A 219,785-nucleotide genomic window follows, 5' to 3' on the forward strand; every position below is an offset into this window, starting at 1 on the left:
CCCCGCCGGATCATTCGTTGTTGGTGTAGCCGGGCGCCAGGCGGTTCGCATCCGGCACCCCGGCCGGCGGGCCGCTCGGCGCGGCGCCACAGGCGGTGAGGCCGAGCGCGAGGCTGAGACAGGCGGCAAGGCAGGCGGCACGGATCATGCGGGCATCTCCTGGATGCCCTTCAAACCGCCCGGAAGCATCGGAGTTCGTTACCCGCCGTAGCCGGCCACGCGCGGCAGCCACAGCGCGATATCCGGAAAGGCGATCAGCATGGCCGTGCCGAAGGCCAGCATCAGCATGTAGGGCAGGATGGAGCGGTTCACCTCGGCCAGCGGCGCCCCGGTGATCGCCTTGATGACCACCAGGTTCAGCGCGACGGGCGGCGAGATCAGCGCCATCTCCAGGCTCAGCGTCAGCAGGATGCCGTACCAGACCTTGTCGATGTCCAGCACGCCGAGCAGCGGCAGGATCGCCGGCATGGTCAGCAGGATGATGGAGAAACTCTCCAGCACCAGGCCCAGCAGGAACAGCAGCACCATCATCGCGATCAGGAAGCCGGTACGCGACAGGCCGAAATCGGCGACAAGCTGCGTCAGCTCCTGCGGCACCCGCAGCTTGGTCAGCATGTAGCCGTAGATGGCGGCGCCCGCGATGATCAGCAGCAGCATGGCGGAGGTCCGCGTCGCCTCCTGCACCCCATGCACCATGTCCCGCCAGGTCAGCGTGCGGTAGATCAGCGCCGCGATCAGCAGGGCATAGATGGTGCCGGTGCCGGCCGCCTCGGTCGCGGTGAAGATGCCGAGATAGATGCCGCCGAGCACGAAGATCGGCAGCGAAAGCGACCAGCCGGCGCGGGCGAGCGCCAGGTGCACCGCCTCCGGCACCGGCTCATCCTTCGGCACCACGGCGCGGCCTTCCGTGATGAAGCAATAGGCTGCGAACATCAGCGCCATCAGCAGCCCGGGGATCAGCCCCGCCAGGAACAGCGCGGCGACGGAGGTTTCCGTCACATAGGCATAGAGCACCATGGGTGCGGAGGGCGGGATCAGGATGCCGAGCGTGCCGCCACCCGCCACCACGCCGAAGGCACCGCGGCGGGACATGCCGTAGCGCAGCATCTGCGGGATCGCGATCTTGCCGATGGTCAGCGCGGTGGCGACGGAGCTGCCGCTGATCGCGGCGAAGATGGTGCAGGCCGCGACGGTCGCGATGCCGACGCCGCCACGCACCCGCCGCAGCAGGGCGAAGGCGGCGTTGTAGAGGTCGTCCACCACCTTCCCGCGCACCATGATGTGCGCCATCAGCATGAACAGCGGGATCGCCACCAGCAGGTAGCCGTCCAGCTTGCCGATCACCATTTCGCCCAGCGCCGGGACGGCGCCCTCGACGTAGAACAGCACCGCCAGCGGCAGCAGGAACAGCGCCGCGAACATCGGCATGCCAAGCCAGAGAAGGGCGATCAGCGCGCCCAGCAGCAGGAAGAAGGTCACGCGCGCTCTACTCCGCCCGGGCGAGCGGGTCGCGCGGCATTTCGTCGCCGGTCTCGGCCGGCAGGTATTCGGGCTCCACGCCCAGCAGCAGCAGCAGGGACTGGCAGGCGGCGACCAGCAGCAGCAGGGCGGCGCCTACCGGCAGCATGGCCTGGATCCACCAGGCGGGCACGCCTTCGAGGTCGGTCATCATCCCGACCATCCGGCTGAACTCCACCATCTCGATCCCGGCATCCAGCAGCAGCGCCGCCACCACGGCGACGGAGAGCGTGCCGACCAGGTGCACCACGCGGACCAGCCGCGGGCCGAGCTTCTCGCGGGCGATATCGACGCCGATATGCTCGAAGCGGCGCTGCGCCTCGGCCGAGGCCAGCATCACCACGCCCACCACCAGCCAGCCGGCCACCTTGTCGGTCCATGGCTCCGGCTGGCCGAGCAGGTAGCGCATGCCGACGGCGTAGCCGACCAGTGCCACGCAGCACAGGGTCAGCACGCCGCCCAGCGCGCCGGCGAAGCGCGCCACATAGCCGACGGCGCGCTCCAGCCCCCGCATCTCAGGCGGTCGGGATGGTGCGGAGGAGTTCGACGGCGCGCGGGCCGCCCTCCGGCGCCAGGCGGTTGAAGGCGGTGATCACGGGCGGCTGCATGGCGGCCTGCCAGGTGGCCGTCTCCGCCGCGGTCTGCTCATGGATGGTCATGCCGCGCTCGCGCAGCGTGGTGACGGCGGAAGCGGCGGTCGCCTCCGTCACATCCATCTGGTCCTGCTCCGCCTTGCGCGCCGCGGCCTCGATCGCCGTGCGATGCGCCGGCGCCAGGCCGTTGAACCAGCGCGGGTTCACATAGACATGGCTGATGACAGAGAAATACGGCGCCACGGTGCCGAACTTCTGGATCTCGTAGTAGCGGCGCGACACGGCGGCGGAGACGTCCGTCAGCCCCGCATCCAGCACGCCCGACTGCAGCGCCTGGGACACTTCCGGCCCCGGCATGGCAGACGGCGCGGCGCCGACGGCGGACAGCGCGTGGTCGGTCAGCGCGTTCAGGCCGCGGATCTTCATGCCCTGGAAATCGGCCAGGTTGATGATCGGCTTGCGGTTGGAGGTGAAGATGCTCTGCCGGGTGGTGTAGAGCCACATCAGGTTGACCACGGCGCGGCGCGCCAGCAGGCCCTCCAGGAACTTCGCGGCCTCGCTGCCGGGGAAGCGGCGGATGCGGGCGATATCGGTGAACAGGTAGGGGATGGTCGGCGCGTTCATCTCCGGGATGGTCGTGCCCCATTGGAAATTCACCGCCGCCGCCGCCTCGAAGGCGCCGCGGGCGACGCCGGGGAAGTTTTCGCCGGCCTTGGCGAGCTGTTCCGCCGGGAAGACCTGCACCTCGACCTGGCCGTTGCTGCGCGCCTTCACATCCTCGGCGAAGGCCGCGATAACACGGGCATTGTGGTGCGACGGCGGAAACTGGTGCGACAGGCGCATGGTGGTGGCGGCCTGCGCCGAGGCCAGGCGCGGCAGGGCCGGCATGGCGAGGGCGGCGGCGAGCAGGTGGCGGCGGCGCATGGCGATGGAATCCCCCGATGATTTGGCCGTGTGGCGATGGGCGGCGGACCATGGCCGCAGAGCGTTGCACGGGTCAACCATCCACGCTCACGGATCTGCAATGCAGGGGAATTGCGAGGCAGGTGACGTTGCTGGGCCGGTCTTCCGGCGCCGGCTTCATCGACGCGGACGCCCGAAAGCGTGGCGATGAAGGGAGGCTGGATGGTGGGCGCGACAGGGATTGAACCTGTGACCCCCGCCGTGTCAAGGCGATGCTCTCCCGCTGAGCTACGCGCCCATCCAGCGAGCGCTGCAGATAGCCAAGCGCGGCCCCGGGCGCAACCCCGCTGCACGCGGTTCGGCGAAGATGATGTGGGGATGACAATGCGCCCCTCGCTGTGGCTTGATCACGCCACCGATGGACCTGCCTCTTCCCGCCACCACCCTGCCGCCGGAGCTGCCCCCCTTCGAGGTGGCGCGGCCGGAACGGCAGAGCGTGCCCCTCGTCTTCGCCTCGCCGCATAGCGGCGCGCATTACAGCGCCGCCTTCCTGGCGGAGGCGCGGCTGGATTCCACTGCGCTGCGGCGCAGCGAGGACAGCTTCGTCGATGAATTGTTCGCCGCCGCCCCCGCCCATGGCGCGCCACTGCTGCGGGCAACCTTCCCGCGGGTTTTCTGCGATGCGAACCGGGAGCCCTGGGAACTGGACCCCGGCATGTTCGACGGCCCGCTGCCGGCCTGGGTGAACAGCGCCAGCCCGCGAGTCGGCGCGGGGCTTGGCACCATCGCCCGCGTGGTCGCCAGCGGCGAGCCGGTCTATCGCCATAAGCTGCCCTTCGCCGAAGCCGAGCTGCGGGTGCGGCGCTACTGGCAGCCCTATCATGAGGCACTCGCCGGGCTGATCGCGGAGACGCGCGCGACCTTCGGCTACTGCCTGCTGATCGACTGCCATTCCATGCCGGCGCATCCGGCGCATGGCGCTAACCCGGCCGATTTCGTGTTGGGGGACGCGCATGGCACCGCCTGCGCCCCGCGCGCGACGCGGCTGGTGGAGGAGACGCTGAGCGGCATGGGCTACCGCACCCGGCGCAACGATCCCTATGCCGGCGGCTACATCACGCGCCATTACGGCCGGCCGCGGGACGGCGTGCATGCGCTGCAGATCGAGATTGCGCGCAGCCTGTACATGAACGAGGCGCGGGTGGAACGGGCACCGGGGATGCAGCCACTGACCCGCGATATCAGCCGGCTGATCGCGGTACTGGCACGGGCGGATTGGAGCAGCCTGCGCTAACCTCGCCCGCCGGACGCAACGCGGGGCTGCCCGCCGGGCAGAAGGCGGGCCGGAACCTGGACGCGCAGCCTCCGGACAAAAAAAAGGCGGTCCCTTGCGGGACCGCCGAGTTTAGGGAGGAAACGTCCAAGAAAGACAGACAACCCGGCAACGCCGTGTTGCTGCGATGCACAATCTAGCGTCCGGCCCACCCGCTCGCAAGGGGTTTTTTGCAGCGCAGCATGGTCGGAATGTTGCGGTGCAGCTATGCAGAAAACGCATGATTTCGGGCGCCTCCCCTCGCTCAGGCGGCGCGGACGGTGGCCAGGAATTCCGCCACCTGCCCGCGCAGTCGCACCGCCTGGCCGGACAGGCCGCTCGCCTCATCCAGCAGCCCATGCGCGGAACGTCCCGCCTCATCCGCCGCACCCGCCACGCCGCCGATATGCCCCACCACCTCCGTGGTGCCCTGCGCCGCCCGCTGCACGTTGCGGGCGATGTCGCGGGTCGCGTTGCCCTGTTCCTCCACGGCCGCGGCGATGCTCGTGGCGATCTCCGCCATCTCGCCGATCACCTGGCCGATGCCGCGGATCGCGGCCACCGAATCCGCCGTGGCGGACTGGATCTCGGTGACCTTGGCGCCAATCTCCCCGGTGGCGCGCGCGGTCTGCGCGGCCAGGTTCTTCACCTCCGCCGCCACCACCGCGAAGCCCTTGCCCGCCTCGCCGGCCCGCGCCGCCTCGATCGTCGCGTTCAGCGCCAGCAAGTTGGTGCGGGCGGCGATGTCGGAGATCAGCCGCACCACGTCGCCGATCTGGTTGGCCGCGGATGAAAGCCCCTGCACCCGCCCATCCGTCGCCTGCGCCTCCGCCACCGCGCGGCTGGCAATGGCGGAGGAATTGACCACCTGCCGGGATATCTCGTTGACGCTGGCGGCGAGTTCCTCGGTCGCCGCGGCGACGGTCTGGACGTTCGCGCTGGCATCCTGGGTGGCGCTGCTGGCCGCGCCGGCCTTGGCGCTGGACCGCTCGGCGAAGCTCGACAGGCCCTCGGCCGAATTCTCCATGCGCGCGGCAGCGGCGGCGACTTCCTCGATGATGCTGCCGATCTCGGCCTGGAAGTCATTCGCCAGCTTCTGCCGGGCGGCGTGGCGCGCGGCTTCGGCCGCTTCCTCCGCCTGCCGCTGCTCCGCCTCAAGCCGCCGCACGGCGATGGCGTTGTCCTTGAACACCTGCACCGCGCGGGCCATCGCGCCAATCTCGCCGCCCCGGTCACGGCCGGGAATCTCGGTGTCCAGCCTTCCATCGGCCAGGTCGGACATGGCGCGGGTCATCCGGTCGATCGGCCCGGCGATGGCGCGGCCAAGCAGGGTCGCCAGCACCAGCACCAGCGCCAGCACGCCCAGCGCCAGCCCGGCGAGCCAGGTGCCTTCGCGCGTCGTCTCCGCTTCCGCGGCGCTGAGGTCCAGCAGGATTTCCGCCACCGCGACGGTGGCGCCCATCGAGCTGCGGAGCGGCTTGAGCAGCACCATCACCGGCCGCCCATCCAGCCGGGCTTCCCGCGCGGCGGGCGCTTCGGTCAGCGCGGCACGCAGCGCGGCATCCTCCGCCATGCGCTGGAAGCCTTGCGTGGCACCCAGGGTGACGATGGCATCCGGCCGCACCGAATGCACGGCGATGCCCAGGCCCGTCGCCTCCCGGATGCGGTTCAGCTGGGTGGCGTTGAAGACCGTGGCCACGTTCAGCACACCCACGACCCGCCCCGCCTGCAGCACGGGCACGATGGCGGCGACGCCGGTGCCGCTCGGAAGCTGCTCGATTCCGCCACCCTCCCGATTGCCTTCCATGGCGGCGATGATGTCGCGGCGACGGGTGGAGACATCGTCGTTGAAGCTGTTCGGCGAATGGGCCCTCGCCAGCGCCACGCCCGGCGGCACGATGACCGAGATGTTGGTGGCGTCGCCGTTCAGGCGCAGCGCTTCGAAGGGCGGGGCGAAGGCGGCGAGCATGGCCTGCCGATCCTTCGCCGCGGCCGCTGCCTGCACCTGGGGCAGCGCCGCCAGGGCACGCGCCAGGCTGAGCTGGCGCTGCTGCTCATCCGCCAGCGCCCGATCCAACGTACCCTCACCTTCCGCCAGCGCCTCCGCCACCGCAGCGGCGTGCCGGTCCTGCATGGCCCACCAGGACCAGCCGGACAGGGTCAGGCAGGCGAACAGCGCGGCCGCGGCGAAGCTGGCGGCGAGTTGCAGGCGGATACTGTCGAAACGTTTCATGAGGCGGCCTTCCGGGAGCTTTCCCGGGAGACTACAGGCGAAGGACTGACGGCCTGTGAATCGCGGCCCGGTCCCGGGCCGGATCACAGGCCCGGTCCCCTAGGCCCGGTCCCCAGGCCCGGTCCCCCAGGCCCGGTCCCCAGGCCCGGTCCCCAGGCCATGCCCTATGCCGGCCCGAACTCCGCCCGGATCGCCGCGCTGTGTTCGCCCAGCGCCGGCACCGGGCCATAGCTGCGCGGCGGGCCGGCCAGGCGCGCCGCCGGCGCCGCCACCGGAACCGGCCCACCGGGCGTCTCCACCACCAGGCGCCGCAGCGCCGGATGGCTTGCCAGTTCCGCCACGCCATTGACGAAGCCATAGGCGATGCCCGCCAGGTTCAGCCGCGCGGCGGCCTCGTCCCGGGTCATCGTGGCGAAGGTCCGGCCGACATGGGCATCGACCGCGGGGCGGTTGGCCACGCGTTCATTATTGCTGCGCCAGCCTGGCTCCGCCGGCAGTCCGGGCTGGTTCAGGAAGCCGCCGCAGAAGGCGGCCCATTCGCGCTCGTTCTGGATCGAGATGAGCACCAGCGCGCCATCGGAAGTGGCAAAGGCGCCGTAGGGGCAGATCGAGGGATGCGCCAGGCCAACCCGCGCCGGCGCCTTCCCGGTGCCCTCGTAGTACAGCAGTGGCACGTTCATCCAATCCGCCATGCCGTCGAACAGCGACACGGCGATGCCGGTGCCCTGGCCGGTGATGGACCGCGCGATCAGCGCCTCCAGCACCGCCGCATGGGCGTTCATGCCGCAGGCGATATCCACCACGGAAACGCCGACCCGCCCTGGCCCGGCCGGATGCCCGGTGATGGAGGCCAGCCCCGATTCCGCCTGCACCAGCAGGTCGTAGGCCTTCATCGCGGCGTAGTCGCCTTCCTCGCCGTAGCCGGAGATATCGACGGTGATCAGCCGCGGATGCCTCGCCCGCAGCTCGGCGCTGCCGAAGCCGGCACGACCCATGGCGCCGGGGGCGAGGTTCTGGATGAACACATCCGCCTTCGCCAGGATGCGCGCCAGCAGCGCCTTGTCCTCGGCCTGCTTGATGTCCAGCACCAGGGATTCCTTGCCCCGGTTCAGCCAGACGAAATAGCTGGACTGGCCGGCGGCGGCGGTGTCGTAGCCACGCGCGAAATCGCCCTCGGCGCGTTCGATCTTGATGACGCGCGCGCCGGCATCGGCGAGCTTCACGGAACAGGTGGGCGCGGCCACCGCCTGTTCCATGGCGACGACGAGAAGGCCTTCGAGCGGGCGCATCAATAGCTCCGTGGCATGCCCAGCACGTGTTCGCCGATATAGCTCAGGATCAGGTTCGTGCTGATCGGCGCCACCTGGTACAGCCGCGTCTCGCGGAATTTCCGCTCGATGTCGTATTCCTCGGCGAAGCCGAAGCCGCCATGGGTGTTGATGCAGGCCTCGCCGGCGGCCCAGGACGCCTCGGCGGCGAGCATCTTACCCATGTTCGCCTCCTCGCCGCAGTTCTCGCCGCGCTCGAACTTGGCCAGGCCCTTCTGCACGATGGCCTCCGCCGCGCGCATCTGGGCATAGGCCTTGGCGATCGGGAATTGCACGCCCTGGTTCTGGCCGATCGGCCGGCCGAACAGCACGCGTTCCTTGGCATAGGCGGCGGAGCGCGCGGTGAACCACTTGGCGTCGCCGATGCATTCGGCGGCGATCAGCAGGCGCTCGGCATTCATGCCGTCCAGGATGTAGCGGAAGCCCTTGCCCTCGGTGCCGAGCAGGTTCTCCGCCGGGACTTCCATGTTGTCGAAGAAGACCTCGCAGGAATTGTGGTTCATCATCGTACGGATCGGGCGAATGGTCAGGCCCTTGGCGGTCCGCATGTCGACGATGAAGGTGGACAGGCCCTCGGTCTTCTTCGCCACCTGGTCGCGCGGCGTGGTGCGGGCCAGCAGCAGCATCAGGTCGGAATGCTCGGCCCGGCTGGTCCAGATCTTCTGGCCGTTGATGATGTACTTGTCGCCCTCGCGCCGGGCGGTGGTGCGCAGCGCGGTGGTGTCCGTGCCGCTGGTCGGCTCCGTCACGCCGAAGGCCTGCAGGCGCAGCTTCCCGGCCGCGATCTCGGGCAGGTACTGCGCCTTCTGCGCCGGGCTGCCATGCCGCAGGATGGTGCCCATGATGTACATCTGCGCGTGGCAGGCGGCGCCGTTGCAGCCGCTGGCCTGGATCTCCTCCAGGATCGCCGCCGCACCGGACAAGGGCAGGCCGGCGCCGCCGAATTCCTCGGGGATCAGCGCGGCCAGGTAGCCGCTTTCCGTCAGCGCCTGGACGAATTCCGTGGGGTAGCCGCGGCGCGCATCCATCTCGCGCCAGTATTCGCCGGGGAAGCGGGCGCAGAGCTTCCGCACTTCCTCACGGATCTCGGCATGCGGATCGGCGGCGGGCTGGTGCATGTCCATCGGATGGTTTCTCCCGGAGTTGCCCCCGGGATTACGGCGCAGAACCAGCCAAGTCTACCTGAGCATCGGCACCAGGCTCGCCACCAGCAGCAGCGCCATGGTGACGTTGAAGGCGCGAAGCCGGCCCGGGCTGTACAGCAGCCGGCCGGCGGAGACGCCGATGCCGGCCCAGACCAGCAGGCAGGGCATGGTGATGGCCAGGAAGACCAGGGAGATGGCCAGCACCTGCGGCAGCATCGGCTCCCCCGGCCGGGTGAAGGCGGGCACCACGGCGGCGGCGATCATCCAGGCCTTGGGGTTCACCCATTGGAACAGCGCGCCGCCGACGAAGCCCAGCGGCGGCCGGGCCGGGCCGGCCTGCGGCGGGGGCGCGGTGGCGATCTTCCAGGCGAGCCACAGCAGCCAGGCCGCGCCGGCCCAGCGCAGCACCTCATGCAGCATGCGGCTGGCCAGCAGCGGCCCCGCCAGGCCCAGCCCGACCAGCAGGATCATGCCGCCGAAGCCCACAGTGATTCCCAGCATGTGCGGCAGCACGCGCCGCAGCCCATGGCCGGCGGCGGCGGCGGCCACCATCAGCACATTCGGCCCCGGCGTGACCGAGGAAGCGATGGCGAAACCAAGGAGCGGCAACCAGTCCATGTGCGGATCGTGACAGCAATGCTGACCTGGTAAAAGCTCAGTTGGCGGAGAGTGCCATGCCGATGGCGATGCCCTGCACCTCCAGCCCATCATGCCGCAGTTCCGCCGTCGCGGTCAGCACCTGGTCATCGCCGCGGCGGGCGCGGAAGCGACAGGTTTCCACCGCCCCCGCCTCGGTCTGGCCGCCGCAGGTGAAGCCCATGCGCTGCAATTGCGCGTAGAGCGGCCCGAGGCTGCTGCCCGGCGCATGGGCCGCCAGCAGGTCCCGCTCCAGTTGCTGCGCCCCGACCCGGGGGCCGGCCTTGATGTAGGGGGTCATCTCGAAGGGCGCGGTCCAGCCGCCGGCGAAGAACTGCGCGCCGACAACCAGCGCGCCCAGCATCAGCCCCGCCGTGATCAGCGCATTGCGCGCGGTGCGCGACTTCGGCGCGGGCTGCTGGCCCGGGCCGGGCGGCGCCGGATCGTTGGCCGGCGCCGGCTGGTACCAGGCGCGCGGCCGAATGATGACCGGTTCAGGCGCGATGGCGCGTCACCAGCCGGCCCGGCTTTTCGCCGGTGGCCCCGCCCTGTTCGCCGAACCCGGCGCGGAAGGTGGGCACGCCATTGGCCCAGACTTCCTCGATGCCGATGGAGGGCAAGGTCGGCGTCTCGAAGGTCGCGGCGTCGATCACCGTGGCGGGGTCGAACAGCACGAGATCGGCATAGGCGCCTTCCACCAGCGTGCCGCGATCGACGATGCCATAGGCCTCCGCGCAGCGCCCGGTCATCTTGTGCACGGCCGTCTCCAGCGAGAACAGGCCGACATCGCGCACGTAATGCCCCAGCACGCGCGGGAAGGTGCCCCACAGGCGGGGATGCGGGTGGGCGTCATGCGGGATGCCGTCGCTGCCGATCATGGACAGCGGATGCGCCATGATCCGGCGCACATCCTCCTCATCCATCTGGAAGCTGATCTGGCCGGCCGGCGTCAGGCGCTCCGCCGCCGCCTTGATGTCGCTGTTCCAGCCGCGGGCGATGTCGTGCAGGTACTTGCCGGCCATCTCCGGATGCGGGACGGACCAGGTGATCATCACCTTCACGTCGTCCCGCAGGCGATCCGGCATCAGCACGGTGGAGCCGGCCGGATAGGGATAGACGTCGTAGGCCACCTCCTGCGTCCGGGCATATTCGGCGATCAGCGGCAGGGTCTGGGTGGAGCGGCCGAAATTCTCCGGCAGCGAGCATTTGTGGTGGCTGATCTGCACCGCGACGCCGGCATTCTTGCCGATCTTCATCGTCTCCTCGATCGAGGCGAGGATGCGGTCCGCCTCGTCGCGCATATGGGTGGAATAGAGGCCGCCGGTGGTGCGCAGCGCCTCCGCCACCGCGATGACTTCCTCCGTCGTCGCATGCTTGTTGGGGTCGTAGTACAGGCCGGTGGAGAAGCCGGAGGCGCCTTCCGCCAGCGCCTGCTTCAGGCGCTGGTGCATGTGGTGGATCTCGCGGTCATTCGCCGGGCGGGACACATCCCCATCCATGGCTTCCACGCGCATCGTCTGGTGGCCGACCAGGGCGTAGGTGTTGACCTCGCTGCCCTGCTTGCGCAGCGCCTCGGCGTAATCGCCGAAATCGCCGAAGCGCCACCAGCCCTCGGCGCCGATCAGGTCCAGCGGCGGCGGCGGCATGCGCTTGAAGCGGGCCGGCGACAGGCTGACGCCGCAGCAGCCGACCACCACCGTGGTGACGCCCTGGCTGGTCTTGCAGGTGGTGCATTGCGGGCCGCAGAGCACTGCGCGGTCGTCATGGGTATGGGCGTCGATGAAACCGGGGGCCACAACCCGGCCCTTGGCCATCACCTCCCGATCCGCGCTGGCGCCGCCGAGGTCGCCGATGGCGGCGATGCGGTCGCCCTTCACGCCGATGTCACCGGTGCGCCGCGGGCCGCCGGTGCCGTCGATCAGGGTGGCATCGCGGATGATGAGGTCGCAGCGGAGCGCCATGCGCGGGTTCCTTCAGGTCTCTGGGCGGTCTCAGGCAGGCTTCAATCGGACTTCAGGCCTGGGCCGATCATGCCAAGCCGTGCGGCTGCGCGAAAGGGAGCCAGGGCGGTCGCGAGGCGTTCCTACCGCATGACCCAGAAAAAGCTTCCCACCGGCGCCGGCGAACGCATGAACAGCGCCGACCCATCCAGCAAGGACACCGCCGCCAAGGTCCAGCGGGGCGGCACGACCCGGAACCCGGACGCGAAGGTGCCCTCGGACCTTTATCCCGACCCGCCAGGGGTGACGGACCAGACCAAGGGCGCGCCGGACGACTAAGGAAAAATCCGTCCGGACGGATCGTGCGATCGACCAGCTAGGCTTCGAGGAAGGCCGGCAGGATCTCCTCCACCAGCAGGGCATGGCGCGTCTGCACCTGGCCGCTGCGGCGCGGCACGTCCGGGTCCGAGATCATCACCACGGTCAGCCCAAGCTCCGGCAGGATGTAGAGCATCTGGCCGCCATAGCCCCAGGCATAGAGCACCTGCTGGCCCCGCGCCTCCGCGATCCACCAGCCCAGGCCATAGGATTGGCCGGACCAGGGAGATCGCGCCTGAGGAACCCAGGCCTCGCGCAGGAAGGCCTCGGGGATGATCTGGCGGCCCTCATGCCGGCCGCCCTGGCGGCAGCATTCGCCGAAGGCCAGCAAAGCGCGGGGCGAGAGCGCCATCTGGTTGCCGCCGAAATGCAGCCCCTGCGGGTCCCGCGCCCAATCGCCCACGCGATGGCCGAGCGGCTCGAACAGCCAATCCTGCGCCAGGTCGCGCAGGCTGCGGCCGCTGGCCCGCGCCAGGGCGGCGCCGAGGATGTGGGAGGTGCCGGTGGAATACAGCATCGCCCCGCCCGGCCGGTCCACCATCGGCCGGCCCAGCGCATCCCGCACCCAGTCGCGGCTGGCGACCCAGGCGCCGTAATTGGCGCCGGAGGTGCGCTCCAGCCCCGCCCGCATGGATAGCAGGTGGCGCAGCGTGATCTGCCGCACCGCCGGATCCGCATCCGGCGGGATGCGCCCGGCGAGCAGCGGCGCGACGGTCTGGTCCAGGTCGCGCAACACGCCACGCTCCAGCGCGATGCCGGCCAGCATGGCCAGGATGGTCTTGGAGGCCGATTTGATATTGGCCGGCCGATCCAGCCCGCCGCCGGCGAAGGCGCGTTCCGCCAGCGGCGTGCCGTTCTGCGCCACGATCAGGCTGCGCAGGCCGGGGGTGGTGGCGGCGCGGGCGAGGCCCTGGGCCAGGCGCGTGGCCTGGGCGCGCGCCGGCGTCGGGCTGGCCAGCAGCGGGGCGGTCAGCAGCAAAGCGGCGCCGAGCGCGGCGCGACGTCGGATCAGGATCATCCCGCTGATCTGGGCCGCGAGGCGCCGGCCCCAAGGCCCGGGCGGCGGCCGGTTACACCTTGAAAAGGCTACGGAACCGCAACGGGCTCCGCGGATGCGACACCCCGCCCGGGATGTCGCGCCCCTCGGTCAATCCGCGCCGTAGAGCGTCTTCGCCTCCGCCGCGCTGACCAGCCCATCCGCCACGTCCCGCTCCACCAGCGCCCGGTCGCGCTGCTTCGGGTCGCCCATGCCGCCGCCGCCGGGCAGCTTCAGCAGCAGCCGCTTGCCCTTGGGGACCACCTGGAAGCCCTTGGTGCGAATGGTGCTGCCATCGGTATGGCCGGCCCAGCCTGCCGCGCCATCACCGCCGCCATCGCGACCCTTCGGCGCATTGGCCACGCGGTCGAAGATGGCGTTCACGGCGAATTCGGCCTCGCCCTTGGTGCCGATCTCCATGATCTTGCCGAAGCCGCCACGGGTGCGGCCGGCACCGGCCGAACCCTCCCGCAGCTGGTTCTGCCAGAAGATCACGGGCGCGACATTTTCCGTCGCCTCCACCGGCATGGTGCGCACGCCGGAGGGGAAGGCGGTGCCGTCCAGCCCGTCCTTGGTCGGGCGCGCGCCGGTGCCGCCCGAATTGAAGGTGATGATCTCGAAATCCGGCAGTTCCGCCGCCGCGCCGGAGACCTGCGCGCCGCCGCGCAATGGCGGATTCCACAGCGCCGAGGAGCCTTCCGCATTCACCCGATCCGGCACCGCATGGTGCAGGCAGCCCATCATCAGGTCCGGCAGCAACTGGCCCACGATGTGCCGCACGGAGACCGGGTAGGGCCGCGGCGCATTCAGGATGCAGCCTTCCGGGATCTCCATGCGGAAGGGCGCGAGCGAGGCCCAGTTGTTGGGGATCTCGGGCGCCACCACCACCTTGATGCCGAAGCAGGAATAGGCGCGGCAATAGGCGGCGGGCACGTTGATGCCGCGGCCGGACAGACCGGAAGTGCCGGCGTAGTCCACCACGATCTCATCCGCCTTCACCGTCATCGCCGCCTTCAGCGTGACCGGTGCCTCATAGCCATCGGAGGTGATCTGGCTGCTGTAGGTGCCCTGCGGCAGCTTCGCGATTTCCTCCAGCGTTGCCTTCAGCGAGCTGTCGAAGATGTAGGCGGCCAGCGGGTCCAGGCTGTCCATGCCGAACTCGTCCAGCATCTCGACCAGCCGCTTGGCGCCGGCATCGTTGCAGGCACAGAGCGAGTAGATATCGCCCTCCAGCTCCACCGGCGTGCGGGTGCCGACGCGGACGAAGTCGAACAGCGTCTCGTTCGGCTGGCCCTGGTCGAAGCATTTGACGATCGGGATATACAGCCCTTCCTCGAAGACGCTGCGGCCCTCGGGGCCCATGCCGAGGCCGCCGACATCGATGACATGCGCGGTATTGGCGAAGAGCCCCACGATCTTCCCGCGCTGGAAGGCGGGCGTCACGACGGTGAGGTCGTGCAGGTGGCCGGTGCCGAGCCAGGGGTCGTTGGTGATGTAGTGGTCGCCCGGCTTCATCGTCTCGGCCGGGAATTTCGCCAGGAAATGGCCGACCGATTCCATCATGGAGTTCACATGGCCCGGCGTGCCGGTGACGGCCTGCGCCAGCATGCGGCCCTGCAGGTCGAAGACGCCGGCAGACAGGTCACCGGCTTCCCGCACCGTGGTGGAGAAGGCGGTGCGGATCATGATTTGCGCCTGTTCCTCCACCACCGCGATCAGGCGGTTCCACTGGATCTGCTGCTGGATTTTTGTCAATGCGTCAAAGGTGGTCATGTTGGAGTTGTTGTCCTCTGAAGCGCGTCAATCCACTTGTCATACCGTTGCCCGGTCGCTTCGTGTTCCCACACGTGCGGGCCGCGAAGCGACGTACAGGTCAAAACGGCGGCGGCGGCCGATGTACTTCCAACCGGGAAATCCGATCTAAGTCTTAAGAAGGCTGGCTTCTGGGGGTGCTGCTCAAGAAGATCTGATTGGTGTAATTTTGTCCGCAGCGCCAGAGATGATGTTGGGCAGGCACCGCCGACGGATTTCCTAAGCTCCGACCCAGCCAGCAGGATGAAACCAGTACCATCGGCCATCATCTGAGCACTCACATCACGTGCGCCGATAAAACGAAAAATTTCTGCATTCAGGCTCTCGTGGCCTGGATTGATTGCGGCGAAGGGCTGCGCAGGATTTTCCCGTTTCGCGATTTCAGCCGACAATGTCGCATTATTTTTTTCGTTCAATTTTCCTTCCGCAATCATAGGGGATGGTCGGCCACGGAACACGCGAACCCCCAAAATTTCGGCAAGCAAGGCAACATCATCAGCAAAATCGCGCGCAAACGCCGCGTCACCATCGCTCAGCTTGCCCGCAGATGTTTGATCAGTGAATACCTTCGTCCTCCGCAACGACCGCGCGACCTCGACGAGCAAATGTTCTGCTCGTCGAGCATGAGCCTTGTTGAAGGTTTCATCAGTTGTCGAGGCTACCGCGATCTGCTGCCAGTCGGCCTTTTCTAAGGCATGATGCTTGCCTCGAAACCGGTCGGACAGTGAGTCGCATTCGCCAATGTAGATGGCGTCGACACCGTCGCTCTCGCCCGACAAAAAATAGACCGCCGGACGGCTGCCTTCCTCGCGCTCCTTCATGGCCGCAAGACGGCTAAGTGGGCAGCTGGTGACGACGGTTGTGCTGCCAGCAATGGTTGCAGTTCTGAGGCCGTCCGGGTCTCCCTCGTGCAGGGTTAAGCGTATCAGCCGTGTGCGGGAACTACGGATACTTGTCACGGGACAGCTCCAGGTAACCTAGCCCATCGACCCGGCAGCGCCAGCCCGGCCCCACCAGCGTGCTGGTCTCGGCTTCCGCGACGATGCACGGCCCCGGCACGGTGGCGCCAGCCGGCATTTCGGCGCGGTCATAGACCTTCCATTCCGCCACCTGCCCCGTCGCCGTGTCGCGCACCTGCTGCACGCGGATCGGCGCGGGGGCCTGCGCATCGGCCACTGGTGCGACAGGCTCCACCGCATCCGCCACCGTCGCGACGGTCACGGCGAAGGACAGGATCTCCACGTCGCTGCCCGGCACCGGCCGGTCGTAGAAGCGGGTGTACTCGGCATCATAGGCCGCGCGGATTTCGGCGATGTCCTGCACGGTCAACGGCCGCGCAGGCAGCGCCACGTTGATCTCGTGGCCCTGGCCGACATAGCGCATGAAGGCGATGCGGTGTTCCTCGGTCGGCGCGCCGAAGGATCCCTCGGCCACAACGCGCGAAGCCTCCGCCGACATCTCGGCCAGCAGCGCATTCACCGCATTCACGTCGAAGGTCCGGAACCGCTGGTACAGCGACTTCACCACCTCGTACCCGACCGGCGCGCGCAGGAATCCGATGGCGGAGCCGACGCCGGCGCCGGACGGCACCAGCACGCGATCCACGCCGATCTTCTCCGCCACGCGATAGCCATGCACCGGCCCGCCACCACCAAAGGCGATGATGCCGCGGCCGCCATAGCCTTTTCCTGATTCGATGGCATGGACACGCGCCGCATTGGCCATGTTCTCATCCACCATCTCGACCACGCCGAGCCCCGCCATTTCCGGCGCCAGCCCCAGCCCGCGGCCAACATGCGCATCCAGCGCATCCAGCGCCGGCTGCACATGCAGCTTCAGCGCGCCGCCGGCAAACAGGTCGGGCTCGTAGCGGCCGAGCGCCAGGTTCGCATCCGTCACCGCCGGCTTGTCGCCGCCGCGGCCATAGCAGGCCGGCCCCGGATCCGCACCGGCGCTTTCCGGCCCGACCTGGATGCGGCCCAGCGCATCGAGATGCGCGATCGAGCCACCACCGGCGCCGATCTCCACCATCTCGATCACCGGAATCCGCAGCGGCAGCCCGGAGCCCTTCTTGAAGCGGCCGACGCGCGCCACCTCGAAGGTGCGGCTGGCCTGCGGCGCGAAATTGTCGATCAGGCACACCTTCGCCGTCGTGCCGCCCATGTCGAAGGACAGCACCTTGGACCAGCCGCGCTGCTTCGCGACATGCGCCGAGAAGATCGCGCCACCGGCCGGGCCGGATTCCACCAGGCGGATCGGGAATCGCGCCGCGGTGTCCAGCGTGGTGAGGCCGCCGCCCGACAGCATCATGAACAGCGGGCAGGTGAAGCCGCCTTCCTTGAGGCCCGTCTCCAGCCGCCGCAGGTAGCTCGCCATCAGCGGCTGCACATAGGCATTGGCGGCGGTGGTGGAGAAGCGCTCCCACTCCCGCATCTCCGGCGAGACTTCGGAAGACAACGAGATCGGCAGTTCCGGCCACATGTCATGCACGATCGCGGCGGCGCGCTTCTCATGCGCCGGATTCACGAAGGCATGCAGGAAGCCGATCGCCAGGCTCTCGATGCCCTCGGCGCGCATGATTTCCACCTGCGCCCGCACTGCGGACTCATTCAGCGCCAGCAGGATGCGGCCCTCATTGTCCAGCCGCTCCGGCACGGTCAGGCGCCAGCGGCGCGGGATCAGCGGCTGCGGCAGGTCGATGTTGAGGTCGTACTGGTCATAGCGGGACTCATTGCCCAGCGCGAGCACGTCGCGAAAACCATCGGTGGTCAGCAGCGCGGTCTTGGCGCCCTTGCGCTCGATGATCGCATTGGTGGCGAGCGTGGTTCCGTGGATGACCAGCGCGATGTCGGCGGGCGTCAGGCCAGCGCGGTCCATCACCAGCTTCACGCCGTTCAGCACGCCAAGTTCCGGCGCATGCGGCGTGGTCAGGACCTTGCCGGTCCAGCGCTCACCGTCACGCTCGACGGCCACATCAGTAAAGGTGCCGCCGATATCGACAGCTAGGCGCGCCTGGAAGCTCAATTATTTCTCCATCTCAATCTGGTTTAAAAAGACGAAGGAGGCCTGCTACCCAGCCGAAGGTTCCTGGAAGCTCGTTTGCAAGCTCACCAAGCTGATCTTGCTGCCTCTCGATAAACGCTTGCGCTTCGCCATAAAGTTTTTCGCTACGCAGCCCGTCGCTTACTTCGCGCTTAATTGCGTCCTTCACCCCTTCCTTGGCAGCATCCAAAGCAAAGCTACCCACGGCGGCGAGTGAACCACGAGAAACCGCTGCCGCCGTAGCCTGAACCGCTGCACCTCCCGAAGCTAGTTCTGCCTGGACTTCCTGCGCAAGAAGGCGCGATGGCTCATCGAAAACATTCGGTGAATCTTCAACAGCCTTCACGGTCGGCAAAAAAAGACCTAAATTTCCAATCTCAAGTCTGGCGATTTTCTCGTATTGCTCAGCAACCGCCAGAACCTCAGCCGAAGCGCCAATCAGCATACTATGTCTAATTAAAAATTGATCAACTAGCTCAACAACATCCCGATCAACAAATTCAAGTAGCTGCCCCGACTTCTGTCTGCGAGCAATATAGGACTGGATATCGCCACCAAACATAAAAATTCTTAAGGGTGACGGGGAACTCTTGTTGATTTCTTTGCGATATTTTCGGATGGCGTCATAAAGTCTGGGATGTGAATTCGCCAGCGACGACTCGACATAACTTAGTTCTCCCAGGAGCTCCTTCAGCAGCCCAACCAGTTCATCACTGGCGTCCGGAAGACCCTGGGCGGTGATGCCGAACCGACCGTTATTGACTTTGAATCTAACCCCCTCGGATGCAGCCAGACGAATCTGCTCTGGCACGTCGGGCGCAGGGACGCTTGCAGCTACTGCCTGCCGAAGTAGGTCTCGCACGACATCACGATATGCCTCGATCACCGCCTCAGCCGCTATCGCCGTTACGTTCGGCGCATCTCCTCGATAACCCGATAACAATGGCGACATCTGAAAATTTCGCGACATTATCGCGCTTAGCTGGAATCGAATCTGAGGTTCAAGAAATGCAGAATTTCCGAATCCAATCAATTTTTTAGCAAGCAGCATTTCGTGCGCTTTAAGATTTTCAATTGTGAAGGCCTCATTCAGCGTGTGCCTAAGGTACTCCGAGACCTCGTTGATCAAGCGTGAGCGAACAAGCTGCCCCCGATATTCTTGATCCGCAATCTTTCGCAGAATGCCGCGCTCGTACTTAAAGAACGAGTTCGGATTTCTTTCGAGTAATGCGGCGGCGGACCTTTGGACGGCCGTCGACGCGAGCGGTCTGAACGAAGAAAGGGTCTGAGCCAACAGTTGGTTCATTAATAAATCTTCTTTCGCGCTCACACTGCTAACGCATCTGTATCGCCCAACGTGTCACCACGGCGCACGCATCCGCAAAATCGTCCATCCGCATCGCTTCCTTCGGATTGTGGCTGCCATTCTGGTTGCGGACGAAGATCATCCCGCTCGGGATGCCCGCCATAGCAAAGGCCGCCGCATCATGGCCGGCGCCGCTCGCCATCGCCAGATGCCTGATGCCCAGCGCATCGGCCGCGCGCGCCAGGCCATCGCGTATCGCCTCATCCATCGGCGCCGCGCGGCTGGTGGTCTCGGCGCCGAGTTCGAACCGCACGCCGCGGCGCGCCTCGATCTCCGGCACCGCCTCGTACAGTGTTTCCATCAACAGGTCGCAGCTGCGCGGGTTCACGCTGCGGACGTCGAGCTGGAAACGCGCCTCGCCGGCGATCTTGGTGAAGCCGGCCTCTTCCGTCGTGCCCATGACGCAGAAGGTGACGACCATCGCATGGCCGCGCGCCTCCAGCTCCACCCAGCGGTCATCGACGCGATGCGCCAGCTCCGCCAGCGCGATCGCGGCATCACGGCGATACTTGCGGGGCGTGGCGCCCGAATGATTGTACTCGCCCAGCACGCGCGCCGCGCGCAGCCGGCGCGTGCCGGGGATTCCGGTGACGATGCCGACCGGCACGCCCTGCCCTTCCAGCACCGGCCCCTGCTCGATATGCAGTTCGAGGAAAGCCGCGGTGTCATCAGGCGAGAATGTCTTGCCGCCGCGCTCGACGAAGCCGGGATCGAAACCCTCGTCGCGCATATGGTCGGCCAGCGAGCGGCCGTTATCCTGCCGCTTCACGGCCAGTTCTTCCGGCTTCAGCAGGCCGAGCGCGCCGCGCGAGCCGGGGTAGGAGATCGGGAACCAGCTTCCCGCCTCCTCCGCCCGCACCGCCACCACCGTCACGTCCCGCCCCGGCACGAAGCCGGCGCGCTTCATGCCGGCCACGGCGGCCAGGCCGCACAGCACGCCGGCGGCGCCGTCGAAATTGCCGCCCTCCGCCACGCTGTCCAGATGGCTGCCGAGCAGCACGCGCTTCGCCGCACGGTCGCTGCCCGGCAGCGTCATCAGCAGGTTGCCGACGGGGTCGGTGCGGCATTCCAGCCCGATCCCCTCCGCCGCCGCGCGCACCTGCTCATGCGCGCGGCGTTCGCCCGCGCCATAGGCATCGCGCGTGATGCCGACGCCATCGAAGCTGGCGTCGCGCAACTCATCGAACAGCCGCGTGGCGAGTTCGATGTCGGGGGAGAGGTTCGGGATCACGGAAGCTGTGTCCTTACAAAGTGCTGCAGATGCGGATCACAGGATCACAGCATGCTCCGAACGCGGCCGCCATCGACGCGGATCATGCTGCCGGTGATGTAGCCGCCGCGCTCGCTGGCGAGGAAGGCGCCCATCGGGCCGAATTCCTCCGGCAGGCCGATGCGCCCGGCCGGAATCTCCTGGCCAACCTTCTTCAGGTCCTCCTCCAGCGAAACCCCGGTCTTCTCGGCGCGCGCCTTGGCCATCTGCATGATGCGGTCGGTCATGATGCTGCCGGGCGCGATGACGTTCATCGTCACGCCATCCTTGGCCACCTCGCCCGAATAGGTCTTCAGCCAGCCCCAGATCGCCGAGCGCAGCGTGTTGGACAGCGCCAGGTTCGGAATCGGGTGCTGCATGCCGGTGCTGCCCACCACCAACACCCGGCCCCAGCCACGCTCGCGCATCGCCGGCATCAGCCGGTTGGCGATGCGGATCGGCGAGGCGACCATCTGCTCGAACCAGGTGTGCAGCGAGGCATCCGTGATCTCGGAGGCGACGCAGGGCGGCGGGCCGCCATGGTTCAGCACCAGGATATCGACGCCGCCCATCAGGCGCACCGCCTCATCGGCCAGCTTGTCCATGTCCGCGCCATTGGCGACATTCGCCGGCACGCCGAAGGCATCGGCGGCGCCGGCGGCCTTCAGCTCGCCCGCCACCACATCCAGCTTCGCCTGTTCGCGCCCGCTCACCACCACGGTCGCACCTTCGGCCGCCAGGCTGTCCGCGATCGAGCGGCCGAGGCCCTTGGAGGCGCCCATCACCAAAGCCCGCTTGCCCTTGAGTCCGAGATCCATCGTTGCTGTTCCCTATCCGTCGCTTGGCCGGAACCTGCTACCTGGAGCCCCCGCTGGCAAGCCGCCCCCGCTCTGCTACCAAGGCGGAAACCTGCCCGGGAGACGATCCACATGCCGAAGCCCGTCCTGCTGCTGACCCGCCGCCTGCCGGAGGCCATCGAGGTGCGCGCCGCGCATGACTACGACGCCCGCCTGAACAGCGGCGACGAGCCCTGGTACCAGGACGGCGCCGAGATCGCCCGCCGCGCGGCGGAAGTGGGCGCCACCGGCATCCTCTGCGCGGCCGGGGACCCGATGGGGGCCGCCACCATCAAGGCGCTGCCGGACAGCGTGAAGATCATCGCCACCTTCTCCGTCGGCACCGACCACATCGATATCGCCAGCGCGAAGGCGCGCGGCATCACGGTGGCGAACACGCCGGAGGTGCTGTCCTTCGCCACCGCCGAATGCGCCTTCACCCTGATGCTGATGGCCGCCCGTCGCGCCGGTGAGGGTGAACGCATGGTCCGCGCCGGCAAGTGGGAAGGCTGGGCGCCGACCCAGCTGATGGGCGTGACGCTGGAGGGCAAGCGCCTGGGCATCGCCGGCTTCGGCCGGATCGGCCGTGAACTGGCCGCCATGGCGCGCGGCTTCCGCATGGAAATCCACTACCGCGACCTGCGGCGCGTTCCCGCCGAGCTGGAGCAGGGCGCCACCTTCCACGATGACGACCGCGGCTTCCTGTCCTCCATCGATATCCTGTCGATGCACATGCCGGGCGGCGATGCGACGCGGAAATGGCTGAATGCGGAACGCCTGTCCTGGATGCGCAAGGGCGCGCTGGTGATCAACACCGGACGCGGCGGGTCGGTGGACGATGCGGCGCTGGTGGAGGCGCTGATCTCCGGCCATATCCGCGCCGCCGGCCTTGACGTCTACGATGGCGAACCAAAGGTCTTCCCGGGATATCTGGGGCTGGAGAACGTGGCCCTGCTGCCGCATCTCGGCAGCGCTACCATCGAGACGCGAGATGCGATGGGTCAGCGCGCGCTGGGCAATGTGGACGCGGTCCTGCTGCGCGGGATGGCAGCACCGGATGGGGTTGGATGAACCTGATTAAAATAGGTTTCGCCTTGACATTCAACCTCAAGTAGTTTCGTTAGGAGAAGGTTGCATTTCCGCTGATGGCTGGCGCCAAGCGCCATCCACAGCTGACCAGACGATCACGGAGAACCATGAACCAGGTCGCCCGGATCACCCTGTTCGTCCATGATCGCGCAGGGCGTCTCGAAACCCTGCCCGATCCGGAATTGCTGCGCGCGCTGCTGCAGGAAACGCCGCTGGTCACGCGGCACGACGATGGCAGCCGCACCTTCGTCTTCGACATGGTGGAGCCGGAACACCGGCTCTCCTCACCGCATCCACGCGCCCAGGTCAGCACGCTGGAATCCCTGCGGCTGTGCGGCGCCGCCCTGGCCAGCGCCGCCCGCTCGCTCGGCCTGCCGCTGACCGCCGCCCTGGCCGAATCGGCGGAACTGGTGGCGCAGGAGGAACTGCGCGCGATGCAGGTGCCGAAGCGCCGCCAATGCTGAACCGCCCATCCCGGGGGGCTGGCCCACTCGACAGCAGCGGCGGCGGGCGGCACTAGACGGGGCTCACTGTCGGAGCCTCGTTGATGCTGTTCGACCTCGATGCGCTGCCGGCCGCCAGCCGCTACAAGCTGCTCACCTCCACGGTGGTGCCCCGGCCGATCGCCTGGGTGGTGACGCAGGATGCGGAAGGCCGGCTGAATGCCGCGCCCTATTCCTTCTTCAACGTCTTCGGCTCCGACCCGCCGGTGGTGGCGCTCGGCGTTGGCAACCGGCCGAGCGGCGCGGCCAAGGACACCCTGGCCAATATCACCGCGACCGGCGAGTTCACCATCTGCCTGGTCACCGAGGCCACCCTGCAGGCCATGAACATCACCGCGGCGGATTTCGACGCCGGGGTGGATGAGGTGTCGCAGGCGGGCCTCGCCACCCTGCCCTCCACCAAGGTCGCGCCGCCGCGACTGGCGGACAGCCCGGTGGCGCTGGAATGCACGCTGTTCCAGACCATCCCGATCGGCGCGCACAGCATGGTGCTCGGCCAGGTCCGCGCCATGCATATCCGCGACGCCGCGGTGATGGACCCCGTGAAGTGCTACATCGACAGCCCGGCCCTCGGCCTGGTCGGCCGCATGCATGGCGCCGGCTGGTACACCCGCCTGGATGACCGGCTGGAGGTGAAGCGCGTCACCGCAGCCCAGCTGGCGGAGCGGAAGGCCTGAGCGAGCCGCTTTCCCTCGAAGGCTTCCCGGCGGAGCGGCAGCGCCCCGGCCCGCCACGCAGCCGGCGCCTCGCCCCTGCCTGGGCCTGGGCGTCGCTGCTCGCGGCCGGGCTGATCGCGGCGCCGCTTGCCGCCGTGCTGGTCACGGCGGTGGCGCCGCTCGGCGCGGACCAGGCGCATATCGTCCAGACCCTGCTGCCGGACCTGCTGGTGAATTCCGTCCTGCTGGCCGTGCTGGTCGGCGTGATGGCCGCCGGGATGGGGGCAGTGACGGCCTGGCTGGTGGCGAGCTGCGCCTTCCGCGGCCGCGGGCTGATCGAGATTGCGCTGCTGCTGCCGCTCGCCATGCCGGCCTATGTCTGCGGCTATGCCTATGTCTGGCTGCTGGATGTAGCGGGGCCGGTGCAGACCACGCTGCGGGAGGTGACCGGCCTGCGCTGGGGCGAGTACTGGTTTCCCGAGATCCGCAGCCTGCCCGGCGCGGCGCTGATGCTGGCCGCGGTGCTGTACCCTTATGTCTACCTGCTGTGCCGTAATGCCTTCCTGCAGCAGAGCGTCTGCCTGCTGGAGGCGAGCCGCACGCTGGGCCACGGCCTGCCGCGCACCTTCCTGCATGTGGCGCTGCCGATGGCCCGCCCGGCGCTGGCCGGTGGCGTGGCGCTGGTGCTGATGGAGACGCTGGCGGATTTCGGCACGGTGCAGCATTTCGCCGTCCGCACCTTTACCACCGGCATCTACGATGCCTGGTTCGGCTTGGCGGACCGGCCGGCGGCGGCGCAGCTTGCCACGGCGCTGATGGGCCTCGTCGCCATGCTGCTGCTGGCGGAACGTGCCTCCCGCGGCGGCCGGCGCTTCCACCCAACCACCACGCGCAGCCCGCCGCTGCGGCCGGTGGTGCTGCATGGCTGGAAGGAAGCGGCGGCGATCCTGGCCTGCGCCCTGCCGGTCTGCCTCGGCTTCGTCATCCCCGCCGCGGTACTGTTCGGCCTGATGCTGGAGGGCGGCGACCCGCTGGACCCGCGCCGCACCGTGCCCTACGCGCTGAATTCCGTGACGCTGGCCGGAATCACAGCCGGGCTGGCGGTGGCGCTGGCGGCGCTGCTGGCCTGGGGGCAGCGGCTGCACCCGTCCCGCCTGCGGGCCTCGGCCAACCGGGTGGCGGCGCTGGGCTATGCGCTGCCGGGCTCGGTCATCGCGGTGGGCGCGCTGGTGCCCTTCGCGATCTTCGACAATGCGCTGGATGCCTGGATGCGGGCGCGCTTCGGCATCTCCACAGGGCTGCTGCTGTCGGGCAGCATCGCGGCGCTGGTCTTCGCCTATCTGGTGCGCTTCCTGGGCGTGGCGCTCTCCGCCGTGGAATCCGGTCTGGCGCGGATCCGTCCGAGCCTGTTCGGCGCCGCCCGCGTGCTCGGCCGTACGCCAGGCCAGGCGGTGCGGTCCGTGGAACTGCCGCTGGCGCGCGGGGCGCTGATGACGGCGGGCGTGCTGGTATTCGTCGACACCATGAAGGAATTGCCCGCGACCCTCATCGTGCGGCCCTTCGACTTCGACACGCTGGCGGTCCGCGTTCATAATCTGGCCTCCGATGAAAGGCTGGCGGAAGCCTCCACCGCCGCGCTGCTCATCGTGCTGGTCGGGCTGCTGCCGGTGGCGGCGCTGGTGCGGGGGATGCGACGGGGATGACGAAAGCCAAGCCGCTGCTGCGCGCCATCCGCCTTGCCCTGGATGGGGATTGGGAGGCGGCGCACCAGATCGCCCAGGCCGATCCGGGCGCTGACGCCGCCTGGGTGCATGCCTGGCTGCACCGGATCGAGGGTGACGACGCCAATGCCGGCTACTGGTATCGCCGCGCCGGCCGCAGCCCTGCCCAGGGCAGCACGGCCGAGGAAGGTGCCGCGATCGCGCGCGCCCTGGGCTAGATAAGCCGCGCCAGCCCGTCCCAGACGATCAGTTTGAGCGCCAGCGCCGCCAGCACCAGCCGGAAGATCGGCAGGAAGTGGCGTTCATCCATCCGGCTCAGCGCCACCTGCCCCACCGTGGTGCCGGCCAACGCGGCTGGGATCATCCAGAATATCGTGCTGGCATAGGCCGCGAAGCTGAAGCCGACCAGGGTGAAGCCCGCCACCTTCAGCAGGTTGCCGACCACGCCGAAGACGCCGAGCGTGCCCACCACCTGTTCCTTCGACAGGTCGCGCCGGATCACCAGCACGCCGAGGATCGGCGCAATCACGCCGACCACCATGTTAAGCGCGCCGGTGACGAAGCCGACCGGCACGAAGGCCCAGAGCGGCAGGTCCCGGTCGTGGAAGCGCTTCATCTGCCGGGTGAACAGCGACAGCAGCACGAAGCAGCCGATCAGCATCTGCACCGCCTCGGTCGGCAGGCCCTGGAACAGCACCAGGCCCAGCGCGACACCGGCCGGCATCAGCAGGGCGAAGCGCCAGATGATCGGCCAGACCAGGCGGTCCCGCAGCAGGATCACCCGCCAGATATTGGAGGCCAGTTGCACCGCGCCATGCACCGGAATGGCGGCAACCGGCGGCAGCACCTGCAGCATGATGGCGATCAGCGCGGTGCCGCCGCCTGCCCCCACCACCGCGGTCAGCGCCGAGGTGAAGAAGGCGGCGCCGGCGAGGAAGGCGATGTCGGCGGGGTTCATGCGGGCAGTCCGGCTTGTGGCGATGACCCCGACATCCTAACCAGCCGGCGCCGGCCCGCATTCGCGTGCAGGTCAGGAATGATCGGGGGTGGGCATGGTGCGACATGCGCGGGCGGCGGAGCATGAGGCGACGCCCCGGCCCTTGATCGCCGTGGGCAACGACTATCCCGACGGCCATCTGCATCCGGCCCATGCGCATCGCCGCGGCCAGTTCCTGCATGCCGAGCGCGGCATCATGATGGTCGCCACGGAAACCGGCGGCTGGGTGGTGCCGCCCCAGGCTGGCGTCTGGATCCCGGGCGGCATCGTCCATTCCATCCGCATGCTCGGCGCCGTCGCGACGCGCAGCGTCTATCTGGAGCCGGAGGCGGCGGCGCGCCTGCCGGGGACCTGCCAGGTGCTCGGCGTCGCGCCCCTGCTGCGGCAATTGCTGATCGCCGCGGTGGACCTGCCGCTGGAGTATCCGTCCGAGGGCCGCGCCGCGCATCTGGTCGGGCTGCTGCTGGCGGAATTGGCGCAGGCGCCGCCCTTGCCCTTCTGCCTGCCCGCCCCCGCCGAGCCACGCCTCGCCGCCGCCTGCCGGCGCTTCTGCGCCCGCCCCGATATCGGCGAGGAGACTGAGGATTGGTGCGGCGCCCTGGGGATGAGCCGGCGCGGCTTCACCCGGCTGTTCCGCGCCGAGACCGGGCTGAGCTTTCGCGAATGGCAACGCCGCGCCTGTCTCCAGGCCGCCCTGCCACGGCTGGCGGCTGGGGAAAGGGTGACGGCCGTGGCGCTCGACCTCGGCTATGCCAGCCCGGCCGCCTTCACCGCCATGTTCAGCCAGTTGGTCGGCATGTCGCCGCAGAGCTGGGCGCGGCTCGCCGGATGACGCGCGGCGGGATGGATCCCGGGACTTGCCTTGCCGCGGCGATTCCGCATTTTGGAGGCGATCAACAGGAGACCGGCCCCATGGTCGACCGCCCCGTGCCCCTCGACGACGCAGCACTGGCTGGCGTCACAGGTGGCGTGACCATGGACGACTACGCCGCGCTCCTTGCCGGCGTGAACGCCTTCGCGAAGGAATTCATGGAGGACAAGGCACTGATGGCTGATTTCGGCCGGGTGCTGGAAAGCCTGACCCAGGCCAATCCCGGCGATCAGGGCGAGGCTCCGCTTGGCAGCTTCGTCGATGGCCAGGGGCGGCAGCTGGATGTCCAGGAATGGCTGACCGCGCAGGGCATCGCGCCGGATCAGGAGGCCGATGGCACCTGGTCCGCCAGCCAGTTCGGAACGCTGATGGAATCGGTGCAGGAGCGGCTGGAGCTGATGACGACGGAAGCCGCGGCCGACTGGCAGCGGCTTACGGCCATGTCATTGGAACTCGCCCAGATGGACATGCAGCTGAGCAATGCCTCGGCGAAGTTCTACAACACCGGCAGCGGCATCATCACCAATATCCGCTGAAGACCGAGGGGGGCCGCCGGGGCAGGCCCCCCGCCAGCCCTATTCCTGGTCGGGCGCCGCGTCGCTGTTCAGCAGGATGTAGCGCTCGATGCCGATCTGGCGGATCAGGTCGAACTGGCGGTCGAGGAAATCCTCGTGCTCCTCCTCATTCGCCAGGATCTTCAGCATGAGGTCGCGGGAGACGTAGTCGCGCACGGATTCGCTGTGGGCGATGCCGTCACGCAGGTCGACCAGCGCCTTCTCCTCGAGCTTCAGGTCGCATTCGAGGATTTCCTGCACGTTCTGGCCGACCAGCACCTGGTTCAGCCGCTGCACATTGGGCAGGCCGCCGAGGAACAGGATGCGCTCGATCAGCCAGTCCGCGTGCTTCATCTCCTCGATCGATTCCTCGTATTCCTTGCGTGCCAGCTTGGTCACGCCCCAGTGCCGCAGCGTCCGGGAATGCAGGAAATACTGGTTGATCGCAGTCAGCTCGTTGGTGAGCTGCAGGTTGAGGTACTCGATGACCTTGGCGTCGCGCAAATCCGCATCCTCCTGACCGGTGGTCCGGCCGGAACGCGGAAGGGGCGTCTACTTTCCGCCGCCGCCGCACCCCGCGCGGACCATCGAAAGGATGGTCCCCGTGCAGCCGCCGCATTGGGCGCGGCAGCCGCAAGCCGCGTAGACATCATGCGGACGGTCGGCACCCGACGCCAGGGCGGCGGCGATCTGCTTGTCCGTCAGCGCATTGCAGATGCAGATATACATGCAGCCCGCCCTTTTCGCAGCCTGAGTTTCGCAACTGAATGGGTGTCATGGGGCGGGATTTCATCCCGCCCCGGTTGTGGCCGGCTTACCGCCAGCCGGCCCGCTGCATGATCCGCAGGGCTTCGGCCGCATTGGCGCCGTAGGTTCCGGCATTGAGCCGGTCCTCGCGGAATTCACCGAAGGCGGCCAGCACCGGGTGCACCGGCGCATCGGCGACCACCGGATATTCCATGTTGCCCACCGCGAAGATCTCCTGCGCCCGCGGGCTGGTCAGGTACTCGATGAAGCGCCGCGCCGCGGCGGCATTCGGCGCGGTACGCACCACGCCGGCGCCGGAGATGTTCACATGCGCGCCGCGGTCGCCCTCGCCCTGGTTCGGGAAGATCACGCCGATGCGCTCCGCGATGGCACGGTCCTCGGCGCGGGCGGAGGTCATCATGTTGCCGAGGTAGTAGGTGTTGGCGATCGCCAGCTTGCACTGGCCGGACGGGATGGCGCGGAACTGGTCGCGGTCGCCGCCCTGCGGCGGGCGGGCCATGTTGGCGACCAGGCCGCGCGCCCAGGCTTCCGTCGCCTCCGGCCCATTGGCCGCCAGCACGGATCCGGTGAGCGAGGTGTTGTAGGGGTTGGAGGAGGACCGGATGCAGATCTGGCCGCGGAAGCGCGGGTCGGCCAGGTCCTCGAAGCGGTTGAGACCCTCCGGCCGGCCGGCCTGGCGGTCATACATGATGACGCGGGCCCGCTTGGAGACGCCGAACCAGTGGCCCTCCGGGTCGCGCAGATTGGCCGGGATGCGGCTTTCCAGCACTTCGCTGCGGGTCGGCTGCAGGATGCCGGCTTCCTTTGCGCGCGCCAGGCGGGCGGCGTCCACCGTGATCAGCACATCGGCGGGGCTGTTCGCGCCCTCGGTCCGGATGCGCTGGATGAGCTGGTCCGCATCGCCTTCGATCAGCCGCACCCGGATGCCGGTCTCGCGCGTGAAGGCGTCGTACAGCTCCCGGTCCGTGTCGTAGTGGCGGGAGGAGTACAGGTTCAGTTCCTGCCCCTGGGCCAGCACGGCAGGAGAGAAGACGGCGAGCCCGAGCACGGGGAGCATCGAGAGCAGATGGCGGCGGCGCATTGCTGAGGAGCCTCTTGTACGTTGCGTGGCGGGAGACCTACCGCAATTGCGAGGCGTTCGCAAGCGCAACTGGAGCGCCTTGCGCCCGTCCCGTGCAGCCCTATTGTCCACCCGGGAAACGCGCACGGCCTGCTGACCCACAGCCAGGACCGGACGCCAATGACGAGGACGAAGTTGCGCATGCCGCTGCACCACGCGATGCAGGCGGTGCATGCGCGCCTGCTGCCGCGCCACGAGGGCCAGGTCGCCAGCTACATTCCGGCGCTTGCCGCCATGCCGCCGGACCTGTTCGGCCTGGCTGCGCTGAGCAGCACGGGAAAGTTGATGGAGGTGGGCGATTCACGCCACCCCTTCACCATCCAATCCGTCAGCAAGCCCTTCGCCTATGCCCTTGCGCTAGACCTGCTGGGCCGCCGCGCGGTGCGGGATGCGGTCGGCGTGCAGCCGGTGGGCGACCCCTTCAACACCATCGAGCTGGACCCGCGTACCCGTCGCCCCTTCAACCCGATGGTCAATGCCGGCGCGATCGCGGTGGCCGGGCTACTGACCGATGCGCTGGGCGACCGCGCCTTCCCGACGCTGCAGGCGCGCCTGTCGCTGGCCGCGGGGGCGACGCTGGAGCTGGATTCGGCGGTGCATGACTCGGAGGCCGCGACCGGCGACCGCAACCGCGCCATCGCCTATCTGCTGCGCGCCGCCGGCGTGTTCCGCGCCGATCCTGTCCGGGTGGTGGATGTGTATTTTCGCCAATGCGCGCTGCGCGTCACCGCCCGCGACCTGGCGGTGATGGCCGGCACACTGGCCGCCATCGGCAGCAACCCGCTGACCGGCGCCGAGGTGTTCGGCGTGGAGGCGGTGCGGGACACGCTCTCCGTCATGTTCACCTGCGGCTTCTACGATGGCGCGGGGGACTGGGCCTGCCGGGTCGGCCTGCCGGCCAAAAGCGGCGTCGGCGGTGGCGTGGTTGCGGTGGTGAACCGCCAGCTCGGCCTCGGCGTCTTCTCCCCACGGCTGGATGCGGAGGGCAATCCCTTGCGCGGCCTGCTGGCCTGCGAGGCGCTGTCCGAGGAACTCGGCCTGCACGCCTTCGACGCGACCAATGCTGGCTCGCGGCTGCTGGAGGCGCTGACGCCCGGCGGGTGAAACCATCCGCCGGGCGCGTGACCGTTCAGCCAAGCCCGCGCAGGAAAGCCGCCCGCTGCGCCGCGCCGGCCATGACGAAGGAGTGGTCGTTGCCGCCGAGGATGAAGCGCGCGCCGAGCGCGATGTAGTCCGGCGCCACCTTCTCGTCATAGACGCCGCCCATGCCCATCACCTTGCCCTGCGCGGCGCAGGCGGCGCCGACCCGGGCATAGGCGGCGCGCACATCCGGGTGGCCGATCTGGCCGGGGATGCCCATCGTCGCCGTCAGGTCGCTGGTGCCGAACATCAGCACATCCACCCCCGGCACCGCCGCGATCGCCTCCGCATTCGCCACCGCCTGCGGCGTCTCGATCATCACCGCCACCAGGATTTCCGCATTCAGCTCCGCCTGCGCCGCGGCGGCATTCACCGGGCCGAGGCCATAGGCGAAGGGCGGCCCGCCCCAGCTCCGCTCGCCGGTGGGCGGGAAGCGATAGGCGCGGACCACCGCCTGCGCCTCCTCCGCCGTGTCCACATGCGGCACCACCACCCCCATGGCGCCATTGTCGAGGCAGCGCGTGCCCTCATGCAGCGCGTCCTTGCAGACCCGCACGATCGGCGTGATGCCCTGGCCGAGCGCGGCGACGGCGATGCGCGAGGCATCGTCCACGCTCATCGCGCCATGCTCCATGTCGATGAACAGCCAGTCGAAGCCGGTCGCCTGCGCGATCATGCCGATGGCGCTGCCGCGCAGATGATGCACCCCGAAGCCGAGGGCGAGGCCGCCTTCGGCCAGGCGGCGGCGGACATGGTTCTGGACGAGCGGCATGGTGCTTTTTCCTTCCCGAGCGGCGGCAGGCCACCATGCCACCCCGCGCCGGGTCAATCCGCCGCCGCTTCCTCCCCCACGATCATCGCCTCCAGCGTCGCCAGCCGGTCCGCTTCCTCCGCCGGCTTGTCGGTGCGCAGCCGGGCGATGCGGGGGAAGCGCAGGGCGACGCCGGATTTATGCCGGCCGCTGCGCTGCGCGGCGTCGAAGATCACCTCGATGACCAGGGATTTCTCCACCTCCCGCACCGGGCCGAAGCGGGCGGTGGTGTTGTTGCGGATCCAGCGGTCGATCCACAGCAATTCCTGGTCGGTATAGCCGGAATAGGCCTTGCCCACCGGCACCAGCTCCTGCCCGCCCTGCCCGTCCGGGCGCCACAGGCCGAAGGTGAAGTCGGAATAGAAGCTGCTGCGCTTGCCGTGGCCGCGCTGGGCATACATCAACACCGCATCGACCCCGAGCGGCGCGCGCTTCCACTTCCACCATTTCCCCTTCTGCCGCCCGGCGGCGTATTCGCTATCCGCGCGCTTCAGCATCAGCCCCTCGATCGCCGCTTCGCGGGCGCCGGCGCGGATCGCCTCCAGCTCCGCCATGCTGGCGAAGGGGATCAGCTCGGACAGGTCCATGCGACCGGGGCGGGTGCGGGCGAACCAGCCCTCCAGCCGGGCGCGGCGTGCGTCGAAGGGCAGCGCGCGCAGATCCTCATCGCCGTCGAACAGGATGTCGTACAGCCGCACGCCGACGGGGTGCGTCGCCTGCATCTTCTGGCTGACCACCTTGCGGTTCAGGCGCTGCTGCAGATCGGCGAAGGGCGCGACCTCGCCGTCCCGCATCACCAGCAATTCGCCGTCCAGCACGGCCCGAAAGTCCATCGCGGCGAGGATCTCGGGGAAGCCGCCCGAGATGTCCTCCGCGCCGCGCGACCACAGGGCGCGGCCGCCGGGCGTTGCCGAGAGCTGCACGCGGATGCCGTCCCATTTCCATTCGGCGCGGTGCGTCTCCGGCCCGATGGAGGGGAAATCCGGCTCCTCCAGCGGATGCGCCAGCATCAGCGGGCGGAACACCGGGCGATCCTCGGAGGAGGGACGCGGCCCCTGGCCGGTGAGCCAGGCGAACAGGTCGAGATAGGGGGGCGTCAGGCCGTGCCAGACCTCCTCCACCTCCGCCACATCCTGCCCGGCCCATTCGGCCAGCGCGGTCTTCGCCAGCCGCGCGGAGACGCCGACGCGAAGCCCGCCGGTGACCAGCTTGATCAGCGCCAACCGCCCATTGGCATCCAGCGCATCCAGCCAGCCGGCCAGCAGCTCCGGCAGCGCCGCCTTCGGCGTGATCTCGATCGCCTCCACCACCTCCGCCAAGCCGGGTGGCGGCGCATTGACGCCGGCCCGCGGCGGCCAGATCAGCGCCACGGTTTCCGCAAGGTCGCCGACATAGTCATAGGACAGGTCGAACAGCACCGGGTCGGTGCGCGCCGCCACCAATTCCCGCACCAGGCCGGGTTTTGCGGCGCGGAACACCAGCTCCCCTGTCAGGGCGGCCAGCCCGATGCCCCGGTCCGGGTCCGGCTGCGTCGCGAACCACTGCCGCAGCAGCGCCAGCTTTGCGAGCCGCCCCGGCGTGAAGGCGAGGCGTTCAAGGAGATAGGCAAACGCTGGGAGAGTCACGGCGTGCCCTCAAGCGCCGGGCGCCGGCTCTGCCGGCTTGGCTCGCCGCACTTGCGGCGGGCGCCGTCCGGCGCCTCGGCGGCCGGTGGCCGCCGCAGGTCGCGATGCGACGTCACGCGATCTGCTCCGTCGCTGTCTCGGCCGGTGCCGTTTCGGGCGGGACCGGGTCCTCATCCTCCTCGCCGCGGCCGAGCAGGTGCAGCGCCCGGCCGCGCAGGCCGCGCAGCGCCATGGCATGCACCAGCGCGTCGTCGCGGCCATGCGTCACCCAGATCTCGGGCGCCTGCACCTCATCGATGGTGGCCAGCAGCTCGTCCCAATCGGCATGGTCGGAGATGATCAGCGGCAGTTCCACGCCGCGCGCCTTGGCCCGCTGGCGCACCCGCATCCAGCCGGAGGCGGCGCAGACCAGCGGCTCCGCCAGGCGGCGTATCCAGGCGGTGGCCTCCGCGCTCGGCGGCGCCAGCACCACCTCCCCCGCCAGCAACCCGCCCGCGCCGCGCTTCGCAGGTGCCGGCACCGGCGCCAGCGGGCCGAGCTTCACGCCGAACGCCTCGTACAATTCGCACAGCTTCAGCAGCGCGCCATGCAGGTAGATGGTGCGGTCCCAGCCGGCCTCCCGCAGCAGCGCGATCAGCCGCTGCGCCTTGCCCAGCGCATAGACGCCGACCAGATGCGCCCGGTCCGGGAACAGCCGCAGGCTTTCCAGCAGCCGCGCCACCTCCGCCGCCGCATCGGGGTGGCGGAACACCGGCAGGCCGAAGGTCGCCTCGGTCACGAAGACATCGCAGGTCACCGGCTCGAACGGCGCGCAGGTCGGGTCGCGGCGGCGCTTGTAGTCGCCGGAGATGACGATGCGGCTGCCCTGCCAGTCCAGCACAACCTGGCAGGATCCGAGCACATGCCCCGCCGGCACCAGGCGGATCTCGACATCCCTGTGCCGCACCACCTCGCCAGGCACCGCCACCTGGCGCTGCCGCCCGGCCCGGCCCTCGCCCATCCGCGCCTGCATGATGCCGAGGGTCTCGGCGCTCGCCAGCACATGGTCGTGGTCGGGGCGGGCGTGGTCTGCGTGGCCGTGGGTGATGATGGCGCGAGGCACGGCGCGGCCGGGGTCGATGAAGAAGTCGCCGGGCACGCAGTACAGGCCCTGCGGGGTCACGCGCATCCAGCTTTCAGGGTGGGGCATGGACCATGACTTCGGCGTTCACCGAGGACAATCAAGAGCTTCCGGCGATACCGCCTGCAGCGCGCCGGGTCGTGATCTACCCCGAACGGGACGTCCTGGCCGGCGGGTGGCTCATCATGGTCATTGCAACCAGAGCGAGCATCATATTAATATTTACTCATTGCTGCTTTGCGATCCCTTTTTGGCCAGGCTTCACCATGCAGGTTGGCACCACCCTGGCGCCACCCTGCAGCCGTGCCCAGCCTGTCGCCCCAGCGGAGCTGGCCGTGACACCTCGGGTCCTCGTTGTTGAGGATGATCAAATGCTTCGCGGGCTTCTGGTCGATTCGCTGCGGGGAAGCGGCTGGTTCACGGCCGATGGCGCGGGCTGCGTCGCGGAGGCGGAGGATCTCCTGCGCCGGATCGGGTCGGGATTCGACGGCATCCTGCTCGATGCCACCCTGCCCGATGGCGACGGCAATGAATGGTGCCTCGCCCTGCGCCAGGCGGGCTTCCGCAAGCCCATCGTCATGCTGACCGGCGTCGCCCATGCCGAGGCGGTCCAGCGGAGCATCGATCACGGCGCGACCGACCACATCATCAAGCCGGTCCGGGTGGCGGACCTGCTGAGCCGCTTGGCCGTCACACTTGCCGGCGCCGCGGGCGCGTGCCGGATGAGCGCCCAGGGCGTCGGCGGAACCTAGCCGGTTGCCGCGACCCTGCGCCGCACCCAGGCCGGGCATCCCTTCAAGGTGGAGCGTGTTTTCCGTCCGCGTGATCGACGCGCGGCAAGGTGCCGCTCGCGCAACACTTCCATCGGATTGGCCCGGCTGTTAGCGTTAATGCTGGTCCATGTCTCCGCCATGCCGCCCGTCCGAAGGCGCAGCCGGTGCCGGGCTTTCCCCTGCATGAGCGAGGCGCAATGACGAAGCAGAGCCTGGGCCGCCTCGCCGAGCCCGCGCCGGCCACCGCGCCGGGGCTCGATTGGGGCCAGGGCGCCGCGGCGCCGCGGGTATTCGAGAAGCTGTTCGCCCCGGCCGGCGCCGATGGCTGGCAGGAGGTGATCGAGATCGCCGGCGGCGGCCATTTCGCGGAAGGCGTGCTGCGCGCCAGCCCCACCGCGCGCTGCTGGAGCTTCGAGGCCACGGCCGCCGCACGCGACGCCACGGCGCAGCGCCTGGCGGAGCTCACGGCAGCCGGCCGGCTGCTGCCCCAGGCGCTGGACCCGGCCCGGCCGGATGCGATGCTCGCGACCGTGACGGAGGCCGGCCGGGCGCGGCAGGTGGATGCGGTGTTCAGCATCGATGCGATGCACCAGGCCGGGCTGCCGGTGCTCGCCACGCATTGGCTGAACGCGGCACTGTTGCTGCGCCCCGGCGGGCGGCTGCTGATGACGCTGGCCGACCCGACCACCACCTCCGGCTTCCAGAAACTGCTGCGCGACATCCGCCGCACGCATCGCTTCCAGGGCCGGCCCTGCGACAAATTCGCCTGGACCTCGGCCGAGATCGTGCGCGCCGTGCTCGGCCGCCTCGGCTTCGTGGTGGAATTGCTGGAGCCCTGGTCGAACCATGAGGGCCGGCCGCCGCGCGACCTGTACCTTTCGGCGCGGCTGTTCCACCCGGAGCGGGCGGAGGCGCTGCGGCCCATGCTGGAGAAGCCCGGACGGCAGGAAGCGGCGCTCGGCTACGCCGAGTGGTGGGACCGGCATGCCCCGCGCGCCATCGCCGCCCGCCCGGACCGCCCGCCGGCCAGCGCCGTGCTCGACCGGCTGCTGCGGCTCGCCGAGATCGGCACCTGGCGGCGCGCCATCGAGATCGGGCCGGGCGATGGCCGCTACACGGCGGAGGTGCTGCGCGCCAACCCGGCGGTGAAGCTGACCGTGTTCGACGTGAGCGACCGCATCATGCAGGCGGCCGCGGCCAGGCTGCCGGAGGCGGTGGCGGCCGGCCGGCTCGGCTTCCTGCCGATCGACCCGCTGCACCCGGACGGCATGCTGGCAGCCTTCGAGCGGGAGCATCTGGCGGGGGAGATCGATGCGGTGTTCAGCATCGACGCGCTGCTGCATGTCGATCTACAATACCTGGTGGCCTATTGGCTGAACGCCGCGCTGCTGCTGCGCCCGGGCGGCTGGCTGGTGTTCGGCGTGGCCGATGCGACGACGGAAGGCGGCTTCGCCCGGCTGATGGCGGATCTGCCGCAGGGCTACGCGAATCCCGGCCAGGCCAGCGACAGGCTGGAGTTCCTCAGCTTCGGCCTGGTCCGCCCGCTGCTGGAGCGCTTCGGCTTCGAGGTGACCTATGCCGGCCACGGCGCCTGGACCCAGGCTGCCGGGCAGGCCGGAGCGCTGGCCGATTCCGGCAGCCGCGACCTGCATGTGGTGGCGCAGCTCGTGCGGCCGGAGGCGGCGGAGGCACTGCGCGGCCACCTCTCGACCGGCCTCGCCGCCCCGCGCTTTGCCGCGCCGGAGGAGGACCGCGACGCCGGCCTGGCCCCGCCGGCGGAGCCCGAGGACGAGCCGCTGGCGGAGGACAGCGTGGAACTGGCGCGCGTGCTCGGCCAGGCCATCTGGCGCCAGATGCGGCTGCACGCCTCCGCCGGCCACCAGCAAGGCGGCCCGGCTCGTGAGGGCGGGGGGCGGGAGGGATGGGCGGAAAACCGGCGCGACTTCCAGCGGATCGGCCAGTTCGTGCTGCGCGACCTTGCCGAGACGGGGATTACCCTGCACAAATCCGCCATCCGGTCCAAGGCGTTACCGGCCGCCCCGGGGGCATTGCCGCCCGAAGGTGCATGAAACAGGCGGCGGAGCGCGGGCGCCTCGCCAGGACACATGGCAGGCATGAGCACTCCCGACGCCTCCTCCCTGCGCCACGCGGCGCGGCTTCGCGAAGCCGGCGACCTGCCGGCCGCCGTGCAGGCGCTGGACGGCATCGATGCCGCGACGGACCCGCAGGCCGGCTTCGTACAGCTCCGCTACCTGTTCGAGTTGCAGGACTATGCCGGCCTGCAGCAGGTGACGCGCCGGCAGCTTGCCACGCTGTCCGGCGGTGTGCCGCGCGATGCCGTGCAATGGCTCGCCACGCTGCTGCGCTTCGCCGAACGCTGCTGCCTGCCGCCGGTGGAGATCGCCGCGGCGCTGGATGCTACCCGCCTCGCCGCCCTGGCGGAGCCGGAACTGCTGCTGGCTTGGCGCGCCGTGCGCCGCCGGCAGAATTACCGGGAGGCGCTGCCCGGGCGTTTCAGCGGCGGCGTCTCGCTGATCTCGCTCGGCACCAACTGCCTGCCCTGGCACCTGCCCGGCCGCTGGGGGCTGCGGCGGATGGCGGATTTCACCGCGCTGTTCGGTCCCTTCTCGCTCGCCGGGCACAGCATCCCCGGCATGGTCGCGGCGCTGGAGGATGATTTCGCCAGCTACTGCACGCCGGAGACGACGCGCATCGTCACCACCCCGCGCGGCCACGCCCTGGCGATGCGGAAGGACCGCGGCGCGCATTGGAACCACAATCGCGGCCCCTATTGGCTGGGCCAGGATTCCGCGCCGCTGCGCGCCAACCTGGCCGGCAAGGTGGATCTGTTCCGTGCCGCCTGCCGCCGGCCGGATGCGGTGTTCCTGCTGGCCGGCTGCCAGGTGGAATATCCCGAGGAACCGCTCGATTTCCTGCCGCGCCTCGATGCGGCGCTGGCGCGCTTCACCGGCCGGACCGGCAACCGCATCCACATCACCAACCAGACCGCCCGGCGGCGGGAGGCTGCAAGCCACCGGGTGGATGAGAGCACCACCTTCGCCTACTGCCCCTTCCCGGGCGCCGAATATGTCTGGCACGACGATGCCGCCGCCGACAGCCCGGCGGGGCAGGAGTTCGAGCGGACCTACATGCTGGCGCTGATCCGCAGCCTGCTGCGCTGGCGCGTGCTGCAGCGCATGGCGGTCCCGGCTGAAGCATGATGGCTGCAACATCAGCGCCGCCCACGACGCTGGATATCGACCTGGCGCAGGAGGCACCGCTCGGCGCCCGGCTGCGGCGGCTGTTCCATTCCGAGGATCATGCCGCCTTCCAATCCCTGCTGCGCCTCGCCATCACGCATCTGGGCGAGATACCGGACCCGTCCCTGCCGCACCTGCTGTTCCTGCTGCGCTTCGGCGAACGCGCCTGCCTGGAGCCGGCGCTGCTGCAAACGCTGCTCGATGGCCTGCGCGATCGGGCGGAGGCCGATGCAGGGCTGCGCCCGGTCTGGCAGGCGGTGGCGCGGCGGCAGGCCTTCCGCCTGCGGCAGCGGGCGCGCCGCCAGGGCCCGCTGACCCTGGTCTCGCTCGGGCTGCATTGCCTGCCCTGGACCCTGGTGAACCGCTGGGGTTTCCGCGACGCGCCGCAATTCGCCGTGCTGCAGAACCCCTTCTGCATGGCGCTGCACAAGGCCGATACGGTGGTGCGGGCCATCGCCAATGATTTCGTGGGCTATGCCGAGCCGGCGCTGATGCGGGAGACGACGACACCGCAGGGCCAGCGCATCGCCATGCGCCAGGATGGCGGCGCGGTGTGGAACCACAATCGTGGCCCCGCCTGGCTTGATGAGGATTACGCCGGCCTGCGCCGCTCGCTCGCCACCCGCGCGGAGGCCTTCCGGCAATCCTGCCGGGCGGAGGGCTTGGTCTTCCTGATGGGCGACAGCCGCGTGGATGTCCCCCCCAAGGAGCCGATCCCCTTCCTCGCCCCGCTGCGCCAGGCGCTGGCGCGCGCCACGGGCCAGCCGGATTGCCGCCTGATCCTGACCAGCCAGCCCCGCCGTGGCGGCGAGCGCGGCCTGGCCTGGCTGGAGGACGGCACGGCGCTGGTCGCCGCCCCCTATCCGCATCAGCGCTACACCTGGGCCAATGACGACGAGGCCGATAGCGCGGAGGGTCTCGATTTTGAACAGGCCTATGCCGAGGCGCTGCTGGCCTGCCTGACCCGCTGGGGGATGGCCGCATGACCGCGCTATTGCCGCGTGAGCTGCTGGACCGGGTGGTGTTGCGCCACTGGCGCCAGGGGCAGTGCGAGGCGCTGACCGGCCGCGACTTCTGGCAGCGTGTCACCGCCCGCGCCGAATGGGTGGAGGCGAATACCCCGCCCGGCGGGCTGGTGCTGGTGATCGGCGCCACCGGGGGCGAGGCGATGGCGCTGTTCCTCGGCATCGCCGCCGCCGGACGGCTCGGCGCCTTCTTCCCGCCGGCCTCCCCCTTGCAGGACCAGCGGCACTTCTTCGACCAGCAGCGCGCGGCGCTGGCCGCCATCGCCCCGGATGCGATCTGCGTGCTGGAGGATGCGGCGGCGGAGACGCTGCGCCGCATCGCCCCGGACCTCGCGCGGGTGGTGCGCCTCGCGCCTTCCAGCGCGACCGGCGACAGCGTGGCGGCGATGGATGTGCTGCGGGCGCGGCTCGCTTCCGATGCGCCACTGTTCGTGCAGCATTCCTCCGGCACCACTGGCATCAAAAAGGCAGTCGCGATCAGCGGGCGGATGCTGGCCGGGCAGTTTGGTGCCTATTGGCCGGGGCTGCGAGCGGAGCTGGGGGTGGATCGGCTCTCCGTCGCCTCCTGGCTGCCGCTGTATCACGACATGGGGCTGATCGCGGGCTTCCTGCTGCCGATGCTGGGGGGCGACTGCGTCTCCATCCTCGACCCCTTCGAGTGGATCGGCGCGCCGGGGCGGTTCCTGGAGATGATCGAGGCTGATGGCTGCGACATCGCCTGGATGCCCAACTTCGCCTTCCGCCACTTCACCCGGCTGAAGCGCGCCCTGAAGCCGGCGCGGCTGGACACGATGCGGTTGTGGATCGACTGTTCCGAGCCCTGCCGCATGGTAGATGCCCAGGGCTTCGAGGCCGCCTTCGCCGATTGGGGCGTGCGGCCGCGTTCCGTCGTCGGCTGCTACGCCATGGCGGAGACCGTCTTCGCCGTCAGCCAGGGCCGCCCGGCCACGCGCATCGGCCTCGCCGTGCCGCCGGATGTCGCACCGGGCCAGGCGGTGCCGGAGGATTGGCTGGCGGAGGCGGCGCCGCCAGGCCGCAAGCTGGTGCTGTCCTCCGGCCACATGCTGCCCGGCGTCAGCCTGGCGGTGTTCGATGGCGACCGCGAATTGCCGGAAGGCCATTACGGCGAGATCGGCCTCAGCGCGCCCTTCCTGTTCGGCGGCTATCGCGGATTTTCGGCGGCGGCGGCGGAGGGTGTGTTCCGCACCGGCGACCTCGGCGTGATGCTGCGCGGCCAGGTCTTCGTCTTCGGCCGGCTGAAGGAGATCATCATCGTCAACGGCAAGAACCTGTTCGCCGGCGATGTGGAGGCGGCGCTGGCCGCCATTCCCGGCCTGCGCCCCGGCCGCGCCGTCGCCTTCGGCATCGAGAGCGACCAGACCGGCAGCGAGGAGCTGGTGCTGGTGGCCGAACAGGACGAGGCCGCCGGCATCACCGCCGCCGAAAGCCGCGCCGCGATCAGCCGCCTGGTCACCGAAAGCTTCCTGGTGAAGCCGCGCGACGTGCGGATCGTCGCCGATCGCTGGCTGGTGAAGAGCACCAGCGGCAAGATCAGCCGCGAGGCGAATCGCCGCCGCTACCTCGAAACCTTCCGCACCTCGGAGTGACCCCCATGCCCGCCTTCACCCTGGCCGACCTGCAGGCCATCGCGCGCGAGGTCATCGGCGACCGCGAGATCGAGCTTGCGCCGGAGATGGAGGCCGCCGACGTGCCGGGCTGGGACAGCCTGAACCACACGCTGATCAGCGTGGAGATCGAAAGCCGCACCGGCGCCGCGGTGGATGCGCAGCAACTGGCGGCCTGCCCGAATTTCGGGGCGCTGGTGGCGTTCGTGGCGGCGCAGCTGCCGGGTTGAACGGCCGGTTGAACGGCATGTCATCGGGCGGCGGGTCGACAAGCGCCTGACGCGCCCCAACCTCCCGCGCATCCTGGCGAGGGACATGACATGGCATTCACGAAGATCGGCCCCGTTGCGAAAATCCGACGGCGCGGCGCGCTCGGCCTGCTGGGCACGATGGCCGCCACGGGCGGCGCGCTCGCGCATCATGGCTGGTCCTGGGCGGAAGGTGACCAGGGCACGCTGACCGGCACGGTGCGGGAGGTCTATGTCGGCCCGCCGCACCCGACCCTGCGGGTGGAGGCCGATGGCCAGATGTGGACGGTGGAACTCGGCAATCCGCGGCAGACCGAACGCGCCGGCTTCCGGCAGGATTCGCTGCGGCCGGGGCAGGAGATCACGGCGCTGGGCAACCGGTCCCGCGACAGTTCCGAACGGCGGATGAAGGCGGTGCGCGTGACCGTCGGCGAGCGGCGCTTCGACTTCTACCCCGAGCGCATCCAGGGCGGCTGACGGCGCTTGCTGGACCTGATCGCGGACTCCGCCCCCGCGGCGGCGCTGCGCGGGTCTGTCACGCTGTATCTGCTGGTGAATGCGGCGCATGTGCTGGGCATCGGGCTGCTGGTCGGCGCGATCGTCACGCTCGACCTGCGGCTGCTGGGCGCCTTCCGCAACGCGGCGCTGGCGCATCTGGCGCCGCCGCTGGTCCGCGTCGCGGCCAGCGGGCTGGGGCTGGCGGCGCTGACCGGGCTGGCCTTGTTCAGCACGCGGCCGGCGACCTATCTGGAGAACCCGGCCTTCCTGGCGAAGCTGGCGCTGCTGGCGCTGGCCCTGCTGAACCTGGCGCTGCTGCATGCCGGGCGGCCCTGGCCTGCGGCGCTGGCGGGCGGGGTCGTGACGGGGCGGCTGCGGCTGGCGGCCGGGGTGTCGCTGGCCGCCTGGATCGGCGCGCTGCTGGCGGGACGCTGGATCGGTTTCCTGCAATAACCGCCGCCTCAGGCGGAGAATCGGGATGCAGGGTCGTGTTGTGGCGGTGGCGGCTTCGCCTGGGCATGAATTCTCCAAGCCGGCGCAGCCGCGCATCACGCTGCTGGCCGGACTTGGCGTGCAGGGCGATGCGCATTGCGGGGAACTGGTCAAACACCGGTCGCGCGTGAAGGCGAACCCGAACCAGCCCAACCTTCGCCAGCTGCACCTGATCCCGGCCGAGCGGCTGGAACTGCTGCGCGCCCAGGGCTTCGACGTGACGCCGGGCGCGCTGGGGGAGAATGTGACGACGGAGGGGGTGGACCTGTTCGCCCTGCCGCGCGGCACCCGCCTGCAACTGGGGGCGACCGCGGTGGTCGAGGTGACCGGGCTGCGGAACCCCTGCTACCAGCTCGACGATTTCCAGAAGGGGCTGATGAAGGCGACGCTGGAACGCGCGCCGGACGGCGCGCTGCTGCTGCGGGCCGGGATCATGGCGGTGGTGATCGAGGGCGGCGAATTGGCGCCGGGCGATGCGCTGCGGGTGGAATTGCCGGCGGAGCCGCATCAGGCGCTGGAACGGGTATGAGCCGGCTGCTCGCTTTCGCGGGCCTTCCGGGCACCGGCAAATCCACGCTGTCCCGCGCGCTGGCGCAGGCGCTGGGCGCCACCTGGATCCGCATCGATCATATCGAACAGGCGTTGCGCGAGGGCGGCATCGCCGATGTCGGTCCTGCCGGCTACCTGGCCGGCTATGCAGTGGCGCGGGCGAACCTGTCGCTCGGCCTGTCGGTGGTCGCGGACAGCGTCAACCCGCTGCGGATCACCCGCGACGCTTGGCGCGACGCCGCCCAGGCGGCGGGCGCGGAGCTTATCGAGGTCGAAATCGTCTGTTCCGATCCCATCGAGCATCGCCGCCGCGTCGAAACCCGCACCATCGATGTCCCCGGCCTTGTGCCACCGGATTGGGATGCGGTGCTGCGGCGGGAGTATGAAAGCTGGCACCGGCCGCGGCTGGTGATCGACACGGCCGGGCGCAGCCTGGATGCCTGCCTGTCCGAGCTGCGCGCGGCGCTGGGCTGAGACCCCTTCCCCTTTCGCCGAACCGCCAGCATATTCCCCGCCGAATGGGAACATTGCCGGAACTTTTTCAGGCCTGGTTCGCCGATCGCGGCTGGGCGCCGCGGCCGCACCAGCTTGCCTTGCTCGGCGCCGTGCAGGGCGGATCGAGCGCCCTGCTGGTGGCGCCGACCGGGGGCGGCAAGACGCTGGCGGGGTTCCTGCCCTCCCTGGTCGATCTGCATGAGAAGCCGCGCCCCGAGGGAAAGGGGTCGCTGCACACGCTGTATATATCGCCGCTGAAGGCGCTGGCGGTGGATATCGCCCGCAACCTCACCGCCCCGGTCGAGGCGATGGGCCTGCCGATCCGCATCGAGACCCGCACCGGCGACACCCCCGCCAATCGCCGCGCCCGCCAGCGGGTGGACCCGCCGAACTTCCTGCTGACCACGCCCGAAAGCCTGGCGCTGCTGCTGACCCTGCCGGATGCGGGCGAGATGTTCGCCGGGCTGCACGCCATCGTGGTGGATGAGATCCATGCCCTGGCCGGCACGAAGCGTGGCGACCAGCTTGCGCTCGGCCTGGCGCGGCTGGCGACGCTGGCGCCGGGCGCGCGCCGCATCGGCCTGTCCGCCACCGTCGCGCACCCGACCCCACTGCGCGCCTATCTCTCCCCCACCGGGCGGCCGGAAGATGTGGCGCTGGTACAGGGCGCGCCGGGCGCGGCGCCGAGCCTCGATATCCTGCTGCCGGAAGGCCGGCTGCCCTGGGGCGGGCATATGGGCCTGGCCTCGATGCCGGAGGTCTATCGCCGGATCCGCGGCGCCGGCGTCACCATCGTCTTCGTCAACACCCGCGCGCAGTCGGAACTGTGCTTCCAGGCGCTGTGGCGACTGAACGACGACAACCTGCCGATCGGCCTGCACCACGGCAGCCTGACGGTGGAGCAGCGCCGCAAGGTGGAAGCGGCGATGGCCGACGGCCGCCTGCGCGCGGTGGTCGCCACCGCCTCGCTCGACCTCGGCATCGACTGGGGCGCGGTGGACCAGGTGGTGCAGGTCGGCGCGCCGAAGGGCGTTTCGCGACTTCTGCAACGCATCGGCCGCGCCAATCATCGGATGGACGAGGCGAGCCAGGCGGTGCTGGTGCCGGCGAACCGCTTCGAGGTCATCGAATGCGTCGCCGCCCGCCAGGCGATTTCCGCAAATGAACTAGATGGCGACCCGCCGCGCGAGGGCGGCCTCGACGTGCTCTGCCAGCACATTTTGGCAGTTGCGGTCGCCGGGCCTTTCCACCCGAATGACCTGTATCGGGAGGTGCTGCGCGCCGCGCCCTATGCCAGCCTGTCGCGCCAGGATTTCGACGACGCGCTGCGCTTCGTCGAGGACGGCGGCTACGCCCTGCAATCCTACGACCGTTTTCGGCGATTGTTCCGGGATGCGGAGGGCATGATCCATATCCGCGGCCCCGCCGCCGCGCGCCAGCTGCGGATGAACCTCGGCACCATCGTCGAAACGCCACTGGTGAAAGTCAGGCTGCGCGGCGGGCCCGTGCTGGGGGAGGTGGAGGAATGGTTCGTCTCCACCCTCACCGCCGGCGACTGCTTCATCTTCGCCGGCCAGATGCTGCGATTCGAGGGGCTGGACGCGCTGGCCTGCATCGTCTCCCGCGGCGGCGAGGGCGACCCCCGCGTGCCCGCCTATGCCGGCAGCCGCATGCCGCTGACCACGCACCTCGCCGCCCGCGTGCGCGGCATCCTGCACGACCCGAAATCCTGGCCCGCCTTGCCGGAGTCGGTGCGCGAATGGCTGCGGCTGCAACAGCATGTCTCCGTCATGCCGCCGCGCGACGGGCTGCTGGTGGAGACTTTTCCGCGCGGCGACCGCTGGTTCCTCGTCGCCTATTGCTTCGAGGGGCGGCTGGCGCACCAGACACTGGGGATGCTGGTGACGAAGCGGATGGAACGCCTCGGCATGGCGCCGCTCGGCTACCTCGCCACGGATTACGTCCTCGCCTGCTGGTCCGCCTTCGAACCGCATGGCATCGAGCGGCTGTTCGAGGAGGACATTCTGGGCGAGGAGCTGGAAGCCTGGATGGCCGAAAGCAGCATGCTCCGCCGCACCTTCCGGAACATCGCCACCATTGCGGGGCTGATCGAGAAGAATCATCCCGGTCAGGAGAAGTCGGGCCGCACGATGACCATGAATGCTGATCTCATCTACGACGTGCTGCGCCGGCACGAGCCGGACCACATCCTGCTGCGCGCCACGCGGCGCGAGGCGGCGGCCGGGCTGACCGATGTGGCCCGCATCTCCCTGCTGCTGGCGCGCGCACGGGCGGGTGGCATCCGGCACATGGCGTTGGACCGCGCCTCCCCCCTCTCCGTGCCGGCGCTGATCGAGGAAGGCCGCGAATGGGTGGCCGGCGGGGCGCAGGATGCGCTGCTGGCGGAAGCCGCCGACCTGGTGGCGGAGGCGACGGACGGCGCCGATCTGTTCAACGAAATCCTGGCCAATGTGACGGAGGCCATCCCGCCGCGCGGCGACCGGGACCGCGCCCGCCGCCCGCGCGACCCGAAACGCCGCAATGCCCGCTTCATCCGCAGCGCGCCGAAGAACCTGGGCGCCCCGCGATGAACGCCGCACCGCTGCATATCGCCGGCCAGCGCCTGATGCTGGACCCGGCGGGCGTCGCCATCTGGCCGGCGGAGAAGCTGCTCGTGGTCTCCGACCTGCATCTGGAGAAGGGCAGCAGCTTTGCGGCGCGCGGCAGTTTCGTGCCGCCCTATGACACGCGCGAAACGCTGGAACGCCTGGCGCTGGCACTGCGCCGCTGGCGTCCGGAGCGGCTGGTGCTGCTGGGCGACAGTTTCCATGACCGGCATGGCTGCGCCCGGCTACACGCCTCCGACTGCGCGGCCTTGCAGAGGATGCTGGGTGCGCTGGCGCAGGTTGTCTGGGTGCTCGGCAACCATGATCCGGAGCCGCCGGTGGGCCTGCCCGGCACGGCGACTGAGGAATATCGCCATGGCCCCTTCGTCTTCCGCCATATCGCGCAGCCCGGCCGGGCGGTGCCGCCGGGCGAGCTTTCGGGCCATTACCACCCCAAGGCCACCATGCCGGTGCGATCCGGTGCCGTGACGCGGCCCTGCTTCCTGACCGATGGCCGTCGTCTGCTGCTGCCCGCCTTCGGCGCCTATACCGGCGGGCTGGAGGTGCGCGATCCCGCCATCGCCAGCCTGTTCCCGCGCGGTGGCCGCGCCTTCCTGCTGGGGGCGGAGCGGCTGTTCAGCTTTCCCACCGGCCCGCTGCGCGGTGCGGCGCCAGTGCCCGAAACGGCAAACGCGCCGCCCTGACGGGCGACGCGTTGCATTCAACCTCGGAGATCAGCCTCCGTGGCTCACGGCCACATGAGCTGGTCGACGGCGTGGATCACGCCGTTGCTGGCGACGATGTTCGGCGCCACCACGCGCGCCGGCTGCGCATTCACATTGGCGCCGGCCGAGCCGAAGCCCGCGATCTGCTGCGCCGGGGCCGGGTTGCGCACCAGGACCGAGTCGGCCGTGCCGGTGATGGAGATGTCGGCACCGTTGCGCGTGCGCAGGCGGCGATCGCTGCCCATCAGCTCGGAGGCGCGGAAAGCGCCCGGCACGATATGATAGTTGATCAGCGCGCCGAGGCGCTGGCGATCCACGCTCTCCTGGCTGCCGCCGGAGCTGTTGGTGCCGACAAGCTGCTGCAGCAGGTTGGCCGGGGCGCCGGTGAAGGCGGCATCGGTCGGCGCGAAAACCGTCAGCGGCTGTGCGGAGCGGAAATCCTCGACCATGCCGGCGCGCGTGATCAGGTCCAGGAAGCGCGAGAAACGGCTGTCACCGGCCATCGTGTCGGCCAGGGTGGCGGTGGGAGGCACGGATTGCGCGCGCAGGATGCCGGGCGCGGCGAGCGAACCGGCAGCGGCCATGCCACCGATCATCAGGAAGCCGCGTCGCAGCATGTGAGACTTGATCATGGGGGTATCCTTCACCTGTGGCCCGCACAGCCCTGTGCCTCTCGGGGGGTGACGCGGGGCATTGCGGTCGGGTCAAGAACGCCGCAGCCCCGCAATGGTTCGCTTCAAGCGGGATGCGCGGGGTCGCCGCAGACGCCGCCACCCTTTTCCGCTCCACTTGCCGCGGATTCGCCCTACATGAAGGGGATGACTGAGCCTTCGCTGCTGTGGTTCCGCCACGACCTCCGCCTCTCCGACCACCCTGCCCTGCTTGCCGCCATGGCCACCGCCGAAACGGATGGCGGCCGCCCGGTGCTGCCGGTCTTCGTGCTGGATGACGATGCCGCCGGGGCGCAGCGTCCCGGCGGTGCGGCCCGCTGGTGGCTGCGAGGCAGCCTCGCGGCACTCGGCGATGACCTGGCGGCGCGCGGCGCGCCCCTGCTGCTGGCCCGCGGGCGGGCGGAGACGGTGTTGCCGGCACTGGCCGCCGCCATCGGCGCCGGCAGCATCCATGCCGGGCGCGGCTACGAACCCTGGGCGCGGGCACAGAGCCAGCGCGTGCATGAGGCGCTGCAGAATGCCGGCCGCCGCCTCGTGCTGCACACCACCGCGGTGCTGCGGGAACCGCACGGCTTCGGCGCCGCCAGCGGCAAGCCCTATGCCGTCTACACGCCCTTCGCCAAGACCATGCTGGCCGCCGGCGACCCGCCCGCGCCGCACCCCGCGCCAGCCCGCATCCAGGGCGTGCCGCATCCGGTGGGCGGCGAGACGCTGCAGGCGCTGGGCCTTTACCCGGTGCCGGGGGAGCCCGACTGGGCCGCAGGTTTCGGCGCCATGTGGCAGCCCGGCGAGGCCGGTGCCCAGGCGCGACTCGCCCGCTTCACCGCGCAGGCGCTGGGCGCCTATGACCGGCAGCGCAACCTGCCCGGGCTGGACGGATCCTCCGGCCTGTCGCCGCATCTGCGCTGGGGCGAGGTTTCGCCCCGGCAGGTCTGGCATGCGGCGCGGGACGCGAAGACCGATGCCACGGGCACCGAGACCTTCCTGAAGGAGATCCTCTGGCGCGAATTCGCCTACCATCTGCTGTGGCACCGGCCGGAAATGCCGGAAGCCCCGCTGCGGGCCGAGTTTGCCGCCTTCCCCTGGCAGAAGGACCCGAAATTGCTGGCCGCCTGGCAGGGTGGCCGCACCGGCTATCCCGTGGTCGATGCCGGCATGCGGCAGCTCTGGCAGACCGGCTGGATGCACAACCGCGTCCGCATGATCGCGGCCAGCCTGCTGGTGAAGCACCTGCTGCAGCCCTGGCAGGATGGCGCCGCCTGGTTCTGGGACACGCTGGTGGATGCGGACCTCGCCTCCAACAGCGCATCCTGGCAATGGGTGGCCGGCTGCGGCACGGATGCGGCGCCCTATTTCCGCGTCTTCAACCCGATCCTGCAGGGCGAGAAGTTCGACCCCGAGGGCCGCTATGTGCGCCGCTGGGTGCCGGAACTGGCGAAGCTGCCGAACGCCTTCCTGCACCAGCCATGGGACGCGCCGCGGGATGTGCTGGCGGCCTCCGGCGTGACGCTGGGGCGCGACTATCCGCGCCCGGTGATGGACCATGCGGAAGGGCGCGCCCGGGCGCTGGCCGGCTTCGCCGCGCTGCGCGCATGAGGGACCGCCCGCAACATCTGTGGCGCGGCTTCGCCGGGCTGCGCGTGGTGGCCGATGTGCATGGCGATGCGGAGGCCTTCATCCACGCCATCGAGGGCGCGCTGGCGGCCGACATGTTCGTGCTGCAGCTGGGCGACCTGACCGACCACGGCCCGGACAGCCCGGAGGTGCTGCGCCGCATCTTCGCGCTGATCGACCAGGGCCAGGGGCTGTTCCTGCTCGGCAATCACGACCACAAGCTGCGCCGGGCCCTGACCGGCACGCAGCTCCGCATCCAGGCGGAGGGGCTGGGGCGGACCCTGGCACAGCTCGACGCCGCGCCGGATGGCGATGTGCTGAAGGCGCGCGCGGTGGAGGAGATCGGTCGCGCCCCGGCCTGGATCCGCGATGGCGGGCGCATCTTCGTCCACGGCGGCTACCACCCCGGCATGCTGCATTCCGCGCCGCCGCCGGATGCCGGCTGCCAGAAGGCGCAGGGGCTGGTGACGCGGGCGCTGTTCGGCCAGGTGACCGGGCGGATGCGGCAGGATGGCTTTCCGGACCGGGTGCATGACTGGGTGGACAAGATCCCGGCCGATGTCACCGTGGTCTGCGGCCATGACCGCCGCAGTCTGGATGGCCGGCCCTATGTGGTGGATGGCGCGCTGGGCGGGCGCTGCGTGTTCCTGGATTGCGGCGCCGGCAAGGGCGGCCACCTGGCCTGGATCGACCTGCCTTCCTGGGCCTGAAGCGCCCAGGAAGGTGGCTTTCTTGCCCTCTGTCGTGCCGCAGGCACGCCAAAAGGCGTGCCGGGCGGGCGCTCAGCGCCGCGCGCCGCTTTCGCCGGATGCCGGGTTCCGCATCCCCGGCATGGGGGTGTAGCCTGCCCCGCCCGGAGAATGCGCCATGACCGACCTGCCCAGCACCGTTGAAATCCGCGAGGAAGGCCCGCGCGAGGGCTTCCAGATCGAGCCCGGCCCGATCCCGACCGAGCGCAAGGTCGCGCTGGTGGATGCGCTCTCGGCCACCGGGCTGCACCACATCCAGGTCTGTTCCTTCGTCTCGCCGAAGCTGGTGCCAGGCTGGGCGGATGCGGAGGCGGTGGTGGCCGGCTTCGCGCCGAAGCCGGGCGTGACCTACACCGCGCTGTGGTTCAACGCCGCCGGGCTGAACCGCGCACTGGCCTTCAAGGACCGGCTGAAGGTGGAAGGCGCGGTCACCGTGGTGGCCAGCGAGGCCTTCAGCCTGAAGAACCTCAACCGCGACCGGGCGAAGAACCTGGCGGCGCAGCGGGCCAATGTCGTGGCGCATCTGGAGGCCGGCGTGGCCGTGCCGCGCATCAGCGTGCAGGCCGCCTTCGGCTGCAACTACTCGGGCGACGTGCCGCCGGCCAAGGTGATCGAGGCACTGGCGGATGCCTTCGCCATCGGCGCCGAGCACGGGCTCGAACTGCGCGAGGCGACGCTGGCGGATACCATGGGCTGGGCCACCCCGGCGCGGATCGAGCGGGTGGTGGGCGAGGTGCGCGCGCGCTGGCCGGAGCTCTCCATCATCCTGCATCTGCACGACACGCGCGGCCTCGGCATCGCCAACGCCCATGCCGGGCTGCGGCTGGGGATTTCGCGCTTCGATACCACGGTGGGCGGCCTCGGCGGCTGTCCCTTCGCCGGCCAGCCGGGTGCGCCCGGCAATATCGCGACCGAGGAACTGGTCCTGCTGTGCGAGGAGATGGGCATCGCCACCGGCATCGACCTGGATGCTCTGGTCGAGGCCGGGCGGCTGGCGGAGGATGTGGTGGGCCGCACCCTGCCCAGCACCATGCTGCGCTCCGGCGGGCTGGCCCGCTTCCGCCAGGCCGCGTGAGGATCAGGCCGGCCGCTTCAGCGTGAGGGCATCACCTGGCTGAGCCGGCCGCCCATCCGCACCGGCTCGATGCGGGTGGCGAGGCCAGTCGCATCGTCGGTTTCCAGGAACACGCCGCAGACGGTCGCCTCACCCTCGGCCGGGGCCAGCTTCTCGCCCGGCACCTTCTTCCAGAAGCGCAGCGCGGCGCCGCCCTTCTGCATGCCGATGACGCTGTCATAGTCGCCGCACATGCCGGCATCGGTCATGTAGCCGGTGCCACCCACCAGGATCTGGTGATCGGCAGAAGGCGTGTGGGTGTGGGTGCCCACCACCAGGGAAACCTTGCCGTCGAAGCTGTGGCCCATGGCCAGCTTCTCCGAGGACGCCTCGGCGTGGAAATCGACCAGGATGGCCTGGACGGTGCCGCCCGTGCCCATGCGGTGCGATGCGATGGCGGCCTGCACGCCGCGGAACGGGTCGTCCAGCGCATCCATGAACAGCCGGCCCATGGCCTGCACCACCAGCGCGCGCCGGCCATCGCCCAGCACCGCCACAAAGCTGCCCTTGCCCGGCGTGCCCGGCGGGTAGTTCAGCGGGCGGATCAGCCGTGGCTCGGTCTCGATGTAGGAGAAGATCTCCTTGCGGTCCCAGGCATGGTTGCCCAGCGTCAGCACATCCGCGCCGGCGGTGAACAGCGCGCGCGCCATCTCCGGCGCCAGGCCGAAGCCGTGGCTGGCGTTTTCCGCATTCACCACGACCAGGTCGAGCGACAGGCGATCGCGCAGCACGGGAATGGCAGCGCCGGCGGCATCGCGGCCGGAGCGGCCGACGAGGTCGCCGAGGAACAGGATTCTCAAACTTTCGCGGCTCCGCAGAAGATCACGCCACGCTCCGTCGCGATGGCGGCCAGGGGCGCGTCGTCCACCCCCACGGGCACTTCGTCAACCTCCTGGGCCGCATAGGCGACGCCCAGGGCGTAGGCGCCAGGCAGGCTGGACAGCGTGCGGTCGTAATAGCCGCCGCCATAGCCCAGGCGATGGCCAGCCCGGTCGAAGGCCAGCAGCGGCACCAGCAGCCAGTCCGGCGTCAGCGCCGCCGCATCCCGCCCGGGCTGGCTGGTGCCGAGCGGGCCGCGGGCCAGCGTGTCGCCGGGTTGCCATTGGCGGAAATGCAGCGGCTGGCCGCGCTTCGGCGTGACCGGCAGGGCGATGCGATGGCCCTTCTCGTGCAGGGCGAGGAGCAGCGGGCGGATGTCGATCTCGGCGCCCATCGGCCAGAAGCCGGCGACGACGGCGCCGGGCGGCGGCGGGGCATTGCGCAGGACCTGCGCGGTGAGCGCGGTGCCGAGTGCCGGGTCGCAGGATGCGCGGCGGGCGAGCGCGGCCTTGCGGGCCTCGGCCTTGAGGCCGGCGAGGAGTTCGGGGCAGAGCATCATGGGGAGCAAAGCGCGCCACCAGCCAAGCCCCCCCCACCCCGACCCTCCCCCACCTTCGGGGGAGGGGGAGAAGCAGTGCGGCGTGCGTCACTGCGCTGGAGCGGGAGCAACCTGCGGCGCGCCCGGCGCGCCGAGGCCGCGCGTGCGGCCCGTGCCGAGACCATCAGCATCACCGGCACAGCGGTGCAGGGCGCGAAGGTGCAGGGCGCGAAAGCCAACCACGCGGGTCGGGGCGCTGCCCCGACGCGCCCGGCGCCTGAGGTTGGAAAGAGTGCGGAGCCACCATGGCCGTGGGCGTTAAAACCCTCCTGAGACCTGCTTGTGCAGGTGGGAACCAGGTACCCAGGCCAAGACCTGAGCAGCGCCAGCCCCCGGAGGATGCTTATTGGCCCCGGGGGTTCATGTGCCTGCACCAACCTGGCAGCCCCGCCCCACCCATCTAGGGTCGGTCGAGGGTCTGGGCAATGCCCTCGATGCGGTCGGCGATGCGCGCCAGGCGTTCCGCCAGCTTCGGGTCCGGCTGGGGGGCTGCCATGTTCTGGCCGGCGCGGGCCTGGGACAGGGCCACCTTCAGGTCATGCACCTCATCCGCCAGCAGCAGGGCGCCGAGCAGCAGCAGGCGGCTTTCGCCGAACTGCCCGCCCATCGCCTTGATGGAATTGACCCGCTTGTCCACCTCGGAGGCGAGCGAGACGAGATGCGCCTCCTGCCCGTCCTCGCAGGACACCGGGTGGCTGTAGCCGCCGACGCGGACCGTGACCTGACCCATTCTACTGATCCTCTCCGAGCGCCGCGCGCAGCCGCGCAATCGTCTCGTCCAGCCGGTCCGCGATGGCGGCCACGGCGGCGCGGGGCACGCCTTCACCCGACATACCTTCACCGGACGCTGCCACCTGCCGGGGCTGCGCCGCGGCCTCGGCGAGGCGCTCGACCGCCTCCTCCAACCGCGCCAGCGCGCGGCTGGTCGGGTCCCCCGCCTGGTTCCGCGTCTGGTCCCCCGTCTGCGTGCCTGACACCCGAAACCCCCAACCGTTTGGCAGCCCAGCCGCAGCGAGTGCGCCACACGCGCCTTGTCGCCACCGGTTCCGGCATGCTGCAACGCTTTGCATGCACGGCGCGGCGGGTCAACGGTGAGCAGGGTTCGGCACGGAGGCGTCGCGATGCGGTTAACGTCGCTGCCGCCGGCCATCACGATCCGATCAGTCGGGACGTTGCGGACGGTGATGGAATGGGTGCCGGCGGGGGGTGCGCTGCTGCTTTCGGCACCCGGCGCGGCGGGCTTCCTCGGCCCCGGCGCCTGGCGGGCGCTGGCGGCGCAGGCGCCAGGCTGGCCGGATGCGCTGTGCTGCGGGGATGCGGCGGGCGACGCGCTGGCGGCGCTTCGCGCCGGTTGCCGGCTGCTGGTGCTGGATGCCACCTGCCCCGCCTTCGCCGCCGTGGCGGGCGCCGCGGCGGAGCTGGGCGCGACCCTGTTGCCGGCGCGGCCGGAGGCGCTGGAGCTGGATGTGATCGACCTGCGGCGCCCCGCCGGCCGTTCGCGTCTGGCGGATTGGCTGGCGGGACGGCATGACACCGCGCCGCCCCTGCGGTAAACGCGCCCTTACCGCCGCCAATACTCCGAGACCGGCAATCCGAGAAGGACAAGATCACGATGCGCCTGACGCCCAAGGTCCAGGAAATCCTGTCCTGGTATGAGAGCGACAACCCCGGGACCAAGGCGAACCTCGCCCGCATCCTGATGGCCGGCAAGCTGGGCGGCACGGGCCGCATGGTGATCCTGCCGGTCGACCAGGGCTTCGAGCATGGTCCCGCCCGGTCCTTCGCGCCGAACCCCGCCGCCTATGACCCGCGCTACCTGTTCGAGCTGGCGCTCGAGGCCGGGCTGAACGCCTATGCCGCGCCGCTCGGCATGATCGAGGCCGGTGCCGCCACCTATGCGAGCGCCATCCCGACCATCCTGAAGATGAACAGCAGCAACAGCCTGTCCACCACCAAGGACCAGGGCATCACCGCCAGCGTCGGCGATGCGCTGCGGCTGGGCTGCTCGGCCATCGGCTTCACCATCTACCCCGGCTCCGAATACCAGTTCGAGATGATCGAGGAGCTGCGCGAGCTGGCCGAGGAAGCCAAGTCCGTCGGCCTCGCCGTGGTGGTGTGGAGCTATCCGCGCGGCCCGATGCTGGACAAGGTGGGTGAGACGGCGCTCGACATCTGCGCCTATGCCGCGCACATGGCCGCCCTGATCGGCGCGCACATCATCAAGGTGAAGCCGCCGACCTCCGCCATCAGCCTGGATGCGGCGAAGAAGACCTACCAGACCAGCCCGGTCGCGGATGATTCGGTCGCGCGCTTCAAGCACATCGTGAATGCCTGCTTCGGCGGCCGTCGCCTGGTGGTGTTCTCGGGTGGCGAGGCCAAGGGCACGGAGGCGATCCTGGAGGAAGTCCGCGCCATCCATGCCGCGGGTGGCAACGGCTCCATCATGGGCCGCAACGCCTTCCAGCGTTCCAAGGAAGACGCGCTGGCGCTGCTGGCCGCGATCATCAACGTCTACAAGCATTGATGGGACGGCCCTTTCGCAAAGCGCGAAAGGGCCCCTCACACGCCGGCGCGGCGCATCCGCGCCGCTTGGCTTCGCCGCATTGGCGGCGGCGCCCATCCGGGCGCCCGGACCGGTCAAGCGACCGGTCCGCCTGATGAGGCCGCCCCCTCACCCCATCAGGGGGAGAGGGCTTCAGCCGACCAGGCTGGGCGGCACACCGGCGGCGGCCACGGCATCGCGCTGGCGCTGCGCCACCGCTTCCTCCGAATGGTCGTGCACCAGTTCCATGAACAGCCGGTGCCAATTGGCCTGCGCCTTCAGGCGGAAGAACACGCTGCCGAGCCCGATCGCGGCGCGGTCCATCAACGGGAATTCGCGCGGGATCTTCACGCCGCCGGTCCGCTTCAGCCCCTCATGCACCGTCTGGGCGATCTTGCGGCCGTAGCTCGGGTCGTCGGAGGGCGTGATCGATCGAACCTTGTCCTCGACCAGCGGCTCGTACAGGAAGCGCGCCCAGAGGTTCAGGACCTCCATCGTCTCCTTCGACAGGTTGCGGAAACCCCAGACGCCGTAGGCATGCGCCGCCTTTTCCCGGTCATCGTCGCGCACCGCCTCGTACAGCATCACCACGCCGGTGACGAAGCTGGCGGGGAAGATGCGGATCACGCCGAAATCGAGCAGGTTCACGCCGTGGCCGACCTCGGCATCCTCGCGCACCTGGTAGTTGCCCAGATGCGGGTCGCCGTGGATCACGCCGTAGCGGTAGAACGGCACGTACCAGGCGCGGAACAGCGCGCGGGCATAGGCGTTGCGCTCCTCCTCCGGCGGGTCTTCCTCCAGCCGGCGCAGGATGGGGCGGCCTTCCAGCCAGGACATGGTCAGCAGGCGCTTGGTCGTCAGTTCCGGCACCGCGACCGGCACCGTGACGCCCGGCGTGTTGGCGAGCATCGCGCCATACAGCCGCATGTGGCTGGCCTCGCGCTCGTAGTCCAACTCCTCACGCAGCCGGGCGGACAGCTCCTGGTAGGCCTCCGCATTGTCCAGCGTGCTGTCCATGCGGCGGTACAGGTTCAGCGCCACCTTCAACTGGCGCAGATCCGCTTCGACGATGCTCGGCATGTCCGGGTATTGCAGCTTGCACGCCACATCCCGCCCATCCGGCAGCGTGCCGCGATGCACCTGGCCCAGGCTGGCGGCGGCCACCGCTTCCTGGGTGAAGCTGGTGAAGCGGGATTGCCAGGCGGGGCCGAGTTCGCCCTGCATGCGGCGACGCACGAAGGCCCAGCCCATCGGCGGTGCGTTGGATTGCAGCGTCGCCAGTTCTTGCGCGTATTCCTCCGGCAGCGCATCCGGCACCGTGGAGAGGAACTGCGCCACCTTCATCAGCGGGCCCTTCAGCCCGCCGAGGATCTGCTTCAGATCCTCCGCATGCGCCGCCTTGTCGGTCTTGATGCCGAGGAAGCGCTGCCCCGCCACGCGCGCGGCGATGCCGCCGACGGCGCCGGAGGTGCGGACCATGCGCCGCATCTCGCCGAACAGAGTGGATTCCTTGCGGTCATCGGGCATCGGCTCAGGCAGCCTCCAACTCGTCGATAAACCCGGAAATCACGTCCAGCCCCTTGTTCCAGAAGGCGGGGTCGGAGGCATCGAGGCCGAAGGGCGCCAGCAGTTCCTGGTGCCGCTTTGTGCCGCCGGCGCGCAGCATCTCCAGGTACTTCTCCTGGAACCGCGGGTGCCCGTCGCGGAACACGCCGTACAGCGCATTCACCAGGCAATCCCCGAAGGCATAGGCGTAGACATAGAACGGCGTGTGCACGAAATGCGGGATATAGGCCCAGTAGACGCTGTAATCCGGCGTGAAGTCGAAGGCCGGACCCAGGCTCTCGGTCTGGATCTGCATCCAGATCTCGCCGATCCGCTCATGCGAGAGTTCGCCCTTGCGGCGCTCGTCATGCAGCAGCGTCTCGAAGCGATAGAAGGCGATCTGGCGGACGACGGTGTTCAGCATGTCCTCCACCTTGCCGGCCAGCAGCATGCGCCGCTTCTTCGGGTCGGTCTCGGCGTCCAGCACCGCGCGGAAGGTGAGCATCTCGCCGAACACGCTGGCGGTCTCGGCCAGGGTCAGCGGGGTGGAGGACATCAGGTAGCCCTGCTGCGCCGCCAGCACCTGGTGCACGCCATGGCCCAGCTCATGCGCCAGCGTCATCACATCCCGTGCGCGGCCGTGGTAGTTCAGCAGCAGGTACGGGTGGGCGGATGGCACGGTCGGGTGGGCGAAGGCGCCACTGGCCTTACCCGGGCGCAGCGCGGCATCGATCCACGGCTTCTCGAAGAACGGCGCCGCGATGCGCTCCAGCTCCGGGCTGAAGGCGCCATAGGCGGCCCGCACGCGGGTCACGGCATCGGGCCAGGGGATGGTGCTGTCGGTATCGTCCGGCAGCGGCGCGTTGCGGTCCCAGTGCTGCAGCTTCTCCAGCCCCAGCCACTTCGCCTTCATCGCGTAGTAGCGGTGCGACAGCCGCGGCAGGCTGGTCCAGACGGCGGAGACCAGCGCGTCCACCACCTCATCCTCCACCATGTTGGCGCGGTTGCGAGCGGAGGTGGGGCGCTTGTAGTGGCGCCAGCCGTCGATGATCTCCTTGTCCTTGGCCAGGGTGTTGGTGATCAGCGAGAACAGCCGCACCCTTTCGCCGAAGGCCTCCGACACGCCCTTGGCCGCCGCGGCGCGCATCGTGCGGTCATTCGAGGAAAGATTGTTCAGCGCGCCGGAGACGGTCAGTTCCTCCCCGCCCACCTTCACCCGCATCCCGGCGACGGTTTCATCGAACAGGCGGTTCCAGGCGGAGCGGCCGGTGACCTCCTTCTCGTGCAGCAGCTTTTCCAGATCGTCCGAAAGCTGGTGCGGGCGGAACACGCGCAGGTCGCGCAGCCAGGGGCGCCAGCGTTCCAGCGCGGCAGATTGCCGCAGCTTCGCCTCCAGCGCCGCATCCTCCAGCCGGTTGATCTCCAGCGTCAGGAACAGCACGTGGCTGCTGATCGCCGTCACCCGTTCCTGGACGGTCTGGTAGAAGCGGCCATTCTCTGCTGCCTGCGCATCGCCCGAGAAAACCAGCTGGGCGTAGGACATGGCCCGGCCGAGAATTTCCTCGATCCGTTCATAGGTCGCGATGGCGCGGGCCAGGTTGTCGCCGGAGGCCTGCGCCAGGCGGCCGGCACTGGCGGCGTGGAAGGCCTTCGCCTCCGCCTCCGCCCGGTCGAGATCGGCGGCGAGGCGCGGATCATCGGGCGCGGCGTAGAGGTCGGACAGGTCCCAGGCCGGCAGGGCCTGGCTGGTGGCGGCCGGGGCCGGATCGGAGGCGGATTTGGGGGCGGGGTTCTGGGTCACGCCCCTGCATATAGCCCGGTCCGGCGCGAGGCCAACGGGCGGTGGCCGAATAGGAGCTCCGGTTCGGGTTTGGCAACTTTCGCCCGCTACCCTGGCGGGAACACGACGTCCCGAGCGCCCCCGCCCCGGCCACCAAGGATCACGCCATGCGCATCCGCACCATGTTCATCCTCGGCTTCCTGCTGGTCGCAATTCCCGGGCTTGCCGCTTCGCTCTGGCTTGCGGCAGGCGCGGCGCGGGATCTCGGGCGCACCAACCAGGCGGTCTCGGCCTTGCGGGCGGCGAGCGACGCGCAGCGGGCCGTCAGCGCCGTGGCGGTGGAAATCGGTGGCTACAGCAGCGTGCTGCGCCAGGCCAACCCGGACCGCGCCCAGGTGGCCGGCGATGCGGCGGCGACGGTCCGGCTGCTGGAGGCCAGCGCCACCAGCGCCGCGGCCGCAGGGCAGGATGCGGCATCGGTGCGCCGGGTGGCGGAACAGCTGGCCAGCTTCCGCAGCCGGGTGGACCAGGCGCTGGCGCTGCCGCCGGATCGCCGCGACGCCGGCCTGCCCGCCACCGGCACCGCGGCGCGCAACGCGGCGGTGGCCACGCTGCTCGGCGTTTCCGCCGTGGCGGCGCGCGATGTGGCCCGCACCGCGCCGGAACTGGCGCTGCTGATCGAGGCGTCCTCCACCGTCATGGACATGCGCGACCAGGCCGGCCGCCGCAACGCGCAGATCTCTGCCTGGCTCGCCGGCACGGCGGTGACGCCGCCGGCGGTGCAGGGGGCGGAGGCGCTGACCGCGGGCGTGGCGCAGGCCTGGACCTCCGTGCAGCGGATGCTGGCCGCCAGCACCGCCGCCGCCGCGCTGCAGCCCGCCCTGGCCCGCCAGGCGGAGACCTTCGTGCGGCAGAACGAGCCGCATTGGCGCAAGCTGGTCGAGACCGCCCGCCAGCGCCTGACCGCGCCGGATACCGCCTGGACCACCAGCTTCGCGGATTTCCGCACCTGGTCCCGCCCGGCCCAGGCCGAGATCCTGGCGCTGCGCGACGCCGCGCTGGATGCCGCCGCCACCAGCGCGGCCGACAGCATCGCGGAGGCACGCACCGGCCTCGCCCTGGCGCTCGGCCTGGCCGGACTGTGCTTCGCAGCAGCCCTGGGTGGCGCCATGCTGCTGCTGCGCCGCCTGGTCAGCCCGATCCGCGCGCTGACCGCCAGCGTCGGCCGCATCGCCGCCGGCGAGCTGCAGCTGACAGTGCCCGGCCGTGGCCGCACCGATGAGCTGGGCGAGATGGCGACGGCGGTGGAAACCCTGCGCGCCGGGTCGCTGGAGCGCGTCGCGGAAACCGAGGCCCGGGCGCGCGACCAGGCGCAACGCCTGGCGCGGGCGGAACGGGTGGATGCGCTTCTGCGGCAGTTCGAGGACCAGGCCGGCAACATGCTGGAGGCCGTCGCCGCCGCCTCCACCGAGTTGGATGCCACGGCGCACAGCATGGCCGGCATCGCCGCCGATGGCAGCGCGCATGCCGCGGCGGTGGCCGATGCCGCCTCCCGCGCCAATGGCAGCGTCGAGACGGTGGCCGGCGCGGCGGAGGAGCTCGCCGCTTCCTTCAACGCGGTGACGCAGCAGATCCGCCACGGCGCCGACCAGGCGCGTGCCGCCACCGGCGCGGCGCAGGAGGCGGACCGCACCGTGCGTGGCCTTTCGGATGCGGCGGACCGGATCGGCGCGGTGGTGCAGATGATCACCGCCATCGCCGGCCAGACCAACCTGCTCGCCCTGAACGCCACCATCGAGGCCGCCCGCGCCGGCGAGGCCGGCAAGGGCTTCGCCGTGGTGGCCGGCGAGGTGAAGGCCCTGGCCGCGCAGACCGCCAAGGCGACCGACGAGATCAGCGGCCAGATCACCGCCATGCAGGCCGAGACACACCGCACCGTGACCGCCATCGCCGATATTTCCCGCATCATCGCCGCGGTGGGCGAGGCGACGAGCCAGGTGGCGGAAACCGCCGGCCAGCAGGCGGAAGCGACGCAGGCGATCAACCAGGCCGTCTCCGAAGCGGCCCGCGGCACCGCTGCCGCCGCGGACCACGCGAACGGCGTGAATGCAGATGCCGAGCGCACCGGCCATGCGGCGGGCGAGGTGCGCGCCGCCTCCAGCGAATTGTCCCGCCAGGCGGAAAAGCTGCGGGCCGAGGTGTCCCGCTTCATGGTGGAGCTGCGCGCCGCCTGACGCCCGCATCCCAGCCGGTCCCCGCATTGGTGCGCCGAATTGGCCCGGCTGGGCCCGGCATGGCATCATGCCCGGAAAGCAGCGGGAGAGCCTTTGGGAATGCCAAGCGCCGAGGAGCGGGTCTGGACCAGCCTGCCGCACATGATGCTGGACCTCGCCGGGGGCTGGCGCGAAAGGCCGATGCTGCGGCATTGGCAGGGCGGCTGGCAGCGCATGAGCTGGGGCGAGTTCGGCCGCCGCGTTGCCGCCATCGCCGCCTTCCTGCGGAGCCAGGGCGTGGCGCCGGGCGACCGGGTGCTGCTGGTCTCCGAGAACCGGCCGGAATTTCCCATTGCCGATACCGCCATCATGGCGATCGGCGCGGTGACGGTGCCGACCTACACCACCAACACCGTGTCCGACCACGCGCATATCCTGCGCGACAGCGGCGCCAGCTTCGCCGTTGTCTCCACCGCCAAGCTGGCGGAACGCGTGGCCCAGGCGGCGGCACAGGCCGGCGTGGCGCTGGAGCGGCTGGTCTGCATGGAGGATGGCGCGCCCGGCTGCCTCGACTGGTCCGCGGCGCTGGCGACCCCGGCCGACCTGGACCTGCTGGCGGCAGAGGTGGAGCAGATTCCGCCCGGGCGCCTCGCCTGCCTGGTCTATACCAGCGGCACCGGCGGGCTGCCCAAGGGCGTGATGCTGCCGCACCGCGCCATGCTGGCGAACCGCGAGGGCGTGGCGCGCATCGCGACCAGGCTGCAACTGGACGGCACGCCCTATCTGTCCTTCCTGCCGCTGTCGCACAGCTACGAACATACGGTGGGCGGCTTCCTGCTGCCCTCGTTGGGGCTGGAGGTGGTGTATTCGCGCGGCGCGGACCGGCTGGCGGCGGAGCTGAAGGAAGTGCGGCCCACCGTCATTACCGCCGTGCCCAGGCTGTTCGAGGTGCTGCGCGGGCGCATCGAGGCGCAGGTGGAGAAGGATGGCGGCTTCAAGGAGAAGCTGTTCCGCCGGGCCCTCGCCCTCGGCCTGAAGCGGTTGGACGGGCCGCGCCTCAATCTGTTCGAGCGCGCCCAGCATGCGCTGCTGGACCGGCTGGTCGGCGCCAAGATCCGCGACCGCTTCGGCGGCAAGCTGCTGGCGCTGGTCTCCGGTGGGGCGCGGCTGGACCCGGACCTGTCCGGCTTCTTCCTGGCCTTCGGCCTGCCGGTGATCCAGGGCTATGGGCAGACCGAGGCCGGCCCGGTGATCAGCGTGAACCCGCCCTGGGAAAACCGCCGCAGCACCGTCGGCCCCCCCCTGCCCGGCGTGGAGGCGCGCATCGCCGAGGATGGCGAGTTGTGCGTGCGCGGCGAACTGGTGATGGATGGCTACTGGAACGACGCCGAGAGCACATCCCGCGCCCTGGTGGATGGCTGGCTGCATACCGGCGATGTGGCGGAGATCGTGGATGGCTACATCCGCATCACCGATCGCAAGCGGGACTTCATCAAGACCCTCGGCGGCGACATGGTCAGCCCGGCGAAGCTGGAGGGCCTGCTGATGGCCGAGCCCGAGATCGCCCAGGCGGTTGTCGCTGGTGAGGGCCGCCCCGCCATCGTCGCCCTGGTGGTGCCGGCGGATGGTGCGGCCGACAAGGTCCAGGCCGCCATCGCCCGGGTGAACGGCAAGCTCTCCAACATCGAGCGGATCCGCGGCAGCACGGTGGTGGATCCCTTCACCGTGGAGAACGGCCTGCTGACGCCGACGATGAAGGTGAAGCGCCGGCTGGTGCTGGAACGCCATGCGGCGGCGGTGGAGGGGCTGGCGAAGCGGGGTTGAGGCTCGCCGCCTGCGAAACATTGCGCAATCGGCAAGGATGTTCCGCATGGGAGGATTCCGCCCTCGATTGAAAGGGGAGCGGGCTCAATGTCCTGGCATGTGGACTTCACGCGGTTTGCCACCGTGCACATGGTCAAGAAGCAGGATCAGGTGAATTCCTGCGGCATCGCCTGCGTGCTGGTGATCAACTTCAAGATCAAGAAGGGCCTGATGGCGCAGGGCGCTTCGGCCGGCAGCCGGATCGCCGCCTCCGGCCTTCCCGGCGGCGGGCTGGTCGGCGCGGGGCTGGCCAAGGCTGCCGTCGGCTGGGCGGTGAAGTCGGAGCAGGAGATCTACCGGATCTACGGCCAGGTGGTCGGCACGGTCTATGACGGCACCACCTATTCCGACGGCATGCGCCACCCCGAAGTGCTGGAGCGCATCGGCCTCGGCCGCTGGGAATGCGTCAATGTCGGCCAGAACGGCGTTGTCGCCGCGCTGCGCCGCGCCGTCGGTCCCGGCCAGCCCTGCATCGCGCATGTCGCCTGGCTGGCGGGCGGCGCGCATTTCGTGGTGGTGGACGACGTGGTGCAGCCGGGGCAGAGCGTCTTCGTGCTGGTCAACGACCCCGGTGACGGCCAGGTGGTGGTGACCAAGGTCACCGGCGACGGCGCGCTGTCCTATCGCAACAATGCCGGGGTGTTCAGCGGCTGGATCATCCGCCGCCGCTGAAGCGTCCTTCAGACGTGCCGCGTCAGCCCGCCATCGACGCGCAGGCTCTGGCCCGTGACGTAGGAAGCCTGGTCCGAGACCAGCCAGGCCACCGCCGCCGCGATCTCCTCCGCCTTCGCGTAGCGGCCGAGCGGGATGCGGGCACGGCGGGCCTCCTTCTCCGGCAGGCTGTCCACGAAGCCGGGCAGCACGGCGTTCACGCGGATGCCGGCCGGCGCCAGCTCATCCGCCGCCAGCTTGGTCCAGGCGCCAAGCGCAGCGCGCAGCGTGGTGGCCGGGAAATCCGATTCCGGCTCCAGCGCCGCGTAGGAGGACAGGTTCACCACCGCCCCGCCGCCCTGCGCCTTCATCCCCGGCAGCACCAGCCGCAGCGCACGGATGGCGGAGAGCATCACCATGTCGAAGCCGGCATGCCACTGCGAGTCCGTCAGGTCGAACAGCGGCGCCTTGGGCGGGTGCCCGGCATTGTTCACCAGCACGTCGATCCGCCCGAACTTCTGCAGCGCGCCGTCCACCAGCCGCGCCAGATCGGCCGGCTCGGTGACGGATCCGGTGACGCCGAGCGCATCGGGCAGTTCCGCCGCCAGCTTCTCGGCATTGCCGGATGGCGACATCACGGCAACCCGGAAACCATCCGCCGAAAGCCGCCGCGCCACCGCCGCGCCGATGCCGCGGCCGGCAGCCGTGACGATGGCGGTCTTCACGTGCGGTCGCTGGTGGTCGGCGTGAAGGCGCCGCCATCGGTCGGGCGCAGCGCCTCGAACATCTCCGTCACCTGGGCATAGTCGCGGTAGCCGCAGCGGGCGATGGATTGCGCGGCCACCGCATCGAAGCGGCCATTGATGATGTAGCGCTCATCGATATGGATGCCGACGACCTGGCCGAGCACCATGAAGCCGTCGGTCGGGTTGCCGTCCAGATCGTTCAGCTCCATCGCCTGCAGCACCTTGCATTCGAAGGACGCCGGGCTTTCGGCGACGCGCGGCGCCTTGACGAAGCGGCATTCCGCCATGGTCAGCCCGGCGGCCGCGAATTCATTCTCCCCGGCCTCGAGCGCGGCGGAGGACACGTTCATCGCGTCGAACAGCGGGCGGGTGACCAGGTTGAAGACGAATTCCCGCGTCTCGAAGGCGTTGGCGGCGGAGTGCTTCAGCCCCTCGCTGCCGAACACCACGATGGGCGGCGAACCCTTCACCAGGTTGAAGAAGCTGTAGGGCGCCAGGTTCGGCCGCCCCTGCCCGTCCACGCTGGAAATCCAGCCGATCGGGCGCGGCGCGATGATGGCCTTCAACGGGTCGTAGGGCAGACCGTGGCCCCGCTTGCCGTGCTTCGGTTCGTAGAACATCGCGGTCGCCCTTTCCCTGGATGGCCTCGGCTACATGCCCAGCGCGCGGCGGTAAAGGTCGAGCAGCGTCTCCTGCTCCTCCACCTCGGCCGGCTCCTTCTTCCGCAGCGAGATGATCTGCTTGATCACCTTGACGTCGAAGCCAGCCGACTTCGCCTCGGAGAAGATGTCCTTGATATCGCCGGCGAGCGCCTTGCGCTCCTCCTCCAGGCGCTCCACCCGTTCGATGATGGACCGCAGCCGGTCTACGGCAATGCCGCCGACCTCGGGATCCGGGTCCTTCTCCTGGCGGTCGCGGCTGGCCTGGGCCTCCTGCGCGTCGAAATCACTCATCGAAGGCCTCCGGGCACACGTTTGAGGCGCGGCGTATAGCCCTGGGGCGGGGGTGGCGCAAACCGGAAGAAAGGAAGGTCGGGGAGAAAGTATTCTCCCCGAGCCCCTCATCTATTTTTGGGACCTTGGGTCGGGCGCAAAATAAAACGTCCCGAAAGACAAGGGAGGGGTTCGGGGAGGGAATGCTTCCCTCACCGACCTTACTCGTCTCAGTGCCCGGGATTGGCCGCAGCGAACTTCTCCTTCTGCTCCGCCGTCGCCTCCTTCTGGTGCAGCGCCTGCCATTCCTTGTACGGCATGCCGTAGATCGTCTCCCGCGCCTCGGGGTCCGTGATGGTGATGCCCTTGGTCGCGGCTTCCTCGCGGTACCAGCGGGACAGGCAGTTCCGGCAGAATCCGGCCAGGTTCATCATGTCGATGTTCTGCACGTCGCTGCGCTCGCGCAGATGCTGCACCAGGCGGCGGAAGGCGGCGGCTTCGAGCTCGGTCTGGGTGGCGGCGTCGATCTCAGGCATCGGGGTTCTCCTGCAACCGCCCGGTAGATGGTCCATCCGGCGCCGCTTCGCCATACTGGCGGGATGAGGGAGACCGAGATGGCCTGGACCGATGCCGCGGCCCGCGCGGCGCTGAAGGATGTCTTTGCCGCGGCGGTGGCCAGCGCCGATCCGCGAATCGTCCTGGCCCGCCACCTGCCGGACCCGCCTGCTGGCGGCCGCGTGGTGGTGGTGGGCGCCGGGAAATCGGCCGCGGTGATGGCCGCGGCGGTGGAGGCGGCCTGGCCCGACCAGGCGCTCACCGGCCTCGTCGTCACCCGCTATGGCCACGGCCATCCGACAAGCCGGATCGAGGTGCTGGAAGCCTCCCACCCCGTGCCGGATGCCGCCGGCGCGGCGGCAGCGGAGCGGTTGCTGCAGGCGGTGGGCGGGCTGACGGAAGCGGACCTCGTGCTGTTCCTGGTCTCCGGCGGCGGATCGGCGCTGACCACCCTGCCGGCGCCGGGGCTGACGCTGGACGACCTGATGGCGGTGAACCGCGCGCTGCTCGCCTCCGGCGCCACGATCAACGAGATGAACTGCATCCGCCGGCACCTTTCCGCTTTTTCCGGCGGCCGGCTGGCGCTGGCGGCCGCGCCGGCGCGGGTGGTGACGCTGGCGATCTCCGACGTGCCGGGGGATGACCCGGCCGCCATCGCCTCCGGCCCCACCGTCCCGGACCCGAGCAGCTTCGAACAGGCCCGCGCCCTGGTGGCGCATTACCGGATGGACCTGCCCGCGGCGGTGGTCGCGCATCTGGCCCAGGCTGCGGAGGAAACGCCGAAGCCCGGCGACCCGCGGCTGGGCGAGGTGGACTACCGCTTCATCGCCACCCCCCGCCTGGCGCTGGAAGCCGCCGCCGCCAAGGCCCGCGCGCTGGGCCTCACGCCCCTGATCCTGGGCGATGCGCTGGAAGGCGAGGCGCGGGAGGTCGGCAAGGTGCTGGCCGGCATCGCGCTGTCCGCCCGCGCCCATGGCCACCCCCTGCCCGGCCCGTGCCTGCTGCTGTCCGGCGGGGAGACCACGGTGACCATCGGCCCGGAAGTCGGCGGCCCGGATCGGGGCCGGGGCGGGCGCAACGGCGAATCGCTGCTGGGCTGCGCCGTGGCGCTGGCCGGCGCGCCGGGGATCTGGGCGCTGATGGGCGATACGGACGGCATCGACGGGTCGGAGGACAATGCCGGCGCCATCTGCGCGCCGGACACCCTGGCCCGCGCCCGTGCCGCCGGGCTGGACCCGCGCGCGGTGCTGGGGCGGCATGACAGCTACAGCCTGTTCCAGGCGCTGGACGACCTGCTGGTGACCGGGCCGACGCTGACCAATGTGAACGATCTGCGGGCCGTGCTGGTGGCGTAAAGCGACCAATCAACCGATTCGAGAGTAGTCGTTCTAGGCCAATGGCAAGCCGTCCTCGTCCATTCGTCTGGACACGCGCACCATCAGGCCTTTAACAACCTCCATTATATGAAGTGCCTCTTCCGATGTGTAATTCTGATCAAAGTGCATGGTTGCATTGCGATAAGGGTTCTGCATTGCGGCCAATGCTCCGTATATTTCTTCGAAGAATTTTCCGTCGCCAGTCATACGAGTCGTGCTGGAGGGCCACCGGTCAGCAATAGCTGCGTTCACAGCCCGCAGGGCGCTCCCCCAGTTCCGTTCGCTCCCCTTGGTCGGATCTGGCACCCTCAGACACCTGGAGATGGCGCGGAGACCCACCTCCAAACACCTTATCGAGTGGAAGGCACTTGCCGTGGAGCGCTCCAAAGCGAAGCACTTTCCAGCCTCTGATATTTCACCACCGAGTGACGGAAATTTTTGCTGCACAAGTACGCCAAAAAGCGGCACGGGCTGGTCAAAATAGGCCGCTTAGAGGCTGAAAGCGCCAGGAACAGCTTGGCGCGCATCTCGTTCCCGACAATGTTTGCGACAGACGAGAGGGCGCCTTCCAGATCATCTCTGTTCTGTCCAAACAACAACAATCTGCCGGAGTTAACTACAGCGCCATCAAGACATGTCAAGATTTTACGCATTGCTCGAACAGAAACGTGCAGGTCTAATGCATCCAAAACAAGCAAATAACTCTCGGCCTTTCGTCGGATCATTGCGGCTTGCTCAGCGGCAAGCATGATCTTGTCGTCTTTTCCAAAACAGCTACCCATGGCAGCAAAAAAACTCTGTAAATCTACTAGATTGCCAATATCAATTTTTTCCATCAGCTTTGTAAGCTCCTCGGCTGGCTCGGTGCGAAGGCCGATCGACACCTACCGATAACATCTCTTTATTTTGTATTAAGCGCAATATGCGTTGACCACTCCCAATCTGCGGCTGGCGCTTTGGCGGGCCAGCCGCGTAAATAACCGCCGCCGCAGATGCCATTAAGCCACGCCGCGAGGATACGCGGAGCCTCGCGCCAGGGTCAGCCGGGCCGTAAGCCTAGCGGTCCCAACCACCGGACAACAAAAGGCCGGGGGATCGCTCCCCCGGCCCGTCTTGCCTGTGGCAGCCCTGCTCAGCGCAGGACGATTTCCACGCGGCGGTTCTGCGGCTCGCGCACACCGTCGGCGGTCGGGACCAGCGGGCGGCTCTCGCCGAAGGCCTGGACGCTGATGTTGCTGCGCTGGATGCCACGGCGCTCCAGCTCGGAGGCCACGGCGCCGGCGCGGCGCTCGGACAGGCGCTGGTTGTACTGCGGCGTGCCGGAACGGTCGGCGTGGCCGGAGACCTCGATGCGCGTCACGCCCTGGCTGGTGGAGTTCTGGGCCGCCTCGCCGATGATCTGGCGGGCGCGGTCCGTCAGGTCGGCGCGGTCGAAGTCGAAGAACACCAGGTAGGTACGGGCCGGCGCCGGGGCGGCGGCGGGCATCGGCGCGGGGGCCGGGGCGACGACCGGGGCCGGGGTGGTCTGGCCGAAGGCGTAGCGCAGGCCGATCAGGATCGAGTGGTTGTAGTTCTCGGACTTGGTGCCGGTGCGCGCCACGGTGAAGGCACCGCCGCCGCTGTTGGTGTCGATGTCATGCTCCAGCGTGCCGAGGAAGCGGTACTCGGCGGTCAGCGCCAGGCCCGGGGCCCACTGGGTCAGCGGCATCGCGGCGCCGACGATCGCCTGGTAGGCGAAGCGGCCATCCGTACCGTCGCTGCGCACCGCGCCGCCCAGCACGTTCGCGCGCACATCGTCGAACTCGCGCCAGATGTAGCCGGCGCCGACGCCGACATACGGCAGGAAGGACACGCCGCCGAAATTGGCGCCGATGTCGAAGTCATACAGGGCGTTCGCCATCACGCCGTAGCTGCGGGCGGTGCCCGAAGCGCGGACCGGCCCGGCGCCGCGGAAGCCGCTGATGGTGTCGACCTCGTTCTCGCGGTAGCTGCCCTCGATCTCGGCGCGGAGGCCGTTGCCGAAGCCATAGCCCAGGCTGACGACGCCGACCCAGCCCATGTCGAAGGACACGTCGCCGCCGGTGGTGTTGCCGCGCGCACGCAGCGTATCGGCCAGCGTGCCGGTCGCGTTGATGTTCGCGTCCTGCAGCCAGTTCACGCCCGCGCCGGCACCGATGTAGATGCCGTTGACCTGCTGGGCCTGGGCGGCGCCGAGCGGCAGCAGCAGCATGGTGGTCGCGAGCAGCGCATTCCGGAAATTCATAACCAATTCTCCTGGCTGGACGAGCCATTCCGCGCCGGGGGTGGAGGGTCCGGCAGCAGCGTCCTGCGCGGTTCAACGCGAGTTCCCTGGAAAAGGTGGCACAGCGAAAAAATTCACGGGGACAGTGTGGCAAGAATAGCGCAGTGGGGCGAACGGAGCGCTGCGGCGTCAAAATTGCTTAATAAAATTAAGCAACATTCCCCATCTGGTACTCCGGGCTTATTGTGCCTAACTTAGCCGCATGCGCGACCCCACCCTCGAAGCCCTGCTGACCCAGCGCGGCGCCGTCACCCGTATCGCCACCGCCCTCGGCATCTCCACCGCCGCCGTGTCCCAGTGGCGCCGCGTGCCGGATGACCGGGTGGCCGAAGTCGCCCGCGCGCTCGGCGTGCCGCCCACCGCGGTGCGGCCGGACGTCACCGAACCGCCGGAAGCGCCCCGCCGCGAAGGATCAGCCCGCCCCATGCCCAGCCGTCCCCCGCTGCGCCGCCGCCGCCGCACCAAGATCATCGCGACCCTCGGCCCGGCCTCCTCCTCCGCCGAGGTGATCGAGCGGCTGTTCCGCGCCGGCGCGGACGTGTTCCGGCTGAACTTCAGCCACGGCACGCATGAGGACCACGCCGCGCGGATCGCGACGATCCGGGCGCTGGAGGAGAAGGTCGGCCGCCCGATCGGCATCCTGGCGGACGTCCAGGGCCCGAAACTCCGCGTCGGCAAGTTCCAGGCCGGCCGGGTGCAGTTGCAGACCGGCCAGAACTTCCGGCTCGACCTGTCGCCGACGCCGGGCGATGTCCGCCGCGTGCAGTTGCCGCACCCCGAGATCATCGCCGCCGCCGGCATCGGCACCACGCTGCTGCTGGATGACGGCAAGCTGCGCCTGCGAGTGACCCATAAGCGGGAGGATCACCTGGAAACCCAGGTGGTGGTCGGCGGCCCGCTTTCGGACCGCAAGGGCGTCAACGTGCCCGATGTGGTGCTGCCGATTCCGGCGCTGACCGAAAAGGACCGTGCCGACCTCGACTTCGTTCTTGAACAGGGCGTGGAATATATCGGCCTGTCCTTCGTGCAGCGGGCGGAGGATGTGGTGGAGGCCAAAGCCATCGCCGCCGGCCGCGCCTGGATCATGGTGAAGATGGAGAAGCCCCAGGCGGTCGAGAACCTCGACGCGATCCTGGCGGAGGCCGATTGCGTCATGGTGGCGCGCGGCGACCTCGGCGTGGAATGCCCGCCGGAGGAAGTGCCGCTGATCCAGAAGCAGATCGTCCGCGCCGCCCGCCTGCTCGGCAAGCCGGTGGTGGTCGCGACGCAGATGCTGGAAAGCATGATCACGGCCCCCTCCCCCACCCGGGCCGAGGCGCAGGACGTGGCGACGGCGGTGTTCGACGGCGCCGACTGCGTAATGCTCTCGGCCGAGACCGCCGCCGGGCAATTCCCGTTCGAGGCGGTGAACATCATGGACCGCATCATCGCGCGGGTGGAGGAAGATCCGGATTGGCGCCGGCTGACCGATGCCAACCGCCCGGCGCCGGAACGCAACTCCGCCAGCGCCATCGCCGCCGCCGCCCGCCAGGTGGCGCAGACGATCGATGCCGAGGCGATCGCCACTTTCACCTCCACCGGCTCCACCATGCTGCGGGTGGCGCGCGAGCGGCCGAGCTGCCCGATCATCGGCCTGACGGCGAGCCTGCAGACGGCGCGCCGCATGGCGGTGGTGTGGGGCGTGCACCCGATGATGTCGGTGGAGCTGCATTCGATGACGGACATGGTCGCGAAGGCGATCCGGGCCGCCAGCCAGGAAGGCTTCGCCAAGTCGGGCGACGAGGTGGTGGTCACCGCCGGGGTGCCCTTCGGCACGCCGGGCACCACCAATGCGCTACGCGTCGCCATCGTGAAATAGCCGGCGCGGTTGACCTCATGCCGCGTCGCGCCTTTGGTGCGCCTGGCCGCCGCGCGTTCGGTGGGCCGATCCACGGAGCAGCCCCGATGACCTTCCGCCGCCTCGCCTTCGCCCTGCCCCTGCTGGCGGCACTTCCCTGCGCGGCGCCGGCGCAGGCGCAGCAGGCCGGCCTGTATGACGTGACCGGCACCAACCTCGACGGCACCGCCTATACCGGGCTGGCGCAGATCAGGACGGTGGGGCTGGCTTCCTTCGCGATTCGCTGGCGCATCGGCAACCAGACGGTGGAGGGCGTGGGCTTCGCCTCCGGTCGCACCGTGGCCGTGGCCTATGGGCTGACGCAGCGGCCGGGCATCGGCATCTATACGCTGAACGCCGATGGCAGCATGGACGGCGAGTGGACCATCATAGGCGCGCCGGCCAATGCGCGGGAACGCCTGGTGCCGCGGGAGGCACCGGCCGCCACGGGCCAGGCGCCGGAAGCGGCCGCGCCCGCCCCCGCGGCGCCGCCAGCCGTGGTTCCGCCCGCAGCGCCACCGGCCCCGGCAGCCCCGGCGCCAGCCCCGGCTCCGGCCCCCGCTGCGCCCGCTCCGGCTTCGCCCGACGCCGCCCCGGCGGCCCCGGGGCCGCAATAGGCCCCGTTTCGCCGCAAGCGAAGACGGCGAAACAGATCCGGCTGGTTGTTTCCAGGCCTTTCCTGAAGCGCCTTGCGACGCCGCAAGGCATTGAAAACGCCCCGGGCCGCGGCTACCGGCCCCGCGCCCGCTTCTCGCCGGCCAGCAGCGCCGCCTTGCGCGGCACGCCCCAGCGATAGCCGGTCAGGTCGCCGCTGGCGCCGACCACCCGGTGGCAGGGCACCGCCAGGGACACCGGGTTGCGGGCGCAGGCCCGCGCCACCGCCCGCGTCGCCGCGGGCATGCCCATTTCGGCGGCCAGACCGGAATAGGTGCGGGTCTCGCCGAGCGGAATGCGCGTCAGCGCCTCCCACACCCGGCGCTGGAAGGCGGTGCCGCGCAGATCCAGCGGCAAGGCGAGCGCGGCATTCGGCTCGGCCAGAAAGGCGGCAACCTGGCGCACCTGCCCCGCCAGTTCCTCCGGTGCCGGCTCGATGCGGGCCTTGGGGAAGCGGGCGCGCAGATCACCCTCCAGCGCCGCCGGTGGCTCGGCGAAGCCGATGAAGCAGATGCCAGCTTCCGTCGCGCCGACCAGCAGCGGCCCCATCGCGCTGTCGGCATGGGCGATGCGGATCACCTCCCCTGCCCCGCCGCGCCGCGCCGCGCCGGGCGTCATGCCGAGATGCCGCGCCGTATCCTCATACACCCGGCTTTCGCTGCCGAATCCGGCACCCGCCACCGCCTCCGCCACCCGGTCCCCGGCGGCGAGCGCGGCCTGCAGCCGGCGGGCGCGCACGCCTTCCGCATAGCTGCGCGGCGTCACGCCGGTGATGTCGCGGAACAGGCGCAGGAAATGGTGCCGGGCATAGCCGGCGCGGGCGGCCAGCACCTCCAGGCTCGGGATGGCCTCGGCCGCCTCAATCAGCGCGCAGGCGGCGGCCACGCCCTCGGCCTGCATCCGGGCGCGCTCGCCCTTCGGGTCGCAGCGCTTGCAGGCGCGGAAACCGGCGGCCTCCGCGCTGGCTGCATCGGGGAAGAAGCGGACATTGCGGCGCAGCGGCGTGCGGGCCGGGCAGCCCGGGCGGCAGTAGATGCCCTGGGTTGTCACGCCCAGGCGGAAATCGCCGCAATCGGGTTGCGCCTCGCGGTCCAGCACCGCCTGCCAGCGGAGATCGTCGATCGGCATGGGGGCTTCGGGCATCGGTCTGGTCTCTCAACGTCAGGCGGAAGATCGGCCCTGGCGGCCAGCCGCGCCATCCGCGGATTGCGCCCGCCTAAAGCGCCTCCCCCTCCGCGCGCCGCACCAGGTCGCGGCGCCGCATCGCGCCGCCCGGCAGTTGCGGGTGCAGCGCCAGCGCGGCGTCCAGGCTCCGCAGCGCACCGCGCAGATCGCCAGCCTCCTCCTGCAAGGCGGAGAATTGCAGCAGCGCGCCGAAATGGCGCGGCTCCAGGCGCAGCGCCGCCTGCAGGTCGCGGGCGGCGGCCACGCGGTCGCCGAGCAGGGCATTGGCGCGGGCGCGCAGTGCCCAGGCCTCGGCGGCTTCCGGCTCCAGCAGGATGGCGGCGTCGAAATCCTCCAGAGCCTCCGCCGTTTCCTGCGCCTGCAGGTTGCGCTGGCCCCGGCGCAGCAGCAGGGCTGCGGCCGGCGAGACCTCCTGGCCCCACAGCGCGCGGATGCGCGATTCCACGATCTGCCCGCCGGCCTGGTCGGGGGCGGTCTTCAGCGCCTCGAACAGCCGGTCCAGTTCGGCCTGGCGCCGCTCCGCGGCAGTCTGGCGCGGCGCCTGGGCAAAACCGGGCGCCGGAAGGGCGGCGATGATGAGCAGCGGTAGCAACAGGCGCAGGATCATGCGCGCAGCCTCCGGCATCCCGCCGCCCGGGCGCAAGGCCTATCCGCCCGGCCGGGCGGCCGCGGCCCGGATCGGCGCGATCGCCGCCGGCTCCGGCCCGCCCGCCATCCAGTCCAGCAGTTCCACCGTATGGATGGTGGGCATGGTGCCGCCGGAAAGCTGGGTCAGGCAGCCGATATTACCGGCCGCGATCAGGTCCGCCTTGGTGCGGTCCAGATTGGCCAGCTTGCGGTCGCGCAGCTGCCCGGCGATTTCCGGCTGCATCAGGTTGTAGGTGCCGGCGCTGCCGCAGCAGATATGCCCCTCCGCCGGTTCCTTCACCTCGAAGCCGGCGCGCTTCAGCAGGTCCTTCGGGGCGGCGGTGATCTTCTGGCCGTGCTGCAGCGAACAGGCGGCGTGGTAGGCGACGGTCAGGCCGGGCTTTTCCCGGCTCGGCGCGTAGTCGAATTTCTGCAGCAGTTCCGAGATGTCCATCGTCAGGGCGGAGATTTGGGCGGCGGCCGCGGCCTCGGGTTCCGTGCGGAACATGAAGCCGTAATCCTTCACCGTGGTGCCGCAGCCGGAGGCATTGACCACCACCGCATCCAGCCCCTCCCCCTCCAGCTCCGCCATCCAGGCCGCGATATTGGCGCGAGCCAGGCGCATCGCCGGGTCGTGGTGGCCCATATGATGGTCCAGCGCGCCGCAGCAGCCCTGGTCCCGCCGCACCACCACATCGAGGCCCATCCGCGTCAGCAACCGGATGGTGGCGTCGTTGATGGAGGGTGCCAGCACGCGCTGGGCGCAGCCGGTCAGCAGCGCCACCCGCCCCCGGCGCGGCCCTTCCGCGCGGAACACGCCCGGCCGGTCCATCGCGCTCGGCCCCGGCACATGGGCCGGGGCCAGCTTCAGCATGGCCCGCAGCCTTTGCGCCGCCATCGACCGCCCCGGCACAAATCGCGAAAAGTGCCGGCCGAGGGAGGCGCCGAGCAGCGCCAGGCGGAAGCGGCCGGGATAGGGCAGCAGGGCGGAAAGCAGCCGGCGCAGGGCGCGTTCGGCGGGCGGGCGCTGGTAGGTTTCCTCGATATGCCGGCGGGCATGATCCACCAGGTGCATGTAGTTCACGCCGGAGGGGCAGGTGGTCATGCAGGACAGGCAGGACAGGCAGCGATCGACATGGCGGACCACTTCCTCGGTCGCCGGCCGGTCATTCTCCAGCATGTCCTTGATGAGGTAGATGCGGCCGCGCGGGCTATCCAGCTCATCGCCCAGCAGCAGGAAGGTCGGGCAGGTGGCGGTGCAGAAGCCGCAATGGACGCAGGTGCGGAGGATGCGGTTGCTCTCTGCCGTATCCGGGTCCCGGAGCTGCGCCTCGGTGAAGCTGGTCTGCATCGCGATCCCCTGTCCCTGGGTTGAGACATAGGGTGCTGGCACCGGCCCGGGAAGCACCCCGGGCCGGCCCATTCAGGCAGCGATCAGCCGAAGACGAAGTCGCTGGCCGAGAGCCCGGCGGCCTGCAGCCCGCCGAGGTCCGTGATGTCCGTGAAGCGCGCGATGGAGACCGCCGTATCGGGGGCGGAGACCACCAGCAGGCTCGCGACATTCACCGTGCTGTTGAAATAGACGATCATGTCGCCCGCCTGTTCCCCCTGCGCCGCCTGCACCGCGAGCGCGCCGGAGGCGAAGGCGGTATCGGTCAGCACCATCACGCCCTGCCCGTTCGAGCCCGCCGCGTCGCCGCTGTAGAAGCTGGAGACCCGGCCGCCCTGCGCGCCGCCGCCATTGATGAAGTTCGCGCCGGCGGCGTCGCTGCGCAGACCCGCCGCATCGAAGATCAGCGTGTCGTCGGCCGCGCTGAAATCCGTGATGCTGGCGAAGGCCGCCCCGGTGCCCGCGGCAAGCTGGGTCTGCGGGTCGGCGAAGCGGAAGACGAAGCGATCCGCGCCGGACCCGCCGGTCACCACGTCCAGCCCCTCCCCGATCAGCAGCGTATCGTCGCCGCCCCCACCATTCAGCACATCGGCGGAGAGGTCGCCGCGGCCGGTGACGTTGCCGGAATCGCCGGCCAGCACGTCATTGCCCGCGCCGCCGATCAGCACGTCGATGCCGGTGCCGCCGGTGATGGTGTCATTGCCCTCATTGCCCAGCAGGCGGTCGGCGCCGGCCTCGCCGCGGATCGCGTCGTTGCCAGCATTGCCCTGCACCTGGTCGTCGCCGGCGCCGCTGACGATGGTGTCGTCGCCACCACCGCCGCGCACGCTGTCATCGCCGCGATTGCCGAGGATGCGGTCGCCGCTGGCGCCGCCGATCAGGCGGGAGCCCACCGCCTCGATCTCGCCGGAGGCCACGGGCAGCACCAGCTTGTAGCCGGCCGTGCCATCGATCTCGCCGCCCGTGCCGGCGCCGGCGCTGCCATCCACCGTCAGGCCGTGGATGACGAATTCGCGCAGCTCCAGCGGGAAAAGCTGTTCCGCCACGATGCCCTCGGCGAGGCCCTGGCCGGCGGCGATGTCGAAGGTTTCGTAGTAGCGGATGCTGCCCTCCGGTGCGGTCGGGAAGCCGTCCAGCCCGGCGCCGGGCGGGTTGGTCAGGTTCATCAGGATCGGGCCATAGGCCGGCAGACCCTCGGCCAGTTCGACGAAGCCATCGCCATCGGTATCCAGGCCGAGGGAGGGCGTGTTGCTCTCCTGCGGCATGCCCGTCGGCGAGAGGCGGCCATGGATGTGCTGGATATGGACCTGGTTCGGCTCCAGCCCATCCGCATGCAGATGGACCGTCAGGCGGTTGCCCAGGCGCGCGACCTCGGCGAAGCCGCTGACGCCGGACCCGTTCAGGGCGGAGAAATCGACCCGGCCGAGGTCGAGGGCGACCAGCGTGTCGCCATTCTGGTCGGCGCGCAGCGTGGTCTGGAAGATGACCGGCGGCAGTGCGGGGCTGTCGCCGTGGTTGGGGTCGGGCTCGTGGTGCGAATGGCTCATTCTGGGCTTCCCGGCGGGACGGCGAGGATGCGCCGTCCCTGCCGGCGCTACGGCGGGCTGCCGCTGCCGGATGCGCCGATCACGCGCACGTCAACCATCAGCGCCAGCTGGCCTCCGCATCCAGCGGAAACACCGGGCGCGGCAGGCCACGGAATTCGAAGCGGGACAGCACGGGGCTGACCAGGCCGGGCGCGTCCACCTCCAGGATGCGGTCCGGCGTGGCGTAGATGTCGAAGCCGGCGCGGAAATGGCCGCGCGACTTCACCACGATGGTCCGCGCCGCCTCGACCTCCACGCCGAGGATCTCGAGCATCGCCGGGTCCAGCAATTGCCGGCGCAGCGAGCCCACGGCCAGCAGCAGCCCGCTGCCCTCCAGCTCCAGCAGCGCCGCCGGACCGATGGAAAAGGCGCGGCCCGCCAGCCCGCCGCGACGGCCGACGCCGTTGCCATCCGCCAGGGCGCGGACATGCGCCATCGCCCGGAAGGTCTCGGCGAAGGGGCCGGGGGTTGCGTTGGCCACCGCCTCCATCCGCGCACCCTGCCCCGCCGCATGGGCGGCCTGTGCCAGGACGGGGTCCACCAGGATGCCGAAGACCACGCCGCGGGCCCGCGATTCATGCAGCGCCGTCAGCAGCGCCGTGGTGTTGCCGCCGCCGCCGCCGCCCGGGTTATCCGCCACATCGGCCAGGATCAGCCGTGGCGCCCCCATCGCCGCCCCCACGGCCACGGCCTGCGCCACGGCATCCGCGATCGGGGTCAGGGTGCGGGACAGCGCCGCGCGCTGCTGCCAGATGTCGTTGGACAGTCGCTCCGCCACATCCACCGCCGCGCCGACATGGCCGGGCCGGGCGGAGGCCCAGACGCAGAGGCCGCATTTGGCGATGTCGGTATAGACGAAGCCGCCGGTGACGGAGACGCCGAGCAGGTTCGGATCCTCCTGCCGCGCGGCCACGCCTTCGCGAATCGCGCCGGCATAGGGCGAGGATTCGGCCGTCAGCAGCGTGACGGTGGGCGGCGTCAGCGGCAGGCGGATGAAATGGGTTTCCGGCCGCTCCCCGGTTTCCAGGATGCGGCGCAGCGCGTCGGCGGCCTCCGCCGCGCGTTCGCGCATGTCCACATGCGGGTTGGTGCGATAGGCGATCAGCAGGTCGGCCAGTTCGATCTGGCGGTCGGAGACGTTGCAATGCAGGTCCAGCGTGCCGACGATCGGTACATCCGGCCCCAGCACATCGCGCAGCAATTGCAGCACGGCACCGTCCGTATCGTCTTCCTCCGCCGCGCGGCTGGCACCGTGGCTGGCGACATAGACGGCATCGACGGTCCCGGCCTCGGCCAGGCGGGATTGGATGATCTGCAGGAATTCCGGGAAGATGCCGGGCGCCATGGTGCCGCCGGGCGGCGCGGTGATGATGATGAGCGGCACCGGTTCCCAGTCCCCGGTCGCATCCATGCGTGCGTAGAAGCCGGGGATTTCGGCCGGCAGGCCGCTGACCTTGCTGCGCGCCTGGGTCGTGATGTCCTCGCCCTCGGCCCAGGATTGCTGCTGGAAGTCGCGCCGGGTGGTGGCCGGGGAGAAGGCGTTGACCTCCAGATGCAGGCCGAGGATGGCGATGCGCGGAACACTCATGGTCTGGACCTCATGCGGCCGGGGTTGAACAGGCCGAAGGGGTCGAGCGCCGCCTGCACGCGGGCGGCGATGGCGGCGAGCGCCGGGGCTTCGGGCGGCATGACGGGCAGCGCAGCACGCATCGGCGCGGGCGCGCGGAACAGGGTGAAGCTGCCCCGGGCGGCGGCGGTGGCGGCCATCACCGCCGCATGCGCGGCTTCCGTCGCGGGGCCGGCCACCCAGATCAGGCCGCCGCCCCAATCCAGCAGCAGCCTGGCGCCGAAGGCGGCCTGCAGCGCGGCGGCCAAGGCGGGCGCGGCGCTGGGGCGGACGGACAGGCGCCAGATCGCATCCTCCTCCGCCGCGCCGAGCGGTTCCGCATCGCGGATGCCGCGCCAGAGCCCGGCCGAATCCTCGATCAGCGAGACATCGCCGAAGGAAGCCAGATCCTCCCGCAGCCGCGCACCGCGATAGCGGACGGATTCGGAAAGATCCTCCAGCCGCAGCAGGGCGGTGGCGCCGTGCGGGTCGATCCGCAGCGCGGCGCCGGTGACGCCGAAGGGGCTGGTCAGGCCGGCCGAGAGCGCCTTCACCCCGGCCGCGAGATCCGGCACGGCGATTGCGAGGGTGGCGCTGGCCTCGGCGGCAGGCAGCACCTTCATCGTCACCTCGGTCAGCACGCCCAGCGTGCCATGGCTGCCCGCCAGCAGCTTGCAGAGGTCCAGCCCGGTGACGTTCTTCAGCACCCGCCCGCCACTGCGGATCACCTCCCCGGCGCCGTTGACGAAGCGGATGCCGAGCAGATGGTCGCGCACCGATCCCACCGTGATCCGGCGCGGGCCGGACAGGTTGGTGGCGACCAGCCCGCCGATCGTGGCGGGTTCGGCCACGCCGAAGATGCCGCGCATATCCGGCGGTTCCGGCGCCAGCATCTGGCCGCGCTCGGCCAATGTAGCCTCGATTTCCGGCATTGGCGTGCCGGCGCGGGCCGACAGCACCAGTTCCGTCGGCTTGTACAGCGTGATGCCGGTGAGGCCCCGCGTGGTCAGCCCGCGCGCCGCCTGAACCGGGCGCAACAACCCGCGCTTGGAACCATTGCCCTCGATCGAAAGCGGTTCGCGTGCGGCGATCGCCGACTGGATGGCGGCGACGACGCCGGCCTCGTCGGCCGGTGCGATGAAATCGCTCATGCGTGTTCGGTCAGCGGGAAGACCTTGTGCGGGTTCAGCAGCCAGGCCGGGTCGAACGCGGTCTTGATGGCGCGCTGCTGGTCCAGTTCATGCGGGTGGAACTGCACGTGCATCAGGTCGCGCTTTTCCACGCCGACGCCGTGTTCCCCGGTCAGGCAGCCGCCGACTTCCACGCACAGCTTCAGGATATCGGCGCCGAAAGCCTCGGCCCTGTGGAAGCTGGCCGGATCGTTCGCATCGAACATGATCAGCGGGTGCAAATTGCCGTCGCCGGCATGGAACACGTTCGCCACCTGCAGGCCGTATTGCGTGCTCATCTCGCCGATGCGCTTCAACACGAAAGGCAGCTCGCCGGTCGGGATGGTGCCGTCCATGCAGAGATAATCCGGCGAGATGCGGCCCACCGCCCCGAAGGCGCCCTTGCGGCCCTTCCAGATCGCCATGGATTCCTCGACGGAGGTCGCCACCTTGAGGGAGATGGGATCGAAACGGGCGCAGATCTCCTTGATGCGGTGCAGAAGGAAATCCTGCTCCGCGACGCTGCCCTCCACCTCGATGATCAGCATCGCCTCCGCATCCAGCGGGTAGCCGGCATGGGCGAAGGCCTCGCAGGCATGGATGCAGGGCTTGTCCATGAATTCCAGCGCGACGGGGATGATGCCGGAGCCGATGATGGCGTCCACCGCCTGACCGGCGATCTCCGTGCCCTTGAAGGCGGCCAGCATGGCCCGCGCGCCTTCCGGGCCGCGCAGGATGCGGACGGTGACTTCGGTGACGATGCCGAGCATGCCCTCGCTGCCCGTCATCAGGCCGAGCCAGTCATAGCCCGCGCTATCCAGGTGGTCGCCGCCGACCTCGACGATGTCGCCGGTTGGCGTCACCAGCTTCAGGCCGAGCAGGTTGTTGGCGGTGACGCCGTATTTCAGGCAATGCGCGCCGCCGGAGTTCATGTTGACGTTGCCGCCGATCATGCAGGCCAGCTGGCTGGACGGATCGGGCGCGTAGAAGAAGCCCTCATGCTCCACCGCCTTGGTGATGCCGAGGTTCGTCACGCCGGCTTCCACCACCGCGAGGCGGTCGTCGAAATCGATCTCCAGGATGCGGTTCATCCGCATCAGCCCGATCACCACCGCATCCTCCAGCGGCAGGGCGCCGCCGGACAGGCTGGTGCCGGCGCCGCGCGGCACCACGCGGATGCCCTGCTCGTGGCAGTAGCGCATCACCGCCGCCACCTGGTCCGTCGTGCTGGGCAGCACCACGGCGAGCGGCATCTGGCGATAGGCGGACAGCCCATCCGTCTCATAGGGGCGCATCCGCAGCGCCTCATGGATCACCGCATCGGCGGGCAGCAGCGCGTGCAGCTCGGCCACGATCGCATCGCGGCGGGCCAGGATCTCCGGCTTGGGCGGCGGCAGGGAGATCATCGCATTTCCTCGATCGCTTCCGTCGCGAAGATGGCCCCGGCGCGCAAGGGCGGCAAGCGGATCAAGATTTCGTCGCGATCAGCTAACATGATGCAGCACCGACATGAGGAACCACCAGCCATGCGTCGCCTGCTCGCCACTGCCACCTTGCTGGCACCCCTGATTCTCACGGCCGGCGCGCAGGCGCAGCGCGCCGGAGCCTATGTGGTGGAGGGTGTCGGCGCCGATGGCAGCCGCTACACCGGCGCCGCCCAGCTCAGCCCCACCGGGCCGCAGACCTGGCGCATCAGCTGGCGCGTGGGTGGGGAGACCATCGAGGGCATCGCCGTGGACCAGCGCGGCCTGCTCTCCGTCGCCTATCGGCATGGCGGGGTGCTGGGCAGCGCGCTGTATGAGCTGCGTCCGGATGGCAGCCTGGCCGGCATCTGGACCTCGGGGAAGGAGGGCGGACTGGGGCGGGAGACGCTGTCGCCGCGCTGAGCCAAAAATGCGTCGCGCCGCGAAGCCATACAAATGCGTCGCGCCGCGAAGCCATACAAATGCGTCGCGCCGCGACCGGGTTGCCCCAGCGCGGCGCGACGAATCCTCAACCGGCCCCTGAAAAAAGGGGCCGCAGCTTCAGCCCTGGCGGGCCTTCAGCCGGGGATTCTTCTTGTTCAGCACATAGGTGCGGCCACGACGGCGCACCACGATGCAGTTCTTGTCCCGCGTCTTGGCGGTCTTGAGGCTGTTGCGGATCTTCATGGTCATGGTCCTGCGAAGGCGGGCGAGATAGGCGGCGGGCGGGGTTGAGTCAACCTTTGCAGTCCGGCTCAGTCGGCCGCCAGCTTCCCCGCCGCGGCCTCGTCCCGGATGATCCGCAGGAAGCCATCGCGGGTCTGCGGCAGCTTGCGGCCGAGGACCTGTTCGGCCACCTGCGTCCGCAGCACCTGCGCGGTACCGCCGGCGATGGCGAACATGCGCGCGTCGCGCAGGTAGCGTTCCATCGGGTTGTCCTTGGAATAGCCGGCCGCGCCCCAGACCTGAAGCGCCGAGTTGGTGACGCGGATCGCCATCTCGCTCGCGAAGACCTTGGCCTGGGCGGCGGCCAGGCGATCCGGGAAGCCGGCCGGGCCGGCGCTGCGGGCGGCGCGGTGGACCAGGGCGCGGGCGGCTTCCACCTCGATCGACATATCGGCCAGCATCCAGCCGAGGCCCTGGAATTCCGCGATCGGGCGGCCGAACTGGGTGCGGGAATTGGCCCGGCCGACCGCGTGTTCATAGGCCCCTGCGGCGAGGCCGAGCGCCACCGTCGCGGCGCCGACGCGCTGGCCGTTATAGGCATCGATCAGCCGCCCGAAGCCGCGCTGCCAGCCGCCCGGCGCGCGCAGCACCATGTCATCCGCCACTTCCAGGTCGCGGAACTCCAGCTCCGCCTCCGGCATGCCGCAGAGGCCGAGGGAGGGGATGCGGCGGGATATGATCAGCCCTTCCGGCCGACCGGACTCGTCCCGGACGACGAGGAAACCGCCAATGCCCTTGAAGGCGCCGTCCTCCACCACGCGGGCGAAGATCAGGTGCAGCTTGGAAACGCCGCCGCCGGTGATCCAGGTCTTGCGGCCATTGATCACCCAGCGGTCGCCGCGCTTTTCCGCCGTGGTGGACATTTCCGTGGCGGCGGAGCCGGCATCGGGCTCCGTGATGCAGATGGCGGGCTTGTCGCCGGCCAGCACCAGCCCGGCAGCCAGCTTCTTCTGGGCATCGGTGCCATAGGCCATGATGGCGCCGACCGCGCCCATATTGGCCTCCACCGCGATGCGGCCGCAGACGGCGCAGGCCTTGGAGAATTCCTCCACCACCAGCGCGGCATCCAGCACGGACCCGCCGGGCCCGCCCCATTCCTTCGGAACCGTCAGGCCGGTGAAGCCGGCCTCGGCCATCTTCCGCACCATCGGCCAGGGATACTGGCCGCTGCGGTCCGTCTCCGCCGCCTGCGCCGCAGCCTCCTGCGCCAGTTCGCGGGCGCGGTCGCGCAATGCTGCCTGGTCCCGCGTCAGCCCATCCGTGCCGTTCGTTCCGGTGCCGGTCATGTCGAAAGCCTTTCCTCGATTGCCGCCGCCGCCCGCCTGTCGAGGCCGAGGGCTTTGGCCAGTTCATCCAGCCAGGCGCGTTCCGGCGCCGAAATCTCATCCATCGCCGCCACCGCGCCGGCATAGAGCCGCGCCCGCATCATCGGGTCCGTGGCCTGCCGGGCCAGCGCATCCGGCGTCAGCGGGCGTTCGAAATCGGCCAGGATGAAGTCGCGCTCCTCGGCCGAGAGCCCGGCGGAATCGAGTTGCTCCGCGATGGCGCGGCGCTCCTCGGCATCCACCGAGCCATCCGCCTTGGCGGCCGCGATCATGGCGCGGATCAGCAGCAGGCCCTCCACCTCCTCCACCAGGGGCGCGTCCGGCGTTTCGGCGGGTGGCGTATAGGGGCTGGGCGCGGGCGCCGTGGTCCATTCCGGAAGGCGTGCGGATCTTCCCGAACCCGCTCCGCGGGGGGCCGAACCCGCTCCGCGGGGGGCCGAACCCGCGCCACGGGGGGCGGAACCCGCGCCACGGGGGGCAGGCGCCTCGTGGCGTGGGGCGGGTGTTGGCGACTGGGATGGGCGGTTCATCGCCTCGATCGCCACCGTCGCCAGCCGCGCCAGGGTGCGGGCGAGCGCCATGTTGCCGCCACCGCCGATCGGCAGGCCGCTGCGTCGAATGCGCCGGCGTGGCGGGCGGGCGGCACCGCCCAGCAGCGCCCCCAGGACGCGGTTCCAGTTCATGCTTCAACTCCCTGGCGGAAGCATTAGGCCGGAAGCCGCTGGTTGCAAACCGTCAGCGCCCGAGCAGCCCGCGCAGCAGGTCGGCCGGGTTCGGCCGCTCACGCTCGCCAGAGGGCGCCGCCTGGGACGCTGCCGGGGCCTCCGGCGCGCCGGCCACGGTGGGCGCCGGACCCGCCGCGCCGCCGCGCGCCGCGGCCAGCGCCGGTTCGCAGCTGCCAAGCGCCTGCTGCCCGCCGCCGCGATTGGCGGCCCCGCCCAGGATCTCCGCCAGCGCCTGCAACGAGCGATCCGGCGTCTCCTGCTGCGAGAGGAAGGCGCCGAGCCCCGCCGCGGCCGCTGCCGCCGGCTCCACCCCGACGCGCGGGTTGGTCCAGCGCCCGGCGATGTTCACCGGCGCGCGCAGCGCCACGCGGGCGGTCCGCAGGTCGGTCAGCAGCCGCACCGCCAGCGTCTCCTCCCCCATGTCGATCACGCCGGAGCCGCCAAGCCGGCCGAGCGCGCCTTCCGCGTACAAGGTCTCCAGCCGCAGCTGGCCCTCAGCCGCCGGGGCACGCAGCGCGAAGCAGCGCAGCGGAATGTCGCCATCGCCGCCCGGCAGCACCGCGCCCAGCACCTGCTGCGGCAGGGCGCGCAGCAGGCTGCGCGGCACCGCGCCATCGACCAGCGCCACGCCGAGATGCCCCGCCGCCGAGGCCGCCACGGCGCGCAGATTGTCGCCACGCCCGGCGAGATCGGCATCGATCTGCGCCCGCCCCAGCAGCAGCGGATCCCGCCCCGCCGCGCGCGACAGCGCCGCGAGGTCGATGCCCGGGGAACGTGCCACCACGCGCAGTCGGGGCGGGTCCTGCCGCGCATCGGCCTGAACTTCCAACGTCACCGGGCCGGCCGGGGTCTGGGCGGAGAAAGGTGCCAGCCGCGCATTGCCGCCTTCCACCGCGAGCCGCGCGGAGACCTGGCGCCAGGCTTGGCCGACATAGGTCACGCTCGGCGCGGACAGGCGCAGATCGGCATCGAAGTCGCGCAGCATCGCAAACGGCAGCGGCGTGGCGGGGATCACCCGGTTATCAGCGGCGGCAGGTGCCGGCGTGGCAGGTGAAGCGGGCGCCGCGGGTGCGGATGCCGGCGCGGCGGGCGCCGTGCGGGCGGCGGCCAGCGCATCCAAATCCAGCCGCGGAAAGGCCAGCGTGCCGCTGATCGCGCGCCGCGCTCCGGCCGCCAGGGTCAGGTCGCCGCGCATCTCCGCCGCCGGGATGGCGGCGTTCAACCCGGTGATGCGGACACCGCCGGCAATCCCTGGCCCGGGCATCGCCACCTGCCCGGCGAAGCGCCCTTCCCCGCGCAGCCCGAAGGGCGCGAGGTCCGCCGCCTGCGCCGTGACCGCCAGGTTGATGCCGCGCAATTCACGCGGCTGCGCGATGCGGCCTTCCGCCGTGGCGGTGATGCCCGCGCCCTCCGCCCGCAGATCCAGCGGCAGCGGGCCGGAGGCGCCCGCCAGCAGCAGGGCCGGCGTGCCCGCAGTGCCGGACAGGTTCAGCACCTGGCCATCCAGCACCACTGCGCCGGTCAGGGCGATCGGCGCCTCCAGCCCCGGTGCCGCCAGCTCCGCACGGCGCAGCGCCAGGCCCGGGCGCAGCGTGGCGAGGTCCGATTCGCCCACCACCAGCTTCAGGTCCCTGATCTCGGAGACGGCGCCCCCGGTTCCGGATGCGGCGGCGGAGGCGACCACGTTGCGCAGGGGTGGCAAGGCGGCATTCGGCAGCAGGGCAGAAAGCCGCGCGAGATCCGGCACGCTGGCCTCCGCCGTGCCGGTCCAGGCCTGGCCGTTCAGCGTGCCGTTCACCTGTGCCTCGGCCCCCGCGACGCCGAGCGTCGCCTGCACCGGCCAGGGCTGGCTGCCGCCGAAGGCCGCGAGGCCGCCGGTCTCCGCCCGCAGCGCCACATCCTGGCCGCGCAGCACCACTTGCCCCTCCGCCGTCACGCCGCCGCGGAGCGGGGCGGTGGCTTCGAGCCGCGGGATCTGCACCGTCTCCGCCAGGCCGCTGCGGGCGTCGCGCCAGCCGACACGGCCGTCCGCGACCTGCAGCGCATCGATGCCGAAGGCGAGGTCCCTGCCCGCCGCATCCTGCGCGGCCTGGCCGGATGCAGGCTCGCCCGCTGGGCGGGTGAACTGCCAGTTGCCGCGGCCCTGGGCGTCCACCTCCAGCAGCAGGTCGGGCTGTTCCAGCTCGATGCGGGAGATGCGGATTTCGCGGGACAGCAGCGGCAGCAGCGCGGCCTGCACCTGCACGCGGCGCGCGGTCAGCATGTTGGGGCGGCTCGCCCCTTCCGGGTTGGACAGCGCGACGTCGCGCAGCTCCACGGTGGGGACCAGGGACAGGGCGAGGCGCATCTCGCCCACGGTGAAGTCGCGGCCGGTGGCGCGTTCCACCGCCGCCACCAGGCGCGGGCGCAGCGATTCCGCATCCAGCAGCAGCAGCGCGGCGCCGAGCGCCAGCGCTGGCAGGCCGATGACCAGGGCGAGGACAATCCAGGGCCAGCGGCGCCGGCGATGGTGGGGAGGGGGCTTGATCATGCCCCACCCTACCATCCAGCGGTCACCAGGATGCAGCGGCGGTCTTCAACTCACGCGGCGTGGCTTCGGCGTGCGCGGCGCCTCGAAGCCGAAGAAGGCAAAGGTTTCCTTCATGTGCTGCGGCAGGGGCGCAGCCACTTCCAGGTAGCCGCCGGTGGGATGCGGCAGGCGCAGCGCGCGGGCATGCAGGTGGAGCTCGGCCGGCAGCCCCTCCATATGCGCGGCCTGGCCGCCATACTTGCCATCCGCCAGGATCGGGCAGCCGAGTGCTTCCGCCGCATGTACGCGAAGCTGGTGGGTGCGGCCGGTCAGCGGCTTCATCTCGATCCAGGCGGCCTTGCGGCGTACGGCATCCAGCGTGCGGAAATCGGTGATGGCATGCACGCCATCCTCGCCCTGCTCGGCCGGCGCGGTGCGTTCGCCGCGCGGGCCGCCCTGGCGGATCAGCGCCATGTTGATGCGCCCGGCGGGCGGGCTGGGCTCGCCCAGCACCACGGCCCAGTAGGTCTTCTCCACCTCCCGCGTGCGGAAGGCGGCGGCGAGCTTCGAGGCCGCGCCCACGGTACGCGCCAGCACCAGTACGCCGGAGGTATCCCGGTCCAGCCGGTGCACCAGGCGGGGGCGCTCGGCGGCATCAAGCTGCAAGGCGTCCAGCATGCCGTCCAGGTGCCTGGTGATGCCGGGGCCGCCCTGCACCGGCAGGCCATGCGGCTTATCCAGCACCAGCACCTCCGCATCCTTGTGGATGATCATGCGCAGCAACGCCTTGGCGTCGCGCTCATCCACCGGCTTCGGCGTGCGCGGCAGCGCGGCGTTGGGGTTCTCGGTGAAGGGCGGGATGCGAACTTCCTGGCCCGCCTCGAGCCGGGTATTCGCCTCCGCACGCTTGCCGTCGACGCGGATCTGGCCGGTCCGCAGCATCTTCTGCACGGCGCCCTGGGTGAGCGCCGGCACATGGCGTTTCAGCCAGCGGTCCAGACGGGTGTCGCCCTCATCGGCGGCGACTTTCTTCAACTGCACGGTCATGGGACGCGCAATAGCACGGGATGGACAGCCGCGCAGGCGCTGGATAAAGGTCATTCAACTGGCCTAAGATTGGGGGGAGCATGGGCGAGAGCCTCGATGCACTGGATGAGGTCGCCTTCCGCGCGCATGTCCGCGGCTGGATCGAGGCAAACTGCCCACCCGAGCTGCGCCACCCGCAGCGTCGCCTGCATTGGCGGGACAACAAGCCCTGGTACCTGAAGCTCTCGGCCCAGGGCTGGCTGGCGCCGGCCTGGCCGGTGGAGCATGGCGGCATGGGGCTGGATGCGGCGAAGCAGCTGATCCTGATCGAGGAGCTGGAACGCCACGGCGCGCCGCGGATCAGCGACATGGGCGTGCTGATGCTGGGGCCGCTGCTGATCAAGCACGGGTCCGAGGCGCAGAAGGCGCATTTCCTGCCGCGCATCCTCTCGGGCGAGGACATCTGGGCGCAGGGCTATTCCGAACCCAATGCCGGGTCCGACCTCGCCGCGCTGCGGCTGGAGGCGATCGACCAAGGCGAGCATTGGGTGCTGAACGGCCAGAAGACCTGGATCACCTTCGCCAATGACGCGAACTGGATCTTCGTGCTGGCCCGGACCGACAAGGGCGTAAAGAAGCAGGAGGGTATTTCCTTTCTGCTGCTGCCGATGGACAGCCCGGGCATCTCCGTGCGGCCGATCCTGAACCTCGATCTGCATGACGAGTTCTGCGAGGTCTTCTTCGACGCTGTCCGCGTGCCGAAGGACCGGCTGGTGGGCGAGGTCAACAAGGGCTGGACCTATGCCAAGGCGCTGCTGGGCTTCGAGCGCATCGCCATCGGCTCCCCGCGCCTGTCGGCCAACGGCCTCGCCGCGCTGAAGCGGCTGGCGGAGGCGATGGGCCGCGCGGAGGACCCGGCCTTCCTGGATCAATATGCGCGGTTCCGGCTGGAGCTGGCCGATCTGAAGGCGCTGTACGAACGCTATTCGGCGGCGCTGAAACGCGGCGAGACGCTGGGGGCGGAGGTCTCGATCCTGAAGATCGTGGCGACCGAGCTGTTCCAGCGCATCACCGACGCGCAGCTGGAGATGGCCGGCGAACATGCCGGGCTGCTGCACCCGATGCCCGGCCCGGCGCTGCATCCGGCGGGGCAGTTCCTGCTGGCGCGGCCGTCCACCATCTTCGGCGGCTCCTCCGAAATTCTGCGGAATGTGTTGTCCCGCGCGCTGCTGGAGTTGCCCGCATGAGTGCCCTGCCGAAAATCCGCGTGCTGGACATGACGCGCGTCTTCGCCGGCCCCTGGGCGGCGCAGATGCTCGGCGATTTCGGCGCGGAGGTGGTGAAGATCGAGCAGCCGGGCGGCGGCGACGATGTGCGGCGGATGGGGTTTCGGAAGACCGGCGCGGATGGGACGCCGGTTGGCGAAACCTCCTCCTTCCTGGCGATGAACCGCAACAAGCGCTCCATCGCGCTGGATATCGCCAAGCCGGAAGGCGCGGCGCTGCTGCGCGCCATGGCGGCGAAGGCCGATGTCTTCATCGAGAACTTCAAGACCGGCGGGCTGCGAAAGTACGGGCTGGACTACGCGTCGCTCGCCGAGGTGAACCCGAAGCTGGTCTATTGCTCCATCACCGGTTTCGGCCAATCCGGCCCCTATGCCGCCCTGCCCGGCTATGACCCGATCTTCCAGGCGATGTCCGGGCTGATGAGCGTGACTGGCGTAGCCGATGGCGAACCGGGCGAAGGCCCGGCCGTGGTGGGCTACAGCGTCTCGGACATCAATGCGGGCATGTATGCGACGGTCGCCATCCTGGCCGCGCTGCATCACCGGGATACGGTCAGCGGCAAGGGGCAGCATATCGACCTGGCGCTGCTGGACGCGCAGGTGGCGGCGCATTCGCATATCGCCATGAACCACCTGGTCTCCGGCCGCATGCCGGTGCGGGCGGGCACGGCATCCCAGATCAACACGCCCTGGCAGGCCTTCTCCACCGCCGACCGGCCGCTGATGGTGGCGGTGGGCAATGACCGCCAATTTTCCCAACTTTGCCAGGTGCTGCAGATTCCAGCGGACCCGCGCTTCGCGACCAATCCGCAGCGCATGGCAAACCGGGATGTGCTGCTGCCGCTGCTGCAGGAGGCCTTCCTGAAGCGGCGGGCGCAGGAGTGGATGGATGCGCTGAATGCGGTCGGCGTCTCCTCCGGCCCGATCAACGACTTCGCCGCGGTGGCGGAGGATCCGCAGATCCGGCATCGGGAGGTGTTCTCGCAGACACCGGATGGCGCGCCGACCATCGCCAACCCGGTGCGCTTCTCCGACACGCCGGTTGCCTATACGCGCGCACCGCCGAAACTCGGGGAACACACGGCGGAGGTGCTGTCCGAGTGGCTCGGCACCGATGCGGACGAGGCCGATCGGCTGGCCCAGGCGGGCATCGTCGCATGAGCATGGTCGAGATGATCCGCGACAGCGCCGGTGCCGTCGCACCCCGCGGCGGCGACCTGTCCCGCATCCGCGCGCTGCGCTTCACGCGGCCGGGCTTCGACCGCGCCGTATGGCGGCAGATGGCGGAGATGGGCTGGGTCGGGCTGCGCGTGGCGGAGGACCAGGGCGGCACCGGCCTCGGCATGGCCGAATACTGCGCGCTGGCGGAGGAACTCGGCCGCGGCCTGGCGCCGGAGCCACTGGTGCCGGGCGTGTTCTCCGCCGCGCTGCTGGCCGCCTGTGGCGATGCGCCGGGGCTGGAGGCGCTGCTGTCCGGCGAGGCGCTGCCGCTGACCGCCTGGCAGGAACGCGCCGATACGCTGGAGGCACCCGGCACGCCCGGGGCGCCGCGCGTCTTCGTGCCGATGGCGGCCGGCGCCACCGGCTTCCTGCTGCCGGTGCGGGAGGATGGCGGGCTGGCGCTGCAGGCCGCGGAAGCGACGCCCGAGATCGTCGAGACCCAGGATGGCGGCCATTACGGCACCATCGCCGCGCAGGGCACCCGCATCGGCACCCTGCCGGCCAAGGCGCTGGACCAGGCGCTGGATGAGGCGGCGCTGGCGACTGCGGCCATGCTGCTCGGCGTGATGGAGCGCAGCTTCGGCATGACGCTGGACTACCTCCGCACCCGCCAGCAATTCGGCAAGCCGATCGGCAGCTTCCAGGCGTTGCAGCACCGCGCGGTGGATCTGCAGATCCAGGTGACACTGAGCCGCGCCAGCGTGGAGGCCGCGGCGGCGACCCTCGATGCCGGCGCCGCGCCGGCCGCGCGCCGCGCTGCCGTGTCGCGCGCCAAGGTGCGGGCGGCGGAGGCCTCGCTGCTGGTCACGCGCGCCGCGGTGCAGCTGCATGGCGCCATCGGCTACACCGATGAATACGATGTCGGCCTCTATCTGCGGAAGGCGATGGTGCTGGCGAACCAGTTCGGCAGCGCCGCGCTGCACCGCCGGCGCTTCATGGCGAATGCCGTGGATGCGGATGAGTGAGCTAAAGCATTTTCAAGCCTTGCGGCGAAGCAAGGCGACTCGGAAAATGCGTCAAGACAATGAGCTAGAGCTGTTTCACCGTCTTCGCTTTCGATGAAACAGCTCTAGCGGCGTAGCAACCCGTAGGTCAGCGCGAAGGCGGCGAGCCCCAGCAGCAGGGACGCCGCGACATAGACGGCGGCGATCCAGGGGCTGCGCTCGAACAGCAGCCCCGTCTCCAGGCTGAAGGCGGAGAAGGTGGTGAAGCCGCCGAGCAGGCCGGTGACCAGCAGCAGCCGCATCTCGCCCTGCACGCCGAGCGCCGCCGCCACGCCGATGGCGCCGCTGCCGAGGATATTCACCGCCAGCGTGCCCCAGGGGAAGGCGATGCCGAGGGTCTCCACCGCCAGCAGCGCGATGGCGTAGCGCAGGACGGAGCCGATCGCGCCGCCGAGCGCGACGAGGAGGATGTTGGTCAAGAGCCCTCGCCCCTGCCTGTGGCGCGGCGAGGCAGCGCATTTCCTGGCAGAGCCCCCCCCGCCCAACCCTCGCCCCCCTGCGGGTGGAGAGGGCTTCTGGTGCGTGCTGGCTTCACCGCTTGCGCTTCCGCTTCCGCAGCGCGTCCCACTCCGCCATCCGGGCGGCCACCGCCGCCTCCGCGCCGCGCTCCGTCGGGCTGTAGAAGCGCTGGCGCGGCATCCCCGGCGGCCAGTAGTCGGCGCCGGAGAAGCCCTCCTCCGCATCATGGTCGTATTCGTAGCCCTCGCCGTAGCCGAGTTCCTGCATCAGCTTGGTCGGTGCGTTCAGGATGTTGGGCGGCGGCATCAGGCTGCCGGTCTGCTTCGCGGCGCGCATCGCGGCGCCGAAGCCGGCATACAGCGCGTTGGATTTCGGCGCGGTGCCGAGATGCACCACCACCTGCGCCAGCGCCAATTCCCCCTCGGGCGAGCCCAGTCGCTCATAGGCCTCCCAACCCGCCAGCGCGATCTGCAAGGCCCGGGGATCGGCCATGCCGACATCCTCGGAGGCGAAGCGCAGCAGGCGGCGGGCGATGTAGCGCGGGTCCTCGCCACCCGTCAGCATGCGCGCGAACCAGTACAGCGCCGCATCCGGGTCCGAGCCGCGTAAGGATTTGTGCAGCGCGGAGATGAGGTTGTAGTGCTCCTCGCGGTCCTTGTCGTACAGCGCCGCCCGCTTTGCCAGCAGCGCGGCCAGGCTCGTGGGGTCGAGCAATTCGCCGCCCGGTGGCAGGGACAGTAGCTGCTCCACCATGTTCAGCAGATAGCGGCCATCGCCATCGGCCATGCCAGCCAGCGCCGCGCGGCCTTCCGGCGTCAGCGGCAGCGCGCGGGCTTCCTCGGCCTCGGCGCGCGCCATCAGGTCTTCCAGCGCCGCCTCGTCCAGCCGCTTCAGCACCAGCACCTGGCAGCGCGACAGCAGCGCGCCGTTCAGGGCGAAGGACGGGTTTTCGGTGGTGGCGCCGACCAATGTGACGGTGCCGTCCTCGACCACCGGCAGGAAGCCATCCTGCTGCGCCCGGTTGAAGCGGTGGATCTCGTCCACGAACAGCAGCGTGCCGCGGCCGTTGCGACGGCGCATGCGGGCCTCGTCGAAGGCCCGCTTGAGGTCCGCCACGCCGGAGAACACCGCCGACAGCGCGACGAAGGACAGCCCTGCCGCCTCCGCCAACAGCCGCGCGATGGTGGTCTTGCCGACGCCCGGCGGCCCCCAGAGGATGATGGAGGACAGGCTGCCGCGCGCCAGCATGCCGGTGACGCTGCCCTCCGGCCCCACCAGGTGATCCTGGCCCACGACATCCTGCAGCCGCCGCGGGCGCAGGCGATCCGCGAGCGGGCGGGGGCCGGGGGGCGCGGTCGGGGCCTCGGTTTCGGACGGGCTGCCGAACAGATCAGGCGGTCGGGTCATGGAATGTAGTCTAGCCTGAAGCGGGGTGGCGGGAACCGGGCGGGCACGGCATGTTGCGCGCAACCCAACCAGGAGGTTCCACCATGACCACACTGAGCCGCCGCAGCCTGGCCGCCGGCCTGCTTGCTGCGCCCCTGCTTGCTGCGCCCTTCCTTGGTCGCGCCGCCGCTGCACAGGGGGCGCAATGGGCGCCGTCCCGCCCGATCCGCCTGCTGGCCCCCTACCCGCCCGGTGGCGGCGTGGACACCACCTCCCGCCTGCTCGCCACGCCGATGGGCAGCTTCCTGGGCCAATCCGTGGTGGTGGAGAACCGCGCCGGCGCCGGCGGGTCCATCGCCGCGTCGGAGCTGGCGCGCAGCGCGCCGGATGGCCACACCATCATGATCGACGCGCTGGCCCACACGGTGAACCCGTCGCTGCTGCGCAACCTGTCCTTCGACTACGCCACCGCCTTCACGCCGATCAGCCAGGTGGTGGTGCTGCCGCAGATCCTGGCGGTGAACAAGGACATCCCGGTCAGCACGCTGCCGCAATTCGTCGAATGGGCAAAGGCACGCCAGGGCACCCTCTCCTACGGTTCCTCGGGCAATGCCACGGCGGCACATCTGGCGGCGGCGCTGTTCCTGAACCGGGCGGGGCTGGACATCCAGCATGTTCCGTATCGCGGCGGCACGCCGGCGCTGCAGGACCTGCTCGGCGGTTCCATCGCCTTCGTCTTCGGCACCGTCTCCTCCTCCCTCCAGCTGGCGCGCGACGGCCAGCTCAAGCCGCTGGCGGTCAGCACGGCGCAGCGCATCGCGGCGCTGCCGAATGTCCCGACCGTCGCCGAACAGGGTTTTCCGGGTTATGAGCTGAATGAGTGGAACGGCCTGTACGCCCCGGCCGGCCTTCCGGCCGCCGCCACCCAGCGCCTGTACGAAGCCGCGAAGCACGCCCTGGCCGATGCCACGGTGAAGGCGCGGCTGGACACGCTGGGCGCCCTGCCGCTGGGCTCGCCGCCGGCCGACTTCGCCCGCTACGTCGCGCAGCAGCGGGAGATCATGGGCCAGCTCGTTCGCGACGCGAAGATCGAGGTGGGTTGACCGTTCGGCCGCTCCATCCGATCTGAGCGGTTAATGAAACTGGAGACGTCCCACATGCTGCCGAATGGCACCCTCGCCCGCCGCACGCTGCTGGCTGCCGCACCTGCACTCGCGCTTGCCGCGCCGGTGCGGGCGCAGGCCGCCTGGCCGAACCGCTCGATCCGCCTGGTCGTGCCATTCTCGGCCGGCGGGGCCGCGGACAGTGCGGCGCGGGTCATCACGCCGCATATGGGCCAGCGGCTCGGCCAGAATTTCGTGGTCGAGAACCGGACGGGTGCGAGTGGCAGCCTGGGCGCGGCGGAGATCGCCCGCGCCACGGATGGGCACAGCTTCCTGTGGGACGCCTCCTCGCATCTGGTGAACCCGTCCCTGCTGCGCGGGCTGACCTTCGACTACGCCACCGCCTTCACGCCGATCAGCCTGGTGGTGGCCTTTCCCTCTGCCATCGCGGTGAAGCGCGACTTCGCGGCGAATACGTTGGCGGAGTTCGTGGCGGCGGCCAAGGCGCGGCCGGGGGCGATCTCAGTCGGTACCCAGGGCAATGCCACAGCCGGGCATCTGGGCCTGGTGGCCTTCGCCCGCCGGGCCGGCATCGAGGTGATCCACGTGCCCTATCGCGGCGGCGCGGCGGCGGCGCAGGACCTGGCATCCGGCGCCATCGACGCGGTCTTCACCACGCTGGTCTCGGCCGGGCCGGTGGTGGATGCCGGGCGGGCGCGCTTCCTGGCAGTGGGCACGGCGGAGCGGGTGGAAAGCCGGCCGGATGTGCCGACCATTGCCGAAAGCGGCTACGCCGGCTTCGAATCCAATGAATGGGCCGGGCTATTCGGCCCAGCCGGCACGCCGCCCGCCGTGGTAAATGCGCTGTCCGATGCGCTGGTGGAGGCCGTGGCCGTGCCGGCCATCCGCCAGCGCCTGGTGCAGATCGGCTGCGTGCCGCTGGCCACCCGGCCCGCCGACTTCGCCCGTTTCGTCACCGAGGGCCGCGCCACCATGGCGGCCCTGGTGCGGGACGCCAATATCCGGGCGGAGTGACCGCGGTTCCACGCAGCCCGACCTGCGCCCGAACCGGCGCCGCGGCCCATGCCGCATAGCCGGGCCTGCCGACGCGAACGCCGGCGGACGAGGGCGGATCAACCACGATCCGCACAACACGCATGAGCCACACCGCCAACCGCAACCTCGCCGGCATCCTGCTGATGTCGGTCGCGGTGCTCGGCTTCTCGCTGAACGATGTGCTGGGCAAGTGGCTGGTCGCGACCTATGCGGTGGCACAGGTGCTGGTCCTGCGTAGCATCGCCGCCCTGCTGGTGCTGGCGCCGATGATCGCACGGGAGGGCGCGGTACCGCTGCTGCGGCCACCCCACCCCCGCCTGCAGATGGTGCGGATCGCCTGCGGCACCTTGGAAGTCTCGGCCTTCTACTGGGCCGTCTCCATGATGCCGCTGGCCGATACCATGGCCTTCTGGATGGCGACCCCGATCTATGTCGCGCTTGGCAGCGCCCTGTTGCTGGGCGAGCGGCTGGAGCGGAAGCGCTTCGCTGCGGTGGTGCTGGGCTTCATCGGCGTCGTGGTGGCGCTCGGCGCCGGGCTCGACCATGGCGTGCTGCCGACCCTGGTCGCGATCGGCGGCACGCTGCTGTATTCGGGCTATCTTCTGGCGACGCGGGAGCTGCGCGGCACCTCCGCCACCGTGCTCGCCACCTACCAGATGGGCGCGGCGCTGCTGCTCGGCCTGGTGATGGCGCCTTTCGGCTGGGTGCCGGTCAGCTGGGTGGATGCCGGGCTGCTGATGCTGCTGGGCGTGGTGGGGGTGGCGGCGCACCTGGCCGTCACGCGGTCCCTCGCCCTGGCGCCGGCGCCGGTGGTGGTGCCCTGGCAATACGCCATGATCCTCTGGGCCATCCTGTTCGGCTGGCTGGTCTTCGACGAGGTGCCGGAGCCGGGGATGCTGGTGGGCGTCGTCATCATCATCGGCGCGGGCTTCTGGCTGACGCGGCTGGAGATGAAGGCGGCGCGGCGGGGGTGAACGGAGGGTGCGGGAGTGTGAGAACCCACGCCAGGGATATCGCAGGCGCGCCGCCCCCTCGTTACGCTCCTCGCCAGCCTGCAGCGTGGCGGGCAGCCCTTGCCCTGGAGCCCTGTCATGCAGACCCCTCGCCTGCTCTGCCTTGCGCTGATCGCCACAGCCCTTTCCGTGCAGCAGGCACAGGCAGGCTGCGAATCCGGCAGGCCGCCGGCGCCAGATTTCGTGGTGACCGCGGACTCAGTGACGCCCAGCCTGGAACGGCGGCGCGTGACGCTCGAAATGGCGCGGGACGGCAGCGTGAAGGCCAACCTCTGGTCGGCCCCCGCTGCCTTCAACCCGCAGCTGCGCCCCGCCGCGGCCCGGCCTGCCGAAGGTGGCACCACCCAAGGCTGCTGGCGCATCGGGACGGTGACGCTGCATATCGAGATCACCGAACCCCGATTGTTCCTGGCCGAGGGGATGGAGCCGGGAAGCTGCCTGGAAAGGTCTGTACGCCTCGGCGCCGAGACGGCCTACCGCGCGACGCTGGGCCTCTTCCAGGCGATGCTGCGCAATGCAGGCCCGGGGATGATGCGCGACATGGCCGGCTTTGGCTGGGTCACCGCGACCGACCGAACCGATGTGGACGCCCAGATCACGGCCTGGGTTACCACGAATATCGCGCTGTTTGCCGCACCAATCACCGCCGCCCTCGTCGCCTCCGCGACTCATGGCGCCGAGACGGGGCAGAAGCTGGCGCAGTCCTTATGCCCAAGCTACCAGCAGGAACTCGCCCAATTTCTGGAGGCCGAGATGACCCGCCAGGGCATCCGCCGCCCAACCCTGTAGCCGCCCATGAAAAAGGGCGCCTCGCGGCGCCCTGTCTCAGCTTCGATAGGGAGGAGGCTTACGCCTCGTCCGCCTCGCTCGGCACCGTCTCCGGCCGCGGGCCGCTGTCGAGGCCCTTGGCCGCAACATCGCGTTCGATCAGCTCGATCACCGCCATGTCGGCCGCATCGCCGTAGCGCACGCCGGCCTTCAGGACGCGGGTGTAGCCGCCGGCGCGGGTCTTGTAGCGCTCCGCGATGGTGGAGAACAGCTTGTCCACTACCTTCGGGTCGCGGATCTGCGCATAGGCCTGGCGGCGCGCATGCAGGTCGCCGCGCTTGCCGAGCGTGATGATGCGCTCGACATAGGGGCGCAGCTCCTTCGCCTTCGGCAGGGTGGTGGAGATCTGCTCGTGCTTCAGCAGGGCGGTCGCCATGCTGCGGAGCATCGCGAGCCGATGGCTGGTGGTAACGCCGAGCTTACGGCCGGATACGCCGTGACGCATGGTCCTGTTTCCTTAGAGAACCCGAACCCCCGCCTTCAGCGGGGGCCCGGAATATTTGTGCAGCGCAGTTTCACACTCATAGTCGGGGAGCGTGACTGCCCCTCCGCCCGCCCGAGTGAGCCCTCAGAAGGGCTCCTCGAGCTTCTTCGCCAGATCCTCGATGTTCTCCGGCGGCCAGCCCGGCACGGTGATGCCAAGGCCGAGGCCCATGGAGGCGAGGACCTCCTTGATCTCGTTCAGCGACTTGCGGCCGAAATTCGGCGTGCGGAGCATCTCCTGCTCGGTCTTCTGAACCAGGTCGCCGATATAGACGATGTTGTCGTTCTTCAGGCAGTTCGCCGATCGGACCGACAGCTCCAGCTCATCGACCTTGCGCAGCAGGTTGCGGTTGAAGGGCAGATCGTCGCGGATCTCCTCCACCACACGCTGGCGCGGCTCCTCGAAGTTGATGAAGAGCTGCAGCTGTTCCTGCAGGATGCGGGCCGCGATGCCGACCGCATCCTCCGGCGTCACCGTGCCATCGGTCTCGACCGTCAGCACCAGCTTGTCGTAGTCGGTCTTCTGCCCGACGCGGGTCGGCTGAACCTGATAGGCCACGCGGCGCACCGGGGAGTAGATGGCATCGATCGGGATCAGGCCGATCGGCGCATCTTCCGGACGGTTCTCGCTGGCCGGCACGTAGCCCTTGCCGGTGTCCACCGTGAGCTCCATGGACAGCTTTGCGCCGTCATCGAGCGAGCAGATCACCAGGTCCGGGTTCGAGATCTCGATGTCGCCGGAGGTCTGGATCTGCCCGGCGGTGACTTCGCCCGGGCCGGTCGCGGTCAGCTGCAGGCGCTTCGGGCCATCGCCCTGCATGCGCACGGCGAGCTGCTTCACGTTCAGGACGATGTCCGTTACGTCTTCCCGCACACCCTGGAGGCTGCTGAATTCGTGCAGCGCGCCGTCGATGCGCACCGCCGTCACCGCCGCGCCCTGCAGGGAGGACAGCAGGATGCGGCGCAGCGCATTGCCGAGCGTCATGCCGAAGCCGCGCTCCAGCGGCTCCGCCACCAAGGTGGCCAGACGAGTCGGATCAGCGCCGAGCTCGACGTCCTTCTTGGTCTCGATCAGCGAACGCCAATTCTTCTCGATCACGGTCTATTCCCCTGCCCAGCCCCGGTCAGCAACGCGCGTCTGATCAGACGCGGCGCCGCTTGCGCGGACGGCAGCCATTGTGCGGGATGGGCGTCACGTCGCGGATGGCGGTGACGTAGAAGCCCACGGCCTGCAGCGCGCGCAGCGCGGATTCACGGCCCGAACCCGGACCGGAGACCTGGATCTCCAGCGTCTCCATGCCGTGCTCGCGCGCCTTCTTGCCGGCGTCCTCAGCGGCCACCTGGGCGGCATAGGGCGTGCTCTTGCGGCTGCCCTTGAAGCCCTGGCTGCCAGCCGACGACCAGGCGATGGCATTGCCCTGCGCGTCGGTGATGGTCACCACGGTGTTGTTGAAGGAGGCGAGGACGTGCGCCACGCCGGAAGAAATGTTCTTCCGCTCCTTCTTGCGGGGGCGGCTGCCGGCGCGGGGTTCGCGAGCCATCTTACTTCGTCACCTTCTTCTTGCCGGCGATCGCCACGGCCTTGCCCTTGCGGGTGCGCGCATTGGTATGCGTGCGCTGGCCGCGGACCGGCAGGCCCTTGCGGTGACGCAGGCCGCGGTAGCAGGCCATGTCCATCAGCCGCTTCTTGTTCATCGCCTCTTCACGCCGCAGGTCGCCCTCGACGCGGTATTCCCGGTCGATGAGCTCGCGCACGCGGAGGATCTCGTCATCCGTCATCTGGTTCACGCGGCGATCCTCGGGGATGCCGAGCTGCTCGCAGATCACCTTCGCGTTCTGCGGACCGATGCCATAGATGTAGCGGAGCGAGATGAGCACCCGCTTGTTGGTTGGGATGTTCACGCCGGCGATACGCGCCACGGTGCCTCTCTCCTCGTCGGGCCTACGGCCCGCTCAAAAAACAGGGCCTGGGGCCCGCTCAAAAAACTGGGCCTGCGGCCCGGATAAACACTAACCAGGCCCGCAGGGGCCCCGCCTACCCCAGACCTGATCCACGACTCTCGCGGAACGGCCCGAATCAGGCATGCAACGGCGAAGAGCGGCCGGAGGAACCTCCGGACCGCAGGGGCCGGGTGCTACACCGCCCCCCCTGCGGGAGTCAAGTCATACGGCCTTGGGGTCGAGGAGCGCGGCCAGTTGCCGCGTCACCTCGTCCATCTCGGCCATGCCGTCCACATGCTTCAGCTTCCCCTGTGCGGCGTAGTGCGGCAACAGGGGCGCGGTCTGCCGGTGGTAGGCCTCCAGGCGCGCAGCCACCGTCTCCGCCCTGTCATCAGCGCGGCGGGTGAACTCCGTGCTGCCGCAGACGTCGCAGATTCCGGTGACCTTCGGCGCCTTGAAACGGTCGTGGTAGCCCTCACCGCACTTGGCGCAGGTGAAGCGGCCGGCGATTCGCTCGACCAGCGCGGCATCGTCCACCTTCAGCTCGATCACCTGCTCCAGCGGCAGCGAACGCTCCGCCAGCATGCCGTCCAGCGCCTGCGCCTGCGGCACGGTGCGCGGAAAGCCGTCCAGGATGAAGCCCTTGGCGACATCCGGAGCCTGCACGCGGGCCGCCAGCATGCCGATCAGGATACTGTCCGGCACCAGCTCGCCGCGCTCCATGATCGCCTTGGCCTCGCGGCCAATGGCAGATCCCGACTTCACCTCGGCCCGCAGCATGTCACCGGTCGCGATCTGCACGACGCCATAGCGTTCTTCGAGCCGCTTTGCCTGCGTGCCCTTGCCGGCGCCCGGGGGCCCCAGCAGAATCAACCTCATCGCCCGCGTCCCCCGGGTTGCGTGCCACGGCCACCGAGCCGAGCCTTCTTGATCAGCCCTTCATACTGATGGGCGAACAGATGTGACTGAACCTGCGCCACCGTGTCCATGGTGACGGAGACGATGATGAGCAGCGACGTTCCCCCGAAGTAGAAGGGCACGCCGTAGTTCGAAATGAGGATCTCCGGCAGGATGCAGACGACGGAGAGGTAGATGGCACCCACCGCCGTCAGCCGCGTCAGAACCCGGTCGAAATATTGCGCCGTCGGCAGGCCAGGCCGGATGCCCGGTACAAAGCCGCCATACTTGCGCAGATTGTCCGCCGTCTCCTGCGGGTTGAACACGACCGCGGTGTAGAAGAAGGCGAAGAACACGATCAGCGCCAGGTACAGCGCCATGTACAGCGGCTGCCCATGCGCCAGAAGGTTGGCGACATCCGTGACCCAGGACTGCTCAGTCTGATCGGTGCGGAAGGCCGCAAAGGTGGCGGGCAGCAGCAGCAGCGAAGACGCGAAGATCGGCGGCATCACGCCGGCGGTGTTCAGCTTCAGCGGCAGGTGCGTGTTCTCGCCGCCAAACATCCGGTTGCCAACCTGGCGCTTCGGATACTGCACCGGGATGCGCCGCTGTGCCCGCTCCACGAACACCACCAGGGCGATCACCAGCAGCGCGACGACCAGGAAGGCCATGATGAAGAAGGTGGACAGCGCACCGGTCCGGCCCAGCTCCAGCGTGCTGGCCAGCGCGGAGGGCAGGTTCGCGACGATGCCGGCGAAGATGATCAGGCTGATGCCATTGCCGATGCCGCGGGCGGTGATCTGCTCGCCCAGCCACATCAGGAACATGGTGCCGCCAACCAGCGTGATGACGCAGGAAACGCGGAAGAACCAACCCGGATCATGCACCGCCGCGCCGAAGCTGCCGCGCAGGCTCTCAAGACCCACGGCAATGCCGTATGCCTGGAAGATCGCGATGAACAGGCACAGGTAGCGCGTGTACTGGTTGAGCTTCTTCCGCCCCGACTCGCCTTCCTTCTTCAGGGCTTCCCAGGAAGGAATCGCGGCCGTCATCAACTGCACGATGATGCTGGCGGAGATGTAGGGCATGATGTTGAGCGCGAAGATCGTCATGCGACCAAGCGCACCGCCGGTGAACATGTCGAACATGCCCAGGATGCCGCCGCCCATCTGCTGGAGCAGCTCGGCCATCACGCCGGCATCGATCCCCGGCACCGGGACATAGGAGCCGATCCGGTACACGATCAGGGCGCCCAGGGTGAACCAAAGCCGATTCTTCAGCTCGGTCGCCTTGGCCAGCACCCCGAGATTCAGATTGGCCGCAAGCTGTTCGGCGGCGGACGCCATGTGCGATCCCTCCTCGCGAAAGCGGCGCCCCCATGCCACGCCGAGAAGGCAGGCCCGGGACGCCGCGTCGCAGCTATCCTAAAGTGCCGCCCAGGACCCAAGGGTGCAAGGGCGGCAACAGCCTTCCGAAGCTCAGGCTTCCTCGGCCTGGGCCTCGGCCGGCGCGACCAGGACGGTCAGCGTGCCGCCCGCGGCCGCGATCGCCGCAGCCGCCGCGGCGGAGGCGCCCGAAACCGTCAGCGTCACCGCACGCGTGATCTCGCCCGTGGCCAGCAGCCGCACGCCCGCGTAACGCGGCGCGGAGCGCACCACGCCGGAGGCCTGCAGCATCGCCTCGTCGATCGTCCCCTCGGACGGCAGACGCCCATCGGCGATCGCCTTGTCCAGCGCGCCGAGGTTCAACGGCGCGTACAGCTTGCGGAACGGGTTGACGAAGCCCCGCTTCGGCAGACGACGATAGATCGGGAGCTGACCGCCCTCGAACCCATTCAGCGTCACGCCGGTGCGGGCCTTCTGGCCCTTCACGCCGCGGCCGGAGGTCTTGCCCTTGCCGGAGCCAATGCCCCGGCCGATGCGCTTGAACGTCGGCCGGGCGCCGTCGTTGTCGCGGATTTCGTTGAGCTTCATGTTATTCCCCGTCCACCTTCACCAGGTGGGCGACCTTACGGATCATGCCGCGAACGGAGGGGGTATCCTCCAGTTCGCTGCTCCGCCGGATCTTGTTGAGACCGAGGCCGATCAACGTCTCCCGCTGACCCGGCTTCCGGCCGATGGGCGACCCGGTCTGGGTCACCTTCACGGTCTTCGTCGCGCCCTTGGGCGCGCCCAACTGGGCTTCCTCAGACATTCGCAGCAGCCTCCGGCGCCGCACCCTCGGCGGCGTCCTTGCGCGGACCGAGCAGGTCCGAGACCTTCTTGCCGCGGCGCGCTGCGACAGCCCGCGGGCTGGTGCAACGGCCGAGCGCGGCGAAGGTCGCCTTCACCATGTTATGCGGGTTCGTCGTGCCGGTGCACTTGGCGACGACGTCGCCCATGCCCAGCGTCTCGAACACCGCACGCATCGGACCGCCGGCGATGATGCCGGTACCGGCCGGTGCGGCGCGCAGGATGACGCGGCCGGCACCGAACTCGCCGACCTGGTCGTGGTGCAGGGTACGGCCCTCGCGCATCGGCACGCGGATCATCGTGCGCTTGGCACGCTCCGTCGCCTTGCGGATTGCCTCCGGCACCTCACGCGCCTTACCGGCGCCCCAGCCCACGCGGCCCTTCTGGTCGCCAACGACGACCAGCGCGGCGAAGCTGAAGCGACGGCCGCCCTTCACCACCTTGGCAACGCGGTTGATGGTGACGAGCTTGTCCTTCAGCTCATCCCCGTCCTGCCGGTCCTGCCGATTCTCATTGCGGTCACGACCGCGGCCGCGGCGACGATCGCCACCCTCACCGCCACCGCCGCCCTCGCCGCTCCTGGGTTCCCGTGCCATTCCCGAACTCCTCAGAAGGAGAGGCCGCCCTCACGGGCAGCCTCCGCGAGTGCCTTGACCCGGCCGTGATACAGATACGGCCCACGGTCGAACACCACTTCCACCACGCCGGCGGCCAGCGCACGCTCCGCCACCAGCTTGCCGACGGCCGCCGCGGCGTCCTTGTCGGCGCCGGTCTTCAGCTCTTCGCGCATCGGCTTCTCGATCGAGGAGGCAGCGGCAACGGTGCGGCCGGCCTTGTCGTCGATGATCTGCGCGTAGATGTGCTTGCCCGAGCGGAACACGGACAGGCGCACGCGCCCACCCGACTTCATCTTGAGCTGGTAGCGCAGCCGCGAACGGCGGCGCTCCGTCAGTGCGAGCTTCTTGTCGGCCATTACTTCTTCTTACCCTCCTTCCGGAGGATCACCTCGTTATCGTACCGCACGCCCTTGCCCTTGTAGGGCTCCGGGCCACGATACGCGCGGATCTCAGAGGCCACCTGGCCAACCTGGCGCTTGTCAGCGCCTTCCACCTTGATGGAGGTCGGCTTCTCGCAGGTGATCTTGATGCCCGCCGGGATCGGATAGCGGATATCGTGGCTGTAGCCGAGGTTGAGCACCAGCTCCTTCCCCTGCACCGCCGCACGATAGCCGGTGCCGGTGATCTCCATGTTCCGGGTGAACCCGGTGGAGACGCCCGTCACCATGCTCTGGATCAGGCTGCGCGTGGTGCCCCACATGGTGCGGGCCTTGCGGTCCGCGCCACGCGGCGCCACGGCGACTTCGCCGCCCTCGATGGTAACGTCCACCTCTTCCGTCAGGTCGAGCGAAAGCTCGCCATTCTTGCCCTTGGCCACGATCTTGCGGCCCTGCAGCGCCACCTGGACGCCTGCAGGAACCGGGACCGGATATTTACCGACGCGAGACATGTCTATCCTCCCGTCAGAACACGCGGCAGAGGACTTCGCCGCCAACATTGGCAGCGCGGGCCTCATTGTCGCTCATCACGCCCTTCGGCGTGGACAGGATGGAGATGCCGAGGCCGGAGTAGAACTTCGGCAGCTCCGCGATCTTGGAGTAGACGCGGCGGCCCGGCTTGGACACGCGTGCGATCTCCTTGATGGCGGGCTCGCCCTCGGAATACTTCAGCTCGATGCTGATCACCTTGATGCCCGGGCGCAGCTGCTCGGTCGCGAAGGCGCGGATGTAACCCTCGCGCTTCAGCACATCGAGCACACTCTCCCGCAGGCGGGAGGCCGGCGCCACGCAACGGCTCTGCCGTGCGCGCTGGGCATTTCGGATACGGGTGAGCATGTCACCCAACGGATCGGACAGCGACATTCGCGGCCCTCCTTACCAGCTGGCCTTAACCAGCCCCGGGATCTGGCCATTATTGGCGAGATCACGGAGCTGGTTACGGCTGAGCTTGAACTTGCGGTAGTTCCCGCGGGGACGGCCAGTAAGCTCGCAGCGCAGGCGCACGCGATTCTTGGCGCCGTTGCGCGGCAACTGCGCCAGCTTCAGCGTCGCCTCGAAGCGTTCCTCGACCGGCAGCTCGCGATCCATCACGACCGCCTTGAGGGCGGCGCGCTTGGGCGCATGCAGCTTCGAGAGCCGTTCACGACGCTTGTTCTTCATAACAGACGAGGTCTTGGCCATACCGTCTAAAATCCTCCGGAACCTGCCTGACGAGATGTCGGGCGGTTTTCCAAATCAGTTGGCGAAAGGAAGGTCGAACGCCTTGAGCAGGGCCTTCGCTTCCTTGTCGGTCTTCGCGGTCGTCACGAACTGGATGTCCATGCCGCGCACCGTGTCCACCTTGTCGTAGTTGATCTCGGGGAACACGATCTGCTCCTTCAGGCCCATGGCATAGTTGCCACGGCCGTCAAAGCCACGATTGCCCGGGATACCACGGAAGTCACGCACGCGCGGCAGAGCAATGGTCACCAAGCGGTCGAGAAACTCGAACATCCGGCCCTTGCGGAGCGTGACCTTGCAGCCGATCGCCTGGCCTTCGCGGATCTTGAAGCCCGCGATCGCCTTGCGAGCCTTGGTCTTCACCGGCTTCTGGCCGGAGATCGCCATCAGGTCCGCAACGGCGGCATCGAGCTTCTTCTGGTCGCCGGCGGCTTCGCCGACGCCCATGTTGATCACGATCTTCTCCAGCTTCGGAACCTGCATCGGGTTCTTGTAGCCGAACTCCTCGGAGAGCGCCTTGCGGATCTCATCCTCGTAGCGGCGCCGCATGCGCGGCTGCTCGGCCGGCGAGGCCTGCGCCGCACCAGCCTTGGCGACCGCGGCCGGAGAGGCCGGCGCAATGCGCTGCTCGCCACCCTTGGCGGCGGGCGCGGCGTTGCTCTTCTTCGGGGGCGTCGACTTGGCCGGAGCCTTGCCGCCCTTCTTGGTCCCGCTCATTGGTCAATCACCTCGCCGGAGGGCTTGGCCACGCGCACCTTGCGGCCATCCTCGAGCACCTTGAAGCCAACCCGCGTCGCCTTGCCGGACACCGGGTCGAGCAGCGCCAGGTTGGAGAGGTCGATCGGACCCTCCTTCTCGACGATGCCACCCGGCTTGCCCATGCCCTGCGGCTTGGTGTGGCGCTTCACCATGTTCACGCCCTGTACGAAGGCGCGGTTTTCCTCGGGCACGACGCGAATGACATCGCCCTTCTTGCCCTTGTCGCGACCGGCGAGAACCTCGACCCGGTCGCCCTTCTTGATCTTCGCGGCCATGGCCTTACAGGACCTCCGGCGCCAGCGAGATGATCTTCATGAACTTGCGCCCACGCAGCTCGCGCACGACCGGTCCGAAGATACGGGTCCCGATCGGCTCGCCCTGCTTGTTGATCAGCACCGCGGCGTTGTTGTCGAAGCGGATCGCGGTGCCGTCGATGCGCCGCACGGGGTAGGCCGTGCGGACGATGACGGCGCGATGCACCTCGCCCTTCTTCACCTTGGCGCGGGGAATCGCTTCCTTGACGGAAACGACGATGATGTCACCGACCGACGCCGTACGGCGCTTCGACCCGCCCAGCACCTTGATGCACTGGACGCGGCGCGCGCCGGAGTTGTCGGCGACGTCGAGGTTGGATTCGACCTGGATCATGCCCTGTCCGCCTCAGCTGGCCGAAGCAGGCGCATCGGCGGCCGGCTTGGCGGCGACGACCGGGGCATCGAAGCCCTCCGGACGCTCAACCGCATCACCGTTCCGCGCGACAACCAGCCACGACTTGTTCTTGCTGATCGGGCGGCATTCCTCGATCGACACCAGGTCGCCTTCCTTGCAGAGGTTCGCCGCGTCATGCGCTGCGTACTTCTTGGAACGGCGGATGAACTTCTTGTAGAGCGGATGCATCACGCGACGCTCGACCAAGACGGTGATCGTCTTGTCGGTCTTGTCGCTGACCACCCGGCCCGTGAGGACGCGCCTCGGCATCGCCCGAACCCCTTAAGCTTGCTTCGCCGAGACGCGGACGCGCTCGGTCATGATCGTCTTCGCCCGCGCGATATCCCGGCGAACTTCCTTGATGCGACCCGTCGCCTCAAGCTGGCCGGTGGCCCGCTGGAAGCGCAGGTTGAACTGCTCCTTCCGAAGGTTCACCAGCATCTCCTGCAGCTCGTCCGGGGTCTTGGCCCGCACGTCCGCGATCTTCGTCTGCGCCATCTCAGGCCTCCGCCGTGGCGCCGAGGCGCGTCACGATCTTCGTCTTGATCGGCAGCTTCGCCGCACCCAGCTCGAGCGCCTCGCGGGCGATGTCACCGGACACGCCATCCAGCTCGAACATGATCCGGCCCGGCTTCACCCGTGCCACCCAATACTCCGGCGCGCCCTTGCCGGAGCCCATGCGGACCTCGGCGGGCTTGGTCGAGACGGGAACGTCCGGGAAAATCCGGATCCAGACCCGCCCCTGGCGCTTCATGGCGCGCGTGATCGCACGCCGCGCCGCCTCGATCTGCCGCGCCGTCACCCGCTCGGGCTCCAGCGCCTTCAGGCCGAAACCGCCGAAGGTCAGGGTAAAGCCGCCACGGGCGATACCCTTGATGCGGCCCTTATGGGCCTTGCGAAACGTCGTGCGCTTAGGCTGCAGCATGATGCATTACTCTCAGCGCTGAGGCGCTTGTTCCGCGGCGCGCTTGTCCTGCGCCATCGGATCATGGGCCATGACCTCGCCCTTGAAGATCCAGACCTTGACACCGCAGGTGCCGTAGGTGGTCTTCGCGGTAGCGACGCCGAAATCGATATCCGCACGCAGCGTGTGCAACGGCACACGGCCTTCGCGGTACCACTCCATCCGCGCGATCTCCGCCCCGCCGAGACGGCCGGAGCAGTTGATGCGGATGCCGCCGGCGCCGAGGCGCATGGCGGACTGCACGGCACGCTTCATCGCGCGGCGGAACGCCACGCGGCGCTCCAGCTGCTGCGCGATGCTCTCGGCCACCAGGGTGGCATCGATTTCCGGCTTGCGGATCTCAACGATGTTCAGCGAGACCTCGGCCCCGGCCATCTTCGCCAGGTCCTTCCGCAGGTTCTCGATGTCCGCGCCCTTCTTGCCGATCACGACGCCCGGACGGGCGGCATGGATCGTCACGCGGGGCTTCTTCGCCGGACGCTCGATCACCACACGGGACACGCCGGCGCCCTTCAGGCGCTCACGCAGCGTCTTCCGCAGCTTCAGGTCCTCATGCAGCATCCGCGCGTATTCGTTGTCCGCGTACCAGCGGCTGTCCCACGTGCGGTTGATGCCGAGCCGGAGCCCGATCGGATTGACTTTGTGACCCATGTTACGCGGCCTCCTGCTGTGCCGCCGGCGCCGGAACAGTCTGCTCCGCCACAACGATCTTCAGATGGCTGAACCACTTCTCGATCTGCGAGGACCGGCCACGGCCCCGCGCATGGAAGCGCTTCATCACAACGGCGCGCCCAACCTCGGCCTTGGTGACGACCAGGCGGTCGACATCCAGACTGTGGTTGTTCTCGGCGTTGGCGATCGCGCTTTCGAGCGTCTTCTTCACCGTCTGCGCGATCCGGCGCTTGGAGAAGGTCAGCGTCGCAACGGCGTCCTGCGCCGTGCGGCCGCGGATCAGCCCCGCCACCAGGTTCAGCTTCCGCGGGCTGATGCGAATGTTCTTCGCAACAGCCTGCGCCTCGGTTTCTGCGAGCCCGCGCTCGTGCTTCGGCTTGCTCATGTCAGCCTCGCTTCGCCTTCTTGTCGGACGAATGTCCGGTGAAGGTGCGCGTCGGCGAGAACTCGCCGAACTTGTGGCCCACCATGTTCTCGTTCACCTGCACCGGGATGAACTTCTTGCCGTTGTAGACACCGAAGGTCAGGCCGACGAATTGCGGCAGGATCGTGCTGCGGCGCGACCAGATCTTGATGATCTCGTTGCGGCCCGAAGCGCGAGATGCCTCTGCCTTGTTGAGCAGGTAGCCGTCGACGAACGGCCCCTTCCAGACGCTGCGCGACATTGCCGTCAGCCCTTCGTCGCGTTGCGGCGCCGGACGATGAGCCGGTCCGTACGCTTGTTGTTACGGGTCTTGGCACCCTTGGTGGGCTTGCCCCACGGGGTAACCGGGTGGCGACCGCCCGAGGTCCGGCCTTCACCACCACCATGCGGGTGATCGACCGGGTTCATGACGACGCCGCGAACATGCGGACGGAAGCCCATCCAGCGAGTACGGCCAGCCTTGCCCATCTGCTGGTTGCTGTTGTCCGGGTTGGACACGGCGCCGATGGCAGCCATGCACTCGGCCCGCACCAGGCGAACCTCACCGGACATCAGCTTCACCTGCGCGTAGCCGGAGTCCTTGCCGACCAGCTGGCAGAAGGTGCCCGCCGAGCGAGCGATCTTGGCACCGGCGCCCGGCTTCATCTCCAGGCAGTGGATGATGGTGCCGACCGGGATATTGGCCAGCGGCATCGCATTGCCCGGCTTGATGTCGACCTTCTCGCCCGACACCACGCTGTCGCCCGCCTTCAGGCGCTGCGGCGCGATGATGTAGGCCAGCTCGCCATCCGCATACTTTAGCAGCGCGATCCAGGCGGAGCGGTTCGGGTCATATTCCAGGCGCTCGACAACCGCGGCCACATCATACTTGCGGCGCTTGAAGTCGACGATGCGGTAGGACTGCTTGTGTCCGCCGCCCCGGAACCGAACAGTGGTACGGCCGTGGTTGTTGCGGCCGCCGGAATGCGACTTGCCCTCGGTCAAACCCTTGACGGGCTTGCCCTTCCACAGATCCGACCGATCGACCAGCACCGTCCCGCGGAGGGACGCCGTGACCGGGTTGAAATTCTTCAATGCCATGGCGTTACGCGAGCCCCGTTGTGAGGTCGATGGTCTGGCCAGCCTGCAGCTTGACCACCGCCTTCTTCCAGTCGGACCGCTGGCCCTTGCGCCCACGGAACCGCTTGGCCTTGCCCTTCATCACCAGCGTGTTCACCGCCTCGACCTGGACGTTGAACAGCTTCTCGACCGCCTGCCGGATCTCCGGCTTGGTCGCATCCAGCGTCACCTTGAAGGTGACCTGGCTGCTCTCGTTCAGGCGGGTCGCCTTTTCCGTCACCACCGGCGCCAGGATCACCTGGTACAGGCGTTCCGCGGACAGGACCTTGCCGCGCGGCTTGGTTGCCGTCTCGCTCATGCCTCGGACTCCTTCTCGGCACCAGACAGATCGGCACCGTTCAGACGCTGGGCCAGAGCCTCGAGCCCGGCGCGCGTCACCGCGAGCACGTCGTGGTTCAGGATGTCGTAGACATTCGCGCCCACCGTCGGCAGCACGTCGATCTTCGGGATGTTGCGGGTGACGCGGGCAAAGCCCGCATCCACCGCCGCATCGATGACCAGCGCGCTATCCCAGCCCAGCGCCTTGAGCTGCGCCACCATGGCCGAGGTCTTGGCCTCGTCGGTCGCCGTCGCCGTGTCCAGCACGATCAGCTTGCCGGCCGCAACCTTGGCGGACAGCGCGCAGATCAGGCCGAGGCGGCGGACCTTCTTGTTCAGGTTGTAGCCGTGGTCGCGGACCACCGGCCCGTGCACGATACCACCCTTGCGGTACTGCGGCGCACGAAGCGAGCCCTGGCGCGCATTGCCAGTGCCCTTCTGCCGGTACGGCTTCTTGGTGGTGCCGGACACTTCGCCCATGCCCTTGACCTTATGGGTCCCGGCGCGGCGCTTGGCGAGCTGCCAATGCACCACGCGGGCCATGATGTCGGCCCGCGGAGCGACGCCGAACAGCGACTCCGGCAGGTCGACCTGGCCAACGGAGGCGTTGTCGAGATTGATGACAGGAAGCTGGATCGCCATGATTGTTACCCTTGCGCCCCAGCGTCTGCGACCACACCGGCCGGATACGGCGCATCGGCGTGGCGCGCGCGCTTCACAGCGTCCCGCACCAGCACGTAGCTGCCCTTCGAGCCCGGAACGGCGCCCTTGATCAGCAGAAGCCCGCGCTCCGCATCATGCCCAGCGATGACCAGGTTCTGCGTTGTCACGCGCTCGACGCCCATGTGGCCGGCCATCTTCTTGTTCTTGAAGGTCTTGCCCGGATCCTGACGGTTGCCGGTCGAACCATGCGAACGGTGGCTGACCGAGACGCCATGCGACGCCTCGAGGCCCGAGAAGTTCCAACGCTTCATGGCGCCGGCGAAGCCCTTGCCCTGCGTCACGCCGGTCACGTCGATCTTCTGGCCAGCGACGAAATGCCCGATGTCGAGCTTCGTGCCGGGTGCCAGAGTCGCGTCCTCAGCCACGCGGAACTCCACGGTCTTGCGCGGCGCTTCGACGCCGGCCTTCGCGAAGTGGCCCTTCTGCGGGTTCGTCACGTTCTTCGGCTTGGCAACGCCGATGCCGATCTGGACGGCGACATAGCCATCCTTCTCCATCGTGCGCTGCGCGATGACGCGAACGTTGTCGACATGCAGAACGGTAACAGGGACGGTGGACCCGTCCTCATTGAAAAGCCGGGTCATCCCCAGCTTCCGGGCGATCAGCCCGGAACGGCCCGTAACCTGACGGCCTGTGATGGACATAATGTCGGTCCTTTATCCGTCGCTCAGAGCTTGATCTCGACGTCCACGCCGGAGGCGAGGTCGAGCTTCATCAGCGCGTCCACGGTCTGCGGGGTGGGATCGACGATATCGAGCAGGCGACGGTGCGTGCGGATCTCAAACTGCTCGCGCGACTTCTTGTCGACGTGCGGCGAGCGGTTGACGGTGAAGCGTTCGATCTGCGTCGGCAGCGGGATGGGCCCGCGCACCCGCGCACCCGTCCGCTTGGCCGTGTTGACGATCTCCCGCGTGCTGCCATCCAGCACGCGGTGATCGAACGCCTTCAGGCGAATGCGGATGTTCTGGCTGTCCATGGCGCTTTGGCCCGTATCCCTTCTGTCGTCGCTTACTTGACGATCTTGGCGACGACGCCGGCGCCAACGGTGCGGCCACCTTCGCGGATCGCGAAGCGCAGGCCCTCATCCATCGCGATCGGCGCGATCAGCTCGACGTCCATCGTCACGTTGTCGCCCGGCATCACCATCTCGACGCCCTCCGGCAGCTTCACGATGCCCGTCACGTCCGTCGTCCGGAAGTAGAACTGCGGACGGTAGTTCGTGAAGAACGGCGTGTGGCGGCCGCCTTCCTCCTTCGTCAGGATGTACGCCTCGGCCGAGAAGCCGGTATGCGGCGTGATCGAGCCCGGGGCGGCCAGAACCTGCCCGCGCTCCACATCCTCGCGCTTCACACCGCGCAGCAGTGCGCCGATGTTGTCGCCCGCCTGCCCGCTGTCCAGCAGCTTGCGGAACATCTCGACGCCGGTCACCACCGACTTCACCGTGGTCTTCAGGCCGACGATCTCGATTTCCTCGCCAACCTTGACCACGCCCCGCTCCACGCGGCCGGTCACCACGGTGCCGCGGCCGGAGATGCTGAACACGTCTTCCACCGGCATCAGGAACGGCCGGTCCAGCGCGCGTGCCGGCTGCGGAATGTAGGCGTCCACCGCCTCCATCAGCTTCAGCACCGCCTGCTCGCCAATCTCCGGCTGCTTGTCTTCAAGCGCCATCAGCGCCGAGCCGTGGATGATCGGAATATCGTCGCCCGGGAACTGGTAGGACGAGAGCAGCTCGCGCACCTCCATCTCGACCAGCTCGAGAAGGTCCGGATCCGCCATGTCGACCTTGTTCAGGAACACCACCAGGGCCGGAACGCCGACCTGGCGCGCCAGCAGGATGTGCTCGCGGGTCTGCGGCATCGGGCCGTCGGCGGCCGACACCACCAGAATGGCGCCGTCCATCTGCGCCGCGCCGGTGATCATGTTCTTCACGTAGTCGGCGTGGCCGGGGCAATCGACATGCGCGTAGTGACGGTTCGCCGTCTCATACTCCACATGCGCCGTGGAGATCGTGATGCCACGAGCCCGCTCCTCCGGCGCCTTGTCGATCTGGTCATACGCCGTGAACGTCGCGCCGCCCGTCTTCGCCAGGATCTTCGTGATCGCCGCCGTCAACGACGTCTTGCCGTGGTCCACGTGCCCGATCGTGCCGATGTTGCAGTGCGGCTTGTTCCGCTCGAATTTCGCCTTGGCCATGATGTCAGGTCCTCAGGATCGGATCGTGTTACCAGCGGTAATGGCTGAAGGCCTTGTTGGCCTCTGCCATCCGGTGCGTGTCTTCGCGCTTCTTGACGGCGGAACCGCGATTGTTCGCGGCGTCCATCAGCTCGGCAGACAGGCGGTCTTCCATCGTGTGCTCGCCGCGCTTGCGGGCGCTGTCGATCAACCAGCGGATCGCCAGAGCCTGGCGCCGTTCCGGCCGAACCTCGACCGGCACCTGGTAGGTCGCGCCACCGACGCGGCGGCTGCGAACCTCGACGGCTGGCTTCACATTGTCCATCGCCTGGTGGAACACGCCCAACGGGTCGGCATTCGCACCGCCACGACGGCGCAGCGTGTCCATCGCGGCATAGACGATGCCCTCGGCGGTGCTCTTCTTGCCGTCGTACATCAGCACGTTCATGAAACGGGACAGCACGAGGTCGCCGAACTTGGGGTCCGGCAGGACTTCACGCTTGGTGGCGCTATGGCGGCGCGACATCTCTCAGTTCCTCACTTCGGACGCTTGGCGCCGTACAGCGACCGGCGCTGACGACGCTTCGCGATGCCCTGCGTGTCGAGCACGCCGCGCAGGATGTGGTAGCGGACGCCCGGAAGGTCCTTCACGCGACCACCGCGGATCAGCACCACGGAGTGCTCCTGCAGGTTGTGGCCCTCACCCGGGATGTAGCTCACCACCTCGTAGCCATTCGTCAGACGCACCTTGGCGACCTTACGAAGCGCCGAGTTCGGCTTCTTCGGCGTGGTCGTGTAGACGCGCGTGCAGACGCCCCGCTTCTGCGGGCTGCCCTGCAGGGCCGGAACCTTGTTCCGCTTCGCGATAGGCTCACGCCCCTGGGCGATGAGCTGGTTGATCGTCGGCATGACGCCCCTTCGTGCTCGTCTCGTCTGTCCCCCTGCGCCGCAAACAGGACGGCCCGCGTGGAAGGCCAAGTGGCATTCCCTGCGGGCACCTGTCCGACCCCCGGCCTAGGCTCCTGATGGAGCGGTGCCGGAAGCGCGTCGCTGGAGACCAAAATCAGCCCGGCCGTGTCAGCGCAGGCTGCGCCATATCCGACCAAGGTCGCGCCTAATATCCGGCGCCCTTGGTTGAGTCAAGCGAAGTGGCGCCCCCACAAGGTGAAGGCGCGCCACCCGCCAGCTATTCCGCCGCCCGGGCAGGCCCGGCCAACGGGGTCGGGGCCACCGGCAGGCGCCCCCGGTCGCGCTGCGCCGCCACGGCGCGCAGTTTGTTCATGACGGAGCCCGTGCCGGCCGGGATCAGGCGCCCGACGATCACGTTTTCCTTCAGACCCATCAGGTTATCCACCTTGCCGGCCGTGGCCGCCTCCGTCAGCACCCGCGTCGTCTCCTGGAAGGAGGCGGCGGAGATGAAGGAGGTGGTCTGCAGCGACGCCTTGGTGATGCCCTGCAGCACCGGCTCGGCGCGCGCAGGACGTTCCTTGGCAGCCAGGCGCTTCTCGTTCTCGATCTCGAACTCGATTCGCTCGACCGTCTCGCCCACCAGGTAGGTCGTGTCGCCCGGATCGAGAATCTCGACCTTCTGCAGCATCTGCCGGACGATGACCTCGATGTGCTTGTCGTTGATCTTCACGCCCTGCAGTCGGTACACGTCCTGCACTTCGTTGACCAAGTAGTTCGCCAGCGCCTCGACGCCCAGGACCCGGAGAATGTCATGCGGCACGCGCGGGCCGTCGACCAGCGGGTCGCCTGCCTTCACGTAGTCGCCTTCCTGCACGGACACATGCTTGCCCTTCGGCACCAGGTACTCCCGGGGCGTCGAGGGCTCGTCGCCCACCTGCTCCGGCACCACCAGGATGCGCCGCTTGGCCTTGTAGTCCTTGCCGAACTCCACGCGCCCATCGACGTCGGCGATGATCGCCGCATCCTTCGGACGCCGTGCCTCGAACAGCTCCGCCACCCGCGGCAGACCGCCGGTGATGTCGCGGGTCTTGGACGATTCGCGCGGCATGCGGGCGATGACGTCGCCGGCCGCCACTTCCTTGCCGTTCTCGATGGAGAGAATCGAGCCCGGCGGCAGGAAGGTGATCGCCTCGGACCCGTTCTCGCGCTTCACCACCTCGCCCCGCGCGTCGCGCAGGATCAGGCGCGGGCGCAGGTCGGCGCCGCGGCCGGTCGACTTGTACTCGACCACTTCCTTGAAGCTCAGCCCCGTCACCTCGTCGGTGCGGTCCATCAGGGTGATGTTCTCGAGCATGTCGGCGAATTCGACCTTGCCCTGGCGCTCGGTGATGATCGGCAGGGTGAAGGGGTCCCACTCGGCGATCTTCTGGCCGCGCGTGACGGTCTCACCCTCCTCCAGCAGCAACCTTGCGCCGTAGGGCACGCGGTTGCGGCCGCGCTCGCGCCCGTTCACGTCGTACAGAACCGCCTCGCAGTTACGGCTCATGACGATCGCGGCGTTGGAGCTGTTGATGACGACCTGACGGTTCAGGAACTTCACCGTGCCATCGGCAATCGCTTCGACCGCGGAGGTTTCCGCGCCACGCTGCGCCGCGCCACCGATGTGGAAGGTACGCATGGTCAGCTGCGTGCCCGGCTCGCCGATCGACTGCGCCGCGATCACGCCCACGGCCTCGCCGGTGTTCACCGGGGTACCGCGCGCCAGGTCGCGCCCGTAGCACATGGCGCAGACGCCGACCCGCGCATCGCAGGTCAGCACGGAGCGGATCTTCACCGCCTCCACGCCCGCCTTCTCGATCAGCTCTGCCTCCGGCTCCTCGACCAAGGTGCCGATCTTCACCAGCACCTGGCCATCGGCCGGGTCGATGACGTTCTCCTGGGTCGTACGACCCAGGATGCGCTCGGACAGGGAGGAAACGGTCTCGCCGCCATCCATCACGGCGCGCACGGTGATGCCGCGCTCGGTGCCGCAATCATCCTCGACGATGATGCAGTCCTGCGCCACGTCCACCAGGCGGCGGGTCAGGTAGCCGGAGTTCGCCGTCTTCAAGGCGGTGTCCGCCAGGCCCTTGCGGGCGCCGTGGGTGGAGTTGAAGTACTCCAGCACGGTCAGGCCTTCCTTGAAGTTGGAGATGATCGGCTGCTCGATGATCTCGCCCGAGGGCTTGGCCATCAGGCCGCGCATGCCGGCCAACTGGCGCATCTGCGCCGGCGAGCCACGCGCACCGGAATGGGACATCATCCACACGGAGTTGGCGGGCTTGCCGATCTCCTGCTTCATGATCTCCTTCATCATCGCCTGCGCCACTTCCTCGGTGCATCGCGACCAGGCGTCGACGACCTTGTTGTAGCGCTCGCCGGCGGTGATCAGGCCGTCGAGGTACTGCTGCTCGAACTCCTTCACCTGATCCTTGGTGCCGTTGATCATCGCGTCCTTCGTATCGGGGATGACCATGTCATCCTTGCCGAAGGAGATGCCGGCCATCGCCGCGTGCTTGAAGCCGAGGCCCATCAGGCGGTCGGCGAAGATCACCGACTCCTTCTGGCCGCAATGGCGGTACACGGCGTCCATGACGTCCGAGATGGACTTCTTGGTCAGCTGGCGGTTGATCAGGCTGAAGGGCACGGCCGGGTGCAGCGGCAGCAGCGCGCCCATGAACATGCGGCCGGCCGTCGTCACCGCACGCTCGGTGACGATGTTGCCGTCCTTGTCCGCGGCCTTGCGACGGGCGCGGATCTTGCTGTGGAGGTTAATCACGCCGGCGGCCAGCGCCTGCTCGATCTCACCGATCGAGGCATAGGCCGGGGCCTTCTGCTCCTCCGCCACCTTGAACTCGGGCGTCTCGAGCGAGAGGTAGTAGAGGCCGAGCACGATGTCCTGCGACGGCACGATGATCGGCTTGCCGTTCGCCGGGCTGAGGATGTTGTTCGTCGACATCATCAGCACGCGGGCTTCGAGCTGCGCTTCCAGGGACAGCGGCACGTGTACCGCCATCTGGTCGCCGTCGAAGTCCGCGTTGAAGGCGGTGCAGACCAGCGGGTGAAGCTGGATCGCCTTGCCCTCGACCAGCGTCGGCTCGAAGGCCTGGATGCCCAGGCGGTGCAGCGTCGGCGCGCGGTTCAGCAGCACCGGGTGCTCGCGGATCACCTCCTCGAGGATGTCCCAGACCTCCGGACGCTCCTTCTCCACCATCCGCTTCGCGGCCTTGATGGTGGTGGCGTGGCCGTACTTCTCGAGCTTCGAGTAGATGAACGGCTTGAACAGCTCCAGCGCCATCTTCTTCGGCAGGCCGCACTGATGCAGCTTCAGCTCCGGACCCACCACGATGACCGAACGGCCGGAGTAGTCGACGCGCTTGCCGAGCAGGTTCTGCCGGAAGCGGCCCTGCTTGCCCTTCAGCATGTCGGACAGCGACTTCAGCGGGCGCTTGTTGGCGCCCGTGATGGCACGGCCGCGGCGGCCGTTGTCGAACAGCGCGTCGACGGCCTCCTGCAGCATGCGCTTCTCGTTGCGCACGATGATGTCCGGCGCGCGCAACTCGATCAGCCGCTTCAGGCGGTTGTTGCGGTTGATGACGCGGCGGTACAGGTCGTTCAGGTCGGACGTGGCAAAGCGGCCGCCATCCAGCGGCACCAGCGGGCGCAGCTCGGGCGGGATCACCGGCACGACGTCAAGGATCATCCACTCCGGACGGGCACCGCCCTCCCCGAAGCTCTCCAGCATCTTCAGGCGCTTCACCAGCTTCTTGCGCTTGGCCTCGGAGGTGGTCTCCTTGAGGTCGGCGCGCAGCTGGGCGGCTTCCTTCTGCAGGTCGATGGCGGCGAGCATCTGCTTCACCGCTTCCGCGCCGATGCCGACGCTGAAGGCGTCTTCGCCGAACTCGTCCTGCTTGTTCTGGAACTGGTCCTCGGTCAGCAGCTGATGCAGCTTGAGGTCAGTCAGGCCCGGCTCCAAAACCACATAGGATTCGAAGTACAGGACCTTCTCCAGCTCCTTCAGCGACATGTCGACCATCAGGCCGACGCGGCTCGGGAGGGACTTCATGAACCAGATATGCGCGACGGGGCTGGCCAGCTCGATATGGCCCATGCGCTCACGGCGCACCTTGGCCAGCGTCACCTCCACGCCGCACTTCTCGCAGATGATCCCGCGGAACTTCATGCGCTTGTACTTGCCGCACAGGCACTCGTAGTCCTTGATCGGCCCGAAGATGCGGGCGCAGAACAGCCCGTCCCGCTCCGGCTTGAAGGTACGATAGTTGATCGTCTCCGGCTTCTTGATCTCGCCATAGGACCAGGAGCGGATCTGCTCCGGCGAGGCGATCGAGATGCGGATCTGATCGAAGGTCATGGCCTGGCCGGTCTGGCCGAGGATCTTCATCAGTTCGTTCATGCGGTCCACTCCGTCCGGCGCGTCAGCCCAGGGCCTCGCGCCACGAAAAGGGAGAGACCCGCGCCAGCCGAAGCCGGCGCGGGGGAGTCAAAAGAGCCGATCAGCTCGGGCGGTTCTCAAGATCGACATTCAGGCCAAGCGACTTCAGTTCCTTCACCAGCACGTTGAAGGATTCCGGAACGCCCGCCTCGAAATTATCCTGATCCCGCACGATCGCCTCATAGACCTTGGTGCGGCCCGACACGTCGTCCGACTTCACCGTCAGCATCTCCTGCAGCGTATAGGCGGCGCCATAGGCCTCGAGCGCCCAGACCTCCATCTCGCCGAAGCGCTGTCCACCGAACTGCGCCTTGCCGCCCAACGGCTGCTGGGTGACCAGCGAGTACGGGCCGATGGAGCGCGCGTGGATCTTGTCGTCCACCAGGTGGTGCAGCTTCAGCATGTAGATGTAGCCGACCGTAACCTTGCGCTCGAAGCGTTCGCCGGAGCGGCCATCCGTCAGCCAGGACTGGCCCGACTTGTCGAGACCGGCCTTGGTCAGCATGCCCTCGATGTCCGCCATGCGCGCACCGTCGAAGACCGGCGTCGCAATGGCGACACCCTTCTTCAGGTTCTCGCAGAGCTCGATGAGCTGGTCGTCGCTCATCGGATCGATCTCGGTCTTGATCGTCTCCTCGGGGTAGGCCTCGCGCAGCTTGGTGATTAGTTCCTCGCGCATCGCACCGCCACGGCGGTACTCCTCAACGAGGTCGCCGATCTGGCGGCCGATATTGGCGCAGGCCCAGCCCAGATGGGTCTCCAGGATCTGCCCGACATTCATGCGCGACGGCACGCCCAGCGGGTTCAGCACCAGGTCGACCGGCTGGCCGCTTTCGAGGAACGGCATGTCCTCGATCGGAACCACACGAGAGACGACGCCCTTGTTGCCGTGACGGCCGGCCATCTTGTCGCCCGGCTGCAGCTTGCGCTTCACCGCGACGAACACCTTGACCATCTTCATCACGCCGGGCGGCAGCTCGTCACCGCGCTGCAGCTTCTCGACCTTGCTCTCGAAGCGCTTCTGAAGGCGCTCGACAGCCGCGTCGAATTCCCGCTTCAGTGCCTCGATCTCGGTCATCGCCGCGTCGTCCTGCACGCCGATCTGGCGCCAGGTCTGCTTGGCGAACTGGTCCAGCACCTCGTCGTTGATCTCGGTGCCGGCCTTCACGCCGCGGAAGCCACCGGAGGCCTTGCGGCCCAGCAGGCGCTCACGCAGGCGGGAATGGAACGACCGCTCCTGAATCGCCTTCTCGTCGTCGCGGTCCTTGGCCAGGCGCTCGATCTCCGAGCGTTCGATCGCCATGGCACGCTCGTCCTTGTCGACGCCGCGGCGGCTGAACACGCGGACATCGACAATGGTGCCAGCCACGCCCGGCGGCAGCCGCAGCGAGGTGTCGCGCACGTCGGATGCCTTCTCGCCGAAGATGGCGCGGAGCAGCTTCTCCTCCGGCGTCATCGGGCTTTCGCCCTTCGGCGTCACCTTGCCGACCAGGATGTCGCCCGGCTGCACTTCGGCGCCGATATAGACGATGCCGGCCTCGTCGAGGTTACGCAGCGCTTCCTCACCCACGTTCGGAATGTCGCGGGTGATTTCTTCCTGGCCCAGCTTGGTGTCGCGGGCGTTCACCTCGAACTCGTCGATATGGATCGAGGTGAAGACGTCGTCCCGCGCGATCCGCTCGCTGATCAGGATGCTGTCTTCGAAGTTGTAGCCATTCCACGGCATGAAGGCGACCAGGGCGTTGCGGCCCAGCGCCAGCTCACCGAACTCGGTGGACGGGCCGTCGGCGATGATGTCGCCGGCGTTGCAGCGGTCGCCCACCTTCACCAGCGGGCGCTGGTTGATGCAGGTGGACTGGTTGGAGCGCATGAACTTGCGCAGCCGGTAGATGTCGACGCCACGCGTGGTGCCATCATCGCCCGTTGCCCGCACGACGATGCGCGCCCCATCGATGCTGTCCACGATGCCGTCGCGCTTGGCCACGATGGTCGCGCCGCTGTCGCGGGCCACCGCCGCCTCCATGCCGGTGCCGACCAGCGGCGCATCCGCCTGGATCAGCGGCACCGCCTGGCGCATCATGTTGGAGCCCATCAGCGCGCGGTTCGCGTCGTCGTTCTCAAGGAACGGGATCAGCGCCGCGGCGACGGAAACCAGCTGCTTCGGCGAAACGTCGATCGCCGTCACTTCCTCCGGCTTCACCAGCCGGAAGTCGCCGCCATCGCGCACGGAGACCAGCTCCGCCTTGAAGTTGCCGTCCGCATCCAGCTCCGCATCGGCCTGGGCGACCACCAGGCGCTCCTCCTCCATGGCGGAGAGGTAGCGCGGCGCGCCCGTGACCTTGCCTTCCTTCACCAGGCGGTACGGCGTCTCGATGAAGCCGTACTTGTTCACCTTGGCGAAGGTCGCGAGGCTGTTGATCAGGCCGATGTTCGGGCCTTCCGGCGTCTCGATCGGGCAGATGCGGCCGTAATGGGTCGGGTGCACGTCGCGCACCTCGAAGCCGGCACGCTCGCGGGTCAGGCCTCCCGGGCCAAGCGCCGAGAGGCGGCGCTTATGCGTCACCTCGGACAGCGGGTTGGTCTGGTCCATGAACTGCGACAGCTGCGAGGAACCGAAGAACTCGCGCACCGCGGCCGCAGCCGGCTTCGCGTTGATCAGGTCATGCGGCATGACGGTGTCGATATCGACCGACCCCATGCGCTCCTTGATCGCGCGCTCCATGCGCAGCAGGCCGACGCGGTACTGGTTCTCCATCAGCTCGCCGACCGAACGCACCCGGCGGTTGCCGAGGTTGTCGATGTCGTCGATGGAGCCGTTGCCGTCCTTGAGCTGCAGCAGCACGCGCACCGTCTCGACGATGTCTTCCTTGCGAAGCGTGCGCTGCGTGTCCGGCACCTCCTCGGCAGAGAAGCCCAGGCGCATGTTCATCTTCACCCGGCCCACCGCGGACAGGTCGTAGCGCTCGCTGTCGAAGAACAGGCCGCGGAACAGCGTCTCCGCCGTGTCGGCGGTCGGCGGCTCGCCCGGGCGCATCACCCGGTAGATGTCCATCAGCGCTTCGTCGCGGTTGCCGTTCTTGTCCACGGCCAGCGTGTTGCGCATCCATGGGCCTGCGCCCTGGTCGATCGCCAGCGTCGCCAGGCGGTCCAGCCCGGCTTCCTCGATGGCGTTCAGCTTCGGCTCGGTCAGTTCCTCACCGGCCTCGGCCCAGATCTCGCCGGTCTCCATGTTGACCATGTCTTCGGCGACGAAGCGGCCGAGCAGGTCCATGCGGCCGACCAGCACTTCGGTCGTGCCACCCTCGGCGATCTTGCGCGCGGCGCGGGGCGTCATCTTGACGTCCTTGTCGGCCACGACCTCACCGGTGCGGGCGTCGATCAGCGGCTCCTGCAGCTTGATGCCGCGGAACGCGTCGGGATCGAAGGGGCGCGACCAGCCCTTGGGGCCACGGGCGAACACCACCTGGCCGTAGAAGGCGTTCAGGATCTCCTCGGCATCCATGCCGCGGACTTCGCCGATCTCGAGCGGCGGCAGCCCGGCGGCCGCACGTTCCGCGCGCTGCTGCTGGGTCCAGGCGGAATCCAGCGCATAGAGCAGCGTGGTCGCCGGCAGCTTGCGCTTGCGGTCGATGCGGACGTAGCAGATGTCCTTGGCGTCGAACTCGAAGTCGAGCCAGGAGCCGCGGTACGGAATGACCCGCGCCGCGAACAGGTACTTGCCGCTGCTGTGCGTCTTGCCCTTGTCGTGGTCGAAGAACACGCCCGGCGAACGGTGCATCTGGGAGACGATGACGCGCTCGGTGCCATTGACGATGAAGGTGCCGTTATCCGTCATCAGGGGCATGTCGCCCATGTAGACGTCCTGCTCCTTGATATCGCGCACGGAACGAGAACCCGTGTCCTCATCCACATCCCAGACGATCAGGCGCAGACGCACCTTGAGCGGGGCGGCGAAGGTCAGGCCGCGCTGGATGCACTCCTCGACGTCATACTTCGGCTCCTCCAGCTCGTACTGGACGAACTCCAGCCGGCCACGGCCACCAAAATCGTCGATCGGAAAGACCGACTTGAAAACTTCCTGAAGCCCCGCGTGGAGCCGCACATCCGGATCGACGCCCATCTGCAGGAACGCCTCATAGGAGGCCCGCTGCACATCGATGAGGTTTGGCATCGGGGCGACTTCGGGCAACCGCCCGAAAGACCGCCGGATGCGCTTACGCGCGGTGAACGACTTCGTGATAGCGTTCATGCCTGTCCCGCTTCCCGTGCCTGCCAGAAGCGCACCGCGCCCGGAGGAATTTCGCCAGTTCGCGCCGCTTGCCCGGACCTGCTGGTCCAACCACCCGGCGTTCCATCGTCAAACGCGGGCGCGGGCGGGACTCCGGCTTCGGAGTTCCGCCCGTTCCCGTAGATATGTCGCCCAGCGGCGGACCGAAGGCCCACCACCGGGATTTTGCGCGCCCGGCCAATCCGAGCCGGGCTGAACCAGGCGCGCAGGGTACTCAGCTGATCTCGACCACGGCGCCGTTCTCTTCCAGCACCTTCTTGATCTTGGCAGCTTCGTCCTTGCTCGCGGCGTCCTTGACGACCTTCGGCGCGCCCTCGACCAGATCCTTGGCTTCCTTCAGCCCAAGACCGGTGATGGTGCGGATCTCCTTGATCACGTTGATCTTCTTGTCGCCCGCGGCCTTCAGGGTGACGGTGAATTCCGTCTTCTCCTCAACCGGGGCGGCGGCGGCGGCAGCCGCCGGCGCTGCCGCTGCGGCGGCAGGCGCCGCGGCGGAAACGCCCCACTTCTCTTCCAGCATCTTGGAGAGCTCAGCGGCTTCCAGGACGGTCAGGCTGGAGAGCTCGTCAACCAGCTTTGCGAGGTCGGCCATGTGTGTATCCTTCGATATATTGGCTTGGCTTGGTATTTGCAAGACCCATGAGGGAACCCTTCCCCCAGGGCCGAATCGTCAGGCTTGCGAAGGGGCTCAGGCCGCCTCCGCCTCCGCCTCGTCCTTCTTGGCATACGCGGCGAACACCCGCGCCAGCTGCGAGCCCGGTGCCTGCAGAATGCCCGCGATCCGCGTCGCCGGCGTCTGGATCAGGCCCAGAAGCTGTGCGCGCAGGGTCTCGAGCGACGGCAGGGCTGCCAGCGCCTTGACGCCATCGGCGTCCAGCGTCTGGGTCCCGAGCGCCCCGCCAAGGATCACGAACTTGTCGTTCACCTTGGCGAAATCCACGGCGGTCTTCGCCACAGCCACAGGGTCCCGCGACCACGAAAGCGCGGTCGGACCCTTCAGCAGCGGCGAGATGCCCTGGAAGCTGGTACCATCGAGGGCGAGCGCGGCCAGCCGGTTCTTCGCGACCTTGTAGGTCGCACCGGCTTCCCGCATGCGCCGTCGCAGCGTCGTCGCATCCGCCACCGTCAAGCCCTTGTTCTGGCTGACGAGGACGAAGGACGTCTCCGCGAAAACCGCTTGCAGAGCCTGCACGAAGGCCTGCTTTTCCGTACGGTCCACGTCCGTCTCCGTATTTGGCTTCGGCCTTGTGGAAGGGCTTTGGCCGGTTCAAGCGCGAGGTGGCAACCACCCCGAAAGGCCTGCTGGAACGGGACCTACCAAGCCAAGCCGGGCCCGGCGCCCAGGGGCAACCGGACCGGCAAAAACTTCTCGGCACCCCATCTCTCACCTGCACGGCTTGCGCCGCTTCAAGGCCCGAAGGCCACAGGAGGTCTCCGACAGGTTCGGACAGGGACCGAGGCCCCTGCCCTGCCCGGCACCCCGAAGAGTGCCGAATAACGCCCGCCCCATCCGGGACGGGAAAGCGATCAGCTGCCGCTGGACAGCGAGGCCAGGTCGACCTTGAGCCCTGGACCCATGGAGGAGGACAATGCCACCTTCTTCACATAGGTACCCTTGGCGCCGGTCGGGCGGGCCTTCTGGATCGCGTCGATGAAGGCGCGGGCATTGGCCAGCAGGCTGTCAGCCTCGAAGCTCGCCTTGCCGATGCCGGCATGCACGATGCCAGCCTTCTCGGCGCGGAACTCGACCTGGCCGGCCTTGGCCGCCTGCACGGCGCCCTTGACGTCCATGGTCACGGTGCCGAGGCGCGGGTTCGGCATCAGGCCGCGCGGGCCGAGCACCTTACCCAGGCGACCCACCAGGGCCATCATGTCCGGCGTCGCGATGCAGCGATCGAACTCGATCTTGCCTTCCTGCACGGCGGCGGCCAAGTCGTCCGCACCGACGACGTCGGCGCCGGCGGCCAGCGCCTCCTCGGCCTTCGCGCCGCGGGCGAAGACGCCGACGCGCACGGTCTTGCCAGTGCCGTTCGGCAGGCCGACCACGCCGCGGACCATCTGGTCGGCGTGGCGCGGGTCGATGCCGAGGTTCATCGAGATCTCGATGGTCTCGTCGAACTTGGCCTTCGCATTGGCCTTGGCCAGCTTGATGGCCTCATCCAGCGCGTAGTTCTTCTCCTGGTCGAGACCGGAGACGATCGCCTTGAGGCGCTTGCCCTGCTTTGCCATGGCTCAGCCCTCCACCACGGTCATGCCCATGGAACGGGCGGATCCGGCCAGCATGCGAACCGCACTCTCGATGTCCGTGCAGTTCATGTCCTTCATCTTCACCGCGGCAATCTCGCGCAGCTGCGTCTTGCTGACGCGGCCGACGGTCGCACCCTTGCCGGGAGTCAGGCTGCCCTTCTCGATCTTGGCGGCCTTCATCAGGAAGTAGGTGTTCGGCGGGGTCTTGGTGATGAAGGAGAAGGTGCGGTCGGAGAAGGCGGTGATGACGACAGGGGTCGGGGTGCCCGGCTCCATCTGCTGCGTCGCCGCGTTGAATTCCTTCACGAACTGCATGATGTTCAGGCCGCGCTGACCGAGCGCCGGGCCGATCGGCGGCGACGGGTTCGCCTTGCCCGCCGGAACCTGCAGCTTGATGTAGCCCACGATCTTTTTCGCCACTGGTGCGATCCATCCTCTGTTGAGGACCGCGGTTCAAGCGACCCCAAGGGGTCTCCCGCGTTCCATGCCACGCGAAACGGCCCGGGAAAGCCCCGGGCCGGTCAGCGGAGGCGGGCGTATAGCCCCCTGCCCGGCGCGAGTCCAGCCACAAATGCAAAACGGGCCGGATGTTCCCATCCGGCCCGCTGCAAAACTCGATGGCGCGAAAAGGTCAGACCTTCTCGACCTGCCCGTATTCCAGCTCCACCGGCGTCGAGCGCCCGAAGATGGAGACGCTGACCTTCACCCGGCCGCGTTCCTCGTCCACTTCCTCGATCGTGCCCATGAAGCTGGTGAACGGGCCGTCGGCCACGCGGACCTGCTCGCCCACCTCGAAGATGATGGCGGGGCGCTTCGGCTTGTCGGCGCCATCCTGCACCTGCTTCAGCATGCGCTGCGCTTCGGATTCGCGGATCGGCGTCGGCCGGTTCTTCTCGCCCAGGAAGCCCGTGACCTTCGGGGTATTCTTCACCAGGTGCCAGGCGTCGTCGGTCATTTCCATCTTCACCAGCACGTAGCCGGGGAAGAACTTCCGCTCCTGGTTGGTCTTCTGGCCCCTGCGGACTTCGACCACCTCCTCGGCGGGCACGAGGATTTCCTCGAACGCGTCGGCCAGGCCCTTCTGGGCGGCCTGCTCACGGAGCTGCTGCGAGATCTTCTTTTCGAAGCCCGAATAAACGTGGACCACGTACCACTTCTTGTCCGCCATGACCCGCCTCAGGCCCCCACACCGAACAGCCAGCGCATCGCGAAGGCGATGATCTGGTCGACAACCAGGAAGAACACCGCCGCCAGCGCCGAGAGGGCCAGCACAAGACCGGTCGTGATCAGCGTCTCCTTGCGCGATGGCCAGGTGACGCGACCCACTTCCTGCCGCACCTCGCGGACATACTGCGTGGGATCGAACTTGGCCAAGACGGGCCCCTTTTTCGAATGGTCGACGAACGAAGGCATTTGCGGGCTGCGCGTCGCAGGCCCCTCCCTTTGGGGAGGGGCCTTCGGCCACGAACTCGCGCGGCCGCTTGGCAGGGGCGGAGGGTCTCGAACCCACAACCTCCGGTTTTGGAGACCGGCGCTCTAGCCAATTGAGCTACGCCCCTACGGCTCCACGCGAGCGGCGTCCTCTATCCCAGCCGGCGGGGCCTGTCGAGATGGTCGGAGGGGTAGTTTTCACTCCTGCGGCAGCCGGATCACCAGCGTGCGGCCCATCTTGTCGTGCCAGGTCTGCCGCCGGGCATCCCACAGCATCCAGAAATAGCCGAGGCACAGCGGCAGCGCCGAGATCATGTAGCCCAGGTAGCGCAGCACGAGCCGGCCGAAGCGCGGCGGCAGGCCGGTTTCCGTATCGACGATCCGCAGCCCGAGCACCAGCTTGCCCGGCGTGCCCTGCCGCTCCACCCAGAATGTCAGCACCAGCAGAGTGCCGATGATGTTGGCCATCAGCTCGCCGCCCAGCGACAGCTCCCCGCCATTGGCCAGCGCGCCGATGGTGCCGAGCAGCACCGAGAGCGGCATCAGCCACAGCAGGTCCAGAAGCTGCGCCGCGAGGCGTCGGCCGAACCCCGCCAGTTCCACGCCCTGTTGCGGCATCGCGACCTCCCTGAAACAGGAACGGGGTGGGACGCGCCTGCGCCCCACCCCGCCCGACCCGAAGCGGGTGCTTCGCCTACTTGACGATCTTGGCGACGACGCCGGCGCCAACGGTGCGGCCACCTTCGCGGATCGCGAAGCGCAGGCCCTCATCCATGGCGATCGGCGCGATCAGCTCGACGTCCATCGTCACGTTGTCGCCCGGCATCACCATCTCGACGCCTTCCGGCAGCTTCACGATGCCCGTCACGTCCGTCGTCCGGAAGTAGAACTGCGGACGGTAGTTCGTGAAGAACGGCGTGTGGCGGCCGCCTTCCTCCTTCGTCAGGATGTACGCCTCGGCCGAGAAGCCGGTATGCGGCGTGATCGAGCCCGGGGCGGCCAGAACCTGCCCGCGCTCCACATCCTCACGCTTCACGCCGCGCAGCAGCGCGCCGATGTTGTCGCCCGCCTGCCCACTGTCCAGCAGCTTGCGGAACATCTCGACGCCGGTCACCACCGACTTCACCGTGGTCTTCAGGCCGACGATCTCGATTTCCTCGCCAACCTTGACCACGCCCCGCTCCACGCGGCCGGTCACCACGGTGCCGCGGCCGGAGATGCTGAACACGTCTTCCACCGGCATCAGGAACGGCCGGTCCAGCGCGCGTGCCGGCTGCGGAATGTAGGCGTCCACCGCCTCCATCAGCTTCAGCACCGCCTGCTCGCCAATCTCCGGCTGCTTGTCTTCCAGTGTGCAGAGCGCGGAGCCGTGGATGATCGGGATGTCGTCGCCGGGGAAGTTGTAGCTGCTCAGCAGCTCGCGCACCTCCATCTCGACCAGCTCGAGAAGGTCCGGATCCGCCATGTCGACCTTGTTCAGGAACACCACCAGGGCCGGAACGCCGACCTGGCGCGCCAGCAGGATGTGCTCGCGGGTCTGCGGCATCGGGCCGTCGGCGGCCGACACCACCAGAATGGCGCCGTCCATCTGCGCCGCGCCGGTGATCATGTTCTTCACGTAGTCGGCGTGGCCGGGGCAATCGACATGCGCGTAGTGACGGTTCGCCGTCTCATACTCCACATGCGCCGTGGAGATCGTGATGCCACGAGCCCGCTCCTCCGGCGCCTTGTCGATCTGGTCATACGCCGTGAACGTCGCGCCGCCCGTCTTCGCCAGCGTCTTCGTGATCGCCGCCGTCAACGACGTCTTGCCGTGGTCCACGTGCCCGATCGTGCCGATGTTGCAGTGCGGCTTGTTCCGCTCGAATTTCGCCTTGGCCATTGCTGTTCCCGCTATCCACCCGGGGCATCCCGGGCTTCGTGAAATATGCCGCGCCTGATGATCGTGCCGCCGGCCCGCGCGCGCGTGGAGCGGGTGACGGGAATCGAACCCGCATAGCCAGCTTGGAAGGCTGGAGCTCTACCATTGAGCTACACCCGCGGCGCATTCTGGAAAGTCAGGCGCCACGTCACCCGTTCGGCCACATGGTGGGGCCGGGGCCCGGTGGCGAGTCTGCGCGGCGAGGCTGACCCGGGGGGAATATGGAGGGGGTTGGATTCGAACCAACGTAGGCGCAAGCCAGCGGATTTACAGTCCGCCCCCTTTAGCCACTCGGGCACCCCTCCGCAGCCCTGACCAGGCCTGCCGCGCCCCAGCTTCGTCACCGAGAGCGCGGCGGGACTTGCCCCGTCGCGCGCCGGCTGTCAACGGCGGCGGGCGCTCGCGGGACAGTTTCCTCCGCATGGGCGCCGCGCTTGGACAGCGGGCGCGGCGCGGCGCAGAATGGGGGAATGTCCCGCCCCCCTTCTCGTCGACCCGCCTCAGGCCCTGGCCGCCCGCCCTCGGGCAAGTCCCCGCATGGAAAGTCGCCCTCGGGCGGAGCAGGAGGCAAGCCCCCGCGCCCGCCCCGGGACGCCGCGCCGCGCGGCGAGGCGCCCCGCGCGCCCCGGGCGGACTCGCCCCGCACCCCGCGCGACGAGGCACCGCGCGCGCCGCGGAGCGATTCCACCCGCGCGCCCCGGAGCGAAGCACCACGCGCCGCGCGCGACGACGCCCCCCGCGCGCCGCGGAGCGAATCCGCCCGCGCCCCGCGGAGCGACGCACCCCGCGCCCCGCGGAGCGACACACCCCGCGCCACGCGGAGCGACGCACCCCGCGCCCCGCGGAGCGACGCCCCGCGCCCGCCACGGGATCCGGCCGAGGACCGCCCCTTCCGCCCGCTCGGCGAACGTCCCTCCCGCTCCGTAGGCGGCCCTGCGCTGCGCGGTACCGCCGGCAAGCGTCCGGCGGGCGACGGGCCGCGCAGCTTCGGCGGCAAGCCGGCACGCGGCTTCGGCGGCAAGACCGATCGCGGCTTCGCCCGCACGCCGGATCGTGGCCCGCGCGCGGCTGCCCTGCGCGCCTCCACCAACCAGTCTCCGGTCCCGGCCACGCCCGCCGAGGCGCCGGATGCCGCCCCGCGTGGCCGCGACCGGCGCGGCAGCGGCGAGGCCAAGGCCCCCCGCAGCGCCCCCGTCGCGACGCCCGCGAAGCTGCCCCGCCCTTCCCAGGCCGCCATCATCCGCGACGCCGCGCCGGGCGGCACGCTCTGGCTGTACGGCCTGCATGCCGTGGCCGCCGCGCTGGCCAATCCGCGCCGCCGGCTGAAGCGCCTGCTGCTGACGGTGGAGGCCGAGGCCGCGCTGGCCGAGCGCCTGCCCCGCCAATCCTGGCGCATCCCCGCCGAGCGGGTGGAGCGCAACCGCTTCCAGACCTTCCTGCTGGAGGATTCGATCCACCAGGGCGCCGCCCTGCTGAGCGAGCCGTTGCAGCCGCTGCCGCTGGAGGATTGCATCGCCAGCCGCCCCGGCCCGGTGCTGGTGCTGGACCAGGTGACGGACCCCCGTAATGTCGGTGCCATCCTGCGCTCCGCCGCCGCCTTCGGCGCCGCTTGCGTGGTGATGCAGGACCGCCACGCCCCGCCCGAGACCGGCGCCCTGGCGCGCGCCGCCTCGGGTGCGCTGGAACTGGTGCCGATCTCGCGGGAGGTGAACCTCTCCCGCGCCATCATCGCCTTGCAGAAGGCCGGCTTCTGGGTGCTCGGCCTGGCCGGCGAGGGCACCCGTACCCTGGGCGAGGCAGTGCCGCGCGACCGGCGCTGCGTGCTCGTCCTGGGCGCCGAGGATGCCGGGCTGCGCCGCCTGCAGCGGGAGACCTGCGACGAGCTGGTGCGGCTGCCGATGGTGCCGGAGGTGGAGAGCCTGAACGTCGCCGCCGCCGCCGCGGTCGCGCTGTACGAGATCGCCCGCGGCGCATTGCCGGATGACGAGGCGCCGGACCCCCAGGATGACTTGCCGGAGGACCTGTCCGACGAGATGCCCGAGCAGGATGAGGGCGAAGAGCCCCTCGCGGAGGATGACCCCAAATGACCAGCCCCGCCGCCGCCGCCATCCTCGCCGCCCGCCAGGCGCGGCAGAACCTGGTGCCGCTGGGCGCCCATGCCCCGGCGGACACCGCCGGTGGCTATGCGGTGCAGCGGGAAGTCGCGCAGGCCATGGGCGCCATCCCGCCCGCCGGCTTCAAGATCGGCGCGACGACGCGGCAGATGCAGGCCTATCTGGGCCTGGCAGGACCGGCCGCCGGCTTCGTGCCGGCCAGCGGCCTGCACGCCTCGCCGGCCAGCGTGCGGCTGGCGGATTTCGTGGCGCCGGGGGTGGAATGCGAGGTCGGGCTGCGGCTCGGCGCCGACCTGCCCGCCGGGCCCTGCACGCGCCAGCAGGCCCAGGACGCGGTGGCGGAGGTCTTCGCCGCCATCGAGATCGTCGAGAAGCGCTACGACGATCTCGCGGCGCTCGGCACGCCGACGCTGATCGCGGACCAGGTGTTCCACGCCGGCGGCGTGCTCGGCGCGCCGGCGGCGAATTGGCGCGACCTGGATCTCGGCGCGACGCGCGGGCGGATGCATGTCTCGGGCGCGCTGCGCGGCGAAGGCGTGGGCGCCGATCTGCTGGGGCACCCGATGGAGGCACTGGCCTGGCTCGCCGCCTCTCCGGCCGCCGCCGTGTTCGGCGGGCTGCGGGCCGGCCAGGTGGTGTTCCTCGGCTCCGTCACCCCGCCGATCTGGATCGAGGGTCCGTCCGAGGTGGTGGTGGAGTTCGACACGCTGGGCCGGGTGGAGTTGCGCTTCACCTGAGCCGGGTTCGGCGGGGCGAAGCGGCATCGTTCACGGTCCGGCAATCTCGGCCTGCCATAACGCCTGCGCCGCAACCCACCCAGCGGCCTTTCGCCAGGACGGCGCCCCCGAATGCTGGGACCGCCATGCGAATAGCAGACTGGAACACGCTGCCTGAGGATCTGCAGCTCGTGCTGTCGCGCGAGGCGCTGCGCCGCGCGGCGGAGACGCTGGCGGAACATGCGGAGTTGCTGGCCGAGGAGATGGAGCAAGGCACGCTGTCCGACCGTGGCGGTCCGGACGCGCTGCGCCTGTTCGCCGCCGTGGTGCGCGCCACCAATGACGACGCCTTTGGCCAGGTCGGCCACGCCTGATCGCCCGAGGTCGGATTGCCCGGGGCCGGATTGCCCGGGGTCGGATTGCCCGGGGCGGGACCATGGCCGGCGCGGTGCCGGCCATGGTCCAACCCCTCACACCACCGGCGTCACGCGGCGCGGCGGCGGCGCAGGCCGAACAGGCCGAGCAGCCCCGTGCCGAGGATGGCGAGGGAGGCCGGCGCCGGCACCGCGACCGGGCCAAGCTGCCCCACCGTGATCTCCCGCACCGTGTTGCTGCCGTAGTCGCCGAGGAAGCTGGCAAGGCCGGTCGCCAGGTCGATGGTGAACAGCCCCTGCGGCCCCAGCTGGCCAACCGCGTTCAGCAGGCTGGCATAGGCGATGCCGGTGCTGCCATCGATGTCGAAGGCCATGCCGAAGCCCGTGGTCGGCCCGAACAGATCGATGCCCAGCGCGCCGATCGTGCTGATCGTCCCCGCATTCGCCGGATTGATGGTGACCAGCGAGGAGGTCGCGGAATCGATGGCGTAGAGGGTGGTGGAGGTAACGGTGCCCGGAAGCTGGTTGGTGTAGGCGACCGCCGTGATGGTCGGATTGACCCCGGCATTCGGGTCGCCCGCGGTGTAGCTCAGCGTGCCGTCGATGATGGTGCTGCCGGCGGTGGCGTTGACGCGCCGGTTCACGTCATTCGCCGTGGTGACGCGGATCGCATCCACCGTCGGGTTGAAGGAGAAGCCCGCCTCGAAAAGGCCGGCGGGAACCGGCACGCCCGGCCCGATGGCGGTGGCCGCGCCGCTGGTCGTGTCTACGGTGTAGAGCCCGCCGGACTGGCCCAGGGCATAGAGCTGCCCGGTGGCGGGACGGAAATCGATGCCGCGAATGGTGTCGTTGCCGATGCCGGTCACTTCCAGCGTGGTGGTGAAGGTGTCCGGCGTCGCCGAGTCGAAGCCGACCAGCGTGCGCGGCCCCACCACGCCGACGATCGGGTCCGCCTTGGCTGGGCCGGCCAGGATGGCGGCCCCCAGGATGACCGAGAAGCCGATGGCGGCCGACAGCTTCCGTGGCGCGTGATGCAGAACTCTCATGCGGAAATCCTTCCCTCATTCATGGCCGTCGAGCCCGGGCGATGAAGAAACCTCCGCCGGCTACGGCCAGGAGCGGTTCTGCAATTCACATGCCACATCTCCAACTCGCTGATTCTCAACGGCGAAAGAATCTGGCGAAAATCTATGCCAGGAAGAGCGACGGTTTTACTTGGCATTACTTGCCGTCTCATCATGCCGGATGCATCACGATCTGATGAAATCGGCGTGATCTGCAGCGCGGCCATCGTCCCTGTTGTGGCAAGCGGACGCGCCTGGCAGGCAGGATCCGGAAAGGCGGGCACGGCCGCTCCGCTGCGGCAGGGGTGACATCCTGCCCCCGGCGCGCTACCTCGACGCGGTCAGCGCATGGGATCCGGGTGCCCCGCCTGCGGGTGATGCACCCCGGCCCGCCGGATATGCCGGGTTAGCACAGCGGTAGTGCAGCGGTTTTGTAAACCGAAGGTCGGGGGTTCGATCCCCTCACCCGGCAATCACTTAGCTGGAAATCGTTGCGATACAGGTCGGCAGCGGGCACTCAGCGGGCACATTGCCGATGGCTAGAGGCGCGGGCCGAACGACCATCGGCCCGTGAGGATCCAGCGGACAACGACAAGCGTTCCGCCTATCACAGCCGCATAGGCCAGCCGCTCGCCGGGGCGACCATACGGCCGATCCAGCTCCGACCACGCAGCGGCGCAGAGAACGGCTAAAAGGGCGAGGTGCAGCCACCAGAAAACCGCGAAGGCCCTCGCGCAGATCGCCCTAGCCGAAGCCCGCCGCGCTTCGCGGAGGGCCGGACCTCGGTCGGCTAGCCGTCGCGCTGCCTCCGCGCTGGCGTCGGAAAGCCTGGATAGCCCGGCCGGCCCGGTGCCCGCCATACCGCGCGCGTCGCCGATAGCATCGCGCAGCTGTTCGTCCGTCATCTGGGCGTAGCGCAGCGTCATGGCTCGGGTGGCCCGCGTCGTTTCGCCACAGATTCTTCTGGTAAATCGTAGGTGGGTGCAAGGGCGGCTGCACGGCCCGTGGCCTCGCCCCTAGTCCAGTGCCCCGATCAGCACCACCCTTGCCCGCTCGGCCTCGGCCAGCGCTCGCCGCACGCCCTCCGGCCACCACTGGCCACCGCGCCGGGTCGGCACGCCTTCGCGGTTCAGCAGGGCCGCGGCCTCCCGCAGCGATCGCCGGCGCCGGCCCGTGCCTACGGCGTCCATCACAGGGGCCAAGCGTATGAGGGCGCTCGCGGCTTGGATGGTTTGGTGGAGGCGGCTGACATTGGGCAGGGGCATGTGGGGCTAGGTCAGATTGGGCGCTGCTATTCTACATCTCTACATCGGCGGAAGCCTCCCCCCCCCCCCCCCCCACCCACCCTCCTGGGATGGGTCTCTCGCGCCGGTTCCTAACCCTTGAAGGACGCGCCGACAAATCGCGAGCGAATCGAACGAGGTCGACTCCCCTGCCGCGACAAGCCTCCGATCGTAGTAGCCTGCGCTTCCACACCTCGATCAGATGTCGGTTCAGATCCTGCAGCGATCAATCGCGGGCAGGCTCGGGACCAGGTAGGCCATCGTGCTTTTCTGGTCGGGTATCGGCTTGGGCGGCCACCTCCAGCGCCATAAGCGCTTCAACGACAGAAGGTGTTAAGGCTTCGAGGTCAGCTGCAGCAGCCCGCCAATGGCATGGGGCGGCGACAGCTAGTCGCTCCAAGTCGACCATGCTTTCCAGCCGCTTTTGAATCTCTGGCAGAGATTGCTGCGGGACGCCGGTTCCTTTGAGCGCCTCGAAAATTTGCCCGCGCGCGCGGAGCGCTGCATCAAAATGCCGCCAGGCGTTCCACTCGACATAAACGGACTGCCGCTCGCTGGCGGAGGCTTCAACGACGGCCAAGAGAGCCTCAACCTGTTCTTGTGTGCGGCGGCGCAGGGCATCGTGCCCGCCCCATCGACCGCCGCCAGATGCTAGGCCGAGGCTCATGCGCGCCAGTGGCACCGCCATACGGCGCAACTCGATCGCAGTGACCGCCGCGCGATCGGCCAAGGCTTGTGCCTCCCGCAGCTTGGCGCTGAAGCCCCAAGCCGCGATCTCTGCCAAGTCTCCGAGCCGCGACAGCACCGCCGCCGCGAGCCCCGACCCAAGGACAAGAATCCCGCCTTCCCAGCCGTAGCCCGAGACGAGCATGAGGGTCGGTCCCAGGAGAGCGGTTGCTACGCCAATGTGGACCATCGTCATTCGGCGCAGCGCACGAAGCCCGAGGCGCCGCCAAGCGCGCAGTCGTCCACATATTGAGAGCGCCATCATCCACCCCGTGCATTGGGTGCCGATAGTGCAACCAGTTACCCGGCCGCGGCCAGCAGGCTTGTTGATCGAACAAAAACAGAACATGCTCCGGCCATGGAATCAGCCGGCCCCGTCGATCCCGTAGTCCTCCGCCGGATGCGCGAGGTCATCGCCAGCGCCATCGGCACTCGCAGCAGAGGACTGGCCGAAGCGGCAGCAGAGGCGCGCGGCCTGGGGCGGGGAATGCAGCCCGCGCTTCCCGCCAGCGTCATCGACGCCGCGGTGGTGGACCTTCTGCGCGAGGTGGGTGCTCACCGGCCGGAGGAGGCGTAGGTGAAGCATGAGGGGCATGTGCTGCGGCCCGTCACGCCGGAGGATCTGACCGATAGCCTGGCCTTCACCATGCGCTTCAACGAGCGCGGCAAGGAGCGGCGCACGGGGCACGAATACACGGCGCAGATCGCGGCCGGCGAGTTGGTGAAGCAGCTTCTCCAAGCGGCTACGTGATCCTGCGGCGCCCTCATTCTGCCCTACCGCACCGACCGCGGCATCGGCTGACACGGGGCGTGGAAGTCGCGCCGCCCTGGACCGTCGCTTTCCTGGCACGTGACGAGGCGGTGCGGCTGCCCTGCGCCTGTCGGGTCCGCACCATTGGGCGGCGCGATCTGGTTGCGCTGGTGGGCCAGGGTGAACGCCTGCATCTGCTCAGGCTGCGGCGCGAGCTGTGGTGCTCGCGGTGCGGCGAACCGCCTATGGTCGGGTGGGGGCGTCCTGCGACTGCGTAAGCATGATGGAACGAGTTGCTAGGAGCAGTGTCCAGACCAAATGACATAGCCCGGTATGCAAACGCTCCGAGATCGTTACTCTAAGCGCAAGTGCATCTGGGAACGCTGATATGGCGGACATGACTGATCCAGCTCTTGAGATCGCAGAGCTGTGCGAGGGCCTAAGGGGGCAAAATGATAAGTTAATGGGCGACCGCGCCCTAGCTGCTCAATTCGCTACCGCACCCTGGTCTGTAGAGTTTTTTGAAATATTATTCATTGTCCACCGACGAATGGACCAAATTGTGGAGTTGGTCGATGGTCTTGGCTTAAATCCTAGCATCTTGGCCGAAGCAAAGGCCCATGTGTCGACGGTAAAACTTGCGTTCAGTCAGGATGGTTTACGCAACCCATGGGTCCATGCGAAAAACTCATATCTGACACCGGCGACAGTTACTCCCATAAAATTCCTGTCGCCAGTTCTCCAGCCAAGGTACGGCTACGTACGGCTTACAGATGCTGAAATCGAAGAACTACTAGGCGAAGTTAATTTACTTATTGAGTGGCTGTCTGAGCATCAGCTTCGCGAGCAAGATTTTTTCCGGGCGTCGATCATTGAGGGGCTTCTGGTCTTTCGCTTTCGTCTGGAGCGACTGCGATGGTTGGGCTGGGGTTACTCGCTGCAGGCGCTGCGAGAAGTGATAGCTGCTTATCTTGCGCTGCATGGACATGTGAACCTTGAGGCTGAGCCACTTACTGACGCAATGTTGCGAAAGGTAGCTGCCTACGTCGGGCGGGTGGTCAAAGCCGCCCAATTCGTGAAGGACACCGCGGAGACTGGCCAGTTCATGCTACAGGCGTACGGCGCCATTACGCTGATCTCCCAAGGAAAAGAGACGATCGCTGGCTTGCTTAGCTATGGCGGGGACTAGCGCGCCACCTTGTCTGGCACGTCGAGTTGACCCGCTGAACACAGCCCTCCTAGGACCTTGGCTCTCCCTGCCGGCGTTAATGGATTAAGCGGTTCGGGTACCCTGCATCCGGGCCAGCGCTGTGAGGTCGCGCACTAGGATCCGGGCCGGCAGGCTCTCGGCCTCCATCAAATCGTCGGCCGGCAGGTCCACCGTGATGACGCGGCCTTCGCCTGTGCGCCGGCTAGGGTTTGTCGCGGACGTGGCTGCGACCAGCCCGCGCAGATCGACCAAGCGAGCCGAGCACGCCCTTCCTTCGACCCGGAGGGCGCGCTGGTTCGGTTGCTCCCCCCGGCAGCGGTAGGCCAGGCAGAGGTGGACTACCCGGTGGGTGCGCCGCGGATCCGCTGCCGCACCGCCTGTATTTTCACCGTCACCTAGCTGCGCCGCGGGGTGTCCAATTAACGCGCTCGCCGACGCGTCGCCGCTGATCCTGGTTGCGGCTGCAGCCCATCAACCAGCACCGCCCGTGCCCGCTCCGCCTCGGCCAGCGCCGCAGCCTCACGGAGTGAGCGCCGGCGCCGGCCGGTGCCAATAGCACCGGGGCCAAGCGCCCGAGCGCGGTCGCGGCTCGAATCGTCTGGTGGATCTGGCGGGCATCGGGCAGGGGCGTGAGGGCTGCATCCGTTGGGCGCTGGCATCTTCGCGGGCAGATATCTCGGCGCTGCCTCTACTGGCCCACTCCGCCTGCCCTCCCGCCAGCGGCTCCGGCGCAGCCGGAACGGCAATTCAGGTCGCGCCGACTGATCTTTGGCGATTCCAGCGAGATCACCGTCTTGGACCGTGCTGATTTGACGGATGAATCGCGGATAAAGCTAGCAAATTCAATAACTTGACGGAGGCGCGTTGCTGCGGCTGACTGCCCGCGCCGATACCCGGCAAGGAGCAAGACCTGTGAGCGACCAGAACACCGCACCGCACACCTTCCCGAACCTTCCCGCTATTCTTCGGCGCCTGCGCGACGCGGGCATCGGGGAGGATCTGCAGGAGGTCGTCCGCCTGGCAGTCACGCACGTGGGCAATGAGGCGGATGGAGCGCACCGCTTCCTAGATGGTGCCGGCCTGACCATGATTGACCTGCCGGGCCGGCGCCGCGCACTGGTCCTGGTGGATCCCAGCGAGATTACATTCGGCCGGACGCATGAGGGCGAGCAGTGCGACGAGTCCGACTTGCTGCACTGACCGAACCGCCTAGCGGAAGAAGATGGTTTGCAGATCGGGAGGCGGCGGCCGGCGCGTCCCGCCGCCGCTTCCCGAGACAGCCTCAGCAGTCAATCGGCCTATGCGGCGCGCATCCGGTGCCGATGCCAAGCAACCCGCCCACGACGGCAACACCAGCGAGCACGGCGCAGACGAACACGGCGAGGTCGATGCCCTTCGTGGCACCAAACATCCTGCGGAGGAAGCTACCGCCTTTGGTATCGGCCCAACCCGATGCCGCACCGGTGGCCAAAACGAGTAGGGCGAAGCCGCTGAAGAAGTGGGCGGGGTAGGCGTCCATGATCCTGAACAGCCCCAAAAGGGCGATAAGCATCGCGACGTAGAGGGATATCCCGAGCACGGGGCGCCTCGAACCAGGTCCGCGGGCATGCGATTACGTTCGGCGCGACTTCGCAACGACACGGGCCGACATGCTATTTTTTACGATGACACATGCCCCGGATATCCGCGGATAATCCGGAATCCTCCGGCAGGGGTAAGGGCGGACGGAGCGGATATATCCCTAGGGGATATCCGCCCTCCGCACCCCCGATCCGGTCCAAGGGCCTAATTGATGGAAGGCCCCTGCCCGGACCGGGAAAGGGCGCGCCGCGCTAGACCGTCGCACCCACGGGCCAGACCCAGCCGTCGCGCATCCCGATGTGGCCGGCATCCCGGAGCGACGCGAGCGCATCTCGGAGCACTCGCTTTCGGCTTTCCGGCTTGGCGGCGGTCGATACATGCCGGCTCTCGCACTCCGCTCGAATCCGGGCATCCGGGACCGCGGCCATTCCGCCGGCGTCCACTCCGGCCGGAGCCACCCCCTCCGCCGCTGCCAGCTCGGTGATGACCGAAAGCACCGCGGCGGCGGTCCTTGGCAGATTCGCCTTTGCCGAAACCGGCGCATTGGACGGCTCCGCGATGCAGGTCCGAAGCGGATCGCCATCTTCGTCCATGCCCAATTCGACGGACCGCAGCCGGAACGCCAGCCGGCGCCCGTCCTCGTCATCCTTCGCCGCTTCGATCGTCGCCACGCTGGGGTCGGCGCCAGTGCCCTTCTCCACCTTCACGATAAGGTCCGCTGCGGCGGCCAACGCGCCCGACCCGCGCAGGTCTCCGCCGTCCTTCCTGCCGTGGTGTATGACCAGGACGTGGGCACCCGTCTCGGCGCGCAGCGTGTCGAGGTTAGCGACGAAGCCGTTCATGTCTTGCGCCGTGTTCTCGTCGCCGCCGCCGAACGTGCGGGCGAGGGTGTCGATGACGATCAGGTCCGCCCGCATGGCTTGAGCCGCTTCGGCCAGGTGGGCCAGGTCGTTCCCAGGCGGGCCGATCGTGACAGGCTGCGCGATATACTGGAACCGGTCAGCGGGATCGCCGGCAGCTCGCCGCAGCGCTTCGGCCCGACCGTTGAACCCGCCCTCGCCCTCGGCCGCGACGTAGAGCACGCGCCGTGGCGTCTTCACGCGGAAGTCCCAGGCGTCGCGACCTGTCGCGAGACACCAGGCGAGGCGCAGAACAAGGAAGCTCTTGCCGGTCTTCGGTGCACCCCACCAGATGGAAAGCTCGCCCCGCGCCAATAGGTGCTTGATGAGGTAGTGCCGCGGCCGCGCATTGGCCGCTTCTGCCACCGTGCGAAGCTGAAGGCGGCCGAACCGCCCGGCGCTCGCCGCTGCCTCGGCTTGGGCGCGCATCTGCGCGATGACGGGCGCGAACTGGGCGGCCGCATCGCCGTACCAACCGGCCTTCCGGGCAGCGTGCGCGATATGACGGAAGCCCGCAGAGAAGGGCGGGCTGAAGCCAGAGAACCGCCGCGCCAAGTCCTCGGCGTCTTCGGGCTGGTGCCGTTCCGACCACTCCGCCCATTGATCCACCGTGCCGCCAGCGGCCTTGATGGCGTGCCCCATGCGGATCCAGCCCTCGCGGCTGCCGTCATTGGGCGCGTGCGCGATGGCCTCGGCCAGCAATTCGGGAGACGGCGCCAGCAAAGCGGTCTGGTCCGCCTCCGCGCGCCCCCCTGTGTGGAGGGCGGAGGCGCCGGCGGCTTCGGTCCCGATCACCGGCGCCACGTCGGCCAGAAAGGCGGCCAGCGCGTCCTCGGTGATGGGCTGCAGGCTGCCCAGCGAAACCCCGTCCAGCGGCGCAGGGCGCCAGCGCAGCGCCACGCCGGACGGGTGGATGCCGAAGGCCTGGGCCTGCTGCCCGTGCCCCAGCACTTCCACCTTGCCAGCGGCACCCGCCGACACCCGCTTGCCCGGCTCGCCCTCGGCCGCGCGGTAGAACAAGGCGCGCTTCCCGCTGTTCTCCCGCCAGCGCACCGGCGCCGGGCCGAAGCGCGCGAAGGCCAGGGCCTCGACCCGTTCCGCGGTAGGCACGTCATCCACGTCGATATCCAGCACGCGCAGCCCGTCACACAGGACGCCCGTGTTCAGCGCGGCCGGATCAGCGGGCCGGCTTGCGGCCTCGGGCGGGTCCAGCCGCGCCCGCTCCTGCCAGGCCCGGCCGGTGGGCCGCTTCTCTCCCGTGGCCAGGGCGATCGGCCGGAAGCCCTGTGTCCACAGCCGGCGCCGCAGCGCGGTGGCGGCCTGTTCGTCTGGAGCGGTCGTCGCCGGCGGCTGTTCAAGATCGCCGATCAGGTCCAGGGCGCAGTTGCCCGCGGTGCTGGCGGTCATCGGAGTAGTTCCGCCCGCGCTATCGCTTGGCGTGCCGCAGCCGAGCTCGCTTCCGACAGCAGAATGTTCAGGCCTTCCGCGAGGTGCTCACGGTCGCGCGATCCGGCGCCAAGGATGGCGCCTGCGACAGCCGCCAGCGACGCGAGGGCTACGCCAACGTCCTCGCCAGTCGCCCGGTCCAAAATGGCGGTAGCCAGTATATCGCGGCGCGCCACGTAGTCGGGGTGGTCCTTGGGCGGGTTGCGGATCAGGCAGGGGGTGCCCAAACTCGCAAGAAGAGCCGCTTGGCGGCGAAGATCGGCGGGAGCACCGGGGTTGCGACGGTTGGTCATGCGGATGAATCTCCACGCGGAGAGCGTCGACGCTTGTTCTGGCGGGGGTCATGCGCTATTTTGTCACTTGCAAAGTTGACGTAGCGATAGATGCCCCCGCCGGTGAGCAGACATGCTCCCGGCGGCTTTCGTTTCAGGTGGCAGCGGAGACGGCGCGGTTCGCGAGCTCGGCGGCGCGGTGCGGGAAGGTCCGGGCAGAGGCCCATTCCTCGGCGGCCTTCAGCGGATAGACGATGCGGCGTGGGCCGATCCGGGTCCACGGTGGCCCGTCGCCGGTGACGCGATAGCGCTGGAGGGTGCGGCGCGAGACGCTGAAGCGCTCGGCGAAATCGGCTTCGGACAGGTAGCGGGTGAGCATGGATGCCATTCCTCTCATCGCGGCGCGTGTCGCCGCGTGACAGGAGTGATTGAGCGGCCGGGTCCAATCACCCCCGGTGTTTTGACGGAATTCCGGGGTTGACTTAGCGGCGCCAGAAAAATCGGATCGCTCGTTTGGTTTGCTCGATTCGCGGCGTGTCGAGTGCGGCAGGATGCGCGAGCGGCAAAAGCAATTTCATGGAGTCGAGGAGTCGATCCTCCTGACCGATACGCTGGCGATCTGCTTCATCCAGGGTTCCGACGAGTGCCTTCACGACAATCTCGACCGAGGCCCGATGGTCCGGAGTTAGAGCGGCCTTTGCGCGCCCCCACCGCTTCTGGTCCAGATGCACATTGCAAACCTTCAAGATAGCCAGCTCGATTTCGACGTAGCCCTGGGGAGGCTTCTCGTTCCGCAGGCCGATGCGGCTAAGCCGGTCCATTGCTGTTCCACGAGCATCGTCGTCCTGGGCGCGGGCGCGCGCGTGGAGAGTTTGGGCCATGGCCGACACCGCCATTACGACGTGAGATCGCGACGCGGGATCCAAGCGCCGGTGCGTCGCTGCGCCCACCGTCAGCAGCTTCGGCAGAGTGCTGCCGTCACCTAGCCGCCGGACGTTGTGTGCAAGGCTTGCGGCCGCCTTGGCACCGATCGCAGGTGCCAGCAGGTCGACGGCCATGCTCACGGCGCGGCGCGCTACTTCACCCTGTTCCTCGCCGCCTGCCGCGAGCGCGCCAGCGTCAAGCGGACCTTCGCCCCCCCGCCGGGCAACGGTCGCAAACGCGAGCTGCACCGCGTCTCGGCCGATCAGGTCGACTACCTCGCCGATCGCCCCCGCTAGCTTGGCAAGGATTTGCTCGGCTCCGGCGCGGCTATCTTGCGGCGCAGGTCCGTCAGTCGTTGCTGGTTCGGTCACTCGCGCCTTCTGCCGCGCGCTCTGCATCTGGAAGCGCGGGGCAGCCCGGTGCAGAGGTCCAGGCGTTCGGCGGCCAAACCTAGCCCCGCTGCGGAACGATATAGGTGCACCGCCTCGACGGTGCGAGCGTCAACTAGGCGCGGCGCCGCTCGGCCAGGACGGCCACGTTGTCCAGCGCGCCCCTGCCCTCCCCGCACGCCTCCACATGCGCGGCCCATGCCGCGAGCGCGGCCTTTCGCTCCTCAAGGAATTCGCCGCGCTGGTAGATCGCGGCCACGCCGCGGATCGTGCCCTGCACGTGGTTCAGCAGCCGATCCGCGACGTGCGGCGGGAAGCCGGCGCCAGCCAGCCAGGTGACACCCGAGCGCCGGAAGTCGTGCAGCACCCAACCCGGCATGGGCTCGGGGGGCAACTGGCCGGCCTTCGCCGCGTCTTCCGCGCGTGCCTCGGCGATGGTCGAGTCTATCTCCCGCTTCACCCATGAGTGCGTCGTGATCGGCCGCTTGTCGTCAATGCCGAACACCAGCCGGTCAGCCTTCGGCAATGCAGGCAGGGGCTTGCCGTCCTCGGCGCCGAGCAATGCGCGCAGGATCGCCCGGGCCGGCTCTGCCAGATGCACGACATGCGCCTTGCCGTTCTTCGTCCGGGTGCCCGGCTGCGTCCAGGCGGATAGGTCGGGCGCCACTTCGCCCCAAGCCATCGCGGTGACTTCCTCGCGCCGTGCCAGGGTCAGCAGCGTGAAGCGGACCATCGGGCCGTAGGGCGCCGCCAGCGTGCCGGCCGCGCGCCAGACGTGCCCGACTTCCTCGGCACCCAGCACACGCTCCCGCGGCACGTCCCTGCCCGGCGCCGGGGCATGTTCCCAGGGGTTCGCCGCGCCCTCGGGCAGCGTGCCGCGGCGCAGTGCCCATGCCCACATCGCCCGGGCGTAGTCCCGGACCCGGCGCGCGGTCGTCTCGCCGGCCTCGGCAGCTTTGTCCACCACGGCGGCGGCGTCACGCCGGCCGATCGCCATGGCCGGCCGGTCCGCGATTGGGCCGAGGTGAAGGCGTAGTCGCGACAGCACATCGCGTTGCGTCGCCGGCCGAAGCCCGGCCACGTGCTTCTCAGCGTAGAGGTCGACCAGGGACTTCACGGTGAACGCCGCTTCGGCCGCCCGCGCCGCCGCCGCAGCCTCCGCTTTTACCCGGGCCTCCTCCGCCGCCTCGCGTTCCGCCAAAGGGTCGCGGCCATCCCGTAGGATCCCGCGCAACCGTTCGGCCTTATCACGCGCCTTCGCGGTGGTGAGTTCGGCGCCAAACGTGCCCAGCACGGCCCGGCGGACACGAGGGCCGAAGCGGTAGTTGAACAGGAAGGTCCGGACACCGCTGGGCTGCACCCGAACCGTGAAGCCCCGAAGTTCAGAGTCCGTCACCCACAGGTCCTTCTTGCCAGCGGGGCAGGTTAGGGCTGCGACAGTCTTGTCCGTGAGCTTCTGAGGCATGGCGGGCGGGCACCTTCGCGGGCACAGTGCGGGCACACTGACGAGGCAGCGTGTGGCGACCAGTGGCCGCTTGCTTCGGTTCGTAATGCCCTTCCCGGCCCAAAATCAAGCCATTTCGTGTGCCCGCGTCGACAAGTGGCGACCCGTCGCGGCGCATGGCGACTTGGCTTTTTCGGTTTTGTAAACCGAAGGTCGGGGGTTCGATCCCCTCACCCGGCAGATCGGCCCAGGCCGGTGAAGCATCCAGGCGGACGGCTTCGCTCCGCACCGGGCCCAGGGCAATCCAGTCGGCCGGCATTGATCTCGTGAATCCCGGCGCCCGCGATGGCCTGGCCTTCAGTGGCACGGCCCGGCCGGCATGAGCCTGAGCCAGCTCCACAACAAGGTCGTCACCTCACGCATGCCGCGGGCGACGGACCATTGGCGCTCGCCCTCCGGCCAACGGCGAATGTTTCGAAGTCGATCATTTTTCCGAAAGGCCGGGCGACCACTCTGCCGGAAACGTCAAATATACCTAAGCGTAAAAACCTGCATCCGGTGCATATTCGCGAATCCCTCTTGCAGTTCGCGAAGAGACATCAATCTTTGAGCTTGCACGACTGGATATTTTCCATCACGATCCAGCGAGTATTCAACGGGCGGTCGGTCACATGGCCTCGAAGACGGTTCCCTTGTCGCAGCTTTCGCCGGTCGCTTCGGCCGCGTCCCATCGCGCCGTGGCAGCGAAGCCCCTGCCGGAACGGCTCAGCCTGCGCACCTGCGTGATCCTTATCGCCGCCGTCTCCACACTTCTCTGGATCGGCATCGGCCTGCTCGCGGACAAGCTGATCGGCTGATCAGCCCGCCATCGCGGCGGAGCGCGGCACCACCGCGTCCCGGCGCGTCGCATTGGCCAGTTGCAGCAGGCGGGCCACGCCACCGGCATCGCCCAGCACGGCCGCCTTCTCCGGCCGGGTCAGGGCCGACAGCGCCTCGGGCAGATCCACCGCCTCCTCAAGCTTCGCCCGCCCCATCAGCAGCGCAGGGTCCAGCGGGTCCTGACGGGGCCGGCGCGGCGGCGGCAGCATGTCCAGATGCGCCTGCTGCAGGGCCGGGTCGGCCGCCAGCCGCTGCACCGCCTCCATCGGCCGCGCCTGCTCCACCAGCCTGCGACGGATGCTGTTGGCGCGGTTCAGCACGGCCGGGGGTGAGGATTCCTCCGGGATCGCCAGCAGCCCCAGCCGCCGCAGCAGCGTTCCCCGGCGCGCCGTCAGCGCCGCGAGCGGCACCGCCAGCGCCAGCCCCAGCGTCACCGGCAGCATCCACAGCGCCAGGTAGGGCGAGACCAGCCAGGACGCGGCGCCGAACAGCAGCCCGAACAGCGTGTGGCGCCAGTACAGCCGGAACACCGCGCGCCAGGACAGCGTGCCATCGTCCCGCTGCTGCGGCTGCCAGCCGGAATCCCGCCCGGTCAGGATGGATGCCACGTCGACGCTCTGCGTCAGCATCGTCACCGGCGCCAGCAGCCCCGCCACCAGCGTCTCGACCAGCATGCTGAGGAAGGACCGCACGGCCCCGCCGATGCCGCGCCGTTCCTCCGGCTTCAGCAGCAGCAGGAACCAGGCGAGCAGCTTCGGCACCAGCAGCAGCGACATGGTGCCGATGAACAGCCACATGGCGCGCACCGGGTCCACCACCGGCCAGTCCGGGAACAGCGAGGGGCCGGAGGGGAAGTAGTTCGGCCGGATGAAGCGCACCTCCAGCGCGCCGAACACGCCCACCACAAGGAACAGCAGCCAGAGCGGCGCGGTGATGTAACTGCCGATGCCCGTGAACAGGTGCAGCCGGCTGATCGGATGCAGCCCGCGCGCCGGCAGCACCGCGGCATGCTGGAGATTGCCCTGGCACCAGCGCCGGTCACGCACCGCGAGGTCGGTCAGCGAGGGCGGGCTCTCCTCGTAGCTGCCGCGCAGCGTCGGCACCATGTGCACCGCCCAGCCAGCCCGGCGCAGCAGCGCGGCCTCGACGAAATCATGGCTCAGGATGTGGCCGCCGAAGGGCCTCGGGCCACGCAGCGTCGGCAGCCCGGCATGGTCGGCGAAGGCGCGGGTGCGGATGATGGCGTTGTGGCCCCAGTAATTGCCCTCCGCCCCATGCCACCAGGCGATTCCGGCGGCGATCATCGGGCCGTAGACCCGACCGGCGAATTGCTGCATCCGCGCGAAGAAGGAAGCGCCGTTGACGATCACCGGCAGGGTCTGGATCAGGCCGACATCGGGATGCGATTCCATCGCCGCGGCCAGGCGCACCAGCGCATCGCCCTCCATCACGCTGTCGGCGTCCAGCACCAGCATCTGCGGATAGGCGGCGCCGAAGCGCTGCACCCATTCGGCGATGTTGCCGGCCTTGCGCTCGTGGTTCTTCGGGCGCCGGCGGTAGAAGATGTGCGCGTGGTCGCCGGTGCGGTCGCGCAGCGCCAGGAACGCCTCCTCCTCCGCCAGCCAGGCATCGGGGTCCGTGGTGTCGCTCAGGATGAAGATGTCGAAATGCGCGCCGCGGCCGGTGGCGGCCAGGCTTTCGTGGATCGCCTGCAGCCCGGCCATCACCCGCTCGGGCGGCTCGTTGTAGACCGGCATCAGCAGCGCGGTGCGGTCGTGCAGTTCCGGAATCGGGCCCGCCGGGTCAATGCCAAGCCGCCGCCCGCCGCCGCCGAGCAGACTGGCGAAACCCGCCAGCGCGCTCAGGAAGGACAGCGCGATCCAGCCGAACAGCGCCACGAACAGCAGCAGCAGCGTGACCTGGAGGGCGGTCGGGCTGCCGATGTCGAGCACCAGCCCCATCTCCCGCGCGCCGAAGCCAGTCAGCAATACCGAGCCGCCGAGCACCAGCAACCGCCGCAACCCCATCAACCGGGGCGACGAGGGACGTGCGGCTGGGCCGGGCGCGGGCACTTGGCGCAGCGACTGCACCGGCATCTGCAGCGGCGCCGGGTCCGGCAGGGCGCGCCATCCGGCGGCGGGGTGGCTCAGACCGTCCATCGGTAGAGCCAGGTCTCGGTCAGCGGCTGGTCACCCAGCTTCAGCACGGCGCGCAGTTCCACCTGCCGCGCCGCCCCCGGCACCAACTCGAAATGCACCCGCCAGCCGCCATTCTGCGGATTGCGCTGCACCACCGCGTGACGGATCTCGCCGGCGCTGTGCGACAGGTCGAGGCTGGGGGTGGTGTCAGGCGGCACCTCGCCTGCCTTGCCGCCGGCGACATCCAGCACGAACAGCCGGCCGGCACGCCCGGCCGCACCGACCCGCGTCTCGGTGAATTGCGCCAGCTCCGGACTGCCCGGGTAGGCCGGCATCCAGTGCAGCCGGTAGACGAAATTATACTCCTCGCCGGGCAGCATCGGCTGTTCCGGGCGCCAGAAGGCGACGATGTTGTCGTTGATCTCGTTGTCGGTCGGGATCTCGATGAGCTGGATGCGCCCCGCCCCCCAATCGGCGATCGGCTCCACCCAGAGCGACGGGCGGCGCTCATACAGCGCTTCCAGGTCGTTGTAGCCGAGGTAGTCGCGGCGCCGCTGCATCAGGCCGAAGCCGCGCGGGTTCACCTCAGCGAACTGGCTGACCTGCAGGTCGCGCGGGTTCTGCAGCGGCCGCCAGAGCTGCTCGCCGCGGGAGGTGGCGATCATCAGCCCATCCGAATCATGCACCGCATTGCGGTAGTCATCGGCGGTGCCGCGGTCGTTCGGGGCAAAGAAATACATGCTGGTCAGAGGCGCCACGCCGACGGCGACAACCTCCACCCGCGGGTAGATCACCGCCTGCACGTCGAAGACCGTGTGGTCGCCCGGCCGGATGGTGAAGCGGAAGGCGGCGGTGGCGCTGGGGCTGTCGAGCAGCGCATGCACCACCACGGAATTCGCGCCGGCATGCGGCCGTTCCAGCCAGAAGGCGCGGAACACCGGAAACTCCTCGCCGGCCGGATCGGCGGTCTTGATCGCGAGGCCGCGGGCCGAAAGCCCGTAGCTCAGCCCGCGCCCGACCGCCCGGAAATAGGAGGCGCCGAGGAACACGGCGAGCTCGTCGAACACGCCCTGCGTGTTGAGCGGGTGGTGGATGCGGAAGCCGGCATGGCCGAAGTCGGCGCCGGGCGCCGGGCGCTCGCCGAGCGTGAAGGCCGCCGGATCATACGGGATCGGCCGCGCACGGCGGTCCACCACCTCATGCAGCTCGACCTTCTGGGCATAGAGGAAGCCGCGGTGGAACAGCTGGACCTGGAAGCTCGCATCATTGCCGCGCCACAGCGCCGCCTGCGGGTTGAAACGCAGGGTGCGATATTCGTCATAGCCGAGATCGGTGAAGGCACGCGGCAGGTCGCTGCTCGGCGCGCGATAGTCCCGCCGCGCCATCTCCCGCGCCAGGTCGCGGACCGTGCTGTCGCTGAACGGCGTGCCGGCGGGCTGGGCGGCCGACTGCGCCTCCACCTCATCCCCGGTGGAACGCAGGAACAGGGCGGAGGAGGCTATGGCAGCAAGGGCGGTACGGCGGTGCAAAGCGGCCCCCAATCGGCGCGGGTGATGCGCCGGCTGGCAGGGTGATCCCGACCAGGCACGGCGGACACGTAACGAGCCCGCGCCCCCTCGGTTGCATCGATCCTACCGCACCGCAAAAATTGGCGGGCGGTGGCAGGTTCAGGCCGGGATGGCGAGTTCCATGGGGAGCGTCCCGGTCTCCCTGGGGTGGGGGAAGACCAGCTGCCAAGTGATGCCGGCCGGATCGAGAATGGATTCGGCATGGCCGCGCAGGTCATGCGTCACGCAGCGATCGATCAGCCGCGCTCCGAAGCCCCGGCGGCTGGTGGGCGTGGCAGGCAGATCGGCGCATTCCACCCAGCGCAGATGCACCCATTGACCCTCCGCGGGTTCCGGTGCCGACTGACGCTCCGCCGCGTCCTCGTGCGGGTCATGCGGCGCTGGTTCCAGGGTCCAGCTCACGGCGACACCGCCGCCCGCGCCGGGGCGCAGCGCGCCGTGCTTGGCGGCGTTGGTCGCCATCTCATGCAATACCATCGCCAGCGAAAGAGTCTGCTTGGCGGGCAGTGGCACGTCCGGCCCGCGCACCAGCACGGCGGCGCCGAAGGGGGCCAGCGTGGCCCGCACCAGCGCATCCAGCCGCACCAGCCCATCCTCCGACGCAAACAGCGCATCCTGCGCCTTGGCCAGCATCGACAGGCGCGGGTTGAAGCTGTGGCGGAATTCCTCCAGCGAGGCGCTCTGCGCCAGGGTCTGCGCCACCATGGACTGCACCACGGCCAGCGCGTTCTTCACCCGGTGGCGCAGCTCCGCGGTCAGCAATTCCCGCTGGCGTTCCGCGTGGCGCCGGGCGCCGACATCCAGGAAGGCCGCCACGGCCAGCTTCACGCCGCCGGCGGCCCGCACCGGGGCGGCGCTGACGGCAAGCACGGTCTCGCTGCCATCGGCGCGGCGCAGCGGCAGTTCCAGCCCCTCCGTCATCGTGCCGCACCGGATCGCCTCGCGCAGCGGGCCGGCCAGGGGTTCCGGCAGGGCGGCTTCCCCTGGGCAGCCATCGCCATCGCGGAGGCCGGCGCATTGCAGCAGCGCCTGCGCCCGGGCGTTGCGGAATACCTCCCGCCCCGAGGGGATTTCGGCCAGTACCACGGCGACCGGCATCTGGCCGAGCACGTCGCGCAGCCTCGCCTCGCCCTCGCGCAATTCCTGCTCGCGCATCGCGACCGCGTCGGCCATGGCGTTGAAGCCGGCGGCAAGGCGGCCGATCTCGCCACGGTCGTCGCTGTGGCTGCGTGCCGCATGGTCTCCCGCGGTCCAGCGCCGCATGGAATCCAGTAGCTGGTCCACCGGCTTACGCAGATAGATGCGGCCGAACAGCCAGGCGGCGGCCAGGGCCGAAAGCAGCCCGGCCAGGACCAGCAGCAGGGCCCGCTGCGTCGCGTCGTTCACCCGCTGCAGCGCCGGCCCGGTCGGGAAGCCGGCGCTGACATACAGTCCCGTGGTGCCGGCGCCGACCGGCACGTAGCCCAGGATCCGCGGCGTGCCGTCCTGGCTCACCACGTCGATCACCCCGGGCGAGGCCGCCTGCACCAGGTCGCTGAAAGGCGCCGGGATCGGGGTGCCGATGAAGGCCTGCGGTTGCGGCGTGCGGGCAACGATGACGCCCTCGCGATCCGCCACCGTCACCGATCCGCCGGGCGGCAGGGCGCCGCTGGAGACCAGGTTCTCCGAGAGCCAGATCGTGTCGATCGAGGTGATGGCGACCCCGACGAAGCGGCCCCCGGACATGATGGGCAGGGCCAGCGGCAGGATGCGCCGCATCTCTCCGCCCCGTGTCACCTCCATCACCGCACCGACCTGGAATTCCTGGCGTTCCCGCGCCCGGACGAAATAGGGACGGCTGGCGATGGAGGCCGGACCGGCCGCACCCGATGAGCTGCACAGGATCCGTCCCTCGGCGTCGCTCACACCGATCGAGACGTAGCGCGGCATGCGGATACTGAGCGCCGCCAGCCCCGCACCGCAGCCCGGATAGGTGCCGCCGCGGAGATGCGCCTCCCCCACCGCCGCCAGCAGGTTGCGGGCGCCTTCCAGCATGCGGCTGAGTTCGGACGCGGATTGCAGGGCGAAGCGCCGGGCTTCGGCGCGCACCTCCTCGATGCGCGCCTGGCGGGATGCGACCTCATGCCATGCCTGTATGGCAAGGGAAGGCAGGACGGCCGCCGCGCAGAGCACGGCGATACGTGTCGATAAGCGCATCCGACCTGGCTTTTCCCTGTACGCCGCGCCTGTGACGGGCTTTCTGGACTACCCGTCACCTACGCGCGCTGCAAGGGAAACAGCGCGTGTGAAACATAGGTCAAATGCGTGTCCGCCCCCCGACCCTACCACGGTGGCCGGCGGGCGCCCCATCGGGCGCTGCCGCCGGCTGCGGGCCTGGCTTTTCAGCTGTGCCAGGGTGGGAAGGCTACTGGATCAGACCTGGACCTGAATCAGGCTACGTCGCCGGGGCGGCGCAGGCTGGGGTCGTTGGCCAGGCGCGGGTCGTCATGGGCGGTTCCGATCGGGCGGGTGCCGACATAGCCGGGGTTGCGCGCCGGGTCCTTCGCCGGGTCCCAGCCGCCGCTGCGCCACTCGGCCTGGCGCGCATCCATGTCCACCGGACCATGCTGCTCCAGGATCCGCTCGGCCTCCGCGGCGCGGCCATCCTCGGTGCGGACGGCGACCAGGTGGCCACCGCGACGCAGGCCCTCGGAATAGGTGCTCGCATGCTCCTCCTCGACCCCGGCCGAGGTCAGCGCACCGATCAAACCGCCGGCTGCGGCGCCGACGCCGGCGCCGGTCAGCGTGGCGATCAGCCAGCCGGCCGCGACCAGCGGGCCGACGCCCGGGATGGCGAGTGCACCGATGCCGGCCAGCAGGCCCGCGCCACCGCCCACCACGGTGCCGAGGGAGGCACCGGTTGCCGCGCCGGTCTCGGTCGCCGGCTCGCCGGTGGTGCCCGTGGTGGTGCCCGGGGTGTTACCGGACATGCCGGTGCCGGCGCCGCCGCGCAGGGAATCCGCGCCGACGCGATCCCGCGCGCCCTCATCGGCGCTGCCCATATAGGTGATGTCGCCATGCGCGAAGCCAGCAGCCTCCAGGCTCCGCACCGCGGCATGCGCGGTGGTGGAACTGTCGAAAAGGCGGGCGATGGTTCGGGTTGCCATGGATGATGTTCCTCTCGATCGGTTTCTTGCGGTGCGGACGGCTCAGTCGGTCGCGACGATGTTGCCCTGGTAGTCGAGAGCGACGCCCGTCGGCCGGCCATTGCGAATGGCCCGTCCGCGCCAGATGCCCTGCTCGTCCAGCCGCAGCCCGGTCACGTCGGCATAGCCGGCGTCGGCGATGCGGGACTGGGCCTGGCCTTCTGTGAAGGAATTGGCCCCGCTCAGCGGCGCGGCGTCGGTGCGGGCCGCACCCTGCGGCGCGAGGCTCGGCGCCGCGGCCCCGGCACCTTGGGCGGGCGTCACCGGCGTGGTGGTGCCGGTGGCCGGTGCGCCGGGGGTTACCGCACCGGGCCGGGTCTCGGCAGTGCCGGCCGGCTGGCGGGAGCCGGGCAGCGGCCCGCTGGCGCCGGGGCTGGTCTGCGCCGCGCGGCCACCCTGCGGCGAGGCCGGATCGGCCGGCGCCACGCGCGGCGTCATCTGGGTTTGCGCGGCGCCCGGCTGAGCCTGGGTGCCAGCGCCGCCGCCCATGCCGGGGGCCTGCGCGGCACGGCTGCCTGGCGGCATCGGCGTCGGGTTGGCCGCTTGGCCACCCATGCCGGGGGTCTGGCCGGCACGGCTGCCGGGCGGCATCGGGGTCGGATTGACCGCCTGCGCCTCGGCACCCGCGGCCTGGCCACCGCTCCGCGCACCCTGCTCGGTCACCGGCTGACCGGCGGGACCCAGATTCGGGGCAGTGGCGCTCGGCGAGGTGCTCTGCGCGAAGGCGCCGCCTGACAATCCGAGTGCGGCCGCGACCGCGCCTGCCAAAGCCATGTGCCGTGTGGGCATGGATGTTTCTCCAGTTGCTGACGTTCAAGCTCTGGTCGGGTGTCGAGCACCCGCACCATCTGAGAACGCCAGCGAACCCGGATTGTTCGTATCGCCCCCGCACCAGGGGCGCACAGCGGCGCGAGGATGCGGCGCTTCAGCTGCCGTTTGCGGCTTGGCGGCGACCCCCGGATACCGCCGCTGGCGCGGCTACGGCCCCGACAGCGCCAGGGCGGCGTTGGCGTAGCGCGGGTCATCCGTCACCTCCGCGCCCAGCCAGCCGGGCAGGCCGGGCTGCACCGCCACATCGGGCAGCTCGACCTCCGCCAGCACCAGCCCGGCCAGGCGCGAAGGTGCCTCGAACACATCGACGGTCCAGAGATGCCCGTCATGCGGCACCTCGAAGCGCGTCTTCGCCAGCGGCGGCGTCGTGCACAGCGCCAGCAGCGCCTCCGCATCCGCGACCGGGATCGGATACTCGAATTCCGGCCGCACCTGCCCCCCGCTGCCCGCCAGCGCCGGGCCCTTGATGGTCAGGAAGCCCTGCGGGCCGGCCAGCCGCACGCGGACATGCGCGGCGTCGGGGCCGGGCGCCGAGAGGTAGCCCTGCCGCATCGGCACCCCCTGCCCCCGTACCGCCTGGCGCCAGCCCTCGCCGGTCACCAGGAATTTCCGCTCGATCTCGATGCCCATGCCGGCCCTCCTGCATCGGGAGGCTACCGCAGCGGCACCGGAGCGCCCACATTCGTGGCGCCATGAACATCCTCACCCCTGTCGAGTTCTTCCCGCAGAAGCGCCCGGTGCCGCCCTCCGCCACGCCGTTGCGCGTGGTTTCCCCCTATGAGCCGAATGGCGACCAGCCGGCGGCCATCGCGACGCTGCTGGACGGGCTGGCAAAGGGGGAGCGGGACCAGGTGCTGCTGGGCGTCACCGGCTCCGGCAAGACCTTCACCATGGCCAAGGTGATCGAGGCGGTGCAGCGGCCGACCTTGGTGCTGGCGCCGAACAAGACGCTGGCGGCGCAGCTGTACGGGGAAATGAAGTCCTTTTTTCCCGACAACGCGGTGGAATATTTCGTCAGCTACTACGATTACTACCAGCCCGAGGCCTATGTGCCCCGGACCGACACCTACATAGAAAAAGACGCGCAGATCAACGAGCAGATCGACCGCATGCGGCATTCCGCCACGCAGTCGCTGCTCGAACGGTCGGACGTCATCATCGTCGCTTCCGTGTCCTGCATCTACGGCATCGGCTCGGTCGAGACCTATTCGCGGATGGTGGTGAAGCTGGAGCGCGGCGGGAAGATCGAGCGCGACGTGCTGATCAAGGGCCTGGTCGAGCAGCAATACCGTCGCAACGACAGCGCCTTCCAGCGCGGCACCTTCCGGATTCGTGGTGAGACGGTGGATATCTGGCCGTCCCAGCTGGAGGACCGCGCCTGGCGCGTCAGCCTGTTCGGCGACGAGATCGACGGGCTGAAGGAATTCGACCCGCTGACCGGCGAGATCACCGCGGATCTGGATCGCGTCGCGATCTACGCCAACAGCCACTACGTGACGCCACGGCCGACGATGCAGCAGGCGATCCTGTCCATCAAGGCGGAGCTGAAGGAACGGCTGGCGGAGCTGCACGCGGCCGGCCGCCTGCTGGAAGCGCAACGCCTGGACCAGCGCACCACCTTCGACATCGAGATGCTGGAGACCACCGGCGTCTGCAAGGGCATCGAGAACTACTCCCGCTACCTCACCGGCCGGAAGCCGGGCGAGCCGCCGCCCACCCTGTTCGAATACCTGCCGGAAAACGCGCTGCTGGTGGTGGATGAAAGCCACGTCACCGTGCCGCAGATCGGTGGCATGTATCGCGGCGACTTTGCCCGCAAATCCGTGCTGGACGAATTCGGCTTCCGCCTGCCGTCCTGCAAGGACAACCGGCCGCTGAAGTTCGAGGAATGGGACGCCTACCGCCCCACCACCGTCTTCGTCAGTGCCACCCCCGGCCCGTGGGAGATGGAGCGTACCGGCGGCGTCTTTGCCGAACAGGTGATCCGCCCGACCGGCCTGGTCGACCCGGTCACGGAAATCCGCCCGGTGGAGGGCCAGGTGGATGATCTTCTGGCCGAATGCCGCAAGGTGGCGGGCGCCGGCGGCCGCATCCTGGTCACCACCCTGACCAAGCGGATGGCGGAGGATCTGTCCGAGTACATGACGGAAACCGGCATCCGCTGCCGCTATCTGCACAGCGACGTGGACACGCTGGAGCGCATCGAGATCATCCGCGACCTGCGCCGCGGCGTCTTCGACGTGCTGATCGGCATCAACCTGCTGCGCGAGGGCCTGGACATTCCCGAATGCGCGCTGGTCGCGATCCTGGACGCGGACAAGGAGGGCTTCCTGCGATCCACCACCGCGCTGATCCAGACCATCGGCCGCGCCGCGCGCAACGTCGATGGCCGGGTGGTGCTGTATGCCGATGTGATGACCGAAAGCCTGAAGAAGGCGCTCGGCGAGACGGCCCGGCGACGGCAGAAGCAGACCGAGTGGAACGCCGCGCACGGCATCACCCCCACCTCGATCCGCCGCGACATCTCGGACGTGCTGCAGTCGGTCTATGAGCAGGACTACGTGACGGTGGAGGCGGTGGAGGGCGACAGCACCGCGCAATTCGTCGGCAAGGATATCGGCGCCAGCATCGCGGAGCTGGAGAAGCGCATGCGCGCCGCCGCGGCGGATCTGGAATTCGAGGAAGCCGGCCGGCTGCGCGACGAGATCAAGCGGCTGGAGGCGCTCGAGCTCGGCCTGCAGCCCAACATGGCCGGGCGGTCGCTGCAGGACAGCGCGCCGCGCGCCGGCGCCAACGGGTCCGGCAAGGGCCGGGCCAAGCAGGATTGGAAGCCGAAGCCGATGGGCCCGGGCGGCGGCGGCTACGACCCGAACAAGGCGAAGGGCGGGCGCGGCCGCCGGCGCGGCTGATCGCGGCGGCTTGATCGGTTGTGGCGGGCAGGTGGCAGTGCCCGCCGCATCGCCGCCCCAGGCGGCGGGCCTATTCGTCCCCGCAACCAACCGGGGATTTCCTGCATGAAAATTCTGACGCGCAAGCTCCTGCCCCGCCTGGCGCTGGCCAGCGCCCTGATCATCCCGCTCGCGGCCTGCGAGGGCATGTCCCGCGGGCAGCAGCGCACCCTGTCCGGCGGCGCCATCGGCGCGGCGGGTGGCGCGGCGGTCGGCGCGTTGACAGGCGGGTCCGCCGTGACCGGCGCGCTGCTCGGCGGCGCGGGTGGTGCGGCGGTCGGCGCCCTGACCAGCGGTGGCGGCGGCCGGCGCCGCTAGGTCGGGAAGTCAGTCAGGGCGGCGGGTGCGGCGGCGCGCCAGCTTCGCCAGCGCCGCCGGATCAAACCCATCCCGCGTCGTGTCAATGATGAAGGGCAGCCGGCCGCCCGGGCGACGCAGCCTGACGGCGGTGGAACTGGCGCCGCGGGCGTTGTAGCGACGTTCCGGCGCCAGCGCCCGGTGCAGCGCGGCCCAGGGCAGCAGGTGGCGACGCCGGCCGCGAAAGCCCAGCGTCTCCACCAGCAGGCCGCCCGGCAGGGCGCGGATCTCGGTGACGTACAGGCTGCGATACAGCTCCATCCCCAGCGCCATCGCGGCGAGGATGGGGGCCAGGATCGCCAGCGCCAGCGCATCCTCGGCCGGCCAGACCCAGCGCAGCACCGCGGCACCGAGGCCGAAAGCCAGCGCCGCAGTCCATAGCCCATATTGCAGCCCGCGCACCCGGCGCAGGCGGCTATTGCGGTAGAGGCTGCCCTCCTCCGTCACCGCCCCGGCCTGATGCCGCATTCGGACAGCAGCCCCGCCACGCCGCCGCCAGCGGATTGCGCCACCCGCAGCTGGTCCTGCACCGGCAGGCCCTGTGCCAGGCAGGCAGCCAGGGCCGGGGCGGCGAAGCTGCCGGACATGGCGCAGCGCCCGGCGGCGGTGGCGATGCGCTGGCAGAATTCGCGCTTCTGCTGCGGCGTCTCTGCCGGCGCCATCAAGCCGGGGATGCCGGCGTTGCCTCGCAAGGATGGTGTCAGCCCCTGGGTCATCCCTTGGGTCATCCCTTGGCCCCATCCCGGCCCCGCGGCCAGCACCCCGATCATCGCCAGTGCCAGCCGCATGGTGCCTCCGCCTCATCTGTCATCCAGCAGAACGCCTGCGCGAGGCGCGGGTCAACCGACCTCTGCTGCATTGGCCTTCGCGGCGGGGGCGGGCTATCTGCGGCCGCGCATGAACTCCTCCCTCCCCCTCCCCGATTCCCTGCCGCGCGCCGCCTTCGTCACCGGCGGCGGCAAGCGCCTGGGCCGGGCGATGGCGCTGGCGCTTGCCGGGGCGGGCTTCGACGTGGCGATCCACTACGGCACCAGCGCGACGGAGGCGACGGAGACGGTGGCCGATATCCGCGCGCTCGGCCGCCGCGCCGTGGCGCTGCAGGCCGATCTGGCGAAGGAGGCGGAGGTGGCGCCGCTGATCGGGCAGGCGACCGCGGCGCTCGGCCCGATCGGCGTGCTGGTGAACAACGCCTCCACCTTCGAACGCGATGAGTGGCATGACGCGACCCGGGAAAGCTGGGATGCGCATATGGAGGCGAACCTCCGCGCGCCCTTCGTCCTAGCCCAGGCGATGGCGCGGGGCCTGGCGCCCCCGGCGCAGGGCGTCATCGTCAACCTGCTGGACCAGCGGGTCTGGTCGCTGACGCCGCATTTCCTATCCTACACCGTCTCCAAGGCCGGGCTCTGGACACTGACCCAGACGCTGGCCCTGGCGCTGGCGCCGCGCATCCGGGTGAACGCCATCGGGCCGGGGCCGGCGCTACCCTCCCCGCGCCAGAGCCAGGAACAGTTCGACCGGCAATGCGCCTCCGTGCCGCTGCGGCATGGGACGGGGCCGGATGAGGTGGCGCGCGCCCTGCTCGCCATCCTGTCGCTGCCGGCGATGACCGGCCAGATGATCGCGCTCGATGGCGGGCAGCATCTGCAATGGGCGCCGACCGTGGGCGCCGCGGAGATCGCCGAATGAACCACAGCTCGATCCCCGGGCCGATCCATGGGTCGATCCATGGGCCGGAGCATTACGCCCCCGACGCCGTGCGCGGCACGCGGGTGGTGTTCCTGCGCGGGCTGGAGCTGATGGCCAGGCTGGGTATCTATGCGCATGAGAAGGCCGGCCCGCAGCGCATCATCCTGGGCGTCGAGCTGTTGGTGCAGGACGACGCCGCCCCGGCGGCGATCGGGCCGGATGATTTCCGCCGCGTCGTGGATTACGAGCGCCTGGTCCTGACCGCCCGGGCCACGGTGGCGGAAGGCCATGTGCTGCTGGTGGAGACATTGGCCGAGAAGGTGGCACTGGCGGCCCTGGCCGATCCGCGGGTGCTGCGCGCCCGGGTGACGGTGGAAAAGCCCGACGCCTTCCCCGACGTCGCGACGGTGGGCGTGGTGGTCGAGCGCATGCGCGCCGGCTGATGCCGGTGTTCCACCATTATGACCGCCAAGGCCTGCCCGCGCGGAAACCACACGTTGCTGGAAGGGCTTGCGAGCCGACTTTTCCACTGCACTGCCGGGCGCCCGCACGGGTTTCTCGTGTCAACATGGAAGTTGCGCTTGACGGGTTGCTTTTTGTTCTGCGCCACCAAAATACGAGCCAGATCAAATGGTTAACAAAACCGCCCAAAAATCAGGCAATGATGTGTGACTGGCGGATGACGGCCATTCCCGTGCATTCCGCACCGTTTGGTCCACAGAGTTCTCCACAGCTTCGGTGGAAAAGCCGGAAGCAGTTGCCCGAGGCCCCAGCATTGCATTTCACGCATGGCACCCGCGCGCATGACAGAGGCTGAGACACCGTCCGCCGCCCCGTCCCTGACCGGCCTCGAGGTCATCGAGCGGGCGCTGGAGACGCTGCCCCTGGCGCCTGGCGTCTATCGGATGCTCGATGCCAAGGGGGATGCGCTGTATGTCGGCAAGGCGCGCAGCCTGAAGCGGCGGGTGCATGCCTATACCCAGGTGGCCCGCCTGCCGGAACGCCTGCGCCGCATGGTCTTCGAGACCCGCAGCCTGGAGGTGGTGACCACCGGCAGCGAGGCCGAGGCGCTGCTGCTCGAAGCGAATTTCATCAAGAAGCTGCGGCCGCGCTACAACATCGTTCTGCGGGACGACAAATCCTATCCGTGGCTGGTGATGACCGAGGACCACCCCTGGCCGCAGATCGCCAAGCATCGCGGCGAACGGCGCAAGGGCGCCAGCTACTGGGGCCCATTCGCCAGCGCCTGGGCGGTGAACCAGACCCTGACGGCACTGCAGCGCGTCTTCCTGCTGCGGACCTGCCGGGACACGGTGTTCGACAGCCGCACCCGCCCCTGCCTGCTGCACCAGATCAAGCGCTGCTCCGCCCCCTGCGTCGAGCGGATCTCGAAGGAGGATTACGCCGCGCTGGTGCGGGAGGCGAAGGATTTCCTCGGCGGCGGCATCCCTTCCCTGCAGCGGAAACTGGCAACGGAGATGGAGGAGGCCGCCGAGAAGCTGGAGTTCGAGCGCGCCGCCAGCCTGCGCGACCGCATCCGCGGCCTGACCCATGTGCAGGGCAGCGACCGGGTGCACCTGGACGGTGTGAACGATGCCGATGTGGTGGCGCTGCACCAGATGGCCGGGCAGTCCTGCGTGCAGGTCTTCTTCTTCCGTGGCGGCCGCAACAACGGCAACCGGCCCTTCTTCCTGTCCCATGCCAAGGCGGAGCAGAGCGCGGAGGAGGTGCTCGGCGCCTTCCTCGCCCAGCTCTATGATGACCTGCCGCCGCCGCCCCTGGTGCTGGTCAGCCACGACCCGCAGGACGCGCCGCTGCTGGCGGAGGCGCTGAGCCTGAAGGCCGGCCGCAAGGTCGAGATCCACCGCCCGCAGCGCGGCGAGAAGCGCGCCGCCATGGACCACGCCGCCACCAATGCGCGGGAGGCGATCGAGCGACGCATGGCGGAGGGCGCGGCCCAGGCCGACCTGCTGGCCGGCGTCGCCCGCATCTTCGACCTGCCGGCGCCGCCGGAACGCGTCGAGATCTATGACAACAGCCACATCATGGGCACCAATGCCTACGGTGTGATGGTCGCCGCCGGCCCCGCCGGCTTCCTGAAATCGGCCTACCGCAAATACGGCATCAAGGGCCCCGCGCCGGCGATCCCGACCATCTCGCCCGCCCCGGCCCCGCGGGGTGGCGACGACTTCGCCATGATGCGGGAGGTGTTCGAGCGCCGCTTCGGCCGCGCCCTGAAGGAGGATCCGGGGCGCGAGGGCGAATCCTGGCCCGACCTCGTGCTGATCGATGGCGGTGCCGGCCAGCTTTCCGCGGCGCGGGAGATCCTGGCCGAGCTCGGCGTGGACGACATTCCCCTCGTCGCCATGGCCAAGGGCCCGGATCGCGACGCCGGCCGCGAATGGTTCCACCAGTCCGGCCGGGACCCCATCCAGCTGCCGCCGCGCGACCCCGTTCTTTATTATCTGCAGCGCCTGCGGGACGAGGCGCACCGCTTCGCCATCTCCACCCATCGCACCGGCCGGTCCAAGGCGCTGGTGCGGTCGGAGCTGGACGATGTGCCCGGCGTCGGCGCCGCGCTGAAGCGCAAGCTGCTGAACCATTTCGGTTCCGCCCGCGGCGTGCGCAACGCGGCGCTGTCGGACCTGGAGAATGCGCCGGGAATCGGCCCGGCCGTCGCCCGGCGCATCCATGGGCATTTCCACCCGGGGGCCGGGCCGGGTAGAGTGTCTGAAGGCTGAGCGAAGATGAACGCCGGATGACCTTGTGCCGACCGACCTCCCCAACCTTCTGACCCTTTCGCGCATCGCCGCGATTCCGGTGCTCGTGCTGTTCGCCACGCTGGGCGAGCCGTGGACGAACCTGGTGGCCTGCGCCGTTTTCTCGGCGGCGGCCATCACCGACTATTTCGACGGCAAGCTGGCACGCTCCCGCAAGCAGATCAGCGATTTCGGGCGCATGCTGGACCCGATCGCGGACAAGCTGCTGGTCGGCGCCGCGCTGATGCTGCTCGCCGGCAACGGCCAGCTCAGCACCTTCGGACTGTTCCCCGCCATCATCATCCTGCTGCGGGAGATCCTGGTCTCCGGCCTGCGGGAATATCTGGCGGGGCTGAAGATCGGCCTGCCGGTCACCGGCCTGGCGAAGTGGAAGACCGGCTTCCAGATGGGCGCGCTCGGCGCCCTGCTGGCCGGTGACAGCGGCGCGGCGGTGATCTGGCTGTCCTGGCTGCCCGTCTCCCTGATCGGCGAGGTGATGCTGCTCGCCGCCGCGGTGCTGACTTTGGTAACGGGTTGGGACTATCTCCAGGCCGGGCTGCGCCATGTCGGCCGCGCCTCGGCCCCGATTGCACAGCAGCCGGGACCGCAGCCGCCGGCACAGCCCTCGCTTCACTCTTGAGGCATTTCCTCGTGCGGCGCATCTTCCGCCCGAAACTCGCGATGACGGGAGCCGACATGGCCGCCGACCCCACCTGCCCTTCCCCGATCCGCGGTGCGCCGCTGCTCGCATTGCTGCTGCTTGCCGGCTGCTCCACCAGCGAAATGGGCAGCGCCGTATCCTCCACCATGGACCGCCTCTGGTCGCCCTTCATGGGGCCGACCAATGTGGTGGCCGCCGACAGCCTGACCGTGATGCGCGTACGGGGCGCGGACCCGGCGGTGGAGCCGCTGGTGCCCGAAACCGGCGATGTCTGGCCGGTACAGGAAGCCGCCCGGCCGACCATGATGGGCGGCCCCGACGAGGCGATGCGGAACATCCCGAGCTACCGCCCATCCCTGATCGACGGCGCGCCGGCGGCTTCCTCCCCGGTGCCGACGCCGGGCGACCGGCCAGCGGCGCGACGCGGCTCCTCCACCCCGCCGGCCCGCCTCGGCGCACCTTCGGATTTTGCCCGCACGCCAGCCACCCCCGCGCCCGCCGGTGCCGACAGCCCGCCGCAGCAGCGGTTGGAGGGCCGCACGCTGACCACGCCATCCGGCAGCACCGTCACCAGCACCGGCGGCACCGGCCGCGTGCAGGGCTATACCGGCCCACAGGGTGGCGGCGCGGTGATCCGCGACGGCAATGTGGAAATTTGGATCGGCCCCGATGGCCGCACCAGCACCCGGGTGGTGCCGAACTGAGGAAGGCCGCTCCTTGAAGATCCTGTATTTCGCCTGGGTGCGGCAGAAGGTCGGGCTGGCGGAGGAGGATGTCGCGCCGCCGGATTCGGTCGGCGACGTGGCCGGGTTGGTCGCCTGGCTCGCCGGCCGCAGCCCGGGCCATGCGGCCGCCTTTGCCGATCCGCGCCAGGTACGCGCCGCGGTGAACCAGGATTTCGCGACCCCGGACCAGAAGGTGGCGGCGGGCGATGAGGTCGCCTTCTTCCCGCCGGTGACCGGTGGCTGAGATGCCCACCATACGGGTGCAGGAAGCCCCCTTCGACCTCGGCGCGGAATCGGCGGCGCTGACCGCGGGGCGCACCGATATCGGCGGCCTCGCCAGCTTCGTCGGCCTGTGCCGCGCCGATGACGGGCTGGCGGCGCTGGTACTCGAGCACTATCCGGGCATGACCGAGCGCGCCTTGAAGAAGATCGCCGACGAGGCCTGGGCGCGCTGGCCGCTGACCGGCTGCACCGTGATCCACCGGGTCGGGCGCCTGGTACCGGGGGAGCCGATCGTGCTGGTGCTCACCGCCTCCGCCCACCGGGCCGCGGCGCTGGAGGCCTGCGCCTTCCTGATCGACTGGCTGAAGACCTCCGCCCCCTTCTGGAAGCGGGAGGAATTCGCCGGTGGCGAAAGCCGCTGGGTCGAGGCCAAGGCGACGGACGATGCGGCCGCCGCGCGCTGGGCGAAGCCGGCTTGATCCTGCGCCTGGCGGCGGGTCTGGCGGGGGCACTGCTGCTGGTCTGGCCGGCCTTCCTGAATGGCTATCCGCTGGTCTTCAGCGATACCGGCGCCTTCCTGCACCAGACGACAGGCCCCCTGGTGATCTGGGACAAGCCGCATGTCTACGGCCCGCTGATGGCCCTGTTCCATTGGCATGCCAGCCTTTGGGGGCCGCTGCTGGCACAGGGCCTGTGCGTGTCGCACCTGCTGTGGCTGCTGCAGCGGGCGCTGCGAGGGCGAGCCTCCCCGGTTCTGCACCTGGCCACCTGTCTCGGCACCGCGGCGCTGACCACGGCGCCCTTCACCATCGCGCTGCTGATGCCGGATGTCTTCGCGCCGATCGTGCTGCTGGCGCTGCTGCTGCTGGGCTTCGCCCGAGCGGCGCTAACCCGGGCCGAAACGCTCTGGCTGGGGCTGCTGGCGGCCATCGGCATCGCCACGCACCTGTCGCATGTGCCGCTGGCGCTGGCGCTGGTGGTGTTCGTGGCGCTGGTGGCGCGGCGTGCCTGGCCGTTGCTGCGCGTGGCGGCACCGCTGGCGGCGGCGATCCTGCTGCTGCTGGGGACCAATTACTGGGGCCACGGCCGCGCCGTGCTGTCGCCGCATGGCGCCACCTTCGCACTCGCCCGGCTGCAGGCCGACGGCCCGGCCGCCGCGGTCATTCGCGACCGCTGCCCAGGATCCGGCTGGTACCTCTGCGCCTTCGCCGACCACCTGCCGATGGACAGCGACGCCTTCCTCTGGGAGGCGGACAGCCCGGTGAACCGCGCGCCGGACGGCACGCCGCGCTTCCTCGGCGGCGCGCTGCTCTCGGCGGAGGCCAGCGTCATCGTGGCCGAAACCCTGCGGACGCACACGCTGGAGGTCGCCCGGACCACCGCGCTGAACGCCCTGCGGCAGATGACGCTCGCAACGGCGGGCGACACGCTGGTGGATACGCATCTGGCCGCCGCCGTCCGCCCGCGCATCGCGGAGGGTTTCCCACCAAGGGAACTCGCCGCCTACGACGCCGCCCTGCAACCGCGCGGCTTGCTGCCCGAAGCCGCCGCGCCCTTCCTGATCACCCATGTTCCTGCGCTGCTGGCCGGCGGCGTGCTGGCGCTGTTCGCCTGGTGGCACAGCTTGGGCGACCGCCGCCGGATCGGGCTGGTGGTCGGCGTTCTGGTGGGCGTCTGCGCCAATGCGCTCGCCACCGGCGGATTGTCGAAGCCGCATCTGCGGTATGAGGCGCGGATCCTGTGGCTGATGCCGGTGGTCGCCGCGCTGGCGCTGCGGGGCAGATCACATCCTGCGGAGACCGCCGAGGGTCGCGCGGCCTTCATGTGACCGCGCCGGTCGCGACGCCGAGACTTCGCCTGATGCCGCATGGCCGAATCCCCCGCCTCCTCGCCCTGCTTGCCGTGCTGGCGGGGGCGCCCTTCCTGGTCTGGCCGGCCTGGCTGAACGGCTATCCGCTGGTCTTCATCGACACTGTCTCCTACCTGCTGCACACGACGGTACCGGAGGTGCCCTGGGACAAGACCCAGGCCTATGGCCCCTTCCTGCACCTGTTCCATTGGCAGCGATCGCTCTGGGCGCCGGTTCTGGCGCAGGGGCTCATCGCCTCCCACCTCATCTGGCTGTTGCAGGGGGCGATACGCGGGCGGCCGAATCCGGGCTGGCACCTGCTGGCCTGTGCCGGGGTGGGGGTGCTGACCTCCGGCCCCTGGTTCCTGGCGACGCTGATGCCGGATGCGCTGACCGGGCTGCTGCCGATCTGCCTGTATCTGCTGGCCTTCGGGCGGCTGTCCGCCGGGCAGTCGCTGTGGGTGGGCGGGCTGGCGGTGCTGGCGGTGGCCTCGCATCTGTCCCACCTGCCGGTGGCGCTGGCCGTGCTGGTGCTGACGCTGGTGTTCACCTGGCGGCCGGGGCCGGTGCTGCGGGCGGGGGCGCCGGTGGTGCTGGCGGTGCTGCTGCTGTGCACCGCCAATGCCATCGCCTTCGGGCGCTTCACCCCTTCCCCGCATGGCGCGGCCTTCCTGCTGGCGCGGTTGCAGGCGGATGGCCCGGCAGCGGCGCTGCTGCGGGATCGCTGCCCGGAAGCCGGCTGGCACCTCTGCGCCTTCACCGACCGGCTGCCGATGGACAGCGACGAATTCCTCTGGGACGAGACCAGCCCGCTGAACCGGGAGGCCGATGGCACGCTGCGCCGCATGGGCGCGATGCGCGGCGCCGAGGAAGCCCGCGCCATCATCGGCGAGACGCTGGCCGCCCATCCCGGCTGGGTCGCCGCCGCGGCGCTGCGCAACGGGCTGGCGCAGCTCGGCAAGGTGCAGGTGGGCGACACGCTGGTGCCGGACCATCTGGAGGCCTCCGCCCGCCGCGCCATCGCCGGCCACTTCCCGGCCGAGGAGCTGGCGCAGTTCGATGCCGGTGCGCAGATGCGCGGCACCCTGCCCGCGCTGGCCGCGCCCTGGCTGCTGCCGCATATGCCGGTGCTGCTGGCCAGCCTCGGCGCGGCGCTCTGGCTAGGCTGGCGCGCGGCGCGGGCGCGGGACTGGCCGCGCCTGGCGCTGCTGGCCTTCGCGCTGCTGGCGCTCGGCGCCAATGCGGCGGCGGCCGGCGCCCTGTCCAAGCCGCATCACCGCTACCAGGCGCGCATCGTCTGGCTGCTGCCGCTGGCGGTGGGCGTGGCTGCCCTGCCCCGGCCGCGCCTTGCGCGGCCTCCTCAGTAGCGGTCCGCGCCTTGCGCGGCCTCCTCAATAGCTCTCCGCGCCTCGCGCGGCCTCTTCAGTAGCGGTCCGCGCCTCGCGCGGCCTCTGCAGTAGCTGCCCGCGCCCGGCGCGCCCGGTTCAGTAGAAGAAGCGCTCCTCCACCACCTTGCCATCCGTCACGGTGTAAAGACCGATCTCCGCCATCTGGGTGCGCTGGCCGGTCTGCTTCGCCGTCACATCCATCTCGAAGCGCAGGGCGAACTGGTCGCCATGCAGGAAGGGACCTTCCGTGGTGACGGAGTGGATCTCGTGGTTGGCGTACCACCACTCCCCCTTGCCCTTCACCGCCGCCCGGCCGCGCATTTCCGCCATCGGGCCTTCCATGGCCTCCCGGCTCACCACGTCATCGGCCCAGTACCGCTCGCCGGCTTCCTCATGCTTGCCGGCCTTGCACAGGGCGGCGAAATCCTCGGCGATTTCCTTGACAGTCATCGGCGCGCTCATGGGAATATTCCCTGTTTGTTCTGCGCCGACAGGTTAATCCCGGCGGCTGCGCCGGGGCAAGGGCGTTCCGCTCAGGCGCGCACCAGGAAGCCGCTGCGTGGCAGCGCGGGCATGCGGGACAGGTCCACGGACAGGTCCTGCGGCGGCACCTGGTAGTGCAGTTCCAGCGCCAGCACGCGCAGCATCGCCTGCATCACCGCGATGGTCAGCCATTCCCCGGCACAGCGATGGCCGGTGAAGTGATCGCCGCCGCCCTGGGGGATGAGCGTGAAGGGGTTGCCCGCCCAGCCCAGGAACCGATCGGGCCGGAATTCCAGCGGCGCCTCCCAGCTCCGCCCGTCGCGGTTGGTGCCGTAGAGGTCCAGGATGAAGCGGCTGCCCGCCGGGAAATCCACGCCGCGCCAGGAGAAGCCGCTGCGGGCGATGCCGCCGACGATCGGGAAGAACGGCGCCAGGCGACGCACCTCCTGCACGAAGGCGAGCAGCCGGTCGGGCTCCGCCAGTCCCGGCCGCGCCGCCGGGTGCTCATGCAGCGCGAGGGCCGCGAAGACCATGAAGCGGGCGATTGCCACGGTGGGGCGCAGGATGTTCAGCAGTTCCACCGCCGCCAGCGCCTCGCTCAGCAGGCTGCCATCCGGGTTCTGGTGGAAGGCGATGACCTGCAGGGCGGAGCCCTCCGGCGCCGTCGCCCGCCCCTCCCGCACCGCAGCGATGCGCCGGGCCAGGTCGCGCTCCGCCCCCTGGCGGCGCAGCCGGGCGATCCAGTTGGCGGGGCCGATGCGCCCGGCATTGTCGATCATCGCGCCGAGCTGGTCGGTCAGCCGCGCCTGCGCCGCGGGCTCCAGCGCCAGCCCGGCCCAGTCGCACACCGCCTCGCCCAGGCTGGCGCGGAATTCGGCATGCAGCCCCACTTCGCCGCGCGCCGGCCAGCTCTCAGCCCGCCGGCGCAGCGCCACCGCCGCCCGCGCCGCCATGTCCTCCAGCGCGGCCGGGGACATCAGCGACATCAGCATGGCCTTGCGGTGCCGGTGCGCCGCGGCATCCAGCGTCGCCACGCTGCCCTCATCCTGCAGCAGCTTCAGCACGGAAGACGGCAGCGCCCCGGCGCGGGTGAAGCGGCCGGGGTGGTAGAACATCGCCGCCGCCTCCGCCCCCTGGGCGCAGTGGAAGGTCCGGCCAAGAAGCCGGGTGCGGAACAGGTCCACCCCCAGACTCCGGCAGCGCCGCCCGACGAATTCATAACCTTCCCGCAGGAAGGCGAGCGAGCTGTCGAGATGCCCGGCCCTCGGGATCGACGCCATGCCGGCTCCTCATGCAATGCCGGGGAGATGACGAGGCGCGCGCCGCCGGGTTCCGCCCCGGCGCCCGAATCCTACCCGGCGCAGGCGCCGATCAGGCGGTTGATGTCGGCCCAGGCGATGGTCCGTTCCGGCATCGGGTGGCCCAGCCTTTCACGCGTCACCACCGGGCCGAGCACGCCGCCGAAGCGCTTGGCGAAGCGGGGCAGGTCCTCCAGCCCGGCTGGCACCGCCAGTGTCGCCGCGCGCGCGCCCTCGTTCCGCAGGCGCTGCGCCAGCAGGCCGAGCAGCGACCGGCCGATGCCGCGGCCGCGCATCTTCTCCCGCACCTCCAGATGGTCCACCTGCGCCGTGCTGCCCTGCAGGCTGGCGCTGACGAAGCCCTCGAGCTGGTGCCCGGTGAGCGCGACGATCACCTGGCCCGGGCGCTTGCGGCCGCGCAGCAGGCCCTGCCAATGCGCGACCATCGCCTCCTCCAGCGGGTCCTCGATGAAATCCTCGTCGAAAACCGTGGCGTGGGAGACGCGCCACAGATCGGCATGCAGCTGGCTGATCCGCGCCACATCGCCAACCCGGGCCGTGCGAAGTTCCAGCGGCATCAGGCAGCCCGCCTCAGAGATCCGGTGCCGAAAAGGGGCAGGCCTGGCATGTCGCTGAATTCTCCTGGTGCCGCAGTTGAATGATGCGGGTTGCTACTCGCGGCGGCGCCCGTGCCCTATATCGAGGGCGGGCGCGCAGCGCGATGACCCAGGGGAACGCAATACGTCCATGCCGCCGGAACCCGACAGCCCCGTCTCCGCCAAGCCCCGCCCCGGCGGGCTGCGGGAAGAGGACCGCGCCGCTCCCGCCGCGGGCCGCAACCTGCTGTTCCTGCGGGAGGAAGAGCTGCGCCTGGCGCAGGATCTGCTGTTCTTCGGCTATCGCGATTTCACCGCCGGGGCGGATGAGATCCTGGCCGGGCTGGACATGGGCCGCGCGCATCACCGCGTGTTGCATTTCGTCGGCCGCCGGCCCGGCATCACGGTGGGCGACCTGCTCGGCATCCTCGGCATCACCAAGCAATCGCTCGGCCGGGTGCTGACGCCGCTGGTGGAGGATGGCTTCGTAACGCAGAGCCCCGGCCGCAGCGACCGCCGCCAGCGCCTGCTGAGCCTGACGGAAAAGGGCGCGGCGCTGGAGCGCAGCCTGTTCGAGCGGCAGCGGGACACGGTGATGCGGGCCTACCGGGAAGCCGGGCCACAGGCGGTGGACGGCTTCCGGCGCGTGATGCGCGGCTTGATGGGCCCCGATGCCCGCAGCGCGCTGGAACGGCTGGAGGCCGGGCCGGGCCAGGAGAGCGGCCGGTGACCGCCACCGCCGATGCGCCGCATCTGCTGGTGGTGGATGACGATTCCCGCCTGCGCGCCCTGCTGCAGCGATTCCTCACCGAGCAGGGCTTCCGGATCACCGCCGCCGCCGATGCCGCCGCCGCGCGCCATGCGCTGACCTCGGTTGCCTTCGACCTGATGGTGCTGGACGTGATGATGCCGGGCGAAAGCGGCCTGGAGCTGACCGAAAGCCTGCGGCGGGAGGGGCAGGACGTGCCGATCCTGATGCTGACCGCCCGCGGCGCGCCGGATGACCGCGTCACTGGCTTCGAGCACGGCGTCGATGACTACCTGGCCAAGCCCTTCGACCCGCGCGAGCTAGCGCTCCGCATCCGCACCATCCTGCGCCGCGCCGCGCCGCCGCCGGTGGCCGACCTTTCGGGCGGCCCGGTGCAGCTCGGCATCCGCTGGTTCGACCCGCAGCGCGCGGAACTGCGCGGGCCGGAGGGGGTGGTGCGGCTGACCGGCGGCGAACAGGCGCTGCTGCTCGCCCTGGCCGCGCGGCCGAACGAGGTGCTGAGCCGGGAGGAGATCGCCGAGGCGCTCGGCACGCCGGAGGCCGGCGAACGCGCCATCGACGTCCAGGTGACGCGCCTGCGCCGCAAGATCGAGCCGGACCCGCGGGAGCCGCGCTTCGTGCAGACCGTGCGACACCGCGGCTACATCCTGCGTCCCGGCGCATGAGCGCGACGCCCGACGCCCCCTCCGCGGCGCCGGAGCCGATCCGGGAAGCGGCGCGGGAGCCGATGCGGGAGCCGATCCGGGAGCCGGCACGGCCGGTGCGGGCCTTCGGCCAGGGCCTGCGCGCACTGCTGCCGCGCGGGCTGCTCGGCCGGTCGCTGCTGATCATCCTGCTGCCGCTGCTGATCCTGCAGGGGGTGGCGCTGCAACTGTTCTACGGCAACCACCTCGACGTCATCTCCCGCCGCCTGGCTGGCGGCGTGGCCGGCGAGATCGGGCTGGTCATCGAGATGATGCAGCGCATGCCGGACCCGGCCGACCGCGCCTGGCTGTTCCGCGATGCCGCCTGGCGGCTGGATCTCGCGCTCGCCTTCGAGGCCGGGGCCACGCTGGGCGCCACGCCGGACCGCGCCGCCTTCCTGCCACTGCTGCCGCTGGAGGGCGACCTGGCGCATGCGATGGGCGAAAGGGTGCGCCGGCCCTTCGACGCGGATTGGCAGTCCGACCGGCGCAGCGTCATCATCCGCATCCAGCTTCCGGACGGCGTGCTGCATGTGGAGGCGCCGCGCAAGCGGCTGTTCACCGGCACGCTGTACCTGTTCTTCATCTGGCTGGTCGGCTCATCCCTGTTGCTGTTCGGCGTCGCGGCGCTGTTCATGAAGAACCAGGTCCGCGCGATTCGCCGCCTGGCTGGCGCGGCGGAGGCCTTCGGGCTGGGCCGCGACATCGGGCTGATGAAGCCGGAGGGTGCCGCCGAGGTCCGCCAGGCCGCCAGCGCCTTCAACCGCATGCAGGACCGCATCCGCCGCTTCGTCGCGCAGCGCACGGACATGCTGGCCGGCATCAGCCACGACCTGCGCACCCCGCTGACCCGCATGCGCCTGGCACTCGCCATGCTGCCGCACCCGCCGGAGGCGGAGGAGGATGTGGCGGCGCTGACGGAAGACGTGGAGGAGATGGAGCGGATGGTCGCCTCTTATCTCGCCTTCGCCCGTGGCGAGGCACAGGAACAGACGCAGCCGACAGATCTCACCGGCATCGTCCGCGACGTGGCGCAGAAGGCCCGGCGGGACGGCGCGCTGGTGGTGGTGGAGGCGCCGGATTCACTGGTGCTGCCGCTGCGGCCGGATGCGCTGCGGCGCTGCCTGGCCAATCTGCTGGGCAATGCCCGCAAGCACGCCAGGCGGATCGCCGTGCAGGTCACCGAGATTCCGCGCGGGGAAACCGGCGCCTGGGCGCAGGTGACGGTGGATGACGACGGGCCGGGCATACCGGAAGCGCAGCGCGAAGAAGCCTTCCGGCCCTTCGCCACGCTATCCGCCGGCGGCACCGGGCTGGGCCTGGCCATCGCCCGGGACATCGTCCGGTCGCATGGCGGCGACATCGTCCTGGAACAGAGCCCGCTTGGCGGGCTGCGGGCGCGGGTGCGGCTGCCCCGTTAGAAGGGCGCGCCTCGCGGCGCGCCGTACCGTCTCAGCCCTGCTGCTTGGCAACCAGGGTCTTCACCTCGTCCATGGCCTCCGTGAAGCGCTTGTTGAGCACGCTCAGCGCCTCGGAGTTGGAGTTCTGGATGAGGTCGGCGACCTCCTTCATGTTCGCCACGGCCCGCTCATAGGCGGACTTCAGCAGTTCGGCCTGCTTGGCGGCGCGGGCCTGCGGGCTTTCGGTGCCGGACATCATACGGATCGCGTCCGTCATCTCCGCCATCGAGGCCTGCAGGATCTCCATGTGGCGGCGGGCAACGGCCTGCGCGCCTTCCAGCGCCACGCGGTTGGCGTTCGACAGCGCCTCGAGGTTGCGGCGCTGCGCCTCCGCCAGCCCACCCATGTCCGGCATCGCCGGCATGCGGAACTCGGACAGCATCCGCATCATCTCGTCAGGCTTCATGCCAAAGCGGTCGGACATCGCGACAGGCTCCTTGAACACGGGGGGAAAGCAACGCGCGGGGCTATAGCGGAGTGCCGAAACCCATAGAAGCCGAAGAATGATGCACTGCACAAAAACTCCGGACATGCACGGGACCGCGTCCCGCACTGCGAAACCCGGCTGAGGTCAGGCCTCCATCGCCGGCGGCGTCAGGTCGCCCGGCTCCAGCCGCAGGCTGCGTGCCGTCTGTTCCGCGCGGTCCAGCGCGCGGTCCAGTGCCGCCATCGTCGGCCCCATATCCACCGTGTCGTCCTTCTCCCATGCGCGCAAGGTCATCAGCCACACGCCAACAAGGCCGGCGGCGCGAAGACGGCCCTGCAGACCGGTGGAATCAAGCTCCGCCGCATCCAGCATGCGCCCCATGCTGCGCTGCAGGATGGGAAACAGCGCCCCGGCCAGCACGCCGTCGCGCCGCATGTCGGACATCAGCCGCAGCATGCCGGCCCGATGCGGCAGCAGCGCATCCACGCCGCGCATCAGGACATCGAACACCCGGTCGCGCGGGGTGCCGCCCTGGCCGGGCACGGTGCCCGCCGAAACCTGCGCCGCCACCCAATCCGCATGCAGCCGCAGCAGGTCGAGGCGGGAGGGGAAGCGGCGCACCAGCTCGCTGGCCGGAATGCCGGACAGGGCGGCGAGCCGCACGGGCGTCACCCCCCGCCAGCCCTGCTCTGCGATCACGGTGAACAGGGCGTCGATCAGCTTGGTATCGGAGGAGTCCATGCGCTGATGTTGGGGGCGGAACCGCGCCGCGCCAATGGGAAATGCGTGAAGTTCAGCCGGCCAGTTCGCGGGACCGCGCCGTGGCCGCGGCGATGGCGCGGGAGATCGCATCGGGCCAGGCCTCCTGCGCCATCAGCACGGCCAGCGCCCGTTCCGTGGTGCCCTTCGGGCTGGTGACATTGCGGCGAAGCTGCGCCGCATCCTCCGTGCTCGCCGCCAGCAGGCTGCCGGAACCGGCCACCGTGGCGCGGGCCATGCGACGGGCGAGATCGGCCGGGATGCCCTGTTCCACCGCCGCGGCCTCCAGCAGCTCCGCCAGCAGGAAGACATAGGCCGGACCGCCGCCGGAGACGGCGGTGACCGGGTCCAGCAGCGCTTCCTGGTCGACCCAATCCACCTCCCCGGTCGCGGCCAGCAACGTGTCCGCCAGGCTGCGCTGGTCGGCCGAGACGCCCGGGCCGGCGAAGGCGACGGTGAAGCCCTGGCGCACCGCGGCCGGGGTATTCGGCATGGCGCGCACCACCGCCGCGCCCTCGCCCAGCAGCCCCTGCATGAAGGCCACCGTCTTGCCCGCCATGATGGAGACGAAGACGGCGCTGCCGGCGAAGCGGGCATAGGCGGGCAGCGTTGCCGGTGCCTCCTGCGGCTTGGTCGCGAGGATCACGGCGGCGGGCGCGAAGCCGGCCGGGATCTCCGCCGGGTCGCGCAGCAGTGTGGCGCCGGCGATGGGCCCGGCGGCGAAGGGGTCCACCACGAAGGTCTCGCCCAGGCCGCGTTCGCGCCAGCCGGCCAGCATGGCGCCGCCCATCTTGCCGCAGCCGATGAGAAGGAGAGGGGGAAGAATGTCGGTCATCCGGGTAGCCTTGCCGCCGCCCGCCTGCTTGGCAAGGCCGGTTCCGGGCTACGCCTCGCCCACGCAGTCCAGCATGGCCGCCTGCAACGCCTCGCCGGGTGGCTTGCCGCCCCAGAGGACGAACTGGAAGGCCGGAAAGAACCGTTCGCATTCGGTGATGGCGATATCCACCATGTCTTCCAGGCTCTCGGCCGAGGCCCCGGGCGCGCCGCGCAGCAGCACGGCGTGGCGAAACACCGGCACGCCATCGTCGCTGTCCAGGCCGAAATGCCCGATCCACAGCTTCTCATTGGCCAGGGCCAGCAGCTCGAACAGCTTCTCCCGCTTCCCGGCCGGCACCTTCAGGTCGAAGGTGCAGGAAAAGTGCATGGCGCTGATCTCATGCGACCAGGAAAAATACAGGCCGTAGTCGCACCACCTGCCGGGTGCCTCCGCCGCCATCTCGCTGTCCGACCTGCGGTCGAACACCCATTCATTGGCCGTCACGATCTGTTCCAGCACATCGAGGGGGTTCGCGGACCGGTCGCGTTCCTCGTATCCGACATAAGCGGACATCGCGGCACCTCCTTCGCCCATTCGGGGGCGACCCCTGTCAGTTGGGGGCGTCCGCCCGAATCGCCACAAGGGCTAGACTACGCAGGTGCAAAAGACTGCGGCAAGCACCGGTTCCGTGACCGCCGCCAAAGCACCGGCCGCCGCACCGCAGCCGCCTGCCGCGGCCTCAGCCGGCATCCGCGTCGAGGCCGGGCTCGGCGGAGGGCCTGGGCGGCGCCTCGGCCAGCCTGGCTTCCAGCGCGGCGACACGTGTCTCCAGCGCCTCCGCCTGTTCGCGGGCGCGACGGGCCACTTCGAGCGCGGCGTCCAGATCCTCCCGCCGCACCAGGTCCAGGCGCTGGACCATCGCGTCCAGCTGCGCCCGTCCCATCGCCTCGGCCTCGGCGCGGGCGCCGGCCAGGACGGAGAAGGCGCCGCCGGCCATGCCGGCCAGGTCGTCGAACAGGCCGCGCTTCGGGCCGTTGCCGCCGCCACCCATGCCGCCGCCCATGCCGCCACCCATCCCGGCACCCGGCCCACCACCTGTCCCGGTGCCGGTTCCGGTGCCGCTGGATCCGCTGCCGCCGGGTCCGGTTTCGCTGGTCATGACGACCTCCTGCCTAATGCTGCAAAGTGCTGCGTGCCTTGTCCGGCCGCGATTCCGCGGCCTATACCCCGCTCGCGGCGAGATAGGGGCCGCGACGCGAAGGGACAACCGCCGATGTATGTCGTGACCGGCGGCGCCGGTTTCATCGGGTCCAACCTGGTCGCCGCACTCTGTGACCGGGGCGAGGAGGTCCTGGTGGTGGACCGGCTGCGGGATGGCGTGAAGTGGCGCAACCTGGCGCATCACGGCATCGCCGGCATCCTGGACCCCGACCAGCTTCCGGCGTTCTGGGCCGGTCAGCCGAAGGTGTCCGCCGTGCTGCATATGGGCGCCATCAGCGCGACCACGGCGACCGATGGCGACCTGGTGGCCGCGACCAACCTGACGCTGCCGCTGGCGCTTTGGGCGGAATGCGCCACGCGGGGCATCCCATTCATCTATGCCTCATCCGCCGCCACCTATGGCGATGGCGCGCTGGGCTTCGCGGATGACGAGAGTGCCGCCGCGCTGGCCGCGCTGCGTCCGCTGAACCTGTATGGCTGGTCGAAGCTCGCCTTCGACCGCCGCGTGGCGGCGATGCTGGCGCGCGGCTACCCGGCCCCGCCGCAATGGGCCGGGCTGCGCTTCTTCAACGTTTATGGACCGAACGAGTACCACAAGGGCCGCATGGCCAGCGTGGTGTTTCATAAGTTCCACGAGGTGGCGCGCGGCGAACCGGCGCGATTGTTCCGCTCCGATCGCCCCGACTATGCCGACGGCGCGCAGATGCGCGACTTCGTGCATGTGGATGATTGCGTGGCGGCGATGCTCTGGCTGCTGGACAACCCGAAGGTCAGCGGGCTGTTCAACATCGGCTCCGGCCAGGCGCGCAGCTTCGTCGACCTGGTGCGGGCGATGTTCGCGGGGCTCGGCCAGAACGACCGCATCGAATTCATCGACATGCCGCCGGATCTGCGCGGCAAGTACCAGTATTTCACCGAGGCCCCGATGGCGAAGCTGCGCGCGGCCGGTTTCGACCGGGCGCCCACGACGCTGGAGGATGGCGTCGGCCGCTATGTCCGGGACTTCCTGGTGAACCCCGATCCGCACCGGTGAGGCGCCGCCCACCCGACCCTCTCGCTCCGCGTGGTTGGAGCGGGATCTCTGCAGAAGCTGATAGGGCCGCCCGATGTTCGTGATCGCCTTCCCCGTCATCGATCCGGTGCTGATCGAGATCGGCCCCTTCGCGCTGCGCTGGTACGCGCTGGCCTACATCGCCGGCATCGTGCTGGGCTGGATGCTGGCCCGGCGGCTGGTGGCGCTGGCGCCGGTGGCGGCCAGCCGGGAACAGCTGGATGACTTCGTCACCTGGGCGACGCTCGGCATCATCCTCGGCGGACGGCTCGGCTATGTGCTGTTCTACCGCCCGGGCTACTACATCACCGCGCCGTGGGAGGCGCTGTATGTCTGGCAGGGCGGCATGTCCTTCCATGGCGGCATGGTCGGCGTCATCGTCGCGGCGCTGTGGTTTTGCCGGCGCCAGGGCCTGTCCGCGCTGCGCTTCGGGGACCGGGTGGCGCCCGCCGTGCCGATCGGCCTCGGCCTGGGGCGGCTGGCCAATTTCATCAATGGCGAGTTGTGGGGGCGGGTGACGGACGTGCCCTGGGCCATGGTCTTCCCGACCGGCGGGCCGGAGCCGCGCCATCCGAGCCAGCTCTACCAGGCCGCGATGGAAGGCGTTCTGCTGTTCATCCTGCTCAACATCCTGGTCCGCATTCCCGGCCTGCGGGAAAGGGAGGGCTTCGTCACCGGCGCCTTCCTGGCCCTGTATGGGCTGGCGCGCTTCACCGGCGAGTTCTTCCGGCAGCCGGATGCGCATCTCGGCTTCCTGTTCGCCGGGGCGACCATGGGGCAGTTGCTGTCGCTGCCGATGATGCTGGTGGGCGCGGTGCTGATGCTGCGGGCACGCCGCCCCGCGTGATGGAGCGCCTGGACCACTTCATGGCCCGGGCGGTCGCCGCCTATTACGCGCGGCCGGCCTCGCCCTTCGGCCGGGCGGGGGATTTCACCACCGCACCCGAAATCTCCCAGGCCTTCGGCGAGGTGCTGGGCGGCTGGGCCGCGGTGACGTGGCAGATGATGGGCCGCCCTGACCCCGTGTTGCTGGTGGAAGCCGGCCCCGGTCGCGGCACGCTGATGGCGGATGCGCTGCGGATGGTGGGCGAGGTCGCCACCCCCTTCCGTGCCGCGCTGCGGCTGCACCTGGTCGAGACCTCGCCGGCCCTGCGGGACCAGCAGCGCCGCATGCTGGGCGATGCGGTGACGGGCTGGCACGATGATCCGGCCAGCCTGCCCGATGGCCCCATGCTGCTGCTGGGCAATGAATTCCTGGACGCCCTGCCGATCCGCCAATTCATCCGCCGCGGCGATGGCTGGCTGGAGCGGCATGTCGCGGAGGGCCGTTTCGCCGAACTGCCCACCACCGAAGCCCCTCAGGTCGAGGCGCCGGAAGGCGCGGTGCAGGAGGTGGGCGAGGCCGCGCAGGCGGTGGTCGCGGCGCTTTCCCGCCGGCTTGCCAGCCAGGGCGGCGCGGCGCTGTTCCTGGATTACGGGCCGGCCGAATCGGGCCTCGGCGAAAGCCTGCAGGCCGTGCGCGGCCAGGCGACGGGGCTTGATCCGCTGGCCGAGCCGGGCACCGCCGACCTCACCGCCCATGTCGATTTCGCCGCCCTCGCCCGCACCGCCCGCGCCGCGGGCGCCGCGGCGCAGGGGCCGCTGCCGCAGGGGCTGTTCCTGCAGCGCCTCGGCCTGATGACCCGCGCCGCCATGCTGGCCCGCGGCCGCCCCCGCCTGGCCGGCGAGATCCTGTCCGGCGCCGAGCGGCTGGTGGCGGCGGAGGGGATGGGCCGGCTGTTCAAGGCGCTGGCTGTCTGCGACCCTGCTTTGCCCACCCTGCCAGGATTCGAACCCGCATGACCCCCGGCTTCCTGACGGGCGGCCTCGCCGTGCCGCATGGCTTCTTCACCCGCCAGGGCGGTGTTTCCACCGGCGCCTACGCCGCGCTGAACTGTTCCCTCTCCGGCCAGGACGATCCGGATGCGGTGCGCCGCAACCGCGCAGCCTGCGCCGGGGTGCTGGGTGCGGAATCCGTGCTCGGACTGGTGCAGGTGCATGGCGTGGCGGTGGCCGATGCCCGCACCCCCTGGACCGATGCCACCCGCCCCACCGCCGATGCGCTGGTGACCAACCGGCCGGGCCAGGCGATCGGGGTGCTGACCGCCGATTGCGCGCCCGTGCTGTTCGCGGATCTGCGCGCCGGGGTGGTGGGCGCCGCCCATGCCGGTTGGCGTGGCGCCGTCGCGGGGGTGCTGGAGGCGACCATCGAAGCAATGGAAAGCCTCGGTGCAATTCGCGAAAATGTCGCCGCCGTGGTCGGCCCCTGCATCGGCCAGGCGAGCTATGAGGTCGGCCCCGACCTGCGGGACGAGGTGCTGGCCCGCGGCGCCGCCGATGCGCGCTTCTTCGGCCCGGGCCGGCGCGAGGATCGCTGGCAGTTCGATCTGGCCGGCTATTGCGTGGCACGCCTGGCCGCCACCGGCATCGGACGGGCGGATGCGCTGTGGCAGGACACGCTGGCGCAGGAGGAGCGCTTCTTCAGCCACCGCCGCCGCACCCTGGCTGGCGGCGGGCCGCTCGGGCACCAATTATCCGCCATTGCTATCCCCCTCGCTGGCCCTGGGTGAACCGATGCCCTACGTCGTCATGTTCATGGTCCTGATGGTGATTACCCTGCTGGCTTCCTGTGTCCTCATCTAGTCGCCGCTTCCTGCTGTTTGCCCCCCTGGCACTGGCGGCCTGCTCCGGCCTGCCGCAGCCCTTCCGGGGGCGGCCCGGCGCCGTGGCGCGCCGGCTGCGCCTGCCGCCCGGCTACCGCGTGGCAGTGCCGCATTCGACGCAGCTTCTGCTGACGGATGGGGAGGCCACCACCCTGTCCCGCGCCCTGGCGGCAGCACTGGTGGCGAATGAGGTGCCGGCCGTCTCCGGCCCGGGCCTGCCGCTGGACTGGCAATTGGTGGTGGCGGCGGACCGGGAGGCGGGCCAGGTGGTGCCGCGCTACGCGCTGCGCGACGCGGATGGCCAGGCGCTCGGCATGCTGGTGGGCCGGCCGGTCCCGGCCTCGGAATGGGCGGAGGGCGGGACCGCCCTGCTGGAACGCATCGCCAGCGAGGCGGCCGCGCCGCTGGCCAATCTGGTGGGCCGCATCGATGCCCAGCGCCGCACGGGGGATGAAAGCGCGGTGGGTGGCGGGCCGCCGGTGCTGCGACTGCTGCCGGTGCGCGGCGCGCCGGGCGATGGCAATCGCAGCCTGACGGCGCGCATGCGCGACAGCCTGGCGGGCCTCGGCTTCCGGGTGCAGGACGAAGCCCAGGGCGCGCAATTCGCGGTGCAGGGAGAGGTTACGGTGGCCGCGTCCGGCCCCGGCCTGCAGCGGGTGGAGATCGTCTGGATCGTTTCCCGCCGCGATGGCGAGGATCTCGGCCGGGTGCTGCAGTTGAACGAGGTGCCGGCCAATACGCTGAACGGGCTTTGGGGCGATGTCGCCTTCGTGGTGGCGGAGGAAGCCTCTGGCGGGGTGCGCGACGTGGTGTTCAACGCCGGCGGCTTTCCCGGTGCCGCCAATGCCGCGGCGCAGGCCGGCGCGGCCGCAACCCCGGCCACCACGCCGGCGACCGGGGCGCCAGCGCCGGCCCGCTGAGAACGGCGCGCTGAGAACGGCGCGCTGAGAACGGCGCGCTGAGGAGGGGGCGGCATCGCCGCCATGCACACCCGTCATCCAGACGCGATGGACACCATACCGTCACGTTGCTACCAAGCCGCCCGACCGCCGTGGCGCTTTTTTCCACGGTCCCGCCCGTCTTTTTTCGTACTCCTTCCCCCGGGGTTCGCGCGCGCCATGAAGATTATTGCCTGCAACAGCAACCGCCCCCTGGCCGAGGCGGTCGCCGCAGCGCTCGGCATCGCGCTGACCCAGGCCTCGGTGCGCCGCTTCGCCGACATGGAGATCTTCTGCGAGATCCATGAGAATGTCCGCGGCCAGGACGTGTTCGTGGTGCAGTCCACGAGCTATCCGGCCAATGACAACCTGATGGAGCTGCTGATCATGCTGGATGCGCTGCGGCGCGCCAGCGCGCGGCGCATCACGGCGGTGATCCCGTATTTCGGCTATGCCCGGCAGGACCGGAAATCCGGCAGCCGCACGCCGATCTCGGCCAAGCTGGTGGCCAACCTGATCGTCGAGGCCGGCGCGCACCGCGTGCTGACGATGGATCTGCACGCCGGGCAGATCCAGGGCTTCTTCGACGTGCCGGTGGACAACCTGTTCGCCGCCCCCCTCTTCGCCCGCGACATCCAGGAACGCTTCGCCGGCCGCGACCTGATGGTCGTCTCCCCCGACGTCGGCGGCGTGGTCCGCGCGCGCGCCATTGCGGCGCGCATCCACACGGACCTCGCCATCATCGACAAGCGCCGGCCCCGCGCCGGCGTGTCCGAGGTGATGAACGTGATCGGCGAGGTGGAAGGCCGCGACTGCATCCTGGTGGACGACATCGTCGATTCGGGCGGCACGCTGGTGAATGCGGCGGAGGCGCTGCTGAAGAACGGCGCGAAATCCGCCAGCGTCTACGTAACGCATGGTGTCTTCTCGGGCGGCGCGGTGGCCCGCGTCGGCGCCGCGCAGATCGAGCACATGGTGGTCACGGACAGCATCCTGGCCACCGAAGCCGTTCGTGTTTCCCGCAACATCAAGCAGTTGACCATCGCGCAGCTACTGGCCGAGGCGATGAAGCGGATCAGCGAGGAATCCTCGGTCAGTTCGCTGTTCAACTGAAACATATACTTGCAGAAGGCCGGAATATCAGCGGGTTCCGGTCCCTTTCCGGCCATGATCCGGGCGCTGACTGGGCTTCCTGAAGAACAAGGAAGCCCTCGCATGGAACGCCGCAGATTCATCCTCGCCGGCCTCGCCGGTGCCATCGCCGCGGCCACGATCGGTGGCGCCGAAGCCGCCACCCGCGCGATCAGCACGCCGAGCCCCGCACCACTTCCCGAACCCACGCCGGAAGCCAGGCCGGCGGTGGCGGAGCAGGCGGAAGTCGATGCGCTGATGCAGGAGGTTCAGTGGGGCCCGCCGCCGGGCCGCCCCCGGCGTGGCCGTCGCCCGCGCTGCTGGATGGAACGCCGCCGCGTCGCCTTCCGCGACCGCTTCGGCCGCATCCGGCATCGCTGGGTGGAGCGGCGAGTCTGCCGCTGAGGCGCATGGTACCGCCACGGACCGACGATCGCCGGTCCGTGGCGTTCCTGCAGCTCAGGCCATGCCACCCCGCGCCGCAACCGGCCATAGGCACTCCACCCGGCCGCGGCGCACGCCGACATACCAGTCGTAGCGGTCCACCGTCGGGTCGCAATGGCCCGGCACCAGGCGGACCGTCTGGCCGAGGCGCGGCAGCATGGCGGGGTCTTCCGCCTTAAGGTTGCCGTGCTCATCCGAGGCGCCGGTGTAGCTGACGCCGGGGAAGCCGTGCACCAGGGGCAGGCCGCTGTCGATCGCCACCGCCTTGTGGCCGGCATCCACCACGCAGAAGCCGGGGCGCGGGGCGGACATAACCTGCGCCAGCACGAAGAGCGATTGCTTGAAGGGCGGCGGGTCCTCGTTGCGGCCGTAATCAGCATCCATGAAGGCGTAGGAGCCGGCCTGGATCTCGTTCCAGATGCCGCTGGCCACCTCGTTCCGAAAAGTGCCGGTGCCGGCGCCGCCGATGATGGCGCAGTCCAGGCCGCGCTGGCGCAGCTGCTCCACCGTGCGGCGGGTGCCTTCCGCGGCGCCGGCAATGGCCTCGGCGCGGGCTTCCGGCGTGCGGCGGTGCTGGGCGTTGCCGTGGTAGGATTGCAGCCCGCCGAAGATCAGGTGCCGGCTGCTGGCGATGCGCTCGGCCAGCGCCACCGCCTCCGGCCCCGGGGTCACGCCGCAGCGGCCGGCGCCGCAATCGATCTCGACCAGCACCGTCATGCGCAGGCCGGCGGCCTCGGCCGCGGATTCGATGGCGGCGATGCCGTGTTCGTGGTCGGCGCAGACGGCGACCTTGGCGATGGAGGACAGCGCGGCCAGGCGGGCCAGCTTGCGGGGTGCGATCACCTCGTTGCTGACCAGGATATCCGGCACGCCGCCCCAGGCCAGCGCCTCGGCCTCCGCCACCTTCTGCACGCATTGGCCGATGGCGCCGCGCCGCATCTGCTGCAGGGCGATGATGGGGGATTTGTGCGTTTTGGCATGCGCCCGCAGCTTCGTGGCCGTCGGCGCCAGGATCGCCGCCATGGTGTCCAGGTTATGCTCGAAGGCATCGAGGTCCAGCAGCAGCGCGGGGGTCTCGACATCCTCCTCGCGCATCCCGGGTTCGGCGGGCGGGGCTTGCAGCATCTTTTCGAATCCTCAGTCGGACAGGGCGGCGGTCAGCGCGGCCATGATCGGGTCGATTTGCGAAAGGTCGTTGTAGCCGTGGAAGCTGATGCGGATGCGGCCGCGGCCATTCCAGGCCAGCACGCCGCGCGCCGCCATCCCCTCCACCACGCGGGAGGCCCGCTCATGCGCGATGCAGACGCTGGCGCCGTGCTGGCGGGGATCGGGCGGGGTGATGCTGGGGATGCCCGCGGCATCCAGCCGCGCCAGCAGCGCCACGGTCAGCGCCTGCACATGCGCCTGCACGGCGGCGCGGTCGAAGCGCTCGTGGTGGTCCATCGCGGCATGCAACGCGTAGCAGGGCGCGTGGGCCGGGTTGCCGCGGGTGAAGCGGCCGGCGTCGGGGCGCAGGGCCAGGGGCGCCGCGTAGTCGGGGCGCGGTCCCGTCACGATGGAATACCAACCGGCCGTCGCCGGCGCCCAGCTGCGCTGGCGGGCCTGGTTCCAATAGGCGATGGCGGTGCCGGTGATGCCGAGCATCCATTTGTAGCAGGCGGAGAAGGCGAAATCGGCGATGCTCGCCTCGATCGGCATCCAGCCGCTGCCCTGGGTGAAATCCACCACCAGCATCGCGCCCACGCCATCCGCCGCCGCCCGCAGCGCCACCAAATCGTGCCGCCGCGCATCGAGGTATGACACGGCGGAGACGGCCACCATCCGCGTCCGCGCATCGGCGGCGGCGGCCACCGCATCCGGATCCGCCATGGTCACGAAGCGCAGCTCCACGCCCTTCACCGAAAGCGGCGCGACGACGGAGGCGTATTCGTTGCGGTCGATCAGCACATTGTCGCCGGGGCGCCAATCCAGGCTCTCCACCAGCATCGACATCCCCTCCGCCACCGAGGAGACAAGGCCGATCCCCTCCACCGGAACGGACCATTCGCGGGCCAGCCGCGCGCGCAGCCGCTCCACCTCCGCATCCAGCTTCGCGCGGCCGGCGGGGCCGGTGGATTTGTCCAGCGCGTGGCGGGACAGCGCCATGGCCTGCGCGTGCAGCACGGGCGTTTCGCCGGCGGCGCAGACATGCACCAGGCCGGGCGGGATCATGAAATCGGTGGGGTCGAACAGGGACATGCGGGCCTGAGGGTTGCGCTTCGCGGCCAGCTTGGCACGCTGTCGGGCAAGGAGACAGCCAACGCCATGGATTTTGCCCTGACCGAACAGCAGGAAGCCCTGCGCGACGCGGTGACGCGCATCTGCGCCCGCTTCGGCGATGACTACTGGCTTCAGGCCGACCGCAACCACCGCTTCCCGCAGGAATTCCACGCCGCCATGGCGGAGGATGGCTGGCTCGGCATCTGCATGCCCGAACGTGTCGGCGGCGCCGGGCTCGGCGTGACCGAGGCGGCGATCATGATGCAGGCGGTGGCGCAGTCGGGCGCCGCCATGTCCGGCGCCTCCGCCATCCACATGAACATCTTCGGGCCGATGCCGGTGGTGGTGCATGGCACGGCGGCACAGCAGGACCGCATGCTGCCGCCGCTGATCTCGGGCGCGGAGAAGGCCTGCTTCGCGGTGACGGAGCCGAATACCGGTCTCGACACCACGCAGTTGAAAACCTTCGCCGCGCGCAGCAACACGGGCTACGTCATCAAGGGCCAGAAGGTCTGGATCAGTACGGCGCAGGTCGCCGACCGCATGCTGATCCTGGCCCGCACCACGCCGCTGGACCAGGTGAAGAAGCGCAGCGAGGGCCTGTCGCTGTTCTACACGCGGCTCGACCGCAGCAAGGTCCAGGTGCGCGAGATCCCCAAGATGGGCCGCCATGCCGTCGATTCGAACGAGCTGTTCATCGACGGGCTGGAAGTGCCGGAGGAAGACCGCATCGGCGAGGAAGGCCGCGGCTTCGACTACATCCTGCACGGGCTGAACCCGGAACGCATCCTGGTGGCCGCCGAGGCCATCGGCATCGGCCACGCCGCCATCGCCCGCGCTTCCGCCTATGCCAAGGACCGCGTGGTGTTCGGCCGCCCGATCGGCCAGAACCAGGCCATTCAGCACCCCCTCGCCGCCTGCTGGATGCAGCTGGAGGCGGCGCGGCTGATGGTGATGCAGGCCGCCTGGCTCTACGACCAGGGCCGGCCCTGCGGCGCGGAGGCGAATGCCGCGAAATACCTGGCCGGGGAGGCCGGCTTCAACGCCTGCCAGCAGGCGGTGATGACGCTGGGCGGCTATGGCTACGCCCAGGAATTCCACCTGGAGCGCCTGTTGCGCGAAAGCCTGATTCCGCGCATCGCCCCGGTCAGCCCGCAACTCGTCCTTTGCTACATCGCCGAGCGCGTGCTCGGACTGCCCCGGAGTTACTGACCGCATGCTCGCCGAACTCGAAGCCCAGGCCACGCGGCACGAAACCCCCTGCGGCACGGGGCGCATGGTCTGGCGCCTGTGGAATCCCTCCGGCGGCGCGCCGGTGATGCTGCTGCATGGCGGCAGCGGGTCCTGGCGCCACTGGGTGAAGCAGATCCCGTGGCTGGCCGCGCAGCGCATGGTGATCGCGCCGGACCTCCCCGGCCTCGGCGAGAGCGACGACCCGCCGGACCCGCAGGACCCGGCAACCATCGCCGGCGTGCTGGTCGAGGGGCTGAAGACGCTGGTGCCGGACACGGCGGCGATGGACCTGGTGGGCTTCTCCTTCGGTGCCATCACCTCCGGCCACGTCGCGCGGCTGCTGGCGCCCAGGCTGCGCAGCGTGACCATCTGCGGTGCCGGCGCCCTCGGCACGCCGCGCAGCCCAACCAACCTGGTGAAGGTGCGCGACAAGACGGGCGCCGAGAAGGTGGAAGCGCATCGCCACAACCTCGCTAGCCTGATGTTCGCGGATGCCGAGAAGATCGATGCGCTGGCGCTGGAGATCCAGGAGATCAACTCCAAGGCCGCGCGGCTGCGCAGCCGGCAATTCGCGCCCAGCGGCAATCTGAAGGACGCGCTGGCGGCGGCGGTCGGCGTGCCCGTCAATGCGGTGTGGGGGGAGCGGGATGCGGTGGCCTGGCCAAACCTGCATCTGCGGATCGATGCGCTGAAGGAAGCCCGGCCGGATGCCCGCGTGGCCGTGGTGCCCGGCGCCGGCCATTGGGTGGCCTATGAGGCGGCGGCCGAGCTCGATGCGCTGCTGGCGGACTGGATTGCACCAAACCGCTAGATCGACGAACCAAAGGTGCCCGTTTTCGTTTAAAGTCCCGATAGGCCTCGTTGGCCCCCGGGAGCAGTCAGCTTGAGTATCTTCAAATCGATCCTTTCCAAGATTTTCGGCGAGCGTGACGCCGTGGCCGGCACGCCCGCCCCAGCCAGCGGCGCCAAGGCCGCGCCGTTGCCGCAGGTGGATGTGGAGGTGGTGCTGATGAAGATGGCGGCAGCCTCCAAGCAGAAGCTGGATTGGCGGCGTTCCATCGTCGACCTGCTGAAGCTGCTCGGCCTTGATTCGACGCAGGATTCGCGGCGCGAGTTGGCGAAGGAGCTGCGCTACCACGGCGACATGGCGGATCTGACCACGCTCAATCTCTGGCTGCATCGCCAGGTGATGACGAAGCTGGCGGAGAATGGCGGCCGCGTGCCGAATTCCCTCCGCGCCTGAGCCGGGATGGGCGGCCCGCTTCAGCCGCCCATGCGTTCGCGGTAGCGGGCGCCCCAGCCCTCGCCCCGCACCCAGGCCAGGAAATTCTCGGCACTCGGTGCCTGCTGGGTCACGGCGCAGACGCTGCGCCAGGCCAGCGCATGCATGCAGGAGGTGACGGGCGCCTCGCCGACGAAGGGCTGCCCCAGTATCGGACCCAGCGTCGGCATGCCGGTGCCGAGCATCGCAACTGCCTGCACGCGCCCCGCCGGCAGCGCGGCCAAGGCGGCGGCCGCCCCCTGCGCCGTCATGGCGTAGATCGGGTGGAAGCTGCCATCGGCCATGGCGCCGCGGGAGACCTCCGCCACATCGAAGCCGCGCGCGGTCCAGTAGCCCACGGCGGCATCGGTCAGGTCATCCGGATAGGGCGACACCAGCCCGATACGCTCCGCGCCCACGACCCGAAAGGCATCCCGCACCGCCAGCGCGGCGGTGATCACGGGAATGCCCAGCGCATCCTGCATCCGCGCCACCAGCGCATCCTCCTCCGCCACCCCCGCATAATAGCTGGCACCGGTGCAGGCGAAGGCGATGGCGTCGATCGGCGCATTGGCGAATTGCGCGGCGGCGCCCGGCAGGTCACGCAGGTAGTCCAGCAGCCGGGCGATGATGGTGGGCTTGGTGCTGGTCATGCGGGCATTCAGCATCGCCACGCCGGGCGGCCAGAGCATGGCGAATTCCGGCTCCACCGTGGTGTTCGCCTGGGGCGTCAGCACGCCGACCAGGCCGCGCGGGGCGTATTCGACCGTCATCTGCTTCCCTCATGCCGTGGCGGCGCAGACTGCCATGCAAGTCGCTTGTCCGTCAGGCCCTGGCGAGGCTTACTGCCGCCTTCGCCGCCCGTCCGGAGGATTTCGATGCGTCGCCGTCACCTGCTGTCCCTGCTGCCCGGCGCCCTCGCCGCTCCCTCCCTTGCCGCTGCGCAGGGCAGCTATCCCACGCGTACGGTGCGGGTGGTGGTGCCCTTCCCGCCGGGCGGCACCACGGATTTCATCGCGCGGCTGGTCTGTGCCCGGCTCACCACCGTCTTCGGCCAGACCTTCGTGGTGGAGAACCGCGCCGGGGCCGGTGGCACGCTGGGCTCCGACCAGGTGGCGAAGAGCCCGCCGGATGGGCTGACCCTCATCGTCTCCAACATCGCGAGCTTCGGCGTCGGGCCCAGCGTCTACCGCTCCATGCCCTACAACTCCGTCACCGATTTCGCGCATGTGGCGCTGATGGCGGAAATCCCCTCCGTGCTGGCGGTGAATGTCAGCAGCCCGATCCGCAGCCTGGCGGATTTCATCACCGCGGCGAAGGCACGGCCGGGGCTGAATGTCGGCTCCCCGGGCAATGGCACCTCCTCCCACGCCAAGCAGGCCATCCTGCAGCGTTCGGCGGGCATCGAGACCACCCATGTGCCCTATCGCGGCAGCGGGCCGATGATGAACGACGTCGCCGGCGGCGCGCTGGAATCGATGATCACCACGCTGGTCGAGGCGGGCCGGAACGAGCGCTTCCGGCTGCTGGCCGTCACCGCCGATTCGCGGGTGCCGGGCTGGCCGGACCTGCCCACCTTCAAGGAGCTGGGCCACCCGGACCTCGTCGCCTCCACCTGGTTCGGCCTGTCGGCCCCCGCCGGCACGCCGGCGCCGATCGTCAACCGGCTGAACGCCGAGGTGCTGGCGGCGCTGGCGACGCCCGAGATCACCGCCCGCCTGATCGAGACCGGCGCCACGCCGCGGCGCATGACGGCGCCCGAATACAGCGCCTTCGTCGCGGCGGAGGTGCGCCGCTGGGCAGCGGTGGTGCAGCAGGCGGGCATCCGGCTGGACTGAGCCCGCCAGGCGAAAAAGGGGGGGCTCGCGCCCCCCCGTCCTCACAGGATGAAGTCGCTCTCGGTCAGCGCCAGCTGGCCGGCCAGGCGGATCACCATCTCCGGCCCTGCGCCGTCGCCGCCATCCACCTGCACGGCGGTGCCGTTCGGCCCCACCAGCAGCCGCGCCGAGGCCTGGCCGCCGCCGGCGAAGGCGCCGGTTCCGACGAAGACGAAGTCCTCCGCGAAGCCCTCGAAGCTGATCCGGTCGCCCTCGGCCGAGGAGAAGTCGAGGATGCGGCTGGCTGCCTCGCGCGGGCTGTCGGTGAAGGCGCCGAACACGAAGATGTCCGCGCCCGCGCCGCCCCACATCACGTCGGCGCCCTCGCCGGCCACCAGCGTGTCGTTGCCGGCCTGGCCGAACAGGCGGTCGGTACCCGCGCCGCCGACCAGCAGGTCGTCGCCATCGCCGCCCACCAGGCTGTCGTTGTCGGCCTCGCCCTGGAGCGTGTCGTCCCCGGTGCCGCCATTGAGGATGTCGGTCCCGGCACCGCCCAGCAGCATGTCGTCGCCGCCGCGGCCGAGCAGGCGGTCCGCACCCGCGCCGCCGGCCAGGTCATCGCCGCCGGCGCGCCCGACCAGCCGGTCCGCGCCCTCGCCACCCATCCGCTCGATGCCACCAAGCCCGATCAGCGCCAGCAGCGGGTCATGGTCGCTGGATTGCTCGGCGAATTCGCTGTTCACATGCACCGCATCGAAGCGCGTATCGCCGGCCAGGCCCGCACCGACCAGGATGTGGTCCAGCGACTGGCTGTTGCCGTCGAAATTGTAGGAGTAGCGCTCCAGCGGCGGCAGCGTCTCCGTCAGGTTCACCAGCGGCGCGCCGGGGCCGGCCAGCGCCTGGATCGGCTCCTCGAACTCGAATTCGTTGAGGTCGCCGAGCACCACCACATTGGCGTCCGCATCTGCCGCGAGCAGGGTGTCCACGAAGCCGCGCACCGCCTCGGCCTGGGCCTGGCGCTCATCCTCCGAGCCATTGACCGGCGGCTGGTTGGCGCCGAACAGCGGCTGGCTGCCGCCCTTGGAGGAGAAGTGGTTGTTCACCACCGTCACGGACTCCCCCTGGAAGGTGAAGTCGGCGATCAGCGGCACGCGCGCGCCGGCGAAGGCCGCGTCATCCACCGTGCGCAGCGACCCGTCCACCAGGTCGACCCGCTCCGGGTTGTAGAGGAAGGCGTTGCGGATGTTGCCGCCCGGCTGGCCGCCGACGCCGCCATTGATGACGAAGGGGTTGTCGGCGAAGGCATAGAGCGGCCCGCCGGCTTCCACGATGGCATCGACCAGCGCCTGCAACGTCGCCGCGGCGGAGACGAGATCCGTGATCTCGCCGCCGTCGCCATCCTGCACTTCCTGCAGCGCGATGATGTCCGGCGTCTTCAGGTTGGCGACGATATCCTGCGCGATGCGGGCAAACTGGCCCTCACCCACATCGTCATCGACGTTGTTCGCGGTGCCGCCGGAGACGAGGGACTGGTCCTCGACCTTGGGGTCCAGGTTCAGCACGTTGTAGGTGGCGATCAGCAGGTCGGCACCCTCGGCGCGGAAAGTGGTGACCTCGCGCTCCAGCGTGCTCGGTGCCGTCACCGTATAGGCCTCGGTCGGGATCAGCTCGAAATTGCCGAAATTGTAGCCGATGACGCCGGTGACGTTGCCGAGCTGCGCGCCGACATCGACGGCGGGTGTGCCGGAGGCGAAGACGCCGGTGTCCTCGTCGATCTGGATGCGCTCCGGGTTGAAGTCGCCGCCCACCGTGTTGGTTACGCCGGCGCCGCCGGTGCCCGGCTCGATATTCATCGTGCCGCGATCGCTGAGGCCGGTCGCCTCACCGACCACCGTCCAGATCTCGCCGAAGCCGTTGGTGGCGCCGACCACCTTGGGCGCCACCAGCGTCACGCGCATCGCTTCCAGGCTCTCGAAGAACGTCACGCCTTCCGCCAGCGATTCGGTCGGCGGCAGCAGGCCGTTCGGGCCCAGCACCACCGCATCCGGCAGCGCATTGCCGGAGGAGGTGACCAGGCTGGCGCCGGCACCGCTGGCGGTGATCTGGGTGGTGGAAAGGTTGCCGGTGGCGGCGCCGCCGGGGATGAACTCGCTGACCGTGCCGGTCACCGTCACCGCATCGCCCACCGCCACGCCGGGGGCGCTGCTGGTGAAGATGAAGATGGCGTCGGAGGTTGCGGCATCGCCGTCGCCCGTCGCGTCCTGCAGGTAGTAGCCGTTGCTGTCCACGGCGGTGACGATACCGCTGCTGCGGACCTGCTGGCCGACCAGGGCGGAGGCCAGGCCGCTGCCCTGGATGGTGTGGATCGCGGTCAGCGGCAGCGCATCCGCCACCGTCACATCCACGGTCTGCGGGTCGAGGTCGTCGTAGGCGGCATCGGTGGAGGTCGCCGTGATGGTGATGGCCAGCGCCTCCGTGCCCTCATCCACGCCATCCTCGATGGCGGAGACGGTGATCTGCTGCGGCTGGTCCCAATTGGCGGCGGTGAAGACCAGGCTGCTGCCGGACAGGGACAGGTCGGCGCCCGGCGCGGCCAGCATCACGGTGACGTCGGCGGCGGGCTGGGTGCGCAGCACCACGGTGAAGCTGCCGCCGGCGCCGCCCTCATCCAGGGCGAGCTCGCTGGCGGAAACCACCAGGCCGGGGGCCGATTCGCCGCCAAAGGACTGGCCGGCATTCAGCGTGCCGAAGCTGTTGGAACCGGACGTCGCCGCCCAGGTGAAATCCTCGTATTCCGTGCCGGTGCCGGTGAGCTGCAGCGCCGAGCCCAGCGGCTCCGATCCCGCCTGGGCCACGCCGATATCGGTGCTGGTCATCCCGACGGCCGGGCCGTCCGCGGCGGTCAGCGTGCCCTCGTAGCTGAGGAACTGCACCACATTGCCCAGCGCATCCACCAGCGCGATGGCATCCGGCGCGCCGTTCTGCAGGCCGTTTGCGGGGTAGGACACGACCGTGGTGCCGAAGCCGCCGCCCTGGTCCGGCAGCACGCCGGACAGGCCGTTCAGCGCCGCCGGGCTCTCGTAGACCTGGCTGTTGGAGCCATTGTAGCGGACCAGCGTCCAGCCGGTCAGGTCGGTGCCGGCGGGGCCGGCAATCTCGATCCGCTCATCGGCATCGGCGCCGTCATTGTCGTAATGGATCTCATTGATGAAGACGCTGGTCATGGTCCCGCCCCTGGTTACGGCGTGGCGGAGGTAGCCGCGGCCCCAGGGTGACGTCCCGTTAAGATATCGAGGCAACGGCGCCCAGGGCCGCTTCTCGCGGCAGGGTGATGGCGCGGTGCGAAGCGGGCACGGACAGCCTCGCCCCTGCGGCCCGGCCCGGTGTAAGAAGCGTGACATGACCGATCGCCCCCCGAAGGAGCCGCCGCCACCCGCCCCCGGCCAGGCGGCGGCCAAGGCCGCGCGCGAGGCCAGGCTGGCTGCCGCGCTGCGGGAAAATCTGCGGCGCCGCAAGGCGCAGGCCCGCGCCCGGGCCGAACCCCTGGCCACGCCGAAGCCCGAGCCGGAAAGCTGAGCCGGGCCGGATTGGACGCCCCGGCCAGCATCGGGTAACCCCGCCCTCCCCCGTCACCCGAGGCCGCTGCCACATGTCCATCATGCCCGACACCTGGATCCGCCGCATGGCGCAGGAAACGGCGATGATCGAGCCCTTCGTCGAATCGCAGCGGCGGGAAGGCGTGATCTCCTACGGCCTGTCCAGCTACGGCTACGACGCCCGCCTGGCCGACGAATTCAAGATCTTCACCAATGTCGACAATGCGGTGGTCGATCCCAAGGTGTTTTCCGACCAGGGATTCGTGACGCGCCGCGGCGAGACCTGCATCATCCCGCCGAACAGCTTCGTGCTGTGCCACACCATCGAGTATTTCCGCATCCCGCGTGACGTGCTGGTGATCTGCCTCGGCAAATCCACCTATGCGCGCTGCGGGCTGATCGTGAACGTCACGCCGCTGGAGCCCGAATGGGAAGGCCAGGTGACCATCGAGATCAGCAACACCACCCCCCTGCCCGCCCGCATCTACGCCAATGAGGGCATCTGCCAGTTCCTGTTCCTGCAGGGCAGCGCGCCGCCCGAGGTCAGCTATGCCGACCGCAAGGGCAAATACATGGGCCAGCGCGGCGTCGCCCTTCCCAAGCTATGAGCAAGCGCGCGGCACGGGCCGCGGGCCCCATCCGGGGCCTCGGGCGCCCTCCGGTCGTCCGCGATATGATTTCGACCCGCGCAGGAAAGCACCTCTGATGGACCGCATCCGCATCCGCGGCGGCAAGCCGCTCTCCGGCAACATCCCGATCGGCGGCGCCAAGAACGCCACCTTGCCGCTGATGGCCGCCGGGCTGCTCTCCGACGGGCCGCTGACGCTGGAGAACGCGCCGGACCTGGCGGACATCGCCACCATGCGCGCCCTGCTGGTGCAGCACGGCATGAAGGTGGAGCACGACAAGGCGCAGCGCCGACTCGTGCTGTCCGGCGCCGCCGAGAATCTCGAAGCGCCCTACGACCTGGTGCGGAAGATGCGCGCCTCCGTCCTGGTGATGGGGCCGCTGGTCGCCCGCTTCGGCGAGGCACGCGTCTCCCTGCCCGGCGGCTGCGCCATCGGCACCCGGCCGGTGGACCTGCACATCAAGGGGCTGGAGCAGATGGGCGCCGTCTTCGACCTGGAAGGCGGCTACATGCATGCGAAGGCCCCCGGGGGCTTGCGTGGCGCCACCATCATCTTCCCGCAGGTCAGCGTCGGCGCGACGGAAAACCTGCTGATGGCCGCCACCCTGGCCGAGGGCACGACGGAGTTGGTGAACGCGGCGCGGGAGCCGGAGATCGGCGACCTCGCCATGTGCCTGATGCGGATGGGCGCGCGGATCGAGGGCATCGGCACGGATCGCCTGGTCGTCGAGGGCGTCAAGCGCCTCGGTGCCGCGACGCATCCGATCATCCCCGACCGCATCGAGGCCGGCACCTATGCCTGCGCCGCCGCCATCACCGGCGGCACCGTGCTGCTGGAAGGCGCGCGGATGGTGGACCTCGGCGCCGTGGTGCGGACGCTGCGCGAATGCGGGGTGGATGTGGCGGAGGAGACGGAGGGGCTGCGCATCACCCGCAAGAACGGGCTGCGCGGCGCCGACGTGATGACGGAGCCCTTCCCCGGCTTCGCCACCGACATGCAGGCGCAATTCATGGCGCTGATGTGCGTGGCGGAGGGCGCCAGCATGATCACGGAGACGATCTTCGAAAACCGCTTCATGCATGTGCCGGAGCTCACCCGGATGGGCGCACGTATCAAGTACCATGGCCAATCCGCCATCGTGCGCGGCGTGCCAAAGCTGTCCGGTGCTCCGGTGATGGCGACCGACCTGCGCGCCAGTGTGTCCCTGGTCCTGGCCGGGCTGGCGGCGCAGGGCGAGACCATCGTCAACCGCGTCTACCACCTGGACCGCGGCTATGAGTCGCTGGAGCGCAAGCTGTCCGCGGTCGGGGCGGAGATCGAGCGGGTCTGATCCCGCTCAGGCGTCCGCCCGCAGGACGAAGCGCAGTTTCTCCGCCAGCTCCTGCCGGCGATAGGGCTTGGACAGCAGCACCACGCCGGGGTCCAGCCGGCCGTGGTGCACCACCGCATTCTCGGTGTAGCCGGAGGTGTACAGCACCCGCAGCCCCGGCCGCAGCAGCAGGGCGGAGACGGCGAGCTGCGGGCCGGACATGCCGCCGGGCATCACCACATCGGTGAACAGCACGTCGATCGCTGCATCGCCGCGCAGGATGTCCATCGCCTCCCGCCCATCCCGTGCGGACAATACGGTGTAGCCGAGCAGTGTCAGCTCACCGACGACATGGGCGCGGACCATGTCGTCATCCTCCACCACCAGCACCGCTTCGGTGCCGCCGCCGATGCGGGTGGGGCGCGGCGGGGTGCGCGCGGCGCCGGCACTGATGGCGCGCGGCAGGAACAGCTTCACCGTGGTGCCCTGCCCGGCCTCCGAGTAAATCTTCACATGGCCCTGGGACTGCTTGACGAAGCCATAGACCATGCTGAGGCCGAGCCCGCTGCCGCGGCCGAATTCCTTGGTGGTGAAGAACGGCTCGAAGACCTGGGCCATCACCTCCGGCGGCATGCCATGGCCGGTGTCGGTCACGGCGATGACCAGGTACTCGCCGGGCGTCACCTCGTCATTCTGCGCCGCATATTCCGCATCCAGTTCCGCCTCCGCCACTTCCACGGTCAGCAGGCCACCACCCGGCATGGCGTCGCGCGCGTTCAGCGTCAGGTTCAGCAGCGCCGCCTCAAGCTGGGAAGGGTCCACCAGCGCGGGCGGCAGGCCCGGCGGCAGTTCGAAGCGGCATTCCACATAGGCGCCGAGGGTCCGGCGCAGCAGCGGCTCGATCCGCCCGATCTCGGCGGCCAGATCCGCCGCCCGCGGCTCCAGCGGCTGGCGGCGGGCGAAGGCGAGCAGGCTCCGGGTCAGCTCCCCGCCACGCTCGGCCGCCATGCGGGTGGTGTCGGCCAGATGCAGCAGGTCCGCATCATGCTCCAGCCGTTCCGCCAGCAGCTCCGCGCTGCCGATGATGACGGTCAGCAGGTTGTTGAAGTCATGCGCCAGCCCGCCGGTCAGCTGCCCCACCGCCTCCATCCGCTGTGCGCGGAGCAGCTTGCGGTTCAGCTCGACGATCGCCTCCCGCTGCTGTTGCAGTGATTCCGCGCTGCGGTTCAGCACCGCCATCAACCCGCCGAGCTCGCCCTTCGGATAGGGCGGCGGGATGCGGGCGGACAGGTCGCCTTCCCCCAGGCGGGCGGCCATCGTGGCGATGCGCGCGACCTTGCGGCGGATCGCCACCTCGCCGATCACCCAGACGGAGAGGCCGAGCAGCAGGGACAGCACGGCAAGGATCGCCAGATCCTCCCGCAGCCGGTGATCCGCCGGCGCCAGCAGATCCTCCCGGTTCTGCCCCACCAGCACCCGCAGTCCGGATTCCGCGACATGCGGTGCGGAGGCGGCCGCCCAGATGAAGGTCCTGCCGGCTTCGTCCTGCAGTTCGGCGCGTTCGCCAACCGCGGCGGACAGGGCGAAGCGGCCGAGCTGCGTGTCCAGGATGGAGCGGCCGGCGTGCGGCCTGCCCCCGGGGGCAGGCTGCCAGACCAGCACGGTGCCCTGCGCGTCCAGCAGCAGGATCTCCTTGCCCGCGGCGAGAAGCTGCAGATCCTCCTGCACCAGGCGCAACAGGTCGAGCGACGCCAGCAGCACCAGTTCCAGGTCGCCCGCCCAGTTGCGGACCGGAAAGGCCACCTGCAGCACCGGGCTGCCGGTCAGCCGGCCGAAGGCGGGCTCCAGCACCAGCCCGTCATCCATGGTCTGCGCCCGCTGGAAGTAGCCGCGATCCGCCAGGTCGAGGTCGCGCCCACTCTGCAGCGAATCGCAGAACAGGCGGCCTTCCTGGTCGATGGTCAGGATGCCGGTGTATTGCGGATATTGCGCGCGCACCCGCGCGAGGAAGGCGGAGCAGCCGTCGCGGCTTTCGGCCTGGATGTCCCGCGCCCGGGCCAGGCCGAACAGCAGCTGCCCGGTGGCGAAGATGCGGGCCTCGAGGTCCCGCGCGACGTCGGCCGCGGTGGTGACCAGCCGGACGGTTGCCGCGTCGGCCTGGTTCCCACGCTCAAGAATCGATCTCAGACCGAGCAGGAGACCCGGCACGATCATGGCCATGGCAACAAGCCACAGCAATCGAGCACGGATGCTCATGCCCAGGCCACCCCCCCTTTTCGGCCTCCGAAGCCCGGGTATGGTCAGCCCGGCCGGGGGCTGGCGCAGTCTGCCCCCTGGCGGGCGCCGTCCTGGCGCTGCAGGCGGATGATCCGGTCCATGCCCGCGAAGCGGGGCACGGACGGCGCATCGCCGGTTAAAACGATGCTGACATGATCACGGGGGCGCTGCAACCGCGCCGGGCGCGGCCGGACCGCTCAGCGGAACATGCCGCCGCCATCCACGTCGACCACCGTGCCGTTGACGTAGGCCGCGCGCGGGGACGCCAGGAACACTGACAGATCGGCGATCTCGGCGGCCTCGATGGGGCGGCCATAGGGCAGCCCGGTCAGCGTCTCCGCCCAGCGCTCCGGATCGCCGAACTTGATCTCGGCGTTGACGCGCGCCTGGGTCTCCATGCGCTCCGTGCGCGTTGCAGCCGGGTTGATGCCGAGCACCCGCACGCCGCTGGCCTGCGCCGCGCCACCCAATGCCGAGGTGAAGGCCACCAGCGCCGCATTGCCGGCACCGCCGCAGATGTAGCCCATGCGCGGGGCGCGCCCGGCCATGCCGATGATGTTCAGGATCACCCCGGCGCGCTTCGCCTCCATCCCGGCGTAGTAGAGCTGGCACATGTGGATGTAGCCGAGCACCTTCAGGTCCCAGGCCTGCTGCCAGCGGGCGAAGGGAATGTCCTGCAGACGGCCGGCGGGAATCGCGCCGGCGTTGTTCACCAGGATGTCCACCTCGGGGAAGGCCGCGTGCAGGCGTTCCCGCTCGATCGGCTGGGACAGGTCGGCGGCCAGCGTCTCCACCCGCACCTGCGCCGCGCCACGCACCGTATCCGCCGCCGTACCGAGCGTCGTGGCATCGCGCCCGACCAGCACCAGGTCGCAGCCCTCCGCGGCGAAGGCCTGGGCGCAGGCGAGGCCGATGCCCTTCGAGCCGCCGGTGATCAGCACCCGGCGGCCCGCGAGGTTCATGTCCATCCGCGTCAGACTTCCATCTCGATGACGAAGGGCCGGTCGCTGGAGAAGCTCTGCCGCATCAGGTCGGCCACGCCTTCCAGCGTGTTGGTGCGCGCGGCCTCCACGCCCATGCCGTTGGCGAGCTTCACCCAGTCGAGGTTGGGGTTGCCGAGGTCCAGCATGTCCATCGCCGTGCGGCCCGGATTGGCGCCGACGCCCTGATATTCGCCGAGCAGGATCTGGTACTTGCGGTTGGCGATGATGATGGTGGTGATCGGCAGCTTCTCCCGCGCCTGGGTCCACAGCCCCTGCAGCGTGTACATGCCCGAGCCATCGGCCTGCAGGTTGATGACGCGCCGCCCCGGCGCGCCGATCGCGGCACCCGTGGCCAGCGGAATCCCGCAGCCGATGGCGCCGCCGGTGATGTGCAGCCAGTCATGCGCCGGCGCGGCGTGGCTGAACTTGTAGAAGCCGCGGCCGAAGGACACCGATTCGTCCGCGATCACGGCATTGTCCGGCATCAGCGCCGCCAGCGTCTGCGCCAGGCCTTCCGGGGTCGGCGTACCGCGCCCGGCTTCCGGCCGCGGGCCGGGGCTCGGGATGGCGGCGGCGGGGGCGCCGAGTTCATCGGCCAGCGCAGTCAGCGCCTGGATCGGGTCGGCCTCATACCGCGTCAGCAGCAGGATGTCGGCGTCTTCCCGGTGGTGGCGGGACGGCTTGTTGGGATAGGCGAAGAAGCCGACCGGCGCCTTGCTATTGACCAGGATGATGGTGGTGTAGGGCTTCAGCGCCTCGATCGCGAGATCGACCGGATAGGGCACGCGCTCCAGCTGCATGCGGCCCTGGCCGCGCTCGACACGGCTGTTCGACATCTCGGCCAGCACATGCGCGCCGGTCGCCTGGGCGATGCGCCAGGCCAGCGCCTGCGCCTGCTGCGTCAGCGCCAGGCCGCCGAGCAGGATCAGCACGTTCTGCCGCCCGCGCAGCGCGCTGGCGGCGTTGCGGATCGCCAGCGGGTCCGCCTGCGGGGCGGCGGGAACCGGCAGGGCCGCGGCCGGTCCATCCGGCGCCTCATCCCAGCAGACGTCGGAGGGCAGGATCAGGCTGGCGATCTGGCCCGGCGAGGTGCGCGCGGCCTGCACGGCCACCGCCGCGTCGCGCGCCACTTCCGTCGCCCGCTCCACTGTCCGCACCCAGCCGGAGACACCCCGGGCAAAACCTTCGGTATCGGCGGTGAGCTGCGCGTCCAGTGGCCGGTGATAGGTCGCCTGATCGCCGACGCAGTTCACCATGCCGGAGCGCGCACGACGGGCATTGTGCAGGTTGGCCAGGCCGTTCGCCAGGCCGGGGCCGCAATGCAGCAGCGTCGCCGCCGGCTTGCCGGCCATGCGGAAATAGCCATCCGCCATGCCGGTGACGACATTCTCCTGCAGGCCGAGGACGCAGCGCATCCCGGGGATGCGGTCCAGCGCCGCGACGAAATGCATCTCGCTGGTGCCGGGATTGGCGAAACACGTATCCACCCCCGCGCCGAGCAGGGTGTGCACCAGACTTTCGGCTCCGTTCACCGCAATCCTCCCGAACAACAGGGGCGCAAGGTGCGCGGGCGGGCCTTCGGCCGCAAGGGTGGGGGGCGCTCGCCGTCCACTCATTTGGTGTCCGGCGCATGGACGGTGGGTTACGTAAAGCACGGGATTTCGCAATCATGACGCTCGCGTCAGAACGGGAGGTTCGGCGTGTGGGGGAGGATTTCGGGCATGCCACGCTTGGCCGTCGCATTCTTCTGCTCGGGCTTCGCCGCCCTGCTGTGCCAGATCGTCTGGCAGCGCATGCTCGGCATCTTCGCGGGTTCGGACACCATCTCGGCCGCGCTGGTGGTGGGCGCCTTCCTGGCCGGGCTCGGACTCGGCTCGATTCTCGGGGCGAAGCTGGCCGACCGGCTTTCGCCGTTCCACGCGCTGCTGGGCTTCGCGCTGGCGGAGGCCGGGGTGGCGGGCTTCGCGCTGGTCTCCAAGCTGTTCCTGTACGACCTGCTGGCCACCGGCCTGGCCGGCGTGGTGGACAGCCCGGCGGCGATCTTCGCGCTGTGCTTCGCCGGCCTGGTGCTGCCGACCACCCTGATGGGCGCGTCCCTGCCCCTGCTGGCACGTGCGGTCGCCACCAGCCTGGACACGGTGGCGGAACGCATCGGCAGCCTCTACGGGCTGAACACGCTGGGTGCCGGGCTGGGCGCGCTGCTCGGCGGCTGGGTCCTGGTGGGCCATCTGGGCTTCGTCGGGGCGCTGGCACTGGCGGCGGGGCTGGATGTGCTGGCAGCGGGCCTTGCACTCACCCTGTTGCCCGGCCTGTCCCGCATTGCACCGTCGCCACCGGCGCGCGTCGCCACCGCGGAAGCGGAACCCTTCGGCAGCCTGCGCCTGTGGTGCCTGCTGGTGTTCCTGTCCGGCTACATCATCGTCGCGCTGGAGATCGTCTGGGTGCGCCTGATGGGCCAGGTCGGCCAGTACCACGCCTACCTGTTCCCCACCGTGCTCGGCATCTTCCTGCTGGCGGATGGAGCAGGGATCGCGGTGGCATCGCGCATGGTGCGGCGGATGCGCGACCCGCGGCCGGCCTTCTTCCTGACCCAGGCGGGCGGCTTCGCGCTGGGGGCGGCGCTGATCCTGCTGCTGGTCTGGGCGCTGCCGCACTGGCCGATCAACCAATACGTCTCGGCCGACATGCAGCGGCTGCGCGATGGCGGGCTGGTGACGACGGTGCTGCTGACGCTGGCCGTGGTGGGCCCGCCGAGCTTCCTGATCGGCATGACCTTCCCCTTCGTGCAGCGCGCCGTGCAGCAGGACCTCGCCAGCGTCGGCGCGCGGGTCGGCTGGGTGCAGCTGGCCAATATCCTGGGCAATGCGGCGGGGTCGATCCTGACCGGGCTGGTGACCTTCCACCTGATCGGCACCGCCGGCACGCTGCGGCTGCTGGCGGCGCTGTCGCTGCTGCTGATGCTGGGCTGGCTGTGGCGGACGGGGCGCGGCCGACCTTCCTGGGCAAGGCGGCCGGAGCTGGCGCTGGCGGCCGCCTGCGGCGTGGCGCTGGTGGCGCTGCCGGGCAATGCGGCGCTGTGGTCCCGCCTGCATGCCGAACAGCCGGGCCAGCGCATCGCCTGGTCCGAGGACCGCTCCGGCATCGCCTTCTTCCGCGATGACAACGGGGGCGACAGCCCGCCTCGCGAGGGTCCGCACGGCCCCTTCTTCATCCAGGGCTTCAGCCAGGGGCGCATTCCGTTCCTGCCGATCCACCAGTTCCTCGGCGCCGTCGGACCGCTGCTGCACCCAGACCCGAAGGCGGTGCTGTGCATCGGCATCGGCTCCGGTGGCACGCCCTGGGCGGCCGGCGTATCCGAAGCCACGCAATCGGTACGGGCCATCGAGCTGGTCGGGCCGGTGCTGACGGCGCATGCGGAGATCGCCGCCCGCTACCCCGCCAGCCCGATCGCGGAGATGGTGGGCAATCCGCGCTGGGCGCTGGAATACGGCGATGGCCGGCGCGCCCTGGCGCGGGGCGAGCAGCTATACGACGTGATCCAGGCGGATGCGATCCTGCCCGAGGGCTCGCATTCAGGCCTGCTGTATTCCGCCGAGTTCCTGCAGCAGGTCCGCGCGCGGCTGGCGCCGGGCGGCCTGTATGTGCAGTGGGGGCCGAGCCGGCGGGTGGTGGCGACCTTCGCCGCGGTCTTCCCGCACAGCCTGCTGCTGATGCCGGGCTCCGTGCTGATCGGCTCCGACAGTCCGATCCCCTACGACCCGGCGCGGCTGGCTCGGCGCTTCGCGCAGCCGGAGGTGGTGGCGCACCTGGCGCGCGGCAATCGCGACTTCGGCGACTATGCCGGCCTGTTCGCGGAGCCGGCACTGGCCTGGGAACCCGGGTCGCCGCGGCCGCCGGTACTGCTGACGGATGTCTTCCCGCGCGACGAATTCTACCTGAACAACGGCGTCCGCTACACCCACGCGCTGCGCCGGCCGGAGGATCTGCTGGAGGAGGAATAAGGCTCGTCCCGGTGGCACAACGGGCCCGAACGGCGCTGGCCGCGCCCGGCCACGGCGAAACCGCGCGGCGCAGCCGGATGGCGCCAGCCGGGGCCGCGGGATAGTCTGCCGCAACAAACTCGGTGGATGCGGTCGATGAAGAAGGTTCTGCTGGTCGGCTTCATCTGCGGTGCGCTGGCCGTGCTGGTGTTCCACCAAGGCACGCTCTGGGTGCTGTACCACCAGTTCGCGCTGATCAAGCTGCTGCCCTTCGTACCGGATGCCTTCCGGCCCGGCTCCCCGGGCTTCAGCATCCGCCCGGTGCCGCCCTGGGGCGTGCCGCAGGTGCTGTCCATGGCTTTCTGGGGCGGGCTTTGGGGCATTGTCCTGGCGGCGCTGATCCGCTGGGGGCGGATGCCGGACCTGCTGACCGGCTTCGTGCTGGGGGCGGTGGTCTGCACCGTGGTGGCGCTGACGGTGGTGGCGCAGTTGCGTGGCGCACCGATGTGGGCCGGCGGCAACACCATCATCTGGGCGCGTGCGGCGCTGCTGAACGGCGCCTTCGGCTGGGGCGCCGCCTTCCTGATGCGTCCGTTTTCCCTGCGCGGCGGCTGAACCATCTCGACCAGCCGGGGCAGTTCAACCCCGGCGGTTCAACCCGTCATCCGCCCCAGCAACCGGGTCAGGTCGGCCAGGGACCGGCAGCCGGTCTTGCGGCGAATGGCGGCCAGGTGGTCCTGCGCCGTCGCCACCGCGATCTTCCGCGTCGCCGCGTGCTGCGCCACGCTCCGCCCGGCGGCGAGCGCCGCGGCCAGCGCGCCCTCGGCCGGCGTCAGCCCGAAAGCCTGGCGCAGCAGCGGCGCGCGGGGATGGGCGCGGCTGTGGTCATCGGTCACCAGCAGCATGACGCCGGTGAATCCCTCCGGCGCACCGGGAGCATCCAGCCGTCGCAGCGGCATCGCCTGCACCAGGTAGGGCGGCGCTCCACTGGGCCGGGGCAGCGCCACGCTGGCGGCGTCCGGCATCAGCTTCACCTTGCCCGAGATGGAAGCGAGAGCGGAGCCCACCGCGCGGGCGAGCGCCTGCCTGGCTTCCGCATCCGGAGTGGCGAGGCCGCCCTCCGGCGCCAGGGCCAGCCCATCCCGTTGCGCCACCATGGCTTCAACCGCCGGGTTGGTGACGACGATGCGGCGCTGGCGGTCCAGCAGCACGACCCCCTGGCGCAGCGCGGCAAAGCCCGTGCGCAGCGCGCGCGCCGCCTGCCAGCCATCGGCGGCCAGCCTGTTCTGCAGCAGCAGGGTGCGGCGCAGATGCGGGAAGAGTGGATCGAGCAGTGCCTCCTCCGCCGGGCCGAAGGGGGCGGCGCGGGCGGAACGGTGGAAGGCGATGCGGCCGACCGTGCCATCGGGTGCCTGGACGGTCGCGGAAAGGCAGTGGAAGGCGCCATCCCGCGGGGCCTTCCATTCATTCCAGATGGCCGATCGGCGATAGGCGGAGACCGGCACCACGCGGCCCATGTTCAGCACGCCTTCGCCCTGCCGGGCCGCGGCGATCGCCCATGGGTCGCGGTAGATCCAATGGTCCTGGTAGCCGTTGGTGACATCGAGAGCGAGGCCGCCGCCTTCGCAACGGCTTTCCCGCAAAAGGCCCTGTTCGTACTGCATCAGGTGCACGGCGTGGGTGCTGGTCTGCAGTGCCTCGGCGAGCGGGGCGATCGCGGCGGCGAGTCCACGGCCGTCCAGCACGGCGGCGTAGATATCCAGCGCAAAGGCCTCGGGGGAAGGCGTGGCGGCCGAGATGCTCACGACCCGACACTCGCATCTTAACGGAAATGTGTAAATGATTACATCAATCCTGCGCGCCTCAGGGGGCGCGGCGGCCTCGCTTGCACGGCAGGCGGGGCGCGGCCACCTTGGTGCCATGCCCCTGCCCCTTCGCGTGCAACCCGACCCCACCGACCCGCGCCTGACCCGGCGCCTGACCGGGCTGGACCACACCGGCCAGGCGATCGAGACCAGCGTGACGGTGGAACGGCCGCTGACTCTGTACCTGAACGGGCAGGAGATCGTCACCATGATGACGATCCTCGACCGGCCGGAAGACCTGGCGCTGGGTTACCTGCTGAACCAGGGCATGCTGCGCCGGGCCGACCGCGTGACCGGCGTGGAATATGACGAGGACCTGCAGGTTGTCGTCGTCCGCACCGAGGCGAAGACGGATTTCGAGGCCAAGCTGCGCAAGAAGACCCTGACCTCCGGCTGCGCCCAGGGCACCGCCTTCGGTGACCTGATGGAGGATTTCGCCGGCGTGCGGCTGCCGGAGGACGCGCAGTTGCGGACTTCCTGGCTCTATCGCCTGCTGCACCAGATCAATACGCTTCCCAGCCTGTACCTGGAGGCCGGCGCCATCCATGGCTGCGCGCTGTGCCGCGAAGACCAGCCCATCGTCTACATGGAGGATGTCGGCCGCCACAATGCGGTGGACAAGATCGCCGGCTGGATGTTCCGGGAGAATGAGGCGCCGGAGGACAAGATCTTCTACACCACCGGCCGACTGACGTCGGAGATGGTAATCAAGACCGTCCGCATGGGCATCCCCATCCTGCTGTCCCGCTCCGGCTTCACCGCCTGGGGGGTGGAGCTGGCGCGGGAGGCGAACCTGACCCTGATCGGCCGCTGCAAGGGCAAGCGCTTCGTGGCGCTGGCCGGCGAACAGCGCCTGGTCTTCGACGCCGACCTCGCGCATGTGCCAGAGGAAAGCGCGAAGCATTGGCGCAAGAACAGCGCCGAGATGATGGGGTCCACCGATGCCGAATGAGACGCTGGCCGTGGTGCTGGCCGGCGGGTTGGCGCGGCGCATGGGTGGCGGCGACAAGCCGCTGCGCCTGCTCGCCGGGCGGCCCCTGCTGGACCATGTGCTGGAACGGCTGCGGCCGCAGGTGGCGGACATCATCCTGAACGCCAATGGCGATTCTTCCCGATTTGCCGGCTGGGGCTTGCCGGTAGTGCCGGACGGTCTGCCGGACCACCCCGGCCCGCTGGCCGGCATCCTGGCCGCGCTGGACTGGGCGGCGGCGGAACGGCCGGGCTTCGAATGGGTCGCCTCCGTCCCCGGCGATTCGCCACTGATACCCGGCGATCTGGTGGCGCGGCTGCACGCGGCGCGGGAGGCGGCGGATGTGCCGCTCGCCTGCGCACGCTCGGACGGCCAGGCCCACCCGCCGATCGGCCTGTGGCCGGTGGCGCTGCGGCACGATCTGCGCGCGGCGCTGGCTGCGGGCGAACGCAAGATCGACCGCTGGACGGCGCGTCACGGGATCGCGCATGCGGATTGGCCGACCCAGCCCCTCGACCCCTTCTTCAACGCAAATGCACCGGAAGACCTGGCGGAGGCCGAGGCGCTGCTCGCCGCCCTTGCAACCGGGCGCGGCTGATCCGATACAGAAGCGTTGCGTCGCACCGCCGTGCCGCACCTTGGGGAAACGCCCGAATGAAATCCGTGCTGTTCGGCGCACTCGCCGCCATCATCGTCGCCATCGGTGCGTATGCGGTGCTCGACCGCAATTTCCAGCAGACCGCGGACCAGCGCTACACCACGCAGGGCGTGCGGCTGTAGCCACTGACGCCTTCGGCTGACGAGACGGCTCGGAATCCGGGCCGCCCAGGCCTGCCCTCAGCCAGCGGCGTGCCCTCGCGATATGTTCAGCCTCGTGGCGCCGCCTTGTCCGGCGCGGCCCTTCCCTCGCCTTGAAGTCACATGGCGAAGGCGTCATGTCTCGCAGGCCGGCACTTGGCCGGTCGCAGCCGGAGGATGAAGCCATGGTTTGGAAGACCCCGAAGATCGTCGAAATCTCCCTGGCGATGGAAATCAACAGCTACGCGTCCGCCGAGATCGACTGAGCCGGCTGCCCGGAGCCGATCTGCATGCTCCGGGTCATCGTGCTGGGCTCCGGCGCCGGCGGAGGGTTTCCCCAGTGGAACTCGGCCGGGCCGGGTTGCCTGCGCGCCCGCGCCGGCGATCCGGCCGCCCTGCCCCGCAGCCAGGCCAGCATTGCCGCTTCCGCGGATGGTGAGCGCTGGCTGCTGGTGAATGCCAGCCCCGATCTGCGCCAGCAGATCGCCGCGACCCCCGCGCTGCACCCACGCCCCCCCGCGCTGCGACACTCACCGATCGGCGCAGTGCTGCTGACGGGTGGCGAGGTGGATGCCATCGCCGGACTGCTGCATCTGAGGGAGCGGCAGCCATTCGATCTGCTGGCCGCGCCGCAGACGCTCGGCGTGCTGGATGCCAACCCGATCTTCAATGCGCTGAACCCGGAATTCGTGCGGCGCCGTCCGATTGCACTGGAGCAGGGTCTTGCGGTGCTCGGCATCTCCATCACCGCCTATGCGGTGCCGGGCAAGGTGCCGCTTTTCGCCGAAGGCACCGGGGATCCGGGCGTTGCGGAGGATGGCGAGGCGGTCGGCCTGGCGCTGTCCGCCGGCGGCGGTACGCTACACTACATCCCGGGCTGCGCGCTGATGACGGACGCGCTTCGGGCACGGCTGCAGGGCGCCGATTGCGTGTTCTTCGACGGCACGCTGTTCAGCGATGACGAGATGATCCGCCTCGGCGCCGGGCCGAAGACCGGGCGGCGCATGGGCCACATGCCGATGACCGGCCCAGGGTCCACAGTCGAGGCCTTCGAGCACATGCAGGTGGCCCGCCGCGTCTTCGTGCATATCAACAACACGAATCCCGCCCTGCTGTCCGACAGCCCCGAGCGCGCGCAACTCGCCGCCGCGGGCTGGGAGGTGGCGGAGGACGGGATGGAGATCCGCCTGTGAGCCTGCTGTCGCCGGATGCCCTGGAAGATGCGCTGCGCGCCATCGGGGCGGAGCGCTACCACGTCCACCACCCGTTCCATCACCTGCTGCATGGCGGCAAGCTGGATCGTGGCCAGGTGCAGGCCTGGGCGCTGAACCGCTACTACTACCAGGCCAGCATCCCGGCGAAGGACGCCTCCCTGCTCGCGCGGCTGCCGACGCCGGATTTGCGGCGCGAATGGCGGCGGCGGCTGGTGGATCATGATGGCGACGGCACGCATCCGGGTGGCGTGGAGCGCTGGCTGGCGCTGACCGATGGGCTGGGGCTGGACCGCGGCTACGTCATCTCCCTGCAAGGCCTGCTGCCAGCGACGCGCTTCGCAGTGGATGCCTATGTGCGCTTCGTGCGGGAGAAGTCGCTGCTGGAGGCGATCGCATCGTCCCTGACCGAGATGTTCTCGCCCGACATCATCTCCCAGCGCGTCTCCGGCATGCTGCGGAACTATGATTTCGTCACGGCGGAGACGCTGGCCTATTTCACGCCGCGCCTGACCCAAGCGCCGCAGGATGTCGCCTTCGCGCTGGATTACGTGAAGCAGTACGCCGACACGGCGGAGAAGCAGGAACAGGTGCTGGCCGCGCTGCGCTTCAAATGCGACCTGCTCTGGGCGCAGCTCGATGCGCTGCACTTCGCCTATGTCGCGCCCGCCCTGCCGCCGCCGGGCGCTTTTCGCCCCTGTGGTCGGCCATGACGCCCCGCTTCCCGCGCGGCGTGCGGCTGCATCACGACCAGGCGCGCGACCGCTGGGTGGTAATGGCGCCGGAGCGCATGTTCGTCCCCGACGAGACGGCGCTGGAGGTGCTGCGCCTGGTCGATGGCACCCGCGACGTCGATGCCATCATCGATGCGCTGGCCACCAAGTTCGCTGCGCCGCGCGACGTCATCGCGACCGATGTGCGCGCCATGGTGGATGACCTGGTGGCGCGCGGGGCGCTGGCGCCGTGAACCCGCCGCTCGCCCTTCTGGCGGAGCTGACGCATCGCTGCCCGCTGCGCTGCCCCTATTGCTCCAACCCCGTCGAGCTGACCCGCGCGAGCGGTGAACTCACCACGGAGGAATGGGCACGGGTGTTCCGTGAGGCCGCGGCGCTGGGCTGCCTGCAGGTGCATCTCTCGGGCGGCGAGCCCACGGTGCGGCGCGACATCGTGGAGATCACGCGGGCGGCGCATGCGGCCGGGCTCTACACCAACCTGATCACCGCCGGCGTATTGCTGGACGCGGCGCTGATGGCGCGACTGGTGGAGGCGGGGCTGGATCATGTGCAGCTTTCCGTGCAGGACACGGACCCGGCGGGGGCGGAGCGCATCGGCGGCATGAAGGGCGCGCCGGCGCGCAAGGAACAGGCCGCGCGGCTGGTCACGCAGGCCGGCCTGCCGCTGACGCTGAACGCCGTGGTGCACCGGCAGAACCTGCACAACCTGCCGCTGCTGATCGAGACGGCCCTGCGCTGGGGCGCCGGCCGGCTGGAAGTGGCGCATGTGCAATACTACGGCTGGGCGCTGATGAACCGCGACGCGCTGCTGCCGACGCGCGAACAGCTGGATGAGGCGACCCGCATCGTCGATGCGGCGCGGGTGGCGCATCGGGGCCGGCTGATGATCGATTATGTGGTGCCGGATTATCACGCGGCGCGGCCGAAATCCTGCATGGGCGGCTGGGGCAACCGCTTCCTCGGCGTGTCCCCCGCCGGTCGCGTACTGCCCTGCCACGCGGCGGAATCCATCACCGGCCTCGACTTCCCCAATGTGCGCGATACCTCCCTGCGCGCGGCGTGGGAGGATAGCGACGCCTTCAATCGCTTCCGCGGCACCGGCTGGATGCCGGAACCCTGCCGGGGCTGCGACCGGAAGGAGAAGGATTGGGGCGGTTGCCGCTGCCAGGCCTTCGCGCTGACCGGCGACGCCACCGCTACCGACCCGGCCTGCGCCCTGTCGCCGGACCACGGGATGCTGGCGGCGGCGGTGGCGGAGGCCACCTCCCCCGATTTCAGGTATCGCGGCTTCGACTGAAGCTGGCGGGTTGCTAGGCCAAACACATAAGGATATGTTGATATTGCGTTGGTCCCGCGCGAGCGGGTGAAAAGGGAACGCCGTGCGGGGCTCGCGCCCCAAGTCGGCGGCTGCCCCAGCAACTGTCGGCGGCGAGGCGCCGGCCTATTTGCCCGGCCAGCAGGCCGAGCGAGCCACTGCGAGGGGCAACCCCCGCGGGAAGGCCAGGCCGGCACCGACGACCCGCGAGCCAGGAGACCTGCCAGCGCCGTGGACCCGCCCAGCGGGCCGCGCCACCTGCCTTGCCGCCGGGCTGAGGGGACCGGGGGCCTGGAGAGACTTGCGATGACCATCGCCGCCAATCTCGGCTACCCCCGCATCGGCCCCCGGCGCGAGCTGAAGACCGCTCTCGAATCCTTCTGGTCCGGTAAATCCACCGAGGCGGAGCTGCTTGCCACCGCCGAGGCGCTGCGTGCCGGCAGCCGCGCGCTGCAGCAGGGCAGCGGCATCAACCACGTCCCCTCCACCGATTTCACCCTGTACGACCATGTGCTGGACACCGCCTGCGCGCTCGGCGTGGTGCCGGATGGCTATGGATGGTCCGGCGAGGGCCCGGTTTCGCTGGCCACCTATTTCGCCCTGGCGCGCGGCGCCCGTGGCACGGAAGCGGAGCAGGAGGCAGGCATCCGGCCCGGCGCGACGGCGCTGGAGATGACCAAGTGGTTCGACACCAACTACCACTACCTGGTCCCGCGCCTGACGCCTGAGACCCGCTTCCAGCTGACCCGGAACCGCTGGGCCGATGCGGTGCGGGAGGGGCTGGCGCTGGGCACCCGCACCCGCCCTGTGCTGCTCGGCCCGGTCTCCTTCCTGCTGCTGTCCAAGGCCGAGGATGTGCGGCCGCTGGACCTGCTGCCGGCGCTGCTGCCTGTCTATGCCGAGGTGCTGCGCGGCATCGCCGAGGCCGGCGCCACCTGGGTGCAGATCGACGAACCGTGCCTGGTAACGGACCTGCCGCCGGGCGCGGAGGCGGCCTATGCCACCGCCTATCATGCGCTGGCGGAAGCGGCGCCGGGCCTCGACATCCTGCTCGCCACCTATTTCGGCGCGCTGCGGGAGAACCTGCCCTTCACCGCCGCGCTGCCCGTCGCCGGCCTGCATCTGGACCTGGTGCGCGCGCCGGATCAGCTCGCGGATGCGCTGGCAGCCTGGCCGGCGGATCGGTGGCTGTCGCTCGGTCTGGTGGATGGCCGCAATGTCTGGCGCACCGATCTGCGCCAGGCGCTCGGGCTGGCGCAGCATGCGGCGGCCGGCGGGCGCGGCAAGCGCCTGATGGTCGCACCCTCATGCTCCCTGCTGCATGTGCCGCACAGCCTGAAGCTGGAGACGGCGCTGGACCCTGCCCTGGCCCGGCGCCTGGCCTTCGCGAATGAGAAGCTGGCCGAGGTTGTCGCCCTGGCGCGCGGGCTGGATGAGGGCGAGGCCGCCATTGCCCCGCTGCTGAAGGCGAGCGATGCGGCCCGCGCCGAGGCGCAGCGGCAGGATCCGGCGGTGGCCGCGCGGCTGGGCGCGCTGACGCCGGAGATGGCGCAGCGCCGCAGCCCTTACGCCCAGCGGGCCGAAGCACAGCATGCGCGCTTCAACCTGCCGAAGCTGCCGGTGACCAGCATCGGGTCCTGGCCGCAGACCGCGGAGGTGCGCGCGCTGCGTGCCCGCCTGGCCCGCGGCGAGATGACGCAGGATGCGCATGATGCGGCGATGGAGGCGCTGACGGCGGAGGCGGTGCGCTGGCAGGAGGAGATCGGCGTCGATGTCCCGGTGCATGGCGAGTTCGAGCGCAACGACATGGTGAAGTATTTCGGCGAACAGCTTGCCGGCTACGCCTTCACGAAACATGGCTGGGTGCAGAGCTATGGCAGCCGCTGCGTCGCGCCGCCGATCATCTGGGGCGACGTGTCCCGCCCGCATCCGATGACGGTGCGCTGGTCCGCCTTCGCGCAGTCGCTGACCAAGCGGCCGATGAAGGGGATGCTGACGGGGCCTGTGACGATGCTGAACTGGTCCTTCGTGCGGGACGACCTGCCGCGCGACGTGGTGTGCCGGCAGATCGCGCTGGCGATCCGCGACGAGGTGGCGGATCTGGAGGCGGCCGGCATCGGCATGATCCAGATCGACGAGCCCGCCTTCCGTGAGGGCCTGCCGCTGCGCGAATCCGACCGCGCCGAATATCTGCGCTGGGCGGTGGAATGTTTTCGACTGTCCGCCTCGGTTGTCGGGGACGCGACGCAGATCCACACCCATATGTGCTACAGCGAATTCAACGACATCATCGCCGAGATCGCCGCGATGGATGCCGATGTGATCTCGATCGAGACGGCGCGCAGCGACATGGAACTGCTCGCCGCCTTCGAGGGCTTCGCCTATCCGAACGAGATCGGCCCGGGTGTGTGGGACATCCACAGCCCGCGCGTGCCGGATGCGGCGGAGATGGTGGCACTGCTGCGCCGGGCGGCGCAGCGCGTGCCGGCCGGGCGGCTCTGGGCCAATCCGGATTGCGGCTGCAAGACGCGTGGCTGGGCGGAAGTGCGGCCGGCGATGGCCAACCTGGTCGCCGCCGCCCGCACCCTGCGCGCCGAGCTGGTTTAGCCTATCCTGCCCCCGGACACGCTGCCGGACCCATCCGGCGGCGCAACGGGGGCAGGGCTGAATGGCGGGTTCGAGGGAGGGTGACCCGCCACGGCTATGGGATGCGCGCTTCGCCCTCACGCTGCTGCTCACCCTGTTCGGCTTCGCCAACCTCGCCGCCTTCTATGGGCTGGAGCCGTGGCTGCGCGGCCGCGGCCTCGGCCCGGCCCAGGCGGGGCTGGCGATAGCCGGCTTCACCCTGGTGGCCCTGCTGCTGATCCCGCCCCTGTCCGCGCGCGTCACCCCCGCCACCGCCGGGCGTTGCATCGTCGCCGGCTTCAGCGTGACGCTGCTGGTGCTGCCGCTGTACCTGATGGCGGATGGCTTCGCGCAGTTGCTGGCGCTGCGCCTGCTGCACGGGCTGGGCTTCGTGCTGACGCTGGTGGGCATCGTCGCCGCCTTTGTCGCCATGGTGCCGCCGGCCCGCGCCGGGCAGGCCTATGCGCTGTTCGGCGTGGCGGACCTGCTGCCCTTCGCGCTGCTGCCGCCGCTGATGGAGGCGACGCTGCCCGCCTTCGGCGGCGATGCGGCGGGTCAGTATGCCGCGCTGGCGCTGCTGCAGGCGCCCGCGTTGGTCCTGGCGCTGTGGGTCGCGCGCCGCCCGATACAGGACGCCACGCCGCCGGCACAGGCCGGCGAAGGTGCCGCGGGCCGGCCGGTGCTTCTGCTGCTGGCGGTGAACACGCTGGCCTTCCTGGCGCATGCCCTGCTGTTCAGCCTGTTGAAGCCGCGCGCGCTGGAACTGGACGGCGCCAGCCTGGTCGGCACCTTCTTCGCGTTGCAGACGGCGACGATCATGGCACTGCGCCTGCTGGCCGGCGACGCCTTCGACCGGCTGGACCAGCGCCGCCTGGCTGCCGGCGGGCTGGCCTGCGTGGTGCTGGCGCTGCTGCTGCTGGCCTTGCCGCTGCCGGCCCTGGCGCTGCTGCCGGCCGCACTGTTGACCGGGCTCGGCTTTGGCGCGGTGCTGCCGCTGCTGAACGCGCTGATGCACCGGCATTCGGCGCCGGAGCGGCGTGGCGCGAATCTCAACCTGATGATGCTGGCACTGCAGCTTGGCTACCTGCTCGGCCCGCTGCTGGGCGGCTTCGTCGTCGGCGTCGCGGGCTATGCCGGCGCCTTCGCCTTCGCCGCGCTGTGCCTGGCGCCGGCCATCCCGGTGCTGCGGCTGCTGCCGCGGTAGAGAAGCTACCCTTCGGCCAGCACCGCTTCCAGCGCCTCGGCGAAGGCCGCCATGGCGGGGGCGCTGCCGAAGGAGACGCGCAGCCAGCCGGGGTAGCGGAAGCTGGTCATCGCGCGCGCCATCACGCCGCGCGCCATCAGCCGCCGATGCGCCACCGTGTCCGGGATCGGCAGGCGCAGCATGGCGAAATTGCCGATGGCGCCGATCATGCCCAGCCCGAGCCGGCCGGCCAGCGCGGCCAGGCCGGCCCGCATCTCCCGCACATGGGCGCGGGTCGCGGCGATATGCGCCTCGTCCCACACCGCTTCCCGCGCCGCGTCCAGGGCCAGCAGGTTGACGCTGTAGCTGATGCTGGTCTTCCGCACCGTGGCCGCCACCGCGGGTGCCGCAGCCATCCAGCCGATGCGCAGCCCGGCCAGCCCCCACATCTTGGAGAAGGTGCGGTACACGACCAGGTTCGGATGCCGCGCCATCAGCGCGAAGCTGTCGGGGAAGCCCGGCTCCTCGGCGTATTCGGCATAGGCCTCGTCCACCACGACGATGGCGCGGCCTGCCACGGCGTCCAGGAAGCGGGCGAGCTTCGCGTGGTCCCACCAGCTTCCGGTCGGGTTGTTCGGGTTGCACAGGAACACCACGCGGGTCCGCGCATCGATCGCCCGCAGCAGCGCCGCATCGTCGAAGCCATCCGCGCGCAGCGGCACCAGGCGAGGCGTGACGCCGGAGAAGCTGGCCAGCCATTCATAGACGGCGAAGGTGCGGTCGGCGGTGACGATGTTGTCGCCCTGTTCGCAGAAGGCCTTGATGACGAAGGCGATCACCTCGTTCGCGCCATTGCCGAGGATCACCTGCTCCGCATCCAGCCCGAAACGCCCGGCGATGGCGCGGCGCAGATGCCAGCCATCGCCCTGCGGATACTGCGCGGCCTGCCCGACCTCCCACCGGGCCATCACCGCGCGCGACGCCGCGGGCGGGCCGAGCGGGTTCTCGTTGTTGTTCAGCCGGTGCAGATGCGCCACGCCGAAGCGGCGCCGCAGCACGTCATCCGGTGGCGAGGGCACATAGGCCTCGAAGGCGCGGACATGCGCGGGCACCAGGCGCTCCAGCGCGAAGCCGCTCACCTGGACGTCCCGGTCGCCGCCAGCAGCAGCAGGTCGCCCGCCGCATCCGGGATCAGCGCCGCCGGCGCCAGCCCGGCCTGGACCAGGCCCTCGGCGAAGGCGGCGTGCTCGGGCCGGCCGAGATCCAGCACCGCGCGAAACTGCGAAAACCCCTGGCCGCGGAACAGCGCGACATTGCCCGCCGCGACCGCTGCCGCATCGGCCGCCGCCAGCAGCGGCCGCAGGGTGACGCGCCCGGCGGCGCGGTCCGTTTCCGCCGCCATGGCCGCACCGGTGGCGCGGGCCGGCGGGGGCGGTTCCTCGATGTCGCGGCCGAGGCCGAGGCGGCGCACCTGCTCCGTCACCCAGGGCCGCAGCGCCGCCGGCACCCAGGCGATGCCGCCCGGGTCTTCCTCCAGCGCGCGGAACAGCACGGGGTGCTGGCCGCCCGCGGCATCGGGCAGGTGGCCGACCACCTCGAAGGCCTCGGCCGGCATGTCCGGCGCCGCCTCCAGCACCACCAGTCCCTGGATGCTGCCACGCGCCAGCCGGCCGAGGGCGGCATCCAGCAGGCCGGTGGCGAGCGCCGCGCGGCCGGCGCCCTCCGGCAGCAGCAAGGCGGGGCCGGACAGCGCCATCAGGCGGCGGCCGAAGGGTTGCCAGAACAGCCCGCCCAGCGGCCGGCGCCGCGCATCCAGCGCGACCAGGGCCGCAAGCTCCCCGGCGGCGCGCTGGTCCAGCACGCGGGCGGCGGTGCGGAAGACCGGGCCGCCGGCACCGCTTGCCTCGGCCCAATCCACCAGTAGCGCCAGCGTCGCATCATCCGGCTCCAGCGGCACGCCATGCACCGGGCCGAGCGCCTGCGGCGGCGCCTCCGCCACCCGCGCCGGATAGGCCCGGGCCAGGTCGAAGCCGAGCAGCAGCCCGCCCTGCACGCCGGGCTCCGTGGTCAGACGGTCCGCCAGCCGGGCGGCGAGGTACAGGCCGACATCGGCGGTATCCTCGCCATCCTGCCGCCGCGCCTGGTCCAGCCCGGCCAGATCCACATCCGCGGTGGCGAAGCCGAGTTCCAGGCGCAGGGCGTGCCGCCGGTCGCGCAGCGCCAGGCTGACCTGTCCGGCGGAGGGCGGACTGGCCGCCAGCACCTCCTCCGCGATCAGGGCCAGGCGATCCCCCAGGCGCGGCGCGATGCCGGTGGCCGCGGCAACACCGCGGATGAACTCCGCGCCCACCGCGGCGAAGCCTGGCCCGGGCGGTAGCAGCAACCGTGGTCCAGGCCGCCGTGAATCAGGGTCATCGACACTCATGCAGGCTTGCGGACCCCTCCTCGGCCGCAATCCGCGACCGCCCGGACCTTACCACTGGCCGCCGCCGCCACAACGTTCCGGCCGGCGGGCGAAGGTCGCCGGGCCCGATTTAGGTTGCAGATTGCCCATGCAGGGCGCATATGGAGTGGGTCAGTCTTGCGCGGTTCGGCCTGCTCTCCCGTTCGATCGAGCGCCGAGCCAAGTGTCCGTTTCCCCTTCAAGTCTGATCCGCCCGGCAATGTCGTTGGGGCGGTCTTTTGTTACGAAGCGGATTCCAACCATGCCGATCGGCACCGTCAAGTGGTTCAACGCGACCAAGGGCTATGGCTTCATCCAGCCGGAAGACGGCTCCAAGGACGTGTTCCTGCACATCTCCGATGTGCAGCGTTCCGGCCTGCAGGAGCCGCGCGAGGGCGACAAGCTGGAATATGAGCTGCAGCACGGCCAGCAGGGCAAGACCTCTGCCGGCAACCTGAAGCGCGCCTGAACCGTACGGGGTGGCCCAGGGCCGCCCCGACGGATTGCAGATGGATGGGCGGGGGCTTCGGCACCCGTCCCTCCGTCATCCCACCGCCGCCACTACAGGGCGGCATACCGGCCTGTCGCGTCCCTGGCGCGGCCGGCAAACGCTAGAGCATCCGCAGCACGGTGGCACCGCCACCGGGACTGCCCAAAGGACCACGTGCACACCTACGACGAACGCCTTTCGACCCAGTTCCACTCGAACGGGTCCACCCTTCCGGCACAAGCCAACAGCCAGACCGGACGCGAGCCTGTCATTTCCAGCCTCACCCGCGACGAAATCCGTCGCATCGTGATGGACCTGATCGGCTGAACCAAGGACTTCACGGCGCGCGGGCGGCCTGAGCGTCCTGCCCCTTCGGCGTAACGCCAGGGGCTGTCCCGACCCGTGAGGATCGCCACATGCCTCCGCATCACCGCTACACCGTTGGCCAGCGCATCGAATTCATGCCGGGCCGCTTCGATGGGTCGGCGCCGTCCGGCGCCTATACCGTCGTGCGGCAATTGCCGAATGATGCACAGGACCGCGAATACCGCGTGAAGAACAGCCGCGACGGGCATGAGCGCATCATCCGCGAAAGCCAGATGCGCCAGGGCGTCCTCGGCTGACCACCTGAGGCTGACCACCTGAACCCGGCGGCGGGACACACCTGCCGCCGGCCCCCTTTTCCTATCGGCGCTTGAGCGTGGCCAGGTCTCGCACCGCGCCGCGCGCGGCACTCGTCGCCATCGCCGCATAGGCCTGCAGCGCCGTCGAGACCTGGCGCTTGCGCGGGCTGGCGGGCTGCCAGGCGGCATCGCCCTTCGCCTCCATCGCGGCCCGGCGCTGCGCCATCACATCCTCGCCCACCTTCAACTCGATGCGGCGGTTCGGGATGTCGATCTCGATGATGTCGCCATCCTCGACCAGCCCGATCGGCCCGCCCTCCGCCGCTTCCGGCGAAAGATGCCCGATCGACAGGCCGGAGGACCCGCCGGAGAAGCGGCCATCCGTCACCAGCGCGCAGACCTTCCCGAGGCCCTTCGATTTCAGGTAGCTGGTCGGGTACAGCATCTCCTGCATGCCGGGCCCGCCGCGCGGCCCCTCATACCGCACGACGACCACGTCGCCCGCCACCACCTTGCCACCCAGGATGCCGTCCACCGCCGCGTCCTGGCTCTCGAACACCTTCGCCGGGCCGGTGAAGGTCAGGATCGAGGCGTCGACGCCGGCGGTCTTCACGATGCAACCATCGACGGCGATGTTGCCGGCCAGCACGGCCAGGCCGCCATCGGCGGAGAAGGCCGATTCCTTCGCCCGGATCACGCCCTTGGCGCGGTCCGTGTCCAGGCTCTCCCAGCGCTCCGCCTGGCTGAACGCCACCTGCGTCGGCACGCCGCCGGGCGCCGCCTTGAAGAAGTCCAGTACGCTGGCATCGGCGGTCTGCGTCACATCCCATTGCTGCAGCGCCTCGGCCAGCGTCGGCGCATCGACGCGGCTGACGCTGGTGTCGAGCAGGCCGGCGCGATCCAGCTCCCCCAGGATACCCATGATGCCGCCGGCGCGGTGCACGTCTTCCACATGCACATTGGCAACCGAGGGCGCGACCTTGCACAGCACCGGCACGCGGCGCGAAAGCCGGTCGATGTCGGTCATGGTGAAATCGACGCCGCCCTCATGCGCTGCGGCCAGCAGGTGCAGCACGGTGTTGGTGGACCCGCCCATGGCGATGTCCAGCGTCATCGCATTCTCGAAGGCCGTCCGCGTCGCGACGTTGCGCGGCAGCACGGAGAAATCCTCCGTCTCGTAGTGCCGGCGCGTGATCTCGACGATCCGCCGCCCGGCTTCCAGGAACAGCCGTTTGCGGTCGGCATGCGTCGCCACGACGGTGCCGTTGCCGGGCAGCGCCAGGCCCAGCGCCTCGGTCAGGCAGTTCATCGAATTGGCGGTGAACATGCCGGAGCAGGACCCGCAGGTCGGGCAGGCAGACCGCTCGATCACCTCGACTTCCGCATCCGTCACCGTGGGATCAGCGGCGGCGATCATGGCGTCGATCAGGTCCACGCTGCGCTTCTGGCCGCGATGCACCACCTTGCCGGCCTCCATCGGCCCGCCGGAGACGAAGATCGTCGGCACGTTCAGGCGCATCGACGCCATCAGCATGCCCGGCGTGATCTTGTCGCAGTTGGAGATGCAGACCATCGCATCGGCGCAATGCGCGTTGACCATGTACTCCACGCTGTCGGCGATCAGGTCGCGGGACGGCAGGCTGTAGAGCATGCCGTCATGCCCCATGGCGATGCCGTCATCCACCGCGATGGTGTTGAATTCCTTGGCGACGCCGCCTGCCGCCTCGATCTCCCGCGCCACCAGCTGGCCGAGGTCCTTGAGGTGGACATGGCCGGGGACGAACTGGGTGAAGCTGTTGACCACGGCGATGATCGGCTTGCCGAAATCGCCGTCCTTCATGCCGGTGGCGCGCCACAGCCCCCGCGCGCCGGCCATGTTGCGGCCATGGGTGGTGGTGCGGCTGCGGTATTGCGGCATGGCTTGGCGGTCCTGGCTTGCGTGTCCTGGCCTGCCGTCTCGGCCCTGCGGCGCGATCCGTCCCAGGCCCGGCCGGTTGTTTCCCGGTTGGCGGTCTAGGCCGGCGTTTCTAGCGGCATCGGTGCGGCTCGGCCAGACCGGGTCGGCCAGACCGGGTCGGCCAGACCGGGTCGGCCAGATCCGGACGGGATCGAGGCGGCCTCAGTGCAGGTGGATGCGGGTCGGGCCGGCGGCGTCGCGCAGCTTCAAGCCGGCCGCCGTGGCATGGCGGGCGAAGATCCGCGCGCCGCGCAGCGCCGCCGCCAGCTGGTCCGGCGCCAGCCATTCGGACAGCCCGCCGATCGCCGACAGCACATCGCCGCGCTGCAGTGCCGCCACCAGGTCCAGCAGCACCGCCTCGTCCCGGCCCAGCCCGGTGCCCTCGCCATGCCGCACATCCAGGCGTCGCTGGGCGCTGCGGGACACCACGGACATCAGCAGTTCAAACCCCAATGCGCCGGCAGGCAGGATCCCGGCCGAGGCGAGGATGCCCTGCCAGTCCTGCACACCCCGCCGCGGCACCATCCAGGCCCGCAGTGCCGCCACCACCAGCAGCTCCGGCGGCGCCAATCCCGGAACCCGGGGGTCCTGCAATCCATCCGGCATGCGGCCGGCCTCCTCTCGCATGAGCGTTGCGGAGCATGGCGCCGCGGCTGCGCGCAGGGAAGTGTGATTGCGAGTCATTCTCAGATATGCCATGCAGCCGCTGTTCAGAGGATATCGAAGCATGACCATCGCGTCGCCGCTTCCGCTGCTGCGGAAATGCCTGGTCCTGGCGAGCCTGGCATCGGCCTCCATCCTGGCCGTCCCGGCCCAGACAGCAACAGCGCAACCGGCTCAGGAACAGCCGGCCCTGCCGCTGGAGCTGAACCGGCTGGAGCCGGTGACGGCGCCGGCCGAGGGCTGCCGGATCTGGATGATGCTGTCCAACGACGCGCCGGAAGCCGCCGCCATCAACGCGCTGCGGCTGGACCTGGTGGTGTTCGGCGGCGATGGCCAGATCGCGCGCCGCGCCGCGGTGGAACTCGCCCCGATCGGCGCCGGCCGCACCGCCGTGCGCCTGTTCGACCTGGCCGGCCTGCCCTGCGACCGCATCAGCCGCCTGCTGGTGAACGACGTGCTGGCCTGCCGCATCGGCGGGGCTGACGTGACCGATTGCGCCGATCGCCTGCGGCCCTCCAGCCGCGCCGGCATCCGCTTCGGCCTGTAGGGGAGAGCGCCAGCATGGATAGCACCGTCATGGAAACCGCCGCGATGGGCGCCGCGCATGACCTGTCGCCGCTCGGCCTGTTCCTCGCCGCCGACTGGGTGGTGCGGTCGGTCATGGTGATGCTGGTGGCTGCCTCGATCTGGGTCTGGGCACTGGCGCTGGACCGCGCGCTGCGCTTCCGCCGCCTGACGCGCGATGCCGCCGCGCTGCGCCGCTTCGCCGAGGATGGCTCGCCCCCCGCGCAGGACAATGCCTGGGCCGAGGTGCTGGTCGCCGCCGAACATGCGGCCCGCGAAGTGGTCGGCGAACCTGCCGCCGAACGGCGCCACCACATCGCCAGCGCCGCCCGGCTGGCGGTGGTCGAACGCACCGCCCGCGCCCGGCAGGGCCTGCCGGTGCTGGCCAGCATCGCCTCCACCGCGCCCTTCATCGGCCTTTTCGGCACCGTCTGGGGCATCATGAACGCCTTCACCGCCATCGCCCGCAGCGGCAATACCAGCCTGTCTGCCGTCGCGCCCGGCATTGCGGAGGCGCTGTTCGCCACGGCGCTCGGCCTGGTCGCGGCGATTCCCGCGGCGCTCGCCTTCAACCGGCTGTCAGCCATGCTGGGCGAGGCGCGCGGCGCCGCCAGCGGGGCGGCGGAACGCCTGGCCCGGCGCCTCGGCCTTGCCGGTTCCACCCGCGCGCGCATGGCGGCCGAGTAATGGCCTTCGGCAACATGGAGGAGGGCGGCGGGGACGAGGAGGGCATGCTTTCCGAGATCAACGTCACGCCCTTCGTCGACGTCATGCTGGTGCTGCTGATCGTCTTCATGGTGGCGGCGCCGATGATGATGGCCGGCGTGCCGGTGGACCTGCCGCGCGCCGCCAGCGCCCCGGTGCCGCAGGTGACGGAGCCACTGGTGCTGACGCTGGACCGGCAGGGCCGCGTCTTCATCGAGGAGACGGAGACGGACCCGGCGACGCTGGTCACCACCCTCGCCCCGATGGCCGCCGCCGCGCCGGACCGCCCGGTCTTCCTGCGCGCCGATCGCGCCCAGGCCTATGGCGAGGTGATGCGCGTGCTGGCCGCCCTGGCCGCGGCGGGCTTCGGCCGTGCCTCCCTGATCGGCGAGGCGGCGCCCTGAGCCGCCATGGACCAGTCCCCCGGCTTCCTGCCGCGGCCGGCGATGACCGGCCCCGGCCCCCTCTCCTTCGCGGCGCCTGAGCCTGTGCGGCATGGAAGCGGCCTGCATCCAGCCGCCTGGGGCGTGGCGCTGGCGCTGCATCTCGGCCTGGCGGCCGTGCTGATGCGACCGGCCCACCCGCCGCTGCTGGCAGGCGGCGGAGCCGGGCTGCAGGTTGGCCTTTCCGGCGGGCTGGGCGGCGGTGCGGCCGGCGGCATCGGGGCGGTGCAGCCGGATGAATTGGCGCCGAACGCGGCACCGGCCGAGAGCCTGGAGGCGGCCGATGTGCCGCCACCGGAGGCCACCGCCTTGCCGGCACAGGCGCTCGCCGCCACCCCGCCACCCGCGTTGCAGAGCCCGCCGCCCCCCCAGGCGGTGCAGCCACCGCCGCCCCAGACGGTGCAGCCACCGCCGCCCCAGGCGGTGCAGCCGCCGCCGCCCCAGACGGTGCAGCCACCGCCGCCCCAGGTGGTGCAGCCGCCGCCGCCCCAGGTGGTGCAGCCGCCGCCGCCCCAGGCTGTGCAGGCGCTGCCGGAACCGCTGGCAGCGGCACCACCACCGCCGGCCGAGATGGCCCAGCCGGTCGAAGTGGCGCCGCCGCCGCCCAACGAACTGGCCGCCACCCCGCCGCCGGAGACGCTGACCGCCGCCGCGCCCGTCCTGCCGCCGCCGCCGCCGCCGCCGCCGGCGCCGCTCGAAGCCGCCCGGCCGCCCGAGACGGTGACGGCGGAGGCCGAGCCGCCACCGCCGCCACCACCGCCCCAGGCGCCGCCCGAGCCGGTGCGCCAAGCGCGCCCGGCACCGCGCCCGGCATCGCGGCCCGTACCGCAACCCGCCGCGCGCGCGGAACCCCCCCGCAGCGTGCCGGCCGGCAATCCCGGCCAGGCCGCCACGGCGGAACGTGGGCCGGCCGGTACGCCCGGCCCCGCCACCTCCCCCGGCCCGCCGGGCGGCGGCCAGGGCCGGGCGGCCGCCAGCCCCGGCGAAGGATCCGGCGCGCGGCAGTTGCCCGCCGCCTATGCCGCCGCGCTGGTCCGTATCCTGCAGCGCAACCTGCGCTACCCGTCCTCCGCCCGCGCCCAGGGCATCGAGGGCACGGCGACGCTGCGCTTCGTCATCGCCCGGGATGGCACGGTGCAGGCGGCGCAGCTGGTGCGCGGCACCGGCTATGCGCTGCTGGATCATGAGGCGATGGCGCTGATCCGCCGCGTCTCCCCCCTGCCCCGCCTGCCGGCGGATTTCCCGGACGCGCAGGCGGTGGTGCTGGCGCCGATCGGCTTCTCGATTCGCTGAGCGATCAGGGCAGGCCGCCGAGGCCCGGGCTGCCCTCGCCCGGTGTCGCGGCGCGGGCCGTGGCGAAGGCGGCGGAGAGGGCATTCCGTAGCACCACCACCTCATGCCCGATGCACAGGCAGCGGAAGCCGGCGCCGAGTGCCGCCGCGGCCTCCGCCCCATCGCCGGCCACCCAGCCCAGCGGCTTGCCCGCCGCCTGCGCCGCGGCACGCAGATCCGCCGCCGCCTGCCGGTAGCGCGGATCGGCGAAGCGGCCCGGGATGCCGAGGCTGTCGGACAGGTCGAAATGGCCGAGCCACAGCATGTCGAGCCCCGGCACCGCGGCGATCTCGGCCGCCGCCGCAACGCCGGCTTCGCTTTCCACCAGGGCGATGGTCAGCACCGCGTCATTGGCCGCCGCCATCTTCGCCGCCGGGTCGCCGCCGGCATAGGCATCATGCGCCACCGAGAAGGCGAGCCCGCGGCGGCCCTGCGGCCGGTAGCGGCAGGCGGCGACCAGCGCCCGCGCCTGCGCCGCGCTTTCCACCAGCGGCATCATGATGCCGAGCGCCCCGGCATCCAGTACCGGCGGCACCAGCGCCGCCTGGGCGGCCGGGATGCGGACCATGGGCACGATGCCGGCGGCGCGGGCGAAGGCGCATTGCGCCTTCACGCCCTCGATCCCCAGGCCCGAATGCTCCATGTCCAGCAGCACGAATTCGGCGCCTGCCGCGGCCAGCGTCGGCGCCAGGCCAGGGGTGAAGAATTCGAAGGCCATGACGCCGAAGCTGGCCTCGCCTCGCAGCAGCCTTGCCCGCACCGGGTTCGCGATCATCCAGCTTTCTCCCGCTTTGGCATGATGGTGATCCCGCCGGCGTGATGCGGGCAAGCTTGCGGAGCGGCGAGCGCGGCGTTATGCTTAACTTCATGGTTAACCAAATGGCCGCACCAGGCCCCAATCTGGACCGCATCTTCTCGGCCCTGGCCGACCCGACCCGCCGCGCCTTGCTGCAAAGGCTGGATGCGGAGGACGGCATCTCGGTCAGCGAATTGGCGCGGCCGCTGTCGATGTCCCTGCCCGCGGTGATGAAGCACCTGGACGTGCTGGAAGGCGCCGGCCTGATCGCCCGGCAGAAGACCGGCCGCACCGTCGCCTGCCGGCTGACGGCGGCACCGATGGAGGATGCGATGGGATGGCTCGCCCGCTACCAGCGCTTCTGGACCGAAAGCCTCGATCGGCTGGCAGCCGCGCTGGAGAAAGCGCCATGACGACGACGATCCCGAGCCTGACCCTGGTGCGCCGCATCAAGGCCTCACCCGCCCGCGTCTTCGCCGCCTGGACCCAGGCGGAGATGATGGCGCAGTGGTTCGGCCCGCACCATACGCGGGTGGAGCAGGCCGAGGTCGATGCGCGGGTCGATGGCCAGTTCCGCATCCACATGATCGAGGACGATGGCGCCCGCCACGAGGTCGGCGGTCGCTACCTGGAGATCGAGCCGGAGCGGCTGCTGGTCTTCACCTGGGCCTGGGCCAGCACGCCGGAACGCGAAAGCCGCGTCACCGTGCGCTTCCGCCCGCTGGAGGATGGCACCGAGATCACCCTGACGCATGACCGCTTCGCCGATGCCGCCACCGCCACGCGCCATCGCCGCGGCTGGACCGAATCCTTCGAACGCCTGATCGCCCTGCACATGGAAACGCTGGAGGAAGCGCGATGATGGATGTGACCGTCACCGAGGAACATCGCTGGCTGCAACACCTGGTTGGCGAATGGACCAGCGAGGCCGAATGCATCATGGCGCCCGGCGAGGCCGCCGTGACCATGCGGGGGCGGGAGATGGTCTCGCCGCTGGGCGATGTCTGGATCATCGGCCGGGGCGAGGGCGAGATGCCGGGCGGCGGCACCGGCCACACCGTGCTGACCCTCGGCTACGATCCGGCCAAGGGGCGCTTCGCCGGCAGCTTCATCGGCTCCATGATGACGATGATGTGGCTCTATGACGGCGCGCTGGATGCGAACCGTCGCGTGCTGACGCTGGACAGCCAGGGGCCCGATTTCAGCACGCCGGGCCGCGTGGCGCTGTACCAGGACATCATCGAGGTGGAATCCCCCGATGCACGGACCATGACGTCCCGCATGCAGGATGCCGGTGGCGCCTGGCACCATGTGATGACCGCGCGCTACCGGCGGGTGGGCTGAGCCATGGCAAAGCGGATCCTGCTTCTGGTCGGCACCAGGAAGGGCGCCTTCATCCTGGAATCAGATGCGGCGCGGCAGGATTGGTCCCTGCGCGGGCCATTCTGCGACAATTGGCCGGTCAACCACGTCATCGCCGATGCGACCACCGGCCGCATCCACGCGGCCGGCGGGAATGAATGGTTCGGGCCGGCGGTCTGGACCTCGCCCGATCTCGGCGAAAGCTGGACCCATTCCAGCCAGGGCCTGGCCTATGAAGCCGGGGAGACGCCGATCAAGACGGTGTGGAGCCTGGCCGCCGCGCATGGCGTGCTGCATGCGGGGGTGGAACCGGCCGGGCTGTTCCGC

At 69.8% G+C, this 219,785-nt stretch carries 228 protein-coding genes, 5 tRNA genes, 1 other RNA gene, 1 pseudogene and 1 riboswitch (1 of these 236 only partly in view); of the genes and pseudogenes, 101 read left to right on the forward strand and 134 right to left on the reverse strand.

From position 1 onward, the window contains the following. Positions 1-10: 10 nt before the first annotated feature. The 5 genes from HB662_RS14155 to HB662_RS14175 all read right to left on the reverse strand — a co-directional run bounded on the left by HB662_RS14155 (position 11) and on the right by HB662_RS14175 (position 3,312). On the reverse strand, positions 11-148 hold the full coding sequence (locus tag HB662_RS14155) for a hypothetical protein (protein WP_168050461.1): 138 nt from the start codon (positions 146-148) through the stop codon (positions 11-13). Between the two features lie 50 nt (positions 149-198). Next, positions 199-1,479: a TRAP transporter large permease subunit gene (locus HB662_RS14160; RefSeq protein ID WP_168050462.1), complete on the reverse strand. Its 1,281-nt coding sequence runs from the start codon at positions 1,477-1,479 to the stop codon at positions 199-201. Positions 1,480-1,486: 7 nt separating this feature from the next. Further along, a complete protein-coding gene (locus HB662_RS14165; protein WP_168050463.1) occupies positions 1,487-2,032 on the reverse strand; it encodes a TRAP transporter small permease in 546 nt (181 codons plus the stop codon). A gap of 1 nt (position 2,033) precedes the next feature. Further along, on the reverse strand, positions 2,034-3,035 hold the full coding sequence (dctP, locus tag HB662_RS14170) for a TRAP transporter substrate-binding protein DctP (RefSeq protein WP_245185643.1): 1,002 nt from the start codon (positions 3,033-3,035) through the stop codon (positions 2,034-2,036). Between the two features lie 202 nt (positions 3,036-3,237). Then, positions 3,238-3,312, reverse strand: a tRNA-Val gene (locus HB662_RS14175). A gap of 120 nt (positions 3,313-3,432) precedes the next feature. Between HB662_RS14175 and HB662_RS14180 the strand changes: the two genes are divergently transcribed. Beyond that, positions 3,433-4,308, forward strand: a complete 876-nt coding sequence (locus HB662_RS14180; protein ID WP_168050464.1) for an N-formylglutamate amidohydrolase — start codon at positions 3,433-3,435, stop codon at positions 4,306-4,308. Positions 4,309-4,591: 283 nt separating this feature from the next. Here HB662_RS14180 and HB662_RS14185 read toward each other — a convergent pair whose 3' ends face one another. The 6 genes from HB662_RS14185 to HB662_RS14210 all read right to left on the reverse strand — a co-directional run bounded on the left by HB662_RS14185 (position 4,592) and on the right by HB662_RS14210 (position 11,629). After that, on the reverse strand, positions 4,592-6,559 hold the full coding sequence (locus tag HB662_RS14185) for a methyl-accepting chemotaxis protein (protein ID WP_168050465.1): 1,968 nt from the start codon (positions 6,557-6,559) through the stop codon (positions 4,592-4,594). A gap of 164 nt (positions 6,560-6,723) precedes the next feature. Beyond that, complete coding sequence (locus tag HB662_RS14190) at positions 6,724-7,848, reverse strand: CaiB/BaiF CoA transferase family protein (RefSeq protein WP_168050466.1); 1,125 nt, start codon at positions 7,846-7,848, stop codon at positions 6,724-6,726. Then, the gene (locus HB662_RS14195; protein WP_168050467.1) at positions 7,848-9,011 is read right to left on the reverse strand and encodes an acyl-CoA dehydrogenase family protein; all 1,164 of its coding nucleotides are present in this window, start codon (positions 9,009-9,011) and stop codon (positions 7,848-7,850) included. The genes HB662_RS14190 and HB662_RS14195 overlap by 1 nt, the downstream gene beginning before the upstream one ends. A gap of 54 nt (positions 9,012-9,065) precedes the next feature. Beyond that, complete coding sequence (locus HB662_RS14200; protein WP_168050468.1) at positions 9,066-9,650, reverse strand: LysE family translocator; 585 nt, start codon at positions 9,648-9,650, stop codon at positions 9,066-9,068. 37 nt (positions 9,651-9,687) lie between these two features. After that, positions 9,688-10,032, reverse strand: coding sequence for a hypothetical protein (locus HB662_RS14205; RefSeq protein WP_168050469.1), 345 nt, complete (start codon positions 10,030-10,032; stop codon positions 9,688-9,690). Positions 10,033-10,162: 130 nt separating this feature from the next. Next, a complete protein-coding gene (locus HB662_RS14210; protein ID WP_168050470.1) occupies positions 10,163-11,629 on the reverse strand; it encodes an N-acyl-D-amino-acid deacylase family protein in 1,467 nt (488 codons plus the stop codon). Between the two features lie 129 nt (positions 11,630-11,758). Between HB662_RS14210 and HB662_RS14215 the strand changes: the two genes are divergently transcribed. After that, complete coding sequence (locus tag HB662_RS14215) at positions 11,759-11,947, forward strand: hypothetical protein (RefSeq protein ID WP_168050471.1); 189 nt, start codon at positions 11,759-11,761, stop codon at positions 11,945-11,947. A 37-nt stretch (positions 11,948-11,984) separates the two neighbouring features. Here the strand turns inward: HB662_RS14215 and HB662_RS14220 are convergent, their stop codons facing one another. The 7 genes from HB662_RS14220 to HB662_RS14250 all read right to left on the reverse strand — a co-directional run bounded on the left by HB662_RS14220 (position 11,985) and on the right by HB662_RS14250 (position 21,309). Then, the gene (locus tag HB662_RS14220; RefSeq protein WP_168050472.1) at positions 11,985-13,004 is read right to left on the reverse strand and encodes a serine hydrolase domain-containing protein; all 1,020 of its coding nucleotides are present in this window, start codon (positions 13,002-13,004) and stop codon (positions 11,985-11,987) included. A 129-nt stretch (positions 13,005-13,133) separates the two neighbouring features. Further along, on the reverse strand, positions 13,134-14,795 hold the full coding sequence (locus HB662_RS14225; protein WP_168050473.1) for a hydantoinase B/oxoprolinase family protein: 1,662 nt from the start codon (positions 14,793-14,795) through the stop codon (positions 13,134-13,136). Further along, positions 14,792-15,655 carry a GIY-YIG nuclease family protein gene (locus HB662_RS14230; protein ID WP_168050474.1) on the reverse strand — a complete coding sequence of 288 codons (864 nt, stop codon included), beginning with the start codon at positions 15,653-15,655 and terminating at the stop codon, positions 14,792-14,794. The genes HB662_RS14225 and HB662_RS14230 overlap by 4 nt, the downstream gene beginning before the upstream one ends. A gap of 121 nt (positions 15,656-15,776) precedes the next feature. After that, complete coding sequence (locus tag HB662_RS14235) at positions 15,777-17,858, reverse strand: hydantoinase/oxoprolinase family protein (protein ID WP_168050475.1); 2,082 nt, start codon at positions 17,856-17,858, stop codon at positions 15,777-15,779. A 13-nt stretch (positions 17,859-17,871) separates the two neighbouring features. Next, entirely contained in the window at positions 17,872-19,182 is a 1,311-nt protein-coding gene (locus HB662_RS14240) for a hypothetical protein (protein ID WP_168050476.1), read from the reverse strand. Between the two features lie 28 nt (positions 19,183-19,210). Then, entirely contained in the window at positions 19,211-20,473 is a 1,263-nt protein-coding gene (locus HB662_RS14245) for a hydantoinase/carbamoylase family amidase (RefSeq protein ID WP_168050477.1), read from the reverse strand. Positions 20,474-20,517: 44 nt separating this feature from the next. Next, a complete protein-coding gene (locus HB662_RS14250; protein ID WP_168050478.1) occupies positions 20,518-21,309 on the reverse strand; it encodes an SDR family oxidoreductase in 792 nt (263 codons plus the stop codon). 111 nt (positions 21,310-21,420) lie between these two features. Between HB662_RS14250 and HB662_RS14255 the strand changes: the two genes are divergently transcribed. From HB662_RS14255 to HB662_RS14275, 5 genes are all read left to right on the forward strand, one after another. Further along, entirely contained in the window at positions 21,421-22,398 is a 978-nt protein-coding gene (locus HB662_RS14255; protein WP_168050479.1) for a 2-hydroxyacid dehydrogenase, read from the forward strand. A gap of 125 nt (positions 22,399-22,523) precedes the next feature. Continuing rightward, on the forward strand, positions 22,524-22,880 hold the full coding sequence (locus tag HB662_RS14260) for a hypothetical protein (RefSeq protein WP_168050480.1): 357 nt from the start codon (positions 22,524-22,526) through the stop codon (positions 22,878-22,880). An 83-nt stretch (positions 22,881-22,963) separates the two neighbouring features. After that, positions 22,964-23,596: a flavin reductase family protein gene (locus HB662_RS14265; RefSeq protein ID WP_168050481.1), complete on the forward strand. Its 633-nt coding sequence runs from the start codon at positions 22,964-22,966 to the stop codon at positions 23,594-23,596. 134 nt (positions 23,597-23,730) lie between these two features. Then, on the forward strand, positions 23,731-25,278 hold the full coding sequence (locus tag HB662_RS14270) for an ABC transporter permease (protein WP_342449512.1): 1,548 nt from the start codon (positions 23,731-23,733) through the stop codon (positions 25,276-25,278). After that, complete coding sequence (locus HB662_RS14275; RefSeq protein WP_168050482.1) at positions 25,275-25,514, forward strand: hypothetical protein; 240 nt, start codon at positions 25,275-25,277, stop codon at positions 25,512-25,514. The genes HB662_RS14270 and HB662_RS14275 overlap by 4 nt, the downstream gene beginning before the upstream one ends. Here the strand turns inward: HB662_RS14275 and HB662_RS14280 are convergent. Then, positions 25,511-26,254, reverse strand: coding sequence for a sulfite exporter TauE/SafE family protein (locus HB662_RS14280; protein ID WP_168050483.1), 744 nt, complete (start codon positions 26,252-26,254; stop codon positions 25,511-25,513). The two genes, HB662_RS14275 and HB662_RS14280, sit on opposite strands and share 4 nt — an antisense overlap. Before the next feature lie 94 nt (positions 26,255-26,348). Between HB662_RS14280 and HB662_RS14285 the strand changes: the two genes are divergently transcribed. Further along, positions 26,349-27,125, forward strand: a complete 777-nt coding sequence (locus tag HB662_RS14285) for an AraC family transcriptional regulator (RefSeq protein WP_209443288.1) — start codon at positions 26,349-26,351, stop codon at positions 27,123-27,125. Between the two features lie 80 nt (positions 27,126-27,205). After that, positions 27,206-27,700 carry a hypothetical protein gene (locus HB662_RS14290; protein WP_168050484.1) on the forward strand — a complete coding sequence of 165 codons (495 nt, stop codon included), beginning with the start codon at positions 27,206-27,208 and terminating at the stop codon, positions 27,698-27,700. Between the two features lie 39 nt (positions 27,701-27,739). Here HB662_RS14290 and bfr read toward each other — a convergent pair whose 3' ends face one another. The 3 genes from bfr to HB662_RS14305 form a co-directional block, all read right to left on the reverse strand. Next, the gene (bfr, locus tag HB662_RS14295; RefSeq protein WP_168050485.1) at positions 27,740-28,222 is read right to left on the reverse strand and encodes a bacterioferritin; all 483 of its coding nucleotides are present in this window, start codon (positions 28,220-28,222) and stop codon (positions 27,740-27,742) included. Between the two features lie 48 nt (positions 28,223-28,270). After that, positions 28,271-28,447 (reverse strand): (2Fe-2S)-binding protein, encoded by a 177-nt coding sequence (locus tag HB662_RS14300; RefSeq protein ID WP_168050486.1) that lies wholly within the window; start codon positions 28,445-28,447, stop codon positions 28,271-28,273. A gap of 85 nt (positions 28,448-28,532) precedes the next feature. Then, positions 28,533-29,567 carry a Fe(3+) ABC transporter substrate-binding protein gene (locus HB662_RS14305; RefSeq protein WP_168050487.1) on the reverse strand — a complete coding sequence of 345 codons (1,035 nt, stop codon included), beginning with the start codon at positions 29,565-29,567 and terminating at the stop codon, positions 28,533-28,535. A gap of 180 nt (positions 29,568-29,747) precedes the next feature. On the opposite strand from HB662_RS14305, the gene glsA reads away from it, so the two are divergent. Then, positions 29,748-30,710: a glutaminase A gene (glsA, locus tag HB662_RS14310; protein WP_209443289.1), complete on the forward strand. Its 963-nt coding sequence runs from the start codon at positions 29,748-29,750 to the stop codon at positions 30,708-30,710. 25 nt (positions 30,711-30,735) lie between these two features. Here the strand turns inward: glsA and HB662_RS14315 are convergent, their stop codons facing one another. The 3 genes from HB662_RS14315 to HB662_RS14325 all read right to left on the reverse strand — a co-directional run bounded on the left by HB662_RS14315 (position 30,736) and on the right by HB662_RS14325 (position 34,350). Then, positions 30,736-31,518 carry an HpcH/HpaI aldolase family protein gene (locus HB662_RS14315; protein ID WP_168050489.1) on the reverse strand — a complete coding sequence of 261 codons (783 nt, stop codon included), beginning with the start codon at positions 31,516-31,518 and terminating at the stop codon, positions 30,736-30,738. 53 nt (positions 31,519-31,571) lie between these two features. Continuing rightward, entirely contained in the window at positions 31,572-33,182 is a 1,611-nt protein-coding gene (locus HB662_RS14320; protein ID WP_168050490.1) for a cisplatin damage response ATP-dependent DNA ligase, read from the reverse strand. Positions 33,183-33,294: 112 nt separating this feature from the next. Further along, a complete protein-coding gene (locus HB662_RS14325; protein WP_168050491.1) occupies positions 33,295-34,350 on the reverse strand; it encodes a ligase-associated DNA damage response exonuclease in 1,056 nt (351 codons plus the stop codon). Positions 34,351-34,376: 26 nt separating this feature from the next. Between HB662_RS14325 and HB662_RS14330 the strand changes: the two genes are divergently transcribed. The 12 genes from HB662_RS14330 to pdeM all read left to right on the forward strand — a co-directional run bounded on the left by HB662_RS14330 (position 34,377) and on the right by pdeM (position 46,577). Continuing rightward, the gene (locus HB662_RS14330; protein WP_168050492.1) at positions 34,377-35,054 is read left to right on the forward strand and encodes a response regulator transcription factor; all 678 of its coding nucleotides are present in this window, start codon (positions 34,377-34,379) and stop codon (positions 35,052-35,054) included. A gap of 218 nt (positions 35,055-35,272) precedes the next feature. Continuing rightward, on the forward strand, positions 35,273-37,144 hold the full coding sequence (locus tag HB662_RS14335; protein ID WP_168050493.1) for a class I SAM-dependent methyltransferase: 1,872 nt from the start codon (positions 35,273-35,275) through the stop codon (positions 37,142-37,144). A 45-nt stretch (positions 37,145-37,189) separates the two neighbouring features. Then, on the forward strand, positions 37,190-38,296 hold the full coding sequence (locus tag HB662_RS14340; RefSeq protein ID WP_168050494.1) for a DUF1796 family putative cysteine peptidase: 1,107 nt from the start codon (positions 37,190-37,192) through the stop codon (positions 38,294-38,296). Beyond that, entirely contained in the window at positions 38,296-39,321 is a 1,026-nt protein-coding gene (locus HB662_RS14345; RefSeq protein ID WP_168050495.1) for a hypothetical protein, read from the forward strand. Before HB662_RS14340 ends, HB662_RS14345 begins: the two co-directional genes overlap by 1 nt. Continuing rightward, the gene (locus HB662_RS14350) at positions 39,318-40,967 is read left to right on the forward strand and encodes an AMP-binding protein (protein ID WP_168050496.1); all 1,650 of its coding nucleotides are present in this window, start codon (positions 39,318-39,320) and stop codon (positions 40,965-40,967) included. The genes HB662_RS14345 and HB662_RS14350 overlap by 4 nt, the downstream gene beginning before the upstream one ends. A 5-nt stretch (positions 40,968-40,972) precedes the next feature. Beyond that, positions 40,973-41,215, forward strand: coding sequence for an acyl carrier protein (locus tag HB662_RS14355; RefSeq protein ID WP_168050497.1), 243 nt, complete (start codon positions 40,973-40,975; stop codon positions 41,213-41,215). A 90-nt stretch (positions 41,216-41,305) separates the two neighbouring features. Then, the gene (locus HB662_RS14360) at positions 41,306-41,710 is read left to right on the forward strand and encodes a DUF6152 family protein (RefSeq protein ID WP_245185644.1); all 405 of its coding nucleotides are present in this window, start codon (positions 41,306-41,308) and stop codon (positions 41,708-41,710) included. 6 nt (positions 41,711-41,716) lie between these two features. Continuing rightward, positions 41,717-42,184, forward strand: coding sequence for a DUF2214 domain-containing protein (locus HB662_RS14365; RefSeq protein ID WP_168050498.1), 468 nt, complete (start codon positions 41,717-41,719; stop codon positions 42,182-42,184). Positions 42,185-42,209: 25 nt separating this feature from the next. Next, positions 42,210-42,752 carry an MOSC domain-containing protein gene (locus HB662_RS14370; protein ID WP_168050499.1) on the forward strand — a complete coding sequence of 181 codons (543 nt, stop codon included), beginning with the start codon at positions 42,210-42,212 and terminating at the stop codon, positions 42,750-42,752. Beyond that, positions 42,749-43,246, forward strand: a complete 498-nt coding sequence (locus HB662_RS14375) for an AAA family ATPase (protein WP_168050500.1) — start codon at positions 42,749-42,751, stop codon at positions 43,244-43,246. The genes HB662_RS14370 and HB662_RS14375 overlap by 4 nt, the downstream gene beginning before the upstream one ends. A 44-nt stretch (positions 43,247-43,290) precedes the next feature. Next, the gene (locus HB662_RS14380; RefSeq protein ID WP_168050501.1) at positions 43,291-45,858 is read left to right on the forward strand and encodes a ligase-associated DNA damage response DEXH box helicase; all 2,568 of its coding nucleotides are present in this window, start codon (positions 43,291-43,293) and stop codon (positions 45,856-45,858) included. Continuing rightward, on the forward strand, positions 45,855-46,577 hold the full coding sequence (gene pdeM / locus HB662_RS14385; RefSeq protein WP_168050502.1) for a ligase-associated DNA damage response endonuclease PdeM: 723 nt from the start codon (positions 45,855-45,857) through the stop codon (positions 46,575-46,577). The genes HB662_RS14380 and pdeM overlap by 4 nt, the downstream gene beginning before the upstream one ends. A 44-nt stretch (positions 46,578-46,621) precedes the next feature. Here pdeM and HB662_RS14390 read toward each other — a convergent pair whose 3' ends face one another. Continuing rightward, the gene (locus HB662_RS14390) at positions 46,622-47,230 is read right to left on the reverse strand and encodes a fasciclin domain-containing protein (RefSeq protein ID WP_168050503.1); all 609 of its coding nucleotides are present in this window, start codon (positions 47,228-47,230) and stop codon (positions 46,622-46,624) included. Between the two features lie 177 nt (positions 47,231-47,407). On the opposite strand from HB662_RS14390, the gene HB662_RS14395 reads away from it, so the two are divergent. From HB662_RS14395 to HB662_RS14405, 3 genes are all read left to right on the forward strand, one after another. Beyond that, positions 47,408-48,865 (forward strand): cryptochrome/photolyase family protein, encoded by a 1,458-nt coding sequence (locus tag HB662_RS14395; protein WP_171970249.1) that lies wholly within the window; start codon positions 47,408-47,410, stop codon positions 48,863-48,865. After that, entirely contained in the window at positions 48,862-49,593 is a 732-nt protein-coding gene (locus HB662_RS14400; RefSeq protein ID WP_168050504.1) for a metallophosphoesterase, read from the forward strand. Before HB662_RS14395 ends, HB662_RS14400 begins: the two co-directional genes overlap by 4 nt. A gap of 157 nt (positions 49,594-49,750) precedes the next feature. Beyond that, complete coding sequence (locus HB662_RS14405) at positions 49,751-50,707, forward strand: hydroxymethylglutaryl-CoA lyase (protein ID WP_168050505.1); 957 nt, start codon at positions 49,751-49,753, stop codon at positions 50,705-50,707. A gap of 17 nt (positions 50,708-50,724) precedes the next feature. On the opposite strand, the gene HB662_RS14410 is transcribed toward HB662_RS14405, so the two are convergent. The 5 genes from HB662_RS14410 to HB662_RS14430 form a co-directional block, all read right to left on the reverse strand. Continuing rightward, positions 50,725-51,546, reverse strand: coding sequence for a TIGR00282 family metallophosphoesterase (locus HB662_RS14410; protein ID WP_168050506.1), 822 nt, complete (start codon positions 51,544-51,546; stop codon positions 50,725-50,727). Then, entirely contained in the window at positions 51,543-52,124 is a 582-nt protein-coding gene (locus HB662_RS14415) for a 5-formyltetrahydrofolate cyclo-ligase (protein ID WP_171970250.1), read from the reverse strand. Before HB662_RS14415 ends, HB662_RS14410 begins: the two co-directional genes overlap by 4 nt. 272 nt (positions 52,125-52,396) lie before the next feature. Next, a non-coding RNA gene (ssrS, locus tag HB662_RS14420) (6S RNA) lies at positions 52,397-52,554 on the reverse strand. A 9-nt stretch (positions 52,555-52,563) separates the two neighbouring features. Then, complete coding sequence (locus HB662_RS14425) at positions 52,564-52,893, reverse strand: cell division protein ZapA (protein WP_168050507.1); 330 nt, start codon at positions 52,891-52,893, stop codon at positions 52,564-52,566. Position 52,894: 1 nt separating this feature from the next. Continuing rightward, positions 52,895-53,140, reverse strand: coding sequence for a hypothetical protein (locus HB662_RS14430; protein WP_168050508.1), 246 nt, complete (start codon positions 53,138-53,140; stop codon positions 52,895-52,897). A gap of 144 nt (positions 53,141-53,284) precedes the next feature. On the opposite strand from HB662_RS14430, the gene HB662_RS14435 reads away from it, so the two are divergent. Together HB662_RS14435 and HB662_RS14440 are read left to right on the forward strand one after the other, a co-directional pair. Further along, on the forward strand, positions 53,285-53,716 hold the full coding sequence (locus HB662_RS14435) for a hypothetical protein (protein WP_168050509.1): 432 nt from the start codon (positions 53,285-53,287) through the stop codon (positions 53,714-53,716). 59 nt (positions 53,717-53,775) lie between these two features. After that, positions 53,776-54,687: a class I fructose-bisphosphate aldolase gene (locus tag HB662_RS14440; RefSeq protein ID WP_168050510.1), complete on the forward strand. Its 912-nt coding sequence runs from the start codon at positions 53,776-53,778 to the stop codon at positions 54,685-54,687. A 171-nt stretch (positions 54,688-54,858) separates the two neighbouring features. On the opposite strand, the gene HB662_RS14445 is transcribed toward HB662_RS14440, so the two are convergent. Together HB662_RS14445 and HB662_RS14450 are read right to left on the reverse strand one after the other, a co-directional pair. After that, on the reverse strand, positions 54,859-56,232 hold the full coding sequence (locus tag HB662_RS14445) for an ABC1 kinase family protein (RefSeq protein ID WP_168050511.1): 1,374 nt from the start codon (positions 56,230-56,232) through the stop codon (positions 54,859-54,861). A gap of 4 nt (positions 56,233-56,236) precedes the next feature. Next, positions 56,237-58,051, reverse strand: a complete 1,815-nt coding sequence (locus HB662_RS14450; RefSeq protein WP_342449513.1) for a M3 family oligoendopeptidase — start codon at positions 58,049-58,051, stop codon at positions 56,237-56,239. A 146-nt stretch (positions 58,052-58,197) separates the two neighbouring features. Between HB662_RS14450 and HB662_RS14455 the strand changes: the two genes are divergently transcribed. The 3 genes from HB662_RS14455 to HB662_RS14465 all read left to right on the forward strand — a co-directional run bounded on the left by HB662_RS14455 (position 58,198) and on the right by HB662_RS14465 (position 62,778). After that, positions 58,198-60,264: a methyl-accepting chemotaxis protein gene (locus HB662_RS14455; protein WP_168050512.1), complete on the forward strand. Its 2,067-nt coding sequence runs from the start codon at positions 58,198-58,200 to the stop codon at positions 60,262-60,264. 99 nt (positions 60,265-60,363) lie between these two features. Next, positions 60,364-62,067 (forward strand): AMP-dependent synthetase/ligase, encoded by a 1,704-nt coding sequence (locus tag HB662_RS14460; RefSeq protein ID WP_168050513.1) that lies wholly within the window; start codon positions 60,364-60,366, stop codon positions 62,065-62,067. 87 nt (positions 62,068-62,154) lie between these two features. Beyond that, positions 62,155-62,778: a hypothetical protein gene (locus tag HB662_RS14465; RefSeq protein WP_168050514.1), complete on the forward strand. Its 624-nt coding sequence runs from the start codon at positions 62,155-62,157 to the stop codon at positions 62,776-62,778. An 8-nt stretch (positions 62,779-62,786) separates the two neighbouring features. On the opposite strand, the gene HB662_RS14470 is transcribed toward HB662_RS14465, so the two are convergent. The 4 genes from HB662_RS14470 to HB662_RS14485 all read right to left on the reverse strand — a co-directional run bounded on the left by HB662_RS14470 (position 62,787) and on the right by HB662_RS14485 (position 64,971). Next, the gene (locus HB662_RS14470; RefSeq protein WP_168050515.1) at positions 62,787-63,482 is read right to left on the reverse strand and encodes an SDR family oxidoreductase; all 696 of its coding nucleotides are present in this window, start codon (positions 63,480-63,482) and stop codon (positions 62,787-62,789) included. Beyond that, positions 63,479-64,123 (reverse strand): flavin reductase family protein, encoded by a 645-nt coding sequence (locus HB662_RS14475; protein WP_168050516.1) that lies wholly within the window; start codon positions 64,121-64,123, stop codon positions 63,479-63,481. The genes HB662_RS14470 and HB662_RS14475 overlap by 4 nt, the downstream gene beginning before the upstream one ends. Before the next feature lie 30 nt (positions 64,124-64,153). Next, a complete protein-coding gene (locus HB662_RS14480; protein ID WP_209443290.1) occupies positions 64,154-64,456 on the reverse strand; it encodes a DUF2312 domain-containing protein in 303 nt (100 codons plus the stop codon). Positions 64,457-64,665: 209 nt separating this feature from the next. After that, entirely contained in the window at positions 64,666-64,971 is a 306-nt protein-coding gene (locus tag HB662_RS14485) for a DUF1244 domain-containing protein (RefSeq protein ID WP_168050517.1), read from the reverse strand. Positions 64,972-65,049: 78 nt separating this feature from the next. On the opposite strand from HB662_RS14485, the gene HB662_RS14490 reads away from it, so the two are divergent. Beyond that, positions 65,050-66,345, forward strand: a complete 1,296-nt coding sequence (locus tag HB662_RS14490; RefSeq protein ID WP_168050518.1) for a glycerate kinase type-2 family protein — start codon at positions 65,050-65,052, stop codon at positions 66,343-66,345. A 371-nt stretch (positions 66,346-66,716) separates the two neighbouring features. Here the strand turns inward: HB662_RS14490 and HB662_RS14495 are convergent, their stop codons facing one another. Together HB662_RS14495 and HB662_RS14500 are read right to left on the reverse strand one after the other, a co-directional pair. Continuing rightward, the gene (locus HB662_RS14495) at positions 66,717-67,250 is read right to left on the reverse strand and encodes a hypothetical protein (protein WP_168050519.1); all 534 of its coding nucleotides are present in this window, start codon (positions 67,248-67,250) and stop codon (positions 66,717-66,719) included. Between the two features lie 248 nt (positions 67,251-67,498). Continuing rightward, positions 67,499-68,629 carry an OmpA family protein gene (locus HB662_RS14500; protein ID WP_168050520.1) on the reverse strand — a complete coding sequence of 377 codons (1,131 nt, stop codon included), beginning with the start codon at positions 68,627-68,629 and terminating at the stop codon, positions 67,499-67,501. A gap of 463 nt (positions 68,630-69,092) precedes the next feature. On the opposite strand from HB662_RS14500, the gene pyk reads away from it, so the two are divergent. Both pyk and HB662_RS28790 read left to right on the forward strand, forming a co-directional pair. Then, the gene (gene pyk, locus HB662_RS14505) at positions 69,093-70,526 is read left to right on the forward strand and encodes a pyruvate kinase (protein WP_168050873.1); all 1,434 of its coding nucleotides are present in this window, start codon (positions 69,093-69,095) and stop codon (positions 70,524-70,526) included. Between the two features lie 86 nt (positions 70,527-70,612). Beyond that, a complete protein-coding gene (locus HB662_RS28790; protein ID WP_209443291.1) occupies positions 70,613-71,161 on the forward strand; it encodes a hypothetical protein in 549 nt (182 codons plus the stop codon). A gap of 112 nt (positions 71,162-71,273) precedes the next feature. On the opposite strand, the gene ada is transcribed toward HB662_RS28790, so the two are convergent. The 7 genes from ada to HB662_RS14545 form a co-directional block, all read right to left on the reverse strand. Continuing rightward, positions 71,274-72,341, reverse strand: coding sequence for a bifunctional DNA-binding transcriptional regulator/O6-methylguanine-DNA methyltransferase Ada (gene ada, locus HB662_RS14515; protein WP_168050521.1), 1,068 nt, complete (start codon positions 72,339-72,341; stop codon positions 71,274-71,276). 73 nt (positions 72,342-72,414) lie between these two features. Continuing rightward, complete coding sequence (locus HB662_RS14520) at positions 72,415-72,990, reverse strand: tetratricopeptide repeat protein (RefSeq protein WP_168050522.1); 576 nt, start codon at positions 72,988-72,990, stop codon at positions 72,415-72,417. Positions 72,991-73,029: 39 nt separating this feature from the next. Further along, a complete protein-coding gene (gene glcF / locus HB662_RS14525) occupies positions 73,030-74,361 on the reverse strand; it encodes a glycolate oxidase subunit GlcF (RefSeq protein ID WP_168050523.1) in 1,332 nt (443 codons plus the stop codon). A gap of 83 nt (positions 74,362-74,444) precedes the next feature. Next, entirely contained in the window at positions 74,445-75,947 is a 1,503-nt protein-coding gene (locus tag HB662_RS14530; RefSeq protein ID WP_168050524.1) for a calcium-binding protein, read from the reverse strand. 97 nt (positions 75,948-76,044) lie between these two features. Then, the gene (locus tag HB662_RS14535; RefSeq protein WP_168050525.1) at positions 76,045-77,574 is read right to left on the reverse strand and encodes a M81 family metallopeptidase; all 1,530 of its coding nucleotides are present in this window, start codon (positions 77,572-77,574) and stop codon (positions 76,045-76,047) included. Then, positions 77,571-78,743, reverse strand: a complete 1,173-nt coding sequence (glcE, locus tag HB662_RS14540) for a glycolate oxidase subunit GlcE (RefSeq protein ID WP_168050526.1) — start codon at positions 78,741-78,743, stop codon at positions 77,571-77,573. Before glcE ends, HB662_RS14535 begins: the two co-directional genes overlap by 4 nt. Beyond that, a complete protein-coding gene (locus HB662_RS14545) occupies positions 78,740-80,167 on the reverse strand; it encodes an FAD-linked oxidase C-terminal domain-containing protein (protein ID WP_168050527.1) in 1,428 nt (475 codons plus the stop codon). The genes glcE and HB662_RS14545 overlap by 4 nt, the downstream gene beginning before the upstream one ends. 120 nt (positions 80,168-80,287) lie before the next feature. Between HB662_RS14545 and HB662_RS14550 the strand changes: the two genes are divergently transcribed. Beyond that, on the forward strand, positions 80,288-80,647 hold the full coding sequence (locus HB662_RS14550) for a hypothetical protein (RefSeq protein WP_168050528.1): 360 nt from the start codon (positions 80,288-80,290) through the stop codon (positions 80,645-80,647). A 138-nt stretch (positions 80,648-80,785) separates the two neighbouring features. On the opposite strand, the gene ykgO is transcribed toward HB662_RS14550, so the two are convergent. The 5 genes from ykgO to HB662_RS14575 all read right to left on the reverse strand — a co-directional run bounded on the left by ykgO (position 80,786) and on the right by HB662_RS14575 (position 86,556). Then, entirely contained in the window at positions 80,786-80,911 is a 126-nt protein-coding gene (gene ykgO / locus HB662_RS14555) for a type B 50S ribosomal protein L36 (protein ID WP_168050529.1), read from the reverse strand. A gap of 68 nt (positions 80,912-80,979) precedes the next feature. Next, complete coding sequence (gene acdA, locus HB662_RS14560; RefSeq protein ID WP_168050530.1) at positions 80,980-82,236, reverse strand: 3-sulfinopropanoyl-CoA desulfinase; 1,257 nt, start codon at positions 82,234-82,236, stop codon at positions 80,980-80,982. Further along, positions 82,233-82,958 (reverse strand): tellurite resistance TerB family protein, encoded by a 726-nt coding sequence (locus tag HB662_RS14565; RefSeq protein ID WP_168050531.1) that lies wholly within the window; start codon positions 82,956-82,958, stop codon positions 82,233-82,235. Before HB662_RS14565 ends, acdA begins: the two co-directional genes overlap by 4 nt. Before the next feature lie 52 nt (positions 82,959-83,010). Beyond that, entirely contained in the window at positions 83,011-85,530 is a 2,520-nt protein-coding gene (locus HB662_RS14570; RefSeq protein ID WP_168050532.1) for an AsmA family protein, read from the reverse strand. 45 nt (positions 85,531-85,575) lie between these two features. Continuing rightward, positions 85,576-86,556 (reverse strand): RluA family pseudouridine synthase, encoded by a 981-nt coding sequence (locus tag HB662_RS14575; RefSeq protein WP_168050533.1) that lies wholly within the window; start codon positions 86,554-86,556, stop codon positions 85,576-85,578. 80 nt (positions 86,557-86,636) lie between these two features. Here HB662_RS14575 and HB662_RS14580 point away from each other — a divergent pair, with 80 nt between their 5' ends. Genes HB662_RS14580 through HB662_RS14590 form a run of 3 tightly spaced genes read left to right on the forward strand, consistent with a single transcriptional unit; the run spans position 86,637 to position 90,006 of the window. Then, the gene (locus tag HB662_RS14580) at positions 86,637-87,782 is read left to right on the forward strand and encodes an acyl-CoA dehydrogenase family protein (RefSeq protein ID WP_168050534.1); all 1,146 of its coding nucleotides are present in this window, start codon (positions 86,637-86,639) and stop codon (positions 87,780-87,782) included. After that, positions 87,779-88,981 carry a CaiB/BaiF CoA transferase family protein gene (locus HB662_RS14585; RefSeq protein ID WP_168050535.1) on the forward strand — a complete coding sequence of 401 codons (1,203 nt, stop codon included), beginning with the start codon at positions 87,779-87,781 and terminating at the stop codon, positions 88,979-88,981. The genes HB662_RS14580 and HB662_RS14585 overlap by 4 nt, the downstream gene beginning before the upstream one ends. Beyond that, positions 88,978-90,006: an acyl-CoA dehydrogenase family protein gene (locus HB662_RS14590; protein ID WP_168050536.1), complete on the forward strand. Its 1,029-nt coding sequence runs from the start codon at positions 88,978-88,980 to the stop codon at positions 90,004-90,006. The genes HB662_RS14585 and HB662_RS14590 overlap by 4 nt, the downstream gene beginning before the upstream one ends. Positions 90,007-90,110: 104 nt before the next feature. On the opposite strand, the gene HB662_RS14595 is transcribed toward HB662_RS14590, so the two are convergent. After that, positions 90,111-90,464: a CrcB family protein gene (locus HB662_RS14595; RefSeq protein WP_168050537.1), complete on the reverse strand. Its 354-nt coding sequence runs from the start codon at positions 90,462-90,464 to the stop codon at positions 90,111-90,113. 112 nt (positions 90,465-90,576) lie between these two features. After that, a complete protein-coding gene (locus tag HB662_RS14600) occupies positions 90,577-91,911 on the reverse strand; it encodes a replication-associated recombination protein A (protein WP_168050538.1) in 1,335 nt (444 codons plus the stop codon). A gap of 83 nt (positions 91,912-91,994) precedes the next feature. Between HB662_RS14600 and HB662_RS14605 the strand changes: the two genes are divergently transcribed. The 4 genes from HB662_RS14605 (at position 91,995) to HB662_RS14620 (ending at position 95,851) form a co-directional block, all read left to right on the forward strand. After that, positions 91,995-92,993 carry a Bug family tripartite tricarboxylate transporter substrate binding protein gene (locus HB662_RS14605; RefSeq protein ID WP_168050539.1) on the forward strand — a complete coding sequence of 333 codons (999 nt, stop codon included), beginning with the start codon at positions 91,995-91,997 and terminating at the stop codon, positions 92,991-92,993. 33 nt (positions 92,994-93,026) lie between these two features. Beyond that, on the forward strand, positions 93,027-94,028 hold the full coding sequence (locus HB662_RS14610; protein ID WP_168050540.1) for a Bug family tripartite tricarboxylate transporter substrate binding protein: 1,002 nt from the start codon (positions 93,027-93,029) through the stop codon (positions 94,026-94,028). Positions 94,029-94,150: 122 nt separating this feature from the next. Beyond that, positions 94,151-95,023, forward strand: a complete 873-nt coding sequence (locus HB662_RS14615) for a DMT family transporter (protein WP_168050541.1) — start codon at positions 94,151-94,153, stop codon at positions 95,021-95,023. A 117-nt stretch (positions 95,024-95,140) separates the two neighbouring features. Continuing rightward, positions 95,141-95,851, forward strand: a complete 711-nt coding sequence (locus HB662_RS14620) for a hypothetical protein (RefSeq protein WP_168050542.1) — start codon at positions 95,141-95,143, stop codon at positions 95,849-95,851. 58 nt (positions 95,852-95,909) lie between these two features. On the opposite strand, the gene rplQ is transcribed toward HB662_RS14620, so the two are convergent. The 43 genes from rplQ to HB662_RS14835 all read right to left on the reverse strand — a co-directional run bounded on the left by rplQ (position 95,910) and on the right by HB662_RS14835 (position 127,172). Further along, positions 95,910-96,335, reverse strand: coding sequence for a 50S ribosomal protein L17 (gene rplQ, locus HB662_RS14625; RefSeq protein ID WP_168050543.1), 426 nt, complete (start codon positions 96,333-96,335; stop codon positions 95,910-95,912). Positions 96,336-96,458: 123 nt separating this feature from the next. Then, positions 96,459-97,472: a DNA-directed RNA polymerase subunit alpha gene (locus HB662_RS14630; RefSeq protein ID WP_168050544.1), complete on the reverse strand. Its 1,014-nt coding sequence runs from the start codon at positions 97,470-97,472 to the stop codon at positions 96,459-96,461. Between the two features lie 43 nt (positions 97,473-97,515). Further along, a complete protein-coding gene (rpsK, locus tag HB662_RS14635) occupies positions 97,516-97,914 on the reverse strand; it encodes a 30S ribosomal protein S11 (RefSeq protein ID WP_168050545.1) in 399 nt (132 codons plus the stop codon). Between the two features lies 1 nt (position 97,915). After that, a complete protein-coding gene (gene rpsM / locus HB662_RS14640; RefSeq protein WP_168034741.1) occupies positions 97,916-98,293 on the reverse strand; it encodes a 30S ribosomal protein S13 in 378 nt (125 codons plus the stop codon). A gap of 243 nt (positions 98,294-98,536) precedes the next feature. Continuing rightward, positions 98,537-99,193 (reverse strand): adenylate kinase, encoded by a 657-nt coding sequence (locus HB662_RS14645; RefSeq protein WP_168050546.1) that lies wholly within the window; start codon positions 99,191-99,193, stop codon positions 98,537-98,539. Continuing rightward, on the reverse strand, positions 99,190-100,557 hold the full coding sequence (gene secY / locus HB662_RS14650; protein WP_168050547.1) for a preprotein translocase subunit SecY: 1,368 nt from the start codon (positions 100,555-100,557) through the stop codon (positions 99,190-99,192). Before secY ends, HB662_RS14645 begins: the two co-directional genes overlap by 4 nt. A gap of 132 nt (positions 100,558-100,689) precedes the next feature. Continuing rightward, the gene (rplO, locus tag HB662_RS14655) at positions 100,690-101,184 is read right to left on the reverse strand and encodes a 50S ribosomal protein L15 (protein ID WP_168050548.1); all 495 of its coding nucleotides are present in this window, start codon (positions 101,182-101,184) and stop codon (positions 100,690-100,692) included. A 1-nt stretch (position 101,185) separates the two neighbouring features. Further along, positions 101,186-101,404, reverse strand: a complete 219-nt coding sequence (rpmD, locus tag HB662_RS14660; protein WP_168050549.1) for a 50S ribosomal protein L30 — start codon at positions 101,402-101,404, stop codon at positions 101,186-101,188. Further along, on the reverse strand, positions 101,397-102,038 hold the full coding sequence (gene rpsE, locus HB662_RS14665) for a 30S ribosomal protein S5 (protein WP_168050550.1): 642 nt from the start codon (positions 102,036-102,038) through the stop codon (positions 101,397-101,399). The genes rpmD and rpsE overlap by 8 nt, the downstream gene beginning before the upstream one ends. 11 nt (positions 102,039-102,049) lie before the next feature. After that, a complete protein-coding gene (rplR, locus tag HB662_RS14670) occupies positions 102,050-102,415 on the reverse strand; it encodes a 50S ribosomal protein L18 (protein WP_168050551.1) in 366 nt (121 codons plus the stop codon). Further along, positions 102,415-102,948 (reverse strand): 50S ribosomal protein L6, encoded by a 534-nt coding sequence (rplF, locus tag HB662_RS14675; RefSeq protein WP_168050552.1) that lies wholly within the window; start codon positions 102,946-102,948, stop codon positions 102,415-102,417. The genes rplR and rplF overlap by 1 nt, the downstream gene beginning before the upstream one ends. A 13-nt stretch (positions 102,949-102,961) precedes the next feature. Further along, the gene (gene rpsH, locus HB662_RS14680; RefSeq protein WP_168050553.1) at positions 102,962-103,360 is read right to left on the reverse strand and encodes a 30S ribosomal protein S8; all 399 of its coding nucleotides are present in this window, start codon (positions 103,358-103,360) and stop codon (positions 102,962-102,964) included. A gap of 12 nt (positions 103,361-103,372) precedes the next feature. Then, a complete protein-coding gene (rpsN, locus tag HB662_RS14685; protein ID WP_168050554.1) occupies positions 103,373-103,678 on the reverse strand; it encodes a 30S ribosomal protein S14 in 306 nt (101 codons plus the stop codon). A 54-nt stretch (positions 103,679-103,732) separates the two neighbouring features. Continuing rightward, positions 103,733-104,266 (reverse strand): 50S ribosomal protein L5, encoded by a 534-nt coding sequence (rplE, locus tag HB662_RS14690; RefSeq protein ID WP_168050874.1) that lies wholly within the window; start codon positions 104,264-104,266, stop codon positions 103,733-103,735. A 164-nt stretch (positions 104,267-104,430) separates the two neighbouring features. Then, positions 104,431-104,751: a 50S ribosomal protein L24 gene (rplX, locus tag HB662_RS14695; RefSeq protein ID WP_168050555.1), complete on the reverse strand. Its 321-nt coding sequence runs from the start codon at positions 104,749-104,751 to the stop codon at positions 104,431-104,433. Between the two features lie 4 nt (positions 104,752-104,755). Then, on the reverse strand, positions 104,756-105,124 hold the full coding sequence (gene rplN, locus HB662_RS14700; RefSeq protein WP_168034753.1) for a 50S ribosomal protein L14: 369 nt from the start codon (positions 105,122-105,124) through the stop codon (positions 104,756-104,758). Between the two features lie 12 nt (positions 105,125-105,136). Next, a complete protein-coding gene (rpsQ, locus tag HB662_RS14705) occupies positions 105,137-105,454 on the reverse strand; it encodes a 30S ribosomal protein S17 (protein ID WP_168050556.1) in 318 nt (105 codons plus the stop codon). 12 nt (positions 105,455-105,466) lie between these two features. After that, a complete protein-coding gene (gene rpmC, locus HB662_RS14710; RefSeq protein WP_168050557.1) occupies positions 105,467-105,682 on the reverse strand; it encodes a 50S ribosomal protein L29 in 216 nt (71 codons plus the stop codon). Between the two features lies 1 nt (position 105,683). After that, positions 105,684-106,109 (reverse strand): 50S ribosomal protein L16, encoded by a 426-nt coding sequence (gene rplP, locus HB662_RS14715; protein WP_168050558.1) that lies wholly within the window; start codon positions 106,107-106,109, stop codon positions 105,684-105,686. Between the two features lie 12 nt (positions 106,110-106,121). After that, positions 106,122-106,799: a 30S ribosomal protein S3 gene (gene rpsC, locus HB662_RS14720; RefSeq protein WP_168050559.1), complete on the reverse strand. Its 678-nt coding sequence runs from the start codon at positions 106,797-106,799 to the stop codon at positions 106,122-106,124. Position 106,800: 1 nt separating this feature from the next. After that, a complete protein-coding gene (gene rplV / locus HB662_RS14725; RefSeq protein WP_168050560.1) occupies positions 106,801-107,205 on the reverse strand; it encodes a 50S ribosomal protein L22 in 405 nt (134 codons plus the stop codon). A 1-nt stretch (position 107,206) separates the two neighbouring features. Continuing rightward, positions 107,207-107,485: a 30S ribosomal protein S19 gene (rpsS, locus tag HB662_RS14730; protein ID WP_168050561.1), complete on the reverse strand. Its 279-nt coding sequence runs from the start codon at positions 107,483-107,485 to the stop codon at positions 107,207-107,209. Between the two features lie 5 nt (positions 107,486-107,490). Then, on the reverse strand, positions 107,491-108,324 hold the full coding sequence (gene rplB, locus HB662_RS14735; protein WP_168050562.1) for a 50S ribosomal protein L2: 834 nt from the start codon (positions 108,322-108,324) through the stop codon (positions 107,491-107,493). Between the two features lie 4 nt (positions 108,325-108,328). Continuing rightward, the gene (locus HB662_RS14740) at positions 108,329-108,625 is read right to left on the reverse strand and encodes a 50S ribosomal protein L23 (protein ID WP_437169150.1); all 297 of its coding nucleotides are present in this window, start codon (positions 108,623-108,625) and stop codon (positions 108,329-108,331) included. Positions 108,626-108,657: 32 nt separating this feature from the next. After that, complete coding sequence (rplD, locus tag HB662_RS14745; protein WP_171970252.1) at positions 108,658-109,317, reverse strand: 50S ribosomal protein L4; 660 nt, start codon at positions 109,315-109,317, stop codon at positions 108,658-108,660. Between the two features lie 11 nt (positions 109,318-109,328). After that, positions 109,329-110,048: a 50S ribosomal protein L3 gene (rplC, locus tag HB662_RS14750; protein WP_168050565.1), complete on the reverse strand. Its 720-nt coding sequence runs from the start codon at positions 110,046-110,048 to the stop codon at positions 109,329-109,331. Positions 110,049-110,071: 23 nt separating this feature from the next. Then, positions 110,072-110,380, reverse strand: a complete 309-nt coding sequence (gene rpsJ / locus HB662_RS14755; RefSeq protein ID WP_092961082.1) for a 30S ribosomal protein S10 — start codon at positions 110,378-110,380, stop codon at positions 110,072-110,074. 32 nt (positions 110,381-110,412) lie between these two features. Beyond that, positions 110,413-111,600 (reverse strand): elongation factor Tu, encoded by a 1,188-nt coding sequence (tuf, locus tag HB662_RS14760; RefSeq protein WP_168050566.1) that lies wholly within the window; start codon positions 111,598-111,600, stop codon positions 110,413-110,415. Between the two features lie 28 nt (positions 111,601-111,628). Continuing rightward, on the reverse strand, positions 111,629-112,105 hold the full coding sequence (gene rpsG, locus HB662_RS14765) for a 30S ribosomal protein S7 (protein WP_168050567.1): 477 nt from the start codon (positions 112,103-112,105) through the stop codon (positions 111,629-111,631). Positions 112,106-112,116: 11 nt separating this feature from the next. Continuing rightward, positions 112,117-112,488 (reverse strand): 30S ribosomal protein S12, encoded by a 372-nt coding sequence (gene rpsL / locus HB662_RS14770; protein ID WP_168034994.1) that lies wholly within the window; start codon positions 112,486-112,488, stop codon positions 112,117-112,119. 277 nt (positions 112,489-112,765) lie between these two features. Continuing rightward, complete coding sequence (gene rpoC / locus HB662_RS14775; protein ID WP_168050568.1) at positions 112,766-116,941, reverse strand: DNA-directed RNA polymerase subunit beta'; 4,176 nt, start codon at positions 116,939-116,941, stop codon at positions 112,766-112,768. A gap of 100 nt (positions 116,942-117,041) precedes the next feature. After that, entirely contained in the window at positions 117,042-121,229 is a 4,188-nt protein-coding gene (rpoB, locus tag HB662_RS14780; RefSeq protein WP_168050569.1) for a DNA-directed RNA polymerase subunit beta, read from the reverse strand. A gap of 253 nt (positions 121,230-121,482) precedes the next feature. Continuing rightward, entirely contained in the window at positions 121,483-121,860 is a 378-nt protein-coding gene (rplL, locus tag HB662_RS14785) for a 50S ribosomal protein L7/L12 (RefSeq protein ID WP_168050570.1), read from the reverse strand. A gap of 96 nt (positions 121,861-121,956) precedes the next feature. Next, positions 121,957-122,487 (reverse strand): 50S ribosomal protein L10, encoded by a 531-nt coding sequence (gene rplJ, locus HB662_RS14790; RefSeq protein WP_168050571.1) that lies wholly within the window; start codon positions 122,485-122,487, stop codon positions 121,957-121,959. A 308-nt stretch (positions 122,488-122,795) separates the two neighbouring features. Then, positions 122,796-123,497, reverse strand: coding sequence for a 50S ribosomal protein L1 (gene rplA / locus HB662_RS14795; protein WP_168050572.1), 702 nt, complete (start codon positions 123,495-123,497; stop codon positions 122,796-122,798). Positions 123,498-123,500: 3 nt separating this feature from the next. Continuing rightward, a complete protein-coding gene (gene rplK, locus HB662_RS14800) occupies positions 123,501-123,935 on the reverse strand; it encodes a 50S ribosomal protein L11 (protein WP_168050573.1) in 435 nt (144 codons plus the stop codon). Positions 123,936-124,146: 211 nt separating this feature from the next. Continuing rightward, the gene (gene nusG, locus HB662_RS14805) at positions 124,147-124,683 is read right to left on the reverse strand and encodes a transcription termination/antitermination protein NusG (RefSeq protein WP_168050574.1); all 537 of its coding nucleotides are present in this window, start codon (positions 124,681-124,683) and stop codon (positions 124,147-124,149) included. Between the two features lie 8 nt (positions 124,684-124,691). Next, a complete protein-coding gene (gene secE / locus HB662_RS14810) occupies positions 124,692-124,889 on the reverse strand; it encodes a preprotein translocase subunit SecE (RefSeq protein WP_168050575.1) in 198 nt (65 codons plus the stop codon). A gap of 108 nt (positions 124,890-124,997) precedes the next feature. Next, a tRNA-Trp gene (locus HB662_RS14815) sits at positions 124,998-125,074 on the reverse strand. A gap of 70 nt (positions 125,075-125,144) precedes the next feature. After that, entirely contained in the window at positions 125,145-125,564 is a 420-nt protein-coding gene (locus HB662_RS14820; RefSeq protein ID WP_168050576.1) for an RDD family protein, read from the reverse strand. A gap of 76 nt (positions 125,565-125,640) precedes the next feature. Continuing rightward, positions 125,641-126,828 (reverse strand): elongation factor Tu, encoded by a 1,188-nt coding sequence (gene tuf / locus HB662_RS14825; protein WP_168050577.1) that lies wholly within the window; start codon positions 126,826-126,828, stop codon positions 125,641-125,643. Positions 126,829-126,913: 85 nt separating this feature from the next. Continuing rightward, positions 126,914-126,987 (reverse strand) — tRNA-Gly (locus HB662_RS14830). A 102-nt stretch (positions 126,988-127,089) separates the two neighbouring features. Further along, a tRNA-Tyr gene (locus HB662_RS14835) sits at positions 127,090-127,172 on the reverse strand. 906 nt (positions 127,173-128,078) lie between these two features. Between HB662_RS14835 and rlmB the strand changes: the two are divergent. From rlmB to HB662_RS14850, 3 genes and pseudogenes are all read left to right on the forward strand, one after another. After that, a pseudogene (gene rlmB / locus HB662_RS29245) lies at positions 128,079-128,834 on the forward strand (23S rRNA (guanosine(2251)-2'-O)-methyltransferase RlmB); the annotation flags it as partial. 116 nt (positions 128,835-128,950) lie between these two features. Then, on the forward strand, positions 128,951-129,718 hold the full coding sequence (locus HB662_RS14845; RefSeq protein WP_168050578.1) for a 2-keto-4-pentenoate hydratase: 768 nt from the start codon (positions 128,951-128,953) through the stop codon (positions 129,716-129,718). Positions 129,719-129,843: 125 nt separating this feature from the next. Then, entirely contained in the window at positions 129,844-130,071 is a 228-nt protein-coding gene (locus HB662_RS14850) for a hypothetical protein (protein ID WP_168050579.1), read from the forward strand. 110 nt (positions 130,072-130,181) lie between these two features. Here HB662_RS14850 and HB662_RS14855 read toward each other — a convergent pair whose 3' ends face one another. After that, on the reverse strand, positions 130,182-131,117 hold the full coding sequence (locus HB662_RS14855; protein ID WP_168050580.1) for a DUF4394 domain-containing protein: 936 nt from the start codon (positions 131,115-131,117) through the stop codon (positions 130,182-130,184). Positions 131,118-131,535: 418 nt separating this feature from the next. Between HB662_RS14855 and HB662_RS14860 the strand changes: the two genes are divergently transcribed. Further along, positions 131,536-131,607: transfer RNA gene (locus HB662_RS14860), tRNA-Thr, on the forward strand. A 544-nt stretch (positions 131,608-132,151) separates the two neighbouring features. Here the strand turns inward: HB662_RS14860 and HB662_RS14865 are convergent. Next, positions 132,152-132,325: a hypothetical protein gene (locus HB662_RS14865; RefSeq protein WP_168050581.1), complete on the reverse strand. Its 174-nt coding sequence runs from the start codon at positions 132,323-132,325 to the stop codon at positions 132,152-132,154. A gap of 319 nt (positions 132,326-132,644) precedes the next feature. Further along, positions 132,645-133,289 (reverse strand): hypothetical protein, encoded by a 645-nt coding sequence (locus tag HB662_RS14870; protein WP_168050582.1) that lies wholly within the window; start codon positions 133,287-133,289, stop codon positions 132,645-132,647. A gap of 213 nt (positions 133,290-133,502) precedes the next feature. On the opposite strand from HB662_RS14870, the gene HB662_RS14875 reads away from it, so the two are divergent. The 4 genes from HB662_RS14875 to HB662_RS14890 all read left to right on the forward strand — a co-directional run bounded on the left by HB662_RS14875 (position 133,503) and on the right by HB662_RS14890 (position 136,305). Next, a complete protein-coding gene (locus HB662_RS14875) occupies positions 133,503-133,721 on the forward strand; it encodes a hypothetical protein (RefSeq protein WP_168050583.1) in 219 nt (72 codons plus the stop codon). After that, on the forward strand, positions 133,722-133,895 hold the full coding sequence (locus HB662_RS14880) for a hypothetical protein (RefSeq protein WP_168050584.1): 174 nt from the start codon (positions 133,722-133,724) through the stop codon (positions 133,893-133,895). Positions 133,896-134,283: 388 nt separating this feature from the next. Beyond that, positions 134,284-135,084 carry a hypothetical protein gene (locus tag HB662_RS14885; protein WP_168050585.1) on the forward strand — a complete coding sequence of 267 codons (801 nt, stop codon included), beginning with the start codon at positions 134,284-134,286 and terminating at the stop codon, positions 135,082-135,084. A 933-nt stretch (positions 135,085-136,017) separates the two neighbouring features. Next, positions 136,018-136,305: a hypothetical protein gene (locus HB662_RS14890; RefSeq protein WP_168050586.1), complete on the forward strand. Its 288-nt coding sequence runs from the start codon at positions 136,018-136,020 to the stop codon at positions 136,303-136,305. A gap of 82 nt (positions 136,306-136,387) precedes the next feature. On the opposite strand, the gene HB662_RS14895 is transcribed toward HB662_RS14890, so the two are convergent. The 6 genes from HB662_RS14895 to HB662_RS14920 all read right to left on the reverse strand — a co-directional run bounded on the left by HB662_RS14895 (position 136,388) and on the right by HB662_RS14920 (position 142,081). Further along, positions 136,388-136,624, reverse strand: coding sequence for a hypothetical protein (locus HB662_RS14895; RefSeq protein WP_168050587.1), 237 nt, complete (start codon positions 136,622-136,624; stop codon positions 136,388-136,390). Between the two features lie 313 nt (positions 136,625-136,937). Beyond that, on the reverse strand, positions 136,938-138,992 hold the full coding sequence (locus HB662_RS14900; protein WP_168050588.1) for an AAA family ATPase: 2,055 nt from the start codon (positions 138,990-138,992) through the stop codon (positions 136,938-136,940). After that, positions 138,989-139,324, reverse strand: a complete 336-nt coding sequence (locus tag HB662_RS14905) for a hypothetical protein (protein ID WP_168050589.1) — start codon at positions 139,322-139,324, stop codon at positions 138,989-138,991. Before HB662_RS14905 ends, HB662_RS14900 begins: the two co-directional genes overlap by 4 nt. Positions 139,325-139,457: 133 nt before the next feature. Further along, positions 139,458-139,682 carry a helix-turn-helix transcriptional regulator gene (locus tag HB662_RS14910; protein ID WP_168050590.1) on the reverse strand — a complete coding sequence of 75 codons (225 nt, stop codon included), beginning with the start codon at positions 139,680-139,682 and terminating at the stop codon, positions 139,458-139,460. A gap of 103 nt (positions 139,683-139,785) precedes the next feature. Further along, entirely contained in the window at positions 139,786-140,598 is an 813-nt protein-coding gene (locus HB662_RS14915; RefSeq protein ID WP_168050591.1) for a hypothetical protein, read from the reverse strand. 133 nt (positions 140,599-140,731) lie between these two features. Then, positions 140,732-142,081, reverse strand: a complete 1,350-nt coding sequence (locus HB662_RS14920; protein WP_168050592.1) for a tyrosine-type recombinase/integrase — start codon at positions 142,079-142,081, stop codon at positions 140,732-140,734. A gap of 650 nt (positions 142,082-142,731) precedes the next feature. Between HB662_RS14920 and HB662_RS14925 the strand changes: the two genes are divergently transcribed. Then, positions 142,732-142,917 (forward strand): hypothetical protein, encoded by a 186-nt coding sequence (locus HB662_RS14925; protein ID WP_168050593.1) that lies wholly within the window; start codon positions 142,732-142,734, stop codon positions 142,915-142,917. On the opposite strand, the gene mdoH is transcribed toward HB662_RS14925, so the two are convergent. From mdoH to HB662_RS14955, 6 genes are all read right to left on the reverse strand, one after another. After that, positions 142,918-145,098, reverse strand: a complete 2,181-nt coding sequence (gene mdoH, locus HB662_RS14930) for a glucans biosynthesis glucosyltransferase MdoH (protein WP_168050594.1) — start codon at positions 145,096-145,098, stop codon at positions 142,918-142,920. After that, positions 145,086-146,606: a glucan biosynthesis protein gene (locus tag HB662_RS14935; protein WP_168050595.1), complete on the reverse strand. Its 1,521-nt coding sequence runs from the start codon at positions 146,604-146,606 to the stop codon at positions 145,086-145,088. The genes mdoH and HB662_RS14935 overlap by 13 nt, the downstream gene beginning before the upstream one ends. A 138-nt stretch (positions 146,607-146,744) precedes the next feature. Further along, positions 146,745-148,841 carry a sensor histidine kinase gene (locus tag HB662_RS14940; RefSeq protein WP_168050596.1) on the reverse strand — a complete coding sequence of 699 codons (2,097 nt, stop codon included), beginning with the start codon at positions 148,839-148,841 and terminating at the stop codon, positions 146,745-146,747. A gap of 233 nt (positions 148,842-149,074) precedes the next feature. Continuing rightward, entirely contained in the window at positions 149,075-149,791 is a 717-nt protein-coding gene (locus HB662_RS14945; RefSeq protein ID WP_209443294.1) for a hypothetical protein, read from the reverse strand. Positions 149,792-149,833: 42 nt separating this feature from the next. Beyond that, positions 149,834-150,619 (reverse strand): hypothetical protein, encoded by a 786-nt coding sequence (locus tag HB662_RS28800; protein ID WP_209443295.1) that lies wholly within the window; start codon positions 150,617-150,619, stop codon positions 149,834-149,836. Between the two features lie 189 nt (positions 150,620-150,808). Beyond that, positions 150,809-151,291: a CYTH domain-containing protein gene (locus tag HB662_RS14955; protein WP_168050597.1), complete on the reverse strand. Its 483-nt coding sequence runs from the start codon at positions 151,289-151,291 to the stop codon at positions 150,809-150,811. Between the two features lie 62 nt (positions 151,292-151,353). On the opposite strand from HB662_RS14955, the gene uvrB reads away from it, so the two are divergent. Both uvrB and HB662_RS14965 read left to right on the forward strand, forming a co-directional pair. Beyond that, positions 151,354-153,570, forward strand: a complete 2,217-nt coding sequence (gene uvrB / locus HB662_RS14960) for an excinuclease ABC subunit UvrB (protein ID WP_168050598.1) — start codon at positions 151,354-151,356, stop codon at positions 153,568-153,570. A 105-nt stretch (positions 153,571-153,675) separates the two neighbouring features. Then, the gene (locus HB662_RS14965; RefSeq protein ID WP_168050599.1) at positions 153,676-153,927 is read left to right on the forward strand and encodes a hypothetical protein; all 252 of its coding nucleotides are present in this window, start codon (positions 153,676-153,678) and stop codon (positions 153,925-153,927) included. A 9-nt stretch (positions 153,928-153,936) separates the two neighbouring features. Here HB662_RS14965 and HB662_RS14970 read toward each other — a convergent pair whose 3' ends face one another. Both HB662_RS14970 and HB662_RS14975 read right to left on the reverse strand, forming a co-directional pair. Further along, positions 153,937-154,434 carry a hypothetical protein gene (locus HB662_RS14970; protein WP_168050600.1) on the reverse strand — a complete coding sequence of 166 codons (498 nt, stop codon included), beginning with the start codon at positions 154,432-154,434 and terminating at the stop codon, positions 153,937-153,939. Next, positions 154,410-154,754, reverse strand: a complete 345-nt coding sequence (locus tag HB662_RS14975; protein WP_168050601.1) for a hypothetical protein — start codon at positions 154,752-154,754, stop codon at positions 154,410-154,412. The genes HB662_RS14970 and HB662_RS14975 overlap by 25 nt, the downstream gene beginning before the upstream one ends. 109 nt (positions 154,755-154,863) lie before the next feature. On the opposite strand from HB662_RS14975, the gene HB662_RS14980 reads away from it, so the two are divergent. The 9 genes from HB662_RS14980 (at position 154,864) to HB662_RS15020 (ending at position 163,235) form a co-directional block, all read left to right on the forward strand. Next, complete coding sequence (locus tag HB662_RS14980; protein ID WP_168050602.1) at positions 154,864-155,652, forward strand: SDR family oxidoreductase; 789 nt, start codon at positions 154,864-154,866, stop codon at positions 155,650-155,652. Continuing rightward, complete coding sequence (locus HB662_RS14985) at positions 155,649-156,095, forward strand: dihydroneopterin aldolase (RefSeq protein ID WP_168050603.1); 447 nt, start codon at positions 155,649-155,651, stop codon at positions 156,093-156,095. The genes HB662_RS14980 and HB662_RS14985 overlap by 4 nt, the downstream gene beginning before the upstream one ends. Positions 156,096-156,455: 360 nt before the next feature. After that, entirely contained in the window at positions 156,456-158,393 is a 1,938-nt protein-coding gene (gene uvrC, locus HB662_RS14990) for an excinuclease ABC subunit UvrC (protein ID WP_168050604.1), read from the forward strand. 25 nt (positions 158,394-158,418) lie between these two features. Further along, positions 158,419-159,051, forward strand: coding sequence for a CDP-diacylglycerol--glycerol-3-phosphate 3-phosphatidyltransferase (pgsA, locus tag HB662_RS14995; protein ID WP_168050605.1), 633 nt, complete (start codon positions 158,419-158,421; stop codon positions 159,049-159,051). Positions 159,052-159,107: 56 nt separating this feature from the next. Then, positions 159,108-159,776, forward strand: a complete 669-nt coding sequence (locus HB662_RS15000) for a hypothetical protein (protein ID WP_168050606.1) — start codon at positions 159,108-159,110, stop codon at positions 159,774-159,776. A gap of 13 nt (positions 159,777-159,789) precedes the next feature. Then, a complete protein-coding gene (gene moaD / locus HB662_RS15005; protein ID WP_168050607.1) occupies positions 159,790-160,041 on the forward strand; it encodes a molybdopterin converting factor subunit 1 in 252 nt (83 codons plus the stop codon). Between the two features lies 1 nt (position 160,042). Next, a complete protein-coding gene (locus tag HB662_RS15010; protein ID WP_168050608.1) occupies positions 160,043-160,498 on the forward strand; it encodes a molybdenum cofactor biosynthesis protein MoaE in 456 nt (151 codons plus the stop codon). Next, complete coding sequence (locus HB662_RS15015) at positions 160,495-161,847, forward strand: hypothetical protein (RefSeq protein ID WP_168050609.1); 1,353 nt, start codon at positions 160,495-160,497, stop codon at positions 161,845-161,847. Before HB662_RS15010 ends, HB662_RS15015 begins: the two co-directional genes overlap by 4 nt. Positions 161,848-161,879: 32 nt before the next feature. Continuing rightward, the gene (locus tag HB662_RS15020; protein WP_168050610.1) at positions 161,880-163,235 is read left to right on the forward strand and encodes a hypothetical protein; all 1,356 of its coding nucleotides are present in this window, start codon (positions 161,880-161,882) and stop codon (positions 163,233-163,235) included. A gap of 117 nt (positions 163,236-163,352) precedes the next feature. On the opposite strand, the gene HB662_RS15025 is transcribed toward HB662_RS15020, so the two are convergent. From HB662_RS15025 to HB662_RS15035, 3 genes are all read right to left on the reverse strand, one after another. Continuing rightward, a complete protein-coding gene (locus HB662_RS15025) occupies positions 163,353-163,706 on the reverse strand; it encodes a nuclear transport factor 2 family protein (RefSeq protein WP_168050611.1) in 354 nt (117 codons plus the stop codon). Between the two features lie 83 nt (positions 163,707-163,789). After that, a complete protein-coding gene (locus HB662_RS15030) occupies positions 163,790-165,019 on the reverse strand; it encodes a cytochrome P450 (protein ID WP_168050612.1) in 1,230 nt (409 codons plus the stop codon). A 71-nt stretch (positions 165,020-165,090) separates the two neighbouring features. After that, on the reverse strand, positions 165,091-165,615 hold the full coding sequence (locus tag HB662_RS15035; RefSeq protein WP_168050613.1) for a GNAT family N-acetyltransferase: 525 nt from the start codon (positions 165,613-165,615) through the stop codon (positions 165,091-165,093). A gap of 169 nt (positions 165,616-165,784) precedes the next feature. Between HB662_RS15035 and HB662_RS15040 the strand changes: the two genes are divergently transcribed. The 3 genes from HB662_RS15040 (at position 165,785) to HB662_RS15050 (ending at position 168,506) form a co-directional block, all read left to right on the forward strand. Continuing rightward, entirely contained in the window at positions 165,785-166,363 is a 579-nt protein-coding gene (locus tag HB662_RS15040; protein ID WP_168050614.1) for a MarR family winged helix-turn-helix transcriptional regulator, read from the forward strand. After that, entirely contained in the window at positions 166,360-167,067 is a 708-nt protein-coding gene (locus HB662_RS15045) for a response regulator (RefSeq protein WP_168050615.1), read from the forward strand. Before HB662_RS15040 ends, HB662_RS15045 begins: the two co-directional genes overlap by 4 nt. A gap of 62 nt (positions 167,068-167,129) precedes the next feature. Beyond that, positions 167,130-168,506 (forward strand): ATP-binding protein, encoded by a 1,377-nt coding sequence (locus HB662_RS15050; protein ID WP_168050877.1) that lies wholly within the window; start codon positions 167,130-167,132, stop codon positions 168,504-168,506. 31 nt (positions 168,507-168,537) lie between these two features. Here HB662_RS15050 and HB662_RS15055 read toward each other — a convergent pair whose 3' ends face one another. The 5 genes from HB662_RS15055 to HB662_RS15075 all read right to left on the reverse strand — a co-directional run bounded on the left by HB662_RS15055 (position 168,538) and on the right by HB662_RS15075 (position 171,707). Continuing rightward, entirely contained in the window at positions 168,538-168,969 is a 432-nt protein-coding gene (locus HB662_RS15055; protein ID WP_245185645.1) for a phasin family protein, read from the reverse strand. A gap of 147 nt (positions 168,970-169,116) precedes the next feature. After that, positions 169,117-169,713, reverse strand: coding sequence for a TetR family transcriptional regulator (locus tag HB662_RS15060; RefSeq protein ID WP_168050616.1), 597 nt, complete (start codon positions 169,711-169,713; stop codon positions 169,117-169,119). Positions 169,714-169,765: 52 nt separating this feature from the next. After that, complete coding sequence (gene proC, locus HB662_RS15065; protein WP_168050617.1) at positions 169,766-170,566, reverse strand: pyrroline-5-carboxylate reductase; 801 nt, start codon at positions 170,564-170,566, stop codon at positions 169,766-169,768. A 48-nt stretch (positions 170,567-170,614) separates the two neighbouring features. Continuing rightward, complete coding sequence (locus HB662_RS15070; RefSeq protein WP_168050618.1) at positions 170,615-171,121, reverse strand: type III secretion system chaperone family protein; 507 nt, start codon at positions 171,119-171,121, stop codon at positions 170,615-170,617. 166 nt (positions 171,122-171,287) lie between these two features. Further along, entirely contained in the window at positions 171,288-171,707 is a 420-nt protein-coding gene (locus HB662_RS15075) for an accessory factor UbiK family protein (protein ID WP_168050619.1), read from the reverse strand. 114 nt (positions 171,708-171,821) lie between these two features. Between HB662_RS15075 and rfaD the strand changes: the two genes are divergently transcribed. From rfaD to HB662_RS15110, 7 genes are all read left to right on the forward strand, one after another. Beyond that, entirely contained in the window at positions 171,822-172,802 is a 981-nt protein-coding gene (rfaD, locus tag HB662_RS15080) for an ADP-glyceromanno-heptose 6-epimerase (RefSeq protein WP_168050620.1), read from the forward strand. A gap of 73 nt (positions 172,803-172,875) precedes the next feature. Then, a complete protein-coding gene (gene lgt / locus HB662_RS15085; RefSeq protein WP_168050621.1) occupies positions 172,876-173,667 on the forward strand; it encodes a prolipoprotein diacylglyceryl transferase in 792 nt (263 codons plus the stop codon). Beyond that, complete coding sequence (locus tag HB662_RS15090; RefSeq protein ID WP_168050879.1) at positions 173,667-174,662, forward strand: class I SAM-dependent methyltransferase; 996 nt, start codon at positions 173,667-173,669, stop codon at positions 174,660-174,662. Before lgt ends, HB662_RS15090 begins: the two co-directional genes overlap by 1 nt. Next, entirely contained in the window at positions 174,659-175,429 is a 771-nt protein-coding gene (gene pgeF / locus HB662_RS15095; protein ID WP_168050622.1) for a peptidoglycan editing factor PgeF, read from the forward strand. Before HB662_RS15090 ends, pgeF begins: the two co-directional genes overlap by 4 nt. Positions 175,430-175,488: 59 nt before the next feature. Further along, positions 175,489-176,442: a hypothetical protein gene (locus tag HB662_RS15100; protein WP_168050623.1), complete on the forward strand. Its 954-nt coding sequence runs from the start codon at positions 175,489-175,491 to the stop codon at positions 176,440-176,442. A 198-nt stretch (positions 176,443-176,640) separates the two neighbouring features. Then, positions 176,641-177,573, forward strand: a complete 933-nt coding sequence (locus HB662_RS15105; protein WP_168027646.1) for a ribose-phosphate pyrophosphokinase — start codon at positions 176,641-176,643, stop codon at positions 177,571-177,573. 102 nt (positions 177,574-177,675) lie between these two features. Further along, a complete protein-coding gene (locus HB662_RS15110; RefSeq protein WP_168050624.1) occupies positions 177,676-177,996 on the forward strand; it encodes a hypothetical protein in 321 nt (106 codons plus the stop codon). Between the two features lie 54 nt (positions 177,997-178,050). On the opposite strand, the gene HB662_RS15115 is transcribed toward HB662_RS15110, so the two are convergent. Together HB662_RS15115 and HB662_RS15120 are read right to left on the reverse strand one after the other, a co-directional pair. Beyond that, positions 178,051-179,160, reverse strand: coding sequence for a DSD1 family PLP-dependent enzyme (locus tag HB662_RS15115; protein WP_168050625.1), 1,110 nt, complete (start codon positions 179,158-179,160; stop codon positions 178,051-178,053). A 12-nt stretch (positions 179,161-179,172) separates the two neighbouring features. Then, positions 179,173-180,273, reverse strand: coding sequence for an aminotransferase class V-fold PLP-dependent enzyme (locus tag HB662_RS15120; protein ID WP_168050626.1), 1,101 nt, complete (start codon positions 180,271-180,273; stop codon positions 179,173-179,175). A gap of 66 nt (positions 180,274-180,339) precedes the next feature. Here HB662_RS15120 and HB662_RS15125 point away from each other — a divergent pair, with 66 nt between their 5' ends. From HB662_RS15125 to HB662_RS15135, 3 genes are all read left to right on the forward strand, one after another. Continuing rightward, complete coding sequence (locus HB662_RS15125) at positions 180,340-181,506, forward strand: acyl-CoA dehydrogenase family protein (RefSeq protein WP_168050627.1); 1,167 nt, start codon at positions 180,340-180,342, stop codon at positions 181,504-181,506. Between the two features lie 4 nt (positions 181,507-181,510). Continuing rightward, a complete protein-coding gene (locus HB662_RS15130; RefSeq protein ID WP_168050628.1) occupies positions 181,511-182,338 on the forward strand; it encodes an alpha/beta fold hydrolase in 828 nt (275 codons plus the stop codon). Positions 182,339-182,410: 72 nt separating this feature from the next. Further along, positions 182,411-182,770 carry a DUF3597 domain-containing protein gene (locus tag HB662_RS15135; protein ID WP_168050629.1) on the forward strand — a complete coding sequence of 120 codons (360 nt, stop codon included), beginning with the start codon at positions 182,411-182,413 and terminating at the stop codon, positions 182,768-182,770. A gap of 20 nt (positions 182,771-182,790) precedes the next feature. Here the strand turns inward: HB662_RS15135 and HB662_RS15140 are convergent, their stop codons facing one another. Next, positions 182,791-183,561 (reverse strand): maleate cis-trans isomerase family protein, encoded by a 771-nt coding sequence (locus tag HB662_RS15140; RefSeq protein ID WP_168050630.1) that lies wholly within the window; start codon positions 183,559-183,561, stop codon positions 182,791-182,793. Between the two features lie 105 nt (positions 183,562-183,666). Here HB662_RS15140 and HB662_RS15145 point away from each other — a divergent pair, with 105 nt between their 5' ends. Further along, complete coding sequence (locus HB662_RS15145; protein WP_168050631.1) at positions 183,667-184,626, forward strand: Bug family tripartite tricarboxylate transporter substrate binding protein; 960 nt, start codon at positions 183,667-183,669, stop codon at positions 184,624-184,626. Between the two features lie 41 nt (positions 184,627-184,667). On the opposite strand, the gene HB662_RS15150 is transcribed toward HB662_RS15145, so the two are convergent. After that, complete coding sequence (locus HB662_RS15150) at positions 184,668-187,829, reverse strand: endonuclease/exonuclease/phosphatase family protein (RefSeq protein WP_168050632.1); 3,162 nt, start codon at positions 187,827-187,829, stop codon at positions 184,668-184,670. A gap of 175 nt (positions 187,830-188,004) precedes the next feature. Here HB662_RS15150 and HB662_RS15155 point away from each other — a divergent pair, with 175 nt between their 5' ends. The 3 genes from HB662_RS15155 to murA all read left to right on the forward strand — a co-directional run bounded on the left by HB662_RS15155 (position 188,005) and on the right by murA (position 190,160). Next, the gene (locus HB662_RS15155) at positions 188,005-188,181 is read left to right on the forward strand and encodes a hypothetical protein (protein ID WP_168050633.1); all 177 of its coding nucleotides are present in this window, start codon (positions 188,005-188,007) and stop codon (positions 188,179-188,181) included. Positions 188,182-188,254: 73 nt separating this feature from the next. Continuing rightward, on the forward strand, positions 188,255-188,809 hold the full coding sequence (gene dcd, locus HB662_RS15160) for a dCTP deaminase (protein ID WP_168050634.1): 555 nt from the start codon (positions 188,255-188,257) through the stop codon (positions 188,807-188,809). 97 nt (positions 188,810-188,906) lie between these two features. After that, positions 188,907-190,160 carry a UDP-N-acetylglucosamine 1-carboxyvinyltransferase gene (murA, locus tag HB662_RS15165; RefSeq protein WP_168050635.1) on the forward strand — a complete coding sequence of 418 codons (1,254 nt, stop codon included), beginning with the start codon at positions 188,907-188,909 and terminating at the stop codon, positions 190,158-190,160. Between the two features lie 6 nt (positions 190,161-190,166). Here murA and HB662_RS15170 read toward each other — a convergent pair whose 3' ends face one another. The 3 genes from HB662_RS15170 to HB662_RS15180 form a co-directional block, all read right to left on the reverse strand. Next, positions 190,167-192,395, reverse strand: a complete 2,229-nt coding sequence (locus tag HB662_RS15170; RefSeq protein ID WP_168050636.1) for an ATP-binding protein — start codon at positions 192,393-192,395, stop codon at positions 190,167-190,169. A 218-nt stretch (positions 192,396-192,613) separates the two neighbouring features. Beyond that, on the reverse strand, positions 192,614-193,384 hold the full coding sequence (locus HB662_RS15175; protein ID WP_168050637.1) for a short-chain dehydrogenase/reductase: 771 nt from the start codon (positions 193,382-193,384) through the stop codon (positions 192,614-192,616). Between the two features lie 5 nt (positions 193,385-193,389). Continuing rightward, positions 193,390-194,931 carry an acetolactate synthase large subunit gene (locus tag HB662_RS15180; RefSeq protein WP_168050638.1) on the reverse strand — a complete coding sequence of 514 codons (1,542 nt, stop codon included), beginning with the start codon at positions 194,929-194,931 and terminating at the stop codon, positions 193,390-193,392. A gap of 189 nt (positions 194,932-195,120) precedes the next feature. Here HB662_RS15180 and HB662_RS15185 point away from each other — a divergent pair, with 189 nt between their 5' ends. Next, complete coding sequence (locus HB662_RS15185; protein WP_168050639.1) at positions 195,121-197,400, forward strand: fused MFS/spermidine synthase; 2,280 nt, start codon at positions 195,121-195,123, stop codon at positions 197,398-197,400. A gap of 135 nt (positions 197,401-197,535) precedes the next feature. Beyond that, positions 197,536-197,994 carry a hypothetical protein gene (locus HB662_RS15190; protein WP_168050640.1) on the forward strand — a complete coding sequence of 153 codons (459 nt, stop codon included), beginning with the start codon at positions 197,536-197,538 and terminating at the stop codon, positions 197,992-197,994. A 38-nt stretch (positions 197,995-198,032) separates the two neighbouring features. Here HB662_RS15190 and HB662_RS15195 read toward each other — a convergent pair whose 3' ends face one another. After that, positions 198,033-199,184, reverse strand: coding sequence for a helix-turn-helix transcriptional regulator (locus HB662_RS15195; protein ID WP_168050641.1), 1,152 nt, complete (start codon positions 199,182-199,184; stop codon positions 198,033-198,035). A gap of 115 nt (positions 199,185-199,299) precedes the next feature. Here HB662_RS15195 and fdhD point away from each other — a divergent pair, with 115 nt between their 5' ends. The 10 genes from fdhD (at position 199,300) to HB662_RS15240 (ending at position 208,101) form a co-directional block, all read left to right on the forward strand. Next, on the forward strand, positions 199,300-200,196 hold the full coding sequence (fdhD, locus tag HB662_RS15200; protein WP_168050642.1) for a formate dehydrogenase accessory sulfurtransferase FdhD: 897 nt from the start codon (positions 199,300-199,302) through the stop codon (positions 200,194-200,196). Next, complete coding sequence (gene mobA, locus HB662_RS15205; RefSeq protein WP_168050643.1) at positions 200,186-200,812, forward strand: molybdenum cofactor guanylyltransferase MobA; 627 nt, start codon at positions 200,186-200,188, stop codon at positions 200,810-200,812. Before fdhD ends, mobA begins: the two co-directional genes overlap by 11 nt. Before the next feature lie 56 nt (positions 200,813-200,868). Continuing rightward, positions 200,869-200,994 (forward strand): hypothetical protein, encoded by a 126-nt coding sequence (locus HB662_RS29720; protein ID WP_280864562.1) that lies wholly within the window; start codon positions 200,869-200,871, stop codon positions 200,992-200,994. Positions 200,995-201,149: 155 nt separating this feature from the next. Next, on the forward strand, positions 201,150-201,278 hold the full coding sequence (gene pqqA, locus HB662_RS28805; RefSeq protein ID WP_209443297.1) for a pyrroloquinoline quinone precursor peptide PqqA: 129 nt from the start codon (positions 201,150-201,152) through the stop codon (positions 201,276-201,278). Between the two features lie 24 nt (positions 201,279-201,302). After that, positions 201,303-202,205, forward strand: coding sequence for a pyrroloquinoline quinone biosynthesis protein PqqB (gene pqqB / locus HB662_RS15215; protein ID WP_168050644.1), 903 nt, complete (start codon positions 201,303-201,305; stop codon positions 202,203-202,205). After that, the gene (pqqC, locus tag HB662_RS15220; RefSeq protein WP_168050645.1) at positions 202,202-202,936 is read left to right on the forward strand and encodes a pyrroloquinoline-quinone synthase PqqC; all 735 of its coding nucleotides are present in this window, start codon (positions 202,202-202,204) and stop codon (positions 202,934-202,936) included. Before pqqB ends, pqqC begins: the two co-directional genes overlap by 4 nt. Further along, a complete protein-coding gene (gene pqqD / locus HB662_RS15225; RefSeq protein WP_168050646.1) occupies positions 202,933-203,190 on the forward strand; it encodes a pyrroloquinoline quinone biosynthesis peptide chaperone PqqD in 258 nt (85 codons plus the stop codon). Before pqqC ends, pqqD begins: the two co-directional genes overlap by 4 nt. After that, entirely contained in the window at positions 203,187-204,254 is a 1,068-nt protein-coding gene (gene pqqE / locus HB662_RS15230) for a pyrroloquinoline quinone biosynthesis protein PqqE (protein ID WP_168050647.1), read from the forward strand. Before pqqD ends, pqqE begins: the two co-directional genes overlap by 4 nt. 32 nt (positions 204,255-204,286) lie before the next feature. Next, positions 204,287-204,514: riboswitch (cobalamin riboswitch) on the forward strand. 64 nt (positions 204,515-204,578) lie between these two features. Continuing rightward, positions 204,579-206,879, forward strand: coding sequence for a 5-methyltetrahydropteroyltriglutamate--homocysteine S-methyltransferase (gene metE, locus HB662_RS15235; protein ID WP_168050648.1), 2,301 nt, complete (start codon positions 204,579-204,581; stop codon positions 206,877-206,879). Positions 206,880-206,940: 61 nt separating this feature from the next. After that, positions 206,941-208,101 (forward strand): MFS transporter, encoded by a 1,161-nt coding sequence (locus HB662_RS15240; protein WP_168050649.1) that lies wholly within the window; start codon positions 206,941-206,943, stop codon positions 208,099-208,101. A 5-nt stretch (positions 208,102-208,106) separates the two neighbouring features. On the opposite strand, the gene HB662_RS15245 is transcribed toward HB662_RS15240, so the two are convergent. Both HB662_RS15245 and HB662_RS15250 read right to left on the reverse strand, forming a co-directional pair. Next, complete coding sequence (locus HB662_RS15245; RefSeq protein WP_168050650.1) at positions 208,107-209,219, reverse strand: aminotransferase class I/II-fold pyridoxal phosphate-dependent enzyme; 1,113 nt, start codon at positions 209,217-209,219, stop codon at positions 208,107-208,109. Next, a complete protein-coding gene (locus HB662_RS15250; protein ID WP_168050651.1) occupies positions 209,216-210,463 on the reverse strand; it encodes a hypothetical protein in 1,248 nt (415 codons plus the stop codon). Before HB662_RS15250 ends, HB662_RS15245 begins: the two co-directional genes overlap by 4 nt. A 322-nt stretch (positions 210,464-210,785) precedes the next feature. Here HB662_RS15250 and HB662_RS15255 point away from each other — a divergent pair, with 322 nt between their 5' ends. The 3 genes from HB662_RS15255 to HB662_RS15265 all read left to right on the forward strand — a co-directional run bounded on the left by HB662_RS15255 (position 210,786) and on the right by HB662_RS15265 (position 211,636). Then, positions 210,786-210,992 carry a cold-shock protein gene (locus HB662_RS15255; protein WP_168033834.1) on the forward strand — a complete coding sequence of 69 codons (207 nt, stop codon included), beginning with the start codon at positions 210,786-210,788 and terminating at the stop codon, positions 210,990-210,992. Between the two features lie 195 nt (positions 210,993-211,187). Beyond that, complete coding sequence (locus tag HB662_RS15260; RefSeq protein WP_168050652.1) at positions 211,188-211,340, forward strand: hypothetical protein; 153 nt, start codon at positions 211,188-211,190, stop codon at positions 211,338-211,340. Positions 211,341-211,429: 89 nt separating this feature from the next. Then, a complete protein-coding gene (locus tag HB662_RS15265; RefSeq protein ID WP_168050653.1) occupies positions 211,430-211,636 on the forward strand; it encodes a hypothetical protein in 207 nt (68 codons plus the stop codon). Positions 211,637-211,697: 61 nt separating this feature from the next. On the opposite strand, the gene ilvD is transcribed toward HB662_RS15265, so the two are convergent. Together ilvD and HB662_RS15275 are read right to left on the reverse strand one after the other, a co-directional pair. Continuing rightward, positions 211,698-213,554 (reverse strand): dihydroxy-acid dehydratase, encoded by a 1,857-nt coding sequence (ilvD, locus tag HB662_RS15270; RefSeq protein ID WP_168050654.1) that lies wholly within the window; start codon positions 213,552-213,554, stop codon positions 211,698-211,700. A gap of 201 nt (positions 213,555-213,755) precedes the next feature. Continuing rightward, the gene (locus tag HB662_RS15275; RefSeq protein ID WP_168050655.1) at positions 213,756-214,199 is read right to left on the reverse strand and encodes a hypothetical protein; all 444 of its coding nucleotides are present in this window, start codon (positions 214,197-214,199) and stop codon (positions 213,756-213,758) included. Positions 214,200-214,320: 121 nt separating this feature from the next. Between HB662_RS15275 and HB662_RS15280 the strand changes: the two genes are divergently transcribed. Genes HB662_RS15280 through HB662_RS15295 form a run of 4 tightly spaced genes read left to right on the forward strand, consistent with a single transcriptional unit; the run spans position 214,321 to position 217,261 of the window. Beyond that, positions 214,321-214,803 carry a hypothetical protein gene (locus tag HB662_RS15280; protein ID WP_168050656.1) on the forward strand — a complete coding sequence of 161 codons (483 nt, stop codon included), beginning with the start codon at positions 214,321-214,323 and terminating at the stop codon, positions 214,801-214,803. Positions 214,804-214,817: 14 nt separating this feature from the next. Continuing rightward, the gene (locus HB662_RS15285) at positions 214,818-215,507 is read left to right on the forward strand and encodes a MotA/TolQ/ExbB proton channel family protein (protein WP_168050657.1); all 690 of its coding nucleotides are present in this window, start codon (positions 214,818-214,820) and stop codon (positions 215,505-215,507) included. Further along, positions 215,507-215,929, forward strand: a complete 423-nt coding sequence (locus tag HB662_RS15290) for an ExbD/TolR family protein (protein ID WP_168050658.1) — start codon at positions 215,507-215,509, stop codon at positions 215,927-215,929. The genes HB662_RS15285 and HB662_RS15290 overlap by 1 nt, the downstream gene beginning before the upstream one ends. A gap of 6 nt (positions 215,930-215,935) precedes the next feature. Continuing rightward, on the forward strand, positions 215,936-217,261 hold the full coding sequence (locus tag HB662_RS15295) for an energy transducer TonB (RefSeq protein ID WP_168050659.1): 1,326 nt from the start codon (positions 215,936-215,938) through the stop codon (positions 217,259-217,261). Positions 217,262-217,265: 4 nt separating this feature from the next. Here HB662_RS15295 and HB662_RS15300 read toward each other — a convergent pair whose 3' ends face one another. Further along, on the reverse strand, positions 217,266-218,075 hold the full coding sequence (locus tag HB662_RS15300; protein ID WP_168050660.1) for an aldolase/citrate lyase family protein: 810 nt from the start codon (positions 218,073-218,075) through the stop codon (positions 217,266-217,268). A 104-nt stretch (positions 218,076-218,179) separates the two neighbouring features. Here HB662_RS15300 and HB662_RS15305 point away from each other — a divergent pair, with 104 nt between their 5' ends. The 4 genes in view from HB662_RS15305 to HB662_RS15320 are tightly spaced (at most 3 nt apart) and all read left to right on the forward strand, a layout consistent with a single transcriptional unit that may run on beyond the window. Beyond that, entirely contained in the window at positions 218,180-218,509 is a 330-nt protein-coding gene (locus HB662_RS15305; RefSeq protein WP_168050661.1) for an ArsR/SmtB family transcription factor, read from the forward strand. Then, complete coding sequence (locus HB662_RS15310; protein ID WP_168050662.1) at positions 218,506-218,958, forward strand: SRPBCC family protein; 453 nt, start codon at positions 218,506-218,508, stop codon at positions 218,956-218,958. Before HB662_RS15305 ends, HB662_RS15310 begins: the two co-directional genes overlap by 4 nt. Continuing rightward, positions 218,955-219,440, forward strand: a complete 486-nt coding sequence (locus HB662_RS15315; RefSeq protein WP_245185647.1) for a DUF1579 domain-containing protein — start codon at positions 218,955-218,957, stop codon at positions 219,438-219,440. Before HB662_RS15310 ends, HB662_RS15315 begins: the two co-directional genes overlap by 4 nt. 3 nt (positions 219,441-219,443) lie before the next feature. After that, positions 219,444-219,785, forward strand: partial view of a WD40/YVTN/BNR-like repeat-containing protein gene (locus tag HB662_RS15320; RefSeq protein ID WP_168050663.1) — the 5' end (the start) only. Its footprint extends 741 nt past the window's final position; only the first 342 of its 1,083 coding nucleotides appear in the window; it begins with the start codon at positions 219,444-219,446; the stop codon falls past the right edge of the window.

This window comes from Falsiroseomonas frigidaquae, from assembly GCF_012163145.1.
In the GTDB taxonomy this organism is placed as follows: domain Bacteria; phylum Pseudomonadota; class Alphaproteobacteria; order Acetobacterales; family Acetobacteraceae; genus Falsiroseomonas; species Falsiroseomonas frigidaquae.

Coding starts and splice junctions, on each gene's coding strand:
- HB662_RS15190 (WP_168050640.1), top strand. CDS start 197,536: ATGAAGAAGGTTCTGCTGGTCGGCTTCATCTGCGGTGCGCTGGCCGTG.
- HB662_RS14925 (WP_168050593.1), top strand. CDS start 142,732: ATGGCCTCGAAGACGGTTCCCTTGTCGCAGCTTTCGCCGGTCGCTTCG.
- HB662_RS14585 (WP_168050535.1), top strand. CDS start 87,779: ATGAGTGCCCTGCCGAAAATCCGCGTGCTGGACATGACGCGCGTCTTC.
- glcE (WP_168050526.1), bottom strand. CDS start 78,743: ATGAGCGATTTCATCGCACCGGCCGACGAGGCCGGCGTCGTCGCCGCC.
- HB662_RS15255 (WP_168033834.1), top strand. CDS start 210,786: ATGCCGATCGGCACCGTCAAGTGGTTCAACGCGACCAAGGGCTATGGC.
- HB662_RS14490 (WP_168050518.1), top strand. CDS start 65,050: ATGGCCTGGACCGATGCCGCGGCCCGCGCGGCGCTGAAGGATGTCTTT.
- HB662_RS14895 (WP_168050587.1), bottom strand. CDS start 136,624: ATGGACGCCTACCCCGCCCACTTCTTCAGCGGCTTCGCCCTACTCGTT.
- HB662_RS14260 (WP_168050480.1), top strand. CDS start 22,524: ATGAACCAGGTCGCCCGGATCACCCTGTTCGTCCATGATCGCGCAGGG.
- HB662_RS15150 (WP_168050632.1), bottom strand. CDS start 187,829: ATGACCAGCGTCTTCATCAATGAGATCCATTACGACAATGACGGCGCC.
- HB662_RS14250 (WP_168050478.1), bottom strand. CDS start 21,309: ATGGATCTCGGACTCAAGGGCAAGCGGGCTTTGGTGATGGGCGCCTCC.
- rfaD (WP_168050620.1), top strand. CDS start 171,822: ATGTATGTCGTGACCGGCGGCGCCGGTTTCATCGGGTCCAACCTGGTC.
- HB662_RS14855 (WP_168050580.1), bottom strand. CDS start 131,117: ATGAGAGTTCTGCATCACGCGCCACGGAAGCTGTCGGCCGCCATCGGC.
- HB662_RS15075 (WP_168050619.1), bottom strand. CDS start 171,707: ATGACCAGCGAAACCGGACCCGGCGGCAGCGGATCCAGCGGCACCGGA.
- HB662_RS14215 (WP_168050471.1), top strand. CDS start 11,759: ATGACCCAGAAAAAGCTTCCCACCGGCGCCGGCGAACGCATGAACAGC.
- rpsQ (WP_168050556.1), bottom strand. CDS start 105,454: ATGCCGAGGCGCGTCCTCACGGGCCGGGTGGTCAGCGACAAGACCGAC.
- HB662_RS14970 (WP_168050600.1), bottom strand. CDS start 154,434: ATGCGGCATCAGGCCGGGGCGGTGACGGAGGAGGGCAGCCTCTACCGC.
- HB662_RS14305 (WP_168050487.1), bottom strand. CDS start 29,567: ATGCGCCGCCGCCATCTGCTCTCGATGCTCCCCGTGCTCGGGCTCGCC.
- rplV (WP_168050560.1), bottom strand. CDS start 107,205: ATGAGCAAGCCGAAGCACGAGCGCGGGCTCGCAGAAACCGAGGCGCAG.
- HB662_RS14230 (WP_168050474.1), bottom strand. CDS start 15,655: ATGAAGGAGCGCGAGGAAGGCAGCCGTCCGGCGGTCTATTTTTTGTCG.
- HB662_RS14185 (WP_168050465.1), bottom strand. CDS start 6,559: ATGAAACGTTTCGACAGTATCCGCCTGCAACTCGCCGCCAGCTTCGCC.
- HB662_RS15105 (WP_168027646.1), top strand. CDS start 176,641: ATGAAGATTATTGCCTGCAACAGCAACCGCCCCCTGGCCGAGGCGGTC.
- HB662_RS15025 (WP_168050611.1), bottom strand. CDS start 163,706: ATGACTGTCAAGGAAATCGCCGAGGATTTCGCCGCCCTGTGCAAGGCC.
- HB662_RS15035 (WP_168050613.1), bottom strand. CDS start 165,615: ATGCCGCTGGAACTTCGCACGGCCCGGGTTGGCGATGTGGCGCGGATC.
- HB662_RS14545 (WP_168050527.1), bottom strand. CDS start 80,167: ATGATCTCCCTGCCGCCGCCCAAGCCGGAGATCCTGGCCCGCCGCGAT.
- HB662_RS15275 (WP_168050655.1), bottom strand. CDS start 214,199: ATGCCGGATGGATTGCAGGACCCCCGGGTTCCGGGATTGGCGCCGCCG.
- pqqA (WP_209443297.1), top strand. CDS start 201,150: ATGTCTCGCAGGCCGGCACTTGGCCGGTCGCAGCCGGAGGATGAAGCC.
- rplQ (WP_168050543.1), bottom strand. CDS start 96,335: ATGCGTCACGGCGTATCCGGCCGTAAGCTCGGCGTTACCACCAGCCAT.
- proC (WP_168050617.1), bottom strand. CDS start 170,566: ATGACCGACATTCTTCCCCCTCTCCTTCTCATCGGCTGCGGCAAGATG.
- dcd (WP_168050634.1), top strand. CDS start 188,255: ATGTCCATCATGCCCGACACCTGGATCCGCCGCATGGCGCAGGAAACG.
- HB662_RS14380 (WP_168050501.1), top strand. CDS start 43,291: ATGGGAACATTGCCGGAACTTTTTCAGGCCTGGTTCGCCGATCGCGGC.
- HB662_RS14870 (WP_168050582.1), bottom strand. CDS start 133,289: ATGCTCGTCTCGGGCTACGGCTGGGAAGGCGGGATTCTTGTCCTTGGG.
- HB662_RS15070 (WP_168050618.1), bottom strand. CDS start 171,121: ATGTCCGCTTATGTCGGATACGAGGAACGCGACCGGTCCGCGAACCCC.
- HB662_RS14435 (WP_168050509.1), top strand. CDS start 53,285: ATGCGGTTAACGTCGCTGCCGCCGGCCATCACGATCCGATCAGTCGGG.
- HB662_RS14190 (WP_168050466.1), bottom strand. CDS start 7,848: ATGCGCCCGCTCGAAGGCCTTCTCGTCGTCGCCATGGAACAGGCGGTG.
- HB662_RS14290 (WP_168050484.1), top strand. CDS start 27,206: ATGGTCGACCGCCCCGTGCCCCTCGACGACGCAGCACTGGCTGGCGTC.
- HB662_RS14395 (WP_171970249.1), top strand. CDS start 47,408: ATGAAGGGGATGACTGAGCCTTCGCTGCTGTGGTTCCGCCACGACCTC.
- HB662_RS14340 (WP_168050494.1), top strand. CDS start 37,190: ATGAGCACTCCCGACGCCTCCTCCCTGCGCCACGCGGCGCGGCTTCGC.
- HB662_RS14265 (WP_168050481.1), top strand. CDS start 22,964: ATGCTGTTCGACCTCGATGCGCTGCCGGCCGCCAGCCGCTACAAGCTG.
- HB662_RS14940 (WP_168050596.1), bottom strand. CDS start 148,841: ATGCGCTTATCGACACGTATCGCCGTGCTCTGCGCGGCGGCCGTCCTG.
- HB662_RS15020 (WP_168050610.1), top strand. CDS start 161,880: ATGCCGCATGGCCGAATCCCCCGCCTCCTCGCCCTGCTTGCCGTGCTG.
- HB662_RS14465 (WP_168050514.1), top strand. CDS start 62,155: ATGTCCTGGCATGTGGACTTCACGCGGTTTGCCACCGTGCACATGGTC.
- HB662_RS15305 (WP_168050661.1), top strand. CDS start 218,180: ATGGCCGCACCAGGCCCCAATCTGGACCGCATCTTCTCGGCCCTGGCC.
- rpsC (WP_168050559.1), bottom strand. CDS start 106,799: ATGGGTCACAAAGTCAATCCGATCGGGCTCCGGCTCGGCATCAACCGC.
- pgeF (WP_168050622.1), top strand. CDS start 174,659: ATGACCCCCGGCTTCCTGACGGGCGGCCTCGCCGTGCCGCATGGCTTC.
- HB662_RS14330 (WP_168050492.1), top strand. CDS start 34,377: ATGACTTCGGCGTTCACCGAGGACAATCAAGAGCTTCCGGCGATACCG.
- rpoB (WP_168050569.1), bottom strand. CDS start 121,229: ATGAACGCTATCACGAAGTCGTTCACCGCGCGTAAGCGCATCCGGCGG.
- uvrC (WP_168050604.1), top strand. CDS start 156,456: ATGACAGAGGCTGAGACACCGTCCGCCGCCCCGTCCCTGACCGGCCTC.
- HB662_RS14885 (WP_168050585.1), top strand. CDS start 134,284: ATGGCGGACATGACTGATCCAGCTCTTGAGATCGCAGAGCTGTGCGAG.
- metE (WP_168050648.1), top strand. CDS start 204,579: ATGACCATCGCCGCCAATCTCGGCTACCCCCGCATCGGCCCCCGGCGC.
- fdhD (WP_168050642.1), top strand. CDS start 199,300: ATGCCCCTGCCCCTTCGCGTGCAACCCGACCCCACCGACCCGCGCCTG.
- HB662_RS14360 (WP_245185644.1), top strand. CDS start 41,306: ATGGCATTCACGAAGATCGGCCCCGTTGCGAAAATCCGACGGCGCGGC.
- rpsH (WP_168050553.1), bottom strand. CDS start 103,360: ATGTCGCTGTCCGATCCGTTGGGTGACATGCTCACCCGTATCCGAAAT.
- HB662_RS15060 (WP_168050616.1), bottom strand. CDS start 169,713: ATGGACTCCTCCGATACCAAGCTGATCGACGCCCTGTTCACCGTGATC.
- HB662_RS15010 (WP_168050608.1), top strand. CDS start 160,043: ATGCCCACCATACGGGTGCAGGAAGCCCCCTTCGACCTCGGCGCGGAA.
- HB662_RS14520 (WP_168050522.1), bottom strand. CDS start 72,990: ATGATCCTGCGCCTGTTGCTACCGCTGCTCATCATCGCCGCCCTTCCG.
- glcF (WP_168050523.1), bottom strand. CDS start 74,361: ATGCAGACCAGCTTCACCGAGGCGCAGCTCCGGGACCCGGATACGGCA.
- rplE (WP_168050874.1), bottom strand. CDS start 104,266: ATGCGGCGCCGCTACGAGGATGAGATCCGCAAGGCGCTCTCCGAGGAG.
- HB662_RS15120 (WP_168050626.1), bottom strand. CDS start 180,273: ATGTCCCTGTTCGACCCCACCGATTTCATGATCCCGCCCGGCCTGGTG.
- murA (WP_168050635.1), top strand. CDS start 188,907: ATGGACCGCATCCGCATCCGCGGCGGCAAGCCGCTCTCCGGCAACATC.
- HB662_RS14425 (WP_168050507.1), bottom strand. CDS start 52,893: ATGGGTCAGGTCACGGTCCGCGTCGGCGGCTACAGCCACCCGGTGTCC.
- HB662_RS15130 (WP_168050628.1), top strand. CDS start 181,511: ATGCTCGCCGAACTCGAAGCCCAGGCCACGCGGCACGAAACCCCCTGC.
- ada (WP_168050521.1), bottom strand. CDS start 72,341: ATGCCCGAAGCCCCCATGCCGATCGACGATCTCCGCTGGCAGGCGGTG.
- mobA (WP_168050643.1), top strand. CDS start 200,186: ATGCCGAATGAGACGCTGGCCGTGGTGCTGGCCGGCGGGTTGGCGCGG.
- HB662_RS14975 (WP_168050601.1), bottom strand. CDS start 154,754: ATGCGGCTGGCACTGGCGATGATCGGGGTGCTGGCCGCGGGGCCGGGA.
- glsA (WP_209443289.1), top strand. CDS start 29,748: ATGCCGCTGCACCACGCGATGCAGGCGGTGCATGCGCGCCTGCTGCCG.
- HB662_RS14180 (WP_168050464.1), top strand. CDS start 3,433: ATGGACCTGCCTCTTCCCGCCACCACCCTGCCGCCGGAGCTGCCCCCC.
- HB662_RS14280 (WP_168050483.1), bottom strand. CDS start 26,254: ATGAACCCCGCCGACATCGCCTTCCTCGCCGGCGCCGCCTTCTTCACC.
- rpsL (WP_168034994.1), bottom strand. CDS start 112,488: ATGCCGACGATCAACCAGCTCATCGCCCAGGGGCGTGAGCCTATCGCG.
- HB662_RS14480 (WP_209443290.1), bottom strand. CDS start 64,456: ATGAGTGATTTCGACGCGCAGGAGGCCCAGGCCAGCCGCGACCGCCAG.
- HB662_RS14210 (WP_168050470.1), bottom strand. CDS start 11,629: ATGGCGCTCCGCTGCGACCTCATCATCCGCGATGCCACCCTGATCGAC.
- HB662_RS15030 (WP_168050612.1), bottom strand. CDS start 165,019: ATGGCGTCGATCCCGAGGGCCGGGCATCTCGACAGCTCGCTCGCCTTC.
- rplP (WP_168050558.1), bottom strand. CDS start 106,109: ATGCTGCAGCCTAAGCGCACGACGTTTCGCAAGGCCCATAAGGGCCGC.
- HB662_RS14575 (WP_168050533.1), bottom strand. CDS start 86,556: ATGACCGTGCAGTTGAAGAAAGTCGCCGCCGATGAGGGCGACACCCGT.
- nusG (WP_168050574.1), bottom strand. CDS start 124,683: ATGGCGGACAAGAAGTGGTACGTGGTCCACGTTTATTCGGGCTTCGAA.
- HB662_RS15295 (WP_168050659.1), top strand. CDS start 215,936: ATGGACCAGTCCCCCGGCTTCCTGCCGCGGCCGGCGATGACCGGCCCC.
- rplX (WP_168050555.1), bottom strand. CDS start 104,751: ATGGCCGCGAAGATCAAGAAGGGCGACCGGGTCGAGGTTCTCGCCGGT.
- HB662_RS15175 (WP_168050637.1), bottom strand. CDS start 193,384: ATGGACATGAACCTCGCGGGCCGCCGGGTGCTGATCACCGGCGGCTCG.
- rplR (WP_168050551.1), bottom strand. CDS start 102,415: ATGGCCGACAAGAAGCTCGCACTGACGGAGCGCCGCCGTTCGCGGCTG.
- HB662_RS14455 (WP_168050512.1), top strand. CDS start 58,198: ATGCGCATCCGCACCATGTTCATCCTCGGCTTCCTGCTGGTCGCAATT.
- HB662_RS14610 (WP_168050540.1), top strand. CDS start 93,027: ATGAAACTGGAGACGTCCCACATGCTGCCGAATGGCACCCTCGCCCGC.
- rpsN (WP_168050554.1), bottom strand. CDS start 103,678: ATGGCCAAGACCTCGTCTGTTATGAAGAACAAGCGTCGTGAACGGCTC.
- HB662_RS15310 (WP_168050662.1), top strand. CDS start 218,506: ATGACGACGACGATCCCGAGCCTGACCCTGGTGCGCCGCATCAAGGCC.
- HB662_RS14565 (WP_168050531.1), bottom strand. CDS start 82,958: ATGAACTGGAACCGCGTCCTGGGGGCGCTGCTGGGCGGTGCCGCCCGC.
- rplA (WP_168050572.1), bottom strand. CDS start 123,497: ATGGCAAAGCAGGGCAAGCGCCTCAAGGCGATCGTCTCCGGTCTCGAC.
- rpmC (WP_168050557.1), bottom strand. CDS start 105,682: ATGGCGCAGACGAAGATCGCGGACGTGCGGGCCAAGACCCCGGACGAG.
- HB662_RS14980 (WP_168050602.1), top strand. CDS start 154,864: ATGAACTCCTCCCTCCCCCTCCCCGATTCCCTGCCGCGCGCCGCCTTC.
- HB662_RS15280 (WP_168050656.1), top strand. CDS start 214,321: ATGACCATCGCGTCGCCGCTTCCGCTGCTGCGGAAATGCCTGGTCCTG.
- rpoC (WP_168050568.1), bottom strand. CDS start 116,941: ATGAACGAACTGATGAAGATCCTCGGCCAGACCGGCCAGGCCATGACC.
- HB662_RS28800 (WP_209443295.1), bottom strand. CDS start 150,619: ATGCCCACACGGCACATGGCTTTGGCAGGCGCGGTCGCGGCCGCACTC.
- HB662_RS15265 (WP_168050653.1), top strand. CDS start 211,430: ATGCCTCCGCATCACCGCTACACCGTTGGCCAGCGCATCGAATTCATG.
- HB662_RS14600 (WP_168050538.1), bottom strand. CDS start 91,911: ATGACCCGACCGCCTGATCTGTTCGGCAGCCCGTCCGAAACCGAGGCC.
- HB662_RS14415 (WP_171970250.1), bottom strand. CDS start 52,124: ATGATGCTCTGCCCCGAACTCCTCGCCGGCCTCAAGGCCGAGGCCCGC.
- HB662_RS14390 (WP_168050503.1), bottom strand. CDS start 47,230: ATGATCAAGTCTCACATGCTGCGACGCGGCTTCCTGATGATCGGTGGC.
- pdeM (WP_168050502.1), top strand. CDS start 45,855: ATGAACGCCGCACCGCTGCATATCGCCGGCCAGCGCCTGATGCTGGAC.
- HB662_RS15110 (WP_168050624.1), top strand. CDS start 177,676: ATGGAACGCCGCAGATTCATCCTCGCCGGCCTCGCCGGTGCCATCGCC.
- secY (WP_168050547.1), bottom strand. CDS start 100,557: ATGGCGTCCGCCGCCGAACAGCTTGCGGCCAATCTGAATCTCGGGGTG.
- pyk (WP_168050873.1), top strand. CDS start 69,093: ATGCCCAGCCGTCCCCCGCTGCGCCGCCGCCGCCGCACCAAGATCATC.
- rpsG (WP_168050567.1), bottom strand. CDS start 112,105: ATGTCGCGCCGCCATAGCGCCACCAAGCGTGAAGTCCTGCCGGACCCC.
- HB662_RS15240 (WP_168050649.1), top strand. CDS start 206,941: ATGGCGGGTTCGAGGGAGGGTGACCCGCCACGGCTATGGGATGCGCGC.
- HB662_RS14335 (WP_168050493.1), top strand. CDS start 35,273: ATGACGAAGCAGAGCCTGGGCCGCCTCGCCGAGCCCGCGCCGGCCACC.
- HB662_RS14965 (WP_168050599.1), top strand. CDS start 153,676: ATGAAAATTCTGACGCGCAAGCTCCTGCCCCGCCTGGCGCTGGCCAGC.
- HB662_RS15055 (WP_245185645.1), bottom strand. CDS start 168,969: ATGTCCGACCGCTTTGGCATGAAGCCTGACGAGATGATGCGGATGCTG.
- pqqD (WP_168050646.1), top strand. CDS start 202,933: ATGACGCCCCGCTTCCCGCGCGGCGTGCGGCTGCATCACGACCAGGCG.
- HB662_RS14300 (WP_168050486.1), bottom strand. CDS start 28,447: ATGTATATCTGCATCTGCAATGCGCTGACGGACAAGCAGATCGCCGCC.
- HB662_RS14325 (WP_168050491.1), bottom strand. CDS start 34,350: ATGCGCGTGACCCCGCAGGGCCTGTACTGCGTGCCCGGCGACTTCTTC.
- HB662_RS14570 (WP_168050532.1), bottom strand. CDS start 85,530: ATGATCAAGCCCCCTCCCCACCATCGCCGGCGCCGCTGGCCCTGGATT.
- HB662_RS14955 (WP_168050597.1), bottom strand. CDS start 151,291: ATGGGCATCGAGATCGAGCGGAAATTCCTGGTGACCGGCGAGGGCTGG.
- HB662_RS14535 (WP_168050525.1), bottom strand. CDS start 77,574: ATGAGTGTTCCGCGCATCGCCATCCTCGGCCTGCATCTGGAGGTCAAC.
- HB662_RS14200 (WP_168050468.1), bottom strand. CDS start 9,650: ATGGACTGGTTGCCGCTCCTTGGTTTCGCCATCGCTTCCTCGGTCACG.
- HB662_RS14440 (WP_168050510.1), top strand. CDS start 53,776: ATGCGCCTGACGCCCAAGGTCCAGGAAATCCTGTCCTGGTATGAGAGC.
- HB662_RS14165 (WP_168050463.1), bottom strand. CDS start 2,032: ATGCGGGGGCTGGAGCGCGCCGTCGGCTATGTGGCGCGCTTCGCCGGC.
- HB662_RS14645 (WP_168050546.1), bottom strand. CDS start 99,193: ATGAGGTTGATTCTGCTGGGGCCCCCGGGCGCCGGCAAGGGCACGCAG.
- HB662_RS28790 (WP_209443291.1), top strand. CDS start 70,613: ATGACCTTCCGCCGCCTCGCCTTCGCCCTGCCCCTGCTGGCGGCACTT.
- HB662_RS15140 (WP_168050630.1), bottom strand. CDS start 183,561: ATGACGGTCGAATACGCCCCGCGCGGCCTGGTCGGCGTGCTGACGCCC.
- HB662_RS14615 (WP_168050541.1), top strand. CDS start 94,151: ATGAGCCACACCGCCAACCGCAACCTCGCCGGCATCCTGCTGATGTCG.
- tuf (WP_168050566.1), bottom strand. CDS start 111,600: ATGGCCAAGGCGAAATTCGAGCGGAACAAGCCGCACTGCAACATCGGC.
- pqqB (WP_168050644.1), top strand. CDS start 201,303: ATGCTCCGGGTCATCGTGCTGGGCTCCGGCGCCGGCGGAGGGTTTCCC.
- HB662_RS14405 (WP_168050505.1), top strand. CDS start 49,751: ATGACCGACCTGCCCAGCACCGTTGAAATCCGCGAGGAAGGCCCGCGC.
- HB662_RS14620 (WP_168050542.1), top strand. CDS start 95,141: ATGCAGACCCCTCGCCTGCTCTGCCTTGCGCTGATCGCCACAGCCCTT.
- HB662_RS15300 (WP_168050660.1), bottom strand. CDS start 218,075: ATGATCGCGAACCCGGTGCGGGCAAGGCTGCTGCGAGGCGAGGCCAGC.
- rplO (WP_168050548.1), bottom strand. CDS start 101,184: ATGAAGCTCAACGAAATCCGCGACAACGACGGCGCCCGGCCGACGTTC.
- rplC (WP_168050565.1), bottom strand. CDS start 110,048: ATGTCCATCACAGGCCGTCAGGTTACGGGCCGTTCCGGGCTGATCGCC.
- HB662_RS15125 (WP_168050627.1), top strand. CDS start 180,340: ATGGATTTTGCCCTGACCGAACAGCAGGAAGCCCTGCGCGACGCGGTG.
- HB662_RS14900 (WP_168050588.1), bottom strand. CDS start 138,992: ATGACCGCCAGCACCGCGGGCAACTGCGCCCTGGACCTGATCGGCGAT.
- HB662_RS15315 (WP_245185647.1), top strand. CDS start 218,955: ATGATGGATGTGACCGTCACCGAGGAACATCGCTGGCTGCAACACCTG.
- HB662_RS14945 (WP_209443294.1), bottom strand. CDS start 149,791: ATGGCAACCCGAACCATCGCCCGCCTTTTCGACAGTTCCACCACCGCG.
- HB662_RS14370 (WP_168050499.1), top strand. CDS start 42,210: ATGCAGGGTCGTGTTGTGGCGGTGGCGGCTTCGCCTGGGCATGAATTC.
- HB662_RS14445 (WP_168050511.1), bottom strand. CDS start 56,232: ATGCCCGATGACCGCAAGGAATCCACTCTGTTCGGCGAGATGCGGCGC.
- HB662_RS15040 (WP_168050614.1), top strand. CDS start 165,785: ATGCCGCCGGAACCCGACAGCCCCGTCTCCGCCAAGCCCCGCCCCGGC.
- HB662_RS14220 (WP_168050472.1), bottom strand. CDS start 13,004: ATGATCCTGATCCGACGTCGCGCCGCGCTCGGCGCCGCTTTGCTGCTG.
- lgt (WP_168050621.1), top strand. CDS start 172,876: ATGTTCGTGATCGCCTTCCCCGTCATCGATCCGGTGCTGATCGAGATC.
- HB662_RS14255 (WP_168050479.1), top strand. CDS start 21,421: ATGCCGAAGCCCGTCCTGCTGCTGACCCGCCGCCTGCCGGAGGCCATC.
- HB662_RS14400 (WP_168050504.1), top strand. CDS start 48,862: ATGAGGGACCGCCCGCAACATCTGTGGCGCGGCTTCGCCGGGCTGCGC.
- HB662_RS15050 (WP_168050877.1), top strand. CDS start 167,130: ATGCGGGAGCCGATCCGGGAGCCGGCACGGCCGGTGCGGGCCTTCGGC.
- HB662_RS14345 (WP_168050495.1), top strand. CDS start 38,296: ATGGCTGCAACATCAGCGCCGCCCACGACGCTGGATATCGACCTGGCG.
- HB662_RS14205 (WP_168050469.1), bottom strand. CDS start 10,032: ATGCTGGGCGCGCTGGTTGTCGGCGCGCAGTTCTTCGCCGGCGGCTGG.
- HB662_RS14155 (WP_168050461.1), bottom strand. CDS start 148: ATGATCCGTGCCGCCTGCCTTGCCGCCTGTCTCAGCCTCGCGCTCGGC.
- HB662_RS14355 (WP_168050497.1), top strand. CDS start 40,973: ATGCCCGCCTTCACCCTGGCCGACCTGCAGGCCATCGCGCGCGAGGTC.
- mdoH (WP_168050594.1), bottom strand. CDS start 145,098: ATGGACGGTCTGAGCCACCCCGCCGCCGGATGGCGCGCCCTGCCGGAC.
- tuf (WP_168050577.1), bottom strand. CDS start 126,828: ATGGCCAAGGCGAAATTCGAGCGGAACAAGCCGCACTGCAACATCGGC.
- ykgO (WP_168050529.1), bottom strand. CDS start 80,911: ATGAAGATCCGCAACAGCCTCAAGACCGCCAAGACGCGGGACAAGAAC.
- HB662_RS14845 (WP_168050578.1), top strand. CDS start 128,951: ATGACCAGCCCCGCCGCCGCCGCCATCCTCGCCGCCCGCCAGGCGCGG.
- uvrB (WP_168050598.1), top strand. CDS start 151,354: ATGAACATCCTCACCCCTGTCGAGTTCTTCCCGCAGAAGCGCCCGGTG.
- HB662_RS14530 (WP_168050524.1), bottom strand. CDS start 75,947: ATGAGCCATTCGCACCACGAGCCCGACCCCAACCACGGCGACAGCCCC.
- HB662_RS14350 (WP_168050496.1), top strand. CDS start 39,318: ATGACCGCGCTATTGCCGCGTGAGCTGCTGGACCGGGTGGTGTTGCGC.
- rpsS (WP_168050561.1), bottom strand. CDS start 107,485: ATGTCGCGCAGCGTCTGGAAGGGGCCGTTCGTCGACGGCTACCTGCTC.
- HB662_RS15285 (WP_168050657.1), top strand. CDS start 214,818: ATGGATAGCACCGTCATGGAAACCGCCGCGATGGGCGCCGCGCATGAC.
- ilvD (WP_168050654.1), bottom strand. CDS start 213,554: ATGCCGCAATACCGCAGCCGCACCACCACCCATGGCCGCAACATGGCC.
- HB662_RS14580 (WP_168050534.1), top strand. CDS start 86,637: ATGGGCGAGAGCCTCGATGCACTGGATGAGGTCGCCTTCCGCGCGCAT.
- HB662_RS15090 (WP_168050879.1), top strand. CDS start 173,667: ATGGAGCGCCTGGACCACTTCATGGCCCGGGCGGTCGCCGCCTATTAC.
- HB662_RS14920 (WP_168050592.1), bottom strand. CDS start 142,081: ATGCCTCAGAAGCTCACGGACAAGACTGTCGCAGCCCTAACCTGCCCC.
- HB662_RS14985 (WP_168050603.1), top strand. CDS start 155,649: ATGAACCACAGCTCGATCCCCGGGCCGATCCATGGGTCGATCCATGGG.
- HB662_RS14275 (WP_168050482.1), top strand. CDS start 25,275: ATGACGAAAGCCAAGCCGCTGCTGCGCGCCATCCGCCTTGCCCTGGAT.
- rpsJ (WP_092961082.1), bottom strand. CDS start 110,380: ATGGACAGCCAGAACATCCGCATTCGCCTGAAGGCGTTCGATCACCGC.
- rplL (WP_168050570.1), bottom strand. CDS start 121,860: ATGGCCGACCTCGCAAAGCTGGTTGACGAGCTCTCCAGCCTGACCGTC.
- HB662_RS29720 (WP_280864562.1), top strand. CDS start 200,869: ATGAAATCCGTGCTGTTCGGCGCACTCGCCGCCATCATCGTCGCCATC.
- HB662_RS14315 (WP_168050489.1), bottom strand. CDS start 31,518: ATGCCGCTCGTCCAGAACCATGTCCGCCGCCGCCTGGCCGAAGGCGGC.
- HB662_RS14225 (WP_168050473.1), bottom strand. CDS start 14,795: ATGACCACCTTTGACGCATTGACAAAAATCCAGCAGCAGATCCAGTGG.
- HB662_RS14485 (WP_168050517.1), bottom strand. CDS start 64,971: ATGCCTGAGATCGACGCCGCCACCCAGACCGAGCTCGAAGCCGCCGCC.
- HB662_RS14375 (WP_168050500.1), top strand. CDS start 42,749: ATGAGCCGGCTGCTCGCTTTCGCGGGCCTTCCGGGCACCGGCAAATCC.
- HB662_RS14590 (WP_168050536.1), top strand. CDS start 88,978: ATGAGCATGGTCGAGATGATCCGCGACAGCGCCGGTGCCGTCGCACCC.
- HB662_RS15155 (WP_168050633.1), top strand. CDS start 188,005: ATGACCGATCGCCCCCCGAAGGAGCCGCCGCCACCCGCCCCCGGCCAG.
- HB662_RS14605 (WP_168050539.1), top strand. CDS start 91,995: ATGACCACACTGAGCCGCCGCAGCCTGGCCGCCGGCCTGCTTGCTGCG.
- rpmD (WP_168050549.1), bottom strand. CDS start 101,404: ATGTCTGAGGAAGCCCAGTTGGGCGCGCCCAAGGGCGCGACGAAGACC.
- rplB (WP_168050562.1), bottom strand. CDS start 108,324: ATGGCATTGAAGAATTTCAACCCGGTCACGGCGTCCCTCCGCGGGACG.
- HB662_RS15145 (WP_168050631.1), top strand. CDS start 183,667: ATGCGTCGCCGTCACCTGCTGTCCCTGCTGCCCGGCGCCCTCGCCGCT.
- HB662_RS14820 (WP_168050576.1), bottom strand. CDS start 125,564: ATGCCGCAACAGGGCGTGGAACTGGCGGGGTTCGGCCGACGCCTCGCG.
- HB662_RS14240 (WP_168050476.1), bottom strand. CDS start 19,182: ATGAACCAACTGTTGGCTCAGACCCTTTCTTCGTTCAGACCGCTCGCG.
- dctP (WP_245185643.1), bottom strand. CDS start 3,035: ATGCGCCGCCGCCACCTGCTCGCCGCCGCCCTCGCCATGCCGGCCCTG.
- HB662_RS14475 (WP_168050516.1), bottom strand. CDS start 64,123: ATGTTCTACGAACCGAAGCACGGCAAGCGGGGCCACGGTCTGCCCTAC.
- HB662_RS14550 (WP_168050528.1), top strand. CDS start 80,288: ATGCGTCGCCTGCTCGCCACTGCCACCTTGCTGGCACCCCTGATTCTC.
- rplF (WP_168050552.1), bottom strand. CDS start 102,948: ATGTCTCGCGTCGGTAAATATCCGGTCCCGGTTCCTGCAGGCGTCCAG.
- HB662_RS14850 (WP_168050579.1), top strand. CDS start 129,844: ATGCGAATAGCAGACTGGAACACGCTGCCTGAGGATCTGCAGCTCGTG.
- HB662_RS14905 (WP_168050589.1), bottom strand. CDS start 139,324: ATGACCAACCGTCGCAACCCCGGTGCTCCCGCCGATCTTCGCCGCCAA.
- rpsE (WP_168050550.1), bottom strand. CDS start 102,038: ATGGCACGGGAACCCAGGAGCGGCGAGGGCGGCGGTGGCGGTGAGGGT.
- rplN (WP_168034753.1), bottom strand. CDS start 105,124: ATGATCCAGGTCGAATCCAACCTCGACGTCGCCGACAACTCCGGCGCG.
- HB662_RS14285 (WP_209443288.1), top strand. CDS start 26,349: ATGGTGCGACATGCGCGGGCGGCGGAGCATGAGGCGACGCCCCGGCCC.
- HB662_RS15290 (WP_168050658.1), top strand. CDS start 215,507: ATGGCCTTCGGCAACATGGAGGAGGGCGGCGGGGACGAGGAGGGCATG.
- HB662_RS15170 (WP_168050636.1), bottom strand. CDS start 192,395: ATGAGCATCCGTGCTCGATTGCTGTGGCTTGTTGCCATGGCCATGATC.
- HB662_RS14460 (WP_168050513.1), top strand. CDS start 60,364: ATGCCAAGCGCCGAGGAGCGGGTCTGGACCAGCCTGCCGCACATGATG.
- rpsK (WP_168050545.1), bottom strand. CDS start 97,914: ATGGCTCGCGAACCCCGCGCCGGCAGCCGCCCCCGCAAGAAGGAGCGG.
- HB662_RS14910 (WP_168050590.1), bottom strand. CDS start 139,682: ATGCTCACCCGCTACCTGTCCGAAGCCGATTTCGCCGAGCGCTTCAGC.
- HB662_RS14865 (WP_168050581.1), bottom strand. CDS start 132,325: ATGGACGCCGTAGGCACGGGCCGGCGCCGGCGATCGCTGCGGGAGGCC.
- HB662_RS14500 (WP_168050520.1), bottom strand. CDS start 68,629: ATGAATTTCCGGAATGCGCTGCTCGCGACCACCATGCTGCTGCTGCCG.
- HB662_RS14195 (WP_168050467.1), bottom strand. CDS start 9,011: ATGGACATGCACCAGCCCGCCGCCGATCCGCATGCCGAGATCCGTGAG.
- HB662_RS14875 (WP_168050583.1), top strand. CDS start 133,503: ATGGAATCAGCCGGCCCCGTCGATCCCGTAGTCCTCCGCCGGATGCGC.
- HB662_RS15185 (WP_168050639.1), top strand. CDS start 195,121: ATGCCACGCTTGGCCGTCGCATTCTTCTGCTCGGGCTTCGCCGCCCTG.
- acdA (WP_168050530.1), bottom strand. CDS start 82,236: ATGACCGGCACCGGAACGAACGGCACGGATGGGCTGACGCGGGACCAG.
- HB662_RS15115 (WP_168050625.1), bottom strand. CDS start 179,160: ATGCTGCAAGCCCCGCCCGCCGAACCCGGGATGCGCGAGGAGGATGTC.
- HB662_RS15000 (WP_168050606.1), top strand. CDS start 159,108: ATGGCCGCCGACCCCACCTGCCCTTCCCCGATCCGCGGTGCGCCGCTG.